Origin of the sequence: Pedobacter chinensis, assembly GCF_003339865.1 — a bacterium.
GTDB classification, from domain to species: domain Bacteria; phylum Bacteroidota; class Bacteroidia; order Sphingobacteriales; family Sphingobacteriaceae; genus Pedobacter; species Pedobacter chinensis.
Genome location: NZ_QPKV01000010.1, coordinates 1 through 183057 on the forward strand (window position 1 = coordinate 1; position 183057 = coordinate 183057).

Annotated in this window: 152 protein-coding genes, 1 rRNA gene, 2 pseudogenes and 1 riboswitch; of the genes and pseudogenes, 88 read left to right on the forward strand and 67 right to left on the reverse strand. The window is 36.7% G+C overall.

Features of this window, described 5'->3' with window-relative positions:
- The first annotated feature begins 5 nt into the window (after positions 1-5).
- Positions 6-117: ribosomal RNA gene (rrf, locus tag DU508_RS19550) — 5S ribosomal RNA — on the forward strand.
- 259 nt (positions 118-376) lie between these two features.
- A complete protein-coding gene (locus tag DU508_RS19555; protein WP_115404462.1) occupies positions 377-1687 on the forward strand; it encodes a leucine-rich repeat-containing protein kinase family protein in 1311 nt (436 codons plus the stop codon).
- Here the strand turns inward: DU508_RS19555 and rlmN are convergent.
- The 3 genes from rlmN to DU508_RS19570 form a co-directional block, all read right to left on the reverse strand.
- Positions 1684-2739, reverse strand: a complete 1056-nt coding sequence (rlmN, locus tag DU508_RS19560; protein WP_115404463.1) for a 23S rRNA (adenine(2503)-C(2))-methyltransferase RlmN — start codon at positions 2737-2739, stop codon at positions 1684-1686. The genes DU508_RS19555 and rlmN overlap by 4 nt on opposite strands.
- Before the next feature lie 89 nt (positions 2740-2828).
- On the reverse strand, positions 2829-3788 hold the full coding sequence (gene rluF / locus DU508_RS19565; RefSeq protein WP_115404464.1) for a 23S rRNA pseudouridine(2604) synthase RluF: 960 nt from the start codon (positions 3786-3788) through the stop codon (positions 2829-2831).
- A gap of 144 nt (positions 3789-3932) precedes the next feature.
- Entirely contained in the window at positions 3933-4493 is a 561-nt protein-coding gene (locus DU508_RS19570) for a DinB family protein (protein ID WP_115404465.1), read from the reverse strand.
- A 158-nt stretch (positions 4494-4651) separates the two neighbouring features.
- Between DU508_RS19570 and DU508_RS19575 the strand changes: the two genes are divergently transcribed.
- Positions 4652-5392, forward strand: a complete 741-nt coding sequence (locus tag DU508_RS19575; RefSeq protein ID WP_115404466.1) for an RDD family protein — start codon at positions 4652-4654, stop codon at positions 5390-5392.
- Between the two features lies 1 nt (position 5393).
- Here the strand turns inward: DU508_RS19575 and DU508_RS24365 are convergent, their stop codons facing one another.
- The 5 genes from DU508_RS24365 to DU508_RS19600 form a co-directional block, all read right to left on the reverse strand.
- Positions 5394-5789, reverse strand: coding sequence for a DUF2752 domain-containing protein (locus DU508_RS24365; RefSeq protein ID WP_115404467.1), 396 nt, complete (start codon positions 5787-5789; stop codon positions 5394-5396).
- Positions 5790-6134: a CD225/dispanin family protein gene (locus DU508_RS19585; RefSeq protein ID WP_115404468.1), complete on the reverse strand. Its 345-nt coding sequence runs from the start codon at positions 6132-6134 to the stop codon at positions 5790-5792.
- Positions 6135-6222: 88 nt separating this feature from the next.
- Positions 6223-6945 carry an SGNH/GDSL hydrolase family protein gene (locus tag DU508_RS19590; protein ID WP_115404469.1) on the reverse strand — a complete coding sequence of 241 codons (723 nt, stop codon included), beginning with the start codon at positions 6943-6945 and terminating at the stop codon, positions 6223-6225.
- Between the two features lie 50 nt (positions 6946-6995).
- Entirely contained in the window at positions 6996-7715 is a 720-nt protein-coding gene (lipB, locus tag DU508_RS19595) for a lipoyl(octanoyl) transferase LipB (protein WP_115404598.1), read from the reverse strand.
- Positions 7716-7733: 18 nt separating this feature from the next.
- Entirely contained in the window at positions 7734-8381 is a 648-nt protein-coding gene (locus DU508_RS19600; protein WP_115404470.1) for a 4'-phosphopantetheinyl transferase family protein, read from the reverse strand.
- 71 nt (positions 8382-8452) lie between these two features.
- On the opposite strand from DU508_RS19600, the gene dcd reads away from it, so the two are divergent.
- The 5 genes from dcd to purD all read left to right on the forward strand — a co-directional run bounded on the left by dcd (position 8453) and on the right by purD (position 14913).
- Entirely contained in the window at positions 8453-8989 is a 537-nt protein-coding gene (gene dcd, locus DU508_RS19605; RefSeq protein WP_115404471.1) for a dCTP deaminase, read from the forward strand.
- Positions 8990-9071: 82 nt separating this feature from the next.
- A complete protein-coding gene (locus DU508_RS19610; protein ID WP_233509684.1) occupies positions 9072-11762 on the forward strand; it encodes a TonB-dependent receptor in 2691 nt (896 codons plus the stop codon).
- Positions 11763-11836: 74 nt separating this feature from the next.
- The gene (locus DU508_RS19615; protein ID WP_115404472.1) at positions 11837-12598 is read left to right on the forward strand and encodes an enoyl-CoA hydratase/isomerase family protein; all 762 of its coding nucleotides are present in this window, start codon (positions 11837-11839) and stop codon (positions 12596-12598) included.
- A gap of 53 nt (positions 12599-12651) precedes the next feature.
- Positions 12652-13527 carry an SDR family oxidoreductase gene (locus tag DU508_RS19620; protein ID WP_115404473.1) on the forward strand — a complete coding sequence of 292 codons (876 nt, stop codon included), beginning with the start codon at positions 12652-12654 and terminating at the stop codon, positions 13525-13527.
- Positions 13528-13641: 114 nt separating this feature from the next.
- Positions 13642-14913, forward strand: coding sequence for a phosphoribosylamine--glycine ligase (gene purD, locus DU508_RS19625; protein WP_115404474.1), 1272 nt, complete (start codon positions 13642-13644; stop codon positions 14911-14913).
- A gap of 405 nt (positions 14914-15318) precedes the next feature.
- Here purD and DU508_RS19630 read toward each other — a convergent pair whose 3' ends face one another.
- Together DU508_RS19630 and DU508_RS19635 are read right to left on the reverse strand one after the other, a co-directional pair.
- A complete protein-coding gene (locus tag DU508_RS19630) occupies positions 15319-16464 on the reverse strand; it encodes a TlpA disulfide reductase family protein (protein ID WP_115404475.1) in 1146 nt (381 codons plus the stop codon).
- Positions 16465-16885: 421 nt separating this feature from the next.
- Positions 16886-18067, reverse strand: a complete 1182-nt coding sequence (locus DU508_RS19635; RefSeq protein ID WP_115404476.1) for a formimidoylglutamase — start codon at positions 18065-18067, stop codon at positions 16886-16888.
- A 71-nt stretch (positions 18068-18138) separates the two neighbouring features.
- Between DU508_RS19635 and DU508_RS19640 the strand changes: the two genes are divergently transcribed.
- Together DU508_RS19640 and DU508_RS19645 are read left to right on the forward strand one after the other, a co-directional pair.
- Positions 18139-19101, forward strand: a complete 963-nt coding sequence (locus DU508_RS19640; protein ID WP_115404477.1) for an NAD-dependent epimerase/dehydratase family protein — start codon at positions 18139-18141, stop codon at positions 19099-19101.
- Complete coding sequence (locus DU508_RS19645) at positions 19101-20402, forward strand: HAD-IB family phosphatase (RefSeq protein ID WP_115404478.1); 1302 nt, start codon at positions 19101-19103, stop codon at positions 20400-20402. Before DU508_RS19640 ends, DU508_RS19645 begins: the two co-directional genes overlap by 1 nt.
- Positions 20403-20693: 291 nt before the next feature.
- Here DU508_RS19645 and DU508_RS19650 read toward each other — a convergent pair whose 3' ends face one another.
- Positions 20694-21983 (reverse strand): voltage-gated chloride channel family protein, encoded by a 1290-nt coding sequence (locus tag DU508_RS19650; RefSeq protein ID WP_115404479.1) that lies wholly within the window; start codon positions 21981-21983, stop codon positions 20694-20696.
- A 17-nt stretch (positions 21984-22000) separates the two neighbouring features.
- Positions 22001-22063, reverse strand: a riboswitch (Fluoride riboswitch).
- A gap of 64 nt (positions 22064-22127) precedes the next feature.
- Here DU508_RS19650 and DU508_RS19655 point away from each other — a divergent pair.
- Both DU508_RS19655 and DU508_RS19660 read left to right on the forward strand, forming a co-directional pair.
- Positions 22128-23093, forward strand: coding sequence for a tryptophan 2,3-dioxygenase family protein (locus tag DU508_RS19655; protein WP_115404480.1), 966 nt, complete (start codon positions 22128-22130; stop codon positions 23091-23093).
- Between the two features lie 144 nt (positions 23094-23237).
- Positions 23238-24302, forward strand: coding sequence for a branched-chain amino acid aminotransferase (locus tag DU508_RS19660; protein ID WP_115404481.1), 1065 nt, complete (start codon positions 23238-23240; stop codon positions 24300-24302).
- Positions 24303-24395: 93 nt separating this feature from the next.
- Here the strand turns inward: DU508_RS19660 and DU508_RS19665 are convergent, their stop codons facing one another.
- The 7 genes and pseudogenes from DU508_RS19665 to DU508_RS19695 all read right to left on the reverse strand — a co-directional run bounded on the left by DU508_RS19665 (position 24396) and on the right by DU508_RS19695 (position 31844).
- The gene (locus tag DU508_RS19665; RefSeq protein WP_115404482.1) at positions 24396-24860 is read right to left on the reverse strand and encodes a DUF4920 domain-containing protein; all 465 of its coding nucleotides are present in this window, start codon (positions 24858-24860) and stop codon (positions 24396-24398) included.
- Positions 24861-25193: 333 nt separating this feature from the next.
- Positions 25194-25760 (reverse strand): annotated as a pseudogene (locus tag DU508_RS19670) (magnesium chelatase domain-containing protein); the annotation flags it as partial.
- Between the two features lie 19 nt (positions 25761-25779).
- Complete coding sequence (locus tag DU508_RS19675) at positions 25780-27123, reverse strand: carboxypeptidase-like regulatory domain-containing protein (protein ID WP_115404483.1); 1344 nt, start codon at positions 27121-27123, stop codon at positions 25780-25782.
- A gap of 40 nt (positions 27124-27163) precedes the next feature.
- Positions 27164-28540 (reverse strand): DNA repair protein RadA, encoded by a 1377-nt coding sequence (radA, locus tag DU508_RS19680; protein ID WP_115404484.1) that lies wholly within the window; start codon positions 28538-28540, stop codon positions 27164-27166.
- Between the two features lie 280 nt (positions 28541-28820).
- Positions 28821-30371 carry an Rne/Rng family ribonuclease gene (locus tag DU508_RS19685; RefSeq protein ID WP_115404485.1) on the reverse strand — a complete coding sequence of 517 codons (1551 nt, stop codon included), beginning with the start codon at positions 30369-30371 and terminating at the stop codon, positions 28821-28823.
- A 281-nt stretch (positions 30372-30652) separates the two neighbouring features.
- A complete protein-coding gene (locus DU508_RS19690) occupies positions 30653-31531 on the reverse strand; it encodes a tetratricopeptide repeat protein (RefSeq protein ID WP_115404486.1) in 879 nt (292 codons plus the stop codon).
- Between the two features lie 10 nt (positions 31532-31541).
- Positions 31542-31844 (reverse strand): HU family DNA-binding protein, encoded by a 303-nt coding sequence (locus tag DU508_RS19695; protein ID WP_010601128.1) that lies wholly within the window; start codon positions 31842-31844, stop codon positions 31542-31544.
- A gap of 168 nt (positions 31845-32012) precedes the next feature.
- On the opposite strand from DU508_RS19695, the gene mutY reads away from it, so the two are divergent.
- Together mutY and DU508_RS19705 are read left to right on the forward strand one after the other, a co-directional pair.
- Positions 32013-33071 carry an A/G-specific adenine glycosylase gene (gene mutY / locus DU508_RS19700; RefSeq protein ID WP_115404487.1) on the forward strand — a complete coding sequence of 353 codons (1059 nt, stop codon included), beginning with the start codon at positions 32013-32015 and terminating at the stop codon, positions 33069-33071.
- 56 nt (positions 33072-33127) lie between these two features.
- Positions 33128-33565, forward strand: a complete 438-nt coding sequence (locus DU508_RS19705) for a single-stranded DNA-binding protein (RefSeq protein WP_115404488.1) — start codon at positions 33128-33130, stop codon at positions 33563-33565.
- 59 nt (positions 33566-33624) lie between these two features.
- On the opposite strand, the gene glmS is transcribed toward DU508_RS19705, so the two are convergent.
- From glmS to DU508_RS19720, 3 genes are all read right to left on the reverse strand, one after another.
- On the reverse strand, positions 33625-35463 hold the full coding sequence (gene glmS, locus DU508_RS19710) for a glutamine--fructose-6-phosphate transaminase (isomerizing) (protein ID WP_115404489.1): 1839 nt from the start codon (positions 35461-35463) through the stop codon (positions 33625-33627).
- Between the two features lie 133 nt (positions 35464-35596).
- Entirely contained in the window at positions 35597-37000 is a 1404-nt protein-coding gene (locus DU508_RS19715; protein ID WP_115404490.1) for a DUF4270 domain-containing protein, read from the reverse strand.
- A 21-nt stretch (positions 37001-37021) separates the two neighbouring features.
- A complete protein-coding gene (locus DU508_RS19720; RefSeq protein ID WP_233509685.1) occupies positions 37022-37846 on the reverse strand; it encodes a glycogen/starch synthase in 825 nt (274 codons plus the stop codon).
- 149 nt (positions 37847-37995) lie between these two features.
- Here DU508_RS19720 and panC point away from each other — a divergent pair, with 149 nt between their 5' ends.
- The 3 genes from panC (at position 37996) to DU508_RS19735 (ending at position 40353) form a co-directional block, all read left to right on the forward strand.
- Positions 37996-38841 carry a pantoate--beta-alanine ligase gene (gene panC / locus DU508_RS19725; protein ID WP_115404600.1) on the forward strand — a complete coding sequence of 282 codons (846 nt, stop codon included), beginning with the start codon at positions 37996-37998 and terminating at the stop codon, positions 38839-38841.
- A 185-nt stretch (positions 38842-39026) separates the two neighbouring features.
- Complete coding sequence (gene panD, locus DU508_RS19730; protein WP_115404492.1) at positions 39027-39377, forward strand: aspartate 1-decarboxylase; 351 nt, start codon at positions 39027-39029, stop codon at positions 39375-39377.
- 4 nt (positions 39378-39381) lie between these two features.
- Positions 39382-40353: a lysylphosphatidylglycerol synthase transmembrane domain-containing protein gene (locus DU508_RS19735; RefSeq protein ID WP_158542216.1), complete on the forward strand. Its 972-nt coding sequence runs from the start codon at positions 39382-39384 to the stop codon at positions 40351-40353.
- A gap of 18 nt (positions 40354-40371) precedes the next feature.
- On the opposite strand, the gene DU508_RS19740 is transcribed toward DU508_RS19735, so the two are convergent.
- Together DU508_RS19740 and DU508_RS19745 are read right to left on the reverse strand one after the other, a co-directional pair.
- The gene (locus DU508_RS19740) at positions 40372-42741 is read right to left on the reverse strand and encodes an outer membrane beta-barrel protein (RefSeq protein WP_115404494.1); all 2370 of its coding nucleotides are present in this window, start codon (positions 42739-42741) and stop codon (positions 40372-40374) included.
- A gap of 108 nt (positions 42742-42849) precedes the next feature.
- On the reverse strand, positions 42850-43926 hold the full coding sequence (locus DU508_RS19745) for a helix-turn-helix domain-containing protein (RefSeq protein WP_115404495.1): 1077 nt from the start codon (positions 43924-43926) through the stop codon (positions 42850-42852).
- A gap of 431 nt (positions 43927-44357) precedes the next feature.
- Between DU508_RS19745 and DU508_RS19750 the strand changes: the two genes are divergently transcribed.
- The 4 genes from DU508_RS19750 to DU508_RS19765 all read left to right on the forward strand — a co-directional run bounded on the left by DU508_RS19750 (position 44358) and on the right by DU508_RS19765 (position 51745).
- A complete protein-coding gene (locus DU508_RS19750; RefSeq protein ID WP_115404496.1) occupies positions 44358-45644 on the forward strand; it encodes a hypothetical protein in 1287 nt (428 codons plus the stop codon).
- Positions 45645-45654: 10 nt separating this feature from the next.
- Entirely contained in the window at positions 45655-46644 is a 990-nt protein-coding gene (locus DU508_RS19755; protein WP_115404497.1) for an AAA family ATPase, read from the forward strand.
- 13 nt (positions 46645-46657) lie between these two features.
- Positions 46658-50524, forward strand: a complete 3867-nt coding sequence (locus DU508_RS19760) for an OmpA family protein (protein ID WP_115404498.1) — start codon at positions 46658-46660, stop codon at positions 50522-50524.
- An 81-nt stretch (positions 50525-50605) separates the two neighbouring features.
- On the forward strand, positions 50606-51745 hold the full coding sequence (locus DU508_RS19765) for an acyl-CoA dehydrogenase (protein ID WP_115404499.1): 1140 nt from the start codon (positions 50606-50608) through the stop codon (positions 51743-51745).
- Between the two features lie 83 nt (positions 51746-51828).
- On the opposite strand, the gene DU508_RS19770 is transcribed toward DU508_RS19765, so the two are convergent.
- Positions 51829-52173: a phage holin family protein gene (locus DU508_RS19770; RefSeq protein ID WP_115404500.1), complete on the reverse strand. Its 345-nt coding sequence runs from the start codon at positions 52171-52173 to the stop codon at positions 51829-51831.
- 48 nt (positions 52174-52221) lie between these two features.
- Between DU508_RS19770 and DU508_RS19775 the strand changes: the two genes are divergently transcribed.
- From DU508_RS19775 to DU508_RS19795, 5 genes are all read left to right on the forward strand, one after another.
- On the forward strand, positions 52222-52623 hold the full coding sequence (locus tag DU508_RS19775; RefSeq protein WP_158542217.1) for a hypothetical protein: 402 nt from the start codon (positions 52222-52224) through the stop codon (positions 52621-52623).
- Between the two features lie 121 nt (positions 52624-52744).
- Complete coding sequence (gene rimP, locus DU508_RS19780) at positions 52745-53209, forward strand: ribosome assembly cofactor RimP (protein ID WP_115404502.1); 465 nt, start codon at positions 52745-52747, stop codon at positions 53207-53209.
- 65 nt (positions 53210-53274) lie between these two features.
- Positions 53275-54519, forward strand: a complete 1245-nt coding sequence (nusA, locus tag DU508_RS19785; protein ID WP_115404503.1) for a transcription termination factor NusA — start codon at positions 53275-53277, stop codon at positions 54517-54519.
- A 62-nt stretch (positions 54520-54581) separates the two neighbouring features.
- Complete coding sequence (gene infB / locus DU508_RS19790; RefSeq protein WP_115404504.1) at positions 54582-57632, forward strand: translation initiation factor IF-2; 3051 nt, start codon at positions 54582-54584, stop codon at positions 57630-57632.
- A gap of 175 nt (positions 57633-57807) precedes the next feature.
- Positions 57808-59040, forward strand: coding sequence for an ATP-binding protein (locus DU508_RS19795; RefSeq protein ID WP_115404505.1), 1233 nt, complete (start codon positions 57808-57810; stop codon positions 59038-59040).
- A gap of 116 nt (positions 59041-59156) precedes the next feature.
- Here DU508_RS19795 and DU508_RS19800 read toward each other — a convergent pair whose 3' ends face one another.
- Positions 59157-60227: an acyltransferase family protein gene (locus DU508_RS19800; RefSeq protein ID WP_158542218.1), complete on the reverse strand. Its 1071-nt coding sequence runs from the start codon at positions 60225-60227 to the stop codon at positions 59157-59159.
- 77 nt (positions 60228-60304) lie between these two features.
- Here DU508_RS19800 and DU508_RS19805 point away from each other — a divergent pair, with 77 nt between their 5' ends.
- Positions 60305-61183, forward strand: a complete 879-nt coding sequence (locus tag DU508_RS19805; protein ID WP_115404507.1) for a glycosyltransferase — start codon at positions 60305-60307, stop codon at positions 61181-61183.
- Here DU508_RS19805 and DU508_RS19810 read toward each other — a convergent pair.
- Genes DU508_RS19810 through DU508_RS19820 form a run of 3 tightly spaced genes read right to left on the reverse strand, consistent with a single transcriptional unit; the run spans position 61170 to position 65361 of the window.
- A complete protein-coding gene (locus DU508_RS19810) occupies positions 61170-63446 on the reverse strand; it encodes a glycosyltransferase (RefSeq protein ID WP_115404508.1) in 2277 nt (758 codons plus the stop codon). The genes DU508_RS19805 and DU508_RS19810 overlap by 14 nt on opposite strands.
- 7 nt (positions 63447-63453) lie before the next feature.
- A complete protein-coding gene (locus tag DU508_RS19815) occupies positions 63454-64362 on the reverse strand; it encodes a glycosyltransferase family 2 protein (protein ID WP_115404509.1) in 909 nt (302 codons plus the stop codon).
- Positions 64363-64368: 6 nt separating this feature from the next.
- Positions 64369-65361, reverse strand: coding sequence for a glycosyltransferase family 2 protein (locus DU508_RS19820; protein ID WP_115404510.1), 993 nt, complete (start codon positions 65359-65361; stop codon positions 64369-64371).
- Between the two features lie 105 nt (positions 65362-65466).
- On the opposite strand from DU508_RS19820, the gene DU508_RS19825 reads away from it, so the two are divergent.
- Positions 65467-66606, forward strand: a complete 1140-nt coding sequence (locus DU508_RS19825; protein WP_115404511.1) for a glycosyltransferase family 4 protein — start codon at positions 65467-65469, stop codon at positions 66604-66606.
- Here DU508_RS19825 and DU508_RS19830 read toward each other — a convergent pair.
- The 3 genes from DU508_RS19830 to DU508_RS19840 form a co-directional block, all read right to left on the reverse strand.
- Positions 66603-68432, reverse strand: coding sequence for an ABC transporter ATP-binding protein (locus DU508_RS19830; RefSeq protein ID WP_115404512.1), 1830 nt, complete (start codon positions 68430-68432; stop codon positions 66603-66605). The two genes, DU508_RS19825 and DU508_RS19830, sit on opposite strands and share 4 nt — an antisense overlap.
- A 129-nt stretch (positions 68433-68561) precedes the next feature.
- Entirely contained in the window at positions 68562-69548 is a 987-nt protein-coding gene (locus DU508_RS19835; protein ID WP_115404513.1) for a glycosyltransferase family 2 protein, read from the reverse strand.
- The gene (locus DU508_RS19840; protein WP_115404601.1) at positions 69549-70427 is read right to left on the reverse strand and encodes a glycosyltransferase family protein; all 879 of its coding nucleotides are present in this window, start codon (positions 70425-70427) and stop codon (positions 69549-69551) included.
- A 94-nt stretch (positions 70428-70521) separates the two neighbouring features.
- On the opposite strand from DU508_RS19840, the gene meaB reads away from it, so the two are divergent.
- Positions 70522-71421: a methylmalonyl Co-A mutase-associated GTPase MeaB gene (gene meaB / locus DU508_RS19845; RefSeq protein ID WP_115404514.1), complete on the forward strand. Its 900-nt coding sequence runs from the start codon at positions 70522-70524 to the stop codon at positions 71419-71421.
- A gap of 153 nt (positions 71422-71574) precedes the next feature.
- Here the strand turns inward: meaB and DU508_RS19850 are convergent, their stop codons facing one another.
- A complete protein-coding gene (locus DU508_RS19850; RefSeq protein WP_115404515.1) occupies positions 71575-72864 on the reverse strand; it encodes an aminopeptidase P family protein in 1290 nt (429 codons plus the stop codon).
- A gap of 172 nt (positions 72865-73036) precedes the next feature.
- Here DU508_RS19850 and DU508_RS19855 point away from each other — a divergent pair, with 172 nt between their 5' ends.
- The 6 genes from DU508_RS19855 (at position 73037) to DU508_RS19875 (ending at position 79412) form a co-directional block, all read left to right on the forward strand.
- The gene (locus DU508_RS19855) at positions 73037-74389 is read left to right on the forward strand and encodes an OmpA family protein (RefSeq protein ID WP_115404516.1); all 1353 of its coding nucleotides are present in this window, start codon (positions 73037-73039) and stop codon (positions 74387-74389) included.
- A gap of 99 nt (positions 74390-74488) precedes the next feature.
- On the forward strand, positions 74489-74626 hold the full coding sequence (locus DU508_RS24270; RefSeq protein WP_317047855.1) for a DUF6728 family protein: 138 nt from the start codon (positions 74489-74491) through the stop codon (positions 74624-74626).
- A 13-nt stretch (positions 74627-74639) separates the two neighbouring features.
- Positions 74640-75020 (forward strand): RidA family protein, encoded by a 381-nt coding sequence (locus tag DU508_RS19860; protein ID WP_115404517.1) that lies wholly within the window; start codon positions 74640-74642, stop codon positions 75018-75020.
- A gap of 2 nt (positions 75021-75022) precedes the next feature.
- Positions 75023-75925 carry an EamA family transporter gene (locus tag DU508_RS19865; RefSeq protein WP_115404518.1) on the forward strand — a complete coding sequence of 301 codons (903 nt, stop codon included), beginning with the start codon at positions 75023-75025 and terminating at the stop codon, positions 75923-75925.
- 5 nt (positions 75926-75930) lie between these two features.
- Positions 75931-78036 carry an ATP-dependent DNA helicase RecG gene (gene recG, locus DU508_RS19870; RefSeq protein ID WP_115404519.1) on the forward strand — a complete coding sequence of 702 codons (2106 nt, stop codon included), beginning with the start codon at positions 75931-75933 and terminating at the stop codon, positions 78034-78036.
- A gap of 89 nt (positions 78037-78125) precedes the next feature.
- On the forward strand, positions 78126-79412 hold the full coding sequence (locus DU508_RS19875; RefSeq protein WP_233509686.1) for an MFS transporter: 1287 nt from the start codon (positions 78126-78128) through the stop codon (positions 79410-79412).
- A gap of 161 nt (positions 79413-79573) precedes the next feature.
- On the opposite strand, the gene DU508_RS19880 is transcribed toward DU508_RS19875, so the two are convergent.
- The 9 genes from DU508_RS19880 to DU508_RS19930 all read right to left on the reverse strand — a co-directional run bounded on the left by DU508_RS19880 (position 79574) and on the right by DU508_RS19930 (position 95026).
- Complete coding sequence (locus tag DU508_RS19880; protein WP_115404521.1) at positions 79574-79789, reverse strand: PLDc N-terminal domain-containing protein; 216 nt, start codon at positions 79787-79789, stop codon at positions 79574-79576.
- A 21-nt stretch (positions 79790-79810) separates the two neighbouring features.
- Entirely contained in the window at positions 79811-81562 is a 1752-nt protein-coding gene (locus DU508_RS19885; RefSeq protein ID WP_115404522.1) for an ABC transporter ATP-binding protein, read from the reverse strand.
- A gap of 105 nt (positions 81563-81667) precedes the next feature.
- Positions 81668-84820, reverse strand: coding sequence for a TonB-dependent receptor (locus DU508_RS19890; protein WP_233509687.1), 3153 nt, complete (start codon positions 84818-84820; stop codon positions 81668-81670).
- A 783-nt stretch (positions 84821-85603) separates the two neighbouring features.
- Entirely contained in the window at positions 85604-86287 is a 684-nt protein-coding gene (locus tag DU508_RS19900) for a hypothetical protein (RefSeq protein WP_115404525.1), read from the reverse strand.
- Between the two features lie 128 nt (positions 86288-86415).
- Complete coding sequence (locus DU508_RS19905; RefSeq protein ID WP_158542219.1) at positions 86416-88419, reverse strand: hypothetical protein; 2004 nt, start codon at positions 88417-88419, stop codon at positions 86416-86418.
- 972 nt (positions 88420-89391) lie between these two features.
- On the reverse strand, positions 89392-89979 hold the full coding sequence (locus tag DU508_RS19915) for a hypothetical protein (protein WP_115404528.1): 588 nt from the start codon (positions 89977-89979) through the stop codon (positions 89392-89394).
- A gap of 9 nt (positions 89980-89988) precedes the next feature.
- Positions 89989-90411: a hypothetical protein gene (locus tag DU508_RS19920; protein ID WP_147273665.1), complete on the reverse strand. Its 423-nt coding sequence runs from the start codon at positions 90409-90411 to the stop codon at positions 89989-89991.
- Between the two features lie 279 nt (positions 90412-90690).
- A complete protein-coding gene (locus tag DU508_RS19925; RefSeq protein WP_115404602.1) occupies positions 90691-92001 on the reverse strand; it encodes an amidohydrolase family protein in 1311 nt (436 codons plus the stop codon).
- A 1-nt stretch (position 92002) separates the two neighbouring features.
- Positions 92003-95026, reverse strand: coding sequence for an amidohydrolase family protein (locus DU508_RS19930; RefSeq protein ID WP_115404530.1), 3024 nt, complete (start codon positions 95024-95026; stop codon positions 92003-92005).
- A 113-nt stretch (positions 95027-95139) separates the two neighbouring features.
- Here DU508_RS19930 and DU508_RS19935 point away from each other — a divergent pair, with 113 nt between their 5' ends.
- The 5 genes from DU508_RS19935 (at position 95140) to DU508_RS19955 (ending at position 100168) form a co-directional block, all read left to right on the forward strand.
- Positions 95140-95583, forward strand: a complete 444-nt coding sequence (locus DU508_RS19935) for a cytochrome B (RefSeq protein ID WP_115404603.1) — start codon at positions 95140-95142, stop codon at positions 95581-95583.
- Positions 95584-96031: 448 nt separating this feature from the next.
- On the forward strand, positions 96032-97432 hold the full coding sequence (locus DU508_RS19940) for an anthranilate synthase component I family protein (RefSeq protein ID WP_115404604.1): 1401 nt from the start codon (positions 96032-96034) through the stop codon (positions 97430-97432).
- A gap of 41 nt (positions 97433-97473) precedes the next feature.
- Positions 97474-98061, forward strand: a complete 588-nt coding sequence (locus DU508_RS19945; protein WP_115404531.1) for an anthranilate synthase component II — start codon at positions 97474-97476, stop codon at positions 98059-98061.
- Between the two features lie 83 nt (positions 98062-98144).
- Positions 98145-98972, forward strand: a complete 828-nt coding sequence (trpC, locus tag DU508_RS19950; RefSeq protein WP_115404532.1) for an indole-3-glycerol phosphate synthase TrpC — start codon at positions 98145-98147, stop codon at positions 98970-98972.
- Positions 98973-99088: 116 nt separating this feature from the next.
- Positions 99089-100168 carry a mechanosensitive ion channel family protein gene (locus DU508_RS19955; protein WP_115404533.1) on the forward strand — a complete coding sequence of 360 codons (1080 nt, stop codon included), beginning with the start codon at positions 99089-99091 and terminating at the stop codon, positions 100166-100168.
- A 497-nt stretch (positions 100169-100665) separates the two neighbouring features.
- On the opposite strand, the gene DU508_RS19960 is transcribed toward DU508_RS19955, so the two are convergent.
- The gene (locus DU508_RS19960) at positions 100666-102951 is read right to left on the reverse strand and encodes a Tex family protein (protein ID WP_115404534.1); all 2286 of its coding nucleotides are present in this window, start codon (positions 102949-102951) and stop codon (positions 100666-100668) included.
- A gap of 210 nt (positions 102952-103161) precedes the next feature.
- Entirely contained in the window at positions 103162-103863 is a 702-nt protein-coding gene (locus DU508_RS19965) for an SAM-dependent methyltransferase (protein ID WP_115404535.1), read from the reverse strand.
- A 277-nt stretch (positions 103864-104140) separates the two neighbouring features.
- On the opposite strand from DU508_RS19965, the gene DU508_RS19970 reads away from it, so the two are divergent.
- A complete protein-coding gene (locus DU508_RS19970; RefSeq protein WP_199562752.1) occupies positions 104141-105736 on the forward strand; it encodes a DUF6600 domain-containing protein in 1596 nt (531 codons plus the stop codon).
- Between the two features lie 692 nt (positions 105737-106428).
- On the opposite strand, the gene DU508_RS19975 is transcribed toward DU508_RS19970, so the two are convergent.
- On the reverse strand, positions 106429-107052 hold the full coding sequence (locus DU508_RS19975; RefSeq protein WP_115404536.1) for an HAD family hydrolase: 624 nt from the start codon (positions 107050-107052) through the stop codon (positions 106429-106431).
- 79 nt (positions 107053-107131) lie between these two features.
- On the opposite strand from DU508_RS19975, the gene DU508_RS19980 reads away from it, so the two are divergent.
- The 3 genes from DU508_RS19980 (at position 107132) to DU508_RS19990 (ending at position 109654) form a co-directional block, all read left to right on the forward strand.
- Positions 107132-107359, forward strand: a complete 228-nt coding sequence (locus tag DU508_RS19980) for a YtxH domain-containing protein (protein WP_115404537.1) — start codon at positions 107132-107134, stop codon at positions 107357-107359.
- A 57-nt stretch (positions 107360-107416) separates the two neighbouring features.
- Positions 107417-108817, forward strand: coding sequence for an MBL fold metallo-hydrolase RNA specificity domain-containing protein (locus DU508_RS19985; protein ID WP_115404538.1), 1401 nt, complete (start codon positions 107417-107419; stop codon positions 108815-108817).
- Positions 108818-108967: 150 nt separating this feature from the next.
- Positions 108968-109654, forward strand: coding sequence for a class I SAM-dependent methyltransferase (locus DU508_RS19990; RefSeq protein ID WP_115404539.1), 687 nt, complete (start codon positions 108968-108970; stop codon positions 109652-109654).
- A 241-nt stretch (positions 109655-109895) separates the two neighbouring features.
- On the opposite strand, the gene DU508_RS19995 is transcribed toward DU508_RS19990, so the two are convergent.
- The 8 genes from DU508_RS19995 to DU508_RS20030 form a co-directional block, all read right to left on the reverse strand.
- Positions 109896-112670 (reverse strand): outer membrane beta-barrel protein, encoded by a 2775-nt coding sequence (locus tag DU508_RS19995; protein ID WP_115404540.1) that lies wholly within the window; start codon positions 112668-112670, stop codon positions 109896-109898.
- A 420-nt stretch (positions 112671-113090) separates the two neighbouring features.
- Positions 113091-114167 carry a DUF5694 domain-containing protein gene (locus DU508_RS20000; RefSeq protein ID WP_115404541.1) on the reverse strand — a complete coding sequence of 359 codons (1077 nt, stop codon included), beginning with the start codon at positions 114165-114167 and terminating at the stop codon, positions 113091-113093.
- A 181-nt stretch (positions 114168-114348) separates the two neighbouring features.
- Positions 114349-115488, reverse strand: coding sequence for a M28 family metallopeptidase (locus tag DU508_RS20005; RefSeq protein ID WP_115404542.1), 1140 nt, complete (start codon positions 115486-115488; stop codon positions 114349-114351).
- 105 nt (positions 115489-115593) lie between these two features.
- Complete coding sequence (locus DU508_RS20010) at positions 115594-116514, reverse strand: DUF6607 family protein (RefSeq protein ID WP_147273666.1); 921 nt, start codon at positions 116512-116514, stop codon at positions 115594-115596.
- Between the two features lie 23 nt (positions 116515-116537).
- Complete coding sequence (locus DU508_RS20015) at positions 116538-117740, reverse strand: PepSY-associated TM helix domain-containing protein (RefSeq protein WP_115404544.1); 1203 nt, start codon at positions 117738-117740, stop codon at positions 116538-116540.
- 75 nt (positions 117741-117815) lie between these two features.
- Positions 117816-118529: a DUF4198 domain-containing protein gene (locus DU508_RS20020; protein WP_115404545.1), complete on the reverse strand. Its 714-nt coding sequence runs from the start codon at positions 118527-118529 to the stop codon at positions 117816-117818.
- Between the two features lie 58 nt (positions 118530-118587).
- Positions 118588-120975, reverse strand: coding sequence for a TonB-dependent receptor (locus DU508_RS20025; protein WP_115404546.1), 2388 nt, complete (start codon positions 120973-120975; stop codon positions 118588-118590).
- Positions 120976-121209: 234 nt separating this feature from the next.
- The gene (locus DU508_RS20030; protein WP_115404547.1) at positions 121210-121917 is read right to left on the reverse strand and encodes a DUF4397 domain-containing protein; all 708 of its coding nucleotides are present in this window, start codon (positions 121915-121917) and stop codon (positions 121210-121212) included.
- Between the two features lie 561 nt (positions 121918-122478).
- Here DU508_RS20030 and DU508_RS20035 point away from each other — a divergent pair.
- The 16 genes and pseudogenes from DU508_RS20035 to DU508_RS20110 all read left to right on the forward strand — a co-directional run bounded on the left by DU508_RS20035 (position 122479) and on the right by DU508_RS20110 (position 135817).
- A complete protein-coding gene (locus DU508_RS20035; RefSeq protein ID WP_115404548.1) occupies positions 122479-123180 on the forward strand; it encodes a GNAT family N-acetyltransferase in 702 nt (233 codons plus the stop codon).
- Complete coding sequence (argG, locus tag DU508_RS20040; RefSeq protein WP_115404549.1) at positions 123180-124376, forward strand: argininosuccinate synthase; 1197 nt, start codon at positions 123180-123182, stop codon at positions 124374-124376. Before DU508_RS20035 ends, argG begins: the two co-directional genes overlap by 1 nt.
- A 146-nt stretch (positions 124377-124522) precedes the next feature.
- A complete protein-coding gene (gene argC, locus DU508_RS20045; protein WP_115404550.1) occupies positions 124523-125509 on the forward strand; it encodes an N-acetyl-gamma-glutamyl-phosphate reductase in 987 nt (328 codons plus the stop codon).
- Between the two features lie 61 nt (positions 125510-125570).
- Entirely contained in the window at positions 125571-125888 is a 318-nt protein-coding gene (locus DU508_RS20050; RefSeq protein WP_233509688.1) for a four helix bundle protein, read from the forward strand.
- 102 nt (positions 125889-125990) lie between these two features.
- Positions 125991-127139: an aspartate aminotransferase family protein gene (locus tag DU508_RS20055; RefSeq protein WP_115404605.1), complete on the forward strand. Its 1149-nt coding sequence runs from the start codon at positions 125991-125993 to the stop codon at positions 127137-127139.
- Between the two features lie 84 nt (positions 127140-127223).
- Positions 127224-127430, forward strand: coding sequence for a four helix bundle protein (locus tag DU508_RS24370; RefSeq protein WP_115404551.1), 207 nt, complete (start codon positions 127224-127226; stop codon positions 127428-127430).
- A 113-nt stretch (positions 127431-127543) separates the two neighbouring features.
- Positions 127544-128524 (forward strand): Rossmann-fold NAD(P)-binding domain-containing protein, encoded by a 981-nt coding sequence (locus DU508_RS20065; protein ID WP_115404552.1) that lies wholly within the window; start codon positions 127544-127546, stop codon positions 128522-128524.
- Between the two features lie 105 nt (positions 128525-128629).
- Positions 128630-129418, forward strand: a complete 789-nt coding sequence (gene argB / locus DU508_RS20070) for an acetylglutamate kinase (RefSeq protein WP_115404606.1) — start codon at positions 128630-128632, stop codon at positions 129416-129418.
- A gap of 288 nt (positions 129419-129706) precedes the next feature.
- A pseudogene (gene proC, locus DU508_RS20075) lies at positions 129707-130522 on the forward strand (pyrroline-5-carboxylate reductase); the annotation flags it as partial.
- Positions 130523-130590: 68 nt separating this feature from the next.
- Complete coding sequence (locus tag DU508_RS20080) at positions 130591-131658, forward strand: M20 family metallo-hydrolase (protein ID WP_115404554.1); 1068 nt, start codon at positions 130591-130593, stop codon at positions 131656-131658.
- Between the two features lie 183 nt (positions 131659-131841).
- Positions 131842-133173: an argininosuccinate lyase gene (gene argH / locus DU508_RS20085; RefSeq protein WP_115404555.1), complete on the forward strand. Its 1332-nt coding sequence runs from the start codon at positions 131842-131844 to the stop codon at positions 133171-133173.
- Between the two features lie 19 nt (positions 133174-133192).
- Positions 133193-133381, forward strand: coding sequence for a hypothetical protein (locus DU508_RS20090; RefSeq protein WP_115404556.1), 189 nt, complete (start codon positions 133193-133195; stop codon positions 133379-133381).
- Positions 133381-133713 carry a type II toxin-antitoxin system RelE/ParE family toxin gene (locus DU508_RS20095; protein WP_115404557.1) on the forward strand — a complete coding sequence of 111 codons (333 nt, stop codon included), beginning with the start codon at positions 133381-133383 and terminating at the stop codon, positions 133711-133713. Before DU508_RS20090 ends, DU508_RS20095 begins: the two co-directional genes overlap by 1 nt.
- Positions 133714-133744: 31 nt before the next feature.
- Positions 133745-134998: a pyridoxal phosphate-dependent aminotransferase gene (locus tag DU508_RS20100; protein WP_115404558.1), complete on the forward strand. Its 1254-nt coding sequence runs from the start codon at positions 133745-133747 to the stop codon at positions 134996-134998.
- 322 nt (positions 134999-135320) lie between these two features.
- The gene (locus DU508_RS20105) at positions 135321-135527 is read left to right on the forward strand and encodes a DUF2683 family protein (RefSeq protein ID WP_115404559.1); all 207 of its coding nucleotides are present in this window, start codon (positions 135321-135323) and stop codon (positions 135525-135527) included.
- On the forward strand, positions 135527-135817 hold the full coding sequence (locus tag DU508_RS20110; protein ID WP_115404560.1) for a type II toxin-antitoxin system RelE/ParE family toxin: 291 nt from the start codon (positions 135527-135529) through the stop codon (positions 135815-135817). Before DU508_RS20105 ends, DU508_RS20110 begins: the two co-directional genes overlap by 1 nt.
- A gap of 69 nt (positions 135818-135886) precedes the next feature.
- On the opposite strand, the gene DU508_RS20115 is transcribed toward DU508_RS20110, so the two are convergent.
- Both DU508_RS20115 and DU508_RS20120 read right to left on the reverse strand, forming a co-directional pair.
- Complete coding sequence (locus DU508_RS20115) at positions 135887-137311, reverse strand: RtcB family protein (RefSeq protein WP_115404561.1); 1425 nt, start codon at positions 137309-137311, stop codon at positions 135887-135889.
- A 61-nt stretch (positions 137312-137372) separates the two neighbouring features.
- The gene (locus DU508_RS20120; protein ID WP_115404562.1) at positions 137373-138470 is read right to left on the reverse strand and encodes a slipin family protein; all 1098 of its coding nucleotides are present in this window, start codon (positions 138468-138470) and stop codon (positions 137373-137375) included.
- 1016 nt (positions 138471-139486) lie between these two features.
- Between DU508_RS20120 and DU508_RS20125 the strand changes: the two genes are divergently transcribed.
- On the forward strand, positions 139487-140509 hold the full coding sequence (locus DU508_RS20125) for a helix-turn-helix transcriptional regulator (RefSeq protein WP_115404563.1): 1023 nt from the start codon (positions 139487-139489) through the stop codon (positions 140507-140509).
- A gap of 30 nt (positions 140510-140539) precedes the next feature.
- Here DU508_RS20125 and rsmA read toward each other — a convergent pair whose 3' ends face one another.
- Complete coding sequence (gene rsmA, locus DU508_RS20130) at positions 140540-141319, reverse strand: 16S rRNA (adenine(1518)-N(6)/adenine(1519)-N(6))-dimethyltransferase RsmA (RefSeq protein ID WP_115404564.1); 780 nt, start codon at positions 141317-141319, stop codon at positions 140540-140542.
- Positions 141320-141473: 154 nt separating this feature from the next.
- Here rsmA and pdxA point away from each other — a divergent pair, with 154 nt between their 5' ends.
- From pdxA to ade, 17 genes are all read left to right on the forward strand, one after another.
- A complete protein-coding gene (pdxA, locus tag DU508_RS20135; RefSeq protein ID WP_115404565.1) occupies positions 141474-142553 on the forward strand; it encodes a 4-hydroxythreonine-4-phosphate dehydrogenase PdxA in 1080 nt (359 codons plus the stop codon).
- 309 nt (positions 142554-142862) lie between these two features.
- Positions 142863-143705 carry a sulfurtransferase gene (locus DU508_RS20140; RefSeq protein WP_115404607.1) on the forward strand — a complete coding sequence of 281 codons (843 nt, stop codon included), beginning with the start codon at positions 142863-142865 and terminating at the stop codon, positions 143703-143705.
- Positions 143706-143960: 255 nt separating this feature from the next.
- Positions 143961-144491, forward strand: coding sequence for a YceD family protein (locus DU508_RS20145; protein WP_115404566.1), 531 nt, complete (start codon positions 143961-143963; stop codon positions 144489-144491).
- Positions 144492-144506: 15 nt separating this feature from the next.
- The gene (rpmF, locus tag DU508_RS20150; RefSeq protein WP_025143959.1) at positions 144507-144698 is read left to right on the forward strand and encodes a 50S ribosomal protein L32; all 192 of its coding nucleotides are present in this window, start codon (positions 144507-144509) and stop codon (positions 144696-144698) included.
- A gap of 100 nt (positions 144699-144798) precedes the next feature.
- Entirely contained in the window at positions 144799-145737 is a 939-nt protein-coding gene (gene plsX / locus DU508_RS20155) for a phosphate acyltransferase PlsX (RefSeq protein ID WP_115404567.1), read from the forward strand.
- Between the two features lie 18 nt (positions 145738-145755).
- A complete protein-coding gene (locus tag DU508_RS20160) occupies positions 145756-146754 on the forward strand; it encodes a beta-ketoacyl-ACP synthase III (protein WP_115404568.1) in 999 nt (332 codons plus the stop codon).
- Positions 146755-146873: 119 nt separating this feature from the next.
- On the forward strand, positions 146874-147350 hold the full coding sequence (accB, locus tag DU508_RS20165; RefSeq protein WP_115404569.1) for an acetyl-CoA carboxylase biotin carboxyl carrier protein: 477 nt from the start codon (positions 146874-146876) through the stop codon (positions 147348-147350).
- 108 nt (positions 147351-147458) lie between these two features.
- Positions 147459-148802 (forward strand): acetyl-CoA carboxylase biotin carboxylase subunit, encoded by a 1344-nt coding sequence (gene accC, locus DU508_RS20170; RefSeq protein WP_115404570.1) that lies wholly within the window; start codon positions 147459-147461, stop codon positions 148800-148802.
- 169 nt (positions 148803-148971) lie between these two features.
- Positions 148972-150186: an LVIVD repeat-containing protein gene (locus tag DU508_RS20175; protein ID WP_115404571.1), complete on the forward strand. Its 1215-nt coding sequence runs from the start codon at positions 148972-148974 to the stop codon at positions 150184-150186.
- Between the two features lie 184 nt (positions 150187-150370).
- A complete protein-coding gene (gene tatC / locus DU508_RS20180) occupies positions 150371-151252 on the forward strand; it encodes a twin-arginine translocase subunit TatC (RefSeq protein ID WP_115404572.1) in 882 nt (293 codons plus the stop codon).
- A gap of 45 nt (positions 151253-151297) precedes the next feature.
- Complete coding sequence (gene rpiB / locus DU508_RS20185; protein ID WP_115404573.1) at positions 151298-151735, forward strand: ribose 5-phosphate isomerase B; 438 nt, start codon at positions 151298-151300, stop codon at positions 151733-151735.
- A gap of 33 nt (positions 151736-151768) precedes the next feature.
- The gene (locus tag DU508_RS20190; RefSeq protein WP_115404574.1) at positions 151769-153406 is read left to right on the forward strand and encodes a M28 family peptidase; all 1638 of its coding nucleotides are present in this window, start codon (positions 151769-151771) and stop codon (positions 153404-153406) included.
- Between the two features lie 89 nt (positions 153407-153495).
- The gene (locus DU508_RS20195; RefSeq protein WP_115404575.1) at positions 153496-154884 is read left to right on the forward strand and encodes a LutB/LldF family L-lactate oxidation iron-sulfur protein; all 1389 of its coding nucleotides are present in this window, start codon (positions 153496-153498) and stop codon (positions 154882-154884) included.
- A 102-nt stretch (positions 154885-154986) separates the two neighbouring features.
- On the forward strand, positions 154987-155205 hold the full coding sequence (locus tag DU508_RS20200; protein WP_115404576.1) for a hypothetical protein: 219 nt from the start codon (positions 154987-154989) through the stop codon (positions 155203-155205).
- Positions 155187-155576, forward strand: a complete 390-nt coding sequence (locus tag DU508_RS20205; RefSeq protein WP_115404577.1) for a type II toxin-antitoxin system VapC family toxin — start codon at positions 155187-155189, stop codon at positions 155574-155576. The genes DU508_RS20200 and DU508_RS20205 overlap by 19 nt, the downstream gene beginning before the upstream one ends.
- 20 nt (positions 155577-155596) lie before the next feature.
- Entirely contained in the window at positions 155597-157573 is a 1977-nt protein-coding gene (locus DU508_RS20210) for an alpha-ketoacid dehydrogenase subunit alpha/beta (protein ID WP_115404578.1), read from the forward strand.
- Positions 157574-157687: 114 nt separating this feature from the next.
- Positions 157688-159325 (forward strand): adenine deaminase, encoded by a 1638-nt coding sequence (gene ade / locus DU508_RS20215; protein WP_115404579.1) that lies wholly within the window; start codon positions 157688-157690, stop codon positions 159323-159325.
- Between the two features lies 1 nt (position 159326).
- Here ade and DU508_RS24375 read toward each other — a convergent pair whose 3' ends face one another.
- The 6 genes from DU508_RS24375 to DU508_RS24215 form a co-directional block, all read right to left on the reverse strand.
- The gene (locus DU508_RS24375; RefSeq protein WP_394341380.1) at positions 159327-159467 is read right to left on the reverse strand and encodes a hypothetical protein; all 141 of its coding nucleotides are present in this window, start codon (positions 159465-159467) and stop codon (positions 159327-159329) included.
- 49 nt (positions 159468-159516) lie between these two features.
- A complete protein-coding gene (locus DU508_RS24000; RefSeq protein WP_199562753.1) occupies positions 159517-159672 on the reverse strand; it encodes a DUF5615 family PIN-like protein in 156 nt (51 codons plus the stop codon).
- Positions 159672-159908, reverse strand: a complete 237-nt coding sequence (locus DU508_RS20225) for a DUF433 domain-containing protein (RefSeq protein WP_115404580.1) — start codon at positions 159906-159908, stop codon at positions 159672-159674. Before DU508_RS20225 ends, DU508_RS24000 begins: the two co-directional genes overlap by 1 nt.
- Before the next feature lie 38 nt (positions 159909-159946).
- On the reverse strand, positions 159947-160555 hold the full coding sequence (locus DU508_RS20230) for a SprT-like domain-containing protein (protein WP_115404581.1): 609 nt from the start codon (positions 160553-160555) through the stop codon (positions 159947-159949).
- Between the two features lie 46 nt (positions 160556-160601).
- Positions 160602-160979: a GxxExxY protein gene (locus DU508_RS20235; protein WP_115404582.1), complete on the reverse strand. Its 378-nt coding sequence runs from the start codon at positions 160977-160979 to the stop codon at positions 160602-160604.
- 83 nt (positions 160980-161062) lie between these two features.
- The gene (locus DU508_RS24215; protein WP_115404583.1) at positions 161063-163330 is read right to left on the reverse strand and encodes a helix-turn-helix domain-containing protein; all 2268 of its coding nucleotides are present in this window, start codon (positions 163328-163330) and stop codon (positions 161063-161065) included.
- Between the two features lie 784 nt (positions 163331-164114).
- Between DU508_RS24215 and DU508_RS20245 the strand changes: the two genes are divergently transcribed.
- The 3 genes from DU508_RS20245 (at position 164115) to DU508_RS20255 (ending at position 166826) form a co-directional block, all read left to right on the forward strand.
- The gene (locus DU508_RS20245; RefSeq protein ID WP_115404608.1) at positions 164115-165698 is read left to right on the forward strand and encodes a peptide chain release factor 3; all 1584 of its coding nucleotides are present in this window, start codon (positions 164115-164117) and stop codon (positions 165696-165698) included.
- A gap of 53 nt (positions 165699-165751) precedes the next feature.
- Complete coding sequence (locus DU508_RS20250; RefSeq protein ID WP_115404584.1) at positions 165752-166120, forward strand: hypothetical protein; 369 nt, start codon at positions 165752-165754, stop codon at positions 166118-166120.
- Positions 166121-166220: 100 nt separating this feature from the next.
- Positions 166221-166826: a thioredoxin family protein gene (locus DU508_RS20255; protein ID WP_115404585.1), complete on the forward strand. Its 606-nt coding sequence runs from the start codon at positions 166221-166223 to the stop codon at positions 166824-166826.
- Between the two features lie 142 nt (positions 166827-166968).
- On the opposite strand, the gene DU508_RS20260 is transcribed toward DU508_RS20255, so the two are convergent.
- Positions 166969-167250, reverse strand: coding sequence for an ATP-dependent Clp protease adaptor ClpS (locus DU508_RS20260; protein WP_115404586.1), 282 nt, complete (start codon positions 167248-167250; stop codon positions 166969-166971).
- A gap of 135 nt (positions 167251-167385) precedes the next feature.
- Between DU508_RS20260 and DU508_RS20265 the strand changes: the two genes are divergently transcribed.
- From DU508_RS20265 to DU508_RS20280, 4 genes are all read left to right on the forward strand, one after another.
- Positions 167386-168432, forward strand: a complete 1047-nt coding sequence (locus tag DU508_RS20265; protein ID WP_115404587.1) for a 3-oxoacyl-ACP synthase III family protein — start codon at positions 167386-167388, stop codon at positions 168430-168432.
- Between the two features lie 160 nt (positions 168433-168592).
- Positions 168593-169045 (forward strand): D-aminoacyl-tRNA deacylase, encoded by a 453-nt coding sequence (gene dtd / locus DU508_RS20270; RefSeq protein WP_115404588.1) that lies wholly within the window; start codon positions 168593-168595, stop codon positions 169043-169045.
- A 224-nt stretch (positions 169046-169269) separates the two neighbouring features.
- Positions 169270-170811 carry a glycosyltransferase family 39 protein gene (locus tag DU508_RS20275; RefSeq protein ID WP_115404589.1) on the forward strand — a complete coding sequence of 514 codons (1542 nt, stop codon included), beginning with the start codon at positions 169270-169272 and terminating at the stop codon, positions 170809-170811.
- On the forward strand, positions 170801-171127 hold the full coding sequence (locus DU508_RS20280; protein ID WP_115404590.1) for a nucleotide pyrophosphohydrolase: 327 nt from the start codon (positions 170801-170803) through the stop codon (positions 171125-171127). The genes DU508_RS20275 and DU508_RS20280 overlap by 11 nt, the downstream gene beginning before the upstream one ends.
- A gap of 30 nt (positions 171128-171157) precedes the next feature.
- On the opposite strand, the gene DU508_RS20285 is transcribed toward DU508_RS20280, so the two are convergent.
- Both DU508_RS20285 and DU508_RS20290 read right to left on the reverse strand, forming a co-directional pair.
- A complete protein-coding gene (locus DU508_RS20285; protein WP_233509689.1) occupies positions 171158-171496 on the reverse strand; it encodes a DUF4286 family protein in 339 nt (112 codons plus the stop codon).
- Between the two features lie 23 nt (positions 171497-171519).
- Positions 171520-173343 carry a tetratricopeptide repeat protein gene (locus tag DU508_RS20290; protein WP_115404592.1) on the reverse strand — a complete coding sequence of 608 codons (1824 nt, stop codon included), beginning with the start codon at positions 173341-173343 and terminating at the stop codon, positions 171520-171522.
- 266 nt (positions 173344-173609) lie between these two features.
- On the opposite strand from DU508_RS20290, the gene DU508_RS20295 reads away from it, so the two are divergent.
- The 3 genes from DU508_RS20295 to DU508_RS20305 all read left to right on the forward strand — a co-directional run bounded on the left by DU508_RS20295 (position 173610) and on the right by DU508_RS20305 (position 178155).
- The gene (locus DU508_RS20295) at positions 173610-175496 is read left to right on the forward strand and encodes a S9 family peptidase (RefSeq protein WP_115404593.1); all 1887 of its coding nucleotides are present in this window, start codon (positions 173610-173612) and stop codon (positions 175494-175496) included.
- 3 nt (positions 175497-175499) lie between these two features.
- The gene (locus DU508_RS20300) at positions 175500-177167 is read left to right on the forward strand and encodes a sensor histidine kinase (protein WP_115404594.1); all 1668 of its coding nucleotides are present in this window, start codon (positions 175500-175502) and stop codon (positions 177165-177167) included.
- 298 nt (positions 177168-177465) lie between these two features.
- Positions 177466-178155, forward strand: a complete 690-nt coding sequence (locus tag DU508_RS20305) for a response regulator transcription factor (protein ID WP_010599064.1) — start codon at positions 177466-177468, stop codon at positions 178153-178155.
- A gap of 96 nt (positions 178156-178251) precedes the next feature.
- Here DU508_RS20305 and DU508_RS20310 read toward each other — a convergent pair whose 3' ends face one another.
- The 3 genes from DU508_RS20310 to DU508_RS20320 form a co-directional block, all read right to left on the reverse strand.
- Positions 178252-179514 carry a metallophosphoesterase gene (locus DU508_RS20310; RefSeq protein WP_115404595.1) on the reverse strand — a complete coding sequence of 421 codons (1263 nt, stop codon included), beginning with the start codon at positions 179512-179514 and terminating at the stop codon, positions 178252-178254.
- A 97-nt stretch (positions 179515-179611) separates the two neighbouring features.
- Positions 179612-181096, reverse strand: coding sequence for a sigma 54-interacting transcriptional regulator (locus DU508_RS20315; RefSeq protein WP_115404596.1), 1485 nt, complete (start codon positions 181094-181096; stop codon positions 179612-179614).
- Between the two features lie 139 nt (positions 181097-181235).
- Entirely contained in the window at positions 181236-182333 is a 1098-nt protein-coding gene (locus DU508_RS20320) for a vWA domain-containing protein (RefSeq protein ID WP_115404597.1), read from the reverse strand.
- Positions 182334-183057: the final 724 nt, after the last annotated feature.

A 183057-nucleotide genomic window follows, 5' to 3' on the forward strand; every position in this document is an offset into this window, starting at 1 on the left:
AATATTCAGGTGCCTATATCGGTGGTGTCCACCTCTTCCCATTCCGAACAGAGAAGTTAAGCCCACCAGAGCCGATGGTACTGCGGTAACACGTGGGAGAGTAGGTCGGTGCCAAATCTTAAAGCCCTAAAAGGGCATTGACAAGGACCCTTGCAGCAAAACTGCAGGGGTTTCTTCGTTCATAAAGGTTTTTGAGCAAGGGAACGGAAAGCCCAAGGCGCGGGGACCGCATGTTGGGGACAACATGTTTGTCAGCGACAGGAGCTGGACCTTTCAAACCGCCTCAACGGAGATGATGGTCTTAAACATTTTCTTAATTATTCACTAGGTTTTATTTAATTGAGCCTATCTTCGCTATAAATTAACACCAATAAATTTGCAAAGCATATCACAGCTACTAAAGGGAGAATTGAAGGGTGCCATTTCGGTAAAAATTTCAGAAGACCTTGAGCATTTTCCCGAACAGCTTTTTGATCTGGCAGATACTCTTGAATACCTGGATTTATCTTCCAATAAACTTAATCGTTTACCTCATGATTTTGGTCGATTAAAGAAGCTCAAAATCTTTTTTGCCTCTGATAATTTATTTACTGTTCTACCAGAAGTTTTAGGTAATTGTCCTGATTTAGATATTGTAGGATTTAAATCCAATAGAATTGAAGTCATATCTCCTAAAGCTTTAAACCCGAATCTGAGGTGGCTTATTCTTACCAATAATAAAATTGACAGCTTACCGCCAGGGATTGGGAATTGTGTAAAACTGCAGAAACTCATGTTAGCGGGAAACAGATTAACCAGTCTACCGAAAGAACTTATGCGCTGCAAGAACTTAGCTTTGCTTAGAATATCGGCTAATTACTTAAAGCAGCTTCCACAATGGCTCATCTCCATGCCGAGTTTATCCTGGTTGGCTTTTTCGGGAAATCAAATAAGAGGAAACTTTGCATTTAATAATATTCCAACTGTAGATTTTGAACGGATCAATATTAAAGAGTTATTGGGAGAAGGTGCATCGGGAAGTATTTACCGGGCGTCAAAATTGAATAATCATGAAGTATTGAACGTTGCGGTAAAGATATTTAAGGGGAATGTAACAAGCGATGGTTATCCTGAAGATGAAATGAATGCTTACATAGCCGCTGGATACCATCCCGCCATTGTTAAGTTGATTGGGAAAATAGATTTATCGCATGAGAATCAAAAAGGCTTGGTCATGGATTTAATTCCATCAAACTTTTATAATCTGGGTCGGCCTCCCAGCTTGCAGACTTGTACAAGAGATGTTTTTAATGTTGATATTGAATTGTCATTGGAGCAAATATTAGAAATTGCAATCAGCATTGCTTCAGTAGGTTTCCATTTACATTCACGAGGCATCATTCATGGTGACTTATACGCCCATAATATCCTCATTAATAATGCGGGTAAGGCCTTATTTGGAGACTTTGGTGCTGCATCATTTTATGACCGGGAAAATGCCACTCAATCATTCTATATCGAAAGAATTGAGGTTAAAGCTTACGGGTATCTCCTGGATGATTTACTTTCGCTTTGTGGGCAAAATACACTTACTTTCTTCGTTGATGAAATGTGCAAATTGAGAGATAACTGCTTATCGCCAAATCATCATCTCCGTCCAGATTTTAAGGCTATTGTAGAAAAATTAGAAACCTTGAAAAACAATTAATTTTTAGCTTCTTCTTTTACCGCTAACTGACCACAAGCGGCATCAATATCTTTTCCACGGCTACGGCGAATATTTGTAGTAATGCCCTGACTTTTTAAGTAGTTAGCAAATGCATCGATTTTATCGCCTTCGGCATTTGTGAAATCAGCAAAGGAAATGGGGTTGTATTCAATCAGGTTTACCTTGCAGGGGATATGCTTACAGAATTTAGCCAAATCCATTGCATCTGATAATTCATCGTTGAAATGATTAAAAACAATGTATTCGTAAGTAACCGGATTTTTGGTTTTAGCAAAGTAATATTTGAGTGCTTCAGACAACGATTTTAAAGAATTAGCCTCATTAATCGGCATAATCTCATTGCGTTTTTTATCATCAGCAGCATGTAGTGAAAGTGCCAGATTGAATTTTGCGCCATCATCTCCAAGTTTTTTAATCATTTTGGCAATTCCAGCGGTTGAAACTGTGATGCGTTTATAACTCATGTTTAAACCATCTGGTGCTGTAATACGCTCAATGGATTTAAGCACATTGGCATAATTCAAAAGCGGTTCACCCATTCCCATGTACACGATATTGGTTAATGGGTTATTGTAATTCTGCTTCGCTTGCTTATCGATTAAAACAACCTGATCATAAATTTCATCAGCATTTAAATTACGTTTGCGATCCATATAACCTGTAGCACAAAACTTACAGGTTAAACTACAACCCACCTGCGAACTCACGCAAGCAGTCATGCGATCTTCTAAAGGGATTAAAACGCCTTCAACAATATTTCCATCGGCCAAACGGAAAGTGTTCTTGATGGTATGATCGTTACTGAACTGAGAATTGTTCACTTGAACAGCATTTATCGAGAAACTTTCGTCCAACGCTTTACGCAGATCTTTAGAAAGATTGCTCATGTCATCAAAGTTAGTTGCCGATTTTTCCCATAACCACTGGTAAATTTGTTTTGCCCTGAAAGAAGGTTGCTGCATAGCAATTAAATGCTGTTGCAACTGAGACAAATCCAGTGAGCGGATATCGATTTTTTTTGCTGTTACCATTTGCTGCAAAGGTACTTAAAAAGCTTTTAAGCTGAAAGGCTAAAGCAGAAAGCAAAGGTTTGATATATAGAATTTTACAATCTGTTGGCTTATCTTCCTCTGTGTTTTCCGTTTGATTTACTTTTCACAGGTCTGGCATTTCTATTTGAAGAATTGCCCTTGCTTGCAGGTTTAGCAGATGAATGGTTATTTGACTTTTTGCCGGCAGATTTATGTACAGGTTTTGAAGGCTTGAAAGATTTCTTAGGCTGTTCCTGTTTTAATTCCGGAATCTCTTCCCAGGAGTTGGTTTTCTTTTTGGTGTTTTTTGGTTTCGGAGAGGCTTCTGAAGATGATTTTTCGACACTTTTCATAATGCCATTCATTTCTTCTTCTGTAAGTTCTCTAAACTCTCCTGTTGGAATGCCTTTTAAATTGACATTCATAATCCTTGTGCGTTCCAGCCTGGTTACTTCATAACCAAAATGTTCACACATTCTTCTGATTTGCCTGTTCAGGCCTTGAATTAAAATGATATTGAATACAAAAGTACTGATTTGACGGACCTTACATTTCCGGGTATTTACTCCCAGAATCGGAACCCCGTTGCTCATCTCAAAAATGAAATCTTCAGTAATTGGTTTGTTTACTGTAACCACATATTCTTTCTCGTGTTTATTACCTGCTCTAAGGATTTTATTCACGATATCGCCGTTATTGGTTAGAAAAATTAAACCGGATGAATCTTTATCTAACCTGCCGATTGGGAAAATACGCTCACTGTGGTTTACATAATCAACAATATTGTTTTTCACGTTCGATTCTGTTGTACTTGTAATGCCAACAGGTTTATTAAAAGCCAACAAGATGAAATTTGATTCTTCTTTGGGCTCAATGTTATGACCATTAACCATTACCCTATCTCCGGCAAAAACCTGATCGCCAATTTTGGCTCTTTTTCCATTGATGAAAACATTCCCTCTTTCGATAAATCTATCAGCCTCGCGACGAGAACACAATCCGCTTTCGCTGATGAATTTATTTAAACGGGTTGCAGCGTTATTGTTCATTCTGCAATTTTACGGAAATAATTTGTTTAATTAGCTACAGGGACTGTGGAGAAATTATACCGCAAAGCTCACAGCGCAACACCAAGAAATACACCAGGTTTAGTGTTTGCCGATACCTTTCTCTGTGTGCACTGCGATTAAATATTAAAAGTTTTGATCGTCGGCACTTGGGCCATAACTACCTGGAATTGGAATATCTAATAACCTTAAATATACACCCAACTGAGCTCTATGGTGCGTGGTTTGACTAAATGCAACGCGGATCATTTCATATTTGGTTAAATCGCTTAAAATTTGATCGCCATTACGCAATATCCATTGTTTATTCAGGTTTTGTTGATCCATGTTTTCTAACTCCGATTTGCCACTTTGATAGCTTTCTTCTAAAAGTTTGAGCAAATCATCATTACTTTCCACTTTTTTCTCTTCGTATGGCGCTGTAGCGAAATCCAATTCATCAGTTGTGATTGCAAAGCTAACCCACCCGGGCAGCTCAGCAATATGACTGGCTAAGGATTTCATTTTCATGCTTTTTTCGTGTGGTGCCCAATCAAACTTGTCTGTTGGAACCAGCGCCAGGAATTTTTTTGTTGTGTTAAATTCGGCTTCAAATTCTTTTAATAATAATTTAATAATATCCATATTCTGTTGTTTTGTTTTTTCAATTGTGTTTAGTTCCATTAATAACATGTCGGCTATACTCATGGTTTTTTGGGGTTTTGTTTACACAAAGAAAGAGCAGCGGAGTGACAACCCTATGGCAGTGTAAAATTTTATGATAAAATATTTTTATCATCATTAATGGTTCAAAATTTTAGAAACTTAATTGATTGATTATCCTTAAAAAAAATTATGTTTGAAATATGGATAGTATCAAAATTAACACCGCTCAGAATATAGACATTGAATATGAAATTGCAGGTTTAGGAGAGCGAATAGCTGCCCGATGTATTGATTTAGCAGGCTTTGTAATTCTTTACTTTGTTGCTGTGATTTTGATGGTTGTGGCCTCATTCAGCATGTCGAGCACAGCTGGAATCATTGTGCTTATTATTTATGTTGTAATTTTTGCTTTTTACGATTTAGTTTGTGAGTTAACCATGAATGGGCAAACTTTTGGTAAAAAAATTTTGAAGATAAAAGTGGTGAGTCTGGAAGGTACACAACCTACATTAGGTCAATATATCATCAGGTGGTTGTTCAGGATGATTGATTTTGGTTTTCCTTTGGGATGGGGTGTAATCGCCTTAGTTTCGGTAGCAGTTACTAAAAACCATCAGCGCTTAGGTGATTTACTTGCTAAAACAACTTTGATCAAAACAACTCCCCGCACACAAATTAATAATGTTGCCTTTAATTTTACATTGCCAGAAGAATACCAGCCTCAGTTTAAAGAAGTTTTGCATTTAACTGATCGGGATATTGAATTGATTCATGAAGTACTTACCGGATATTATCAAACTGGCCATGCCGATTTGATTTATGCCATGGCTGCAAAAACCAAAGATCATATTTTCGTAACTATTCCGGCAGGCATGAATGAATTACAGTTTTTAGAAACAGTGTTGAAGGACTATAATTATATTACAAGTACGAGCCAATAATTCAAGCTGCCAAATATTTGAATAGTTGATAGGGCAGATTTCTGGCAATCCAAAACAGTATTACTATTGTGAATATTATTTTAGGCGTCACTGGACTGTACCATATCTTTAGATCGTGATCTTCCTTGGTTAAGTAGGATGCTACTTTGAAGAAAAAGTGAATGATAAGAACAGGTAAACTCATAACCAGCAATAAGTTGTAATTAGCAGCTTGAATAATATCTCCGTGAAGCAATGAGTGAATAGCTCTCTGTGAGCCACATCCCGGACAATCCAGATTAAATAATTTATGGAAAGGACACTCGGGAAAGAAATTGTACACCTCAGGATTAAATTTATAGTACACCATCGAAAGCGCAATAAAAATAATTAATCCTAAGGTGTACTTAAATTTCATTTATCTGTAATTACTCATCATTGCACCACCCAATCCAAGAACAAAGAAGAAAATGAAATAGAGAACATATACACCGATTCCTATAAAAAAACCAATCTTCGTCCATTTTGCTGCTGCCGCAGATGCCGCTTGTGCGCCTGCATAGTCGCCAATTGCATATTTACTGTTCACATTTGCAGCATTTACAATTCCAGCTATACCTAATGGTAAACAACAAAAAATTGTGACCAAAATTGATTCTACCAACCAGTTTTTTGGAGCAGGTCCGGGATGGTTTCCAAACCGCGATTGGCCAAATGGTTGTTGACCGAAAGGTGGTTGACCTTGAGGTTGTTGATCTTCCATAATTAATACTTAAGTTTTTAGGGTGATTTAAATAGTTAAACTAAAGTAAAATTTTTAATTTAAAAAACGGAAGAAAATAGGCGCTGAATTATTTTAATATAGCGGTAATCTTTGGCTTTAAAGCATTTGCCCACTCGCTATACATTTTTGCACTCGGATGAAGCCCGTCACTTGCGATTAAAGCGGGGTCGGTTATTGCATGTCTTGAGGCTGGAGTGATATCAGTATAGCTCACACCTGCTGCAAGTGTAACTTCCTGATTTATGGTATTAAAATTATCGATTTCTTCAGCAATGATTTGTGGACTTTTTCCAGCGTTTTTCCCGAATGGAGTTACACCCCAGTCGGGGATGGAAACCACAAAAACCTTTGTTTTATCGCCATTGGCAAATGAGATTGCAGTTTGCAGCAATTCTGAAAACTCTTTTTTATAAGTTGCAATGGAGTAACCCCGATATTGATTATTTACACCGATTAATAGCGTAACAAAATCGAATTTTTGAGTGAGTTTTTCATGATTAATAGCACGTTGCAGTTCATCTGTAGTCCATCCGGTAGTTGCAATAATTTTTGGCTGAACCACATTAATACCTTGTTCTTTGAGTAGGTTTTGCAATTGATATGGAAAGGACTCTGCTGGTTTAACCGATTCGCCAATGGTATACGAATCGCCTAAGGCTAAATAGGTATAAGCTTTGCCCGAAACAGAGATTTTTTGATTTTCTAGCTGGTTAGCCGTGGTCATATTTTCTTCTTTTGTACAGCTCGAAGTTAAGAAAGAAAACAAAACGGCACTCAATAAAACTTTCATGTTCCAATTTACGTAAAAGGTAGATTAAAAGTTTTAAAGAGAGAATTAGGCTAAACCAGGTTCATTTTGAAAAGATCAGCAATATGATTTTTCAGCTTCTCTTTTACTTCTTCCATGTTTAGCTTATATCCAAGTTCCTTTTCAAGCGAGGTAACAGCTTTATCGTCTATTCCGCAGGGAACAATGTTTTTAAAATAATCCAGATCTACATTCACGTTAAAAGCAAATCCATGCATGGTAACCCAACGGCTGCAGCGAACGCCCATCGCACAGATTTTCCGTGCTTTATCATTGTCTGCATCCAACCAAACCCCAGTATATCCGGGGTAACGGCCAGCTACAATGCCGTAGTCCTGAAGTGTTAAAATAACAGCTTCTTCCAAAGTGCGGAGATACAAATGAATATCAGTAAAGAAATTATCTAAGTCCAAAATTGGATACCCTACAATTTGGCCAGGTCCATGATAGGTAATATCGCCACCACGATTAATTTTATAATAAGTGGCCTGTTTATCTTTAAGGCCTTGTTCATCTAACAATAAATTTTCTGGATGTCCGCTTTTTCCTAAGGTATAAACGTGGGGATGTTCATTAAAAATGAGATAATTTGGAGTGGGTAAATGCGTACCGTTAACTCTATTTTCAGTTTTTAAAGCAACAGTTTGGTTGAGCAAATCTTCCTGCCGATCCCAGGCTTCCTGATAATCTGTTAATCCCCAATCTATAAATTGTGTTGGAACTAAATCGATCACTAATTGTTTTTCATCCATCTCCATATCTCATTAAAATTATGCATTATTGGCAACGTAGCCTAACATGTACCCATCATTGGTTTTGAAATAGCTCACTGTCAGTTCTTTTGTTCCCGAAGGTAGTTCAACTATGGCATTTAAATTTCCTTCATTTTTTAATTTAAAAGGTTTAATGTGGATGTCACGCTTAAATTCCAAACCTTTTTTTCCATGCCATTTATAAATCGCCTCTTTAGCACACCAGGCAACATAAAGTCCATCCATATTATCACCAATTTGTTTCTGAGCAAGTTCTATATCGCTCAGAAATTTATGTTTTATGCTTTTTATTTTATGCTTGATTAATTCAATATCAACTCCAACAGCATATTTTTTACTGATCATCACAGCGGCATAATCGTAAGAGTGACTTAAAGAGATCTGATAATCTAAATTTGTTAAATAAGGCTTACCATCCTCATCAAACTGGCAATCGATATACTCTTTCGTATTCAACATGGTTCTGAGCAGAAGCCTCGTACTTAGCCAATGTAGCAGCCTTTTGCCATTATTTAGTGATGAGATAATATCAAGTTCATGTTGCTTAAGCTGAAGGCCAGCCAACATTTCAGCTTCAGTTTCTTCAATTTTCCAGATTGCAAGAACCGAATGCTCATCAACATTTTTATTATAAACTATTGGCATTTATAAAATTGAGATTAGCATGCAAAATTATCTTAATTAATTGATAATTTAGGCCAAAAATACGCATAAAAATGATATTATCGGATAAAAGGATATTAGAAGAGATTGATAAGGGCACAATAATAATTGAACCTTTTAAAAGAGAATGTTTAGGTACTAATTCTTACGATGTACATTTAGGTAAATATCTGGCTACGTACAAAAATCGCGTGTTAGATGCCAGGCAACACAATGAAATAGAACATTTTGAAATTCCTAAGGATGGTTATGTTTTACATCCTGGCACTTTGTATTTGGGCGTTACTTTAGAGTATACAGAAACGCATGGTCATGTTCCTTTTTTAGAGGGTAAAAGCAGCACCGGGCGCTTAGGAATCGACATTCACGCCACAGCAGGTAAAGGCGATGTTGGCTTTTGTAACACCTGGACACTTGAAATTTCTGTTGCCCAGCCGGTAAAAGTTTATGCAGGAATGCCAATAGGACAATTAATTTATTTTGTAGTTGAAGGAAACATCGAAACCATGTATAATACCAAGGGCAATGCAAAGTATAATAATAAAACCACCAAACCGGTAGAAAGCATGATGTGGAAAAACAAATTTTAGAACTAAAATTCACGTTACCTTCATAAAAATATGCCTCGGGTTTTGTACCTTGAGGCATATTTTATTTTTTACCTAACCACAAATGAAACTCAAAATTACACTCGCAATCAGCTTTTTATTCATCCTTATTGGTTTTTCAGCTTTTAAGATGGATGATGATCCGTTCACTTTACTTTTAAAAAAACTAGATGAGTACACCAGCAAATATCCTCAGGAAAAAGTATACTTACATTTAGATAAACCTTATTATGCCATTGGAGATGATATATGGTTTAAAGCTTATGTTGTAGATGCTAAATCAACAGCTCCATCTCAATTGAGCAAAGTACTATATGTAGAACTGATTAACGAGAAAGATTCTATTAAAAAGCAGCTTAAATTACCTTTGATAGGTGGTATAAGCTGGGGCGATTTTAAGTTGACTGATTCTTTAGGCGAAGGTAATTATAGAATAAGAGCCTACACTAATTATATGCGTAATTTCGGAACTGAATTCTTTTTCGATAAAACCATTAAAATTGGCAATAGCTGGGCCAATAAAGTTTTTACCAAAACAGATTATACATTCAGTAAAGAAAATAATACGGATAAAGTTGCAGCAACGATCCATTTTGAAGATAAAAACGGAGTAGCTTACAAGGAAAATGAAGTGAGTTATGATGTACAACTGGATTACAGATCTGTTTCAAAGGGAAAAACCAAAACCGATTTGTCAGGAAATGCAGTGATTAACTTTAACAGCAGTCAGGCGCTTTCGAATAAATCAGGCAAAATTGTAGCCACCTTAACGTTAGATAACAAACAGAAGGTTATAAAAATCATTCCCATAACCTCAACTTCAAATGATGTGGATGTTCAATTCTTACCGGAGGGAGGAGCTTTAGTTGAGAATTTGCCACAAAAAATTGCAATAAAGGCTATAAATGCCAGTGGACACGGAGAAGATGTGAAAGGAGTAATTGTTGATGAGACAGGAAATGAGATTACATCATTTGAAACCAATTATCTGGGTATGGGTAATTTCGTATTCAACGTTCAGCCGGGCAAAACTTATCTGGCTAAAGTGAAGTTCAAAGATGGTTCCGGTAAAGATTTAAAACTTCCAATAGCTCAGAAAAGTGGTTATGCAATTACTGTAAATGGCTTGGATACAGGAAAAGTAACGGTTAAAATCATGGCCAGTGAAGACCTGATCAATGGAAGTGAGCTAAAAGTTGTGGCTCAACAAGCTGGAAATGTTTATTATGTTTCTAAAGCGAAAATGGATAAACAGGTTTTAATGGCCAGCATTCCTAAGAAAAATTTGCCTGTTGGAGTTGTTCAATTTACCTTATTTTCAAACACAAATCAACCTATTGCTGAACGATTGATTTTTGTAAACAACAAAGTCGATTTGATCGATGTTAATTTGAATACTTCAGGTGCATCAACTACAAGAAAAGGTAAATCTACTTTTAGCTTTGATGCCACAAACCAGAATAAACCGGTTTTAAGTAGTTTTTCAGTGTCTGTAACCAATTCTTCTAAAGTCACTCCCGATGAAGATAATGAAAGCAATATTTTAACTTCACTTCTTTTAACTTCCGATTTAACGGGTTACATCGAGAAACCCAACCATTATTTTTTAAATGATGATATTAAAACAATGAGGGAATTGGACAATTTGATGTTAACCCAGGGTTGGAGCCGTTTTTTATGGCGAAATGTTATTGCCGGAACCGGACCAACCATAACTTATAAACCGGAAAATTCCATTTCGATTAGCGGAACAGTGATGAGAGGTAATAAACCTGTTCCTGGTGGAAAAGTAATGTTAATGGCTTCAAAAGGCACATTCTTTATCATTGATACCGTTACCAATGCAGATGGAAGGTTTGTTTTTGATGACTTGAATTTCCCGGATAGCACAAAATTTGTGGTACAGGCCAGAACAAAAACTGATCGGAAATTTGTGGATATTACACTTGATGTTGTACCCAATCAAATCGTGACGAAGAATAAAAACGGAGCAGATGTAGAGGTAAATGTCAATAACTCTTTAATGAAATATATTAAAGAAAGCGATAATTACTTCAATGAAATGACACGTTTAGGGTTACTGGAGAGAACCATTAAACTCGAAGAGGTTACCATTACCGAAAAACGGAATCCAGCTAAAAATTCAGCTAATTTGAATGGAGCAGGAAGGGCAGATTTTATCATGACTGATAAAGATTTACTCACTTGTATCACGCTTTCTCAATGTTTGCAAGGGCGATTGCCTGGAGTTATTTTCAGGGGGAATGTTCCATACCTCATGCGGAGTCAAAATACTCCAATGTCTATTATTTTAGATGGGATGAGGGTTGAACCAGAATTTTTAGATAATATCGTACCATCTGATGTGGAGTCAATTGAACTATTAAAAAGTATTGGTAATACCGCAATTTATGGTTTTCAAGGCGGTGGTGGTGTAATTGTGATCACCACCAAGCGTGGAGGCGGAACCGAAAGTTACAACCGTTATGCGCCTGGGGTATTAACACTCAGTCCGAAAGGTTTCTCCGTTTCCCGAGAATTTTATGCTCCAAAATATGATGCTGCAACAAATAGCAGCAGAGCAGATTTAAGAACAACAATATATTGGAATCCTCAGGTTGTTGCAGAAAACGATGGCAAAGGCAAATTTGAATTTTACAATGCCGATGAACCAGGGCAGTACAGGCTTGTGATGGAAGGAATCGATGCATTGGGGCATTTGGCCAGAAAAATTTACACTTATGATGTGAAATAGAGAAAAATAAATAAATTTGAATATTATGCAGGCATAGTTTATTTTGCTGGTATTTAAATTTTAATATTGATTAGATGAATACGATAAAAGTTAGTGTAAAAGATAGATTATCTACCATCACATTAGATAGAGGAAAATCGAATGCATTAAACCGCGAGCTGATTACAGAACTTGATGATATACTCAAAAACATATCTGCTGATGATAACATAGGTGGTGTGATTTTGACAGGTACAGCACCATTTTTTTCTGCCGGACTGGATTTGGTTGAGCTTTATGATTATAATGAAGAAGAGGCCAAATCTTTCTGGAAGCTATTTTTAAATTTTACAGCAAATATGGTGGCTTTTAAAAAGCCAATTATAGCTGCCATAAGCGGACATAGCCCTGCAGGCGGATGCGTAATGGCACTAGCCTGCGATTATCGTGTAATGGCGGAGGGTCAGTATATTATTGGATTGAATGAGGTTCCCGTTGGTATTATTGTTCCAAACAGTATTTTCCAAATGTATTCCTTCTGGATTGGTAAGGCCGAAGCTTCGCGTAGTTTACTTTCGGGAAAACTTTATAGCCCCGAAGAAGCCCTGAAGGTTGGTTTGGTTGATGAACTGGTAAAGAATGAAAGTTTGTTAACAGCTGCAGAACGGAAGATTAAGAAATACATGGAATTGGAAAGTAATACCTGGTCGCAAAGTAAGCTCAATATTCGCGAGGAGCTGATCAAGGCTGTTACTGCAGATCAATCTGCTGCATTAGAGAAAATGCTGGCCCAGTGGTGGTCACCGGCAACCCGCCATATTTTAAAAACCATCCTGGCTAATTTGCAAAGAAAGTAATATTTTTTAGTTGGCAATTTCAATTTACAGTTTAAACGATTAACCAAATTATTATGTTTAATTATAACTCACCCATGCTCAAAGATGATGCTTTAAAAGGGAAAACAATTGTAATTACGGGCGGAGGAACTGGTTTGGGTAAAGCGATGGGAATTTACTTCCTGAAGTTAGGTGCAAACCTGGTCATTACCAGTCGTAAGCAGGATGTTTTACAGAAAACTGCCGATGAGATGGAAGAGAAGACTGGTGGGAAAGTTTTGGCTGTGGCTTGCGATGTTCGTGAAATAGAACAAGTAGAAAACATTCTGGCCAAAACACTCGAAAAATTTGGATCTGTTGATGTGTTATTGAATAATGCAGCGGGTAATTTTATTTCTCCAACTGAAAGATTATCTGCAAATGCTTTTTCATCCATTATCGATATCGTTTTAAAAGGAACGGTAAATTGTACGTTAACTTTTGGCAAACATTGGATCAAAGAAAAACAAACTGCAACTGTTTTAAATATTATTACCACTTACGCATTTACGGGTTCAGCCTACGTTGTTCCGTCTGCATGTGCTAAAGGCGGTGTTTTGGCATTAACCAGGTCATTGGCTGTGGAATGGGGCAAATACGGAATCCGTACCAATGCCGTTGCTCCGGGGCCATTTCCAACAAGAGGAGCATGGGAAAGATTATTGCCGGGCGACCTTGCCAAAAAGTTTGATTTCAAAAACCGTGTTCCGCTTAAAAGAGTAGGCGACCATCAGGAATTGGCCAATCTGGCCGCATTTTTAGTGAGTGATTTTTCAGGATATATTAATGGAGAGGTTATTACCATTGATGGTGGAGAATGGTTACAGGGTGCCGGACAAATGAATGGCCTCGAAGCCATTCCGGGCGAAATGTGGGATATGCTTGAGCAAATGACCAGAAGCGCAAAATAAAGGTAAAAGGCTGACGGTTGAGGATAAGAAGGTATTCCCGTCGGTACCTTCAACAATACAGCAATTCAATCTTATAACATTCCAACTTTCCAACAAAATCCTATCTTTGCCGATATGAATATCTTACTTTTAGGTTCAGGCGGCAGAGAAAGTGCATTCGCCTGGAAAATGAGCCAGTCTTCGCACTGCGATAAATTAATTATTGCACCAGGAAACGGTGGTACAGGTGTTTATGGCACCAATATCAACATCAATGTAAATGATTTTGATTCCATTAAAAAAGTAGTTCTTGCTGAAAATATTGAATTAGTTGTGGTTGGCCCTGAAGAACCGCTGGTAAATGGTATTCATGATTTTTTTCTGGCTGATCAGGCCATTGCTCATATTCCGGTAATTGGTCCTAAGAAAGAGGGTGCAATTTTAGAAGGAAGTAAAGATTTTTCCAAACAATTTATGGAGCGCCACGGCATTCCCACTGCCACGTCAAAATCTTTCACACCAGAAACACTGGAAGATGGGTTGGTTTATTTGCAGGATCATGCTTTACCTGTAGTTTTAAAGGCTGATGGATTAGCCGCTGGTAAAGGAGTTTTGATTTGTACAGAAACTATTGAAGCGCAGGAAGAATTAAAGCTAATGCTAGGCGGTAAATTTGGTGCAGCCGGAGCAACTGTGGTTATTGAGGAATTTTTAAGTGGAATTGAACTTTCCGTTTTCATCCTCACTGATGGAGAGAATTATATCACGCTCCCCTCTGCTAAAGATTATAAAAGAATTGGTCAGGGTGATACAGGTTTAAATACTGGTGGTATGGGTTCGGTTTCTCCTGTTCCTTTTGCGACACCTGAATTCTTGCAAAAGGTTGAAGAGCGTATCATTAAGCCAACTGTTGAAGGTTTAAAGAAAGATCGTATTGATTACACCGGTTTCATTTTCTTTGGTTTGATCAAAGTTGGAGATGATCCTTATGTTATTGAGTACAATGCCCGTATGGGCGATCCGGAAACGGAAAGTGTTATCCCTCGTATTGAAAATGACTTGGTGGAATTGTTTCTGGCAACGGCGAACAAACAATTAAATCAGGTTAATTTAGTTGTTTCTGAGCAAACTGCTGCAACGGTAATGATTGTTGCAGGTGGTTATCCGGGTGAATATTTAAAAGGTAAAGCCATTTCGGGTATCGAAAACTTACGCCATTCAAACGCTTTTCACGCAGGAACACTTTTAGAAAATGATGTTGTGAAAACCAATGGAGGAAGAGTGATTGCCATTACGAGTTTGCAGAAAGATTTATTTACCGCCTTACAATCAGCAACTGCTGATGCCGGAAGGATTTATTTCGATGGTAAATATTTCAGAGAAGATATCGGATTCGATTTAGTGTAACTCATTATACCAAAGCCGCAGATTCGCAGATTATATTCAATTAATCTGCGAATCTGCGGCTTTATCTTAATATTTCTTCACGCCGAATCTATTTCAGCACCCATAATTCATTTAATTTATAAACCAAAAAGCCACAGAATCCTGGATTGTTGTAATCTGCAAATCTGCGGCTTTATCTTAATATTTCTTCACGCCGAATCTATTTCAGCACCCATAATTCATTTAATTTATAAACCAAAAAGCCACAGAATCATGGATTTTGTAATCTGCGAACTGCGGCTTTATCTTAATATTTCTTCAAGCCGAATCTATTTCAGCACCCATATTCATTTAATTTATAAACCAAAAAGCCACAGAATCATGGATTTTGTAATCTGCAAATCTGCGGCTTTTCCTTATAAATCCTTATTTCGATTTATTTCCCAATAACTCCTGAAGTTTTGCCTGCAATGCTTCTTCCCTTAATCCTTTGGCAATAATTTTTCCATTTGGGTCAATTAAAAAGTTTGCAGGAATTGAGCGGATACCATACATTTTTGCAACTTCATTATCCCAGAATTTTAAATCGGAAACGTGTGTCCAGGTTAAATTATCATCGGCAATAGCTTTAGTCCAGGCATCTTTTTTACCCGGCTGATCTAAAGAAACGCCTAAAACAGTAAAACCTTTATCTTTAAACTTGTTGTAAGCTGCAACCACATTAGGATTTTCCTGGCGGCAAGGTCCACACCACGATGCCCAGAAATCTACCAATACATATTTTCCTTTGAAATCAGAAAGTTTAACAGGTTTTCCATCTGGATCATTTTGAGTAAAATCCATTGCCGTTACACCAATTGCTGTTTTTCTACCTGCATCAAATAGTTGAGTAAGTTGCTTACCTGACGAAGTTGCCTTTAATTCCGGAGTTAGCGCGACAAATGCTTTCTCTGCAGCAGCAGCCTGATCAGGATCGCCAGCTAATTGTCCTACTGCATTTAAACTGATATAAGATTTCGGATTGTTTGTAGCAAACTGTAGTAAAAGAGGCGCTAATCCCTCAGCAGCTTTTTCATAACGTGCCCTTAAAGCGCCCATTGTTTCCTTATCTTGTTTTTGCTCAGCAGTATAACCTGCATATTCAGCATTAATTGCTGCAAGCTGATCGTTTACAGGTTTAGTTAAAGCCTTTAATTTTTTTGCATCATCATTAATAACCGAACCTGTTATTGCTGCGTGTTTTAATGAATCTGCAGCAGTTAAATTTATTGCCCCGGGTTCTAAATAAAGTGATAATCCATCAAGTTTCTCTCCTTCTGCTGGGCGGTTAACGTATGGATTCTTGTTCAGGAATATACTGCCTTGAGCTGGATCTGTCAGCGATCCTTTAAAAGCAAATGCACCGTTGGTTACGGTTGCAGAATCTGTAATATTTTGGCCATTGCCCTTGTAAACAAGGTAAACTTTGTCTCCTGTTTTTAAACCTTTTATATTGCCATTAAGGGTAAATGACTTTTGAGCCAATGCTGCAAGAGGTAAAAGCGCAATTGCAGATAATAATATTTTTTTCATCCTGGATTTTTATCGTTTCTCAAATATAAATATATGTAGGTGTAAAACGTAATTAGCTGTGTAAAATTATGCTAATTTAAATAGGTTAGCGTTAGTAACTTATATCTCCTATCAATTTCCAGCTCAACACCTTGTACTTACTACGTTTCTGATTTTCCAAACCTCCGTAAACCAAAGTCTTTTTTGTGGCTGTTAGTTTTTCCTGATTGTCGGGGACCCGTAACTACTATAATTGGAAATTTGCTTTTTTGAAGTTCGATATATTTTGAAATATTTCTTTTTAATCTCTTGTTGCATAGTAACTTAATTTAGTGTGAATATACTTAAATTTTGAAATTACACAGCATAAACTTTGAAATTGCACGATATTTATTTTGAAATTGTACAACTTAAGTTTTGAAATTGTACAGGTTAATTTAACTTAACTTAGCTTTTGAAAGGTTCTCCACCAAAGATCAGGCATTTCGCCATTAACAGCAGTTTGGTAGTCTTCATAACGACATGGAACTAAATGATAACGCTCATTTTTCGATTGACCAGATGGATAAGGAACCTGCATCCACCAACGATCTGATTTTTTACTTTTCACAAAAACCATTTCACCTGAACCATCTTTCAAACTGGTTCTGTAAATCATGAACTGTGATTTTGGAGTAAGGGGGAAATCCTTTTTACGGGCATAAAAGCCGTCGATAAAATACCAAACCATTTGTGCCAGTAAAAAAGCAGTTTGGCCATTGTTATCGTATGCCGGGTTAAATTCGTAAAAACCTATTGAGGTTAATTTGTCATTCATTCCTGCGTAACGTGAAATTCTGCAGGCTTCTTCTCCATCAAAGCCGTTTGGGGTAGTATTGGCATTTGCAGCAGCATCTGCCGAACGAATAGCGCCCAAATCGAAGCTAATCATGTTAGCATTACGAATGATCGGCTCGGTTAAAGTAATATCTTGCGCAAACTCACCTAAACGATGGACATCAAAATAGAGTTTATCCATCACACTTAAACTTTCCTGATTAACGAAATAAGTTTGATAACCAATATTGCTGTAATTAAACAGATAGTTGGGTTGATGAAGGAAAATTTTGTTCAGGTAACAGTCCGATCTGGTTTCTATTCCTTCATTATCATCATCGCCAATATCGAACTGATTATCAATAATCACGAGATCAACCTTCTGCTCTAAATCCTCATAGCCCAGGTATTGGGCGTAAGTTAAATCTTGTCCACCACCAATAATAACCGGAATAATATCTTTTTTGATCAATTCGGAAACAACCATTTTAATTGCGATGTAAGTATCGGCCATGGTTGCGCCATGTTTTATATTTCCTAAATCAACAATTCTGCTGGTAAAAGCACCTTCATTTAATTTGTAAAATTTCTCTCTGAAATAATCGGGAGCTAAAGCACAACCCTCATTATTTATTGCACCTCTTCCATCAAGCACCCCAAAAATGGCCAAATCGTAAGTGTTTTCTTCAAAATCAGGAAACGACTCGGTGTAAATGTGCGCTTTTAAACCCAGCTGGCTTGTGAAAAATCCTTGCTTTGGTGTAAAACGATCGGGGTTTATAGGGGAAAAGAAATCCGTTAATGACATATATTTAAAACTCTCGGCTCAAATATCTATTTTTGAATGCGTATTTCCACATATAGCTCGAAAAAAATAAAATGATACTGGTAACCGGCGGCACGGGATTTTTAGGGTCTGAATTAATCAAACAGTTAACCGATAAAGGTTTAGTTGTTCGGGCGTTGAAACGGGAAAAATCCAAAATCCCATTTTTAATTCAGGATAATCCATTAATTGAATGGTTTGAAGCCGATATTAATGAGCCATCAACTTTAGAAGAAGCATTTGCGGGCATTACAAAAGTTTATCATTGTGCAGCTTTCGTTTCCTTTAACCCGAAGGATAAAAAACAGCTTTTTCATGTGAATATTGATGGAACTTCAAATATGGTAAACCTGTGCCTCGAAAATAACTGCAGGCTTTTGCATGTTAGCTCTGTTGCTGCTTTGGGAAATGCAAAGAAAGGAAACAAAATCAATGAGAAAGATTTTTGGGAATACGATGCTAAGGCACATTCATACGGCTTATCCAAATATGAAGGAGAGATGGAAGTGTGGCGTGGAATTACCGAAGGGCTGGATGCTGTGATTGTAAACCCATCAGTAATTATTGGTAAAAACGCTGGCTTTGAAGGCAGTGGTGCTATTTTCAAATTGATTAAAGACGGCTTTTCTTTTTATACAAACGGTGCATCGGGTTTTGTTGATGTGAAAGATGTTGCCAAAGCCATGATTCTGTTAATGGATGCAGAAGTATCTGCCGAACGATACATCATTTCATCTGATGATTACCACTATAAAGATTTGTTTGGCAAAATAGCTGAAGGATTTCAGATTAAAGCGCCAACTAATGAAGCAAAACCGTGGATGCTTGGTATTGTGTGGAGAGTGCTGAAATTTGCATCCTGGTTTACCGGAAAACAGCCGTCAATAACTAAAGATGCAGCAAAAAGCAGCTTAATTTTAAGTTATTACGATAATAATAAAGTAGTGAATGCAACTGGAATTAAATTTAAGCCCGTTGCTGATAGCATAAAAGAAATTACCCAACATTTAAAATAATGCCCAAGCAAAAAGCCTATTACATTATCGATTTTGATAGCACCTTTACTCAGGTAGAGGCACTTGATGAACTAGCCAGAATCTCTTTAAAGAACCATCCTGACAAAGAGGCCATTTTTCAAAAAATTGAAGATTATACCAATTTTGCTATGGAAGGAAAGCTCTCTTTTTCAGAAAGCCTGGCCCAGCGTGTAAGACTTTTAGAAGCAAATGAAGATCATTTAAAACAATTAATTAAACATTTAAAGAAAAAAGTTTCGACTTCTTTTTCAAGAAATGCTGAATTTTTTAAAAAACATGCTGATGATGTATTAATTGTTTCTGGCGGATTTAAGGAATTTATCACACCCGTTGTTAGCCAATATCACATTAAAAAAGAAAATATTTATGCCAACACTTTTGTAACCACCGGCGATGGAAAAATTATTGATTATGATCATGCCAATCCATTAAGTGAAGAAGGAGGCAAAGTAAAATTGCTTCAGCATTTGAAACTGGAAGGCCAATTATTTGGCATTGGTGACGGATATTCTGATTTCCAGCTGCGTGAAAGTGGGTTGATAAACAAATTTTTTGCCTTCACTGAGAATATTGCCCGCGAAAGTATTGTTGCAAAAGCTGATCATATTACACCTAGTTTTGATGAGTTTTTGTATGTGAATGATCTTCCCCGTGCAATCTCTTATCCCAAAAACAGAATCCTTTGCCTTGTAATTGGTAATGTAGATCCATTGACCATTTCAATATTGAAAAATGATGGATTATCAATCAGACATAAAACTTCATTTGAAGAAAAATATGTTAAGGATGTGGGAATTATCGTTTTAGCTAACGGAGAAAAGTTGGATAGCAATCAGTTAAAAAATGCTGTTAAGCTGAAAACGATTGGCTATTTAGGTAGTGCCAGGAATAAATTCGATTTTGATTTGTGTACCAGGCAAGGTATTGTTGTTTTCGATGATCCGAAAAACAATCCCCGAAACATTGATTTTATTCCTAAGCGGGTTGCAGATTTTATGAATACCGGTGCGACATATTTAAGTAGTAATTTCCCAAATTTACAATTGCCTAAAATTGATAAATCGCATCGATTGATTCATATCCATAAAAATGTGCCAGGGATTATGGCAAAAATCAATACTGTTTTTGCTAAACATGATATTAATATTGTGGGCCAGTTTTTAATGACTAATTCTGAAATTGGTTATGCCATTACGGATATCAATGCCGAATATGATAAACAGTTGTTCAAATCACTTAAAAAAATTGAGCATACGATAAAATTTAGGGTATTGTACTAAAATGGTTCTGTTATGCTGAGTGATATTACTTGCATAAAGCAATATAATGACGTTCAGATTCTTCAGCTGTTTCCCTCAGATGCCGCTTGATTACGCAGATAAATAAAGTCTGCGTAATTTTTTTAAATCTGCTGGATATTCTTTCTTTAAAGCTTAAACTAAAATTTTTCATAAAAACAAGCCAATGGTCGTATAACGAAGAACCTCTGTATGCCTTGCGCAAACTTCTGTAAGCATGGATTGTTCAATGCATTATAAACGCAGATTCTTCACAGCATTCAGCATGAGAACTTACTTTAAAAACTGATGTCTTTTTAATAACAAATGTTTCGGGCTGCCAATGGCTTGTGAACGATAAATTCCCGTGTGTCCGGAAAATAAATAGGCAGTAACACAAGCCAATGCGATGTAAATTCCAGATTGAGTTCCGAATAACTCTACTCCCATAAAAATACAGGCTAGTGGCGTGTTCGCGGCACCAGAAAAAACGGCTACAAAGCCCATTCCAGCCAGCAATGCAGTTGGGAGTGGGAAGAAAATGCTTAAAAAACTCCCTAATGTAGCTCCAATAAAAAAGAGCGGTGTTACTTCGCCACCTTTAAAACCTGCACTCAGTGTTAATGCAGTCAAAAAAAGCTTGATTGCAAAGGTATAATAAGGTTCTTGTTGAGCAAAAGATTCAGAAATAACGGGAATCCCCAAACCAATATATCTGGTTGTTCCTGAGAAATAAATAATCACGACTAAAATCAGCCCACCAATTACAGGCCTTAATGGTGGATATTTAATTTTGCCAAAAATCCTCGTAAGTTCATGGTTTAGTGCAGAAAAGAATCTGGCAATTAATCCAAAAACAATCCCGCTGGCTAGTGAGAGCAAAAGATTTACAGCATCCATTTGAGGAACAAACGCAATGGAATAATGTGTATGCTCAACTCCCCAGGTTTTACAAATATGATCTGCAACAATTGCTGTAATAAACGATGGAAGAATAGCGCTGTAAACCAAGGTGCCCACAATAAAAACTTCGAGTCCGAAAACTGCTCCTGCCAGTGGTGTTCCAAATACCGATGAAAAACCTGCACTAATGCCACAAATCAGGATGATTTTCCTATCTCTAGGTTTTAGCTTAAATATTTTAGTAAACTGATCTGCAAATGCGCCTCCAATTTGTACGGCCGTTCCTTCTCTGCCTGCAGAACCTCCGAATAAATGTGTAATGATGGTTCCTGCAAAAATTAATGGCGCCATAATCAACGGAATAACTTTTTTGGGTGACTGAAGCTCTTCGATTAATAAATTATTTCCTTTAACTACATCTTTACCCCAATAATGGTATGCTAAACCGATTATTAAACCAGCACCAGGTAATAACGAAATCATCCAAAGATTTTGCTCTCTAAAGTTGGTGGCCCAATTTAAAGTCACTAAAAACAATGCTGATGCAGAGCCAACCACGGCGCCGATTAGTATCGCGATTAATAGCCACTTGAGCGTGCTTAATAAAATTAAGCCGAAATCTAATTTAATCAGGCGAGTGAAGGGCAGAAGAAATTCTTCTGCTATTTTTTTAACAGGCATTTGAATTCAATTTTAATAAAATTGTAGGAGTCATCAGCCTGTTTGGGCGGTTTTGGCGATACCCCATCGCCATTGTTTCAAATGTATAAATTTTAGTTATTTGTTCCAAAATGTTTAACACCTTTGTACAGCTAACTTTAAACAATGGATTTTACACCAGAAATAAAAGATAAACTTCATCAACTACAAGAAAAATATGCCGCAATGGGGCAGGATATGGCTTCCTATCTTGATGGGTTGTTGTATGCCGATTTCTTAACCTATTGGGATTATATTCATTTGGATACTTTGCTGAGTTTACAAAGTCCTAAAACGCCATTTCCTGATGAGGAGATTTTCATCATGTACCATCAGATTACGGAGCTTTATTTTAAGCTTACCCTGCATGAGTGCAAACAAATTGCTGAACATGAAAATTTAACGGTTGATTTTTTTACTGCCCGTATAAAAAGAATTAATGCTTATTTTAATGCTTTAACCACATCTTTTGAGGTTATGGTAGATGGAATGGAAAAAGAACAGTTTTTAAAGTTCCGTATGTCATTGCTGCCAGCGAGCGGATTTCAATCCGGTCAATATAGAATGATTGAGATTTGTGCGACAGATTTTATTCGTTTAGTGGATAAAAGCAAGCGTGAGGAATTGAGTACAGCAACCATTGAAGAACAGTTCGAATATATTTACTGGAAATTTGGAGCAACTGAACTGGCTTCTGGAAAACAAACCTTAACCTTAAAGCAGTTTATCAAAAAATATGCTGCTCAATTTTTGCAACTGGCAAAAGATAGATCATTAACCAATTTTTCAGCACTTTATCATCAATTGCAGGCAAATGGAGCAGACGTATCAGTATTGGCGGAAGAATTACGAAAGTTAGACCTGTACGTTAATGTAGAGTGGCCTTTATCGCACTATAAATCAGCCGTTCGTTACCTGGAAAAAGATCCGGTTGATGTTGCTGCAACCGGAGGAACAAACTGGCAGAAATACTTGCCTCCACGTTTTCAAAAAAGAATTTTTTATCCATTCCTCTGGACTGATGAACAGATGGAAGAGTGGGGCAAAGGTTGGGTGCTTAGTGTACTCAAAACACTTAAAAGCAAAGATTAATATCAGAAAAAGCTATTAAAAAAGCACGTTTTTTCTTAATTTGCGAAAAATAATTAATGATAGAATAAGTGGATTATGGAATAAGGGAATGCGGCATTGCACTTTCATCCTTCTAATTAATCACTCATTCAAAATTCCTATACAATGACCGAGACATTAGATATAAAAATCGCTAAAGCTGATGAAACACGTTTATCAGTTACCGATTTTTCAGAATTACCTTTCGGTAAGGTTTTTACCGATCACATGTTTACCGCCGATTATGAAGATGGTGAGTGGAAAAACTTGCAAATTTTGCCTTATGGGCCAATTCCTATGAGTCCGGCAATTTCTGCACTTCACTATGGCCAGGCAATTTTCGAAGGTTTAAAAGCTTATCGTCAACCTGATGGAAAAATTAGTGTATTCCGTGCTGATAAAAACTTTGAACGTTTTAATAAATCGGCAGCCAGAATGTCTATGCCAACTATTCCAGAAGAGATATTCATGCAAGGTTTAGCCGCCCTAATTAATATTGATGAAAAGTGGGTTCCAAACCAGGAAGATTATGCATTGTATATTCGTCCGGTAATGTTCGCAACCGATCCTTACTTAGGCGTTAAAGCCTCTGATACTTATAAATTTGCTTTATTAACCACGCCAACCGGACCTTACTATAGTAAAGCTTTGAAGGTTAAAATAGAAACAGAATTTACCCGCGCCGATGAGGGTGGTGTAGGTTTTGCCAAAACCGCTGGTAATTATGCACGTTCATTATATCCTTTTGAACAAGCCAAAATTGAGGGTTATGACCAATTGATCTGGACAGATTCTGTAACTCACGAGTTTATTGAAGAGGCTGGGACTGCAAATTTACTTTTTGTAATTAACGGAAAATTGGTTACTCCATCTGTTCGTAGTACGGTATTGGATGGCGTAACCCGTGATACGATTATTAAACTCGCTAACGAGGCAGGAATTGAAGTGGAAGAGCGTAGGGTTTCAGTTAAAGAAGTGATAGAAGGCATTGAAAATGGCAGCTTAACTGAGGCTTTTGCGGCAGGTACTGCAGCCACTGTAACTCATGTTGGCGAAATTGGCTATAAGGGGGAAACTTATCAGTTAACTGATCCATCAACCAGAAATATTTCGAATGGCATTGCCAAAAAATTAAATGACATCCGTTATGGTTTAGCGCCAGATGAATTTGGATGGAACTGGGTTTTATAATTATAAAACCGATATAAAAAATAAACCCCGATGCACTCCATATCTGCATCGGGGTTTATTTTTACTTTTAGCTTTAGTCTTTAAACTTTTAGCTTATTTATCAAGAATCACAACACCTTTAGCTTCGAAAGCCAGTTCCTTTTTAGGATCAGTGATTTTTGCTAATTCTTCAGGAGTTTTTTTTGCATCCTCAGCATAGTGGCGTAATGTTTCTACAGAAATCGTTTGTTTTTTTGCGATTCCATCCAAAACAACTTTTTTACCTACAATATCCATTGGCATAAAGAAAGCATAGTCTTTAAAGGTTACACGCATTGGATCGCCATTTGGCATTTCCAAAGTCATCCAACATCCTTTTTTCTTGCAAACATCAACAACTTTGCCTTCAATTTTCATGTCGACAGTTTTTTGGTCGCCCATTGCAGCTTCCATTTTAGCCGCAGGTTTAACATTGCCAGGTGTAATCTCCTCGCCAAATTTTTGGCCTGTATAAGTGGTTTGTGCAAATGCAAAAGCTGTTATGATGCAGAAGCTGATACTTAAAATGATTTTTTTCATCACTGTTGCTTAATTATTTATTCTGTTATTGATCTGACTCCAAAGTTATTTAAAATTTTTCTAAATAGTAAGATAAAAAAAATCCTCGCTAGCCTGGCTAACGAGGAAAATCATCCCTATTGTAAAAATCACATCCCATGACGTACAACTATATTTGCTTAGGCAAAGGTTAAACCAAAATATCAAAATTGTTTTGATAAGAGCTTATATTGTTGATTAATAGGTATTTATGGTTTTTTGAGTATTTTATCAAAAGAATCATAACTGAGGAAACTGGGTAAACATGGTAACTAACCGTAGAATTGTGTAGAACAATTTCCACAAGTAAATGATCTAACCGAAAATTAATCCAAAAACCTCTTCAATCTTACTTACTGCTTTAATTTCCAGATTATATTTGGATTGATCAATTCCTTTTAGGTTGTATTTTGAAATGTAGATTGCTTCGAAACCTAATTTATCTGCTTCTGCAATCCTTTGTTCAATTCTATTCACTGCTCTAATCTCACCTGACAAGCCGACTTCAGCAGCGAAACAGTTTTTTGAAGAAATTGGTAAATCTTGTTGTGAAGAGATTATTGCTATTAAAACGGCCAGATCAATTGCCGGATCTTCAACCCTGATACCTCCGGCGATGTTTAAAAAAACATCTTGAGTGCTCAGCCTAAAACCACAACGCTTTTCGAGCACCGCTAGCAGCATGTTCAAACGTTTGGTATCAAAACCTGTTGCCGATCGTTGTGGGGTGCCATAAGCGGCTGAACTAACTAAAGCCTGTGTTTCGATGAGCATTGGTCTGGCGCCCTCCAGCATTGCCGATATAGCGATGCCGCTTAATTCCTCATCACGTTGTGATAATAAAATTTCTGATGGGTTTGAAACCTCTCTCAATCCGCTGCCTGCGATTCAAAACCTCTTTTTAATCGGTATGAGGCAAATAATCGATAGGCAATAGGTCGCCAAGGCGCAGATTAGCCCAGTGCCGCTCTAATTTTAAATTCATAGGATTAACTATTGCCCCATTCCAGTCAAAGAAAACATTGCCATCCAAAATGGAAATCAAACTGGCCATCTTATCCATGTCGGGTGGGGGGACAAAAGATTCCTCGATATTGGAATTACCTGATTTATAAGTTTTTGTTAGCTTTTTTGGGATATATTTAATATAAGTAACATACAACGAGTTTTTAAATTGGCATGTATCGCATCTGAAGTTTGTTCTACCTTTTAAACCTGGAACTTTTATATATCCCCACTTATTAATATAGTTAATATCGTTGTTTATTTGAAGTGCATACAAGCCGTTCTGATCAGTTAACCGCACGATTTGTTTTGCTCTCAATTTTGTAGTATCTATTACTTCAATATATCGAGGTTGCTGAAACATATTAGTCCAGAAAAAAAGTGAATCTTTGTCTGTTTGACTATATTTACCACTATACATACGAATTTTTTTTCTGATCAGAGTATCTGGCAGGCGATACTTATTTGGTAATCGTGTGTCTGTAGTTACTAAAAAACCAAGTTCTTCTTCCCTGTTAATATTGTTTCCGAGTACAGAGCGGAGAAAGTGTTGCAATGAACCAGTATATGCCTCAAGGCGTTTTTCATTCCAGTCCCGGCGTTGCTGATCATCCCCCTCCATCGTTTCAAATAAGATGTATCCTACATACGATATAAGTTCCGTTTTTTCATTCCGTTCAAAGTTTTCAACCAAATATTTTAAGCGGTATCCAAGGGCATTATTATCGATTACCATAAAATCCGATGTGTAGGCTGTGAGTTTGTTTTCTCTTTGATCGAAGTTAAGCTGGATTACTTTCGGGTTAACAATGCGGCATTGTTTGCCAAATTTTGAAGTGCCTAATATCTCTCGCTTAAACATATCCATGTATTTACTGTCTAGTTTTTTAGTATTCGTAATTTTGACTTCACTTAAAGAAATAGTCTTTTCTTCTATCGCAATCGCGGGTAATTTTGTATCAGACTGCACTGATATTGAAACTTTATAGGTTTTAAAACTTATCATTGAAACAATAAGCTCATAATGACCAGGACGCACATTGTGAATTGTGAAATTACCATGCCCATCTGTTTTTGTTCCATAACTTGTTTTATTTACAAATACTGTCACACTTTCTAAAGGTTTATTATCTATAAGGTTTAATATTTTGCCAGTTATTGTAAACTGAGCAAAGGTTAGATTTGAAACCAATAAAAAGAATAAGATTAAAAAGGTGCTATTTACAGTTTTCGATACCATCGTTCTATTTATATATAGTTTTAAAGTTTTCACGGAAACATTAACCAAAGATCATCTCAAAAACCTCTTCAATCTTACTTACTGCTTTAATTTCCAGATTATATTTGGATTGATCAATTCCTTTTAGGTTGTATTTTGAAATGTAGATTGCTTCGAAACCTAATTTATCTGCTTCTGCAATCCTTTGTTCAATTCTATTCACTGCTCTAATCTCACCTGACAAGCCGACTTCAGCAGCGAAACAGTTTTTTGAAGAAATTGGTATATCTTGTTGTGAAGAGATTATTGCTATTAAAACGGCCAGATCAATTGCCGGATCTTCAACCCTGATACCTCCGGCGATGTTTAAAAAAACATCTTGAGTGCTCAGCCTAAAACCGCAACGCTTTTCGAGCACCGCTAGCAGCATGTTCAAACGTTTGGTATCAAAACCTGTTGCCGATCGTTGTGGGGTGCCATAAGCGGCTGAACTAACTAAAGCCTGCGTTTCGATGAGCATTGGTCTGGCGCCCTCCAGCATTGCCGATATAGCGATGCCACTTAATTCCTCATCACGTTGTGATAATAAAATTTCTGATGGGTTTGAAACCTCTCTCAATCCGCTGCCCTGCATTTCATAAATACCTAACTCTGATGCGGCACCAAAACGATTTTTAATTGATCTTAAAATGCGGTAAATATGATGTCTGTCTCCTTCAAACTGAAGAACAGTGTCTACCATGTGCTCCAATATTTTTGGCCCTGCAATGGCGCCGTCTTTAGTAATGTGTCCGATTAAGAAAACCGGTACTCCGGTTTCCTTGGCGAATCTCAGAAGCTCAGCTGTACATTCTCTAACTTGTGATACACTTCCCGGAGTGGAATCTATATGAGCCGAGTGTAAGGTTTGGATAGAATCAACAACCAAAATCTCAGGCTCTAAAATTTCTATCTGCTTGAAGATGTTTTGCGTTGATGTTTCCGTTAAGATGTAGCAATCTGATGATGGACTTTCTTTAATCCTTTCCGCACGCATTTTTATCTGCTGTTCACTTTCCTCACCAGAAATGTAAAGTAGTTTTTTGCCTTTTATATTCAAAGCAAGCTGCAGCATTAAGGTCGATTTACCAATGCCCGGTTCACCTCCTATAAGCACCAGCGAGCCTTCAACCAAACCACCGCCCAGCACCCGGTCCAATTCTTTATCACCAGTTAAAATTCTTCTTTCTACTGATGATTGTATTTCATCAACCTTACTCGGTTTGCTTAATTTTCTTGAGCTGGTTTCTGTTTTCCATGTTGGAACTGATGGAGGAATTTTTTCTATGATTTCTTCAACAAAGGTGTTCCATTGGTTACATGATGGGCATTTACCTAACCATTTTGCCGATTCATAGCCGCAGCTTTGACAGAAATATGCAGTTTTTGATTTTGCCAATTAATTGAAATTTTAGATTACGAATTTAACCTTTCATGTTTGAAAGTATTTTTATTTTTTTACACATCTTAGTTTAATTATCAAGAAGCAGATTGCCATAATCGTTCTTTTAACGCCACAAATGCGAAATATGCCATCAGGATGACGGAAATTGATTTAAGATTGTAATCTGTTGCGAAACCGTATTAGCCTAGAATAATAACTGAACTTTGTTTTCAGATCATTTAAAAAACAGAAAGCCTGGGTTTTTAAATCCAGGCTTTCTGTTAATACATTTGAGTTATAATTTTATCTCTTCATCTTTTGAAGAAATGAAGTGAAACTCGGTTAAATGATATGATGATTGTGCCTTAACTTTAATCCATTGACCGTATTTAAAAAACCAACGGCGTTGAAGGTTGAAAATTCCTTTGGTAATGTAAGCTTCAATGTAAGGGTGAACGCAAAGTGTTACCCCTTTTTCATTTTGCTCACGTAAAATATAATTTAGGTTGTTTTCAATATCATCCATTAAAACGATGCTCGCTTTAATTTCTCCGGTCCCATCGCAGGCCGGACATTTTTCTACCGTAACAATATTCATTTCCGGACGAACACGTTGTCTGGTAATTTGTACCAAACCAAATTTGCTCGGTGGCAAAATGGTATGCTTTGCTCTATCCAATAACATCAGCTCACGCAAATAATCGAATAGCATTTTACGGTTTACCGGTTTGTGCATATCGATAAAATCGATAACCACAATTCCGCCCATATCGCGCAAGCGCAATTGACGGGCAATTTCTTTCGCCGCCTCTTTGTTTACCTGTAAAGCATTTTCCTCCTGGTTTTCTTTACTGGCAGTACGGTTTCCACTGTTCACGTCAATTACGTGAAGTGCTTCGGTATGCTCTACAACTAAGTAAGCGCCACCTGGTAAGTTTACTGTTTTTCCGAAAGCATTTTTAATTTGCTTTTCTATCCCAAAGTGATCGAAGATGGGTTCTTTTTGCTTATAAAGCTTAACGATTTTTTCCATTTCCGGAGAAATATCGTGCACATAAGAACGGATATCATCGTACAATTCAGGTGTACTCACGTAAACGTTTGTAAAATCAGGATTCAGAATATCACGAATTAACGTAGATGATCTGTCCATTTCTCCCCAAACCCTTTTCGATGGTTCGGTGGAAGGCACTTTCTTAATGAAATTTTCCCATTTTGCAATTAGATCCAATAAATCCTTTTGCATTTCGGCAACTCCTCTGCCTTCAGAAACAGTTCTGATAATTACCCCAAAATTTTGAGGTTTAATACTTTCAATAATCTTTTTTAAGCGATTACGTTCTGTATTACTTTTTATTTTTTTTGATATGGATATGGTATTGGAGAATGGCACCAGTACCACATACCTGCCGGCAATCGAAATGTCGGAACTTAAACGTGGTCCCTTTGTAGAAATTGGTTCTTTTGCAATTTGTACAGGCAGGAGCATGTTTTTTGTCAGCACATCAGAAATTTTGCCTGCCTTATTAATATCGGCTTCGAGCTTTAAATTATCTAATAATGTGCCTGTAACCGAGCCATTACGCTTGATCTTAGTTAGCTTAATTAAAGATTGCACCTGAGGGCCCAAATCAAAATAATGCAAAAATGCATCTTTTTCATAACCAACATCTACGAAAGCAGCATTCAGGCCGGGCATAATTTTTTTAATGCGACCCAAATAAATATCGCCTACGGCGTAGTTATTATTGATTTGTTCTTTGTGAAGCTCAACAAGTTGTTTGTCTTCAATCAATGCTATGGTAACTCCGGCAGGAGTCGAATTGATAATTAATTCTTTTACCAACAGCTACAGATTTAAGGCTTTCGCCTATTAACAAATGGATAGTAAATAGGAAAACAATGATATTGCCACATGTTTATACAATAAAAATCATATAAATACTTTAAACCTCACAGTATTCACTATGAGGTTTAAAGGGGCTTTATCAAAATAAGAAACTATTTTTTCTTATGTCTGTTTTTTCTTAAACGTTTTTTACGTTTGTGCGTAGCCATTTTATGTCTTTTTCTTTTTTTACCGCTCGGCATAGTTTTAAGTTTTAAATGTTTTTATTAATCTGTTAATTAATTTTTATTCTTTAGTTCGGCCACTTTCTTATCAATGAAAGAAGATAAGGTTGGGTTAGCCGCTAATTTTTTGCTTGTTAAATAAGCATCAACTGCTTCTTTGTTTCTGCCTAAATTTTCTAAAGCTGTTCCTAAATAAAAATAGGCTTCAGGAGTTGGAGCAGTAGCAATTACTGTGTTGAAACGAGGAATTGCTTTGTCAAACTGGCCTGACTTTATCGAGAATATCCCTAAATTCATATTTGCTTTTACATTCTTAGGATCTTTAGCAACAACTTCCAGCAACATTGCAATACCTTGCATTGGTGCGCCCAAGCCATTCACTATTGTTACACCTAAGCCAGTTTTAGCTTCAATGTTTGCAGAGTCTTTCTCTAATGCATTTTTGTAAGATGTATTAGCTTTCTGCAATAATGCAGGTTGAGCTAAGCTATCTTGCGTACTCTCAAACGCTTTCATAAATCGATTGCCTGCAGCCAACCACGATTTTGACGATGGTTCGCCTTGTGCAACAACTTCTAAATAAAGTGCTGATGGAGTAATTTGCTCCACATCATCCCATTTCTGAGCCAATTGTTTCGCTAATTCAATTTTTTCTGTACCTGAAGCTGTTTTGTAACCATTTTCTAAAGCTGTAATATCTGTAGCTAAATTTTTGTTAATTACATTTTTTGCAGCCGTTGATGAAGTTTCAATACTCAGTACAGCAGAAGATGATGAGGATTCTGCTCCGGCCATTTGGCCACTTGCAGGCATCTTGCCATTTTCTTCTGTTGGTTTAACTAAACCCTTAATGTCTCTTGTAAACAGAAAAGCAACAAGCAGTAAAACCGCCCCAATAATAATGATTTGTTTTGACCTGGTGTTGCTGTTCATGAAATAAGACTTAGGCTTCTACGCTAATTTTTTTTGAGTTGCTTTTAACTTTGTCAACAAAAACTTTTGCTGGTTTAAAACTAGGTACGAAGTGTTCTGGGATAATTATTGCAGTGTTTTTAGAGATGTTTCTTGCAGTTTTCTGTGCTCTCTTTTTAACAACAAAGCTTCCGAAGCCTCTTACGTATACATTTTCACCGCCAATCATACTCGTTTTGATAACTTTGAAAAATGCCTCAACTGTTTCCTGTACATCAACCTTCTCAATTCCGGTTTTTGTTGATATTTCTGAAATAATATCTGCCTTAGTCATATTTACTTATTTATATATATTGTGTTTTAATATTATAACTGTTTTGGGGTTGCAAAAGTATTGCTTTTTAATGAGATAGGGAAATAAAAGATGATTTTTTTATCAGTTAAGTTATCACTCTATTGCAAGTTTTTTTTAAAACCAATAAATACACCGTAATTTGCACTAATGACATTTCAAAATGAACTGATTAATTGGTATCAAATAAACAAAAGAGACTTGCCGTGGCGACACACCAAAGATGCTTATATCATCTGGTTATCAGAGATTATTCTTCAACAAACCAGGGTTGAACAAGGGCTTCCTTATTTTAATAAATTTCTGGAAAATTTCCCTACTGTTACCGACTTTGCTTCGGCAAGCGAAACCCAGGTTTTGAAACTTTGGCAGGGTTTGGGATATTATTCGAGGGGTAGAAACATGCATGCAACTGCTCAAATTGTTGTTAATCATTACGATGGAATATTCCCGAATCTGCATGATGATCTTCTTAAGTTAAAAGGAATCGGCGAATACACTGCTGCCGCTATTTCGTCATTTTCATCTGGCGAAGCACGAGCAGTGGTTGATGGAAATGTATTCAGGGTTTTGGCCAGATATTTTGGTATAAATACTCCGATCAATTCTCCAGCGGGTAAAAAGGAATTTTTTGCGCTTGCAAATGAATTGCTTTATGTAGAAGATCCGGCACTGTACAATCAGGCCATTATGGAATTTGGAGCAATACAATGTAAACCTAAATCTCCCAATTGTATTATCTGTCCGTTAAATCAAAGTTGTTTCGCATTTAACAATGCTCTGGTTAATGAGCTGCCGGTAAAAATACGGAAGGCAGAACAAAAACACCGGTTTCTGAATTATTTCGTTTGCTTAAATGGAGATGATATTTTAGTCAGACAACGCCAGGCAGGAGATATATGGCAGCATTTATATGATTTCCCAAGCATAGAAACTGAAGCGGAAGTTGATTGGAACAGTTTAGCTTTTGTATCAAATGTGAAAACTGCTTTTGGAGAAAAAGCAAATTTTACACATTTACTTAGTAAAAAACATATATTAACACACCAAATTATCCATTTACGTTTTTTTGTATTAAAAAATTATATATTTAACTTTAGTAAACAAAAGGAACTAAATTGGGTTTCTTTAGGTAAGTTAGATGAGTTACCGCAGCCAAAAGTTATTCATGATTTCATAACTGAATGCCTTTTAAATAATATGGAGTAACTAACCATCTTAGTGGAAAATCATTTACAAAACGAAAAAACTAACCAAAAATATTTATGTCGGGCATTAACAAAGTTATTTTAGTAGGCCATTTAGGCAAAGACCCTGAGGTACGTCATTTAGATGGTGGCGTAACAGTAGCAAGTTTTCCTCTTGCCACTTCAGAAACCTATAATAAGGATGGAAAAAGAGTAGAACAAACGGAATGGCACAACATTGTATTGTGGCGGGGGCTGGCTGAGGTCGCTTCCAAATATCTCCAAAAGGGAAAGCTTGTTTACATAGAGGGCAAACTAAGAACAAGATCATTTGAAGACAAAGAGAAAGTGAAAAAGTATGTGACGGAGATTGTTGCAGAGAACTTCACTATGCTGGGCAGAAAAAGTGATTTCGAGCAAAGTCCCGTTTCATCAGTTCCTCAAAATACAGAATCTAAAATTCAAGATGAATTTACAATTGGTCCATCAGATGAGAATGGTGATTTGCCTTTTTAACGGATGATACTCCATAAAAAAAACTACCTTTTGGTAGTTTTTTTTATGGAGCTATTTTTTTATTCAACCGTAACAGATTTGGCTAAGTTTCTTGGCTGATCTACATTACAGCCTCTCATAACCGCAATATGGTATGATAATAACTGGAGTGGAATAGTTGCTAAAAGAGGCAAAAACGCTTCGTTGGCATCAGGAATTTCGATGCAGTAATCTGCCATTTTCTTAACTTCGGTATCACCCTGGGTTACAATTGCAATGACCTTTCCTTTTCTTGCTTTAACCTCCTGAATATTGCTAATTACTTTTTCGTAAGATGAGTTTTGCGTAGCAATAAAAACAACCGGCATTTCTTCGTCAATTAAAGCGATTGGACCGTGTTTCATTTCTGCGGCAGGATAACCTTCGGCATGGATATAAGAGATCTCTTTAAGCTTCAGTGCGCCTTCCAGGGCTACAGGAAATCCACTTCCTCTACCTAAGAATAAGCAGTTGGTAGAATCCTTGATTTTATCGGCTACTTCCTTAATGATATTGTTTGATTCTAAAGTTTGCTGAATTTTCTCTGGAATATTGTCAAGCTCCGTTAATAACTCAATCAATTTCGAAGTGGTAATGGTACCTTTTTGCTGCGCCATATAAAACGCCATCAAAGTTAACACTGTTACCTGTGCTGTAAATGCCTTAGTGGATGCAACACCAATTTCAGGACCAGCGTGCGTATAAACACCAGCATGAGACAGACGGGGGATGGAAGCCCCTGCTACGTTACAGATGCCGAAAATAGTAGCTCCACGTTCTTTTGCCATTTCAATCGCAGCCATGGTGTCTGCTGTTTCGCCTGACTGAGATATGGCAATAACCACATCTTTTTCTGTAATAATCGGATTACGGTATCTGAATTCAGAGGCATACTCTACTTCTACAGGGATTCGGGCATATTCTTCTATTAAATACTCGCCAACTAAACCGGCATGCCATGATGTTCCACATGCTACGATAATGATTCTGTCGATATTTTTTAGTTTCTCTGCAAACTCCTTTATTCCACCCAGTTGTACCTTTCCTTCTTCAGGATAAATACGACCACGCATACAATCTTTGATCGATCGGGGTTGTTCATATATTTCCTTAAGCATGAAATGATCAAAACCGCCTTTTTCCAACATTTCAAGTTTAAGTTCAAGCTCCTGAATTAGTGGAGTTTGCACAACATTATCCAATTGTTTAACCAATAGATCGTTTTTAGTGATCAAAGCAATTTCATTATCCTTAAGATAAATCACGTTTTTGGTGTATTCAATAATTGGAGTAGCATCAGAAGCGATGAAATATTCGCCCTTTCCAACACCAATCACCATCGGACTTCCTTTTCTTGCAGCGATTAAACGATCTGGATTCTCTCTGTCCATGATCACAATGGCATAAGCCCCGCTTACTTCTTGTAACGCTAAACGAACAGCTTCTAACAAATCAATTTGCTCGATCTTTTGAATCTCTTCAATTAAATGAATAAGAACCTCTGTATCTGTGTCGCTATTAAATTCGTGGCCACGGCCAATTAATTCTTCTTTTAATGTGGCATAATTTTCAATTATTCCGTTGTGAATGATTGATAGTTTCTGATCTTGAGAGGTGTGTGGATGCGAATTGCGATCTGATGGAACGCCATGTGTTGCCCATCTGGTGTGACCCATACCAATTGTGCCTGAACGATCCTGGTTCTCAGCGAATTCTTCCAACACGGCTACCTTGCCTGCTTTTTTATAAATATGTTGACCGCTATCATTCATTAATGCTATACCAGCACTATCATAACCACGATATTCCAGTCTTTTTAAACCTTTTAATACAATTGGCCAGGCTTCTCTGTAGCCTATGTACCCTACTATTCCACACATATATTTAGAGATATAATTAAATCGAACGAATATACTAAACAAACGTTTGTTTTAAATCATTATCAAATATTTAATGCAAAAAAAAGGCCTTCACAACTTTTGATGTGAAGGCCTTTTTTCAAAAATTACTTGCCTAATTTATTTTTGTATAATAAATATTCAATTTCAATTTGTTTGTGGTATTTCCGGCAGAACCAATTACAGCTCTTCCGGCTGAGGTAACTGAAGGTGTTACTTGAAACTCAGTAAGTGATGTTGGTGCCAGGAATGTTCCAAAATCTGTAAGTTTTTTATCAATAAGATCCTGCACATAAGCCGTAACAACAAATACGTATCTGTTTTTTAGTGAATCATAATAACCTCCAAAAACACCATCAGAGAGGGCTCTTGGATCGCCACTTACAACTTGTGAGCCTTGATTGTGATCCGGAACATTTGTTGGCTGTTCCGCAATGTCCCAACGGTAAAGTGAAAGCCTTTGTGCCGGAACAAATGGATAGCCAAAAGTGTTGCTGCTTAAATCGACAACAAGTTCAGCTTTGTTAACAACAACTTTTCCGTACTTGTTAGTGAAGTCTGCAAGTGTAGGAAATGAAATTTTGGTTTTTACGCCAGCTAAAGCTTGCAGGTAGGTTACATTGTATTGAGTAGAGGCATTAGCAGGTAGCAACTGCGTGGCTATTTCCGTTCCGGTATAGTCGTGTTTAATGTTGGCTGTTACCGTGCCGGCTGAATTGTTGATCGGGAAATTTACTGATACCGTATCAATACCGCTTGACGTATTTGTTTTTTTATAAACCAATTGCAAATATGAATTAGTGCCTGCAAAGTCTATGAAAGCAATCCCACCAGTTCCAGTGGTAGATGTTTTATTTACCTCAGCATATAAACCTTTAAAGTAATCTATAAATTTAGCATTAGTTGATGTTCCTGTAGTTGGCAAGCTTAAAATGGTACTTTGAATAAACGCTGTGTTAAGCGGAATTCTGATTTGAGCAGGAACAATCTTTAAGGTATCTGCTTTCCCCTCGACAATATCGAAGATTTTAATTGGAGTTTTAGGGAATATTTTACTGTTAAAATTGCCCAACAAAGTGCTGTTATGTACTTGTATATCAGAACTTTTGTAGGTAGTGATCTTGTTTGTAAGCTGGTACACATCAATGCTATATTTAGTACTGGCCGTGTCGCCATAGAATTGAGTTCCAAGGTTTAATACCAATACAGCAGAATCCAGCACGGGAGATGTTCCGAAATCATAACTTGTACTTGATGGGGTAACCGTCATAGCAAGGCTCGATTCTGTTTTGCCAAAAATTGGATCTACTATATAGCCCAGCGGATGTCGGGCTAAACCAGCAGTAATGACATCGTTTTCCTTAACTGTTTGCGAGCTAATTGGCTCATTGCTAACTAAAGTTCCAACAATAGCCGAGTTCGGATCAACATCTAAACCAACGCCATCGGGATTTTTACACGATGCAAAAAGAAAAAGACCTATCAACAGGGTTAATAAGTCTTGTTTTGTAAATTTCATATTTAAAATAATAATACCTAATTAAGCAACTGAAACCAATTCATCATTTGAAATCTCCTCATAAAAAGAATAGAAGTTTTCAAAATTCTCGGTTAAGTTAAAGGCTAATGTTGGCTTATTGGAATCTTTAACAAATTTTAACACATCTTTGTTAAGGTTTTCGTCTGCCAAAACCACTGCATCAGCATGAGTTACAGCTCCAATATGCAAGCTATTACAATCTGAAGATAAGAAAGCTTTAGTGTCATCTTCAGTCATATTTGCCATTACTGCTTTTTTAGCGAAATTATCATTTAATTTTTCTTCAAAGCAATCTTCATAAATAGAATACACTACTTTAGAATTTTTGAAAGTAGGATCGTTTTTATAAGTGGTTTTAATGTACGCCGGAACCAAAGCACTCATCCAGCCATGGCAATGAACGATATCTGGTGCCCAACCTAATTTTTTTACAGTTTCTAAAGCGCCTTTGCAGAAGAAAATAGTGCGTTCATCGTTATCATCAAAGAATTTTCCACTGGCATCTCTAAATACCTGTTTGCGCTGGAAATACTCTTCGTTGTCTAAGAAATAAACTTGCATGCGTGCAGCGGGGATGGATGCTACTTTAATAATTAAGGGATTATCGTTGTCATCGATTATGATGTTCATTCCCGACAAGCGAATTACTTCGTGTAAACGATTTCTTCTTTCATTAATGTTGCCAAACTTAGGCATCAAGATGCGGATTTCGAATCCTTTTTCTTGCATCGCCTGTGGTAATTGACGTGTGATTTCAGAAATTTTAGTAAGCTCGAGGAAAGGCGACATCTCGTGTGTAACAATCAGCAGCTTCGTTTTTGCCATCTCCATATTCTAAGAAAATATTAAGTTAAATAAAAGATAATGAGCGGCAAAGATAAGCATAATAATACTATTTATCAAGATTGACAAGTATTGTTTGGTTTCATTTAGATTAATTTACACCTTTACGGCTTTAATTTAGATTGCCCACTTTGGAAATATTTAAAACCAAATCAGCGCTTAAGGCTTTTTTAAAACCTTTAAAAGCATCAGGAAAGAAAGTTGCCCTTGTACCAACAATGGGCGCATTGCACAATGGTCATATTTCACTGATCAGATTAGCGCAGGAAAATGCAGACATCATTATTTGCAGCATTTTTGTAAATCCAACACAATTTACAGACCCTAAAGATTTAGAAAAGTATCCACGCCCTATTGAACACGATTTAGCCATGCTGGAAGATGCAGGCTGTCATGGTGTTTTTATGCCAGGCGTAAAGGAGATGTACCCTTATGGTGCCGATGAAAATTGGTACGTTAATTTAGGAAATGCCGAATTTTTATTAGAAGGAGAATTTAGAAAAGGTCATTATCAAGGCGTAACCCAGATTGTTAAAAAGCTTTTTGACGCGGTTGAGCCTGATATAGCCATGTTCGGGCAAAAAGATTTTCAACAGGTATTGATGATTAAAAAGATGCTGACTCAATTTAATCTGTCCATCTCAATTATTACCTGCCCAATCATACGTGAGGCTGATGGTTTGGCAATGAGCAGTCGCAATATTCATTTATCTGCAACTGATCGTCAACACGCTTTGGTTTTGAGTAAATCGCTCCAGTTTGTTGTTGATCATTTTGACGAATACTCATTGCGGGAACTGGAAGAAAAAGCCATGTCATTTTACAAAAATATTGATGGCGTTGAGTTGGATTACCTGACCATTGCTAATGGCGATACGTTAAAACCAGCACAATCTAAAGAAGAAAATAACCTGGTTGTTTTAGTTGCTGCTAAAGTTGGTTCTACACGATTGATTGATAATATGATTATTAAATAGAGTCAAGATGAGTATCAGGTATCAAGAATTACCTGCTGTTGGATAAGATAGATACGAAAATATAGTTGAAGGTATTTCCTGGTTGTTATTTCTTTTTAGTTTCTGCTTTGGTATTTCCGCTTTAGCCTTTTTAGAAACTCCAAACTGATGACTGAAAACTCCAAACTGATTACTAACTTTGCCGGATGGTTATCACAATATTAAAATCGAAAATACACCGTGTTAGAGTAACGCAAGCCGAATTGAATTACGTTGGTAGTATTACGATTGATGAAGATTTGATGGATGCAGCTAACATTATCGCTAATGAAAAGGTGCAGATTGTAAATAATAATAATGGGGCTCGTTTTGAAACTTATGTGATCAAGGGTGAACGCGGAACAGGTACCATTTGCCTGAATGGTGCAACAGCTCGTTTAGCACAATTAGGCGATATTTTAATTATCATGTCATATGGCTCGCTTCCCATTGATGAAGCTAAAAAATATAATCCTATACTTGTTTTTCCTGATGATAATAATCACTTGTTAAAATAACATTTTGACATTCAATCTCAAAACGGCGATTAAATACATAACCCTCTTTTCTGTTGGAATAGGGGTTTTATACCTCGCCTTTCGAGGTCAGGATTTAGAAAGTATATGGCTGGAAATAACATCTGCCAACTATTTCTGGGTTGCTGTTTCTGCAATTGCTGTATGGGTTGCTCATATATTGCGGGCGTTGAGATGGCAATTGCTTTATAAATCCATTCATTATAAAGTTAGTTTTGCCAATGCTTATCATGCTGTAATTATTGGTTATCTGGCCAATCTGGCCTTGCCTCGCTTTGGAGAAATAGGGCGCTGCTCCATCATTAATAGAGTAGAAAAAGTGCCTATGTTCGCTTCCATCGGAACGGTAATTACCGAACGGTTATTTGATGTACTGGTGCTTTTTATAACCACAATAGCAATGTTGGTTTTCCAATACGACATTGTTTCCGATTTTCTGTACGATACCATTTATATCAACCTTGTCAGAAAGCTGGCAACCATCAATTACACCTGGCTTGTTGGAATTGCAATCTTGTTTATTATGCTTATTGGAGTAACCATATATTTTCTCAGGCAAAAGTTCAGCAAGAAATTGCTAAGAATATTTGTGAATCTGAGGCAGGGGGCAGGCTCGTATGGCAAGTTGAAACAAAAGGGTATATTTTTAATATATACCGCCGGAATCTGGTTATTGTACCTCTTTTCCATGTACTCAGCTTTTTCTTGCATCAAAGCCACTTCAGAGTTGCATTTAAACACCGCGTTTACAGCACTTGTATTTTCAGGTTTTGCAATGGCGGCACCTGTGCAGGGTGGCATCGGTGTTTTTCATTGGGTGGTTGCTCAGGCATTAGTGCTCTATTCCATCTCTTTCAAAGATGGATTGGCTTATACCACTATTATACATTCTTCGCAAGTGTTGCTGATATTAGTGCTGGGTAGTTTAAGTTTGATCCGGATTTTGATCAAAAAATAAATCCGGTGAACAATTCCGTTAATTCGCTCTGTTTTCTTCGTCACTTTTCTTGTTTTCTTTTGCTTTGTAAGTAGATCGGCCGAAATTATAAGTTAAGCTAAAAACCAATCGCTGGCTGGCGAAGTAATGATAAAAATCATTATTGATAATGCTTTTCTCTCTGAAAATAAATCTTCTTTTAATATTATCGAATGCATCATAAAGTGTGATTTTAGTATTAAGCTGATTTTTTAACCATCCTTTTTGCAATCCAAAATCGATACCATAAACTGGAGCAAAAATATAAAGTCCACTGCCACTTTTCGATTCGTAAATATAACTCAAATCAAATAACCAGTTTTTTAAAGTGAAAACCTGACTGCCATTAATTTTATAATCGTAAATGGGTATTTGATAGGTTTGCCCAAAGTAAGGTGTTAATTCCTTATTATAATAAAAGCCAATGTTGTGGTTCATTCGCCACCACTTATTTACAGTAATGGGCGAACTTATCTGCAAGTTAGCGAAATTTCGATAGGGAATGTTCCGGCCTAAAAAAATTAATTCGTTTGTTTCGGGGTTATATTCAGGATAACGCGATATAACGTCTGTTTCACGTCCGGCATTTAATGAAATATTAAGCGCCTTTCTGCTGTAAGACAGTGCTAAAAGGCTAGTTGTTGAAGCTTGCAAATAAGGATTGCCAATCCAATAATGACGTGGACTGTAATAAAAGCGGAAAGGATTTAAAGCAGCAAAAGTTGGCCTTGTCAATCGTCTGCTGTAACTAAAACTCAGTTGTTCTTTATCATTAATTGCGTAGGTTAGATTAAAGCTTGGCAACCACTTTAAATATTTTCTTCCGGTAAATGTACCAGTGGTAATAGAATTGGCCATAGTACGGGTGTATTCTGTTCTTAAACTTAAGCTGTAACTAATTTTATCCCATTGGCCGCTGTAAGATAAGTAACCAGCAGTAATGTATTCGTGATAACTGAACTGATTGCTGCGTCTGGAATCCAAATAAAAAATAGAATTGGCCAGCGTATCGTAACGCAGGTTGTTTTCGGTGCTGGTGTAGGCAAATTTTCCGCCAAATTCGAGTTTACCTTTTCCTATGTTTTGGGTGTAATCTGCCTGTGCAGTACGAATCAATATATTGTTTCTTGAATTGGTTTTCCAATAATTCAGGAGTTCGCCGTTAAGTGCATTATGATTTTGAATATCTTCAGTTTGTTTGTTATCTATTTGTACCAGTGAGGTAATGAGATGAAGTTCACCGTCTTTAAACCGGGCATCGTAATTAATGCCACCCGCATAATTATATTGTTTAGGCAAAGCATTGTTATCGCTTTTAACAAGAGCCATTGTTTGGTTTAAGCCAGCCGTTTGAGTAATCAGTTGATTGCCCGAAACCGCATTTCTGTTTATTTGGTAGCTGCGTAAAAAAGCCTCTAAGTTTTGCCCGTTTTTCAGTTCATATGTTACTTTTGCCTGCACATTAAAGTTCTGATTAGAAGTAACAGTCCGCGTATCGGTAATCATGGCATTGGTATTAGCCAGATATTGCAAGGCATAATATTTATAAAAGGTGCTTCCCGTGGTATGTCCAAGCTTAACATCATAAATAAACCGGGTTGTTTTAAAAATCAGTGATAAATTGTTATCCAATAAACTGTAATTGTTTTGTTGAAACCGGGCATTATAAATTCCTTTTAATCCTAAAGATAGATTTCTTTTCAGTTTTACATCAATAATACCCTGGTATTCTCCGTCATACTTTGAAGAAGGCTGATTAATCATCTCAATGGATTCGACCATATCTGGTGATAGACTACTTAAATAGATCAAGATCTCATCATTGCTCATGTTTACTGGTTTACCATCAACAAATAAAGTTGGAGTTGCCCGGCTTGCCATTTGCATTGTCCCATCCTGATTAACCTGTAAGCTCGGAAGCTTCCTGAACACATCTAGTAAATTAGAAGCAGACTTAAAGAATGCGTTGTTGGCAACACCTATTGTTATTTGTCCATTTTGCGTACTAAAAGCGGGTATTCCGCCTGTAATTGTTACTTCGTTGAGCAGGTTAATGTCCTCAGGTATTAAAATATTACCTAGCTCTACATTATTATCATTTATCGATAATTCTTTTTGTACTCTTTGATAACCCATTAAGCTAACCGATAAGATATATTTCCCTTTCGGCATTTGGATAAATTGAAAGAAGCCGGAAGTATCGCTGCTGGCATATTTAATTACTGTTGGCCGCTCCTGATCGGTCAATATTAAATTAGCTAAAGGCAAACCCTGTCTGGTTTTGCTGTCGAGCACTTTTCCTTTTATAATCTGTGCACTTAATGATGCATGTATAAGTACAGAAAGGCACAATAATAATGTCGGTTTCATCTTCTGGTGTTTGGTTTTTATGGAATGAACCAAAACTAAAAAAGAAGTGAAGGGAACCGGTTTTGATTCTCAGATTTGGGAGTTCGGAATTATAAAACGAGACAAAACTTAGTTTGACGAAACAACGAATAATTGTTCCTTGTAAAGTGTGGGGGTTGTTTGTTTATGCTTTTTAAAAGCGGTATAAAAAGTAGATTTAGAGTTAAAGCCCACCTCATATCCAATGGCTTCGAGCTTAATGCCTCTGTTGTTAATAATCAGTTCGCAGGCTTCGTTTATTCTAAATTCATTGATGTAGGCAGCAAAACTTTTACCTAAGTTATCATTCAGTAATTGTGAAAGCTGATGACCTGAAATATTGATCTTTTTAGCCAGATCGTTTAATTTAAGATCAGGGTTTTTATAAAGTTTTTCTTCCAAAATAACTTTTACGAGTTTCTCTGTTAAGGCCAGTGCCTGCTCTTCTGCAATTTTTTTATTGGCGTAACGTCTCAAATTCTGATTACCCGAAAGTAAATTGCTGGTTTTCCGTCTGCTAATAAATAAGAAAGTATTTAGATAAAGGATAAGCGAGAAAAATAAAGCTCCACTAATGCAGGAGCCATTAAAAAACGAAAAGATGGAGAATTTAAATGCAGCAGGAACAACGACATTGCCAATAAGCACCGATAGCAATAACATCTCTGTTGTAGAAATATTTTGGTCTCGCGAAAAAAACCTGGCAAAAACAGTTCTAAGCAACCATGCAGATAGTATAATATAAATGGTAAATTGAATTGAAATTATTTTTCCGATATAATTTTCCCATATATCAGGTTGATTATCGTAAGGAGCAATGATACTGGCTATTACAATTGCCAGGCTCCAAAACAGGTAAGTTCCTTTTTGTACAGCTTTAGTTTTTGAATCTTGCCCAAACGCCGATTTAATAAAATAAAAAAGAGATGGACCAACCAATGAGCTTCCTAAAATGCCAATCTGGATATAAATGCCGGGCAAGGTCGGGTAGAAATAAAAAATAAAAGATTTGCCGATTTTTAAGCAGAGCGATAAGAGCAGCAGCCCGAGAAAATAAGTATTGGCAGATTTAGGTTTTTTGAAGAATAATAAATATGCACTAATGATAAAGCCATTAAATACGCCTAAGGCACTAAAGAAAAATAGAATTTGCTGACTCAGGTTCATTTAACAAAAATAATAATCTTAGGTTAACAACAAGATATTAGCCAAAATAACCTTTACAAATATGACAAAATGGAACAGATGCGATTCTTACGTTTTGGTTATGGAAACTTTCCAAAATAGATACCTCAGCATTTGTTGTAGTGTGGTTAATAATAATCCTGGCTATTCCTGTGCCATTGTAAATGGTTGTATATCTACTTCTTATCTGTAAAATTTAAATTCACAATGTTGTGTTAAGTTGAGCATTTTTACCTGCAAATTTTATATCTTTAATTTAATGACGCTAAATCGACTTCATTCGCTCAACCCAATCGTTAAAAAAACATTCCTTACCTGTAATTATTGCACGGTTTATTGCAGGCTCGTTAAAGTTTTTGGCTAATCATTTAAAATCGTCTGACTGATGAACATGATATTATAGCAAATCTGTTATGGCCCAAACAATCAAAATATTTATTTCTTCATCAATAAAGTTTGCTGGTTTACGGGATTATATCAGGTTGTTCTTTGATTCCAAAAACAAGATTTACAAAGACAGAATATTTTTCGAAACAGTTGTTTGTGAAGATTTTGATAATCATAAAGAAGGTGGTTCTCAAAATAAGTATAACGATTCTATAGCAGAATGCAACTACATGTTGCTTTTTTATTCAAACCGGGTGGGTATTTATACGCGGGAAGAATTCATTGTATCAAAAAACGGAAATATTAAAACCTATGTTTATAAACTGCCTGATAATATATCTGCCGAATCAATTGCCGATCAGGAGAGTGTAACCCAATTTAATGAACTGCTCACCAATGTGAATTATTTTGAAGAAGTGGCTGATAATGTAGATCAGCTATTGAACAAATTTTACAACAATATTGAGCGAAGAGATATTTTGGATTTAATTGCCAACCCTGTTTTAAAGGAACAGTTCTTTCTCTCCAAAAAGCTATATAAAATTAACAGGGAAAACTCAATCGCCTATTTCAAGGCCAATCTTAAGAATTATGCGCAAAATAGCTGCACGCTATTCTTTTATAAAGCAAAAAAAAGAGATCAACCCAATTACTATAATTTCAGGTTAGATGAAACCCTTAACCGCGATGATTTGAAACTTTCAACCTCTTTTAGGTATATCGATCTGAATAATGTTTTTCATCCAGAAGAGGATAAGGATAAATGGTTGATTAGATTTTTGAGTGAATTCAATACTGTTTTTGATGCTAAACTGACTTTAGAAAGCAATTATCCATCGGTGGCCGATTTCATGGATGCATTTTACGATTTGCTGAGGTGTAATCATACCTGCAACCTGATTTTGCCTTTTAGGCTGGTGGGACAGCTGGAGTTGGATGATCAGTTTTTTGTGTCAAATATTATTGAGTTTTTAAGGTTGTTCGATTTTAACAAGAACAATGAAAAAGGTATTTTTTTACATTTTGTTTTTAATCTGGATATAGATGATGAAAAAGATACCTTATTCTATAACGAAATAAAGAAAGCGTTTAACATACAGGATTATACAGCTTTAAAAAGCATCAACAGAAGTGATTTTGAAAAATGGGCCGAACTCTATAGTGAAAATGTTGAGGTACAGGAAGACCTGGTTGATAAAATGATCGATTCCTTAAATAAGCTTAATTACAGTTTGCCGACCCAAATGTCGAGAGTGGAGCATGCAGTGCAAAAAATGATAGAAGAATTAGATAATTCAGAACCTAGAAATTAATTCTCATACAATGAAAGTAATAAAACTAACCAAAGCCCAGGATATTGGCAGTTATCAGCCTTCAGAATCTTTAGTATCGGTGCTGGAAATGGCAATTTCTCTTGGGAGACCGTTGCTGCTGGCAGGTAAACCTGGTGTTGGAAAAACCCAGTTTGCCCATTGGGTTGCCAATCAAACCATTGAAGATTTTAATAAAAACGTTTTTCAATTTAACACGAAATCCACATCTGTTTTTGCCGATCTGTTTTATGAATATGATGCCGTTTCTCATTTCAGAGATGCGAATATCAATACTTCATTAATTGATCGGGAAGTAAAAACTGCAGCAGATTACATCACTTTGACTGCCTTAGGTTTTGCGGTTTTTTGTGCAAAGGGAAACAATCATGCAGATGATGAAGAATTGAGTAAAATCATTCAACAATCTAAATTAAAGCTGAAAATCGGGGCCGATGATTTAAAATCAAAATCGGTTGTGCTAATTGATGAAATTGATAAGGCGCCGAGAGATTTCCCTAATGATTTGCTTTATGAAATTGAAAACCTGTCTTTTTCAATCAAAGAAATTAACAAAACCATCAAACTAAACGATGCTGAAAAAGAAAATGTGGTGATCATTTTAACCAGTAATGATGAGAAAAACCTGCCTGATGCATTTTTAAGACGATGCCTGTTTTACTACATCGATTTCCCTTCAGAAGCTGAATTGAAAGCCATTGTTGCTAAAAAACTGACTATTGATGGATCTAAATTTTCTCAAAGTGAGCTTGATGGATTAAATGAAAAAATATCATGGTTTTTTAAAATATACAGCGCAAAAAATATCGATAAGAAACCTTCAACATCTGAATGTATTGATTGGATTAATTATCTGAAAGAGCACCACCTGCTTGATAAAAACGCAAAAGAATGCAAAGACTCTTTTTCTTGTTTGATTAAGAAAAAAGAGGATTTGGATGAGTTAAACAAACTATTCCCTGATTTAAGAGCTGATATTTAGCCTCATTATCCAAATGCCGCAACCTGAATCATATTTAACTGCTGATCTTATTGATGAGTTCCTTTACACGGCATTAAAGGGGAAAGGATTTTCCATTGATATTGACGACTATGTAGTGGCGGCACAAATAGTTGAGGAAATTAAAGATAAAGCTGTTGATGCCGATCGTGTGAAATTTGCATTAGCAGCTATTATTTGCAGAAATGCAGATGAACAAAAGCATTTTTATCATTTATTTGATGCCTTTATTCAGGAAAAAGAAGGTCAGCAAAAGCAAAAATTACTTGAAAAAGAAAAAATAACCAAAGCCATAGCCAAACAAAAATGGCTAAAAATTAAGCGATTCATCATCATTGCCTTTCCTCTTGCTTTAATTTTGTTAGTGGCTTTATTCTTCTTTGTCCCCGTATCAAAAACCAAGTATCTTCCCAATGAAAACATTAAAGTGGAGCGGCTTTTTAATGATCAACATTTCACTATAGCAGATACTCTTGACTTCTCGTTACGAGATGTCTTTTCATCTGAGAAGAAATTTAGCATTAAGCAAACTTTATTTCAAAAATACTTTGATTCACATGTAGACTCTGCCAATATTAAAGCAACCTGGAATTTACAAGATACACTGATTAAAAATAAGCCGGTTATTAATTATGCTTTCAGAGAGCCCGGAAAGAAAAAAATCAATGTCACCATTTCAAATCCAAACGGAACCTCTCGAGTATTTCAAGATTCTATTCTTGTTTGCGATCAATTGCCTGTTATAAAAAATGATGATCCGGTTTATAAAGGAGAAAACACTGAATTTAAAGTAGAAAACCCTCAAAACAGATCTCTTGTATGGAAAGTTGATGGAAAAGAAGTGATGGGTAAAAATGATGGCCTTCAATACAGATTTGACTCTGCAAAAGTTTATCAGGTAAGTTGCAGATATCAGGGTCAGTTTTGCCCTCACGATAGCTACGGGCAACTTGAAGTTAATGTAAATGAAAGAAACCAATTCTCCGTTTTAAATAGCCAAACCGGAAATATTACACCGGAAGTAACTCAACAACTCAGGAAATTGTTTTACTGGTTATTTGGTGTGATAGGTTTTTTCTTAATCTGCTTGGTGTTAACCTATTTTATTCCCTCTTTGTATAAAGTTTATGAAAACACTCAGTTTGGTGTTTTCAAGAAAATTTACGAAGGAAAAGAAACCCATTACCTGAAAAATATTGAACTACCAGATTTTGGAGGCCAGCAACCACCTCTTGATATCAGTTTTTATAACAAAAATAAATTGATTGGAGGCAAAGAACCAATAGTTAAACTGGCTTTTGATTTAAGAAGGAAAATAGAATCTGATCAATATTATTTAAACCTGAAGAAAACGAGTCTGGCAACGATTCGAAATCTGGGCATGTTCACGCCGGTACTCCAAAATAAAAGCTCGAAACGCAATTACCTTATTTTGATTGATAAAACCAATGAAAAAAGTGTCGAAGTTAAACTCTTTCAATATCTGGTCAGTCAGCTATCATCTAACCTGGTTGATTTAGATGTTTATTATTATCATAAAAACCCACTTCAGGTATTTAAAAAACATATAGATGATGCGATAAACATCAATTATTTGAAAAATCAATATCATCAGTCTATTTTAATTGTATTTGGCAACGGACATAATTTTCTCGATCCTAATTTCCCTGAAATGGATGCTGCGGTCGAAAATGGCTTTTCACTTTGGCCATCACGTTTATTGATTACACCAAAACCTGCCAATGATTGGTCTTTGGAAGAAAAAACATTAGCTACATTTTTTCATGTGTTGCCGGCAGATCATGTCGGTTTGTTAAATGCGGTTGGAGTTTTACTGAAAAGAGCATATCAACCAGTTAAAGGTTTAAACGCACTAAAAAAATACAGTTCAAAGTTTGTAGAATTTGAAGATCTGGAGGAAGTTGAGGAATACCTTGGTGATGAAGAAATACTTCAATGGTTGGCCGCAACAGCTTTATATCCAAAAATTACCTGGGAAATTATTTTATCCATCGGTGATGTTATGGGCGATAATCTGGTTACTTATGAAAATCTACTTAAAATTTGCAGAATAGATTGGGTACAAAAGGGTGTTTTTCCTTCCAGAATTAGATTGGAATTGCTTAAGCGTTTAAAAATTGAACATGAAATAACAGCCAGAGAAGCTATAATTCAACTATTAGAAGACGATGCTGAAGTTGAAATTGGCTCTTTCTCCAGTAACGAAAAAAATCTGCAGTTGATCATTAACAAATTCGTTTTATACAGCCACAATCCAAAACGATATGCGACTTATGAAACGGCCGAAAAAGAGTTTTTAAAACTATATAACCAGGAAAAACTTAGAGATATTCCTTTAAATGTTTATCTGAAAGGCATTGATCCTGATAAAAAGGCTGATGCCTGGGAAAACACACTCCAAACCAAAAATAATAAAGTTGATAATCTTAAATTATATAGTAATCAAAAGCTGGGTATAGTATCTGATGAAACGATTAAGAATAAAATAAAAAGGAACTTGTTTCAGACGCTCATTTTGTTCAGTGTGCTTTTTATCTCACTCACTATTGTTGGGTTTGTGAAACCAAATTTTTCAATGCTTGTTGATACGAAATCACAAGTTATTAAGGATTGGAGTATTGTTTTTGAGAAAGATAGTTGCTATAGAGTGTTTAATCCATCAAGACTGGTCGTTGGTATGGGAGACGATAAAATCATCGATATGGTAATTGACGATAAAGATTCCATACCACTCAATAACCTGGAGAAAGTGAAAGGACAGGAACTGAATTTTACATTCGTTTCAGCAAAAGGCACCGAAGCATCTTCTTTATTAAAAATTACAGGCAGGCGAATCAAGTTGAGGGTTTTAGGGGCTTGCAGCAAACCTCAACCTATAAACAGTGCGATATATCTTCGTTATTACCCCGAAGAAATGAAGGATAGTATGGCATTATTTCAGAAAAAACTAATGAATGCCAAATATTTGGTCAATGAAACACTGGATCGGGAATTAACAACAAAAAGTGAAATACGATATACGCTGGATGCCGATAAAGATCGGGCGATGAGTGTTTCGATCGAAGCATCATTGTTTTTCGGGCAGGATATTAAGGTTGCCAAAACAAAATCGACATTAGAAAACCAAATTGAAGTTTGGGTGGTAAAAAAATCGTTGCCAACAATAGTTAATATTCAATACAACGACTTAACACAGAAAACCATTGCAAATACTTTACAAAGAAATTTACAGAAATCAGGCTACAAAGTAGAACAAAACATTCAAGGCGAGTTTGATTGGGGCAATGAAGTAAGGTATTACGATGACAGTAAAAAGGATGAGGCAATCGCTTTACTTAAAATTGTACGTAACTCAACCTTAGGAACAATGACCACTAAAAAACTGCAACTGAGTTTACCAGAAAAAGATAAAAACATCATTAAAATTTGGCTGAAGAACTTACAGGATCCAACTACATGCAAATCTTCAATAACAGATAATGGTGCCACTATATATTTTAATGATGGACAAAAAGTGGTGTCATCCGAATCGCAAAGGATATTAGATCAATTAACCAAAAAATTGATGGATAGCCCGAATTCCAATATTTCACTCCGTGGTTTTAGCAATACTGAAAAAACAGATATGCAGAACTTGATACAGGCCAAAGATTTTGCAAATGCAGTTAAAGCCTATTTGGTCAATAACGGAATACCTGCATCTTCAATTAGTACGGTATCAAATAGTGAGGAAAAAAGAGATGTTGATAAAAATGCTTGTTACGATAAGGTTATGATCAGTATTTCTACGTCATCACCTGTAAAAGAACAAAGCAATAAAATGCCAAATACAAAGTATTAAAGAAATAAATTACTATGCAACCATAGTAATTTCAATTTGAAATGCTACATTTGGTTTACTAACCTTTTATACATAAATGTTATGCATTTTGAATTAAGTGAAGAACAATTAATGATACAGCAGGCTGCCCGCGATTTTGCACAGCAAGAATTAAAGCCTGGCGTAATTGAACGAGATGAGCACCAGAAATTTCCAGCCGAACAGGTTAAAAAACTTGGAGAACTTGGTTTTCTGGGAATGATGGTAAACGAAAAATACAATGGAAGCGGACTAGATGCAATTTCTTACGTTTTGGTAATGGAAGAGCTTTCCAAAATAGATGCTTCGGCATCTGTTGTCGTATCTGTTAACAATTCTTTGGTTTGCTATGGATTAGAGGCCTACGGAACCGAAGAGCAAAAAGAAAAATATTTAAAGCCGCTTGCTTCAGGAGAAAAAATAGGGGCATTCTGTCTATCAGAGCCAGAAGCTGGCTCTGATGCCACTTCTCAACGTACAACAGCAGAAGATAAAGGCGATTATTATCTGCTGAATGGAACCAAAAACTGGATTACCAACGGGAGCACAGCATCAACATATTTAGTTATTGCACAAACTCATCCCGAATTAAGGCATAAAGGAATCAATGCCTTTATTGTAGAAAAAGGAATGGAAGGTTTTACTGTTGGCCCGAAAGAAAATAAATTGGGTATTCGTGGTTCTGATACCCATTCTTTAATGTTTAATGATGTTAAAGTTCCAAAAGAAAATAGAATTGGAGAGGATGGTTTTGGATTTAAATTCGCTATGAAAACTTTAGAAGGTGGTAGAATCGGTATTGCAGCACAGGCTTTGGGGATTGCTCAGGGGGCTTTCGAGCTCGCCACGCAATATGCTAAAGAGCGCAAATCATTCGGAAAACCAATTTCTGAACACCAGGCAATTGCTTTTAAATTGGCCGATATGGCTACTCAAATCGAAGCCGCGAGGTTGTTGGTTTATAAAGCCGCCTGGTTGAAAGATCAGGGCTTGCCCTATACACAGGCTGGCTCGATGGCGAAACTATATGCATCAAAAGTGGCAATGGATGTGACTATAGAGGCCGTTCAGGTACATGGTGGATATGGTTTTGTGAAAGAGTATCATGTAGAGCGGTTGATGCGTGATGCAAAAATCACTCAAATTTACGAGGGAACCTCAGAAATACAAAAGATGGTTATTTCGAGAGAAATTATTAGGTAGTTTTCAGTTGGCAATTTACAATTTTCAGTTGGCAGTTTATAGTTGGCAGTCTGGCAACTGAAAACTGCCAACTGTTAACTGAATTATTCCTTCTCCCCTGCAATGGCACCAAAAATAGCTTTGATCAATGCAACAATAATGGCTAAGAAGGCAGCAGCTAAAAAGCCTGAAGTGTTGAAAGAAGTCATCATACTGTCTACCAGTAAGATCATCAAAACAGTGATAATAAAAGATACCAGACCCAAGGTTAAAAAATTGATCGGGAAAGTGAGTAGTCTTAAAATAAAGCCAATGGTTGCGTTTGCAAGTGCAATCAGAATAGCTGCAATAAGTGCACTGGTGTAGCCTGAAACTTCAACTCCAGGTACCAGTTTTGCCCCGATAAAAAAGGCCAGTCCCATTAAAAGGATCTCAATAATTAATCTCATAATGTTTATTTTTGTAAAATGTTTAAATGCTTTTTTAAATATTCGGCTTTGTTTGCAATTGCAACTTTTGCGTTAGCATGTTCAAATACAAACAACAAACCAATCATTAAGTTTTCAAGGGATAGTTCATCAATTATAATTAAAAATTTTGATGAGACAAGCTTGCTGCAGGTTAGAAATTCATATCTGGCCAATCCCGATTCCAATAGCCTGGTCAGTGTGCTGGTTCAGCCTGGCGAATTAGATAGTTTGCAGGATGAAATTCTGGTTCCCGGAAAAATTAAAATTTCAGGAGATTCACTGGTTTTTAATCCTGATCAGCCGTTTAGAAAAGATAATACCTATGTGGTAGAAAGTTTTATCAATGTTCAATTTGCGACAGCTGGTAAATTAATAACCGGTAAAGTAAAATATAACTTACAACCACAACGACAAATACTTAAACGGTAATAATCAGCATAATAATTAATACAGGTGTTTGATTTTTCATAAAAAATTCCTACATTTGCATCGTAATCGAAGAAAAGAGAAGGGGACAATGTCCCCTTTTTCTATGAAATCAGGTTAAAATATGCAGGTAGAAAAGAGAGTTGCAGACCTCGTTGAGGAGAAAATCGCAGATCGGCCAGAACTGTTTTTGGTTGAAGTGAAAATGTTGCCAAACAATAAATTAATTATTCATGTTGATGGCGACGAAGGGATTAGCATACAGGATTGTGTAGCCATAAGCAGGCATGTTGGTTTTCATTTAGAAGAAGAAAACGTAATTGAGCAAGCTTATAATTTAGAAGTTTCTTCGCCAGGTGTTGGTGTACCTTTAAAATTAATCCGCCAATACAATAAAAACATTGGCAGAACCGTAAGTATTAAGTTAAACGACGGGCAAAAAAAAGAAGGTAAACTTTTATCGGTTACAGAAAATAACCTGCTGATTGAAGAATCGGTTAAAGAAAAAGGGAAAAAAGCGGTTACTGTACAAACAGAAGTGCCGTTTAATAATATATTAGAAACAAGTGTATTAATAAGTTTTAAGTAATACGATTAATGAGCAAAAACGAGATTATCTTGTAATCTTACTAATCTATTTAATCATGGTAAAAAATGAGTACTACAACAATTAATTTGATCGACTCTTTCCAGGAGTTTAAGGATTTTAAAAATATAGATCGCCCAACAGTGATCAGTGTGTTGGAAGAAGTTTTCCGTAGTATGTTGCGTAAAAAGTACGGAACAGACGAAAACTGTGACGTAATTGTGAATCCTGATAACGGGGATTTAGAGATCTGGAGAACGAGAAGAGTAATGGAGGATGGGTTTTCTGAGGATGATGATTTAGAGATCGAACTTGCTGATGTACATAAAATTGACCCAAGCTTAGAAGTTGGCGATGATTATATTGAGCAAATCACTTTAGAAAGTTTCGGTCGCAGAGCGATTTTAGCAGCCCGCCAAACTTTGGTTTCTAAAGTGTTGGAATTAGAGAAAGACGAAATCTTCAAAAAATATAAAGATCGCGTTGGTGAAATTATCACTGGCGAGGTTTACCAGGTTTGGAAAAAAGAAACTTTGGTTTTAGATGATGAAGGTAACGAGCTTTTAATGCCTAAAACAGAGCAAATTCCTGCTGATTATTTCAAAAAAGGCGATTCTGTGAGAGCAGTGATTTCTAAAGTGGAAATGATCAATGCGAATCCAAAAATTATCATCTCAAGAACAGCGCCTGAGTTTTTACAACGCTTGTTTGAGCTGGAGGTTCCAGAGATTTTTGATGGTTTAATTACGGTTAAGAAAATCGTTCGTGAGCCAGGAGAACGTGCTAAAGTGGCTGTAGAATCTTACGATGATCGTATTGATCCGGTTGGTGCTTGCGTTGGGATGAAAGGATCTCGTATCCATGGTATCGTTCGCGAATTGAAAAACGAAAATATTGATGTGATTAACTTCACAAACAACATTTCATTATACATTACCCGTGCTTTAAGCCCGGCAAAAATCACATCTATTAAATTGGATGATGAAACTAAACATGCATCGGTTTACTTAAAACCAGATCAGGTTTCATTGGCCATTGGACGTGGCGGACACAACATTAAATTAGCTGGTAAATTAACCGGTTATGAAATTGATGTGTATCGCGAAGCTGGAGAAGAAAGTGACGAGGATGTGGATCTGGAAGAATTCTCAGATGAGATTGATAGCTGGATCATTGATGAATTAAAGGCTATCGGTTGCGATACTGCTAAGAGTGTATTAGCACTTTCAGTAGAGGATTTGGTAAAACGCACCGACTTAGAAGAAGAAACCATTAAAGAAGTGGTTCAGATTTTACAGTCAGAATTTGAATAAGTGGTGTAATTGCCAAATAAACACTACTTTTGTATTAATAAAGAAAAAATAACAGGAGCTAAATGTCAGACGACAAACCAATCATTTTAATTAAAGCTATTAAAGAACTTAATATAGGCATGGGTACGGCCGTTGAGTTTTTAAACAAAAAGGGATTCTCTGCCGAGAAGAGCCCTATGTTTAAACTTACGGGAGACATGTATAATGCCTTATTGAAAGAGTATCAGGGAGATAAGATCGTAAGAGAAGAAGCCAAACAAATAGTGATTGGTAAAATACGTCGTGACGAGCCTGAGACTGAAAAGCCAGTAGAAGCGCCGAAGAAAAACACCGACTTTGAGAAAAACGATGAGATTCTGATTAAGAATGCTCAAACGTTTACTCCACCGGTAGAGAAACCAAAGGTTGTTGAAACACCTAAGGTAGAAACTCCGGCCCCTGCGGCAGCAGAATCGGTTGCAGCAACTAAGGCAGAAGATAAAGCTGAAGAAAGCAGCTTGCCAGGTGTTAAAATTGTAGGAAAGATCGATCTGAATGATCTTAACTCAAAAACACGTCCGGTTAAAAAAGAAGAAGAGCCAGCTACGCCTGCACCAGCAGCGAAAGTAGAAGAGCCTGCTAAACCAGTTGAACAACCAAAGGTTGAAGTTAAGCCTGTTGAGGTTAAAAAAGAGGAAACGCCTGCGCCGGCAGCACCTGTTGTAACAAAAGCACCAGAGCCTGTTAAGCCAGTTGAACAACCTAAAGCAGAAGAAAAACCTGCAGAAACGAAACCAACAAGCACTGAGCCTGAGGTTATAAAAGCACGTACAGTAAAATTAACTGGTCCGAATATTATTGGTAAAATTGTTTTACCAACAACTCCGGATAGAAGAAACGGTCCTGTAGCATCATCTAGTGATAGTGAAGCTGCTAAACGTAAGCGTAAACGTAAAAAAACTCCTGGAGCTCCGGGGCAACCAGGTCAACACGGTGGTGGTCAGAGTCAGCAAGGACAAAATCCTGCAGGTCAGGGTCAGGGTGGTGCACCAGGACAACCTCGTCAGCCTTACCAAGGTAACCGACCAGGTGGAGGTACCCCTTATCAGGGTAATCGCCCGGCCGGACAAGGCGGAACTCCTTACCAGGGAAATAGAAATAACAACAGACCAGGTTTCCAAAATAGAAATGCTACACCAAGCGGACCTAAAGAAGAACCTACTGAGAAAGAAATTCAAGATCAGATCAAGGCAACACTTGCCCGTTTAAGCGGAGCTGGTAAGTCTGGTAAATTTGCTCAACGTGCTAAGTTACGTCGTCAAAAACGTGATGATGTTGCATTCAATGCTGAAGAAGCAGCAAATGAGCTTGAATCTCAATCGAAAATATTAAAAGTAACAGAATTCGTTACGGCTAATGAATTAGCGAACATGATGGATGTACCAGTTACCAAAATTATTGGTACTTGTATGAGCTTAGGTATGTTCGTTTCCATTAACCAGCGTTTAGATGCTGAAACCTTAACCATTGTTGCTGATGAGTTTGGATACGAAATTCAATTCGTAAAACCAGATGAAGAAGAGGATAATGTAATTGAGGAAGAAGATGCAGCAGAAGATTTAATCGAAAGAGCTCCGGTTGTTACGATTATGGGTCACGTCGATCACGGTAAAACTTCATTGCTGGATTATATCCGTAAAGCCAATGTGGTTGCTGGCGAGGCGGGTGGTATCACACAGCACATTGGTGCCTACATGGTAACTACTTCTTCGGGCAAAAAAGTAACATTCTTAGATACACCAGGTCACGAAGCCTTTACAGCGATGCGTGCCCGTGGTGCTAAGGCGGCCGATATTGCCATTATTGTTATTGCTGCGGATGATGCAGTGATGCCTCAAACAAAAGAAGCAATTAATCACGCACAAGCTGCAGGTGTACCATTGGTATTTGCTTTCACTAAAGTAGATAAGCCAGGAGCAAACGCAGATAAAGTTCGTGAGCAATTATCAACGATGAACATCTTGGTTGAAGACTGGGGTGGTAAATATCAATCTCAGGAAATTTCAAGCAAAAGCGGCTTAAATGTAGATTTACTTTTAGATAAAGTATTATTAGAGGCTGAATTATTAGAACTGAAAGCTAATCCGAATAAAAGAGCTACAGGTACGGTAATTGAAGCTGCATTAGATAAAGGCCGGGGTATTGTAACTACAGTACTGGTTCAGGCGGGTACATTAAAAGTTGGAGATCCAATTTTAGCAGGTAGTTATAGCGGGCGTGTAAAAGCGTTAACAAACGAACGTGGTGCTAAGGTTGATTCTGCAGGTCCATCACAACCAGTTCAGGTTTTGGGTATGCAGGGTGCGCCTACAGCGGGTGACCGTTTCAACGCTTTAGAAAGTGAAACTGAAGCCCGTGATATTGCAAACAAACGTATGCAATTACAGCGTGAGCAAGGTTTGCGTACACAGAAACATATCACATTGGATGAGATTGGTCGTCGTTTGGCCATTGGTAACTTTAAAGAGCTTAACATTATTGTTAAAGGTGATGTGGATGGTTCAATCGAGGCATTATCAGATTCATTATTGAAACTATCTACCGAGCAGATCCAAATCAATGTGATTAGCAAAGGTGTGGGTCAGATTTCAGAATCTGATGTGTTGCTGGCTTCTGCTTCTGATGCGATCATTATTGGTTTCCAGGTTCGTCCATCAACAGGTGCACGTAAATTGGCTGAAGCTGAACAAATTGATATCCGTTTATATTCTATCATTTACGATGCAATCAATGAGATTAAATCGGCTATGGAGGGTATGCTAGATCCGGAATTTGAAGAGAAAATCGTGGCTAACGTAGAGATTCGTGAAACTTTCAAAATCACTAAAGTTGGTACCATTGCAGGTTGTATGGTATTGGATGGTAAGATTACCCGTAACAGCAAAATCCGTATCGTTAGAGATGGAGTGGTGGTTTACACAGGTGAACTTGCCTCCCTTAAACGCTTTAAAGATGATGTAAAAGAAGTATCGAAAGGTTATGAGTGTGGTTTGAACATTCAAAACTTCAACAACATCGAAGTTGGCGATATCGTGGAAGCTTACGAGCAAGTAGAAGTTGCAAGGAAACTGTAATATTTCTACCTGATTATAAAATTTAAAGTGGCCCCTAAAACAGGCCACTTTTTTTGTGGGCTTAAATATTAAACTTAAAAATATCCGATATTTTTAATGTGTAATATTAAAAATATCGGATAATATTGTGTTCGTATCTTAAAAATATCGATATTAGTGTTTAATACTTATTGATATGGAAAGATCAGCGGCATTACAATCCTTAACGGATCATTTAAAAAAAACACAGCACACCATAGTTATAGGGCCAAGGCAAATCGGAAAAACCACACTTGTTAAGCAATTGGCAGAGCAGTTAAGCCGGGATAATGAATTAGTTTATTTTCTAACTTTTGAAGATCCTGCTATTTTGGAGACTGTAAATAATCATCCGGAAAATATTTTTAATTATACCTTATTACCTACCGATATTCCTGCAGATAAAAGGCTGTATCTTATTATAGATGAAGTTCAGTATGCAAAAGATCCCAGTAACTTTTTAAAGCTTTTATACGATAAGTATTCGCCAAAATTAAAAGTTATTGCAACGGGCAGCAGCGCGTTTTATATTGATAAAAGTTTTAAAGATAGTTTGGCTGGAAGAAAAAAAGTATTTGAATTTTTCCCTCTGGCTTTTGATGAATTCCTGCATTTTAAAGGTGAAGATGATTTAATTGCAGAATGGAGGCAAATGATAAAGAGAGCCACTTATCAAGGGACCCAACGTAACCGTATAAATACTTTGTTTGATGAATATTTAGTTTATGGTGGTTATCCGGCCGTTGTTTTAGCAGATACTGAACAAGAAAAACAAGAAATGCTTAGGGAGCTCGTAAATAGCTATATGAAAAAAGATGCTTTAGAAGCAGGCATTAAAGAAGAGTTGAAATTTTTTCAATTAGCAAGGTTATTAGCTGATCAAACAGGCAATCTGGTTAATCACCATGAGCTGGCAAATACCCTGCAGATGGCCAGCTCTACAATAGAGAACTATATTTATTTAATGCAAAAAACTTTCATTGTACAATTGCTTTCTCCTTTTTATGGAAATGTGCGGAAAGAATTAACCAAAATGTCGAAGGTTTATTTTAATGATAATGGTTTACGTAACACATTGTTAAATAACTTTTCTAAACTAAACGATAGGGCAGACAAAGGTGCATTATTAGAAAACTATACGTATTGTAGGTTAAGGCAGCTGTATGGTACGGATCATTTGCATTTTTGGCGCACTGCTGATGGTAATGAGGTGGATTTTGTTGTAGAAGAAAGTTTAGGCAGTGGAAAGGCCTATGAAGTAAAATATAGCGATGTACAGTTTAAGCCAAGTAAATACAAGAAATTTGTGGCGGCATATCCAGATTTTTCATTAAGCTGTGTTGGTAAGGAAATCAGTAAAGACGAAAGTGTAGCGGTTATTCGGTTATAATTCATAAATATCGAAGTAGGCGATATCGTAAGCAAACAAGTAGAAACTGCCTGAAACTGTAAACGACAATTATCTTATTATGGTGTCTATTTATCTTCCGGTTACCAAAGTTAAAACTATTGTCCAACAGTCCATTTCCATTTTTCTGATTTACCTATAAAGTACACAATTGCATATGTTGTGGCATAAATCAATATAAAAATGGCAAACTGTAAGAAAAACAAACTCCAGGCACTTTGATGAGCATATACAATTTTCATTGGTCTTAAGAGCATGGGCAGAAAGATAATAATCAAAATATGATGAAGTAAATGAATACCAAAGGTCATTGATCTTGGTTTTAATTTTTCAATTACAGAGAAGTTACAATATTTATAAAGGAAAAGAAATGATACAAGAGAGAAGATTATATTAGAAAATCTCAATGTATTGCCTGAATCGTTAGATCCTAGCTGAATTAAATTAATTGTTTCTGCACAGGAGATAACGAAGGTAATTAATACCGCTCCAGCAATTAATAGAAAAGATTGCTTATTAATCCAGGATATAAATTCATTAAAGTATTTGTGCAAAATAACGCCCAGCCACAAATAAAAGACAAAACCCAATAATGCGGTTGTATGCCCAGTCGGAATCCAATCGTAATAAAGATTTACTGAATAAAATAGTGACAATATCCCTAATATCACTCCAAAAGTTATTTTATACATGTATTTTCTAAATACCAATAGAATGGTTATACATAACATAAAATTGATAATAAACCAAAAACTTGTTTGTACCACAATAAAATGGATTCTATCCAGTAGATATGCAATAGGATCTGTAAAACCAAGCGAATCTGAACCTTTGAAATACCTAACACATTCATCAATATAAAAGAGTATAATAAAAATAGTAACCCAAAAAATCCATGGTTTGAAAGTAGTGCGCAGCCTTCTGCCAAGATATTGTTTAGTGGTGTATTCATTAAATTTATCACCGATTAGAAATCCGGCCAGAATGAAGAAAACAATAGTACCAAACTTAATAAATTGGAGTGCTACTGTTTGTATAATTTGATCATGTAGTGTATTTAACTTGAGGCCTAAGAAAGGAGAGCTGTGTTCCATTACAATTCCAATCATGGCTATGAATCTCATTGTATCGATAAAGTCGTAATTTTTAGTTATGTTTTTAGTAGTCATTTGCTGCAATTTTACGAAATTTGGCATATTTATTTATATATCTTTCTTGTTTCAATTTTGTTAAGCGATGTTAATTTATGATTAGTGTGATAATTTGTTCGATAGATCAAAATGCCCTGGAACTTGTAAAACAAAACATCAGCTCAACAATTGGTGTGGAACATGAAGTTATCGCAATTGATAATTTAAATTCGGACAAAGGTATTTGTTCCGTTTATAATAAAGGTGCAACATTAGCTAAATATTCCTTATTATGCTTTTTACATGAAGATATTATAATAAAAACCAATGACTGGGGCAAAACGGTTTTAAAAGTTTTTTTTGACGAGAACGTAGGTTTATTGGGGATTGCCGGAAGTACCTATAGATCTTCTGTACCATCAGGTTGGTTTCCTCCGTATGAATTTGGAACCACCACATGGAGACTAAATATCATCCAGGGTTCTAGATATAAGAATAAGGAAGAAAAACATGAATATTTCAATCCTAGAAAAGAAAGATTAAGTAAGGTAACATGCATTGATGGAGTTTGGTTTTGTACAACAAGGCAAATTGCTCAAACCATTAAATTTGATGATCACTTATTGTCCGGTTTTCATGGTTATGACATTGACTATTCACTAGCAGTTGGGCAACATTATGAGGTATTAGTCAGTTATGATATTCTTATCTCGCATGCTTCTGATGGCAACTTTGACGATGAGTGGTTAAGGCAAATAATCAAAGTGCAGAATAAACATCATAAAATCCTCCCTTTAAACTATGAGGGTTACGAAGCAGAGGAAATGGCCAGGATAGAATCGTTATCTCTTAAACGTTTTTTAAAAGAGATGATTAATAATAAAAAATTCACATCACAAGAGCGAAAAGATATTTTGAAGACTTTTTATAACCAAAATAAAATAGGAATTGTTGGGTATTTTAAATTTTTGTATAAATTGATTAAGACAAGATAGAATTTATTACAGGTTTAATGCGATCTGGATGATAACTTTTGATAAGTTCTTTAGAAGCATTTGATATGTCGTTCCAAAGTGTTTTATCTTCATAAAGTCTTAAAATATGCGAAGCAAATTCATCTGCAGTAGCTGCAAGTAAGTAATCTCGCCCCTGAACCAAACCAATGCCTTCAGCACCTATTTCGGATGTAACTATAGGTAAAGCGAAGCTGAGACTTTGACCAATTTTACCTTTCATGCCTGCACCAAATCTTAGTGGAGCTACAAATACCCGACTATTATTGAAATAACCTGATACATCCTCAACATATCCAGTAACCTCAATTTTTTCTGAAGCTAAGTCCATCACTTCTTTACTGGGATTACTTCCCAATAACGTTAATTTAATGGTGGGATTTTTCAACCAAACTAGTGGCATTATTTCATTTGAAAGATAAATAACAGCATCGATGTTCGGTTTATGAGCATAACCGCCAATAAAAATTAAACCAGATCTTTCTTCAAAAGGCACAAAATGCTTATTCTCCTGTGCAATGTGAATATTAGGAATCACTACTGTTTTTTTTATCCCATAGTGCTGCAGTATTTCTTTTTCATCGGTTGTAATTGCAATTGTTATATCTGCAGCTTTTGCAAATGCCAGTTCTTGTTCTTTGGTTTCACTGGCACTTTGTTTTATTTTTGCATCATTTAGTAAAGCTGCCTCCCGCTCTTCACGTACAAAGTGCAAATCTATAGTGTCGTATATCCATTTCATCTTTGAGTTGTAACTAAACAAGAATTCAAATTCTTTGTTGTTTTGAGGTTTACAGATCCAAGCTACATCTATCAGATCTAACTTATTCAGCAGCAGATTGATCATGCTGTTCCGGTTGGGGAAACGATATAAAACTTCTACCCCAATATTTGTCAGCTTTTCGAAATAACCATTTTTTTTGAGTCCATCATTCGGCACAAAAATTACATGGTAATTTAGGGATATAAGTATTTCGATAATATGTACCAGCCTTACAGAACCAGAATCTTTATCTGCTTCTGGTATGGTGTCGTCAATTATCAGAATGGTTTTATTTTTTTGATTTATAGCGAGGGCTGATGATATATCATTTAACTGAGGATAGTTAACCAAATGATTACGCCACTTTTGAGCAAACTTATCTTTGTTTATTGCTTGAAACCTTTTTACTGGATGTTTCTCAATGTCTCTACCTGAACTTATTCCTTCAAAATGAATCAATTCCGATAAAGGCTGATATATTACTTTCTTATTAAGCACATGTTTAACGGATAGACAGAGATCAGTATCTTCATAGTATGCCGGAATGTATCGCCTATCAAAATAATTTAGTTTTTGTAAATCTGTATTTTTAATTAAAATGCTTGCACCTGAACAATAATCTACTTCTCTGATAAAATTGTAAAGAGGATGCTCTGGATCATGGTTGTTGCCATAATTTGCAGCATTTGCATCCGAAAAAACAAAACCTCCTGCCTCTTGTAGAAAGCCGTTTGCATAAATAAGTTTACTTCCAACTAAACCAACATGTTCATCGGTAAATGGCAGCAATAAATTTTGAAGCCAATTAATACTTACTTGAGTATCGTTGTTTAAAAAACATACATATTTACCTAGTGCTTTATCAGCGCCAATATTTGAAGAGATTAAAAAACCACTGTTAATATCATTTCTGATGTAATTTATTCCACGCGAGTTTGATCTGAAGAAAGTTTCTGTAGCATCGGATGAGCAATCATCAACAATAATGACCTCATAAGAAAGGGAGGGTGGAACATTATTCGATAATGCCAATAAGCAATTATAGGTGTATGCCAAGTTATTAAAAACAGGTATCACGATGCTAACAAGAGGATTATTGTTAGCAATAAAGCTTATCTGTTTTATTAAAATCTTATCTTCAGGTAAAAGAGGCAAGATGGCTTCAGAAATAAAATATCTATAGCCAAAAAGTGTGCTTAGTATATCAAAGAATTTATTTTGTACAAAATTAAAGCCTTTAGCCAGATAAAAAGGGGAGTATTTTTCTGATACAAGTTTATAAAATGTCTGGTAGGATTTTTTATGGAATGTAATGGCTGATAATAAGACCAGTAATAACCTTAATAAATATTTTAAATAAAATTTTGGATTTAAATAAAAATACGCAGACTTATGACCAGAAGAAATTCCCAGATTATATTTGGTAATAATTTTCCTGTTGTTCTTCGTATTAAATTTATCAATCCACTTATAAACTTTCATTTAATAATTAATAGGTTTTTCTTACTAGTTTCAATGCATAATTCAATCTGCTAAGGCCATTTCTGGGCTTTAGATCAGGAAACAGTACTGGATAATTATTGAAAAATATTCTAATTAAAAATATTTTATCCAAAAAATTTAATCGACTGTATGCTTTAAATAACTTGTAAATTAGAATCTCATCGTTTTTGCAAAGATTCTTATAATTTTTTGTTATGGCCAAATTATCTATTATTTCTTTATACCGCTCATCTCTTCCTTGTGTTGTTTTAGCAGTTTCATCCCTATACATTACTGAGCTGGAATGAATTCGATGGAATGTTAATACTTGATTCAGATATGTTATTTTTTTATGATAAATGGCTACAAAACCCATCCACCAATCATAAAAACCTTGATGTGGAATAGGTAATAGAAATGGTATGAATTCTTTTGAAAATAATGCTGTATGGCCAGTTACAAAATTTGAAAACAATAAACTTTTAAAATCTTTGCCATCTAGAGAAAAGTTTTTGTCCAGTATCTGTCCATTAATAATTTTCCCAGTCTCATCAATAAATGAAGAGTTTGAAAAAATCAACCAGTTATCTGTTATATTCTCATGTAACAATTCAAGCTTATTTTTTTTCCAGATATCATCCTGATCACTGATAGCGATAAATTTTCCTGAACAAAGTGAAATGGCTCTTTCGAAATTAGAATTGAAACCAATATTCCTTTCATTAAAATACAATTTGATTTCTTTGTACTGATTAGCATACTCCTCTAAAATTTCTTTGGTTCCATCGGTAGAACCATCATCAACTACGATCAGTTCTATGTTTTTATACGTCTGATTTAAAATACTATCAAGTTGTTGCGGTAAATAATTAGCGCCATTATAGGTGCATAGTGCTATAGAAATAAGTGGCTCCATGATTAATTACTTTAACAATAGTTTGATAACTTGTTTTAGATTTAAATTTCTAATGCGAAATAACGTTGATGATAGGAACTTGCCAAGTGTAAATTTATTATTTGACTTTAATAGATAATTATACCAATCTTTTTGAAGCTGTTTGTCTAATATCTTTTGATCGAATATCTGTTTTTCTTTATTGGCTGTTGAGATATTAATAAGGTGGCTTTCTACTTCTTGTAGAGAAAAAGTTGTATGCTGAGGCCTTAAAATCGAATGGTGTATAAGCAGGTTTTTTTGATCAACCTCATTAAATAAAAAAGATAATAAATAAGCCATTGTTTTCATTTCGCTTTGCATCATTTCCTCTTTCTTTTTGGAGGTTATGCTTTCATCATGTATTCGATAAAGTAATAAACGTTCATTTAGGTTAGCCACCTGGTAGTTCATTGTTATTTGAGAGAACAATAAATAATCTTCTGCGTATTTATAATCTTCATTATAACCAAATTTTTTAATTGCTTCAGCATCGGCCATAATGGTTGGATGAATAAAAGCATTACGGAATAAATTAAATACTTTTAATTGATCTGTATGCAGTGGTCGGTTTAACTTACTGATCTCTTTTCCATTAACATCAATGGCAATGGCCCTACTGCCGCATAATTTATATTTGGGATTTGCCATCAGAAAATCAAGTTGTTTTGCTAATCTATCAGGTAAGGCAATATCATCAGCATCCATTCTTGCGATGTATTTACCTGTGGACAGTTTTAGGCCTTCGTTTAAGGTGCTAACTATACCCTTGTTTGTTTTATTGTTTATATATTTTATGCGGTTATCAGAAAAAGAACTGATTATAATGTCAGAGTTGTCCGTGCTGCCATCATTGATAATTAAAAAATCAAAGTCTTGATAAGATTGTTTTAAAATACTTTGGATGGCTTCCGCTACAAAAAGTTCACTATTAAAAACAGGCATTAATACAGTAACAAGGATTTTTTTACGGTCACTCATGTGCTAAATTTATCGCTTGTAAAAATAAGATAATTTAAGAGTTAATATGCTTATAAAAGATGGGATAGATTTTTGCATCTTTAACCTGTCAAAAAAAGGAATGAAATGAGTAAAGATTTTTCAAAAAAAGAAGGGGCGATAGCGCCAAAAAAAATATTGTTTATTACCCCTTTTTTTGGTAGGACCGGATCGGAAATGCAATTGCTCTACATCCTGGAAAATTTAAATACCAAGAAATTCCAACCCTACTTATTTACCCGGAATGATGGTTCCCTACTAAATGATCTTCCAAAATATATTAAATACTTTATAGGTTACAAGAAGCATAAAAATTATCTTTTCCGACTGTTTAGATTATTGTTGTATGCTGTAAATATAAATCCTGTAGAATTTCAACTGCGTAAAATACAGAATAAAGTTAGAGCCGATTATTGGTATATCAATACGATTGTTAATAGAGATGCCTATGCAGTTGCAGTAAAACTTGGTATAAAAATTATTTCGCATGTACACGAAATGCCGTTGTATTATGATATGGTTAAAGAAAAAACCATAGAAAATTTACTGAAATCGGATCTATGTATCGGATGTTCTAAAGTAGTTTGCCAAAATTTGGAAGATATGGGGCATACTAATGTTAAGTTATTAAACAGCTTTGTAGATGACCGGGTTATTTCTCTTAGCAACGATAAAATCAGTAACGAATTTAATTTTTCTGCTAACGACTTTATTTGGGTAATGGCAGGTAGTGTTAATGCCATTAAGGGAGTTGACTTTGTAATACCTTTATTAAAAGTACTAAAGTCCAACCACAAAATTATTTGGATCGGTGGTATTGAAGATTCTGGCACAACTGCTTATGCAAAAATAGCGGGCAAGATTGCATTTAAAGATAGATTATTTTTTGTAGGCAGGAAATCAACCAATTATTACGATTATTTTAATTTAGGTAAAGCTTTCCTATTACTGTCACGACAAGATTCTTTTCCTTTGGTAATGCAAGAAGCAGCACATCTTGGTAAACCAATAGCTGGCTTTAATTCAGGAGGAATTGAAGAATATGTAAATGAGAAAATTGGTATCGTGGTAAACCAGCTCTCGTTTATTGAATTGGCAAAAGCGATGGAAAAAATAGAAAAAAATTATGAATCATACGATCAAGGTTATATTAAGCAGTATGCAAAGAGTTTTAATGCCAGTGAACAAACTCTAAAACTCGAATCGATTTTGGAACAAAATCTTTAATCTGTAAAAGCCTGCATATCGATCAACCGCTTGTATAAACCATTCTTATACATTAATTCGCTATGACTGCCAGTTTCTACCACTTCGCCTTTATCAATTACAATAATTTTATCGGCATGTTGAATGGTGCTTAAACGATGGGCGATCACAATTGAAGTGCGGTTTTTCATCAGGTTATTTAAAGCTTCCTGAACCAATTTCTCTGATTCCGTATCAAGCGCAGAAGTAGCTTCATCTAATAACATGATCGGTGGATTGGCCAATACTGCTCTTGCAATGCAAACACGTTGCTTTTGTCCGCCAGATAATTTATTTCCTCGATCTCCAACTGATGACTGGTAGCCGTATTCAGTATTTAGGATGAACTCATGTGCATTGGCAATTTTAGCTGCGGCAATCACTTCTTCCTCTGTGGCATTGGGTTTGGCAAAAGCAATGTTATTAAAAATGGTGTCGTTAAATAGAAAAGATTCCTGATTAACGATTCCCATTTGGGCCCTGATACTTTCAACTTTTAAATCTTTATAATCAACGCCATCAATTTTAATTGAACCCGATTTAGGGTCATGAAAACGTGGAATTAAATCCATCAATGTACTTTTTCCGCCACCTGAAGGGCCAACTAATGCGATGGTTTTTCCTTTTTCAATATCGATATTGATATTGTTCAATATTTGTTTTTCGCCGTAGCTAAATGATACATTGTTAATGCTTAAACCCTTTCCAAATCCTGTTGCTGTGCTTGCGCCAGGTTTATCCAGCAATTCGGGCTTAGTATCGATTAAATCTAAAACTCTTTCTCCGGCAGCAATTCCAGAATGAATTCCACTAAATGAATCAGTCAATGCTTTAGCCGGGCGCATTACCTGTGAGAAAATTGCAATGTAGGCGATAAACTGACTGGTTGAAAGTGCGTCTGGGCTATCACTTATTATTAAATTACCACCGTACCAAACAATCAATGAAACCATCAAAACGCCCAGAAACTCTGAAACCGGAGATCCTAATTGCTGTCTTCTAACCATCTTTCTATTCAAATTTGAGTAGAAGACGTTCTCATCCTGAAATTTTTCCTTTACCCGTTCGGTTGAGTTAAATGCTTTAATAATTTTTATTCCGCTTAAGGCTTCATCCAAAAAACCAATCATCTTGGCAAAAGATTCATGCGCTTCCTTAGCCTGTTGTTTAATTCTTTTAACAATTTTACTGATAATGAAAGCTGAAACTGGAATTACCAATAAAGAAAATAAAGTAAGCTTAACCGAAATAGATAATAGTACAAGAACATAAAATATCAAGGTTAATGGTTCTTTAAAAACAACCTGCAGTGTATTGGTTACCGTGAATTGAACCACTTGAACATCTGAAGCCACTTTTGAAATAATATCACCTTTCCGTTCATTATTAAAATAGCCAACATGCAAATTCATTACATTGTTGAATACTGTTTTACGAAGATTTAACAACGTATGTACACGAAGATCTTCCATGTATCTTTGAGAAAAATACCGGAAAAAATTTGATAATAAAACCGAAATGACAATAACAATGCATACATAGTTCAAGGTTTCTGAACGGCCGTTTGTTATGATTGAATTGTTAACAAAATCTTTGAATTGTGCTGTTATATCGAATGCAGAAGTTGCTTTGTCTGTAACGTCTGACAGTGTAGTACCCCCTTTTGAAATCAAAGTTTCGAATAGAGGCACTAGCAAGGTAAGGTTTAATGTTCCGAATAAAATAGAAAGTAAAGTAGCAATAACATAAGGAATTGCGAATTTTTCTATTGGTTTTGCAAAGGATAATAAACGGAAATAAGTCTTCATTTATAAAAAATGGAATATATGTGAAGGATGATGTATTAAGAACACCTCCAAAAAAACTAATTAAAAACTCAACAAAGGTAAGCTTTTCAAATAAACCTAGCGGCTTTTCAAAATCCGTGAGGTTTAAAATTACAATCGTTTAATTTTCTTGTGGGTAAGCGATTGATTAATAACCGTTATTACATCACCTATGTTGCGATTGGAATTGTACTTTGTCTTTAACAGATCCAGCCTTTTCTTGCTTTCGTTAATCCGGTCTTTATGATTTAAATAATCTTTATAGCTATCCCAAACCCAGGTTTTTCCGGTTAGTAGCTTTGGGATCAGTTCTGTGAATATCTGCTGCAAGGGATATAATACTCTTCTGGTTCCATTCAGATGAATGCCCTGTAGGATGTACCTGTTTCTATAATATATTTTCTTGATGAAATTGGATTTGATTTGCGTTTTTGTACTTCCGCTTACATGGTGGAAACAAAAAGATTGATGTTCATAGTAACATTTCCAACCGAGTTGCCAGGCACGTAGGCTTAGATCGAAATCCTCTGATGAGAAAGGAGAATAAATTTCATCAAATCCGCCCAATTCTTTGAGTTTTTTAGCGTCTACCAAAGCATTTGCCCCGGAAAGGTAAGCCGTATAAACATTTTCATCTGTAGGGTTTTCGCTGTAGTAAAACTTGTTCGCTTTGATTCGGCAACCAGAATAATATAGCAAGCGGGCTGCGTCTTCAATTCGGCTTTCATCAAAACTCATAATCCTGGCCATTACACCAAAGGTATCTTCGCGTTCAAAATACTTCCATTGAGATGCAAAATAATCAGGATCTAATTTAACATCAGAGTTCAATAATAAAATCAATTCGTATTTTGATTCTTTAATACCATAATTGCAGGTATAAGAAAACCCTCTGTTTTTATCATTAATGAGTAATTTAACATTAGGATAGTGTTGCTTTATAAAATCAATACTATCATCTTTTGATCCATCGTCAATGACGATTATCTCAAATTCCGTATTGGCATTTTGAGCTGCTATAAAAACAGAAGGCAAATATTTTTCCAATAGATGCTTGCCATTATAGTTAGGAATAACAATAGAAAGGCTCTTTTGCATCTATTTTACAATTTTATAGTTTCGATACTCAAATAAACGCAGGCCTGTTAAGTCTTCAATTTTTTGAAGCACTCTTCTACGGAAATTCATTTTTGGTGTTTCTTTGGTTAAATCCTTTTCGAATTTCCAATTTGCCGCAGCAATTCTTGGAGCCATTACCTTCGGATGAGTGCCCTTAAAATGAACCAGCCGATCTGCATTATGCATATCGAAAGTTTCCTGAACCGGATAATTTTCTTCTATCCACTCTTCGGTTTGATAAAACTGATTGAAGTTTCGCACTTTTCCCTGTAAACCTTGTGGCGGTTTAACCCAACCATAGTGATATATATAGGCGTCGATTAATTTCACTTTAAGCTTCCGGTCATTGATTCTGAATCCTTGTGCATCACGATAGGAGTGTATTCCAGGCAAGTTTTTTAAAATTCTAACCTCTCTTCTGTACCATCTTCTCGATTCTGCCAAGTAATCATAAGAAGCATAAAAGTGTTTATATTTTAACAGGAGTGCTTCAACATCATCGTTTTTAAGCTCCGTTTCCATTTCTATCTTGATCAAAGGAAGATAATCTTCATGAATGGCCTCATCGCCTTGAATATAAATCATCCAATCGGTATCGCTTGAAATGGCCGCAAGTGCTTTATTGGTTTCATCGGCAAAAACTTGCCCGCCTTCGCGGATGGATTCATCCCAAATGGTATCTATTATTCTGATTTTTTCTGGGTTAATGCTTTTCACTAACTCAGCTGTTTCATCAGAAGAATTGCCGAGTGCCACTACAAAATCATCACATAACGGAAGAACAGAAAGAATGGCCTCTTTAGCTGGGTAATCGTTTACAACTGCGTTTCTTAAAAAGGTAAACCCGGTAACTTTCATATATCTGTATAGATTGCCTCGGCTCGCTTCATTCCTGCCCTGCAACGACGATTAAAAAATAAATCTGTTTATTTGTACAAAGATAGTTTTATTGATGAATACCCATCTATCCATTTTAAGTGAAGTTAAACAAGGCAATTACAGAGTTTTGGCCAGAGCGCTTACGCTTGTGGAGAACGATATTGCACCTGCAGATTTAATTTTGAAAAATCTGGATAGTGACTTTACGAAACTAGTTGTTGGAATTACCGGACCTCCCGGTGCAGGGAAAAGCACATTGGTAAATGCAATTACGAAACATTTTACTGCCGATAATAAGCGGGTTGCCATACTGGCTGTTGATCCCACTTCTCCTTTTAATTTCGGCTCCTTACTTGGCGATCGAATCAGAATGTCCGGACATTTCAATAATCCAAATGTTTTCATTCGTTCACTGGCTACAAGAGGTGCTTTGGGTGGTATTTCTGCTAAAACCATTGAAATGGTTGATGTTTTAAAAGCCTCGAACTTTGATGTGATTTTAATTGAAACCGTCGGTGTGGGTCAATCAGAAGTGGAAATTGCCGGCCTTGCTGATAAAACAATTGTTGTGTTGGTTCCTGAATCTGGTGATGAAGTTCAGAACATCAAATCAGGACTTATGGAAATTGCCGACTGTTTTGTAGTCAATAAAGCGGATCGGGAAGGAGCAGATACTTTTGTTAATAACCTTAAAAAGATTGTTCATCAAGGAATTAAACCCATCCCAATTTTAAAAACCGTAGCCGATAAAGATATTGGGATAGATGAATTGTGTAAATGGATTTCGAAACCACTTGAAATTACAAATCAACGTAAAGAATTTCTTTTTGCAGAAAAGGCCTGGAGAATTATCCAGAATCATAAAATGATGGATATAGATAAAAAAAGGCTGCGAGAAAATATTCAGGCAGCCTTGTTAAAAGATGATTTTAATGTTTATCGATTTGCTGAAGAATTTGTTGACAAAGGTTAACTGGTTAATGGTTTAAATTGGTTAACTGTTAATTGCTGATCAATAGCTGATTGTTCATGGCTAGGTTAACTCCCTGCAAATCGGGTAACCATATCAATCATTATCTAGAAAAGACCCAAGCTTCCGACTCCGGTCTCCCGGCCCCTGACTTATTTAGCTGTTCATAATATTCTCAATTTCGTCGGCTTCCACAGGAATATCAGCCATTAAATCGATATTTCCATTTGCTGTAATTAAGATGTTGTTCTCTAAGCGAATTCCCAACCCTTCTTCCGGAATATAAATGCCTGGCTCAACAGTTAGGATGTTGCCTTCAGCAAATGGGGTATATCTTCCCGCAAAATCGTGGACATCAATCCCCAAATGGTGGGATGTGCCATGCATAAAGTATTTTTTGTAAGCAGGCCAGTTTTTATTTTGGTTTTTAACGTCGTTTGAAGATAATAGCCCAAGCTTAATTAATTGTTCCGTCATAATTTCTCCCACCTCTTCGTGGTAAGTATTCCACACTGTTCCTGCCACAATTAATTTTGTTGCTTCTCTCATTACATGCAAAACAGCATTATATACCTCTTTTTGCCGTGGAGTAAAACGGCCGTTTACAGGAATAGAGCGACTCATGTCTGCATTGTAATTTGCATATTCTGCACCAAAATCGAAGAGTATTACATCGCCATCCTTACATTCCTGGTTATTATCATTGTAATGAAGAATATTCGCATTATATCCTGAAGCGATGATAGGCGTGTAAGCATGACCAGTACCCCCTTGTTTAATAAACTCATGAATAATCTCAGCTTCAATTTCGTATTCTTTAATACCTGGTTTGGTAAATTTTAGTACTCTTAAGAAGGCATCACGAGTAATCGCACAAGCTTTTTTGGTTAAATCAATTTCAACATCTGATTTTACAGCTCTTAAGCCACGCATAATCGGTGCAGAACGTTCATAATGATGTAACGGGTATTTTGAACGCATTTGTTCTATAAAGCGAACATCGCGATACGGAACAGTATGAGCATATCTGTCGTTTTCATTTGTGTTTAAATAAATATTATCTGCATAATGAACAATACTGTGCAAAATGTTGTCAAAATCTTCTAACCAATAAATATTTTCTATGCCTGAAGCAGCTTTTGCTTGTTCTTTGGTGTATTTATATCCTTCCCAAACCTTAATGTAATCATTCGTCTGTCTTAAAAACAGGACTTCTCTGTATAATGGATTAGGACAATCGGGATATAATAATAATATTGTTTGTTCCTGATCAATTCCTGATAAATAAAATAAGTCTGGATTTTGCTTGAAGATAAAATTTTGGTCACCACTTCTAGGGAACTCATCACTGGCATTAAATATAGCTAATGAGTTGTTTTTTAGTTGTTTATTAAAGTTTTTTCTGTTTAAGATGAAAAGATTTTGATCAATTTGTGGATATTTCATGATTATTATATTTTTAACGGGCTAATGGCCAAATGTAAGAAAATGATTAATTAGAGTGAAGTTTGGAACGGAGTTTGTATAAAAGTTTGAAAATTTAAAATTTTGTTTAATTTTGCCTTTACTAAAAAATTAATCAATTAAATTGTTTAACCCTTAAAAAAGAAAAAAGATTATGAATTATTCTACTTTAAAGAAAAGTGTTGCACTTTCTTTAGTGGCATTAACAGGAGTTGCTACTCTTGCTGTCGCTCAAGATGAGCCTGCAACTACTTCTTCTACCAAGGTATTTGGTGGAAGAGGACAGTACAGAACTTGGTCAATTGGTGTCAATGGTGGTGTTTTAGCTCCAGTTGTTGCTATTGGCGGTTCTAACGACTTCAACAAATGGGATGTTAACTTAGGTTACGGTTTGAATATCCGTAAACAATTAGGCCATTCTTTCGCATTAGAATTAGCTGGTGTACGTGGTAAAGTTTCAGGATCTAACGATCAGGCTTTATCAGGTGCTGGTTCAACTGTAAGAGATTTTGAAACTCAATTACAATATGCTGTAGATTTACGTGGTGTTGTTAATGTTGGTTCTATTGATTTCTTACGTCGTGAGAATTCTGTAGGTTTCTTCTTAACAGCAGGTGCTGGTTATTTAGCTTATGCTCCAAAAACCACTCAGGCTAACGGTACTGTAATTGATTGGAAAGGTAACGCTACTGGTCCAATTGGCGACAAACATGAAGCTAAAGATTACGTAAAAGGTTTTTACATTCCAGTTGGTGCTGGTATTAAATTCAAAGTTTCTGAGCGTGTTAACTTTAACTTAGGTTATACCATGAACTTTGTTGATGCTGATAACTTTGATGGAGTTTATGCTAAAGGCACTACTAAAGATAAATTCTCTTACGGTTATGCTGGTTTAGAGTTCTCTTTAGGTTCTTCTGCAAAACCAAGCTTAGAGTGGTCTAATCCATTAGCTACTATGTACGATGAGTTAAAAGATCCAACTTTACGTGCTGAAGTTGAAGCATTGAAAAATCGTGTATCTAACGTAGAAAAATCTGTTGAAGATTTGAAAAAAGATACTGATGGTGACGGTGTTGCTGATCAATTCGATAAATGCCCAGGTACTCCTGCTGGTACAGCTGTTGATGGTTCAGGTTGTCCTCTTCCTAAATTTGAAACTCCTGCTGCAAGTGGTGATGTAACTGGTTTCGAAAGAATCGGGTTCGATTTCAACTCTTCTGTATTAAAAACTGAGTCTTACCCAACTTTAGATAAATTATCTTCAGTGTTACGTGAAAACGGTGGTAAAGTAACTGTAAACGGTTATGCTTCTAGCGAAGGTACTGCTGCATATAACTTAAGATTATCTAAAGACAGAGCTAACTCTGTTAAAACTTACTTAGTAAACTCAGGCGTTAACGCTAGTCAAGTTGCTACTAAAGGTTTTGGTGAAGCTAATCCAATCGCTTCTAACGATACTGAAGAAGGTCGTATCCAAAATCGTCGTGTTGAAACTACTAGAAACTAGTATTTCAATATAAAATTTTAAAAAAGGTTCCGATGCAAATCGGAACCTTTTTTTATGCATTTAATTTTCGGTCTAAAGCTTTTTAGCTAAGTTTGTATAATGTACTTCTTCAGAAAAAAAGACCAAAACCGGCCAAATAATATTAATATAAAAATTATGCATTTCATCAATGCATTGGCGATAACCATTTTTCTGGCAGGTATCATCTACAAGCTTATTCAATGGCTTACTCGATAAAATCTTAATTATTATGAAACAAATCATTACCACTACAAATGCTCCGGCGCCAATCGGTCCATACAGCCAGGCTGTGCAGGCAGGAAACTTTTTATTTGTGTCAGGACAAGTAGCCATTAATCCTGAAAATGGCGAATTAAATATTGGAAACATTGAAGAGGAAACCCATCAGGTTATGCGTAATCTTAAAGCTGTATTACTGGAGGCAGGTTTAAGTTTCGATAATGTTGTTAAATCAACTATCTTTTTAAGTGACATGGGTACATTTAGTCAGGTAAACGAAATATATGGCCAATACTTTACCGCTGATTTTCCTGCCCGCGAAACCGTTCAGGTGTCAGTATTACCTAAAAATGTTAATGTAGAAATTTCTGTAATCGCCGTTGTAAGTTAATTTTGACAGGCAGCAAAAGCAAATATTTCATAGCAGGGATTATTCCTTATATCATTTGGGGAACAATGTCTATCCCTTTGCGTAATATAAAAGGCTTTCCTCCTCAGGAGATTTTATATTATAGGATATTTGTTTCCATTTTGATGGTTTGGGCAATCATACTTTTTTTCAGAAAAGATGCACTTAAGAATGACCTGCTTTTTCTTCAATCATTGAGTGCCAATAAGAAGATCAGATTATTATTACTTACAATCCTTTCCGCATTTCTAATTACCGGAAATTGGTTCACTTATATTTATGCCGTAAATAGTGTAAGCTTAAAAGCAGCGGCATTCGCTTATATGGTTTGCCCTTTAATTACGGCGTTATGTGGTTTCATCATTTTAAGAGAGCAATTAACCAAAGCTAAAGTAGTTGCTATAATTTTAGCTTTTATTAGTATTCTTTTACTGGCAACCGGCTCTTTGCATGAAGTGCTCTGGGCAATTTTAATTGCCTCTTTTTATGCTATTTATGTTATTGTGTTGAAAGTAATTAAGGATCTTGACAAATTCAATTTCTTAGGCGTTCAGCTTATTTTATCTGGATTAATGATGTTGCCAATGTATTTATTCAGTTCCAATCCCTTTCCTACTGAAACTTTTTTCTGGTCGCATATATTTTTAATTGCTGTTGTTTTTACCATCATTCCTTTGTTTTTAAACTCTTATGCTTTACTTGGAATGCCATCCTCAGCTTTAGGGATTTTAATTTATCTCAATCCAATAGTTGCTTTTACAGTTGCATTTTTCTACTTTAAAGAAGAAATAGATTTACATCAGTTATTTGCTTATTTGCTTTTGCTGTTATCGATTTTTATTTTTAATGCGCAATTGATCAGAAGTGTTATTTACAAGAAAGCGTAGATATTTTGTTAAATCAGGTATTAGATACACCTATTGAGTTTTTGAAAGGCGTTGGTCCGAGCCGTGCCGATGTTTTGAAAAAAGACCTTGGGCTTTTTACGTATCAGGATTTACTTGCACACTATCCTTTTCGCTACATTGATCGTACAAAGTATTTTAAGATCAATCAGATCAATCCCGATTCACAATATATTCAAATCATAGGCCGGGTAATAAATAAGAAGGTTATTGGTGATAAAAGAACTAAACGAATCATTGCGGTTTTTAAAGATGAAACCGGAATCATGGAGTTGGTGTGGTTCCAAAGTTTAAAATGGGTTGATGATCACATTACAGTTGGCACAGCCTATGTAGCATTCGGAAAACCAACACTTTTTAACGGAACATTTAGCATCTCACACCCAGAGATGGAATTGTATCAAAACAGACCTGTTGGCAGAGGGAATCTGACCCTGCAGCCCGTTTATAATTCAACAGAGAAACTGAAGAAATTCAATTTAGATTCTAAAGGATTGCAACGCTTAATCGCTGGACTACTGGATTTGGTTGTTCAGCAGGTTGCTGAAAACTTGCCGCAATACATTATCGATAAATATCAGCTGCCAGATAAAAGAATGGCCTTGTTGAATATTCATTTTCCTAAAAATCAAAAAGATTTAAATGCCGCAGAAAGACGGTTAAAGTTTGAAGAACTTTTTTTTATTCAACTTCAGTTGCTGCATAATAAGCAATTAAGGCAATTAAAATTTAAAGGAGTAACCTTTGAAAAAGTAGGGGATAAGGTTAACAGGTTTTACAAAGAATTTTTACCATTCGAACTAACCAATGCACAAAAGCGGGTCATTAAAGAAATAAGAATTGATACTCAACGAGGAGTTCAAATGAACAGGCTTGTTCAGGGCGACGTAGGGAGCGGCAAAACGGCGGTAGCACTCATGAGTATGCTTTTGGCAAATGACAACGGCTATCAGGCTTGTATGATGGCTCCGACTGAAATTTTGGCCCGACAACATTGTGCTTCGATCAAAGAATTAGTAACTGATGATTTGGTTAAAGTTGCCATCCTTACAGGAAATACTAAAAAGAAGGATAGAACCACTTTACATGCGCAATTGGAGAATGGCGAAATTGATATTCTGATCGGTACACATGCTTTAATTGAAGATAAAGTCCAGTTCAAGAATTTAGGCTTGGTTGTAATTGACGAACAACACCGTTTTGGCGTTGAACAAAGAGCTAAGCTTTGGAGAAAAAACATTATTCCCCCACATATTTTGGTAATGACTGCCACACCAATTCCGCGTACTTTAGCCATGACTTTATATGGTGATCTTGATGTTTCGATCATTGATGAACTTCCTGCCGGAAGAAAACCAATTGAAACAAGGCATCTTTTTGAAGGACAGCGCTTGCGTATGTTCGGTTTTATGAAGCAAGAAATTGCCAAAGGCCGGCAGGTTTACATTGTTTATCCACTGATAAAAGAAAGTGAAAAATTAGATCTTTTACATCTGGAAGCTGGCATAGAGCAATTAAGTTATCAGTTTCCCCGTCCTGATTATCAAATTAGTATTGTGCATGGTCAAATGGCCAATACCGATAAACAATTTGAGATGCAACAATTTATTGATGGCAAAAGCCAAATCATGGTAGCAACAACGGTAATTGAGGTAGGGGTAAATGTGCCTAATGCATCGGTAATGGTCATCGAAAACGCTGAACGATTTGGACTTTCACAACTGCATCAGTTACGCGGAAGAGTTGGGCGTGGTGCAGAACAATCTTTCTGTATCTTAATGAGTGGAAATAAACTCAGTAAGGAAGGTAAGGTTCGTCTGGAAACCATGGTAAGAACCAATAATGGCTTCGAAATTTCAGAGATTGATTTGCAACTTCGCGGTCCGGGAGATATTACCGGAACACAGCAGAGTGGTGTTTTAGATTTAAAACTTGCTGATTTGGCTAAAGATCAAATCATCTTATCAGAAGCCAGGAATACGGTAATTGAACTTTTTGAGAATGATCCTCAGCTAAGTAAGCCTGAAAATGTAATGTTAAAAGCTCATCTTCAAAAATTAGAACGTGGAATATCTTTTGATAAAATTTCTTAATATCATTTCTTGGTAACGTTTCTAATGCGAATCTAATTCCATGGCGATATTAATTTTTCAAATCTTAGTTTTGCAAAAATATTTTTCCTGTGGCAGATTCAGACCCCAATTCCATAATCATTAAACAAGATCCATTCGCAGCCTTGCGGTACAAAGAGTTCAGATCTTTTTTAGGCATGCGCTTCTTTTTTACACTGGCCTATCAAATGCAGGCCGTCGTGATCGGCTATCATATTTATGATTTAACCCATGATCCACTAAAATTAGGATTAGTGGGTTTATGTGAAGCCATTCCAGCAATTGGAATTGCACTTTATGGTGGTTATATTGCGGATAAGAGCGAAAAACGTGGATTGTTGATCAAGATTTTTTCAGGTGTTTGGTTAGCATCGGTCTTAATGCTGATCATTACAAGTAAATACCTGCACCTAAAAGAAGATCTGATTGTACTGATCATGTATGGTCTGGTTTTTTGTATTGGCCTGGCGAGGGGATTTTTTGGGCCGGCAACTTTTTCTTTAATGGCCAAAATTGTACCGAAAGAACTCTATCCAAATTCAAGTACCTGGAATAGCAGCAGCTGGCAATTGGCCACTATTATTGGTCCGTTATTAGGTGGCCTGGTTAACTGGCTTTGGGGAATCACTGCCGCTTACAGTGTAATTGTGTTTTTGGTTTCCATATCGCTCATTTGCATTTTTACGTTCAAAAAACACCACGCAACTTATGCACCTACCCAAAATATTTTCCATAGTTTAAAAGAAGGAATCCAGTTTGTTTTTAAAACCAAAATGATGGTTTGGGCTATGAGCCTGGATTTGTTCTCTGTGTTCTTTGGAGGCGCAGTTGCCTTATTGCCCATTTTTGCGAAAGATGTGTTTCATCTCGGGTCTTTTGGTTTGGGAATGATGCGTGGAGCGGCATCATCAGGTGCGGTAATTACCATGTTAGCCATGACCCGCTTTTCGCCTATGGGAAAACCCTGGAGAAATTTATTGATTGCCGTTACCGGTTTTGGTTTAAGCATCATTTGTTATGGGTTGTCTAAAAACTTTTATCTAACGCTATTCTTTTTATTTCTGGAAGGCTCTTTCGACAGTGTAAGTGTAATTATCCGTCAAACCATTATGCAGTTATTAACTCCTGATGAGATGCGTGGACGGGTATCAGCAGTAAATAGTATGTTTATTGGCTCTTCAAATGAAATCGGCGAGTTTGAATCCGGTTTAACAGCAAAATACATGCGATTGGTTCCTGCTGTTGTATTTGGAGGAAGCATGACGATTGGAATCGCATTTATTACCTGGATTAAAACAAAATCATTAACCAAACTGAGTTTGCAGGATATTAATGAACAAACTACAAAAGCGGCCTAATTATTAGCTTTTATAAAAATTTTCGTATGGCTGCCTCGTTGTATCGAATTTATTTTACAAGAAGAGTTAGTGTTTTGTGGTCTTGTAGCTACTTAGTGGTCAGCATCTTTCTTGCTAAGTGCCTATGCCATTAAAGTTTTGATAACCACAATAAACATCCATTAAAATTTACGGTTTTTACCCCACACCAGATAAATGATGGAGCCCAGAAATGGTGCAAAAAGTATAATAATAAACCAAAGCACCTTTACCGAGAAACTCATTGACCGGTTTCTCGATATGTGGTACAAAGCAGTTAAAATAAGTGCCAGCCAAAGTATGGCGGCGAGAATGATAATAATTCCGATTTGATTGCTTTCAATTTGTGCTACTAACATGACGAAGTTTTTTTAGTTTTCTTAAACTTCAACAATTGTTTCGCCAATTTGTTGGCGCCACATGGCCTGATACAAACCATTTTGTGCAATTAATTCTTCATGTTTACCGTGTTCAATGATATGGCCTTTTTCTAAAACGTAAATCACATCTGCATGTTTTATGGTTGATAAGCGATGGGCAATTAATATGGTAATGTGATCTGTTAAGTTAGAAACCGAACGAATGGTTTTGGTAATTTCTTCTTCGGTAATTGAATCCAAAGATGATGTCGCTTCATCAAAAACTAAAATATCTGGTTGACGAAGTAATGCTCTTGCAATTGACAAGCGTTGTTTTTCTCCACCAGAAACCTTAACACCCCCTTCTCCAATTAATGAATCTAAACCTTTATCTGCCCGTGCTAACAAAGTTTGACAAGCCGCTTGATTTAAGACTTTATAGCATTCTTCATCGGTTGCAGTTGGGTTTACAAAGAGCAGATTCTCTCTGATTGTTCCCGAAAAAAGTTGAGTATCCTGCGTAACGAAACCAATTTTTTCGCGTAAGGCATCCAAATCAATGTTGTTACTTGGCGTTCCATTATATAAAATCTCTCCCTCTTTTGGTTGATATAAACCAACCAGCAACTTAACTAAGGTTGTTTTTCCTGATCCTGAAGGACCAACAAAAGCAATGGTTTGTCCATTATGAGTTTTGAAGGATATGTTTTCTAAGGCATTTCTGTTAGCAGTTTGATGCTTAAAACCAACATTACTGAAAGCTAAATCTTTAATTTTTTGAATCGAAATCGGATTTTCCGGTTTTTTATCAATTGGCGTGTTCAAAATCTTTTTGAAGTTGCCTAAAGAAACCTCTGCCTCACGCCAGGTTAAAATTACATTGCCCAATTCCTGTAAAGGGCCAAAAAGGAAAAACGAGTAGAAAAGGAATGAAAAATACTGCCCGGCAGAAATGGTATTGTCAAAAATAAGCAGCAGCAAAACGAGTACCATGGTACTACGAACCAAATTTACGGTTGTACCCTGAACAAAGCTCATGCTCCGAACGTATTTCACTTTTTTAAGTTCCAGGCCAAGAATCTTGTAAGTTGTTTTGTTTAACCGGTCGATTTCCTGATCGGCCAGGCCTAAACTTTTTACCAACTCAATATTTCTTAAAGATTCAGTTGTAGAGCCTGCCAGCGCTGTAGTTTCTCCAACAATAGAACGTTGAATGGTTTTAATTTTACGGCTCAAAAACCAGCTCACAAAGCTAATGATTGGAATAGCAGAAAAGTAAACCAAAGTTACCTTGTAGCTTACCGAAACTGAATAAACGATAACGAAAATCATTCCGATCAGGCTTACAAAAAGAATACTGATAAATGCAGTGATGAACTTTTCAGAATCTAACCGTACTTTCTGTAAAATTCCTAAAGTTTCTCCACTACGCTGATCTTCGAAAACCTGGTAGGGCAATTTCAAAGAATGTTGCAATCCATCAGCGTACATTTTCGCTCCAACTTTTTGTACAATCACACTTGTAAAATAATCCTGAAAGTTTTTGGCAATTCTTGAAACCATTGCGGCGCCAATGGCTAAACCAATCAATCCCAGCGAGCCCCAAAGATATTGGCTATAGGTTAAAGTATCTTTTTTGTTGATGAAACGATCTAAAATTCTGCCAGTTATATATGGATCTAAAAGTGAAAAACCAATATTTACACCTGCAAGCAATAATGCCAGTGCCACAATCCATTTGTGGCTTTTCAGGTAATTTAATAATAATCCCATGAAAGTTTTGTTGTTTGTTCATGCAAACATAAAAAAAGGGAACGGATAAAAATCCATTCCCTCTTTTTATGACTTTTTGGAAAGATACAGCGTATCTTCTGATGACTAAAAACCGTATCTCAAACCAATTTGGAATTGATAAGGATTACCTGAAGGGTTAACAACCCCGGTGTTATTAACACGATATGAGTATGCTTTTGCAGCATTGTCAAATCCTGTAACCGCATATAAAGCTTGTGTTCCTAATGTTTCGTTTACGCCCCATTTCTTGTTTAACAAATTAGCGAAGTTGAAAATATCTCCTGAAATTTCGATATTATGGGTTTTGTAAAGTTTAAATTTCTTAGCTATCCTTAAATCGACAATGCCAAAGAAGCTGTTTATACCGCCATTACGTTCTGCAATTTGACCAGAATATTTGTTAATGTAATCTTTTAAACTCTGGCTGGCTTCCGAATTATCTAATAAAGCTTGTAATCCGGTGCGTACATTTGCTGGTACATTTGAATTATTCCTGTCAAAAATAAAAGCCAGATCATTTGTGGCAACAAAATCTCCATTGATATTTCCGCCTGCTAATAAACTGTAGCGTGTACCACCGATTCCTGAATAACGCACACCAATACTTACGCCATAAAAGGTTGGTAATGTACCATAAATAACCACTTTATTACGAAACTGACCATCTGAATAAGACATTTTGCTTAAATCTCTCGGATCATCTTTTACTGGTAAAGATAGTGTTGCTGTATTCGCCACGTTACCATTATATGAGGTATTATCTTTTGCATCATTGTAAGTATAACTTGCTGAAATCTCTCCATCTTTGAAATAATTCCAGGTAGCATCCAATACAACGGCAAACTGATTTACTTTACCTTTGCTGTTCATCTCCAATACACGCCCAAACTGATCAGTTAAACGGCCTAATTTCCAATCTGCAGATCCGTTACTAGCCGCTACAGTAGGTACAAACACTCCACGATTGTCTTCGTTGGCTAAAGTAAAAAATGGATTAGCAACCATGTTTCTGTCGATATACATGTAGTTGTTGCGACCTAGCGTAGCATAACCCGTAATGCCCACTTTAAATTTATCGGTAATTAATTTACTGTAGGATAAGTTGGCCTTATAAACCACAGGAACTTTAGCATCCTCGGCATAGGTGTTTATGGTTGGTACTTGTTGTGACGCAATTGAAGGGGCCATTACGCTGCCATTTCTATAGCCAATAAAATCGGGAATAGGCACGTTGGGAGCAACCACATCAACCGTTGCGAAATGTTTACCATCAAAAGTAAGGTTATTGATGGTCATGTAGTTGTTGATGTCAGATCCGAAAATACCTGCTCCAAAACGTACAAAATCAGTTCTGTTTTCATTGATGTCCCAATTGAATTGAATTCTTGGTTGAACCAAAAATTGTTTTAATTCATGGTCGGTCCTTACACCAATAGCATCAAATAGTTGTTGGTTTAGCGGCGATTTAGGATATGCACTATAATCAACTCGTAAACCTCCAACAAATTCTAAACCTTTTGCTAAGTTGGTTTGCATCTGACCATAAATTGCTGTATTCCAGATGCCGGCTTTTACCGTTGGATCGGCAACCAAAGGTACTTCACGATAATATTTATCTGCGATTAGATTACTAAAGTTTTGCAGAGAGCTAATTGTGCCTGTATTTCGAAACTCAAAACGACCATTTACTTCACTACCATAAAGTGATTTTGCATGGGTATACATTACATCTATCCCAAAAGTGTATTTTATCTTATCGGTATTGTAGTAAAAATTATCTACCAGTTGGAATACGTTATTGGTAAATCCTTCCTGCCCAAAACGGTGTCCGCCGATTTGGACGTTTGTTCCTATCCTGGTTCCTGTTGAAAGTGTAGAAGGCACATCGAAAACAATCGCTCTCGGAATGGGACCATTCAATTCACTGTTTTGTGTACTTGCCTGGTAAGTGTATAAATGTTGAACTTTTAATTCATTTGTCATTTTACTATTAATGGTTGAACGTAATGTTGCCAATAAACTGTTGTCAACATTTTTATCTGTACCATAACTTTCAAAAAAGTTAATTGCAGTATTGTCAGCTAAACCAAGTGGATTTCTATCGTTTGTGTAATTATCGCGAATGGTTAGTAAGTTTTTTTCATCAATTTGCCAATCTAAACGAGCAAATGCGGCATCCGATCCACGTTTTTTATCGAATGTGCCGTATTGGTCGGTATTAGCAACACCGTATTTTGTACGGGCTATATCTAAAAACTCTTGTAAGGTGCTGTTTGTAATTCTAAATCGTGCTTCATCTTCAGGGCCATTAACATCTGCAATAATTAACGGACGGGCATCTCTTTGATGATCCCATCCCACAAAATAGTGTAATTTATCTTTAATGATCGGCCCACCTAAAGTGAAGCCATATTGGTAAGTAGAGAAATCATTATCGCGTTTCACGCCTCTGATGTCGTAAGGAGACGATAACCAATCTGCCCGGCCGTATGTGAAGGCACTACCGCTTACTGTGTTTGTTCCTGATTTTGTTACCGCAGTTACCGTACCACCACCTGCTCTGCCTAACGTAACATCGTACTGGTTGGTTACCACTTTAAATTCACGAACGGCCTCGATGGAAATAGAATAGGGCGCACCGCTGCGGCTGGTTGTGCTTCCGGCAGAGGTTGGATTTTTAGCATTCATACCATCAATAGTATAGTTGGTGGATGAACCTAACTGACCCGAAATATTTCCGCCACGACTTAAAGGAGATAAATCCATTAAATTGGAGAAATTACGCCCGTTTACAGGTAATTGATTCATGGTTTTGGCTGAAATCTCGGTTGAAGCGCCAAAATTTTGAACCTTATTTCTTAGTCCTGATGCCACAACCTGTACCGCTTCTAAGTTTTGTGAAGCCTCTTGCATAGAAATATTAACCTTTACCACATCTCCAAGATTTAGCATGTAACCATTTCTATTTTGGTCGCCAAAACCAACATAAACCGCTTTAACGGTATAAGGCCCACCTAATGGAAGTTCTTTAAAAGTATATTCTCCCTGGGCATTGGTTGATGTTCTGGTGGTAAAACCAGTAGAATTGTTTCTAATTTGAATAGAAACGCCAGGAATGGGTTTCTTTTGGTCATCCGTTACGATACCGGAGATGGAGGCCTGGGTTGTTTGTGCAATTGCCAAATTGTTAGCAAAACACAATAACAGCATCACTGCAACTAGTAAATTTTTCATCATTTGTTTTCTTTTAATAGGCTATGAAGCTTGTATGAGCATTTGCACTTTAGGCAGTTGTTGATACAAGTTTCATTATGATTAGTCTCTGATTTTTAATGATGCAAAATTGTAATTGCAGTGTTAAGCTGATTTCTATTTTATATTATGAAATGGTTTATAAATAGTTCGATTTTATGGTTGATGTTAAAATAAAAAACGGCCGATAAATTAATATTGGAACTGAATTGGCAAAATTTTGTACATGAACAATATAGAGGTGAGCGGATAGAAAACAAAAAGCCCCACCGATATTAATCGATGGAGCTTTAAAAATACCCCTGACCACTTTACAAGCTCTATGTTCTCAAAGGTTCTGCCGTTAACTTTCAAATAATTGTCGAGCGCGATTTGTTGATCAACATGAAGCATCAAATAATCTTCTATGATCCCTGTAAAACCCAATTTGGTCACTATGTAATCATTAATATCTTAAATTGGCAGAGGGCGATTTGGTCCTCCCTTTTGTATCTTGTACTCGGTCCACACAATGGAAGAAACATCTGTGCTTGCGCCGCCACCTGAAACAGGGTCGTAATTGTATCCAGATAGGTCACATAAATTGGTGCGCCTGCACTGAGATAACCGCCTCCGGTTCCACACTCGGAGCCGCCCATACCACGGACCAACTGCTGATATCACTGCTTATCCGACCCCATTCCACTCAGCCCATCAATAATGGTGTTTCGGGTGGGCAAGCTCTTTTCAGGCATCCTTTCTTGCTAAATCGGAAGGGAAGGTATTAACCTATTCCTTAAAATATTCTTCGTTGGATTTTTCCATCGCTGCCCATCTAAGCCAATAATCTACACCTGTTCTGCCTGCTCCCTCCGGGTCGATACTTAAAAATTCAGGAATTATTTCGTAGCTTTTTCTTGTTTCGATCTCCTTAAAGAAATATGTGATGCATTCCAGTAATTTAAAGAAAGAGGAAAAGATAATTTCACTGATCCCTTCTGTATTACCATCATAATCATAAAATCTTATCGGGAATTCATTTCCCATCACTTCTACTCTCCCATCAAAAATTAAGAGTCCTGCATCATTGCCTTCCTGCCCAAATGGATAAAGTCCAAGTTTGATGAGATCTTTAGCAATATCATTATCTATAATATCTATAATTTCTTGAAGCGGTTCGTTTGGTGAAGAATGGGGCAACCTCAATAGGGTGCAATCGCCATCAAGAAAAAAGTGAGCTTTATGCCATTCTATAAAACTCTTGGGAAATATAATATTGAATTTTTGCTCAATGACTTTATAGTCATCGAGTTTTAAGGTGCCTATTAGAGGTTTCCACTCATACCAGCCCTCACTATCAACTGTTGAGGCCATTATTTCTGCTGGGGTATTTTCCGCCTTAAAGACGGTACGGAGATCTCGTCTAAAAAGCTGCCTGAAAAAATTCTCAATTATTTCTTTTCTATTTTCCATAATGGATGTTTCATGTTAAATTTTCCTGTATGTATTATAGAGGTTTGAAAAACCTAAATTATCAAAATCTTCTTTATAAGTTTTGTTTTTCAAATTTCGATGCAAATTGTGTGAGACTTATCTGATAATTACAACCAAAGCCGCATTACTTGTTTGGAGGTTTTATTAATCAGATCGAGTTCCTCAGTAAATTCATTCAATTTAATAACTCCCATGTATCGATTCTCATCGCTATCCCAAATATAATCAGCATAAACATTATAATGAACAATGGCCTTTGTAGGTACACCAGCGGCATTCTTAGATACCCGCTGATCCATAATTTCCCAATATTTGTTATTTTGGGGATCAGCATAAATTTTTCCCACTTCGTTTTGAGCCCCAAACCAGTTAATCCATGCATCTGGGTTGGATGTGTTAAGATCTATTATTGTGGTAAAAATTTGCATTATACTTATTAAAGAATTTAATGTTCCGCCTAAACGGGGTATTTTTCCATTTAATTTATAGTCATGCAAAATTTTAGACCATTTCTGATGTACCTTTTCAGGAATGGCGAAAGCCAGATGGCCTTGCTCATCGTGATGGTGGATTAATCTTCCCCCCATATAAGACTTATGAGTTGGATTGTATTTTATCCACTGTTCGTCAATTATTGGGGCTACTGGTCTAGTCTGTGTTAACCTTGATCGGTTTGTCCGGCTGAACATTTCAGGACGTTTAGAAGCTAGTTCTTTCCAAAAGTAATCTTTATTGCGGGGAGAGTTCTTTATGGTAAAACCATTCTTTGCTGAAGCAGGACGCATATCTACTGGCGTACCATTTTTGTAATACATTTCGGGGATGGGATCTGAATCGATTAAGCCTTGCTGCGATAATAGTAATCCCGTTGATCCAAATTCATCCTCTTTATCATACCAATCTTGTTCGTAAACAATATCAAAACCATTTAAAAGAAAAATAGGAGAATTTTCATTGTAAACCCCATTTAATAAATCTCGAAAAGCCTGATTGAATAAATTCGGATTCTCCGTTAAATACCTCGCGGCCCACTTTACAAACTCTATGTTCTCAAAGGTTTCGCCATTAACTTTCAAATAATTGTCGAGCGCGATTTGTTGGTCAACATGCAACATCAAATAATCTGCTATAGCCCCCGTGAAACCCAATTTGGTCACTATGTAATCATCAACATCTAAAATTGGTAGAGGGCGATTTGGTCCTCCCTTTTGTATCTTGTACTCTGTCCATACAATGGAAGAAACATCTGTGCTTGCGCCACCACCTGAAACAGGGTTGTAATTGCCATCCAGATAGGTCACATAAATTGGGGCGCCCGCGCTGAGATAGCCGCCTCCGGTTCCACCGCCTCCACCACTGGAGTTGCCCATGCCATCGAACCAACTGCTGATATCACTGCTTATCCGATCCCAGTCTACCCTCAGCCCATCAATGATCGTGTCTCGGGTGGGCAAGCCTAAAAAATTAGCGATCGCCCCCAAAACCCTGCCCAGAAAAGACCAAAAGCCCCCATTGCCGTTAGAGGAGGCAGCGGCCAGTTTATTGTTTTTTATCACGGAATTTACGGAGCCCCCGATTGCATCGCTCTTTGGCACGATCAGCTTGTTTTCAATTTCTTTGTTGTTCGCTATTTCAATGATGTGCAGGGTGTCTCCTTTAACGTTCCACTCGATCAGTTGGCCTGTCCAAACCCCGTCCTCCCCATTGCCATGGCCAACATTTTTGGGGATGAAGTTCAACAGGTGGCCAGCCAGTTGCCCCTTGGCGTTTTGTATGAAAAACAGCTCTGGCGGATGTTTGGGGTCATAACCTGAATTGACAAGAGCGCTTTCTTTGCCCGATTTGTCAATGTTCAGTATCGGCACCCGAACAATTTTCTTCCCCTGATGGGTTGATTGCCTTGCCTTTGCCCAGTTGGGGGCCAAAACCTGCGACAACGGGTTTTCCTTGAACCAATTGCCGATGAGATCCTCATCGATGAGCTGGTTTTGCAAGCTGAGATTTTCAGCGGGGTATTGATCGTTCTTCTTACAGCCTTGCACCAGGAACAGGCACAATAAAATCAGGCAGGCAACGGTCTTGCCTTTGTTGAGCATTAATTTATTCATCATTTTAATAATTAGGTTTCCTATTATTTTTAGGGATGATGATACCCACAAGATGAACATTTTAAAATGTAAAACCAAATTATTTAAACGAAATAGTGATAAGTAAGTAGTTTATAAACTACAAGGCTAATCTGATAATTTTGCTTGGATCTCTTTATCTACTCTCTCATTCGTAGAACACCTATCAACATAAATGAATATCCTGAAAAGAAAAAAGCTGAATTCAATTCAGGTTGACAAATTCTGCTTACTCCTTCTCAGCAGTATATTTATCGCTAAATTTTTTATCCAATTGTTTATGTAAGTTATCCAGATTGATATCTCTTTCCTAAATAAAGACCTGTTCCACTAATTGCTTGAAAAATATTTTTTAACATTTAAAATATTTATAGAATATCTGGAGCAATAAACTAACAAATACTCCTATTCAGCAGTATTAGATACATAATTGTATGGTAATTGCTCGGAAAGCCTTCTATTACCCATATAACCAATTATGTATAATACATTTTGAGTGCTAAACCCTGCTGGATCAATGGTCATACCTTCATTGTTCGTTAAAAATATAAGTGTTTTAAATTCGGTAAATGACATTTGTTTATTCGGCATTGTATTTTTTCTAATCAGATTATCAACCTGCGAATTATTTTTCTTATAAACCGACATTAATGTATCCTGAATTGAGTAGTATTTTTTTCTTAAGACTAATCATATTTTACAAATTCTTTGTAATCTACTCTAACGGTATCCCATTTTAAAACATCTTGTTCCTGCATTACTTTTCAAGTGTCCCCAATGGATCAATAAATCTCTTTTGAAAAACTCAGACCTTAGATCAAAATATGACACAGCTTAAGCAATCATTAAACTTGCCATTGTATCATTCTTATTTGAGGTTTAAGTGGCCGCTGAAACAGCGAACACTTAAACCAGAAAGGTAGTATTTTCACCTAAACCCTTATTGTAAAACAAAGCCTAATCATAAGTATAGCTCTTTTCTTCTATGTAAGAAAATAAGATTAACATCATATTTTCTGCTATATATCCTGTTATCCCACTCATCATAAAAAAAGTATTGTAATTATCTATATCATTAAAAAAACTGGTAGTAGAATAATCTGTTTTAATGGGTTCATCATTAACAACTTTACGTAAAAACTCCTTATATCTAATGCCGTCTTCTGTCTCAAATGCCTTATTCAATTGTATCAATTGGGTTTCTGTTAAGCTATCGGCATATATGGCAAGTAAATGTTCTGCAAATTCTTGCTTACTCAAAGAATTAATTATATCAATGGGTACGCCAACAACTTTGCTTTTGGTAGAATCTGCTCGCATATTTGGTATTTTATAGTAACCTGCCTTTGTTTTTGTTTGGAGGCTATCAAACGCCAGTTTAAACAATCTCAAGGTTCGTCCAGCTAAAAGGTCAACAGATGTATTTTCGCCGATCTTCATTAGCTGTCCTTTCTTGCTCTTTGGAATAGAATCAAGTGGACTTATGTATTGTGCTTTAGAAATTACGCCAAACAGCAAGAGTACAAGGAACAATAGGTATTTCATATGTTATTTCTATCCTAAATCCAGATTAAAATACTCACCTATATTGCAGGAATTACTATCCCAATCTTCCCCATTTATGATATCTGGGGCTATAGCATCATAATTAAATTTAATTTGCTTAATGCAGATATGTGCTCCACCCAATGAAATCATTTTTTGATATGCCTTGTTCCATTGTGGCTGTTTATTACCCAATATTTCTGTAAGTGTGATGTTTTGCTGGGCAGATGTAGATATCAGCTTTTCCAACCTGTCATCCTTTTTCAGATTTGCGTCAAAATACTGTTTCGCCTCTGCAATGGAGAGCGAGCTTTGCAAAATGCTGGAGTTTGGCTGCAGAATATCTTTCTTGCAGGCTTGTGCCATACAAAGGCACAATAAAATCAGGCAGGCAACGATCCTATCCTTGTTGAGCACTAATTTATTCATCATTTTAATAATTAGGTTTCCTATTATTTTTAGGGATGATGATACCCACAAGATGAACATTTTAATATATAAAACCAAATCCTTTAAACAAAATACTGATAAGTAAGTAGTTTATAAACTACAAGACTAATCTGATAATTTTGCTTGAATCTCTTTATTTACTCTCTCATTCATAGAACACCTATCAACCTAAATGACTATCATGGAAAAACAAAAAGCCCCACCGATATTAATCAATGGGGCTTTAACAACCTGAATCCAATTCAGGTTAATGAATTCTGCTTACTCCTTCTCAGCAGTATATTTGTCGCTGAATTTTTTATCCAATTGTTTATGTAGGTTATCCAGATTGATGTCTCTTCCCTGAATAAAAGCCTGCTCCACTTTATTGGTTCTCATATCTAAAGCATCGCCGGCAGAGATAAAGAAAGTAGCATCTTTACCCACTTCTATACTTCCGGTGGTTTGATCAACGCCCATTACTTTTGCTGCATTAAGTGTAATGGTTGATAAAGCTTTCTCTTTATCCAATCCCCAGGCAGTGGCAGTGCCCGCCATAAATGGCAGGTTGCGTTGTTGCCAGTAACCATCAATGCTTAAAACCACATTCAACCCCGCATTAGCCAAAATTGCGGCATTTTTGTACGGCATATTTACGTCATCATCATTATTACTTGGCAAGGCATGAGGTTGTTTTACAACTAAACTGATATTGTTTTCTTTTAGAAAATCGATAACTAAATAAGCCTCATCAGCACCAGTGATTACAGGAGTGATTCCGAATTTTTTAGCGAATTTCACAGCAGCGACAATATCTTTCTGACTATCTGCTGCTATAAATAATTTCTCATCGCCAGTAAAAACCCTTTTCATGGCTTCAAAACGCGTATTAATTACTTCAGGTTTACCCATTTCTGAGTAAGCTTTAGCTTCTGCAAAGAAAGAGTTCAATTGGTTAATGGCAGTTTGTGTTCTTTCGGCTAAAGCCTCTGGAGAAGTCTGAAACCTTCCGAAACCACCAAAACCACCTCTGAAACGTGGTGTAACGGGCCAGGTCATGTGCATGGCATCATCCTTTTTTAGGACAGCATCTTCCCAGTTCCAGGCATCGAGCTGAACAACAGATGAACTTCCGGATACAGTTCCGCCTTGCGGAGTAGGCTGTGCCATCAAAACCCCATTACTGCGCAATGTTGCAGGAACTTTAGAATCTGTATTATAAGCTACAATGGAACGAATGTGTGCGTTAAAATCGCCTATTTCCTGAAAATCCAATGTTGCTTTTACGGCTTCAATTTCTGTTAAACCTAAATTGGTTGTAGCCGCAATAAAACCCGGATAAATATGTTTCCCGGTAGCCACAATTCGGGTTACATCATCTTGCGGCACCTGGCCGTTAGCTGTTACTGAAATGATTTTACCGTTTCCAAAAAGAATTGTTCCATTTTCGATAACCGTTCCATTGCCTACGTGAACTGTTGCACCTGTAATGGCAATGGTTTTGCTTTGTTTTTTAGCTGGCGAAATGTTTGCTTGTGCAAAACACATCAGGCTTGTTGCCGAAAAAGCCAGACTTAATAAATATGTTTTCATGTTAGTGTGCATGTTCATTTTCGGTTAATTCTGCTGAATAGTTTTCTAAAGTTTCGCAATTGTATAAACGTGGCGCTTCTCCTACCGGACGTTGCACTCTTCCACCTTTATTTTTGCTATCTAACATTTTTTGAACCAAACGAGCTTTTTCTGTTTGTTGGTTTTTGATTACCTGTGCATCTTTTTCAATGTCCCAATAGGCAATTCCATCTACAAAGGTTTTTTCTGCTTTAGCATAAATGGAAAGTGGATTAGCTGTCCAGATAACCACATCGGCATCTTTTCCGGCTTTTAAGCTTCCAACTTTATCATCAATGTGCAGCATCCTGGCCGGATTTAAAGTCACGAATTTTAAAGCTTCCTCTTCCGGAACGTTGCCATATAAAACTGACTTGCCAGCCTCTTGATTTAAGTGACGAGCCATTTCTGCATCATCAGAATTAAAAGCGGTTGTTACACCAACATTATGCATGATTTTTCCATTGTATGGAATCGCTTCTGCAACCTCATTCTTATAAGCCCACCAATCTGAGAAAGTTGAGCCGGCAATGCCATGTGCTTTCATTTTATCAGCCACTTTATAACCTTCTAAAATATGCGTAAATGTGTTGATTTTAAATCCTAAGCTATCGGCAACATGAATTAACATATTGATTTCGCTTTGTACATAAGAGTGGCAGGTAATGAAACGTTTATTGTTCAGGATTTCTACAATTGCATCTAATTCCAGATCTCTGCGAACGTTGTTGCCTTTAACCGAGATTGCTTTAGCATATTCTTTTGCACGCGTAAACTCATCAACAAAAGTTTGTTCAACACCCATACGCGTAACCGGGAAACGGGCACCTGTACCAAAGTTACTTTGCTTAACATTTTCACCCAATGCGAATTTGATGAATCCATCCGCGCCGGCAAATTTTAGTTCCTCCGGTGCCTTACCCCAACGCAATTTAATTAATTGAGATTGACCGCCAACCGGATTTGCCGAGCCGTGCAATATGTGTGATGTGGTTACTCCGCCAGCCAATTGACGATAAATATTCACATCTTCAGAATTGATGATATCGGCGATGCGAACTTCAGCAGAAACGGATTGAGCGCCTTCATTAATACCACCGCTACCGGCAATATGGGAGTGTTCATCAATAATGCCTGCGGTAACATGCTTACCCGTTGCATCAATTACTTTTGCGCCACTTGCCGAAAGGTTTTTACCTACGGCTTTGATTTTTCCGTTTTCTAAAAGAACATCAGCATTTTGTAGAATTCCATCTTTTTCGTTGGTCCACACCGTACCATTTTTAATGAGTACTGTTTCTTGTTTTGGCAGTTCAGTTGCACCAAAAGCCGTAAAAGGATAAATAACCGGCCCAACAGCTAATGATGGTTTGGGTTCATCTTTCTTAGGCATTTCTTTAGCCGCTTCTTTGTAAGTTGCAGTAAATCTACCCGTCGAGCCATCTGCCAATGCAGATTCACCCTTAATCGTAATTGGATTGGTTGAAGTGATATAGCCACTTAAACGAACATCGCCTGCAGGGTTTTTCTTTACATTAAAATTAATGCTAACCCAATCTCCATTTCTGGTAAAAGTTGCTGTGGTTTTAACGCTGTCAGGGCCGGTTCTTTCAATTGCAGCGGTTGATCCGCCACCAGTACCGGTAATTTTTAAAGTTAGCGATCCTGCACCATCAATATTCAGGTTATAAGTTCCGCGAATATCGCTTACATCCATTTTATTTACGATGAAACGTTTACCCTGAACCCAGTTTTCGAAAATGATATTTCCGTTTTTGAATAAGTTATCGGATGAAATTAAGAAATTGGCAACTTTGCCTTTTTCAAGTGAACCAACTTTGTCGCTAATGCCCAAAAGTGATGCGGGTATTTCGGTTACAGATTGTAGTGCCTGCTTTTCGGTTAAACCGTTTTCAATTGCAGTACGAATATTTGTCCAAAAATCGCGGCTGTTCTCTAAACCAAAGGCAGTTAAGGCAAATTTAATTCCTGCTTTTTCTAAAACTGCAGGATTGGTTGGTGCTAATTCCCAGCCCTTCATTTGCGATAAACTTACATTTCTGGCTTCGGCCGGATCTTCAACATCATAAGCTTTAGGAAAAGAAAGCGGAATGATCAAACTGGCTCCGGTTGCTTTTACTTCATTAATGCGCTGATATTCATCGCCTGTTGATTTGATAATGTAATTTTTGCCAAATTCTTTCCCGATTTTATCGGCACGAAGAATATTTGCCCAACCATCAACCTCAAAAATCTGAGGCATGGTTTGTTGTTTTCCAAATTCATCCAATGAGATATTATACTCATCTTTTTGTTTGTTGTACCATTGTGAATCGTAGTAGGTTTGACGCAACAAGGCTATTGACCCCATTAAAGAAGTTGGATAATCGTTTGATGATGTTCCTTTGTTGAAAGAATAATTGGATGCTGTTTGGTCTTTTAAGATCACATTGTTATCGGCACCATCATTTAAGGTTACGGCTGCAGAAACACCACGGGCAATACCATCACGATTGATTACGTTCACACTCCCGAAACCAACTTTGCGAAGTTCATCAGCTTTTTTACTGTCGGTTGAAAAAATATTTTTCACGTAAGTTTCGGGTCTGATGGCCTCATTCCATCCGTAGGCTCCCTTTTTAGTAGAAACAAAAATAGATTGACGTTGGCCGCCAGGCATGCGAGGTTGGGCAGAGGGAGCTTCTGGTAGTCCATATCCTGTAAAAGCATCAACTAAAGATGGGTAAATAAATTTTCCTTTAAGATCGATAATCACATATCCTTTCGGTACTGATAAGCCTGCACCAACCGCCTGGATGGTTTGACCTTTAATTAACAGTGTAGCATTGGTTAAGGTTTGGTTGGCATTAACTACAATAGTTGCATTCGTAAATGCGAACATCCCTGGCCGGGTATCGAAAGAACCATTCACAGGAAACGTGGTTTGCTGTGCAAACAACATCGTAGTAGAAAATACCAGCGCAATGGCGAGTAAAATTTTCTTCATAATAAGTATAGGGGTTTATTTTGTTTAAAACTAATATAAATTAGCGTTGATTATGCTGAATATCCTATTTTTTACAATTAATGTCTATTTTTGATGAAACATATTTTATAAAAATGTACAGTATCTTAAAATCTGCGCACTCCGGATGGCGCTACATCGTATTAATTTTATTAGTTGTTGCTGTGATTAATGCTTTATCGGGCTGGTTTGGCAAAAAAACTTATACAGAAGGTAATCGCAAATTGAATGTATTTACCTTGATCAGTGCGCACATTCAGTTTTTAATTGGCCTGGTGCTTTTCTTTTTAAGTCCGCTAACTAAATTACCAATGAGTGAAGCCATTGGCAGGTATTTTAAAGTTGAGCATACCTCCATGATGTTAATTGCAATTATCTTGATTACTGTAGGTAATGCAAGATCAAAAAAAGTTGCTGATGCCGTTGCAAAACACCGTACCATTGCTATTTTCTTTGGTTTGGCGTTGGTTATTATCATTGCTTCTATTTTGATGATGACGAAAAGTGTGCCAGGAAGAACGTTTTTTGGAGTATCGTAATTGTTTAACCGCAAAGTTAAAGCGCAAAGAAAGCAAAGTTAAGGTGTAATAAATAACCACGGGAGGCGCCAAGTTTTTATGGTTTTCTTGGTGTGCTTTGTGAAAATCTCAGTGTGCTCTGTGGTAGAAAAATAAAAGCTCACTTCTTCTATTTGCGTTTTTCTCAGCGACCTTTGTGGTTAATCTTATTTAATTAACTTATTTTCATAAAAATTTCCGTTTTTCAAAATTCTTTATATTTTTGTCGCTCATGATCAACAATATACATACATGGCTTTGGCAAGGTAATTCAAAACAGAATTGCGCCGGCTGCGTATGAGGAAAATATTTTTATCAACCTAAACCTTAAAGAACCATTAAAGCCCGGCGTAGAACCACACGCCGGGCTTTAATTTTTTTAATAAATTCTGTCATTGCGAGGTACGAAGCAATGACGATAAAAGATAATATGATGTTTAAGATTAATACCACATATAAAAAATTACTCGCCGATACCACAACGCCTGTAAGCATCTATTTACGCTTACGCGACATATACCCAAACAGCATTCTGTTGGAAAGTTCCGATTACCACAGCAGAGAGAATTCAATGAGTTTCGTTTGTGCTGATCCTGTTGCAGGAATCATACTAAAAGGAACCCGGTTGGAAACTTACTTTCCTGATGGAACAGTGGAAATAACCGAAAGTAAAAACCTGATTGACGAAATAGCCGATTTCAAGGATAAGTTTAAAGAAACAGAATTGCCTGAAATTAAATTTATCTCCAGTGGCTTGTTTGGCTACTTCACATGGAATGCCGTTCAGCATTTTGAAGACATCAAATTCGTTTCTGAAACACCCGAAGGAGAAGAAATTCCTGAGATGCAGTATCATTTGTATCGCTATATTATTGCAATAGACCACTTCAAAAACGAGATTACCTTGTTTAAAAATACTTTCGAGGGAGAGGAAGAAGGCGGACTAGATAAAATGGAATACCTGATTCAGAATAAAAACTATCCGGAATATAAATTTCAACTTCGCGGTGAGGAAACATCAAACCTAACCGATCAGGGTTTTATGGATTTAGTAGAGAAGCTCCAAAAGCACATTTATCGTGGCGATGTTTTTCAGATCGTTCCTTCACGTGCTTTTAAACAAGCTTTTTCTGGCGATGAATTTAATGTTTACCGTTGCCTGAGATCAATCAATCCATCGCCATATCTGTTCTATTTTGATTATGGTAACTTTAAGCTTTTTGGTTCATCACCAGAGGCACAAATTACCATTAAAAACAACACGGCAAATATTTTTCCTATTGCTGGTACATTCAAACGCAGTGGAAATGATATAGAGGATGCAGAACAAGCCCGTAAGTTAGAGCAAGATCCAAAGGAAAGTGCTGAACATGTGATGCTGGTGGATTTGGCCCGAAACGATTTAAGCAGGCATTGCAACCGGGTTGAAGTGAAATCATTTAAAGAAGTTCAGTATTACTCACACTTAATTCATTTAGTTAGCAAAGTAAGCGGACATTTACAGGAAGATGTAAGTGCATTCAAAGTGGTTGCAGATACTTATCCGGCCGGAACATTAAGCGGTGCGCCAAAATATAAAGCCATGCAGTTAATTGATGAGAATGAAAAACTGGGTAGAAATTTCTATGCAGGTGCCATTGGTTTTATGGGGTTTAACGAAGATTTTAATCATGCCATCATGATCAGAACTTTTATGAGCAAAAATAATGAATTGCATTATCGTGCCGGTGCGGGGATTGTAGCAGATTCTGTTCCTGAAACTGAAATGCAGGAAGTGAATAACAAAATTGCAGCCTTACGTAAGGCTTTGCAAATGGCAGAAGAAATCTAGCTTGGAGCTAAGAGTTTTGAGTTTAAAAAGAAGAAATTACAATGGAAAATAAGGATAAAAAGACAGTTTTGGTTATCGATAATTACGATAGCTTCACTTATAATCTGGTTCATTTGATTAATGAGGTTGGTTATGAAGCTGTAGTTTGGAGAAATGATAAGTTTGATTTGGCCGATGTAGCCCAATATGACAAAATTTTGCTTTCTCCGGGGCCTGGCATTCCTGAAGAAGCAGGATTATTACTTGATGTGATTAAAACTTACGCACCAACAAAAAGCATTTTTGGCGTATGCTTAGGTCAGCAGGCCATTGCCGAAGCCTTCGGTGGAACTTTGCTGAACTTAGGAAGGCCAATGCATGGAATTGCTACACCAGTTACCGTTGTAGATGGCGATGAACCTTTATTTTGGGAATGCCCGCAAACGATAAATGTTGGCAGGTACCACAGTTGGGTGGTTAGCAAAGATAATTTTCCATCATGCCTGAAAATTACGGCCAGAGATCATACCAGTGAAATCATGGCTTTAAGGCATGAAACCTTGGATGTTAGAGGGGTACAGTTTCATCCGGAGAGTGTGCTGACTGAACACGGCAAACAGATGATGGAGAACTGGTTGACAACCCCCTAGCCCCCTAAAGGGGGAATTGAAAGGCAAGTTGAAAAATAGCGACAACAAGAATCAAAATTAAGAAGGTTATTATAAAAAGAAATATGAACGATAGAAATTCAAAATCCCCTTTGGGGGATTTAGGGGTTGGATCTATTTTAGATAAAATCGTATTACGAAAAAAAGAAGAAGTTGCTCATGCAAAGCGATTGATCTCTATCCAGGATTTAGAAAAATCTGATTATTTTAAGCGAACGCCTTATTCTTTTAAAGAATTTCTATTGGCTGAAAACCGGACGGGGATCATAGCCGAATTTAAACGTCGCTCGCCATCCAAAGGTCTGATCAATGGCGTTGCTGATGTGGCAAATGTAACAAAAGCCTATAATAATGCAGGTGCTTCTGCACTTTCAGTGCTAACAGATGTTGATTTTTTTGGTGGTAAAACAGATGATTTACTGGCAGCGAGAGCTGCAAATGAAATTCCAATCTTAAGAAAAGATTTCATGATTGATGAATACCAGATTTTAGAAGCAAAGGCCTGGGGAGCAGATATCATTTTATTAATTGCGGCTATTCTTACTCCAAAACAAATTAACGATTTCGGTAAGTTTGCGCATGATTTAGGTTTGAATGTTTTACTGGAAGTTCATAACCTGGAAGAATTAGAAAGAAGCATTTGCCCGAATCTGGATGCCATTGGTGTTAACAATAGAAATTTAGCCGATTTTACAGTTAATATTCAAACTTCATTTGATTTAGTGAATAGAATTCCTGATGAATTTTTGAAAATTTCTGAAAGTGCAATCAGCAATCCTCAAACCATAAAAGATTTACGCACCGCGGGTTTTAACGGTTTCTTAATCGGAGAGAATTTTATGAAAACGGATGATCCTGGTGCTTCAATAAAGGAATTTGTAACGCAGATATAAAAATTAAAAATCCATACTGTAGATTGTTTGGTTTTTCACCAAATCAAACAATCACAACAAGCTGTTGTTAAATAAGGAGTAACATCCTCTTAAGTATTTAACCAACAAATTTGTTTATGCAGTACCTTGACCATATTTTCGGTTATCCAATTCCCGTTTTTTTTAAGAACTTAATCATTGGTATTGCTGCGGTATTGTTAGGCATACTGATTAAGTTTATCATTCATAAAATCTTTATTTTACTTTCCAGATGGTGGGATTTTATCATTATAAAATCCACTATCAAACATCTTCGAAGGCCGGTTGCGGTTTTCATTCCACTGCTCCTGCTTAACCTTTCGTTAGATTTAATGGTAATGCCGCTAACTTATCGGATACACATTGAAAAGGCCTTAGAAATTGCCTTAACAGTTACTTTCGCCTTGATACTGGTCAGGCTGATCAATGTTTTGGAAGATTATTTCTATTTCAAATACGACCTGAACAAAGAGAATAATTTAAAAGAGCGAAAGATCAGAACGCAGCTTCAGTTTGTCAGAAAGTTTATCGTTACATTAATTATTCTCATTACAGCAGCTATTATTTTATTGAGTTTTGAGAGTATGCGTAAAATAGGGGCAGGCTTATTAACCGGCGTTGGTATAGGTGGAATCATTATCGGTTTTGCCGCACAAAAATCGCTTGGTAACTTATTGGCTGGTTTTCAAATTGCATTTACGCAACCAATACGCATTGATGATGTTTTAATTGTGGAGGGAGAATGGGGAAGAGTAGAAGAAATTACGCTAACCTATGTGGTGGTTAGTATTTGGGATCAACGAAGATTAATTCTTCCGATTACTTATTTCATCGAGAAACCGTTTCAAAACTGGACGAGGGTTTCAGCAGATTTACTTGGAACAGTTTTTCTATATATGGACTATACCATCCCAATTGAGCCGCTACGTGGGGAATTAACCAGGCTTTTGACAAATAACCCGCTTTGGGATAAAAGAGTGAACGTTGTTCAGGTTACGGATACGAATAAGGATGGATCGATTGAGATTCGCTTTTTGATGAGTGCTTCAAATTCTTCAAGGGCATTCGATTTACGTTGCCATGTAAGAGAAGCCATGATTACTTTTATCCAGAATAATTATCCTGAAAGCTTGCCGAAAATGAGGTTGGAGCATAAAGATAAGTTCGGGAATTTGTAAACCACTTAGGCACCTTATCAATTAAGATACCTAAGGTGGTAAATATTTAACGTGAGTTTTTGGTCTTAATACTAAACCATATAAAACTGTCGTCATTGCGAGGCACGAAGCAATCTTAAGCGATGGTTGTAGGATTGCTTCGTGCTTCGCAATGACAGATGTTGCAAGTACGTTTTAAGCGTAAATCTTCAGACTTCGGATTCCCAACCAATGTCATTAAGTTAAGACAACCGCTGTCCTTCTGAATGCCACGAAGACCTGTAAAGCAAGCATGAGTACAATTGAAAATAACGTTATTAATGAATAATCTCCAGGCGATGGAACACAAAAATTAATAAACAGCACTATTCCCTTACAAAAACAATTCAGCAGTACACCAGGTACAATGCCGATAGGTCAGGGATTTACTTCGTAGCTGCTTCGCGGTCTTCACTGCGTTCAGAATGACAATTATTTTTTGTTATTTCCTTCTTCTGACTCCCGACCTCGGACTTTATTTATTTAAACATGCTTTTTAGCTTTGCCAACTTCTCCTGCAAATCTCCGTCTGCATCTTTCTTTTCTTGCTTAGGCCTAAAGTTTGGTTTGCCCGTTTGAGGTTTAAAATCCTGTTTTTGCTCCTTAGACTTCGGACTCCTGACTCCAGACTTCGGACTATCTTCAGTTTTCATAGATAACGAAATTCTCTTGCGTGCTACATCAACCTCCATTACCGTTACCTCCACCTTTTGATGAACTTTAACCACATCATTCGGGTTGGCTACAAAGCGATTGGCCAGCTGACTGGTATGAACCAAGCCATCCTGATGCACACCGATATCAACAAAAGCACCGAAATTGGTAATATTAGTGACTATTCCCGGCAGCTTCATCCCAACTCTTAAGTCGGCAATTTCGTTTACGCCATCGGTAAAGCTAAAAGCCTCAAATTGTTCCCGTGGATCGCGGCCGGGCTTTGCAAGTTCTTTCATGATATCAGTTAATGTTGGTAAACCAATTTCATCAGTAACATATTGTTGCAATTTAATTTGCTTTTGCAATTGAGTATCCTTCATCAAAGCCGAAACAGTTGTGCCTAAATCTTTTGCCATTTTATCTACTACCACATAACGTTCAGGGTGTACACCGCTGGTATCTAACACGTTTTCAGCATTGCGAATGCGCAGGAAACCTGCTGCCTGTTCATAAGCCTTATCGCCTAAACGTGGTACCTTTTTTAAACTTTCACGATTTTTAAAAGCGCCATGCGTATTTCTGTAATCAACAATGTTTTGAGCCAAAGTTGGTCCGAGGCCGGAAACGTACGCTAAAATTTGTTTTGAAGCGGTATTTAATTCTACACCAACAGCATTTACCGCACTGATCACGGTATCATCTAAGCTGGCTTGCAATTTATTCTGATCAACATCATGTTGATACTGCCCAACACCAATTGATTTTGGATCAATTTTTACCAATTCTGCCAAAGGGTCCATTAAACGGCGACCGATGGAAACAGCGCCACGAACGGTAATATCCTGCGTTGGAAACTCTTCCCGAGCCACTTCTGAAGCTGAATAAATAGAAGCGCCACTTTCATTTACCATCACAACGGTAATGTGTGGCAAATTCAGGTTACGTACAAAAGCTTCTGTTTCTCTGCCAGCGGTTCCATTGCCAATGGCGATGGCTTCAATGTCATATTTTTCACAAAGCTGTTGAATGGTAAATTCTGCATTTTTAACATTTCCTTGTCCTGTGTGCGGGTAAATAGCTGTGTTTTCCAATAGCTGTCCTTGTTTGTCTAAACAAACTACTTTGCATCCTGTGCGAAAACCAGGGTCGATTGCCAGCACATTTTTCTGCCCCATTGGTGCTGCCAGTAATAATTGACGGGCATTTTCAGCAAAGACACGAATGGCCTCTTCATCTGCTTTTTGTTTAGTCAACACGCGAAGTTCGGTTTCCATTGCTGGTTCTAATAAGCGTTTATAACCATCCTCCAGTGCTTGCTGAACTTGTTTAGATGCTGCATTATTCGACAGAATAAATTGGTTTTCAAGAAGTTCAATTGCTCCTTCTGCAGGAGGTAAAGCATCTAATCTTAAAATTAATTCTTTTTCGCCGCGTCGCATGGCTAAAACCCGGTGAGATGCAGCAGTTTTTACAGGTTCATTCCATTCGAAATAGTCTTTATATTTAATTCCTTCTTCTTCTTTTCCTTTAATCACTTCTGATTTGAAAGCTGCATTTTCCTGAAAATAAGAACGCATTTTGGTTCGTGCTTCTGCATTTTCAGAAATCATCTCCGCAATAATATCTCTTGCTCCGGCCAAGGCTTCATCTAAAGAATTTACCCCTTTTTCTGCATCTATAAACTGGTCTGCCAATGCATCCAAATCGAAGTTCTTCTGATCAAAAATTTGCAGTGCCAAAGGTTCCAGCCCTTTCTCTTTCGCAACTGATGCCCTGGTTTTACGTTTGGGTTTATATGGCAGGTAAATATCTTCTAAAAGCGAAATGGTTTCTGCTTCATTGATTTGTTTCTCCAGTTCCGCTGTCAATTTTCCAAGTTCCGTCATTGATTTTAAAATCGCTTCACGGCGCTTGTCCAGATCTCGTAATTGCAACACCCGATCACGAATTGCCGCAACCTCAACCTCATCTAAACTTCCGGTTAATTCTTTACGATAACGAGAAATAAAAGGTACTGTTGCGCCCTCGTCCAATAGGTTTACAGTCGCTGTAACTTGTTTTTCTGCAACTTTTAACTCGGTTGCAATTATTTTATGGTGAGCTAGCATATACTATAAGTCAAATTTAACGGGAGCAAAGCTAATCAGGATTTGCGGGATTTAAGGATTTTTAAGGGCAAGTTTTCCACCGAAATTTGTGAGTAAAATTTTAGAGATCAACTTGAGAGGTTTCAAACATTAAGCTTTTGAAGGCAGCATTATAAACAAAAAGGCCCGTGAAAACACGGGCCAAAGAATATATCACTAAAATTGAAGATTTTAATACATCAAAAATATAGTTGGCTTTTTATGTAGATCAATTTCTTCTTTACGCCAATTGTAAACACTCTGGGTTTTGATAAATTCATCTTCGCCAGTTAAATTACAGGCTATACAAATCTGAGTATTGGGCTTGCAGCTTTTTAAAACTTCTTCAAAAAGCTGGTTATTGCGGAAAGGTGTTTCAATAAAAATCTGCGTTTGTTTATAACGACTGGCAGAAAGATCTAAATCTTTGATCCGTTTGGTACGTTGTTCTTTATCAATGGGTAAATAACCCCAAAAAGCAAAACTCTGGCCGTTAAAGCCAGATGCCATTAAAGCCAGTAAAATAGAACTCGGGCCTACTAATGGAACAACTTTAATACTGCGCTTATGTGCTTCTGCAACAATCTCTGCACCAGGATCTGCAATGCCGGGGCAGCCAGCTTCACTCATTAATCCAACATCCTTACCCACTTTTAATTCATTGAAGAACTGTCCTAAATCGGTGCGATTGTGCTTACCATAATCATGAACAATTAAATCTTTTTGGGGAGTTTTTAACCCTGCTTCTTTTAAAAAGCGCCGGGCAGTTTTGCTGTTTTCTACTATGTAGGTGTCAATTTGATTAATGGTATCAACCAGATATGGTGTAAAGGTTTTATGTGCCGCCTCCTCAGCAAGAGGGACAGGAATGAGGTATAAAGTGCCGTTCTGCATATTGCAAAAATACTTACAATAAATAGAATTTAAGTTTTAAAGTTTTGCAGTGTAGCAATATAATCTCTTTTGTAAACAGTAGTGTAGCAAATTTTATTTCTGAATGACTTATTTTCTGCACAATTATACAAGGCTTAAAACGTTAAATAAGAGTTAAATATGCCTTAAATGGCAATATTTCATAGAAAATCAAAAAACTATGCAAGCATATTAAACCTTCAATGTTTTTGGTTCTCTAATTGATACACACAAAATAGGTTATTAAATAAACACACAAATGAAAACACTGAAAAAATCGGCAATTGTGCTGGGGCTTTTTGCGCTCCTTGCCGGAACCACAACCTTAGTCAGGGCACAAGACTATCGAAACGACTACCAGGATGATGGTTACAGCACTGGAAATATTTCTTTGCAAACCTTTTACGATGAACTTTCTCCATATGGAACCTGGATTCAGGATCCTCAATATGGTTACGTTTGGCGCCCTGATGTAGATCAGAACGAATTTCGCCCTTATTATACCAATGGTCGCTGGGCGATGACTGAATATGGGAATACCTGGGTTTCTAATTACGACTGGGGTTGGGCGCCATTTCACTATGGTCGTTGGGTAATTAACAGTTACCGCCAATGGATTTGGTTGCCAGATACTGTATGGGGACCAGCCTGGGTGGATTGGAGAAGCGGAGATGGTTATTATGGTTGGGCGCCAATGGCACCAACAATCAGCATTAACTTAAGTTTTGGCCGCCGTTATGTAGTGCCGGCATTTTGCTGGAATTTTATTCCTCAACGCAATATTTACATTACCAGTTTCCCAAGGTATGATTACGGGCGTAACAATGTCTACATCCGTAATACCACGATCATAAACAACACTTATGTTTATAATAGAAGAACATATTATGGCGGTCCGAGGATTGAGGATATCAGAAGAGCAACTAATCGTGAGGTAACCGTTTATAGATATGCCCAAAGCAACAGGCCGGGTGCAAGCAGAGTTGGTGGAAAAGAGGTTTCAATTTACAGACCAAGACCAGAACGTAATGCTGATAATCGTAATGCTGCGCCAAGAAAATATGAACAGGGTAATGTAGGAATTAGTAGAGGTAATAGAAGCGAAGGCTATGCAAATCGTGATCAAAGAGGAGGAAACAATAATGATCGAAGTGCAAATAATGACAACCGCCTTGGATCAAGAAATGATAACCGCGATGGTCAGCCAAACAGAGGAAACGATGCGAATGTAGGTAGAGATAATAATCAACCTAACAACAGAGGCGAAGCTTATAATAGAAATTCAAACGGCCGGATTGAACGCGGAAATGCAAGTGAAACTGATCAGCGAAATAGAGAAGAGAATGCGAACAGAGGTCAGAATCAGCAACGTAGTCAGCAAGATCGCATGAACCAGAATCAACAACGTGCTCAACGTGACGTGAGGGGCAATGAAGAGCGTTCGCAGGAAATGCAAAGACAACGTTCTCAGGAAGCGGAGCAACAACGTGCTCAACGTAACGAACAAATGCAACAGCAGCGTAGTCAGCAAATGGAACAGCAACGTGCACAACAAGCACAAGCTCAACAGCAAGAAAGAGCACAACGCGATGCTCGGATGCAGCAACAACGTTCACAACAGATGGAGCAGCAAAGGGCACAACGTGATGCACAAATGCAACAACAACGTAATCAGCAAGCTGAACAGCAACGTGCTCAACGCGAGGCTCAGGTTCAACAACAAAGAGCGCAGCAGCAACAACAAATGCAACAGCGCCAGGAACAAAGAAGAACAGAAGCGCCTCAGCAACAAAGAGGGGGTGGCGAAAGAAGTGGCTCTGAAGGAGGAAGACCATCAAGAGGTGGTAGAGGATAGATTGATTGAAGTCCCGATGAAAATCGGGACTTTTTTAATTTTAATCAAATTATTTATTTTAGAGAAGTCAAGTTTTTAAAACTTGACTTCTCTTTTATTGCCCCGCTGCTTAAAGCGATTAGGTCAAGCTCTTTTCAGAGAAAGGATATTTAACGTTTGGATAAAATGATCTGCATCCAAAAAGAACAGTTTTTTTAAAAACTTGACTTCTCTTTTATTGCCCCGCTGCTTAAAGCGATTAGGTCAAGCTCTTTTCAGAGAAAGGATATTTAACGTTTGGATAAAATGATCTACATCCCAAAAGAACAGTTTTTTTAAAACTTGATTTCTCTTTTTATTGTCCTGCTGCTTAAAGCGATTAGGTTAAGCTCTTTTCAGAGAAAGGATATTTAACGTTTAGATAAAATGATCTGCATCCAAAAAGAACAGTTTTTTAAAAACTTGACTTCTCTTTTATTGCCCAGCTGCTTAAAGCGATTAGGTCAAGCTCTTTTCAGAGAAAGGATATTTAACGTTTGGATAAAATGATCTGCATCCCAAAAGAACAGTTTTTTTAAAACTTGATTTCTCTTTTATTGCCCCGCTGCTTAAAGCGATTAGGTCAAGCTCTTTTCAGAGAAAGGATATTTAACGTTTAGATAAAATGATCTGCATCCAAAAAGAACAGTTTTTTAAAAACTTGACTTCTCCTTTTATTGTCCTGCTGCCTGATGCAATTGAGTTAAATCTTTTCCTATGTAAGTGCTTTTAGCATTTGGATAAAGATTATCGGGATCTAAAAGAAATGTTTCCAGTCCGAGTTCCAATCCAAATTTTATTTCTGATTCGGCATCATCGCCAATTACTAAAATATCCTCTTTATTCAGATCATATTTCTGAATGAGCTCGATGAAAGCTTCTTTCTTATTCGTTTTTGATACATCAACCACATAAACTTCTTCAAAATCATCAGCTATGCCTAACATTTTAACTTTTGAGTTTTGTTGCTTTGGAAACCCGGCGGTTACGATAAATTTTCTGCCTTTTAAGCTTTTAATATAATGATAGTCATTTCCCGGAATTAAAGGTTTTGTTACTTCCCGATTGGTTAAGAATTCCACAGCTTGATCAATGACATCTTTTTTAAAACCATATTTCTGAGCAACTTTCAAAAACGGAATTCTTAACATTTCTTGTTTTGCTGATTGATATTTCTCATCAGAAATGCCTAAATCCTGTTGATCTAAAAGGTCGTATAATCCACGCATTAAAACTTCCTGGTTCGGTTTTGTAAAATAAATAGTGTTATCAAGATTTATAAAAAATATACACTTCATTATGGATTGGTTTTTGTATGATAAAAAAAATAAAACACCAACGGGTTAAATATGTTTATTAACTAAAGAATTAAAGATTATGACAAAGGAAACAAAAATTATAGTAGGCGTATTAGCCGGAGCAGCATTAGGAGCAACAATAGCTTTAGCATTATCTTCAGATTCTACCAGCGATCTGAAAGGTAAAGTATCTGATTTTTTTGCTGATTTATTAGAATCATCAAAAGATAAATTAGCTGGTTTAGCTGATAAAGCTGTTGGTGTTGCAGATAAGGTAAAAGATAAAATAGCAGAAGTAAATGCTTAAGAATTGGAAATGCCGGTAATATCCGGCATTTTAATTCTATATTCTAACCGTATCTAAATGAAAATTGCTTTTCATGGCGCTGCCCGTACAGTTACGGGGAGCAAGCACCTTATTGCCCTAAAAAATAATACTCAAATATTATTGGATTGTGGCTTATTTCAGGGAATGGGAGAAGTTACCGATAAGTTGAACGATTATTTCGGGTTTGATCCTAAAAAGATAACGTATCTCATTTTATCACACGCACATATTGATCATTGCGGTTTATTGCCAAAATTAGTTGCTGATGGTTTCAGTGGAAAGATTTTTTGTACGCCCGCAACAATGGATTTAGCTCGGATATTAATGATGGATTCGGCTAAGATTCAAATGCAGGATGCTGAATTTTCTAACCGGCATTTACGTGAAGGCGAAGAAATGGAGGAGGCGCTTTATACTGAAGAAGATGTAATGAAAACATTAAGTCAGATGAAAATTGTGGAATATGAAGAAGATTTTCAGATTGATGAAAGCATACATTTGAAATTAACTGATGCCGGCCATATTTTAGGAAGTGCTGCAGTTCACTTGACAATTAATGAAGATGGAAAATCGACAAAAATTACCTTTTCTGGCGATGTTGGTCGCTATGGCGATTTATTGTTAAAAAGTCCGCAACAATTCAACCAGGCAGATTATATCTTAATGGAATCTACTTATGGCGATTCTCTCCATAAAGATCTGGAACCAATTGAAAATATGCTGTTAGAAATCATCAACCATACCTGCAATGTTAAAAAGGGTAAAGTGATTATTCCGGCTTTCGCTGTTGGACGAACCCAGGAATTGCTGTATGCTTTAAATGGTTTGGAGCTGAAAGGTAAATTGCCTGATGTTTCTTATTATGTAGATAGTCCGCTATCTTCAAAAGCAACTGAGATTTTAAAAAACCATCCTGAGGTTTATAACAATGGAGTGAAGAACACACTAAAGATAGATCACGATGTTTTTGCTTTTAAAGGTTTGCGTTTTATTGAAAGCGTAGAAGAATCAAAAAACCTGAATCAGGATCCACGACCTTGTGTAATTATTTCGGCATCTGGAATGGCCGAGGCTGGGAGAGTAAAACATCATATCCGAAACAACATTGGCAATCAGAAAAACACCATTTTAATGGTTGGCTATTGCGAACCGAAATCACTTGGCGGAAGATTAATTGCTGGTCAAAAAGTAGTTGAAATTTTTAGAGATGAATATGAAGTTAGGGCCGAAGTGCGATCAATAAAATCAATGAGTGCCCATGGCGATTACGAAGATTTATTAAAGTTTTTATCCTGTCAGGATCCTGCTAAAGTGAAGCAACTGTTTCTGGTTCATGGAGAATACGATGTTCAGCAAAATTTCGCAACCAAGTTAAAAGAGCAAGGGTTTAAACATGTGGCCATTCCTGAATATCATCAGGAGTTTGAGCTGGAATAAGTTTAAATTCAGTCATTGCTGAAGCAAGAAGTATTTCTTTTACTAGAAAAATTGTCTCTTGCTTCAGCAATAACGGATCGCTTAATAAAAGCACTATCCTCCATGCCATTTCCTTTAGTCTTTCAGCTTTCCTCACTATCTTTGCCTCCTATGGATGTTTTTGGTAAAGCACTTACTGATATTTATAAAACCGGCGAAGCCGATACACTCTGGCTGCATAATTCGTATGGCGAACCGGAAGAAATGCCTCTGGAATTTTTCTTTCGTGATGATGAAGATATGCCCGGTTTAGAATTACAGGCACTGCACATGTGCAAAGGAAAGGTGTTAGACATTGGTGCAGGTGTGGGGAGTCATGCTTTACTTTTGCAGGCCTTTAATGTTGATGTTACTGCAATTGATGTTTCAGAAGCAGCGGTTAATATCATGAAAGATCGCGGTGTGAAAAAAGCATTGCTTCAGGATATTTTTACCTATCAGGAAAAATTCGATACCATTTTAATGTTAATGAATGGCATTGGCTTAACAGGAACCTTACCTGGTTTCAAAGATTTTCTGATCAGATTAAAAAGCCTCTTAAATCCGGGCGGGCAAGTCATTTTTGACTCATCAGACATTTCATATTTGTATGAAGACATGCCGAAACCCTTAAATCAATACTACGGAGAAGTTTCATATCAATATGAATATAAAGGCGAAAAAGGTAATTGGTTTAACTGGATTTATGTAGATGAAGAAACCATAAAAACCATTGCAAAAGAAACGGGCTGGGATTGCGAGATCATTTTTGATGATGGCGAAGATCAATATTTGGTTAAGCTAAGTCCAAATTCCTAACAAGCATCTTTGAGCAAATAATTTAAAAGAAGAAAACTGTGAACCCCGAATTTAGTGTGTAAGGGCTTTGTTTTTATGGAAAAATATCCCGCAGATTTAAAAAGATGTATGCAGAGTTATTTTTTTCTGCATTAATCAGCGGCATCTGCGGGAAATACCTAAAGAATTTCAACATCATTTATCCGTATCGCCCTCCGTTGCAGACGAGGATGATTTCGAATCGCAAAGATTTCTTAAGCCTTTAAAAATTAAAAAACGTTTGCCTGCCACCTACTTTTTGGCCGAAATTTTGAATGTTATACGTAAGTGTTAACATTCCGTATCTTCCCAAATTATTGCTTTGTGTATCGATAATGCTATTTCCGGTAATCTGAACATTTCTGCGTACATTACTTTGCAAAATATCATTTACAGAAAATTTTAGCTGTGCTCTATCATTTTTCATAAACAAATAAGTTACAGCTGCATTCCAAAATTTAATATTGTTATTATAGCCCGCAATTTGCTGTGTATTTATAGTCATGGAGTAATTGGTTTCGAAAACCACTTTTTTAGGATACCTGATGATCAATTCGGAAGAGCTTTGGTGTGTATTGTAACTTAGATTAGTGTAATAACTATCATCATAATGGCTGCGATTTAAATTTACCGAGTAGGATTGATTAATTTCTACAAAATCGTTTAAATTAAGCCGTATGCCTCCGTTTGGTCCAATGTAATACACATCAGCATCGCTACGAATGTTGTTGATGATTACCGGAGTATGATTAAAGTTCATCCAAAAACCTGCACCGACTTTCAGGGTCGTTTTATTAAACTTAAAATCTTTTGAGGCATTGGCACCACCATTGAAACTATAAATACCGCTCGCATTAATAGGTGTTATTGTTTGAACGCCATTGCTTATGGTTGTTGTATTGATAACGCCATTTTTGGTAAAATTGCCATAACCATATAAGTTATAATTAATGAGGTTTTTAGGATCATACTTGTACATATTTAAGTTCAAGCTCTGTGTTCTGGCCGGAACAAGTGCGGGGTTCCCGTTTCTGATGTAAAATGCATTGGTGTTATCAGCAACAGGTTGAAGATAATTTACATCAGGTTCGGTAAATCTTGCATTGTAAGTAAGTGTAAAAATTTTATACTTAAGCATAAAAGTTGGCCATATAAAATTGAAACGTTGATTGATATCGCTACCCGTAGTAAAGCGATTATTTAAAGAAATATAGTTGTGTACAAAACCGGGCTGCACAAACAGATCCTTGGTGATTTTATAACGCAGGCTGAAATTTGCATTGGTTTTAAAGCCCTTTTGCTCAACGGTTTGAGTGAGGTCTGGAATTGCAATGTCGTATAATTGATTAGCGGGGTTTCTATAAAAAGTATTTAATGCATTCTCATTGCTGATGATATTCCCGCTCAAATCTACCTTGAAATTTAAACTCTTACTAATGGGCTCGGTATAATTGGTATAAATATAGGTCCTGAAATTTTCTATTGAATTATTTCTAAGCTGATCAACTTCAGAAGTGGATGGAGTGAGATAAAAAACACTGTTACTTCTGTTATAGGTTAATACCGGATTTGGCGTTGTCGATGCATCAAGGCCAATGTTAAAAGATCGTCCTGCTTTTTTAAAATCCCTGCTATAATCGGCAATAATTTGATATCTGTTGCTAGATGAGTTTCTATCATTCAGATTTTGCAGGGTATTAATTAATTCTCCGTTTGCATTGTTATTATTAGAAGAGATCGTACTGACCGAATTGTTCGAGTTTAATATTATTGCCGGTTCAATAGTAAGTTGGGTCAGTGAGTCGATTTTCCAATCTATTTTTCCGCGGACATTATGTTTTAAGGTAAGTGCGTTTGTCTGCTCATCGGAGTTGGTAATTAAACGATCGTTACCCAATGTCTGATTGGTGTTCGTTAGCTTTTCCAACAAGTTATCCGATCGGCCAAAGAAATATTGCATGTTAATTTTAAGGCCTTTTTTGGTAATGGTATTGAAGTTAAAGCCCCCACCCGATGAGGTTTGAACGCCATTGTAAGAACCGCCAAAACTAATACCATTGAATTCGAAATAGCCGCCTGAGGTCATCATCATGGAGTTTACGCCGCTGCGGTTAAAACCACCAATGCGTTGCACATCACTGGGATTGAAACCAGGCTGATTAATATTGTTGCCATACGCAAGTACACTTACCTGGGTGGTATCCCTGAAAAAATTCATCAGTCCACCAGCCTGGTAAAGATCTTTTATTCCGCCACCGGCATACAACTTTCCGAAAGCTCCCTGTTTAATGGCTTTCTTCAGTTTTAAATTAATGATTTGAGGAATTTCAGCTTCAGTTAAATCCGGATCACGTCTTTTTGCCTGCTTATCATCTACTACCTGCACTTTATCGATGATGTTTGCAGGCAGGTTTTTAGTTGCGATTTGCTGATCTCCACCGAAAAATTCCTTTCCATCTACGAGGATTTTGCTAACCGTTTTCCCATTTACCTGTATCGAACCGTCCTGGGCGATTGAAACTCCAGGCAGTTTTTTCAATAAATCTTCTACCACCGCCGATGGTAAGGTTTTAAAAGATTCTGCATTAAATTCGATGGTATCTTTACGAACAATTACCGGAGGCCTTTCTGCTGTAATCACAATTTCGTTAAGGTCATTTGCCTTTGTAGACAAATAAAGTGTTCCAAGATTTATTGCCGGATTTTGTGCCGTCAATTCTACTTCTTTTCGGTAGGTTCCATACTGCCAGGCTGTAATTACCAATCTGTATTTTATTCCTGTTGATAGATTATTGATTTTGAAAACACCTTTGTCATCCGATAATTTGTAGGTGGTTAATATACTATCTCCAACTTTATAAACTGAAACCGTAGAATAGTTCAGAGTTGTTTTATGGTTGGTGCTGTCAGCTAAAATGCCGGTAATACTTCCATTTTTCTGGGCGAAAAGAGTATAGAAAATCAGGCAAAAGGCAATTGAAAGTAAGAGTTTCTTCATAGGTGCTTCTTAATAAGGGAAATCTAAAAATAAAGGCTTTTTTTACCTGGTTTTTAAAAATGTGATGAATGGTTACCAAAATGTGATGAATACATTTGGTTTGGTTAATTACTTTACAGACGCCCAAAAACAAAAAGTGTTGCATCTTTAAAACAAATAACTAAGTTTTTAGGTAAAAGTAGTGTTGCGTATGATTAGTTGCAAACAGCATCAAAAAAATTACAAATAATTAGGAAACTGAACTTATTCAGTAAGAGGAGTGTACAGGTCGAGTCCAATGTATAAAAATAATCGATGCTGAATCGACAGGGCCTTAAGCGCCTTTAAAAGATTCGATAGCTAAATGTTTTTTGAATCGAAATCCATAAAATATAAATCCTCCAGAGAGAAGGCCGCGGAGGATTTATATTTGAGTGTTTTTTAGTGTAAATCATTGTAGTTTATAATCTTTACATCTGGATTTTTAGCTAAAATTTCTTCCATCCATATTCGGTGTGATGCGCCAACACCAACTACCACTCTTTTTGCTTTTTTTGCCTTTGCCTGATCGAGGATGTTTTTACACATGCCCTCATTTCTTAGCATCCATTGTTTCATCATCGCTTTGACTGATTCGGTAGGGAACCCCGGGTATCCATAGAAGTGACTGCCACCATAAAAATTCCAGGCTTCATCTAAAATTCCATATTTTTCGGTATTCATTCCGGCATATGGATCTGTATTAAATGCTTTTAATTCTTCCGGAGTGTAACTTGTATAAGCTTCCATCTCCTTTATCGTTGTTGCCTCTACCGAAGTCGAATCTGCTTTAGCTTTTGCGATCATCATTTTATATAAAGAATCTGTTTTTCTCCATGCCTCATTCCAGGGTTTATCATATGTTTGGCAGTCCATATTGTAAATTTGATCTTGCTTTAATTGATAAATTAAAGGGAAGTAAATCTTCGAGTACTCACTACCAGTTCTATATAAGCCTGCTTTTTGTAATGAGTCGGTATTTCCGAGTACTTTTGAATAAGCTGCCCGTTCCTCTTTACCAAACTTATCTTTCATGTAGTTTTCCAATACGAAGATCTGATACTCGGTATTTCCTCTATCCCAATTTTTGGCATAATGAACAGCTAAATTCATTCTGGTTTTGTGGAAATAGGCAAACGATGCCAAAGCTTTCTTATCTTTTTTAATTTTAGAGGGAAGATCTTTCACTGTTTTAGGATTTAGCCTTTCCAGATAATCATGGCCTTTTCTGAATGCTTTTTTTGCCCAGTGATCATCCTCCAGTTTTGCATAATCTTCCGCTGGAAGATATTCTCCGAAGACCATATCCGGATTAAAGTTTTTCAGTTTATCGATAATCGCCTGGAAATTTTGAGTCGATTTCGAATTGTCATGGCTGGAACCTACAATTACAATTTCGAGTTGATTTTGAGCATTGGTTTTAATCGATAAGCCAATTAAAAATAATAATGCAAGGCAGCAGTTTAGTACAGTTCTCATAATAAATCATTTTTCGTTTTTTATTGATTCAAAGATGAAAAACTACGTTTGGCCTGTATATTTAATTATCCCAAAGGGTTGGAATATTATCCCAAAAAGATAAAACGAAAATTGCCGGTTAATCTCTTAAAACCAGCAGTTGAGATCAGCTCCCAGTACTTTCGTCCTAAAAAAGGAGATATTATTCCATTATTTTCTTATTAAAATTAACAATCAGTTTAAAAAGATCATTGTATTCTGTAAGTGGCAAAGTTTCAGGTTTATCAAATACATCATGATAAGCCGTTGGCCCGCCCTGTGTATAAATAAAGAAAGCCAGAACGCCTTTTTCACTAAAGAAATAGTGATCGCTGTTCGCAGCTTTACCTCTTGGATTTATTTTGGAAATGTATTTGTGTTCATCATTAATTTCATTTAAAAGTGAAAAAGCTTTGGGATAAACTGTTGCATTAACAACTGTCATTCCAGCCTCGCCGGTTCCAACTAAATCTAAATTAATAAGAAATTTTATGTTGCTTAATGGCGACAAAGGATTTTGGGTGTAATATCGGGAACCCAGCAAACCAGCTTCTTCTGCAGCAAAACAAATAAAACCGACAGAGAAGGGTGGTGGATTTGTAGCATAATATTTGGCAAGGCTTAATAAAGTGGCGATGCCAGCTGCATTATCGTTAGCTCCGGGAAAATAGGTATCTTTCCCCATTCCGCCCAAATGATCATAATGTGCGGTAATGATCAAGATAGAATCGGGATATTTTGTGCCTTTTAACAAACCACAAACATTCGAAGCTTTAAAATTTTCAATGAATTTATTCTCAATCTCAACATTGATTTCTTTGGGCGTTTCTGTAAAGTTCTTTTTATTAATCTGGATTTGTGTGTTATTGCCAACTTCAGTACCTACTGACCAGGTAAGTTTATCTTTTAAGGAAACTTTCAAAAATGGAGATGCCTGATAATTTAAACTATCAATTGGAATTAAGGTTGCCTTTTGCTTAATGCCCGGGCTTTCATTGCTTACGATAAAATCTTTGCCCGGGATCAGTTTTTTGCCGTTAATCTGAACCATCATTTTTCCAGGAAAAGTATTAACCGGGAAATTAAAATCTTGCTTATAACTATCTGAAAATGGAATTAATCCTAATTTTTTGTATTCTGCTGCTAAAAAATCTGCTGCTTTTTTCATTCCATCTTTAGTATAACCTCTGCCCCAAAATTCTTTCGAGCTAAGTGTATTGACCATTTTGCGGGTATAAACGGAATCCTGAGCGTAACAAAAAGAAGTAGATAACAGCACAAATAAAATCAAAAAGTTTTTCATGGCTGTAATTTAAGGATATTGAAATTTAATCCAATAAAAAATGGTTGACGATCAATAAACCATTGTTATTAATCGTCAACCATTAGTGGCTGTAAAACAAGTTCTTTATTTAACCAAATAAGGTTGTAAAGCCGTTTTAATTTTCTCTTTATTTTGAGTCGCAGTCCATTTTTCTTTGATTGATTGATCTCCTAAGCTGAATAAAGTTTCGTAAAGTAATTTTCCGTTAGCTCTGGTTTGTACTTTGAAATCAGTTTTAGATGTTTTAGCTAAATCAGCCCAAACATCACGAACATCTGCCCAATAGGTTTTTTGGCTATTCCACCATTTTTGAGCATAAGCAAAAACTTTAGGATCGATTTTAGTAAATTCCTCGTAGCCTTTTTCAACAGCAATTAATTTATCGCCTTGTGGTGTACGAACAATTTTTTTGTTGTCTTGCTCAAACATCCAACCATCTTTAGTAATGGTAATTCTGCTGCCACGATTTAAAACATTGTAGTCTTTACGAACTGTAGATTCTCTTCTTGGTAGTGGAGAATCGGTTTCGCTTTGCCACGAATCATGACCACCAACATGGCTCCAGGTTCCGTAACCCTGGTAACGCGGACTATCATCCACCTGATAAACCTTTTGAGTCCACTTGCCTTTTACATCGGCAGGGTTTAAGGTTACTTTTTTCCAGGCATTATCTTGCGTGTAAAGCATTATTTCAGGGTCCTCATAAGTCCAGTCCTGACGCCAGTGTTTAATTACTGTGGTATCATTAATGGCCAGCATGTGTTGAATAACAATTCTTTTTGGTTCATCAACAATAATTTCTGCCCATTCGTTGCCATGGCTTTCGTAAGGTTTGCTGAACTTGTAATTTGGATCAGGAGAGGTTACTTCTCCATAATTAAAATTCACTTCGTAGAAACCAGCTAATGATTTAATCGCTTTTCTATCTTGCTCCAGTTTATCTTGAGCATTAGCGCTAAGAGCTGTAAGCCCTGTAAGTACTAAGATTAAGTTTAAAATTTTCATTTTATAATAATTATATGGTTTATTTAATTTTCTGCAACTGCAGGATTTTTCTTTTTTTTCTTTTTGCCCCACCAAATAATAAAGCCTGTAATTGGTAAACTGGCGGCAATAAAGCTCGCGAAGAAAGCCAAAATCTTTCCAGGCAAACCTAAAATTGCACCGACATGAATATCGTAATTCATACCGATTACCACTTCCCCGGCATTTTTGTCAGATTGATTTTTGCGATTAAGTAATTTACCTGAATATTGATCAAATTGGATGAGATCATAATTCCAGTACGTTTCATCGCCACGGTAACCGGTAGCATAAATAGTGGCTGTTCCGCCTTCAGCAGGCGACATGCCTATTCTGTCGGCATCGGTAAATTTTTGTTTTGCCTGTTCAAAAGCTACATCAAAAGGTATTGCAGAAATGGTTTTGGTCGAATCAGATTTTACATCAACCTGGGTTGGTGGGGTTGTGCTTCTGGCGGCAACAACATATACTGTAGCCTGGAACCATTGAAATGCCCAAACCATTCCTGTTAATGCAAGCATCAAGCAGATTGTCATTACATAAAAGCCCAAAACATTATGTAAATCGTAGTTAACACGCTTAAATTTGGCTGACCACTTGATTTTAAAACTCTTATCGAAATTAGATTTTTTAAGGTTTTTGGGCCACCACATGATTATCCCTGAAATAAGCAGGAAAACAAAAATAAAAGTTGCCCAGCCTACTATTTGCTGGCCAATTGGGTGGTTAATCAAAAAGCTCCAATGAAGCATTTTAATAATACCGAAAAATTCATATTTATAATCGGCTACCAATGTTGCTTTTCCGGTATATGGATTCATGAAAACCAGGTCGTAGTAGTCGATTGAATCAAAATACCAAAATGCATCCGGATTGCCTCCTTTGTAAACACCAAATTCCCAGGCCCGATCAGGAGTTTTATAAGCAGTAATAAAAGTGATTTTTTTCTTTCCTCCCAAAGCCTTTTCAGCTGAAGCTTTTAATGTACTTAATGGTAAGGTTTGGGCTTTGGCAGGTACATCTACATAGAACTCTTTTTTGTGGATAAATTCAGTAATCTCTTTTTGAAAGGCAAAAATACAGCCCGTTACTCCCAAATGGAAAACCACAAGGCCTGATGCTATGCCCAGCCATAAATGTAGCCAATCACTTATTCTTCTTAATCGTGATTTTTTTGGTTTTTTCTGAGCTTGTTTTGTTAATGCCATTAAAGCTGTATTTAATAAAGAACCAATTGGCAGTTTTATTTGCCAATTGGTTATAAAAATCGATAATAGTTTATACTAATTAACTTGAGTAGTATAAGTTACTAAATGCCACACTTTTTCGTAGTCTTTTCCATTTAATTTTCCAGGAACTTTTTCTTCAGTGAAAGCTTCGAGGAAATAGTTGCCCTTTTGCTCAGGTTTGAATGTGAATTTCCCGTTTTCATCTGTTTCTGTTGGTATTGTTTTTCTTTCAGGATTTACCAACGTTATTTTTTGGTTGGCAAAAGGAGCTTTATTGTAAATTACCTGATGTATTGATGATTCGCCAACTTTTAAAACATGTTTATCTGGTCTGATGGTTAAAGCTGCTTCAACAGGAAAAGCAGTATTTATTTTTGAATTTCCAACATTTACATCAGCAAATGCATAATATTCTATTTTGGCGTGCTCATAAACTGTTGCAACTTCATGTACAACAGATAATTTGTAGGTTCCATTTTGATCTGGAGTGAAACTGGCTTTGTAGAAATATACATCTGGCGAAGCCGTTAAAACCTTGGTAGTGCCGTTTGGAGCTGTTAAAACTAATTTAAACTCTTTTAAATTGCTGAACCATTTTGCTGCCGAATCTGGTTCATTTGCTTCATATTCTCCAAAGAATATTTTTATTTCCTGCGCCTGGCCTTTTTTTCCATTTGCTGGTGTTTCAATCCATAATGCATGTGCGAAGGCACTTGACACACTAAATGCCACAAGAAAAAATAATAGGGATAATTTCGTTTTCATCATATTTCGGTTTAAGTGTTTAAGCCAGTAAAACTATCTGACAAATTTTACTGGCTTTTGATTAAAATTTATAAGCTACGCTTACTCTGTAATTTCTTGGTGCTTCAGCTTGATAGTAATAAGCGCTTAACCACTCATAATACGAGCCACTAAACAAGTATTTATTTAAGATGTTAAATGCATTAGCAGTAACTTTAAACTTAGTATGTTCATAAAATAAACCACCATCAAGTTTAAAATAGTTTGGTAATTTTTGTAATCCAACACTCCAGGTATCAGTTGCTCGATCAGCCAGGTATGTAAAGCCTCCGGAAATACCCGAACCTTTTAATGCGCCGTTTTGCAAAGTGTAAGTTAACCAGGCATTGGCAACATGTTTAGAGAAACCAGGGATAACATCGCCTACATTTATTCCGGTAACACCAGGAGTAACCTCTGTTACTTTTGCATCAGTGTAGGCATAGTTTGCAATTAAAGTTAATCCGTCTGTGATCTTACCCCTTAAATCAAACTCAATTCCTTGCGCTCTCTTTTCTCCTAAAACCACGCTGAAGTTTTGGCCGGGTGTATTGGTTGGATCAGCAGTTAACTCATTTTGTTTGAAGATTCTATAAGCAGATAATGTAGTATTCCATTTGCCATCAAACCAATCTTTCTTAACTCCGATTTCATAATTGGTACCTGTGATTGGTTCAACTTTTCCTCCATCACGTAAAAATCCGCTTTGTGGAATAAATGATTGATCGTATACCGCATAAACAGAGGTGCTTTTATCAACCGAGACACTTAAGCCAACACGAGGAGTAACGTGCTTGGCTTTGTCGGGAGAACCACCCCAAGCCGATTGACTTACATAAGTATAGCGACCAGCCAATGTTAAGCGGATTCTGTTTTCCCAAAATCCTAATTCATCCTGAACGTAACCACTTAAATATTTGGAATCCATTAAACCACCAGCATTAATAGCCCTTTGTGTTAATGGTGTGAAACGGTCGAAGTTTGGATATCCGTTACCTGGGAAACCGTAATCCGGATTATTAAGATCAAATGGAGATGTAGGTAAATCCAAATCGTGAGATTGACCCCAATCTGCCATATAATTTTTCTTTCCCCCATCAAATCCAGCTAAAATACGATGGTTAATGCCACCGGTTTTAACCTGGCCATTGATAAATAATTGTGCCAATTTCATAGTGCTTTCTGCATCCCAGATGCCAACATTCCTGATCACAGTATTATCAGCATTAACTGCTGATGGCCATGAGCTATATCCATTCTGCAAATATTTGAAATAAGCAGCTTGTGCCGTTAATTTCCAGGTATTACTAAAGTTGTGCTGTAAGTTTAAAAATAAGCTATGGTCGTTAATACGGGTTGGAGGTAATCCTGGTTGAGTCATGGTCAACTCTTGCGGGAAAGTTGCATAACCATTTGGAGAGAAAATATAGTAAGAACCAACTTCGGTCATTTTTGCATTTTGCAAAGTATATTCAGCGGTCAATTTAGTTTTATCAGTGATCTGGTAGCTCAAAACGGGAGCGATACTATAACGGTCATTTTGTTCATATGGTCTGAATGATCCTTTGCTTTGAACTGCAGCATTTAATCTAAATAATAATTTTCCATCATTGGTTAGTTTTCGGTCGAAATCTACAGCAGTTCTATATAAATCATAACTTCCCAATGTGAAAGAAACCTCTCCCTTGTTAAAACCTGTAGGTTTTTTAGTTACTACATTGTACATGCCGCTTGGGTCGCCATTGCCTAACATAAAACCGGCCGGCCCCTTAACAAATTCAATATGATCTACAAAACTCATATCTTCTGTTAACGGACCCCAGAAAGAAGATACCACATTAAAACCGTTACGCATGGCCTGAATTTGAGATCCACGCATGGTAATGTTCGTGTACATATCTCCCCAATGTTCTAAGCGAACCGCACCACTCACATTTCTGATCAAACCATCACTCATGCTGATGATTTGCTGATCTTTGATTACCTGATCACTTACAATTTGAATGTTCTGAGGTGCTTCTAATAAGGGTTCATTCAATCTTAATGATGCAGAAGGAAGACTGATTTTATAACGGTTGTTTTTTCCTGCAATAGTGATTTCCTCTAAAGCCTGATCATTTTCTACCAAAACAAAATTCACAATTTTGGTTTCTCCGGCTGAAACTGTGATTGTTTGTTCTGATGGATTTATGCCAACAGCCGAAGCTTTAATGGTATAAGTTCCTGGCTTAACCCGATTAATGTTGTACTTACCTTCATCATCTGTGGTAGCGCCCTGGCCCTGGCCTTTTAGTCCAACAGATATATAAGATACTGGTTTACCATTTGATGTGGTAACAACGCCTTTTATTGTTGCTAATTGCTGAGCAAATGAAAATAAACAGAGTAATGAGAGTAAAGATGTTAAACTAAAGAGTCTGATTTTATGCATGTTAAATTTTATTTGGATTAATTCTAAACAGCCGCAAAATAACGGTAGAAAAATTTATAATCCAAATTATTTTGAACAATTCTAAATAAGGTAGTATGATTTTAACAATATGGTTGTTGTTATATGCTGATAATCAGCTTTTACAATTAGATGTTAAATTTGGGATGGGCTTTATATTTCAAAAAAAGGCCGCAAAATAGCGGCCCTTTAACGATATGATTTTTGGGTTAAATTCTATTTGATGGTCACTGCAATTAAATTAAGCGGTCTTTCAATATCGCTCGAAGGATTTAGCAGGCCTCCGCAAATTATATCATAATGATATCCTGCTGCTAATGTAATGCTGTTAGAAACTGCTTTCACTGTTCCTGATGAGGTTTCTTTTACATCGAAAGTGTAAGTTCCTGGAGCGATGGCAATAAAAGCACTTGCTGATTTGTAAGTTTTGTTTCCAATAAGTGCAGTTGCTTCTCCTGTTTTTGCTAAATCCAGCGCTGGCGCATCTGGAGATAAATTAATATAACGGATATAAGCCTTGTCGGTTGATGGTAAACTCAAATCATCAGTAATGGTTAAGCCATCTAATGCTTCGGGTTTATTAATGAGATAAAAACTGTGGTAAGAGTTAGGGTTTAAAGTAATATTTTTAGTAAGCAAGCTTTCTGCATTGTTTTCTGAGGTGAACTTTATGGCATATGAACCTGAGGAATAATTTCCGTAAGCGGTAGTGCCACCGTAGGGCAAGGCAGCAGAACTAATTGAACTGCCATTTACAAAAGCGTAATAAGTGGCTAGTGTTGGTGCGGTATTGATCACTCGCAGCTGACTTAAAGTAGTGTCGCTTTCCTCTTTTTTACAAGCAAAGAATGTTACTGAAATGAATAGAAGGATAACTGGAAAAAATTTTGAATTTTTAAAAAGAATTGGGGTAAAGTTCTTCATTACTTTTTAGGGTTTGATTTAAATAAACAAGTATTGATAAAACGGTAGCAACATTGAATTCGCTACAGATATGCAAATGTTGTGTTTATTCAGTATTGAACGATGTTAAATGATGTTAAGTGGATGTTAAAGTTTGCGGGCGTTTTTTAACATTGTTAAAATTGCAGAAGATGAGGCAAGTTGATTTATCATGAATTAATTAGAATATTAGATTAATTTCCGGAAATCTCATGAATTTCAATTAATATAAAAATGTAAAAAAGTTAAAAAATATTGTGTAACTCAATTATTATTTAAACCTTTGCATCTCAATAGAGTTAAAGCCGTTTTAATACGCAAGAAATGATTAAACAATTTTTACATAAACTTTCTGTTTTCACAGCGCAGTTAATGCCTGGAAAAAGTCTGTTTATTAATCGTTTCCAACCTGTGTTTTATTATCCCACAAGCCGGCAAAATTTTACTCCACGCATTTAGTACTCTATACTAAACGTACGAGGAATTGATCCTCTCTAAAAACCCAATTAACAAAAATACTTTTATTTTTTCGTTAGAAAATTAATGGATATTAACGAATTTATTGTACAGGTTGCACTCCCTGAACATCGTGTATTTGCTGAACAGATCGTAACCGAGATGGCCGAATCTGCAAAAGCACGCGGCACCGGTATCGCTAAACGTTCTCCGGATTATGTTGCCAATAAAATGCAAGAGGGCAAAGCCGTTATCGCATTTCATAAAGATGGGCGATGGGCAGGTTTTTGCTATATCGAAACGTGGAGCCATGGGCAATTTGTGGCCAATTCGGGCTTAATCGTATCACCTGAGTTTAGAAAAGCAGGCTTGGCGCATGCCATCAAAGAAAAGGTTTTCGAACTTTCCAGAGCTTTATATCCTAAAGCAAAGATTTTTGGTTTAACCACTGGTTTGGCTGTAATGAAAATCAATTCTGATTTAGGTTACGAGCCTGTAACTTATTCTGAGTTAACGCAGGATGAGGAATTTTGGAAAGGTTGCCAAAGCTGTGTAAACTTCGAGATTTTAAAAATGAAGGAACGTAAAAACTGTATGTGTACAGCAATGCTTTACGATCCTGCTACTCAAAAGCACGATGCAGCAAAAAAATTCGCAGAAGAATTACAAAAGAAACCCAAATTATACGAGCGTTTTATGCGCATCAAACAACGTTTGGTTGTTAAACCTAAGCCAAAACCAGGCTTAAAAGTATTGATGTTTTTATTTACCCTGTTATTTAATAAGTAATGAAGAAAAAAGTTGTTTTAGCTTTTAGCGGAGGTCTTGATACCTCATTTTGTTGTATTTATCTGGCTCAGGATCGTGGCCTGGAAGTTCACTCTGTAATTGTAAATACAGGTGGTTTTTCTGATGAAGAATTGCAGGAAATTGAGAAAAGAGCTTACGCTTTGGGTGTGGCATCACATGCTGTGGTAGATGAAACAGAAAGTTATTATAATGATTGCATTAAATACTTAATCTTCGGAAACGTATTAAAAAATGCCACTTACCCTTTGTCTGTTAGTGCAGAACGTGTTAGTCAGGCCACTGCAATTGCCAATTATGTTAAAAAAATCGGCGCTGATTATGTAGCTCATGGAAGTACAGGTGCGGGTAACGATCAGGTTCGTTTCGATATGATTTTCAATATTCTTATTCCTGAAGTTGAAATCATCACGCCCATCAGAGATTTAAAATTATCCCGCGAAGCGGAAATAGAATATTTAGCAGAACACGGTGTGGAGTATAGCGCTGCAAAAGCACAATATTCAATTAATAAAGGTTTATGGGGAACATCGGTAGGTGGAAAAGAAACGTTAACTTCTCACGAAACTCTACCGGAAAGTGCCTGGCCAACCCAGGTTTCAGAAGCAGAATCCCGTAAAATTGAATTAACCTTTGAAAAAGGCGAGCTGGTTGCCATTGATGGCGAAAGTTTAGAACCTGTTAGGGCGATTCAAAAATTGCAGACCATTGCTCAACCTTTTGGAATCGGTCGCGATATTCATGTTGGCGATACGATTATTGGTATTAAAGGGCGTGTCGGTTTTGAGGCCGCAGGTCCGGTAATCATTATTAAAGCACACCACACTTTAGAAAAACACACTTTAACAAAATGGCAGTTAAGCTGGAAAGAACAATTATCTTCTTTCTATGGAAACTGGTTGCACGAAGGTCAGTTTCACGATCCGATCATGAGGAATATTGAAGCTTTTTTAGCCGATACGCAAAAGGTAGTGAGCGGTAAAGTATTTGTCGAACTACTACCATATCGTTTCCAGATTATCGGTATTGAATCGAACCACGATTTAATGAGCAATAAATTTGGCAGCTACGGCGAAATGAATAATGCCTGGAGCGGAGAAGATGTAAAAGGTTTCTCTAAAATATTTGGTAACCAGGTAATGATTTGGCATAAAGTGAATGGAGAGGTAGAACGCTAAAAGGTTTGAAGGCTGAAGGTTTCTAAACGCATCGTCATTGCGAGGAGGAACGACGAAGCAATCTTTTTAGCGTGTCATCCTGAGCTTGTCGAAGGAAATATTAGAATTTATACTTTTTACATATCCCTATAGTGATATAACAGATTATGGGTAATAAAATTAAAGCAGGAATAATTGGTGGTGCCGGATACACAGGTGGCGAAATGCTCCGTATCCTGATTAACCATCCAAATGTTGAAATTGCTTTCGTCAATAGCACCAGTAATGCAGGGAATTTGATTTCTGATGTGCATACGGATTTAATCGGCGATACAGATTTAAAATTTGTAAGCGATATTCCTCAGGATATCGATGTGCTTTTCCTGTGCGTTGGACACGGCGATGCCAGAAAATTTCTAGCCGCCAATCTGGTAAATGATAGCATCAAAATCATTGATTTATCTCAGGATTTCAGATTGGCTGCAAACGCTTCATTTGAAAATCGAGACTTCATTTACGGACTACCTGAATTAAACCGCGATAAAATTAAATCGGCTAAAAATATTGCTAACCCAGGTTGTTTTGCAACCTGTATTCAATTGGGCTTATTGCCGTTGGCTAAAAAAGGCTTAATTAGTAGTGAAGTTCACATCAATGCTACAACTGGTTCAACCGGCGCCGGACAAAGTTTATCTTCAACTTCTCACTTTAGCTGGAGGAACAATAATCTTTCGATTTATAAGGCTTTCGAGCATCAACATTTGAATGAGATTGGCGAAAGTTTGTTGCAATTGCAGCCTTCACTATCTGAGGCCTTGAGTTTCATCCCACAACGTGGCGCATTTACCAGAGGTATTTTGGCCGCAATGTATTTGGAAAGTGATTTGACTTTAGAAGAAGCACAAACTATTTACGAAGAATATTACAGTGCTCATCCTTTTACACATGTAAGCCGGAAAAACATCGATTTAAAACAGGTTGTCAATACAAACAAAGCACTGGTGCATGTAGAGAAACATAATGGCAAGTTATTCATCATCAGCATTATTGATAATCTGCTTAAAGGCGCCAGTGGACAAGCCGTTCAGAATATGAACTTAATGTTTGGTTTGGAAGAAACAGGAGGGCTGAAGTTGAAATCGGCCTATTTTTAGGTTGAGGGCAAGAAGGTTGAGGGCAGGAAGGTTTGGATGCAGACCTGCAAAATTTTAAAGTATGAGAGATTATCAAAAATTAGATATTTGGAAAAAAGCCCACTTATTTACTTTACAAGTATATAAGGAAATTCTGCCTGCAATGCCTATTGAGGAAAAGTTTGCCTTAACCCAGCAAATTCGGCGGGCCGCCTATTCAATTCCTTTAAATATTGTAGAAGGAAGTGACAAACATACAGATAAGGATTTTGTGAGTTATCTTGATAATGCACTTGGCTCTACAAAAGAAGTAGAATATGCTTTTATTCTTATTCGCGATTTAGCTTATATCAGTTTAGAAGTTTATGAACTTGTAAATAAAAGCATTAATGAAAATTAAGGCGATGTTAATCGCATTTATTAAATTTTTGAGGGGCAGGGGAAAAGGTTAGCCTTTATGGGCCTTCTACCTTTCAACCCTCAACCTTTAACCTTAAAAAATATGAACCTATTCGACGTTTATCCTCTTAATGATATAGAAATAACAAAAGCAACGGGCAGCAATGTTTGGGATGCTAATGAACAAAAATATTTAGATTTATACGGCGGCCATGCTGTGATTTCGATTGGTCACACCAATCCGCATTATGTGAGTCGCTTAACTGACCAATTGAACAAAGTAGGTTTCTACTCAAATTCAGTTAAAATTCCCTTACAAGTTCAGCTTGCCGAGAAACTGGGCGAAGTTTCCGGTAAAAAAGATTTTCAATTATTCTTGTGTAACTCTGGTGCCGAAGCAAATGAAAATGCTTTAAAACTGGCATCGTTTTATAATGGAAGAAAAAAAGTAATTGCTTTTACCGGTGCTTTCCACGGACGAACATCTTTAGCAGTTGCTGTAACCGATAATCCTAAAATTGTGGCACCGGTTAATCAAACAGAAAATGTAATTTTCCTGCCACATAATAACGAGGTAGCCCTAGAAGAGACCTTCAAAGCACAAGGCGATGAAATCTGTGCGGTAATTATCGAAGGTATTCAAGGAGTAGGCGGCATTAAAGAAGCTTCAAAAAGTTTCTTACAAAAAATCCGTTCACTTTGTGATGAATATAATGCAGTTTATATTGCTGATTCTGTTCAATGTGGATATGGTAGAACAGGATTGTTTTATTCACATGATTATTCTGGTGTTGAAGCCGATGTTTACACCATGGCAAAAGGAATGGGCAATGGATTTCCGGTAGCAGGTATTTCGATTGCACCTAAATTTAAACCTTGGCATGGCGAATTGGGCACAACTTTCGGCGGAAACCATTTGGCCTGTGCCGCAGCATTGGCTGTTCTTGAAGTGATGGAAAAAGATAAATTAATGAAAAACGCTGAAGAAATTGGGAACTATTTAATCACTGAATTAAAGAAATTTGAACAAGTGGTTGAAGTTCGTGGCCGTGGATTAATGATTGGTATTGAGTTGCCCGCAACGTTGGCTCATGTTAAAAAAGATTTACTGTTTACACACCATATTTTTACCGGCGAAGCAAAACCAAATGTAATCCGTTTGCTGCCAGCCTTGAATTTAACTAAAGCACATGCTGATGAGTTTTTAAGTGCTTTTGAGAAAGCGGTTAAAGGTGTAGGGTATAAGGTGTAAGGTTATGGGAGACTATAAAAGACTTGACGTATGGAAAAAAGCTTACGAACTTAATATGTTCATTAAGAAAGAAATTGCAACAAAATTCCAAAAGAAGAAAGATTTGAACTAACGTCGCAATTAACCAGAGCATCATTGTCAATTCCCCTAAATATTGTTGAAGGATGTGGTAGATTTACAGAAAGATTTTGCACATTTTCTAGATGCTGCTTAGGTTCGACAAATGAAATAGATTATTGTTACTTATGTGCTTCAGAATTGAAGTATATAAGCGAAGAATATAAGAAGTAAACCAATCAATTAACGAAGTTAGCGCAATGCTGATTTCTTTTTTGAAATTTTTAAGAACAGGTGGAGGGGGAAAACCTTAAACCCTACACCTTAAACCCTACACCTTAAAAAAAATGAAACTTTTCACTTCCGTACACGATGTTCCAAGCATCAAACAATTTGTAAAAGATGCCCTTGAATTAAAGGCGAATCCATACGCGCACCAAAGTTTGGGTAAAAACAAAACCTTAGGGTTGGTTTTTATGAACCCGAGTTTGCGTACCCGTTTAAGTACGCAAAAGGCGGCTTTAAACTTAGGTATGAATGTGATGGTTATGAACCTTGATAAAGAAGGCTGGGCTTTAGAAACGCAGGATGGTGTAGTCATGAACGGCTCAACAGTAGAGCATATTCGTGAAGCAGCTGCGGTTATGGGGCAATACTGCGATATTCTTGGTTTACGTTCATTCCCAAAATTGAATAACCGAGAGGAAGATTACAGTGAAGATTTTTTTAACAAATTTGTAAAATATTGCGCTGTTCCGGTGGTAAGCTTAGAAAGCGCAACACGCCATCCTTTACAGAGTTTTGCTGATATTATTACCATTCACGAAACCTGGAATCCACTAAAGGTTGGTGCGAATGTTAAACCAAAGGTTGTTTTGGCCTGGGCACCGCATGTTAAGGCATTGCCGCAAGCCGTACCAAACTCTTTTGCAGAATGGATGTGTAAAGCACAAGCGGAAGGAATGATTGATTTTACAATCGCTCAACCTGAGGGGTACGAACTTGCTGAAGAATTTACACCTGGTGCAGATATTCAATATAATATAGAAGAAGCATTGGCTGGCGCTGATTACGTTTATGTAAAAAACTGGAGTAGCTATAAGGAATACGGAAAGGTTTTAACTTATCCGGATGGTTGGATGATGAATAACGAAAAGCTGAAATTCACAAATGATGCAAAGGTAATGCACTGTTTGCCTGTGCGTCGCGATTTGGAATTGTCTTCTGAGATTCTGGATGGACCGAATTCGTTAGTGATCCATGAAGCGGGCAATCGCTTGTGGGCTGCGCAAGCCGTGATTAAAGCAATGTTGGAAGAATTAAAATAAAGAATCCGTCGTTGCGAGGCACGAAGCAATCTTACAACTATGGATTGTAATCTTTTGCTTTAGGATTGCTTCGTGCCTCGCAATGACGAACTAACTTACTTAGATATGAAGCAACTTACCATCATAAAAATCGGCGGAAATGTAATTGACAACTCTGAAAACTTACATCAGTTTTTGCTGGATTTTACAGCATTACCTGGCGATAAAATTCTGGTTCATGGCGGTGGTAAAATTGCAACCGAACTTGGAGAAAGCTTAGGAATTGAAGCAAAAATGGTTGAAGGACGTCGCATTACGGATATTGAAACTTTGCGCATTGTGACCATGGTTTATGCGGGTTTGATTAATAAAAACATGGTAGCGCAATTACAGGCTAAAGGTAGCAATGCGATTGGTTTAACAGGAGCCGATGGCAATATTATTAAAGCTAAAAAACGCCCTGTAAAGGAAATTGATTATGGCTTTGTTGGCGATTTAGATGAAAATTCTGTTTCTGCAGAAACTTTGGATCGGTTGCTAAAAGCAGGATTGGTTCCGGTTTTATGTGCAATTACACATGATGGCGAAACTCAGCTTTTAAATACCAATGCCGATACAATTGCATCATCAGTTGCAGTGGCAATGTCATCATTATACGAAACGCGTTTAGTATATTGCTTTGAGAAAAAAGGTGTATTGAAGGATGTAAACGACGATAATTCTGTGGTTAGAGAAATCAAAGCAAATGAATTTGAAAGCTTAAAGGCTGATGGGACCGTACAGGGCGGAATGATTCCTAAATTGCATAATGCTTTTGAGGCAATTAAAAAAGGGGTTTCTGCAGTTTATATTGGCAAGGCCGATGAGTTGGCAGAACTTGCTGAAGAAACTTTTGGAACAAAAATGTTGAAGTAGGGATAAAAAGCGAAGGAGAAAGGTTGACGATGTATCGGCAATTGCGAGACACGAAGCAATCTTACAACTATCGCTACTCAAACCTAGCAGCAACCCTGACTGAATAAGCTGTCATTCTGTGGCACGAAGAATCTGCAAGCGATGAAACAGACACTTCGTTCTTCAATATGGCAGAGATTAAAAAGATTGAAGTGAATAGCAGAACTGAAACATAAATAGATTTGCTGAAACTGTTTTCTAATAATATTAAACTAATATCGGTGTAATCTTTTTCATCGGTGCAATCATTTAAAAATGAAAAAAATAGCCATAATAGGAAGTGGAAATATCGGTTTATCATTGGCAAAAGGGTTAGTAAAAGCCGATTTTGCTAAAGCTGGCGACATTACGCTTACTCGTAGAAATATCGACCACCTAAAATCTTTCGCTGAAGCCGGATTTTTAATAAGCAACAATAACAAGCAGGCGGTTGCCAATGCTGACGTTGTAATTTTGGCGGTGCTCCCTCAGCAGCTAAATATGGTTTTAGACGAAATTAATTCATCAGTTAATCCGGCTAAACATTTGGTTATTTCAGTAATTTCTGGTGTAAGTTGCGCTGCGGTTCGCGAGAAATTAGGTAATGAGGTAGAGGTTATTCGTGTGATGCCAAATACTGCAATTGCAATCGGTCAGTCGATGACTTGTATGGCGAGCGATAATGCATCAGCAGAAAATATTGCAGAGGTAACCAAAATGTTTGAAACTGTTGGTTCGGTGGTTAAAATAAACGAAGATTTAATGACTTCGGCAACTGCGCTTTGTGCTTGTGGCATTGCCTTCTTTTTAAGGGCCATCAGGGCGGCATCGCAAGGTGGTGTGGAAATTGGTTTCCATGCTGATGAAGCGTTGAAAATGGCGGTTCAAACGGCAAAAGGGGCAGCTGATTTACTTTTATTACACGGCACACACCCTGAATCAGAAATAGATAAAGTAACTTCGCCGAAAGGTTGTACAATTGCTGGTTTAAACGAAATGGAACACAATGGTTTTAGCTCATCGTTAATAAAAGGCATTAAACTTTCTGCCTTAAAAGCGGGAAATTTATACACTAAAGAAGGTTAAAGGTATAAGGTTAAAGGTGTAGGGTTAGGGCTCCACATCTTGATACTTGATACTAAATACTTGCTACTATGTTATTAGAAAATATACAAAAAGAAAGTCTGGATTTATTGCGGCAATTAATTCGTATTCAGTCTTTTAGTAAAGAAGAAGACAGAACGGCGAATTTAATCGCTCAGTTTTTGGAGGAGAGGGGAATTAAAACCCAGCGTAAAATGAATAATGTTTGGGCATACAACAAGCATTTCGATGCGGGTAAGCCAACCGTTTTATTGAACTCGCATCACGATACGGTTAAACCAAATTCAGGTTATACCCGCGACCCGTACGATGCCGCAATTGAAGGCGATAAATTATTTGGCTTGGGCAGTAATGATGCAGGCGGTTGCCTGGTTTCGTTAATCGGAACGTTTTTATATTATTACGAACAAGAGCATTTAAAATATAATATCTGCCTGGCAGCTACAGCTGAAGAAGAAATTTCTGGAAACAATGGACTGGAACTGGTTCTTCCGGATTTAGGCGAACTGGAATTCGGAATTGTTGGCGAGCCAACCGAAATGAATTTGGCTATTGCAGAGCGTGGTTTATTGGTGCTGGATTGTGTATCTCACGGAAAAGCGGGTCATGCGGCCAGGGAAGAAGGAGAAAATGCGATTTACAAGGCTTTGAAAGACATTGAATGGTTCAGAAATTATCAGTTTCCAAAAGTATCAGAAGTTTTTGGATCGCTGAAAATGACGGTTACGATTATCAATGCGGGTTCTCAGCATAATGTAGTGCCGGCAAATTGCACTTTTACAGTTGATGTTCGCGTTACAGATGCTTACACTAACGAAGAGGTTTTAGAGATTATCCGTGCGAATGTGGATTGTGATGTTACCCCACGTTCTATCCGGTTAAAACCTTCGTCAATTGATAAAAATCATCCGGTAGTTCAGGCTGGTGTTGCACTTGGAAAAACAACTTATGGTTCGCCAACAACATCAGATCAGGCATTATTAGATATCCCATCGGTAAAATGTGGCCCTGGTTTTTCTGGCCGTTCACACATGGCCGATGAGTTTTTATACGTTCGGGAAGTGGCCGAAGGTGTAGAGGGATATGTGAACATGCTGAAACCGGTTATTCAAGGTTAAGGGTTTTGAAGCCGAGGACATAAGGTTTGGATGCCTAACTTAAATGCCCTTGTACTTCTTAAATGGTTTAAAAAAACTTGGTGTTCTCTGTGAAAACTCGCTGCACTCTGTGGTAAAAATGATTGATTAGCTTTGGGAGCTTTGCGAAAAACTTAGTGCGCTTTGCGGTTAAATAAATTTAAAATGAAGATTTGGCAAAAAAATATAGATGTAAATAAATTCGTAGAAAGCTTTACTGTTGGTAAAGACCGGGAACTGGATTTACAAATGGCAAAATTTGATGTTTTGGGCTCTTTGGCGCATACACAAATGTTAGAAACCATTAATTTGCTCACTGCTGATGAGTTAAAAACCATTCAGCAGGAACTTAAAAATATTTATGCTGAGATTGAAGCCGGAAACTTCATCATAGAAGATACGGTGGAAGATGTACACTCGCAGGTAGAGTGGTTGCTTACTCAACGTATAGGTGAGGCGGGTAAAAAAATCCACAGTGGCCGTTCACGTAACGATCAGGTTCTGGTTGATTTAAAACTATTCTTTCGTGCTTGTATTGAAGATATGGTTCATCAAACTTCAACGTTGTTTAACCAACTGATTGAATTGAGCAATACCCATGCAGATAAATTGATGCCAGGCTATACGCATTTGCAGATTGCAATGCCATCATCTTTTGGTTTATGGTTTGGTGCTTATGCCGAAAGCCTTGCCGATGATATGGAACTGATGCTCGCCGCCTGGAAAATCACGAATAAAAATCCATTGGGCTCTGCAGCAGGTTATGGTTCATCGTTCCCCTTAAACAGAACTTTAACTACAGAATTATTAGGGTTTGAAAGCTTAAACTATAACGTGGTTTATGCGCAAATGGGCCGTGGCAAAACGGAAAGAATTTTAGCGCAGGCCATGAGTGCAGTTGCAGCAACCCTGGCTAAAATGGCGATGGATGTTTGTTTGTTCATCAATCAGAATTTCGGTTTTATCAGCTTTCCAGCCGAATTAACCACAGGTTCGAGCATTATGCCGCACAAGAAAAACCCTGATGTTTTTGAGTTAATTCGTTCGCGCTGCAACAAAATTCAGGCCTTGCCAAATGAAATTGCGATGATGATTACTAATCTTCCATCCGGATACCACCGCGATTTGCAATTGTTAAAGGAAAATCTTTTCCCGGCAATTACTTCGCTTAATGAATGCCTTGAAATCGCGACTTTTATGTTCCGGAACATTACCATTAAGGATGATATTTTAAAAGATAGGAAGTACGATTACTTATTTAGTGTAGAAGTGGTTAACGATTTGGCCCTGCAAGGTATCCCTTTTAGAGAGGCTTATAAAATAGTTGGCGAACAGATTGAAAATGGTACTTTTGCACCATCGAGCCAAATACATCATACACACGAGGGCAGCATTGGCAACCTTTGTAATGAGCAGATTTCGGTGGCAATGCAGAGTGTTTTGTCGCAGTTTGGTTTCGGTAAAGTGAATAAAGCCATAGAAGATTTGATTAAATAATTTTGCTAATTTTGTAATTATGATAACTTTAACAATAGAAATTAAGGATAAAGATGCTGGATTCGTAAAGGAATTTCTTAGCAAGATTGGTGCTAAAGTTAAAGTAGAGCCAACAAGTCAAATTACTTCAGAAATTGCACAAGCTTTAAAGGAAATTAAAGAGATGCAGCAAGGCAAGCGCAAGCCGTTGAGCTTAAAGGATATTTAATGGGCAATAGTGTTATTTATTCTGCTGTCTTTATCAAAAAAGCAAAAATCTATAAAAAGAAATACCTTTCTTTAATGAACGACCTTTACGAACTGGAAGAAAAGCTTCTGGAAAATCCCGAGCAAGGGATTGATTTAGGCGCAGGTCTTTATAAAATTAGATTAGCTGTAAAAAGCAAAGGAAAAGGTAAAAGCGGTGGATTTAGAATAATAACTTATTTAATTTCAGATACTCCTAGTGGGACAATCGTCAATATGTTAACCCTTTATGACAAATCTGAAGAGCGTAATATCGATAAAAAAGAACTTCAAAAGATAATTAAAGCATTATAAATTTGCTGACATCAGCATTCAATATACAAGTATGAAAGTTTCAGTACTAGCCAGTTCATTAATTGGTTCAGAAATTATAAAAATTGGTAACGAGGTTAACGAAATGAAACGCAAAGGCGCATCAATCGCTAACTTAACCATCGGTGATTTCGACGCGAACATCTATCCAATCCCAACAGAATTAAAAGCAGGAATTGTAGATGCTTACAACGCTAATCAAACCAATTATCCGCCTGCAGATGGTGTTTTACCACTTAGGGAAACCGTTTCTGAATTATTGAAAGATAGATTCGGTTTGGAATACAGCACCAATAGCATCTTGGTTTCTGGCGGTTCCCGCCCATTAATTTATGCTACCTATTTAGCGTTAATTGATCCGGGCGATACCGTTGTTTTTCCTGCACCATCCTGGAATAACAATCACTATTGCCATTTAACTTCTGCAAAAGCTATCGCTGTTGAAACCGATGCAGCGCATAATTTCATGCCAACAGCTGCTCAGTTAAAGCCACATTTAAAAGGTGCAACTTTACTGGCCTTGTGCTCGCCATTGAATCCAACAGGAACCATGTTCGATGCTGACTCTTTAACGGAAATCTGCGATGTGATTTTGGAGGAAAATGCTTCGCGCAGTGCGGATGAAAAACCACTGTATTTAATGTATGACCAGATTTATTCACTTCTAACTTTCGGTAAGGAACACGTAAATCCGGTTTCATTACGTCCGGCGATGCGTGAGTTTACCGTTTTTGTAGATGGCAGCTCGAAGTGCCTGGCTGCAACTGGAGTGCGTGTAGGCTGGGGTTTTGGTCCTGAAGATATTATAACCAGAATGAAAGCTTTGGTTGGCCACATGGGTGCATGGGCACCGAAAGCCGAGCAGGTTGCCATGTCTAATTACTTTAATGATAAAGCTCAGGTTGATGCTTTCTTAACCCGTTTTAAAGGTCAAATCCAGGATAGTTTAAATGCTTTGTACAACGGCTTCAACGAGTTGAAAAGCGAAGGTTTTAATGTTGATGCGGTTGAGCCAATGGGCGCCATTTACTTAACCATTAAAATCGATTACATCGGTAAAACTACCGAAGATGGTCAGCTTTTAAAAGATAGTGCAGATGTGAATTTCTATTTAATTAAAGAAGCTGGAGCAGCATTAGTGCCATTCTCCGCTTTCGGAAACGAACATAGCATGCCTTGGTTCAGGGCATCGGTTGGTGCTTGCACGTTGCAGGATATAAAAGCTCTTTTGCCGAGAATTAAAACTGCTTTGAGCAAGTTGAAATAATTAATATTTTTTTGATTAATATTTTTCTTGGAAAGCAATTGCATTGATAATCGGTTATTTCAGTCCTGCTTTCACTACAATCTTTTTGTTAATGTCATCCTAAACCTGTTGAAAAAATAGAACAAAAAGTATTTACGTTTAATCAGGTTTATTTAACTTAAGGTTGTGCAGCTAGGTCACTGCAAAACGCATAAAACCCTCTTCAAAAATTAATTTGAAGAGGGTTTTATTTTTAATTTAATTATTCTAAACCCTTACAATATTTTAGACATTATTATTTAATAATCCATAAATTTGTATATTAGTTTAAAATCAAATCAATATGGAAACTTACCTTGTACATCCCGATAAAATGCAAGAAAAAGCATTAAGGGCATTTCTTGAGGCTTTAGAAGTTCCTTATGAAATAAAAAAAAATAGTTCTTTACCAGCACACGTTGTATCAGGAATAAAAAAAGGGCAAGATGACATCAAAGCAGGCAGAAGCTATTCTTTAGAAGAATTTAAAGAAAAAATTTCAACTATTTGATGAGCTTGCCTGTAATAATATCAGAAACAGCATATACAACTTTTGAATTGATTTGTACCCAAATACAAGAGCGACTGGGAGATAAAGCGCTAAATGATTTTAAAAAGAATACAATCAAAACTTTAGAGCTAATTAGTAATTCGCCTTTTCTTTATAAAGAAACCGAATTTGACCCTAATATCCGACAAGGATTAATAAAAAAACTATCTTCTGTCTTTTATGAGGTTAAAGCTGATAAAATAGAAGTTCTTTTCTTTTGGGATAACAGACAAGAACCAATGTTTTTCTAGCTAATTATAGTTTACATATAAAATCCCCTCTACAAAATTAATTCTGAAAGGATAATAAATTTATGCATTCTAATCCTCCCGACTTCCATCATCGGCCATTCGAACCATTTTCGGTTCAAACTTAGCTATAACATCAACCAATTCAGTTTGAGCAGCCATTACTTTATTAATATCTTTATAAGCCATTGGCGCTTCATCTAAACCAGCGCCGATCAGGGTCACGTTGTGGTCTTTCAAAATGGCTTTCATTTCTGAACGTGTAATGCTTTGAATGGCTTTAGTACGGCTCATTTGTCGGCCTGCACCATGTGATGCCGAATTGATTGCACTTGTTTCTCCTTTTCCTCTGACCAAGAATCCTGGAGCAGTCATACTTCCTGGTATAATCCCCATCACACCTTTTCCTGCAGGTGTTGCACCTTTACGATGAACAATTACCTCTTCGCCATTAAGCATTTCTTTCCAGGCAAAGTTATGATGGTTTTCTACTTTGGCTAAAACCTTTGCACCAATCGCTTTGGTTAATCGTTTATGAATAACCTCATGGCAAGCAGAAGCATAATCGCCAGCTAAATTCATGGCAATCCAGTATTCCTGTCCTTCAGCAGAGTTTAAATCCAGATAGGCCAAATTCAAAGCCTCTTTCGGGAGCTTACAAATCTCTTTCGCCAGTTTGGTATAATGCCCTGCAATGGTAGCGCCAAATCCGCGTGAACCTGAATGTGTTAACAAAGCCACGTAACGGCCTTTATCAATATTTAAAATTTCATCCCGCGTTGCGAAATCTATAATTCCCCACTCTACAAAATGATTTCCACCGCCTGAAGTACCCAATTGCGCCCAGGCTTTTCCATGTAAGCTTTTAAGGAAAGGTGTTGAATTGAAAGCGTCGTTTTCTAAAACCTCATGATCTGCCTTTTCACTCCCTTTAAAATTTTGACCAGCACCAAACTTGGTAAAAGCAATTAATTCGCGTTTGTACATTGCATCTTTTCCAAAGTAGTGTTTCTCCGGAATGTCGAAAATACTTAAGGCCATTCGACAACCAATATCAACACCAACACCATAAGGAATAATCGCATTTCTAGTCGCTAAAACACCACCAATAGGTAACCCATAACCCTGATGCGCGTCTGGCATTAAAGCTCCTGCCACCGAAACCGGCAATTTCATGGCAATATCCATTTGGTTTCTGGCACCCTCTTCAATATAATCGGCTCCAAAAGTGATGTAAGCTTTAGCGTTTTCCTTCAACTTGATTGTGCCGTCAGATTTTGGATTGGCGTCATTTATTAAAGCTGCTGCCAATGTGCTTAACACTTCATCGTCCAAAAAACTTTCTGGATAATCTTTTACCTTCTTAAATAAAGCCAATAGCTCTTTTTCTTCAATATCTGCGAAATGATCTTTCAGGATATCCAATGCCAGGCCTAATATCTTTCCTTCCGAATAACCTATTTCTATCAGATCTTTTCCTGTAATGTTGTTTTTCATTTTACTTTAACTTATCCTCGGCAGGCATCATGCACCTAGCCGAGGGGTTTCTAAATTTAATTTATTTTACGAAGATTTGTTTCAATTGATCTACAATTTGTCCGCTGCCCGATAAGCTGATGTTATTGATTTTTTCTGCAATTTTCTCAACATATTCCATCTCTTTTAATTTATACAACATGCTGTTGTCTTCCATTAATTTGGCAGTGTTCAACAAACTTCTGGTCGATGCTGTTTCCTCTCTCCGTGTAATAATATTGGCTTGAGCTCTTTTTTCGGCAACCAAAACCTGATTCATAATTTCCTTAACATCTCCTGGTAAAACAATATCTTTAACACCACAGTTCATTAATTTTACACCCAGGTTTTCAACTTTATCCAAGGTTAAACTCATTACCATTTCAGTAATTTTTTCTTTGCTTTCCATCAACTCATCAAAAGTCATTAAACCAATACTCTCTCTTAATGCCAATTGCATGGTGATGTACAATTGTTTCTCAAATTCCTTATTCTCCAATAATGCTTTGATAATATCGTTAACTTTGTATTGAATACTAAAGTTTACCCGCAATTGTGCTTTATCTTTTGTTAAAATTTCTTGTCCGATAATCTCCATGTTTAATTGTCTTATATCGGTTTTTAAAACTTGAATTGTCGTACTGTTTTTCCAATAAACATAGGTTCCGGCATCTAATAAATTTTCAAACCTACCGTTGGTAAATAATAAAGCTTTTTCGAAAGATTCTACTTTGTAAGCTCGGATGAAGTTTAATAATGGTGCTTTCTCCAACAAGTTTTTATCAATCGTTTCATCAATGAAGATGTTGCTGGTATCAACCTTAATGAAGTTATATTCCGACAAACCTTTCCAGATGGCATGTCTGCCAGCAGTTAAAACGTTCTTGAAGTTGTTGTTTTGATAAACCAAAACCAACTCATTATCCGCAACATTTACTAAGTGAATTAAATTCACAAAATCTTCGTTTTCCAACAAAATATCCAGTTCGGCAACGGTATAAAAATACTCCTTGCTCATGTCGTATAAAGCCACATTATCGCCAAAACCTAACCAATAAGTTCCTGCTGTTAAAACTCTTTTTAATTTTCCTTTTTTAAACACCAATCCAACATAATTGGTGTTAATGGTTACTCTTTTCATGTTTTTTGATGTTAAAATTTATTTCTGTTATTTTTCTTTTTAAAAACGTTGTGGAAGAACATTTATCCGTTCTTTGCGGAAGTAAAAGCTTATTAAGCCATGTTTAAAAATGAAATCAGATTTGTCTAATCAGGTTTAAACACTTTAAAGTATTTGCCCTTTCGAGTTCACTCATTTGATTTTTAATTTTCTCTTTGTTTACTAATACTTGCTGAGCAAAGCACAAATTCGCTTTTTGGGTTTCGAAAAATCCTTAAGCCAAATGCTGTTTCACAACGCTGGTTTTTGAGAAATTTGAAGTATCTCTTCTTTTTAGATGGAAACTAAATCCATTGCATTACCATTTTGCTATTCCAAGTGATGGTTGGAAGCAGGATTCGAACCTGCATGATTTGGTTGTTATTCTACCCCTGAATTATTCCGGTCTTGATCGGAAGTGGGATTCGAACCCACGACACACAACTTGTTTAGACACTCTATCATAATTTCTATCAGAATATTCAATGCAACTGCATGAATACTTTGGGGCTATTCTGAAACCCACAACTTTGGATAGTCATTATTTTAGTACTGCCATCCCTTTCGGGATTTCTTTATAATGATTTTTTGATAATTCCAGAATTATACTGTCGTTTAGGGTTATCGTTACCCTGAAGTTATTTAAGGGTCTTTAAGGCTATTAAGATGCTGAAACAAGTTCAACACGACAATGAGCTTAAATGAACAACGAATAGGTTATTCCAAAATAATCTTGTTATTGTTTCTCAAAGAACTTTATCGACTGGCGACATTACAAAGATGCCACCCGTACTACGCGACAGATTTGCGTAGCAAAAATTAATTATCTAGGTAATGGCTAATTAGTTGATTTTTAATTCAATAAAATTTGTTTTGCTTAGGCTTTAATCAGTTTTGGTTTCAATTGTGCAATTGTATTGCGTAGATGTAAAAGACTTTTATATCTTTAAACTAAGCTAAATCAACAGAATTTTAGCAGAAAACTAAACTCACTGAGAATGGCTGTAAATAAATTGGCACTTATCCGATACAAAACCATTGATGATTGCCTGAAAAATCGATTTCGCAAATGGACGCTGGAAGATATTATCGAAAAGGTTTCAGCAACACTTTATGAGCTGGAGGGAATTACTTCTGGCGTAAGTAAAAGAACCATCCAGGCCGATATTCAATTGATGCGAAGCGATAAGCTAGGCTACAATGCACCAATTGTAGTAAAAGATAAACGCTTTTATGCTTATGATGATCCAAATTTTAGTATTACAAGAGTACCAATCAATAATGCTGATGTAGATAAAATGAAAGAAATTGTGGGTGTACTTAAACAGTTTAATGCCTTTAATTATTTTGATGAGATGAGCGATATGATTGCTCGTTTAGAGAATAACCTTTACAAATCGACTAAGCAAAGCGGTAATAAGATTCAGTTGGAAAGCAATAAATTAGTTAAGGGTTTAGAATGTATTCCATCGTTATATCAGGCGGTCTTAAATAAACGGTCACTGTTAATTGAATATAAATCTTTCAAAGCACAGCAAGCTCAGCAGGGGATTTACTATCCATATTTATTAAAGGAATACAGAAACCGATGGTTTTTAATTTGCAAGGCAAAAAAACGCCCCGGGATTTTAAACCTGGCTTTAGATCGGATTGTAGAATTTCAAGAACTGCCAAATGAAGCGTTTGTGGGCTATCAGGGCATAGATTTTGAGCGGTATTATGATGATTTAATTGGTGTAACAAAAAATGAAAGAGACCGGGCACAAAAAGTGATTCTGGAATTTACTAACGACCATGCTCCTTACATAGTGACCAAGCCTTTACATCAATCGCAGATAATATTGAACAAAAACGAGAAAACAACAACCTTTAGAATAGATGTGGTTTTAAACTATGAACTGGAACGTGAAATTTTGGGTTTTGGAGAATGCGTTAAAGTGCTTTCACCAAGATTATTGATCTCAAAGATTAAAAAGCGATTAGAACAAACCTTCAGTCAGTATGAAGTGAAGGAAGTGTAGAATCATCCTTAAACTAAGCAGGAGAAACGCTTACATCAACGAACTAACATGTTGCGTAAGTGCTACAAAATCTTCAACGGTTAACTGCTCTGCTCTTTTCTCAAAATAAATATGGTTGTCCATTTTATCTTTTGGCATAACGGCAGATAAGGCGTTTCTCAATGTTTTTCTTCGCTGGTTAAAGCCTGCTTTAACCACACGCCAGAATAATTTTTCATCACAATCCAATGCCTCTACTTCGTTTCTGGTCAATCGAATAACTGCAGAATGCACCTTTGGCGGCGGATTAAATGTTCCGGGTTTAACAGTAAAAAGGTATTCAATTTTATAATAGGCCTGAAGAAAAACGCTCAAGATTCCGTATTCCTTATTTCCTGATGGAGCAGCGCACCGTTGAGCCACTTCTTTTTGAAACATTCCCACCATTTCTACAACTTTATTGCGGTTATCTAAAATCTTAAATAAAATTTGAGATGAAATGTTGTAAGGAAAATTACCAATAATCGCGAATTGATGAGGGAAAATCGAATCAAAATCAAGCTTCAAAAAGTCGCCGTTAATTAAACGATCACCTAATTGCGGGTATTTTTCATTAAGAAAATGAAACGACTCCGTGTCAATATCAATCAGATAAGTTTGTAAATCGTCCCTTTGCAGTAAAAAATCAGAAAGAATTCCCATTCCAGGCCCAACTTCCAATACCTGATTGTATTTATCGGTGTTAACCAAACTTTCTACAATACGATTGGCAATGCCTTTATCAGTTAAAAAATGTTGACCTAAATGTTTTTTCGCTTTTACTAAACTCATACCCCAACCCCTAAAGGGGCTTTTAAAAAATAAAATTATTAGCAAAGATAGGCTTATTATTCCTTTGCATATAACTTAGTGTTCTTTGCGGTTTCATTTTTTTTAAAGTGTTTAAACGAAAATCAGTAATTTGCACAAAAATTTTCCGGTAATTATGAGCAATAAACTTAAAATTGGCATTAGTATAGGCGACGTGAATGGAATAGGTTTAGAGGTAATCATCAAAACATTATCCAATCCTGCTATTTTAAATTATTGCACTCCAATTGTTTATGGCCATACAAAAGTTTCATCTTTCCACAGAAAAGCTAATAATCTTGGCGATTTTAGCTTTAATGTAATTAGCCATGCCAATCAGGCACAGTTAAAAAGAGCAAATATGATCAATTGCTGGGAGGAAGATGTGAAAATCGAACTTGGTCAAATAACTGCAACCGGCGGGAAATATGCGCTTTTATCGTTAGAAAGAGCAACAGCCGATTTAGTGAGCGGCGATATTGATGCTTTGGTCACTGCTCCAATCAATAAGCACAATATCCAATCAGAAACTTTTGCTTTCCCGGGGCATACTGAATATTTGCAGGAAAAAAGTGGAAGCAAAGATGTATTGATGTTCTTGATCAGCGAGAATTTACGCGTTGGAGTAGTTACTGGCCATATTCCGGTTAAAGATGTTCCTGGCGCCATCACTAAAGATAAAATTGTAAATAAATTAAAACTGATCAACGATAGCCTAAAAAAAGATTTTTGGATCGAGAAACCAAAAATTGCCGTTTTGGGCTTAAATCCTCACGCCAGCGATAATGGTTTACTGGGTACAGAAGAGGCAGAAATTATTACACCTGCCATTCAGGAAGCCTATGATAAAGGCATTATATGTTTTGGCCCTTATCCTGCTGATGGTTTCTTTGGGAATGGTAGCTACAAACAGTTCGATGCTGTTTTAGCCATGTACCACGATCAGGGTTTAATTCCTTTCAAAACCCTGGCCTTCCATAATGGGGTAAATTATACTGCAGGCTTGAATTTTGTTCGTACCTCTCCCGATCATGGCACAGGTTACGATATTGCAGGTAAGGATCTGGCCGATTCCACTTCATTCACAGAAGCATTGTTCTCGGCTATTCACATTGTGAAAAACCGTAGAGAACAAGAGGAAATGCTGAGCAACCAATTGCGTACTGGTGGAAAAGTTGTGGAAACACAGTTCGATATTAAGGATGACGCTTCATAAGGTAAAAGGTTGAGGGAATTAAGGCTGAAAGTAAAAGCTTGAGTGCCCAAAGATTTTTTAGGTGATTAATTATTTGTAAAGCAGGTTCTGCATTTCATCGGTTCTGAAAGCCCTGCTATTCGTTGCAATATTTTTTAATTTCTACTATTCCACCCATTTATCGTACTTGCGTTAAGGAAAGATGTGGCAATCTTTCTGCTTTGGTGCAACAAAAAATATTTCCACTTCTATCAGGTTTATTTTAGTTAAAATTGTACTATCAACTTAATTTTAAATTAAGACTTTAGTGTATTAAAAATGATAAATCCCATGTCAAAATTACGCCCAATTATAAAACCAGAAGATTTAACCTGGTTAAACCAGGATGATGAAATTGTTATTGTAGATGCCAGTGCTGGCTCAAAAGCCCGGTACGATGAACAACATTTAGCGGGAGCGCTTTTCGTTGATGTAAACGAAGATTTAGCGAATGTTGGAGATTTTGCTGCAGGTGGACGACATCCATTGCCAACTTTCAATCAATTTGCTGATGTTTTACAGAAACTGGGCATTACAAAAAATAGCCATGTTATTGTTTACGATGATAAAAATGGCAGCAATGCTGCGGCCAGGCTTTGGTGGATGCTGAGAGCAATTGAGCATGACAAAGTTCAGGTTATTGATGGTGGATTTCAAGCGGCCATAAAAGCGGGCTTCCCAACAACGAACAAAGTTGAAATTCCAAAATCTGTTGATAAATATGAAATCAAAGCCTGGAATTTACCTTTATCAAATATTGATGAAGTAGAAAAAATAGCAAAAACAGATGATCACATTGTGGTTGATGTTCGCGATGCAAATCGTTTTGCAGGTTTAACGGAGCCAATAGATACGATTGCCGGTCATATACCCGGCGCTATCAATATACCTTTTACCGAAAACCTGGATGAAAATGGTTCATTTTTAGCACCTGAAATTTTAAAAGAAAAATATACTCAGGCCTTCGCTTCCATTGAACCGGATAATATTATTATTCATTGCGGTTCAGGCATTACAGCTTGTCATACACTTTTAGCTATGGATTATGCAGGATTACCGGTTCCTAAACTTTATGTTGGCTCCTGGAGCGAGTGGAGCAGAAATAACAAGGAAATGGTTTTGGCAATTAATTAACGAAATCGTTCTCGATTGTAATGAGGATGCAAGAGAAACATTTTATTGTGAAAATTCATTATCATTTAAGTAATACCGTATAACGATATAAAAGCAGAACTTTAGAACCGAAAAGCAATGGAAACTGGTTTTCAAAAAAATAGGATTCAGACTAACATTCTGAAAACCTGCTCCCCTAACAGCAACAATTTTTAAAAAACATTTTTTATCTAATTATTTTATCCCTACATTTGCAGGCTAAAATTTTACAGTACTTTGAAGCCATTAAAACAATTTTCTATACCGTTTACCGGATTAAAATTGGGAGTTCATCACTTTGATTATGAGCTTGATGATCGTTTTTTTAACGCATTTGAGTATTCATTAATTAAAAGCGGTAAATTAAAAGTAGACCTGGAACTTGAGAAACAAGAGACCATGTTGCTTTTAAGATTTAAAGTTATTGGAACAGTAAATTTAGATTGCGATAAATGTTTATCGGAATTTGCTTATCCGGTAAATCTGTACGAAAGGCAGATTGTAAAATTTGCAGAAGATGAGCTGGAAAGCGATGATGAGGAAATCATTACATTAAGCCGTAAAGATACTGAGATTGATATATCGGCATCTTTATATGAAATAATTAATGTGGCAGTACCTTACATTAAAAACTGCGGGCAAGCAGATAAAGATTGCGATCAGGAAATGATTGATCGTTTAGAACAACTCTCTATCGATAAGCAAGCAGAAGAAAACGAACAAACAAGCGACCCGCGTTGGGAAGCACTAAATAAGTTAAAAAAATAATTAGATTATACACCAATGGCACATCCAAAACGGAAGATCTCGAAACAGAGAAAAAATAAAAGAAGAACGCACTATAAAGCTGTGACTCCTTCTTTGGCAACATGCTCGGCAACAGGTGCTATCCACGTACCTCACCGTGCTTACAACGTTGATGGTAACTTATACTACAACGGCAAACTGGTTATCGAAAATACTCAGATTGGGTAATTTTCTTAAAAAATTGTTTGTGTTTTCAGCGGCTTTAGTCATACCTTAGTCAACTGAAAATTTTAGGATTAAACCTATCTAACACAAACAGATTTTTTCTATGAAAATAGGCCTCGACATAATGGGCGGAGACTATGCTCCCAAAGCAATTGTTTTGGGAGCAATAGCAGCTCATCAATCGCTAAACGCTGGAGAACATTTAGTTCTTATCGGCGATACCGAACAGATTAAACCAATTCTCGCAGAAGAAGGTTTCAATCCGGATCATTTTGAATACGTTCATACTGATGAAGTTATTGGTATGGGCGAACATCCTACCAAAGCAATAGTTCAGAAACCCAATTCGAGCATCGCAGTAGGTTTCAACCTTTTAAAAGAAGGTAAAATCGATTCTTTCGCAAGTGCCGGTAACTCTGGCGCAATGTTGGTTGGCGCTGTCTTTAGCGTTAAAACCATTCCCGGCATTATCCGCCCATGTTTATGTACAATTCTTCCAAAAATTAAGGGCGGCACCGGCTTGCTGTTAGATGTTGGTGCAAATGCAGATTGTAAACCTGATATCTTACTTCAATTTGGCGTTTTAGGGAGTTTATATGCAGAAAACTTATTGCAAATAAATAATCCGAAAGTTGCGTTAATTAATATTGGTGAAGAGGATGAAAAAGGAAATATGCTTAGCATGGCCACTTTCCCTTTGATGAAAGAAACAAACCTATTCAACTTTGTTGGTAATGTTGAGGGGAGAGATTTATTTAACGAAAAAGCTGATGTAATTGTTTGTGATGGTTTTACCGGGAATGTAATGCTTAAATTAGCAGAATCATTTTATGTGCTGACCATTAAAAAGGGATTGAAAGACGAGTTTTTTGATCGCTTTAACTATGAGCAGTACGGAGGTAGTCCGGTTTTAGGCGTTAACGCTCCTGTTGTTATCGGACATGGGATCTCTAGTCCGCTGGCTGTTGAAAATATGATTCTACAATCCAGGGAAATGATTACCACAGGATTGGTAGAAAAAATTAGAATGGCATTTAAATAATTTATTAAAATTTTTAAAATGAGTAAAATTCACGCTGCTATCACAGCAGTAAATGGTTACGTTCCCGACTATGTGTTAACCAATGCAGAGTTAGAAACCATTGTTGACACTTCGGATGAATGGATTACCAGCAGAACGGGGATTAAAGAACGTAGAATTTTAAAAGGAGAAGGTTTAGGCACATCAGACATGGCTGTTCATGCTGTAAATGGTTTGCTTAAAAAAAGAGGTATTGATGCAAAGGAAATCGAATTGATTATTTTTTGCACCACTACACCTGATTTTACCTTTCCTGCCACAGCAAACGTTCTGGCCGATAAAATTGGCGCAACAAATGCCTGGGGTTACGATTTGCAGGCAGCCTGTTCCGGATTTATCTTCGGGCTATCTACAGGAGCATCTTTTGTAGAATCGGGAAGACACAAAAAAGTATTGGTTGTTGGTGGAGATAAAATGTCATCAATCATTAATTACGAAGATCGTACCACTTGCATCATTTTTGGTGATGGCTGTGGTTGTGCTTTATTAGAACCGAACGAAGAAGGCTTAGGCGTTCAGGACTCCATTTTAAGAACTGATGGTTCAGGAAGAGATTTCCTGGGAATGAAAGCCGGAGGTTCTGTTAAACCTGCATCACATGAAACGGTTGATGCAAGAGAACATTTCGCCCATCAGGAAGGTCCAACGGTTTTCAAATTTGCTGTTACCAATATGGCTGATGTTGCTGCCGAAATTATGGAACGCAATAGTTTAACAGCTGATGACGTTGCATGGTTAGTGCCTCATCAGGCAAACAAACGCATTATTGATGCTACCGCTAATCGTATGGGTGTTACTACTGATAAGGTAATGATCAACATTGAGCGTTATGGTAATACAACAAACGGAACCATTCCACTGTGTTTATGGGAATGGGAAAGTAAGTTGAAAAAAGGAGACAATATTGTATTGGCCGCTTTTGGTGGTGGTTTTACATGGGGTTCTGTTTACCTTAAATGGGCTTACGATACAAAATAGTCAGAAGTCTCTAGTCTGGAGTTGGAAGTAAAGCCACTCCCGGATAAAAAAATAAAACAAAAAAAGTATAACTTAGTTAAATCATTACACACTATTTTTTACATAACAAGGATTAAAAAATGGATATCAAACAAATACAGGAACTGATTAAATTTGTTTCTCGTTCTGGAGTAAACGAAGTTGCTATTGAGCAAGAAAACTTCAAGATTACGATTAAAACAAACCAGGCACCAACAGTTGTGCATGCTACCGTGCCGCAAGCGCCGCTTGTGCAGGCTGCTGCACCAGTTGCTACAGCTCCTACTGCTCCGGTTGCGGCAACGCCTGCTGTTCCAGCTGCAGAAGATACATCAAAATATATTACCATTAAATCGCCAATGATTGGTACATTCTACCGTTCAGCTAGTCCTGATAAGCCAGTTTTCGTTAACGTGGGTGATGAAATCAGCACAGGTAAAGTGGTATGCATTATTGAAGCAATGAAACTTTTCAATGAAATTGAAAGCGAAGTTTCTGGCCGTATTGTTAAAATATTGGTTGATAATGCATCACCAGTTGAATATGATCAACCATTATTTTTAGTAGAACCTATTTAAAGAATTAACGTCACCTTGAATTTATTTCAGGGTCTTCTTTTTTAAATGGATGCTGAAATGAATTCAGCATGACGATTATTTTAAAACAGAGACGAAACGTAAAAAATTATGTTTAAAAAAATACTGATTGCCAACAGGGGTGAAATCGCTTTGCGCATTATTCGTACCTGTAAGGAAATGGGCATCAAAACGGTTGCTGTTTACTCTACCGCAGATCGCGAAAGTTTACACGTACGTTTTGCTGATGAGGCTGTTTGTATTGGTCCTCCTCCAAGTAAAGATTCTTATTTAAATATTCCAAATATTATATCAGCTGCAGAATTGACTAATGCTGATGCCATACACCCAGGTTATGGTTTCTTATCAGAAAACGCTAAGTTTTCAAACATTTGTCGTGAATACGGCATCAAATTTATTGGTGCAACTCCTGAACAAATCAACGGAATGGGTGATAAAGCCTCTGCAAAAGAAACCATGAAAATTGCTGGTGTGCCCACTATTCCAGGTTCAGAAGGCTTGCTTACCAGCGTTAAGGAGGGTATTGCAATTGCAAATGAAATGGGCTATCCGGTTATCCTGAAAGCAACTGCCGGTGGTGGTGGCCGTGGTATGCGTGTAGTTTGGAAAGATGAAGATTTTGAAAATGCATGGGACAGTGCACGTCAGGAGTCTGGTGCAGCATTTGGTAACGATGGTTTATATTTAGAGAAATATATTGAAGATCCCCGTCACATTGAAATTCAGATTATTGGAGATCAATTTGGCAAGGCGTGCCACTTATCAGAGCGTGATTGTTCAATCCAGCGTCGCCACCAAAAATTAGTGGAAGAATCTCCATCTCCATTTATGACAGATGAACTTCGTGTTAGAATGGGAGAGGCTGCAATTAAAGGCGCAGTTGCGGTAAATTACGAAGGTGCCGGTACAATTGAGTTTTTGGTTGATAAACACCGCAATTTCTACTTTATGGAAATGAACACACGTATCCAGGTAGAGCATCCGGTTACTGAAGAAGTAATCAACTTCGATTTAATTAAGGAGCAAATCAAAGTTGCTGCAGGAATTCCGATTTCCGGTAAAAATTATTTTCCAGATATGCATGCCATCGAATGCCGTATTAATGCAGAAGATCCGGCTAATAATTTCCGCCCGTCTCCAGGAAGAATCACTAATTTCCACTCTCCAGGTGGACATGGCGTTCGTGTAGATACACATGTTTACGCCGGTTATTCAATTCCTTCAAATTACGATTCAATGATTGCAAAGTTAATTTGCGTGGCACAAACCCGCGAAGAAGCTATTTGTACCATGGAACGAGCTTTAGGCGAATTTGTTATTGAAGGTGTTAAAACAACAATTCCTTTCCACTTACAGTTGATGAAAGATCCTAACTTCAGAGCGGGTAATTTCACAACCAAGTTTATGGAAACATTTGAGTTTACGGAATCATAGTAGAAGAATTCTATTTTTTAAAAGAAGCCAAGTCCTCAAAACTTGGCTTCTTTTGTTTTCTGAGTATTTTATAATGATAGCAGGTTAAAGTAATTGAGTGGAAATTAATATCTTAAAACTTGTAGCGTTTCAGCGATTCACTGCGTTTTTATATAAAAACCACCAAAACATGAAAAAAAATCTATTTAACGGATTGCTTATGGTGTTCGCTATAGCAATATTAACTCAATGCAAAAAAAATAACAGTGAAGAATTTGAGCTTATACAAATAGCTAAAACAATTTCTGTACAAGAAATGAGAGCATTACCAGTTGGGCTTACCAAACCTGTAAAAGCAAAAAAGACTGGGAAAATATACATCTACAACGATCTCCTTTTTATCAACGAGCCCAATAAAGGCATCCATATTTACAATAATGTTAACCCAAATGCACCTGTGAATATTTCGTTCTTGCAGATACCAGGAAATGTAGATCTCGCCGTTCATAACAACATCCTCTATGCAGATAGTTACGTTGATTTACTGGCTTTCGATATTTCAACCATTGCCAATATCAAACAAGTAAAAAGAGTAAATGATGTTTTCAAACAGTTCTATATTGGATCTGGCATTCAACAATACGTACTTACCTATAAGGATACCGTAGTTAAGAAAAATACATATTATAATAAAGATGTAATGTATTATTCCAATGCAAGTACAAGTAGTTCAGGTAGTTCTTCAGGACAAGGCGGTTCAATGGCTAGATTTACTTTATTACACGATTATTTATATACTGTTGGTACCTCTGAACTAAGTTTATTCGATGTGAAAACAGCATCAAATCCAAATTTTGTGAAAGCCATAAACTTAGGCTGGGGTGTTGAAACCATCTTTCCTTACGAAAATAAATTGTTTATCGGTACCAACACAGGCATGCATATTTTTAGCGCTGCAGATGCCGAAAATCCTGTAAAACTATCCACCTACAGCCATATTTTTGCTTGCGATCCTGTAGTTGTACAGGGCAAATATGCTTATGTTACCTTACGCACTGGCAATATGTGCATGCAAGCAAGTAATCAATTAGAAGTTGTAGATATCGAAGACCCAGCAAAGCCGAAACAGATTGCAGTTTTCTCCATGCAAAACCCACATGGTTTAAGCGTAAGCGGCAATAATTTATTCCTCTGCGAAGGTAATTATGGTATAAAAACTTTTAATATTGCCGATAAGAATAAAATAGGAAACAACATGCTGCAGCATTTAAAGAATGTTAAAAGCTTTGATGTTATTGCTGGTCCTAAATCTTTAATTGTAACAGGAGAAGATGGCGTGTATCAGTTCAATTACAGTAATGTTGCGAATTTAAAGCAGGTAAGCGTAATTAAAGTGCAGATTTAACAGGATATAAGTCTGAATGGTAATCTTTTGGTCTTGTATTAAAAACACCTGATAATTTTATGTTTTGCTTTTTATTATAGTTATATTCTATTTTTGCAGCAATTCTCACAATAATATAAACTATTTCTATATTTAACACGTAAATACCATTCTATTCATTTAGAATGGTATTTTTGTTTTCAACATGAGCGACACTAAAAAATCATCACTTAAAAAAGCTATAGGACAGAAGAGTACAACGCTGGAGGCAGAAATGTCTTTCTTTGATCATCTTGATGTTCTCCGTAAACATTTAATCAGAGCTGTAATTGCCATTGCCGTTTTCACAGGTATTGCATTCTACTTTAACGAAGAAATCTTAGATAAGATCATATTTGGGCCCAAAAAACCTGATTTCTGGACTTATAGAATGATGTGTAAGCTTGTGGAACAGTTTCCATCTCTAGGTAAAGACATGTGCATTACCAAAATCAATGGAGAGATTATCAATACCGAAATGGCGGGTCAGTTTAACTTGCAGTTAAATGTTTGTGTAATGTGCGGTATAGTTGCAGGCTTCCCCTATTTGCTTTGGGAAATCTGGCGTTTTATCAAACCTGCATTACATGAAAACGAGCGCAAATCAGCAAGTGGTTTCGTGTTTTTTGCATCGGTGCTTTTTTTGATTGGTATCTTATTTGGATATTTTATAGTTTGTCCACTTTCGGTAAACTTTTTAACGGGTTACACCGTTAGTGAAGAAATCAAAAATACTTTTACTGTTGATTCATACTTATCTTCAGTAGCAACTTTAACATTAGGTACAGGTATTATCTTTGAACTTCCAATTATCATCTTCATTTTATCAAAACTGGGTTTAATGACTCCAAAACTAATGAGGTCGAGCCGAAGATATGCAGTGGTGATTATCTTAATCATTGCAGCAATAGTAACACCAACACCAGATATTATGACCATGCTGATTGTTGCAACACCGTTATTCCTGCTTTATGAATTGAGTATATTTGTTTCGGCCTATATCGAAAAAAAGAAGAAAAAGGCTGAAGCTGCATTCTATGCTAACTAACAAAAACATTACGAATAGATTTTAGAATTCTGTATAAATTTGGACATGCCTGAAACTAGAATAAAAATAGCCATTGGTGGTGATCACGCTGGCTTTGAATATAAAGAAGTACTGAAAAATTTTCTTAAAGACTACGAGGTTAAAGATTTTGGAACTTATTCTTTAGATTCAGTTGATTATCCTGATTTTGCGCATCCAGTAGCATCTGCTGTAGAAAATGGAGAATTTACTTACGGTATTTTACTTTGTGGATCAGCAAATGGCGTAGCGATTACTGCAAACAAACACGGAGGCATTAGAGCGGGTTTGTGCTGGGAAAGTGAAGTTGCATCACTGGTAAGGAAACATAATGATGCAAATGTTTTATGTATCCCAGCCAGATTTGTTTCAGAAGAACTTGCAAAAGAAATAACCACAGTTTTTTTAAATACTGAATTTGAAGGTGGTCGCCATCAAACCAGGGTTGAAAAGATTTCGTGTTAACATATCAAACTAACTAACTAACTTTTATCAATAATGAATAAAAAATTTTTAACTCTTGGTCTGGCTTCCATACTCGGTATTGGTTGCTTTGCCCAAGTTAAGCCTCTTGTTCCGAATAAGGATGCAATACGGTTTAGCAAGGCGATAAATCCTGAGAATGCTTTCAAACATCTTTCCATTTTGGCATCCGATGAATTTGAAGGACGTGAAACCGGTAAAAAAGGAGCCTGGATGGCTGCTGATTACATCCGTGATTATTTTAAATCAATCGGATTAAAAGGACCTGTTAACGGAGGGTATTTCCAAAAAGTTGACCTGGCAAATTATGCTGTTAGCGAAAGCATGTTAACCATAAATGGCCAGCCAAAACAAGCTTATAAAGATTATTTAATCACCAGTAATTCGGTAGGTTTAAATGGTTTTACCTTTAGTGCAGATGAAGTGATTTTTGCAGGTTACGGAATCTCTAAAGATGATTTCAATGAATACGATGGTATAAATGTTGAGGGTAAGGTGGTCATCATTTTTGCAGCAGGAGATCCAACGGCTAAAGCAACTGATCCAACAGATAGGCGTGCTGCCATGATGGCAAGATCTAAAAAAATGGGTTATTTAGCTCAAAACAAAGCTAAAGCGGTTATTTTAATTGATCCTTCTCTTGATAATTTATCTGAAGAGCGTAAGGCAGCTTATGCCAGCGGACAAATTGTGATGAAAAGTGAGGAAGTGGTTGAGCGCATGAAAAAGCAGAATCCCTTCACAGTAATCAGCATCTCAACAGCAACGGCAAATGAAATTTTAAAGGTTGCAAATACTTCTGTAGAAGCTTTTCAAAAGAAGGTTACCGAAACAGCAAAACCAGCATCGCAAACCATAAATGTTGCCGTTTCTGCTAGTGCCATGAAAAAAGAAACAGCAACCCGTGGAGAAAATGTTTTAGGTTTCCTTGAAGGAACTGATCCGGTGTTGAAGAAAGAAGTTTTGGTTTTAACAGGCCACTATGATCATATCGGCATTACCCCTGAGGTTGAAGGCCCGGATAAAATTAACAATGGAGCCGATGATGATGGCTCGGGAACAACAGGTGTTCTGTTGATGGCTAAAGCATTTACTGATGCAAAAAAAGCAGGAAAAGGTTCAAAACGAAGTATTCTGTTTATGACGGTGGTTGGCGAAGAAAAAGGTTTATGGGGTTCAGACTGGTACTCGCAACACCCTGTTTTCCCAGTTGAGAAAACAATTGCAAACTTAAACACAGATATGATTGGCCGAATTGGCGAAAAATATTTAGGAACGCCTGATTCTGCAAATTATATTTATTCAGTTGGTTCGAATATGTTAAGTAGCGATTTGGGTAAATTAAGTGAACAGGTAAATGCCACTTATACCAAAATGAAGCTGGATTATAAATATGATGATCCAAATGATACAGACCGTATTTACTATCGTTCAGATCACTATAACTTTGCGAAGTTAGGTATTCCAATCATTTTCTATTACGATGGAATGTTGGAACAAGATTATCACAGGCCAGGAGATGAAGTTAGTAAAATCAACTTCCCGTTATTAACAAAGAGAGCAAAACTAACCTATTATACCGCCTGGGAGTTGGCAAACAGAGCAAAACGCCCGGTTGTTGATAGAGATGGAAAAGGCAATCCAAAGAAATAACAAAGTCAAAATATTATGCCCCGGTATTTCATCGGGGCTTTTTTATGCACATTACTTTTAGCGGCAATAGAAATTCCTATATTTGAAATATGATGAAAACTGCCGAGGAATTTTTAGAGAAATCTGATGAGAAAGCGTTCGATTTACCGCATCGTAAAACCATAAATTATAATATTGGTAAATATAATGCAGCTGTTGAACGTGGTTTGTCAAAGTTCGAAAATCTCGAAGCATCGAAAAAGAAAGCGCATGTTGTTAAATGGCGGGTAATGGAAAATCTCGATAAATTCTTGCCAGAATTTGAATCGAATTTTCAGCGTCGGGGTGGTAAAGTGATTTGGGCAAATGATGCTGCAGAAGCACAACAGGAAATCCTGAACATCATCAAACGGAATAATGGTAAAACGGTTATCAAATCCAAATCAATGACCACCGAAGAGATTCACTTAAATGAATTTCTGGAAAGTAACCAAATCGAATCTTTGGAAAGTGATTTAGGAGAGTATATCGTTCAGTTACTTGGGCAAGCACCGTATCATATTGTTACTCCAGCCATGCACCTGAGCGCAACAGATATTGCTCAGTTATTTCATGATAAATTCGGAACACCAATTGATGCAACGCCGCCACAACTGGTTCAAAAGGCAAGAGAATTGCTTCGTGATAAATACCTGAATGCTGATATTGGAATTAGTGGAGGAAATTTTTTAATTGCAGATACCGGAAGCATAGCTTTGACTGAAAATGAAGGAAATGCCCGTTTGAGCACTACTTTTCCAAAAATTCATATTGCAATTGTTGGCATTGAAAAGATCATTCCTTCAATAGCCGATCTGGACCTGTTCTGGCCTTTGCTGGCCTCTCATGGAACAGGACAGAACTTAACGGTTTATAACACCATTCTAAGTGGCCCACGCCAACCAAATGAAACCGATGGACCGGAAGAAATGTATGTGATTCTTTTAGATAACGGACGTACTAATCTATTGGCTCAGAAAGATCAGAGACAAGGCTTGTATTGTATTCGTTGCGGTGCATGTTTAAATGCTTGCCCGGTTTATAAAAATATTGGCGGCCATACTTACAATACCACTTATAGCGGACCAATTGGTTCGGTAATTACGCCACATTTAAAGGGTATGGAAGAGTTTAAGCATTTAAGTTACGCTTCAAGCCTTTGCGGGAAATGTTCAGAAGTTTGTCCAGTTAAAATCGATATCCATAAAATGTTGCTGCTTAACCGCAGAGATGCAGCAGCTACACATGAAAATGGTAGAGTAGAGGAAATTGGCTGGGGCATGTTCAACAGGATGATGCAAAAACGTAAATGGATGGACTTTTTTGGAGGGAAATTCAAAAACTTTATGCTCAAAACATTCTTCAAAAAAAGCTGGGGAAAATACCGGGAAATGCCAAAAGTTGCAGACAAATCATTTGCAAAGCAGTGGGAAGAAATGAAGAAGGGTAAGGATTCCTAAGGCCAGAGTCTTTAGTCTTTAATAGACTATAAACTGAAATGTTATTTTAATCAGCCTTTGTATTTTTGTATATTTGATATACTGACTAATAAACATAGAAATATGGATACGATTTTGCTGGAGATCACAAATGAAAAAGCCTATAAACTTATACAAGATTTAGAAGCTTTGGATATTGTTAAAATTTTAGAGAAAAGTATAAAGCCAAAAGAAAGCCTTTCGAAGAGATTTGCAGGTTCTTTAAATCTTACTGATCAACAATATGAGGAATTCCAGCAACATGTTATAGATAGTAGGAACGAATGGGAACGGGATATTTAATCGACACCAACGTTATTATCGGTTACTTAGATGGTAAAATTGAGAATAACGGAATGGTATTTATGCATCCAATTATTGATAATATCCCAAATATATCAGTAATAAACAAGATCGAAATTTTAAGGTTCAATCCAACTAATAGTGATTATAAAACATTACTCGATTTTGTAAAATCAAGCAATGTTTTTAGCTTAACCGAAGATATTGTCGAAATGACAATTTCGATATGTAGGACCAATAAGATAAAACTCCCTGATGCTATAATTGCAGCCACAGCAATAACCAACAACCTTACGTTAATTACAAGAAATACTTCCGATTTAAAAAAAATTGCAAGCCTTGAAGTTCTCAATCCCTGGAATATTTCCTAATTTTCAATCAAAAGTTTACGATGCATTTTAACCGCGGTAATAAAGACGACAAATTCTTATTGAATTTATATCAAAGACTGCTTTATCCTCGTATGGTTGAGGAGAAAATGCTTAAACTGCTTAGGCAGGGCAGAATTGGTAAATGGTTTTCAGGCATTGGGCAAGAAGCAATTGCGGTTGGCAGTACTTTGGCGATGCAAAGCGATGAATATATTTTGCCTATGCATCGCAATCTGGGGGTTTTTACTTCACGTGGTATTCCGTTAAAAAAGCTGATGGCACAATGGCAGGGAAAGGCAACAGGCTTTACCAAAGGCCGCGACCGCTCTTTTCATTTTGGCACACAGGATTATAAAATTGTTGGGATGATTTCTCATCTTGGTCCGCAGATGGCCCTGGCTGATGGAATTGCACTAGCCGATGTTTTGGCTGACAAACAAAAAGCCACTTTAGTTTATACAGGAGAGGGTGCTACCAGTGAAGGTGACTTTCATGAAGCAGTAAATGTTGCCGCGGTTTGGAATTTACCTGTTATTTTCCTGATCGAGAATAATGGCTATGGTTTATCAACACCTAAAAGCGAACAATTTAAATGCAAAAACTTAGTTGATAAAGCGATTGGTTATGGAATAGAAGGGGTTCAGATTGATGGAAATAACATTCTTGAGGTTTATGATACCATTGATAAAATCGCTAAAGATATTCGTCAAAATCCCCGTCCGGTTTTGCTGGAATGCTTAACTTTTAGAATGCGTGGACATGAGGAAGCATCGGGTACAAAGTATGTTCCGCAAGAATTATTTGATGAATGGGAGAAGAAAGATCCGTTGAATAATTATGAATCTTATCTGATAGAACAAGGCGTATTAACATCTGAATTGGCTATTGATATCAAAATTAAAATCAAAAGAGATATTGAACTGGAAGTTGAAGAAGCCTTTGATGAACCTGAACCAGAAGCAGATGCCATGCAAGAAGAACTGGATATGTATTTCCCTTACGAACAGAAAGTAATCGAGTCTCATCAATCTTCTGCCGAAAAAAGATATTTAGATGCGATCACTGATGGGTTGGACTTAGCTATGCAGAAATATCCAAATCTTGTTTTAATGGGACAAGATATAGCTGATTATGGCGGTGCTTTTAAAATTACCGATGGTTTTACTGCTAAATACGGTAAGCAAAGGGTTCGGAATACCCCTATCTGCGAATCGGCAATTGTTGGTGCAGGCCTGGGTTTATCCATTAATGGTTATAAGGCTGTTGTAGAAATGCAGTTTGCAGATTTTGTAACTGTTGGATTTAACCAGATTGTAAATAATTTGGCTAAAACACATTATCGCTGGGGCGAAAAAGCCGATGTTGTTGTGCGTATGCCAACAGGTGCAGGAACAGGAGCAGGGCCTTTCCATTCGCAAAGTAACGAAGCTTGGTTTACCAAAACCCCGGGATTGAAAATTGTTTATCCTGCATTTCCGGAAGATGCCAAAGGGTTATTATTGGCTGCAATTGAAGATCCGAACCCGGTTTTATATTTTGAACATAAATATTTATATAGAAGTTTAACTGCTCCGGTTCCAGATGGATATTACACAACTGAAATAGGCAAGGCAGTTACCGTTGCAAAGGGAAATAAATTCTCCATTATTACTTATGGCCTGGGCGTTCATTGGGCACTGGATTATTTAAAAAACAACCCTGAAAATAAAGCAACAATAATTGATTTAAGAACGCTTCAGCCTTGGGATAAAGAAACAGTAAAATCAGCAGTTAAATCAACAGGAAGGGTTTTGGTTTTACATGAAGATACGCTTACCAATGGCTTTGGCGCCGAAATTTCTGCCTGGATTGGCGAACACTGTTTTCAATATTTAGATGCTCCCGTAATGCGTTGTGCCAGTTTGGATACTGCTATTCCGATGAGCCAAGTGTTGGAAGAAGATTTTTTAGCCAAAGCAAGATTAGCAGAAACGATTGATAAACTATTGAAGTATTAAGTCTGGTTAATTGTTAAAATTGTAATAACTGGTTAATTGTATGTGTTAGCCATCAAATCAATTAACCGATTAAACGTTTTATACAATTAACCATTTTATACAATTAAAAAACAAATGAGCAATTTTAAAGTCGAAGGAAACATTGTAGATGTCACAAAGCGAAATATTTTCTTTGGCGAAGTTGAGGTAGAAAATGGCAAAATAAAGTCCATTAACAAAATTTCCGAGCAAAAGCCGAACAACCATTTTATCTTACCAGGGTTTATTGACAGTCATGTTCACATTGAAAGCAGTATGCTGGTTCCCAGTGAATTTGCAAGATTGGCAGTTGTTCACGGAACTGTTTCTACAGTGAGCGATCCACATGAGATTGCCAATGTTTGTGGAATGAAAGGTGTGGAATTCATGATTGAAAACGGCAATACTGTTCCGTTTAAATTTAATTTTGGTGCACCAAGTTGCGTGCCTGCAACGATTTTTGAAACGGCTGGTGCTGAACTGAATTATCATGATGTTAAAGCACTCTTACAGCGTTCCGAAATAAAATATTTGAGTGAGATGATGAATTTTCCGGGCGTGCTTAATAATGATGAAGAGGTTTTAAAAAAGATTGCTGCTGCCCATGAATTGAACAAGCCTGTTGATGGACATGCGCCTGGATTGCGAAACAATGCCATTCAACAATACATTGATGCTGGAATTTCTACTGATCACGAATGCTTTACAGCTGAAGAAGCTTTAGATAAGCTACAGCGTGGAATGAAAATTCTTATTCGCGAAGGAAGCGCTGCAAAAAACTTTGAAGCTTTAATAGATTTGTTAAACGATTGGCCGGAATTGATCATGTTTTGCAGCGATGATAAACATCCGGATAGTTTGGTTGAAAGTCACATTAACGAGCTTTGTGAGAGAGCAGTAGTTAAAGAAATAGATATTTTTAATGTTTTGCAGGCAGCCTGCATCAATCCTATCCTTCATTATAAATTAGATGTTGGTCAGTTGCAGGTTGGCGATTATGCAGATTTTATCATTGTAGAAGATTTAATAAAATTTAAGGTTAAGCAAACCTATATTGATGGAATGCTGCTTTCTGAAAATGGGAAAACAGTTGGTAACTGGGTACAGCATGTGGAGGATCAGGAATCGGTAAATCATTTCGATTGCAGCTTTAAAAAGGAGGAAGATTTTATTTATCCTTTCTCAGGTCAGGAAGAAATTCCGGTTATTGAAGCTTTGGATGGACAACTAATTACAAACAGATTAACCGAAAAGCCAAAAGTTTCAAACGGAAATATTGTTAGTGATCTGGAACATGATGTACTGAAAATGGTTGTGGTAAACCGATATCATGATGCACCTGTTGCTGTTTCATTTGTGAAAAATTTTGGATTAAAAAGGGGGGCAATTGCATCAAGCGTTGCACATGATAGCCATAACATTATTGCAGTTGGGGTTGATGATAAAAGCATTTGCGATGCAGTGAATCTGGTAATTAAAGAAACTGGCGGTGTTGTCGCTTTAGGCAATGATAGAGAGGAAGTTCTGCCTTTGCCTGTTGCGGGATTGATGAGTAATCAAAATGGTTATAGCGTTGCTGAAAGTTATACTTCAATTGACAGGTTTGCTAAAGAGCTGGGCTCTACTTTAGCCGCTCCGTTCATGACACTTTCTTTTATGGCGTTACTGGTTATTCCGCGTTTAAAGTTAAGCGATAAAGGTTTGTTTGATGGAGATGAGTTTAGGTTTGTGTAATTTATTTCACTCCCTCAATCCGGTCGGCAAAGACATTAATTAATTTAAAATCTTTGTTAAGCTCAACTACTTGAGGCCATAATCTGTTAAGAACTTCATGAAATTGATTCATTTTCATATTTCCTAGCTTGATATGAATCACTTTTGGAGGCGGATTATGAAGTAAAACACGTGCAGAGAAATCACTATCTTTAGTAATTGATAGTCAGGTTTTCCAATTTGGCATATTTCCAAATTTCAGTGTCTGACAATTCATCGTCCAAATCATATTGGTGGATATACTCATCAGTATTCCATAGGGAAAAGAATCGGGGTAAATTTACATCAATGAGGAACCTCTTTTTCATTAAGCCACTGCCTGCTTAATCACAAAACTATGGTTCATTAGTTCAGTTGCATAAAGCATACAAGCAGTAATGTCTTCTGCCTCTAAAGATGGGTATTGTTTTAAAATTTCATTTGGGGTTTCACCAGCAGCTAGAAATTCCATTATAGTTTGTACTGTAATTCTTTTACCTCTTATAATGGGTTTACCTCCGCAAATATTTGCATCAATGTATATCCGATCAAAAATCTTTTCCATAACATAAAGTTAATCAATTAGTTTAATTTCCGATAATCTTAATCTATCAAGAAAACCTCAGCCAACGGATTAAAAAGATAAATCCGCTTATCATCCTGGCAAACACAACGGTAGCGCTTTCTGATGCGTTCGCCTTTGGTAAAACGGCGGCCATCTTTAATTTTAAAGGTAGTGTTCAAAGGCAATTGCTCTAAATGTAAAGTCTCCGTTTTTTTGGCATCATACTTTTTTAAAGCACGTGATAAATGCAAATCCGAACAACTGGATGCAGCAGGATTAGACATGTAATTATCGATAGCATGGTGAACATCATCAGGGAAAATATTCATTTCAAAAAACGGAACCATCATTCTTTGAAAGTTTTTCTTCCATTCTGAACCATGAGGTTTAACCTTGTTTTTGAAATCGTTCCAGGTTAATAAGTGCGCAAACTCATGTACCGTTGTAACCAGAAAAGCATAATTATTAAGGTTAAAATTAACTGATATCCGGTGGCCTTTATCACGGTAAGGATGGCGATAATCGCCGAGTTTAGTAGAACGGGTTTTAGCGATTTTAAATTCGCATTGAAAATAATCTATCCACTTTGCAATTAACGGTGCTGCCTGTTCCGGCATGTATTGCGCTAAAACTTTAACCTTTTCCATTTAACCGCAAAGTTCGCAAAGTTTTTCGCAAAGAAACAAAGAAAAGCTACAGGCCATAAGCAATTCGTTTTAATCCATCTTTTAAAAGCGTAACATTGAAATTCATGAGTAAGCCCAATTTATAATTTCCTAATTTCATGTAGGTTAAAGTTTGAGCCAAATGAACATCATTTAGAACCTCAACACTTTTTAACTCTAATACTAGTTTGTTTTCGACTAAGATATCAATTCTATACCCACATTCTAATTTTATACCTTCAAAAATAAGCGGCATAATTTTTTCTTTTTCAACAAATAGCCCGGCTTTAGCAATTTTATAAAATAAACATTCTTTATAGGCGCTTTCCAACAAACCAGGACCTAAAGCACTATGAACCTCGATTGCCAATCCGATTACAATTCTTGATAATTCATTCTCATCCATATAATTTATTAGCGCTATATTCAAATATTTGCTTTGCGTTCTCTGCGTTTCTTTCCTTTGCGTTCTTTGCGGTTAAACCTGCTTTATTCCTCCGATGGAAACAACGAAGCCAACACCAGTTTAATCTCGCCAAAAGAATAATCCTTGCCTAAAAAATCTCTAATCGTAGCCATCGATTTGGTTTTCTGGCTTTCAACAGCATCTGCAATGTTTTTGATTTTATTCGGTTTAACTAATTTGGCCACATCCAATTGCTGGGCAGCAACGTAATAGGCCAAATGTCCCTCTATTGTACCAACTGAAAAACCACGTTCTCTGGCGATTTCTTCGAGGGTTTTGCCGTGATTATAAAGCTCAAAACTGATTAGTTTCGTGTCAATTTTTGGTTCCTTTTTTTTCTTGTCGGCTGCAGATTTAACCTTGAGTGTAATGCCTTTCAGTTGTATTGCTTTTTGTAGTTGCTCATTGCGCTCTGAAGTATTCAGCAGCGCATCAGTATCTGCTTTGCTAAATTCTTTCCCATCAATTATGGCCAGCAATAAAGCTTTACTTTTGTGCATTTTTTTAAGCTGTTCATAAACCAAAATCTCGAGCTCAAGCAATTCAGTTAAATAAGTTTTAATTTGTTTTTCCTCTTTTATAGATTCAATATGAGCCAGAAACCGGTCTGAAATGCCTTTAATCAAAGGATTGAAATATTTTAAAGCTGCTTCCACCCGTTTTGAAACATTGAAAAGTGTATGATCAGTTTGTTGGGCAAAAAGACCTTTCAATTGATTAATAAAAGTATCGGCGGTTGCAGTGATCTTTTGAAAATCTGCATATAATTCCATCGTCCAATGATCATATTTCTGCTTCACAGATTTTTCGCCTTTATCAAAAGTTTGAAGATGCTCTTTAATGTAATATCTGATGAGATTTAAATCAAAAGCAGCCAGTAAATATGTTCTGATAAAATCGAAACGCTCAGTGCTCATCTGCTCAGATAATACTGCTGCAGGTTGCTTGGTTTTAGAAAAATAATGAATATTCTGATCCTGCTGTAAGCCGCTATCACGAAGATGCGAAGTTAATACCAGGCCTTTTAACGAACGCAGGCGTGATAATGCCACATACGCTTGTCCGGGAGCAAATGCATCTCCAACATCAATAATGGCTTTATCAAAAGTTAGGCCCTGGCTTTTGTGAACGGTAATTGCCCAGGCCAGTTTAATTGGATACTGAACAAACGAGCCGGCAACATTTTCATCAATCTCATTGGTTGCCTCATTTAATTTATACTTTACGTTTTCCCAGGTGTAAGGCGTAATCTCTATTACAGTTCTGTCTTCAGGCAATTCAATTTCAATGGTGTCTTTTTCTATATGATGCACAATGCCGATTTTTCCGTTGTAGTAACGTTTTTCAGCTGTCATATCATTTTTAATGAACATGATTTGAGCACCAACTTTAAGCTCTAAACTTTTATCATTCGGATAGGCATATTCATTAAACTCACCTTTAATTTTGGCATCGAAAAAATAAGATTTTGTGGTTAGCTGGCTTAACCTTTCTCTGTTAATGCTGTCTGCTTTATTGTTGTGCGTTGTTAACGTGATATAGTTTTCGTCATGCGAAGGTTTAAAATCCTGTTTAAAGTGCTGACGCAATAACGCTGTATCTTCAGGGGTAATTTTATTATTCCGGAGATTATTTAGTAGGTCAATAAAAACGGCATCATCCTGCCGGTAAATTTTATCCAGTTCAATATAAACAGGCGGATTATTTTGCAAGGCCAAAGCATCAAAAAAGTAAATACTTTTATAAAAGCCGGCCATTACTCTCCATTCATCATTTTTTACTACGGGGGGTAACTGATGTAAATCGCCTATGAATAATAGCTGTACACCACCAAAAGGAATGTTTCTGTTTCTTCTGATATAACGTAAAGAGAAATCAATCGCATCAAGCATATCTGCACGCAACATACTCACTTCATCAATTACCAAAAGTTCCAGCTCTTGTAACATGCGGCGTTTATTGCCTTGCATGTTTAAATGTTTAACAATCGTTCTTGGGGTGTTAAAATTAAAACTGATGTTTTCGTTGATTAAACTTCCGGCAGCATCAGGAAAAAAAGCACCAAAAGGCAACTGAAAAAGAGAGTGTATGGTTACTCCTGCGGCATTAATGGCGGCTATACCCGTAGGCGCACAAATCATAGCTTTTTTATGCGTGAGTTTAATCAGTTTTCGTAGAAAAGTAGTTTTTCCTGTCCCCGCTTTTCCAGTTAAAAAAACGTGTTTCGATGTATAATTGATGAACTTTGCCGCAATTTCTGCTGGCATAGAAGTTTCTTCTAATATTGGCATTGGCAATAAAATTTAGTTTGTTTAATTTTGGAGGGATAATTAAAGCTAAACATTTTAGTACAAAAATAGGCATGATTTATAAGATAATTCAGTTATCGGTTAGAAATTGATTTCATTTTTTGGAAATGAGCGTTTGGTTTCCATGGGGAAAGCAGCCCTGCCTTTCGCTAAATCTTTTTATTTTCAAGTTTAACAACTCTCTTTCTATATTGCTGCCAGAGTTTTCAAACTTAAAAATGGAAAAAGGATATTGCTCCATTCAGGTTTATAAACAATGTTTGGAGTTTTTTGTGGTGCTTATTCAAAATTTGTATGAATACTTATGTTGCTGGGTTTAACCCAAAAGCCAATACTAAACGTAGTAGATTTGCAATAGAAGGCACTACTCCCCACCTAATTTAGGAGGGGTTGGGGGTGTTAAAATGTTGAGTAAGAATCACTGAAGAAGTTTTATAAACCTGACAGTAATGAAAATCCTTTTTGAAGGTGTTGCGCAAAAGATTGCTTTGTGGTTCCTCCCCGCACGGACGGAAACGGAGCAAAGAAGAAACCGCAAAAAGATTGGAATGTATGGCGGGACTGCTCGCTCCGAAGAACTACTGTTATTGCTTTTCCTAACATGATTTTCAAGATTAATATGGTTATGCCACAATAAACAATTAACCAGTTCAAACAGTTAACCAAAATTCTTATCTTTGCAGCCCGATGAAACAATTATATTCAAATCTTATTGCAGTTAAATTCCTTTAACCAGGTTTCATCATCTTTTTTATCCAAATTTATTATGCTTAACCCCGAAATAGAAAAACGCAAAACCTTTGCCATTATTAGTCACCCTGATGCTGGTAAAACCACTTTGACTGAAAAATTCCTGCTCTTTGGTGGTGCCATCAATACCGCAGGAGCAGTAAAGAGGAACAAGGCGAATCAAAGTAATACTTCTGATTTTATGGAGATTGAGAAACAACGTGGAATTTCAGTTGCAACCTCGGTAATGGGTTTTGAGTACAGTGGAAAACGCATTAATATTCTGGACACACCTGGCCACAAAGACTTCGCGGAAGATACTTACCGAACCTTATCGGCGGTGGATAGTGTAATCCTGGTTGTTGACTGCGTGAAAGGTGTTGAGGAACAGACTGAAAAATTAATGTCAGTTTGCCGTATGCGTAACACGCCAGTGATCATTTTCATTAATAAAATGGATAGAGAAGGTAAAGAAGCTTACGATTTGTTAGATGAAATTGAGGAAAAACTGAACATCAGTTTATGCCCGCTTTCCTGGCCAATTGGGCAAGGACATACTTTTAAAGGCGTTTACAGCATCTACAATAAACATTTAAATCTATTTAATTCTGATAAAACCAAAGTAACCGATTCAGTTGTGGCGGCGAATGATTTGGATGACTCCTCATTATCGGATTACCTTAAAGAAACTGAAATTAGCACATTGAAAGATGATGTTGAACTTGTTGACGGGATTTATGGTCAGCTGGATAAAAGTTTATATACTGAGGGTTTATTAGCGCCTGTTTTTTTCGGGAGTGCCATTAACAACTTCGGAATCAAAGAGCTTTTGGATACTTTTATCGATATCGCTCCGAGCCCGAGACATAGAGAGGCAGAAGAACGGGATGTAAAAGTTGAAGAGAAAAACTTCAGTGGCTTTGTGTTTAAAATCCATGCCAACTTAGACCCAAAACACCGCGATAGAATTGCTTTTCTGCGTATTTGTTCAGGGAAATTTGAGCGTAATAAATTTTATTATCATACCCGGCAGGATAAGAAGCTGAAATTTGCCAACCCCATGGATTTTATGGCAAATGAAAAAAGTATTGTTGATGAGGCCTGGCCGGGTGATGTAGTTGGCTTATATGATAGCGGAAACTTCAAAATTGGAGATACATTAACCGAAGGTGAAAAGTTACAGTTTAAAGGAATTCCGAGTTTTTCTCCATCAATTTTTAAAGAGGTAGAAAACATGGACCCAATGCGTACCAAACAATTGGAAAAAGGTATTGAACAATTAACGGATGAAGGGGTTGCGCAATTGTTCGTGATGCAACCTGGTAACAGAAAGGTAATTGGTGCTGTTGGTGAACTTCAATTTGAAGTTATTAACTTTCGTTTAGAACATGAATATGGCGCTAAATGTCGTTTCCGAACATTGAGTTATACACGTTCAAGCTGGGTAACTTCTGCCGACCGGAAGAAATTGGATGAATTTGTAAAACGCAAGCAACAACATATCGGGTTTGATAAAGAGGCGAATCCGGTTTATTTGGCCGATAGTGAGTACATGATCAATTTAACCAAACAGGATTACCCGGATATTGATTTCCATAAAACAAGCGAGTTTAAAAGTTAATCTGCAACCAAAATCTTTAAATCTTCGTCTGATTAATAATAAACTAAAAAATTATGAAAAATAAAGTTTTTGCCGTTGCTTCAGTGTTGGTATTTACCTTAATAATCTCTTCTTGCGCAGTTTTACCAACCAATCCGAAGTCATTGAATATTTTGATTCCTTTGGCGCCGAATAAAAAACTAACTGTAAATCTGTTAGATAAATCAGCGTTTAATGTAGATATTGAGAATCCTACTAATGATACGCTAATCATTAAAGGCGCCAATAATGATCAGGCTGTTGTAAATAATAAGATAACCCTATCTGTTTTACCCGGAAATAATGTTGAGATTCTAAATGTTTCTAAAAGTAATATCAAACCAGTGATTAGGGTATATAACCACAAAGCAAAAGTAATTACGAAGGTTTCTGAAATTAAATAGAAATCGCAGGTTGATTTTAGGGGATGAATCAAATTGCAAATCAATGATTAATTTAATGGATTTTCTACTTTCCTTTGCGCTGTAATTTTTAAAAAATATTATGGTTAATTATAGCGAAATTTTCAGTGAGCAAGGGATTGATTATTTAACTTATCGTGCATTGGTTGATCAACTTTTGCTGGAAGGTAAAACTACTGGTCCGGATGATTCAGAGGCGATGCTTCATTACAGTAAAATGAATGTACAACGCATGAATAGGGTTGATAAAACCGCTAGCCTGACGGATGAATTAACCACAACCATTAATAATTTAAAAGAAAATTATAAGTTTTTAGTAATTACTGAAGGTTGGTGTGGCGATGCTGCTCAAATTGTTCCGGTATTCAATAAAATTGCTACTGAATCATTAGGTAAAATTGATTTGAAATTTGTGCTACGCGATAAAAACCTGCCATTAATTGACGCACATTTAACCAATGGAGGAAGAGCAATACCTGTTTTAATCATTTTAAATGAAGCCGTAGATCAAGTTTTTGCAGCCTGGGCACCAAGACCGCAGATTTTACAGGCGCTTTTAAAAGAGTGGAAAAAAGAAATCACAGAAATGCCGGTTATTGCTGAAAAACTTCACGGTTGGTATGCAAAAGATAAAACGCAAAGTACACAGGCTGAGTTAAACGAGCTTTTGAAAGGCTTAGAGGGATAATACAAGCCTATCTTTTTCTACCAAGATTCTTACCTGATCCGATTTCAGGGTTTGATAAGTAGAATAGATGCTGAAATGAATTTACTTCTTGGCTTTCCGCTTCGCTATAGGTCAGCATGACAGATGCACTATAGAATAGTGCTTAATCAACAGAAACGGTCAAACCTTCTTGTTGTAAAATTTTGCGGTATACTTCCATTTCAGTGAAAGAACCTTCTAAAACGGGGCATTTCCCTTCATTATGGACTTTCCAGGCAATTTTTTCTGACTGAGATTCGTTATAATCCAGGTATTTCATCATGCAATAAATAACATGATCGAAAGTATTTACATCATCATTCCACAAAATTAGGCGATGTACAGTTTTTAAGGAAGTTAAAATTTCTTCGAGTGTAAAGGTTTCTTCTTTTGTTTCTGTAGACATGGATGCAAAAATAACTATTTTTATGGAAGATGTAATATGTTAAATGGAAGATATACTTTACAACTCGCTTAAATGGCTTATCTTACGTTTTCCATTTGATATTAATACATTTGCTAACCAAATACTAATAATAATATGCATCAATCTAAAATTGCCGGAATAGGTTATTACGTCCCAAAAAATATATATACCAATAATGATTTAAGTCGGTTCATGGAAACCAGCGATGAATGGATTCAGGAACGTACAGGCATTAAGGAGCGTCGTTTTGCCGATCGCAATGAAGAAACGACCACTACAATGGGCATTGAGGCGGCAAAAATCGCCATTGAAAGGGCCGGAATAACAGCAAAGGATATTGATTTTATTGTTTTCGCCACTTTAAGTCCCGATTATTATTTTCCGGGTTGCGGCGTTTTACTACAGCGCGAAATGGGTATGGGCGAAATCGGGGCTTTGGATGTTCGAAACCAATGCTCAGGGTTTGTGTATGCACTTTCAGTAGCCGATCAGTTTGTAAAAACGGGGATGTATAAAAATGTTTTGGTGGTTGGTAGTGAGAAACATTCATTTGCGATGGATTTCGAAACCCGTAGCCGCAATGTATCTGTAATTTTTGGAGATGGGGCAGGAGCTGTTGTATTACAACCTACCAACGAAAAAGGGAAAGGAATTTTAAGCACACATTTACATAGTGATGGTGCCGATGCAGAAATTTTAGCCATGTATTATCCGGGTTCTCATGCCAATAAATGGATGAAAGATAAACCTGCTTTTCCAGATCAGGAATTGGGCGGTTTATTTATGACTCCTGAGATTTTAGAAAGTGGAGCCGCTTTGCCTTATATGGATGGTCCATCTGTTTTTAAAAAAGCAGTGGTAAAGTTTCCTGAGGTAATTAAAGAGGCTCTTGCCGCTAATCATCTTACCGAAAAAGATATTGATATGCTGGTGCCGCATCAGGCGAATCTGCGTATCAGTCAATACGTTCAAAACTTATTAGGTTTAAGCGATGATCAGGTTTTTAATAACATTCAAAAATACGGAAATACCACTGCAGCATCTGTTCCCATTGCTTTGTGTGAAGCCTGGGAGGCTGGAAAAATTAAAGATGGCGATTTAGTTTGCCTTGCCGCCTTCGGCTCAGGTTTTACCTGGGCGAGTGCGCTGATTAGGTGGTAAGATTTTAGTGGGCAGGTATCGGGATTTTAGTATCAAGTATCAAGATTGGGTGCATAATCGCATCTTAATTGCTTAGCTTTATTCTCTGGTTTCTCCGCTTTATTCTTTCTGCTTTTATCCTTTTACTCCTATATTCGCTTTAGTCTTTTAGCTTTAAAAAATGCGGGCAGTTTTACAAAGAGTTACACAAGCAAGTTGCACTGTTGATGGAAATATTACTGGACAGATAGAAACAGGATTTGTAGTACTTTTAGGCATTGAAGATACCGATTCAACTGAAGATTTAGAATGGCTTGCACAAAAAATTGTAGGCATGCGGGTTTTTGGCGATGAAAATGGAATGATGAATAAAGCACTTGCCGATGTTGACGGAAACATTCTTTTAATTAGCCAGTTTACTTTGTTTGCCGCTACAAAAAAAGGAAATCGGCCTGGTTTTACCCGGGCTGCAAAACCAGATATTGCGATTCCACTTTATGAGAAAATGATTGAGAAATTATCTATCTTAACAGGAAGAAAAGTACAGACTGGAATTTTTGGTGCAGATATGAAGATCGCTTTATTAAATGATGGCCCGGTTACGATTTTAATTGACACAAAGAATAAGGAATAATTAAAATTTAAACTATGCGATTGTAACTAATTAAGCAGTGAGCTGTCAAAAATCATAATTAATCTATTCAAGAAACTGTTTAAATTTTGAGGAATTAAATTGTTTGGTTCGTGAAGACACGAACCAAGGCATCGAGCCGCGATACGTTCCTCACGCACCGTTGAGTTGTAAAATCGATAAGCCATTTTTAAACAGTTTCAAATACTTTTTGAACTTAAACGAATATGAAGGATAAAAACCCGAACCAGCTTACAGAATATAGTTGTCTTGCGTTTTTCCTAATTTTAAAATTAATTTTATCTTTTGTATTGGTTAATTCAGTTTACGAATTGCACAGAGATGAATTTTTACACCTCGATCAGGCCAATCATTTAGCAGCGGGTTTTACTTCGGTTCCACCGCTTACCTCATTATTTTCGTTGATTATTAAAGCCTTAGGAAATGGTTATTATGTTGTTAAATTTTTTCCTGCTGCTTTTGGTGCGCTAACTATTCTGTTTAGCTGGCAAATTGTCGATCACCTGAAAGGGAATTTACTGGCAAAATGTTTAGTTGCCATTGCCTGTATTTGTTCTGCATATTTAAGACTGAACACGCTTTATCAACCCAACTCTTTTGATGTTTTAGCCTGGACGGCCGTATTTTATTATCTGATCAGATTTTTTGATAAACAGGAACCAAAATACCTTTACTACTTCGCAATTTCGGTAGCACTTGGTTTCTTAAATAAATATAATATTATTTTCCTGTTGATGGGATTATTGCCTGCAATCATTATTAGTCCTACCAGAAAGATATTTACTAATAAACATCTCTATTTTGCAATTATTTTAGGTTTAATCATTGTTTCTCCAAATATTGTCTGGCAAATTAATCATGATTTCCCGGTGCTTAAGCACATGAAGTTGCTTGCGAGAACGCAACTGGTGTATGTTAATCGTAATGATTTCTTTATTAATCAATTTCTGTTTTTTGCTACAGGTATTTTCGTTTTGCTTGCTGGAATTGGCACTTTACTTTTCTATAAGCCTTTTGCTAAATATCGGTGGGTAATTTTAACCTATATCTTCACTATATTGATTTTCAGTTATTTCAAGGCCAAAGATTATTATGCGTTAGGATTATATCCTGTTTTATTGGCTTTTGGCGCTACATACTTTGGGATTATTTTTTATAAACGCTATGTATGGATTGTTTTGCTTTTAGCTTTTACCATCGGATCATTTATTTATGTTTTGCCTTTAATAATGCCGCTTTATTCTCCCGAAAAAATTATTGCAAATCAAAAGCGATTTGAAAGAGTGGGTATGTTGCGGTGGGAAGATGGCAAAAACCATCAGCTGCCTCAGGATTATGCCGATATGCAAGGCTGGAAAGAATTGGCAGCACTTGTTGATATCGCTTACGGAAAGGTTAAAGATAAATCGGTCCTGCTCGTACGTGCCGATAATTACGGACAAGCAGGTGCAATTAATTATTATTCGAAATTTAAAAATATAAATGCGGTTTCTTACAATGCTGACTACTTGTATTGGTTTAAGATGGATAAGCCGGTTAAAGATTTAATTATGATCAGTGGATCGTACGACGAAGATCCAAAGCGTAAGAGAGAACAGCCTTTTTTTGCTAAGATTACCAAAATTGGAGAAATAAAAACGCCCTATGCGAGGGAAAAAGGAGCAGGTGTTTTCTTGCTCGAAGATGCCAGCATTGATGTGGACAGCATCATAAAATCAGAAATAGAAGAAGAAAAAAATGACCATTAACGAAGCACAGGAAACAGTAGATCAATGGATCAAAACCACCGGTATCAGGTATTTCAATGAATTAACCAATACTGCAATTTTAATGGAAGAGGTTGGCGAAGTTGCCCGGATAATGGCTCGCAAATATGGGGAGCAATCTTTTAAAAAGAGTGATGAAGAGGTAAATCTGGCTGATGAAATGGCCGATGTGATGTTTGTGCTGATTTGTCTGGCCAATCAAACCGGTATTAATTTAACCGATGCTTTGGCAAAAAACCTAGAAAAGAAAACTATTCGTGACGCCAATAGGCATAAGAATAATGAGAAGTTAAAATAAGTCTGGCGCCGCTGGTCAAAAGTTCGGAGTCTAGCCGATAAACTCCATTAAAGTTCTGTAAGCCACAAAACGATTTTTAAATTTGGTGTTTAATTTTTCTTGTAATGCAGGTGCATAAACACTTTGATACTCATTATAATGATCCAAAGTTTCAGCAACATATTGCGCACAATAGGTTACACCCTCATTTGGAGAATCTACAACTTTTAGCAATCTGTTAGATACAAACATCCCGGTCGCCATTACTTCCGGAATATGAATTTCCTGCATCCATTGCAACCATTCTTCGGCTGCATGATCATCTAAAATTAGGGTAACGTTGTACAAAAACATATCGCAAAGATAAATAAATATGTGTTGATGTTTCATGAATAGTGACGATTCATGTTGATCTAAACCCCATCGCCTCTTAAACTCCTGAATCTTTTTCGGGCTTCTGCACTAAACATGCTTCCAGGATAATCGGTTATCAGTTTCTGAAAGTAAAGCTGTGCCTGAGCGATATCATTAAGTTTTTTCTCATATAAATCGCCAAGAGTAAATAGTGCATCATCAGTCCAAATGCCATCTTTAAATTCTTCCGTTACTTTTTTAAGAATATCTGCTGCTTTTTGGAAATCATTTGATTTAATCAGGATTCTCGCTTTAGTCATCAAAACCGCGTCAGCCAATCCATGATTAGGAAAAGCAATCGCAATGCTATCTAATTTTTTTATCGCTTGTGCAGGAAGATTTCGAAAAATCAACATCTCTGCATCTGCATACATTTTCAATGCATTGCTATCCGTTGGTGTTTGAATGTTATCCGTAATTAATAAACTTAAATTTAAAGCATCATTCGCAATCAATTGTGATGTTGCAGCTTTTAAAACCTGGCATTGGCCATTACTATAATCAAAATTTCCCTGATAAAAAGAAAGTTTTGCGCTACGGAAACGGGCTTCGTTTCCAATCGGCTGACCTTCAAATTGCTTGCTTACCTGCTCATAAGCTAAAAAGGCTTCCCAGGGCTGATTGGTTAAAATGTAAATATCGCCCAAATCTAATTTTAACTGCCCAACATCCTGAACAGTTAATCCAGGTATTTGCAAGGCCTCTTCTAAGCCCTTTTCGGCCTGATCAGCCTGCCTTAAGTAATAAGCCCGAAGGTTTGCTAATTTCTTAATTGCAAATAGGGTATTTTTATTTTTACCATTTTCGTCAATTAAAGACTGATAATCTTTTGCCAGTAAATCAAGATCAGATACAGCGTATTTTCCTGAAGTTTGCATGTTGTATTTAGTATTCAACATTTCAATCTTCGATGGTAAGTAATACTGATTATCTTTTCCCTTGGTTAATAAATAATCATAAGCCTTAATTGCGGTTTCATAAGCTCCGTTATCAACAAACGTAGAAATGGAATTGAATAATGTTCCTCCATCTGCTTTTGTGCGTTTATCAAAAGCAATTAACTGGCGTAGCGCCATATCATATTCCTGCTGTTGAATATAATTCCAGGTTAATAGTTGAATATAGATTTCAACATCTGGTTCCTTCTGAATTTTCCTGAGTATTGCTGTCTGAAAAGCCTGATAATCTGTTTTATCCTCAAAAATCATTGGAAGCACTGCCTCAGCCTGAGTTAAAATTTGAGGAATACTGGGTAATGCATCCAGATACTCCTGCATAAGCATTGGTTTATCCTTTTTAAAACGATAAATATTTAACAACTCAAAAGTAAACAACTGATCGTTTCCTAAAAGTTTTCTTCCTTGTTTAAAAGTTTGAACTGCAAATTCATAATTTTCGAAGCGATAAAAACTATTGGCTAAATTTCTAATCCTGAATTCATCCTTTGGGAGTTTGTTAATGACCTCATTAAATATTTTGCCGGCATTTTGAGTATCGCCCTTTTCCTGATATAACTTGCCCAAAGCAATGGGATAAGCATCATTAGAAGGGTTTTGCTTAAGCAATTTTTTAACAAGCTTTTCAGCCTGATCATACTGTTTAAGTTTTAATAACGAGTTAAAGTATAAATCAAAATAGCCTTCACTATTAGGCTTAAGGAATAACTTTTCTAATAAAACAGCGGCTTTTTCATAATCACCTTCCTGATAATATTGGATGGCTAAAGCACTTTCATCCTGACCAACCTGCAGATTCGGCCGAAATATTTGTGCACTGGCTCCAGTACTAAAAATTAAGAATATGATGAGCAGTATGCGATTCATTTTATTGCGGTATGTGCTTAAAAGTAATTAAAAATGGCGAAAGCTGAAAACCCAAAGAAAAAACGGCAACTAAAAGGGTTTAGTTTACACAAGCCTCAGGGTAGCCTTAATTCTAATAATAATGTTACCTGTATTTTATTTTGTCTCTATCTTACTAAATACTAAATTGAGCCCCCAGGCTATGTTTCTATAAGTAACATTGTTAGTGTAAAGTGTGGTTAACTAGCTGAGATATTTATTTTTGTTATCCCCTCAGGAAATTATTTATGTTAAAGAGAATTATTCTATTGGTTTTGGTTGTTTCGATTTGGGCTTGTAAAAATCCAAAAAAGGAGCAGACTATACCCGTTGATGATTTTTTTAAAGCATTTGATAAGGCTTACTACCACATTTCGCCAGATGGCAAAAGCCTCTCTTATTTAAAACTTCAGGATAAAAAACTCGATCTTTTTGTAGATGATCTGGCAACTGGAAACAGCGTACAGTTAACTCATTTAAGTGAAAAAACGATAAGTTTTCATTTCTGGACGAGCAATAATGAGTTGATTTATTATACCGAAGATGACTCGAAAGAAAGGCGATCGGATATTTTTGTGATCAATAAAGATGGAAGTAAACAAATCCAGTTAAGTTCCAATGAAAAAACGAGGTTAAGGGTAATTGAAGATCAGTTAATTGATGATAAATACATTATTGTTGCTTCCAACAAAAGAGATTCAACTGTTTTTGATGTTTATCGTTTAAATGTCCGCAATGGACAAATGGATATTGCTGCTAAAAATCCAGGGAATATTACAGAGTGGATGACCGATAATAAGGGTGTTTTAAAAATCGCTGTTGCCAGTGATGGCGTAAACGAAACGCTGATGTACAGGGAAAATGAAAACCAGTCTTTTCAACCTGTAATCAGTAATAATTTTGAAACAACCTTACAGCCAATTGCTTTTTCAGAACAGGAGCCAAATGTGCTTTACGCAATTTCAAATGTTAACCGGGATAAAAATGCGTTGGTTGCTCTGGATTTAAAAACAGGCAAAGAAAAACAGGTTCTCTTTGCAAACGATACCTTAAATGTTGTTGATGCCAGGTATTCGCGAACACAAAAGAAGATGATATTTGTGACTTGTGAAACCTGGAAAAAGGAAAAATTTTATCTGGATGATGATTCAAGGCGTACTTACGGAAAAATAGATCAGCTTTTACCGGGGTCTGAGTGGAGAATAATGGACAAAGACAAAATGGACAAGGTTTTTGTGATCAGAACCTTTACCGATAAAAACCCAGGTTCATATTATTTGTACACAGCAAGCGATAATAAGCTTAAAAAGCTTACTGATATTAACTCATCAATAAAAGAAGAAATGATGAGCGATATGAAGCCAATAAGCTTTAAAAGCAGTGATAGTTTAACCATAAACGGCTATTTAACCTTGCCTAAAAATAAGAAAGCAACTAATTTACCAGTTGTTGTAGTACCGCATAATGGTCCTGGTGGGCGAAACAGTTGGGGTTACAACGCCGATGTACAGTTTTTAGCCAATCGTGGTTATGCAGTGCTTCAGGTGAATTACCGGGGATCAACAGGCTATGGAAAATCTTTTTATGCAGCAGGCTTTAAACAATGGAGTGATAAAATTCAGGAAGATGTAAATGATGGCGTGCGTTGGTTAATCGATCGCAAGATTGCCAATCCTAAAAAAATAGCGATTTATGGAAACGGATTTGGTGGTTATATCGCATTAAATTGTTTGTATAAAAATCCCGATCTTTATAGCTGCGGTGGATCAAACTCTGGTGTAATTAATTTATTTAGTTATCTGAAAACAATTCCGCCATTTTTAAAATCAAACCTTCAAATGTATTACGAAATAATTGGCAATCCGATAACGGATACAGACTATATGCGTTTTGCCTCGCCTGTTTTTCATGCCGATCGATTTAAAACACCGCTTTTTATTGCTCAAAATCCCAAAGATCCGCGGGTAAATGTTGCTGAAGGAGTCCAGTTTATTAAGGAGTTGAAAAAAAGGAATGTTCCGGTAACTTATATCGAAAAAGAAGAGGGGCCAAACCCGGTATTACGCCAGCAAGGCAGAACCGCTTTATATAAAGCCTTAGAAGAATTTTTAAAAACAAACCTGAGTAAGAAATAGGTTATGGCCCTGGATAAGAAAAATGGTTACCGGAAAAATTTCTCACTAGGTGTTACCTTTATCATACTCATCTCCATTCTTTTTGTTCTCTCTTTATTTCTGGCATTCAACTTCAGTAAAAAATCCATTGAGAATGAATTCGTATCAGAAAAAGTAAACGTTTTAGAACAAAGTATTAAGGCATATAATGATTTCTTTCAAAACAAAATGCCCGAGATTTCATACTATAACGGCTTTTTAGATTCGGCAACAGCTGCGAAATTTGTAGATACCATAACTATAAAATACCCATTCGTTTCTAAAGTTACTTTTTACGATACTGAAGTAAAAAACGTACCGGTAAGAGATGGAATGAATGTGGGGAATTTATCAATCGGTCCAAAGTCTATTTTTCAATTTGGTAAAAATGTATCGCCTGATTCTGTAAAATTATTTTCTGAATACGATACAAGATCTTTTAAAGTCGGAGATGATTTCAATGCCATGGCTTATAAACTGGTAACATTTGTCGATCAACTGGATACTGCAGTTGTACCTACACAAGAAGAACTGTTTACCAATTTTTCTGTGGTTAAATCAAATAAAATCACTTATTTGAATATACCAAGGCGGGAAGATTTAAAAATTTATAAAAACATGATGCGGCATAAGCTTAATCCGCTACCCATCTACCAGCAAGATATGCTGGTTTTTCAGCTTGATCCCAATAAAATAAAAGTCATTAATACCAGGCCATTGCTTTACCAGAAAATTGAAGTTGAACCTTTAACTTACGATCCGATTGATACTTCTGATGAAAATATGACCACAGAAATAGCGCTACCAGGCGCATTCTCAGATTTTAAGCTTTATTTTACCTCTTCAAAATCATATATTAAAAAGGAGATCTTTATCTATTTCATGCCAATTGCATTAGTGTTGTTATTGGTTTACGGCGTTTTGTTATTGGTCGCCTTTCTAATTTACCGGAACCTGAACATCAACAGTAAAATGTTTAAACTGCAATATGATTTTGTGAACAACCTTACACACGAGTTTAAAACTCCGGTAAGTGTAATTAAAATTGCTGGTAATAACATTAAAAGCGCAACCGCCCTCAGCCAAAAGGAACAACAGCTTTACGGTAAAATTTTAGATGAAGAAGCTGATAAATTAAACGGTTTGATGAATAAGCTGCTTGCTTTTACTCAAATTGAAAACAAGGCGATCAAGCTGAATCAGGAGGAGGTTAATATTGAAGATTTTATAGCCAGTACAGTAGAATCGCACACGCTGAAACATCCTGATTTTAAAATAACTTACGAGGTGGTTGGTTTTAGAACCTTTATCACAGATCCGGTTTTATTGGGTAGTTTATTTGATAACTTAGCCGAAAATGCCTATAAATATTCTAAGCCTGCCAATAAGAAATTACATATTAGTGCAAAATTAATAAAGGGAGTATTGGTTTTTCGTTTTACCGACAAGGGAATAGGAATACCATCATCAGAATTAAATAATATCTTTAAAAAGTTTTTCAGAATACAGAATGAGTATAACCAAATGGGAAGTGTAGGACTAGGTTTGGCTTTCTGCAAAGAACTGGTTAACTTTATGCAGGGAGAAATCTCGGTAAAAAGTAAAGTAGGGCGTGGCACAGAGTTTAAAATTGTGCTGCCTTATAATAATTGAAATGTTGTGAAGTTCGAATGTTGTAATGTTACCTGACAAACTTTCAAATAAAGTAGTTGAAACTTAGCAGTGATTAAACAATTGTAATTTTGAATGAAGTAATGTTACCAAGTAATCATAAATATAATAATAATTAAAATTGAAATGTTGTAAAGTTCGAATGTTACCTTGACAGACTTTCAAATAAATAGTTGAAACTTAAAAATGTTAAATATTGTAAAATTAAATGTGGTGATGTTGCCTTTAACCTTACATTACAACCTTTTAACTTTATAACTCATAATAAACACACATATAAATGTCTAAAGAAGTAAAAATATTAATTGTTGAGGATGATGAAAATCTTCGCTTTTTGGTAGCACATCGATTAAAAACTGAAGGCTATAATGTACTGGAAGCTAACGATGGCGAATCGGGCGAGCGAATGATCATTGCTGACCAACCTGATATTGTTTTGTTAGATTGGATGATGCCTGGAAAACAAGGCGCTGAGGTTTGCGAAAATGTACGTAAGCAGGGCTTCGAGAATCTGATCATTATGATGACTGCAAAAGCGCAGGATGTAGATAAAATTGATGCTTATAACTTTGGCGCATCAGACTATATTACCAAACCGTTTAACATGGATGTATTGGTGGCGATGCTGGAAAGTAAAGTGAAATTTATTGTGAACAAGGATACCGCCGAAATTCATCGTTTCGGTAATATGGAGCATCACCCTAACATTCATACCTTATTTAGAGATGGGAAGAAAATTGAGTTAACCATATTGGAAAATCGTATTCTGCTGTATTTCTTGCGCAATCCGGGTAAAGTAATCAACCGTGATGAGTTGATGCTGGTGGTTTGGGGTTATAATTCTGATGTGAACACCAGAACGCTGGATATGCACATTGTTCGCTTGCGTAAAAAAATAGAATTGAACCCTGATAATCCTCAGCTATTGCAAACTGTACGTGGTGTAGGATATCGCTTTAACGCGGGATAGAAATAGTGATTGAATTAGCGATTGAGTGAATTTTACGACATGTAAATTCATTCAATCATTCATTATTCTCTACCTCAAAAATTCAATTGTTTCTGATTAAGCTCTTTTTAAAGTGAAAATTGTTATTTCAGGTAAAATTCCTACCCTGCCTGGGTAACCTAAGAAACCATAGCCAACATTAACATAAAGCTGTTGTTTTTGCTCCTGGTATAAACCTGCCCATTCTTTATAAATATATTGAACCGGGCTCCATTGGTATTCTTTCAGGCGAACACCGAACTGCATTCCGTGGGTATGGCCGCTAAACATAGCATCTATTTGCGGGTATTTCTCTAAAACTTCGCCCCGCCAGTGTGATGGATCATGACTTAATAAAAGTTTAACTGGTAAATCATCGGTATTTTTAACGGCCAGTTCCATTTTACCATATTTAGGAAAACGACCCATTCCCCAGTTTTCGATGCCCAGAATCCCAATTTCTTCACCATCAACCTTTAGTCTGCGGTTTTCATTCATTAATAAATCATAACCCATGATTTTATGCACATCAACCATATCTTTAAGGTTTTTTACCTTGGCAGGAGATGATTCTCTTCCAAAGAAATAATCGCCATAATCATGGTTTCCTAATGATGAATAAACGCCAAGTGGTGCTTTCACTTTTGAAAAAATATCCTGATAATCCCTTACTTCATTCGTTAGATTATTTACCAAATCTCCGGTAAAGAACACAAAATCCGGTTTTTCGGCCAACAACATTTCTACACCACCTTTAACTGCGGTTTTGTTATAAAAACTACCAGAATGGATATCAGAAATTTGTGCCATCGTTATTCCATCAAAAGCTTTTGGAAGGTTAGGCAGAATCAGGTTTACTTTTCTAATTTGATAATCATAAGCACCGGAAATGATGCCCCAGCTTAATGATGTTAATGGCACAGCCGCTGCTACTAAACCTGCTTTAACCAAAAATTCTGAACGCGAAATGGTTTCAATATCTGCCGGAACATTTTTTTCTGTTTTTTGGGCTGGCTTAATTCCCCTGTTTTTTTTAAACAACCAGATGAACAATCTTCGCAGATCATCAATGAGCAAGAATGGTAACATGGCTAGTTTACAGGCTACCGTTAAAAAGAAAGCAACTAAAATAATGGCTCTTAAAGTGAGAAATAAGTTTAAATAAATGCCGCAGAAAACACCAAGAATTAAAAGTAGGCTATAACCCCAATATAAAATTCCGAATACTTTTTTTGTTTTGTGCCCCCAGTTTTTGAAAACAGAGATAATGGCTTTGTAACAGTATATATCAAAAGCAATAATAAATATGCTTGCAGTTACTAATATTGGTAATCTTCCCATGTTATAGGACTAATATTTTAAATAAAAAGCTTTGCCACTTTCTTTGCGGGGAAAGTTGTCAAAGCTAATAAATTAAAGAAATTAAAATATTTAATTGTTATCTGAAATCATCTTCATCTTCTTCATCAAATTCAGCATTAAATAAACTGCCGAACATATCAGAGAAACCAAAGCCGCCATTTAAGTAGTTTTTGCTTAACTGAGAATACTCTGCTAATCCATGCAACACAAATTCCATTAAAAGCAAGGTTTGATTTTCGCTTAATTTAGGATGGAATTTCTTCACTAAATCATATAAGCTTGGTACAAGCATTAATGCTTTTTTGTATTGAGCATTGGTTAAAGTATCGGTCACGTCGAGATTATTTCCTTCGGTAAACCACTCGGTAATTTCGGTATATGGATTTGCCGTTTTGCTTTTTTTGGCCCTTTCCGGATCTGGAAAATAACGGGCAAATAAGGTTTTAACTGCTTTCCCAATTAAAGTAGTGGCCACATGCGCCGGACCTTCCAGTTCGCCTTCATAAACCAATTCTATTTTACCCGTAATTGCAGGAATAATTCCAGCTAAATCTGATAAACGGACAAATGTGTTCTTCTCGCCTGAAATTAGCATTCTACGTTCGGCAGTACTGATTAAATTCTCGTAAGCAGAAATGGTTAACCTTGCCGAAACACCCGATTTTTGATCGATGTATTCACTTTTACGGGCTTCGAAAGCAATCTGTTCAACCAGATCTTTTACCAATCCATCGGCTTCAATATTTGCTTTTTGTTCTTCTGTTATTCTGGCTTCCTGAAAAGTGATTTTACGGGAAATCTCGATGCTTTTAGGGTAGTGTGTTAAAATCTGGCTTTCAATCCTGTCTTTCAATGGTGTAACAATACTTCCACGGTTGGTGTAATCTTCAGGGTTTGCCGTAAACACAAATTGAATATCCAGTGGTAAACGTAATTTGAAACCACGAATCTGAATGTCTTTTTCCTGTAGCATGTTAAATAATGCCACCTGAATCCTTGCCTGTAAATCGGGGAGCTCGTTAATGACGAAAATGCTGCGGTGCGCACGGGGAATTAAACCAAAATGAATTACACGTTCATCGTTATAGGTCAATTTTAATGTTGCGGCCTTAATTGGGTCGACATCACCGATTAAATCTGCAACGGTAACATCTGGCGTAGCTAATTTTTCAGTATAGCGTTCACTGCGGTGTAACCAGGCAATTTCAGTTTCATCGCCTTTGGTTGCAATTTCGTTTTTTGCATACCAGGAAATCGGATTTAATGGGTCATCGAAAATTTCACTTCCTGCAACATAAGGAACAAATTCATCTAAAAGATTAACCATTAAACGGGCAATCCTGGTTTTTGCTTGTCCGCGTAAACCCAAAAGTAATATGTTGTGGCGAGATAAAATTGCAGTTTGCAGCTCTGGAATAACTGTTTCATCATAACCAATAATGCCTTCAAACTCTGTTTTTTTATCTCTAAGCACCTTGATCAGATTGTCTCTAAGTTCTTCTTTAACAGATCTTGATCGATATCCCGTAGTTTTTAATTCGCCTAATGTGGTGTTTTGCATCTTTTAGTTTAAATGTTGTAAGTTAATAAGGTTAAAAGTTTCCGTCTAAATAAGTGTAAACTCACTCCAATCTTTCTTGTTACTTTGTAAGTGTCTGTTAAAGCCTTTAATCTTCCGACTTCGGACTAAAGACTTCGGACTATTTAACTGTCTTACGTCTATTTTTAATGTAATCTTCAAAAATATATTCACCCAATCCGTTTAAAGAACTGTAAAATGCTCTTCCGCCATTAATTTCTGTAAACTGGCGTACAAATTGTTGCAAATAAGGATCTTTTGCGATCATGAATGTGGTAATAGGAATTTTCAGGCGTTTGCATTGCGCTGCCATGTTTAAAGTTTTATTAATTACCTTTCTATCCAGCCCCATACTGTTTTTGTAATATTTGCCATTTTCTTTCAAACAAGTCGGTTTCCCGTCTGTAATCATGAAGATTTGTTTGTTATGCGTTTTTCTTCTGCGAAGCAAATCTGCAGCTAATTCCAATCCTGCATAAGTATTGGTGTGGTAAGGGCCAACCTGCAAATAAGGCAAATCTTTAACGGTAATCGGCCAGGCATCATTACCAAAAACCACTATATCCAAGGTGTCTTTCGGATATTTTGTTTTAATCAGTTCAGCCAGGGCCATTGCAACTTTTTTAGCTGGTGTAATTCTATCTTCACCATATAAAATCATTGAATGGGAGATATCAATCATCAAAACAGTGGAAGTTAAGGTTTTAAAATCTTTTTCTTCAACCTCAAGATCTCTGTCGGTTAAAGTAAAATCGCTGATTCCATGATTAATCTGAGCATTTTGGATAGATGCAGTCATATCAATCTGATCTAAACTATCTCCAAAATTATATTCACGTCTATCGGCATTTTTCTCTTCTCCAATACCAGACTGGTTGCTGTTGTGGTTTCCCCTGCCTGATTTTTTTAGCTTTCCAAAAATTTCATCGAGGGCTGATTTGCGTATGGTTTGCTCTGTTTTGGCTGTGATTTTAAATTCACCTGTTTGATTATTTTCAGTTAAGTAGCCTTTATCTTTAAGGTCATCAATAAAATTCCCGATGCCATAATCATCGTTGGTTAAATTGTATTGCTTATCGAGTTCGTTCAGCCAGCTTAAAGCTTCTCCCGCATCACCTGCAGTATAATTAAGCAATTCGCTAAATAATTTTAACAAATCTTTAAATCCACCCGCTGGCGTATTGCCTGGATTATAATCAGAAAAACGAAAACCTCTCATGTGCTTGTATTAACGAATTATCGAAGATAAAAGTTTCGATTTGTATTAATTTAAGCGGGGTGTCATATTTGGGAGGAGCAGAGGATAAAATTGTGATGGCAATGGTTGTCCTGTACTTGTTTCGGAACTAAGTAGCATAGTTGCCAGGCAAGAAAGATCAAGTTCAGCATGACGTGGTGGTTAGGCATGATGCATAAAACACCAAGCAAGACGTGATGGGCACAATGCCTAAAACACCAACCATGAACGATCGTCATCCTGAACGTGTTTCAGGACCTTAATAGCATGAACGAATAGCAGGAAAGATGCTGAAACACGTTAAGCATGACGTGGTGGCTAGGCATGATGCCATAAAACACCAAGCAAGACGTAATGGGGCAGAATGCATAAGCACCAACCATGAACGATCGTCATCCTGAACTTGTTTCAGGACCTTAATAGCATGAACGAATAGCAGGAAAGATGCTGAAACACGTTCAGCATGACGTGGTGGCTAGGCATGATGCATAAAACACCAAGCAAGGCGTAATGGGCACAATGCATAAGCACCAACCATGAACGATCGTCATCCTGAACTTGTTTCAGGACCTTAATAGCATGAACGAATAGCAGGAAAGATGCTGAAACACGTTCAGCATGACGTGGTGGCTAGGCATGATGCATAAAACACCAAGCAAGGCGTAATGGGCACAATGCATAAGCACCAACCATGAACGATCGTCAT

What these genes read in the sequence shown, in the direction of transcription:
- rlmN (WP_115404463.1), bottom strand. Translation starts at nt 2,739, where the DNA reads ATGGTAACAGCAAAAAAAATCGATATCCGCTCACTGGATTTGTCTCAG.
- rluF (WP_115404464.1), bottom strand. Translation starts at nt 3,788, where the DNA reads ATGAACAATAACGCTGCAACCCGTTTAAATAAATTCATCAGCGAAAGC.
- DU508_RS19570 (WP_115404465.1), bottom strand. Translation starts at nt 4,493, where the DNA reads ATGAGTATAGCCGACATGTTATTAATGGAACTAAACACAATTGAAAAA.
- DU508_RS19575 (WP_115404466.1), top strand. Translation starts at nt 4,652, where the DNA reads ATGGATAGTATCAAAATTAACACCGCTCAGAATATAGACATTGAATAT.
- DU508_RS24365 (WP_115404467.1), bottom strand. Translation starts at nt 5,789, where the DNA reads ATGAAATTTAAGTACACCTTAGGATTAATTATTTTTATTGCGCTTTCG.
- DU508_RS19585 (WP_115404468.1), bottom strand. Translation starts at nt 6,134, where the DNA reads ATGGAAGATCAACAACCTCAAGGTCAACCACCTTTCGGTCAACAACCA.
- DU508_RS19590 (WP_115404469.1), bottom strand. Translation starts at nt 6,945, where the DNA reads ATGAAAGTTTTATTGAGTGCCGTTTTGTTTTCTTTCTTAACTTCGAGC.
- lipB (WP_115404598.1), bottom strand. Translation starts at nt 7,715, where the DNA reads ATGGATGAAAAACAATTAGTGATCGATTTAGTTCCAACACAATTTATA.
- DU508_RS19600 (WP_115404470.1), bottom strand. Translation starts at nt 8,381, where the DNA reads ATGCCAATAGTTTATAATAAAAATGTTGATGAGCATTCGGTTCTTGCA.
- dcd (WP_115404471.1), top strand. Translation starts at nt 8,453, where the DNA reads ATGATATTATCGGATAAAAGGATATTAGAAGAGATTGATAAGGGCACA.
- DU508_RS19610 (WP_233509684.1), top strand. Translation starts at nt 9,072, where the DNA reads ATGAAACTCAAAATTACACTCGCAATCAGCTTTTTATTCATCCTTATT.
- DU508_RS19615 (WP_115404472.1), top strand. Translation starts at nt 11,837, where the DNA reads ATGAATACGATAAAAGTTAGTGTAAAAGATAGATTATCTACCATCACA.
- DU508_RS19620 (WP_115404473.1), top strand. Translation starts at nt 12,652, where the DNA reads ATGTTTAATTATAACTCACCCATGCTCAAAGATGATGCTTTAAAAGGG.
- purD (WP_115404474.1), top strand. Translation starts at nt 13,642, where the DNA reads ATGAATATCTTACTTTTAGGTTCAGGCGGCAGAGAAAGTGCATTCGCC.
- DU508_RS19630 (WP_115404475.1), bottom strand. Translation starts at nt 16,464, where the DNA reads ATGAAAAAAATATTATTATCTGCAATTGCGCTTTTACCTCTTGCAGCA.
- DU508_RS19635 (WP_115404476.1), bottom strand. Translation starts at nt 18,067, where the DNA reads ATGTCATTAACGGATTTCTTTTCCCCTATAAACCCCGATCGTTTTACA.
- DU508_RS19640 (WP_115404477.1), top strand. Translation starts at nt 18,139, where the DNA reads ATGATACTGGTAACCGGCGGCACGGGATTTTTAGGGTCTGAATTAATC.
- DU508_RS19645 (WP_115404478.1), top strand. Translation starts at nt 19,101, where the DNA reads ATGCCCAAGCAAAAAGCCTATTACATTATCGATTTTGATAGCACCTTT.
- DU508_RS19650 (WP_115404479.1), bottom strand. Translation starts at nt 21,983, where the DNA reads ATGCCTGTTAAAAAAATAGCAGAAGAATTTCTTCTGCCCTTCACTCGC.
- DU508_RS19655 (WP_115404480.1), top strand. Translation starts at nt 22,128, where the DNA reads ATGGATTTTACACCAGAAATAAAAGATAAACTTCATCAACTACAAGAA.
- DU508_RS19660 (WP_115404481.1), top strand. Translation starts at nt 23,238, where the DNA reads ATGACCGAGACATTAGATATAAAAATCGCTAAAGCTGATGAAACACGT.
- DU508_RS19665 (WP_115404482.1), bottom strand. Translation starts at nt 24,860, where the DNA reads ATGAAAAAAATCATTTTAAGTATCAGCTTCTGCATCATAACAGCTTTT.
- DU508_RS19675 (WP_115404483.1), bottom strand. Translation starts at nt 27,123, where the DNA reads ATGGTATCGAAAACTGTAAATAGCACCTTTTTAATCTTATTCTTTTTA.
- DU508_RS19690 (WP_115404486.1), bottom strand. Translation starts at nt 31,531, where the DNA reads ATGAACAGCAACACCAGGTCAAAACAAATCATTATTATTGGGGCGGTT.
- DU508_RS19695 (WP_010601128.1), bottom strand. Translation starts at nt 31,844, where the DNA reads ATGACTAAGGCAGATATTATTTCAGAAATATCAACAAAAACCGGAATT.
- mutY (WP_115404487.1), top strand. Translation starts at nt 32,013, where the DNA reads ATGACATTTCAAAATGAACTGATTAATTGGTATCAAATAAACAAAAGA.
- DU508_RS19705 (WP_115404488.1), top strand. Translation starts at nt 33,128, where the DNA reads ATGTCGGGCATTAACAAAGTTATTTTAGTAGGCCATTTAGGCAAAGAC.
- glmS (WP_115404489.1), bottom strand. Translation starts at nt 35,463, where the DNA reads ATGTGTGGAATAGTAGGGTACATAGGCTACAGAGAAGCCTGGCCAATT.
- DU508_RS19715 (WP_115404490.1), bottom strand. Translation starts at nt 37,000, where the DNA reads ATGAAATTTACAAAACAAGACTTATTAACCCTGTTGATAGGTCTTTTT.
- DU508_RS19720 (WP_233509685.1), bottom strand. Translation starts at nt 37,846, where the DNA reads ATGGCAAAAACGAAGCTGCTGATTGTTACACACGAGATGTCGCCTTTC.
- panD (WP_115404492.1), top strand. Translation starts at nt 39,027, where the DNA reads ATGGTTATCACAATATTAAAATCGAAAATACACCGTGTTAGAGTAACG.
- DU508_RS19740 (WP_115404494.1), bottom strand. Translation starts at nt 42,741, where the DNA reads ATGAAACCGACATTATTATTGTGCCTTTCTGTACTTATACATGCATCA.
- DU508_RS19745 (WP_115404495.1), bottom strand. Translation starts at nt 43,926, where the DNA reads ATGAACCTGAGTCAGCAAATTCTATTTTTCTTTAGTGCCTTAGGCGTA.
- DU508_RS19750 (WP_115404496.1), top strand. Translation starts at nt 44,358, where the DNA reads ATGGCCCAAACAATCAAAATATTTATTTCTTCATCAATAAAGTTTGCT.
- DU508_RS19755 (WP_115404497.1), top strand. Translation starts at nt 45,655, where the DNA reads ATGAAAGTAATAAAACTAACCAAAGCCCAGGATATTGGCAGTTATCAG.
- DU508_RS19760 (WP_115404498.1), top strand. Translation starts at nt 46,658, where the DNA reads ATGCCGCAACCTGAATCATATTTAACTGCTGATCTTATTGATGAGTTC.
- DU508_RS19765 (WP_115404499.1), top strand. Translation starts at nt 50,606, where the DNA reads ATGCATTTTGAATTAAGTGAAGAACAATTAATGATACAGCAGGCTGCC.
- DU508_RS19770 (WP_115404500.1), bottom strand. Translation starts at nt 52,173, where the DNA reads ATGAGATTAATTATTGAGATCCTTTTAATGGGACTGGCCTTTTTTATC.
- rimP (WP_115404502.1), top strand. Translation starts at nt 52,745, where the DNA reads ATGCAGGTAGAAAAGAGAGTTGCAGACCTCGTTGAGGAGAAAATCGCA.
- nusA (WP_115404503.1), top strand. Translation starts at nt 53,275, where the DNA reads ATGAGTACTACAACAATTAATTTGATCGACTCTTTCCAGGAGTTTAAG.
- infB (WP_115404504.1), top strand. Translation starts at nt 54,582, where the DNA reads ATGTCAGACGACAAACCAATCATTTTAATTAAAGCTATTAAAGAACTT.
- DU508_RS19795 (WP_115404505.1), top strand. Translation starts at nt 57,808, where the DNA reads ATGGAAAGATCAGCGGCATTACAATCCTTAACGGATCATTTAAAAAAA.
- DU508_RS19800 (WP_158542218.1), bottom strand. Translation starts at nt 60,227, where the DNA reads ATGACTACTAAAAACATAACTAAAAATTACGACTTTATCGATACAATG.
- DU508_RS19805 (WP_115404507.1), top strand. Translation starts at nt 60,305, where the DNA reads ATGATTAGTGTGATAATTTGTTCGATAGATCAAAATGCCCTGGAACTT.
- DU508_RS19810 (WP_115404508.1), bottom strand. Translation starts at nt 63,446, where the DNA reads ATGAAAGTTTATAAGTGGATTGATAAATTTAATACGAAGAACAACAGG.
- DU508_RS19815 (WP_115404509.1), bottom strand. Translation starts at nt 64,362, where the DNA reads ATGGAGCCACTTATTTCTATAGCACTATGCACCTATAATGGCGCTAAT.
- DU508_RS19820 (WP_115404510.1), bottom strand. Translation starts at nt 65,361, where the DNA reads ATGAGTGACCGTAAAAAAATCCTTGTTACTGTATTAATGCCTGTTTTT.
- DU508_RS19825 (WP_115404511.1), top strand. Translation starts at nt 65,467, where the DNA reads ATGAGTAAAGATTTTTCAAAAAAAGAAGGGGCGATAGCGCCAAAAAAA.
- DU508_RS19830 (WP_115404512.1), bottom strand. Translation starts at nt 68,432, where the DNA reads ATGAAGACTTATTTCCGTTTATTATCCTTTGCAAAACCAATAGAAAAA.
- DU508_RS19835 (WP_115404513.1), bottom strand. Translation starts at nt 69,548, where the DNA reads ATGCAAAAGAGCCTTTCTATTGTTATTCCTAACTATAATGGCAAGCAT.
- DU508_RS19840 (WP_115404601.1), bottom strand. Translation starts at nt 70,427, where the DNA reads ATGAAAGTTACCGGGTTTACCTTTTTAAGAAACGCAGTTGTAAACGAT.
- meaB (WP_115404514.1), top strand. Translation starts at nt 70,522, where the DNA reads ATGAATACCCATCTATCCATTTTAAGTGAAGTTAAACAAGGCAATTAC.
- DU508_RS19850 (WP_115404515.1), bottom strand. Translation starts at nt 72,864, where the DNA reads ATGAAATATCCACAAATTGATCAAAATCTTTTCATCTTAAACAGAAAA.
- DU508_RS19855 (WP_115404516.1), top strand. Translation starts at nt 73,037, where the DNA reads ATGAATTATTCTACTTTAAAGAAAAGTGTTGCACTTTCTTTAGTGGCA.
- DU508_RS24270 (WP_317047855.1), top strand. Translation starts at nt 74,489, where the DNA reads ATGTACTTCTTCAGAAAAAAAGACCAAAACCGGCCAAATAATATTAAT.
- DU508_RS19860 (WP_115404517.1), top strand. Translation starts at nt 74,640, where the DNA reads ATGAAACAAATCATTACCACTACAAATGCTCCGGCGCCAATCGGTCCA.
- DU508_RS19880 (WP_115404521.1), bottom strand. Translation starts at nt 79,789, where the DNA reads ATGTTAGTAGCACAAATTGAAAGCAATCAAATCGGAATTATTATCATT.
- DU508_RS19885 (WP_115404522.1), bottom strand. Translation starts at nt 81,562, where the DNA reads ATGGGATTATTATTAAATTACCTGAAAAGCCACAAATGGATTGTGGCA.
- DU508_RS19890 (WP_233509687.1), bottom strand. Translation starts at nt 84,820, where the DNA reads ATGATGAAAAATTTACTAGTTGCAGTGATGCTGTTATTGTGTTTTGCT.
- DU508_RS19900 (WP_115404525.1), bottom strand. Translation starts at nt 86,287, where the DNA reads ATGGAAAATAGAAAAGAAATAATTGAGAATTTTTTCAGGCAGCTTTTT.
- DU508_RS19905 (WP_158542219.1), bottom strand. Translation starts at nt 88,419, where the DNA reads ATGATGAATAAATTAATGCTCAACAAAGGCAAGACCGTTGCCTGCCTG.
- DU508_RS19915 (WP_115404528.1), bottom strand. Translation starts at nt 89,979, where the DNA reads ATGAAATACCTATTGTTCCTTGTACTCTTGCTGTTTGGCGTAATTTCT.
- DU508_RS19920 (WP_147273665.1), bottom strand. Translation starts at nt 90,411, where the DNA reads ATGATGAATAAATTAGTGCTCAACAAGGATAGGATCGTTGCCTGCCTG.
- DU508_RS19925 (WP_115404602.1), bottom strand. Translation starts at nt 92,001, where the DNA reads ATGAAAACATATTTATTAAGTCTGGCTTTTTCGGCAACAAGCCTGATG.
- DU508_RS19930 (WP_115404530.1), bottom strand. Translation starts at nt 95,026, where the DNA reads ATGAAGAAAATTTTACTCGCCATTGCGCTGGTATTTTCTACTACGATG.
- DU508_RS19935 (WP_115404603.1), top strand. Translation starts at nt 95,140, where the DNA reads ATGTACAGTATCTTAAAATCTGCGCACTCCGGATGGCGCTACATCGTA.
- DU508_RS19940 (WP_115404604.1), top strand. Translation starts at nt 96,032, where the DNA reads ATGATGTTTAAGATTAATACCACATATAAAAAATTACTCGCCGATACC.
- DU508_RS19945 (WP_115404531.1), top strand. Translation starts at nt 97,474, where the DNA reads ATGGAAAATAAGGATAAAAAGACAGTTTTGGTTATCGATAATTACGAT.
- trpC (WP_115404532.1), top strand. Translation starts at nt 98,145, where the DNA reads ATGAACGATAGAAATTCAAAATCCCCTTTGGGGGATTTAGGGGTTGGA.
- DU508_RS19955 (WP_115404533.1), top strand. Translation starts at nt 99,089, where the DNA reads ATGCAGTACCTTGACCATATTTTCGGTTATCCAATTCCCGTTTTTTTT.
- DU508_RS19960 (WP_115404534.1), bottom strand. Translation starts at nt 102,951, where the DNA reads ATGCTAGCTCACCATAAAATAATTGCAACCGAGTTAAAAGTTGCAGAA.
- DU508_RS19965 (WP_115404535.1), bottom strand. Translation starts at nt 103,863, where the DNA reads ATGCAGAACGGCACTTTATACCTCATTCCTGTCCCTCTTGCTGAGGAG.
- DU508_RS19970 (WP_199562752.1), top strand. Translation starts at nt 104,141, where the DNA reads ATGAAAACACTGAAAAAATCGGCAATTGTGCTGGGGCTTTTTGCGCTC.
- DU508_RS19975 (WP_115404536.1), bottom strand. Translation starts at nt 107,052, where the DNA reads ATGAAGTGTATATTTTTTATAAATCTTGATAACACTATTTATTTTACA.
- DU508_RS19980 (WP_115404537.1), top strand. Translation starts at nt 107,132, where the DNA reads ATGACAAAGGAAACAAAAATTATAGTAGGCGTATTAGCCGGAGCAGCA.
- DU508_RS19985 (WP_115404538.1), top strand. Translation starts at nt 107,417, where the DNA reads ATGAAAATTGCTTTTCATGGCGCTGCCCGTACAGTTACGGGGAGCAAG.
- DU508_RS19990 (WP_115404539.1), top strand. Translation starts at nt 108,968, where the DNA reads ATGGATGTTTTTGGTAAAGCACTTACTGATATTTATAAAACCGGCGAA.
- DU508_RS19995 (WP_115404540.1), bottom strand. Translation starts at nt 112,670, where the DNA reads ATGAAGAAACTCTTACTTTCAATTGCCTTTTGCCTGATTTTCTATACT.
- DU508_RS20000 (WP_115404541.1), bottom strand. Translation starts at nt 114,167, where the DNA reads ATGAGAACTGTACTAAACTGCTGCCTTGCATTATTATTTTTAATTGGC.
- DU508_RS20005 (WP_115404542.1), bottom strand. Translation starts at nt 115,488, where the DNA reads ATGAAAAACTTTTTGATTTTATTTGTGCTGTTATCTACTTCTTTTTGT.
- DU508_RS20010 (WP_147273666.1), bottom strand. Translation starts at nt 116,514, where the DNA reads ATGAAAATTTTAAACTTAATCTTAGTACTTACAGGGCTTACAGCTCTT.
- DU508_RS20015 (WP_115404544.1), bottom strand. Translation starts at nt 117,740, where the DNA reads ATGGCATTAACAAAACAAGCTCAGAAAAAACCAAAAAAATCACGATTA.
- DU508_RS20020 (WP_115404545.1), bottom strand. Translation starts at nt 118,529, where the DNA reads ATGATGAAAACGAAATTATCCCTATTATTTTTTCTTGTGGCATTTAGT.
- DU508_RS20025 (WP_115404546.1), bottom strand. Translation starts at nt 120,975, where the DNA reads ATGCATAAAATCAGACTCTTTAGTTTAACATCTTTACTCTCATTACTC.
- DU508_RS20030 (WP_115404547.1), bottom strand. Translation starts at nt 121,917, where the DNA reads ATGAAGAACTTTACCCCAATTCTTTTTAAAAATTCAAAATTTTTTCCA.
- DU508_RS20035 (WP_115404548.1), top strand. Translation starts at nt 122,479, where the DNA reads ATGGATATTAACGAATTTATTGTACAGGTTGCACTCCCTGAACATCGT.
- argG (WP_115404549.1), top strand. Translation starts at nt 123,180, where the DNA reads ATGAAGAAAAAAGTTGTTTTAGCTTTTAGCGGAGGTCTTGATACCTCA.
- argC (WP_115404550.1), top strand. Translation starts at nt 124,523, where the DNA reads ATGGGTAATAAAATTAAAGCAGGAATAATTGGTGGTGCCGGATACACA.
- DU508_RS20050 (WP_233509688.1), top strand. Translation starts at nt 125,571, where the DNA reads ATGAGAGATTATCAAAAATTAGATATTTGGAAAAAAGCCCACTTATTT.
- DU508_RS20055 (WP_115404605.1), top strand. Translation starts at nt 125,991, where the DNA reads ATGAACCTATTCGACGTTTATCCTCTTAATGATATAGAAATAACAAAA.
- DU508_RS20065 (WP_115404552.1), top strand. Translation starts at nt 127,544, where the DNA reads ATGAAACTTTTCACTTCCGTACACGATGTTCCAAGCATCAAACAATTT.
- argB (WP_115404606.1), top strand. Translation starts at nt 128,630, where the DNA reads ATGAAGCAACTTACCATCATAAAAATCGGCGGAAATGTAATTGACAAC.
- DU508_RS20080 (WP_115404554.1), top strand. Translation starts at nt 130,591, where the DNA reads ATGTTATTAGAAAATATACAAAAAGAAAGTCTGGATTTATTGCGGCAA.
- argH (WP_115404555.1), top strand. Translation starts at nt 131,842, where the DNA reads ATGAAGATTTGGCAAAAAAATATAGATGTAAATAAATTCGTAGAAAGC.
- DU508_RS20090 (WP_115404556.1), top strand. Translation starts at nt 133,193, where the DNA reads ATGATAACTTTAACAATAGAAATTAAGGATAAAGATGCTGGATTCGTA.
- DU508_RS20095 (WP_115404557.1), top strand. Translation starts at nt 133,381, where the DNA reads ATGGGCAATAGTGTTATTTATTCTGCTGTCTTTATCAAAAAAGCAAAA.
- DU508_RS20100 (WP_115404558.1), top strand. Translation starts at nt 133,745, where the DNA reads ATGAAAGTTTCAGTACTAGCCAGTTCATTAATTGGTTCAGAAATTATA.
- DU508_RS20105 (WP_115404559.1), top strand. Translation starts at nt 135,321, where the DNA reads ATGGAAACTTACCTTGTACATCCCGATAAAATGCAAGAAAAAGCATTA.
- DU508_RS20110 (WP_115404560.1), top strand. Translation starts at nt 135,527, where the DNA reads ATGAGCTTGCCTGTAATAATATCAGAAACAGCATATACAACTTTTGAA.
- DU508_RS20115 (WP_115404561.1), bottom strand. Translation starts at nt 137,311, where the DNA reads ATGAAAAACAACATTACAGGAAAAGATCTGATAGAAATAGGTTATTCG.
- DU508_RS20120 (WP_115404562.1), bottom strand. Translation starts at nt 138,470, where the DNA reads ATGAAAAGAGTAACCATTAACACCAATTATGTTGGATTGGTGTTTAAA.
- DU508_RS20125 (WP_115404563.1), top strand. Translation starts at nt 139,487, where the DNA reads ATGGCTGTAAATAAATTGGCACTTATCCGATACAAAACCATTGATGAT.
- rsmA (WP_115404564.1), bottom strand. Translation starts at nt 141,319, where the DNA reads ATGAGTTTAGTAAAAGCGAAAAAACATTTAGGTCAACATTTTTTAACT.
- pdxA (WP_115404565.1), top strand. Translation starts at nt 141,474, where the DNA reads ATGAGCAATAAACTTAAAATTGGCATTAGTATAGGCGACGTGAATGGA.
- DU508_RS20140 (WP_115404607.1), top strand. Translation starts at nt 142,863, where the DNA reads ATGTCAAAATTACGCCCAATTATAAAACCAGAAGATTTAACCTGGTTA.
- rpmF (WP_025143959.1), top strand. Translation starts at nt 144,507, where the DNA reads ATGGCACATCCAAAACGGAAGATCTCGAAACAGAGAAAAAATAAAAGA.
- plsX (WP_115404567.1), top strand. Translation starts at nt 144,799, where the DNA reads ATGAAAATAGGCCTCGACATAATGGGCGGAGACTATGCTCCCAAAGCA.
- DU508_RS20160 (WP_115404568.1), top strand. Translation starts at nt 145,756, where the DNA reads ATGAGTAAAATTCACGCTGCTATCACAGCAGTAAATGGTTACGTTCCC.
- accB (WP_115404569.1), top strand. Translation starts at nt 146,874, where the DNA reads ATGGATATCAAACAAATACAGGAACTGATTAAATTTGTTTCTCGTTCT.
- accC (WP_115404570.1), top strand. Translation starts at nt 147,459, where the DNA reads ATGTTTAAAAAAATACTGATTGCCAACAGGGGTGAAATCGCTTTGCGC.
- DU508_RS20175 (WP_115404571.1), top strand. Translation starts at nt 148,972, where the DNA reads ATGAAAAAAAATCTATTTAACGGATTGCTTATGGTGTTCGCTATAGCA.
- tatC (WP_115404572.1), top strand. Translation starts at nt 150,371, where the DNA reads ATGAGCGACACTAAAAAATCATCACTTAAAAAAGCTATAGGACAGAAG.
- rpiB (WP_115404573.1), top strand. Translation starts at nt 151,298, where the DNA reads ATGCCTGAAACTAGAATAAAAATAGCCATTGGTGGTGATCACGCTGGC.
- DU508_RS20190 (WP_115404574.1), top strand. Translation starts at nt 151,769, where the DNA reads ATGAATAAAAAATTTTTAACTCTTGGTCTGGCTTCCATACTCGGTATT.
- DU508_RS20195 (WP_115404575.1), top strand. Translation starts at nt 153,496, where the DNA reads ATGATGAAAACTGCCGAGGAATTTTTAGAGAAATCTGATGAGAAAGCG.
- DU508_RS20200 (WP_115404576.1), top strand. Translation starts at nt 154,987, where the DNA reads ATGGATACGATTTTGCTGGAGATCACAAATGAAAAAGCCTATAAACTT.
- DU508_RS20205 (WP_115404577.1), top strand. Translation starts at nt 155,187, where the DNA reads ATGGGAACGGGATATTTAATCGACACCAACGTTATTATCGGTTACTTA.
- DU508_RS20210 (WP_115404578.1), top strand. Translation starts at nt 155,597, where the DNA reads ATGCATTTTAACCGCGGTAATAAAGACGACAAATTCTTATTGAATTTA.
- ade (WP_115404579.1), top strand. Translation starts at nt 157,688, where the DNA reads ATGAGCAATTTTAAAGTCGAAGGAAACATTGTAGATGTCACAAAGCGA.
- DU508_RS24000 (WP_199562753.1), bottom strand. Translation starts at nt 159,672, where the DNA reads ATGAAAAAGAGGTTCCTCATTGATGTAAATTTACCCCGATTCTTTTCC.
- DU508_RS20225 (WP_115404580.1), bottom strand. Translation starts at nt 159,908, where the DNA reads ATGGAAAAGATTTTTGATCGGATATACATTGATGCAAATATTTGCGGA.
- DU508_RS20230 (WP_115404581.1), bottom strand. Translation starts at nt 160,555, where the DNA reads ATGGAAAAGGTTAAAGTTTTAGCGCAATACATGCCGGAACAGGCAGCA.
- DU508_RS20235 (WP_115404582.1), bottom strand. Translation starts at nt 160,979, where the DNA reads ATGGATGAGAATGAATTATCAAGAATTGTAATCGGATTGGCAATCGAG.
- DU508_RS24215 (WP_115404583.1), bottom strand. Translation starts at nt 163,330, where the DNA reads ATGCCAATATTAGAAGAAACTTCTATGCCAGCAGAAATTGCGGCAAAG.
- DU508_RS20245 (WP_115404608.1), top strand. Translation starts at nt 164,115, where the DNA reads ATGCTTAACCCCGAAATAGAAAAACGCAAAACCTTTGCCATTATTAGT.
- DU508_RS20250 (WP_115404584.1), top strand. Translation starts at nt 165,752, where the DNA reads ATGAAAAATAAAGTTTTTGCCGTTGCTTCAGTGTTGGTATTTACCTTA.
- DU508_RS20255 (WP_115404585.1), top strand. Translation starts at nt 166,221, where the DNA reads ATGGTTAATTATAGCGAAATTTTCAGTGAGCAAGGGATTGATTATTTA.
- DU508_RS20260 (WP_115404586.1), bottom strand. Translation starts at nt 167,250, where the DNA reads ATGTCTACAGAAACAAAAGAAGAAACCTTTACACTCGAAGAAATTTTA.
- DU508_RS20265 (WP_115404587.1), top strand. Translation starts at nt 167,386, where the DNA reads ATGCATCAATCTAAAATTGCCGGAATAGGTTATTACGTCCCAAAAAAT.
- dtd (WP_115404588.1), top strand. Translation starts at nt 168,593, where the DNA reads ATGCGGGCAGTTTTACAAAGAGTTACACAAGCAAGTTGCACTGTTGAT.
- DU508_RS20275 (WP_115404589.1), top strand. Translation starts at nt 169,270, where the DNA reads ATGAAGGATAAAAACCCGAACCAGCTTACAGAATATAGTTGTCTTGCG.
- DU508_RS20280 (WP_115404590.1), top strand. Translation starts at nt 170,801, where the DNA reads ATGACCATTAACGAAGCACAGGAAACAGTAGATCAATGGATCAAAACC.
- DU508_RS20285 (WP_233509689.1), bottom strand. Translation starts at nt 171,496, where the DNA reads ATGAAACATCAACACATATTTATTTATCTTTGCGATATGTTTTTGTAC.
- DU508_RS20290 (WP_115404592.1), bottom strand. Translation starts at nt 173,343, where the DNA reads ATGAATCGCATACTGCTCATCATATTCTTAATTTTTAGTACTGGAGCC.
- DU508_RS20295 (WP_115404593.1), top strand. Translation starts at nt 173,610, where the DNA reads ATGTTAAAGAGAATTATTCTATTGGTTTTGGTTGTTTCGATTTGGGCT.
- DU508_RS20300 (WP_115404594.1), top strand. Translation starts at nt 175,500, where the DNA reads ATGGCCCTGGATAAGAAAAATGGTTACCGGAAAAATTTCTCACTAGGT.
- DU508_RS20305 (WP_010599064.1), top strand. Translation starts at nt 177,466, where the DNA reads ATGTCTAAAGAAGTAAAAATATTAATTGTTGAGGATGATGAAAATCTT.
- DU508_RS20310 (WP_115404595.1), bottom strand. Translation starts at nt 179,514, where the DNA reads ATGGGAAGATTACCAATATTAGTAACTGCAAGCATATTTATTATTGCT.
- DU508_RS20315 (WP_115404596.1), bottom strand. Translation starts at nt 181,096, where the DNA reads ATGCAAAACACCACATTAGGCGAATTAAAAACTACGGGATATCGATCA.
- DU508_RS20320 (WP_115404597.1), bottom strand. Translation starts at nt 182,333, where the DNA reads ATGAGAGGTTTTCGTTTTTCTGATTATAATCCAGGCAATACGCCAGCG.